Raw genomic sequence first — 230,686 nt, 5'->3', positions numbered from 1 at the left:
ACTACCATCGGCGCTATTGTGTTTCACTTCTGAGTTCGGCATGGAATCAGGTGGGTCCACAATGCTATGGTCGCCAAGCAAATTTTAAAATTCGGAAAACTGTATTTAAAAGTAACTCTTCAAACTCATTCAAGGTCTGTCTTTGAGTCCACAAAACCCCTTGGGTGTTGTATGGTTAAGCCTCACGGGCAATTAGTACAGGTTAGCTCAATGCCTCGCAGCACTTACACACCCTGCCTATCAACGTTCTAGTCTTGAACAACCCTTAAGGACGCTTATAGCGTCAGGGAAAACTCATCTCAGGGCTCGCTTCCCGCTTAGATGCTTTCAGCGGTTATCGATTCCGAACTTAGCTACCGGGCAATGCCATTGGCATGACAACCCGAACACCAGAGGTTCGTCCACTCCGGTCCTCTCGTACTAGGAGCAGCCCCTTCAATTTTCCAACGCCCACGGCAGATAGGGACCGAACTGTCTCACGACGTTCTAAACCCAGCTCGCGTACCACTTTAAATGGCGAACAGCCATACCCTTGGGACCGACTTCAGCCCCAGGATGTGATGAGCCGACATCGAGGTGCCAAACACCGCCGTCGATATGAACTCTTGGGCGGTATCAGCCTGTTATCCCCGGGTACCTTTTATCCGTTGAGCGATGGCCCTTCCATTCAGAACCACCGGATCACTATGACCTGCTTTCGCACCTGCTCGAATTGTCATTCTCGCAGTCAAGCGGGCTTATGCCATTGCACTAACCACACGATGTCCAACCGTGTTTAGCCCACCTTCGTGCTCCTCCGTTACTCTTTGGGAGGAGACCGCCCCAGTCAAACTACCCACCAGGCACTGTCCGTAATCCCGATTCAGGGACCAACGTTAGAACATCAAAACTACAAGGGTGGTATTTCAAGGACGACTCCACCACATCTAGCGACGCGGTTTCAAAGTCTCCCACCTATCCTACACATGTAGGTTCAATGTTCAGTGCCAAGCTGTAGTAAAGGTTCACGGGGTCTTTCCGTCTAGCCGCGGGTACACTGCATCTTCACAGCGATTTCAATTTCACTGAGTCTCGGGTGGAGACAGCGTGGCCATCATTACGCCATTCGTGCAGGTCGGAACTTACCCGACAAGGAATTTCGCTACCTTAGGACCGTTATAGTTACGGCCGCCGTTTACCGGGGCTTCGATCAAGAGCTTCGACCGAAGTCTAACCCCATCAATTAACCTTCCGGCACCGGGCAGGCGTCACACCGTATACGTCATCTTACGATTTTGCACAGTGCTGTGTTTTTAATAAACAGTTGCAGCCACCTGGTATCTGCGACTCTCGTCTGCTCCATCCGCAAGGGACTTCACTGATAAGAGCGTACCTTCTCCCGAAGTTACGGTACCATTTTGCCTAGTTCCTTCACCCGAGTTCTCTCAAGCGCCTTGGTATTCTCTACCCGACCACCTGTGTCGGTTTGGGGTACGATTCCTTACAATCTGAAGCTTAGAGGCTTTTCCTGGAAGCATGGCATCAATGACTTCACTACCGTAGTAGCTCGACATCGTATCTCAGCGTTAGTAGCGGTCCGGATTTACCTAAACCACCCGCCTACGTACTTGAACCTGGACAACCGTCGCCAGGCCCACCTAGCCTTCTCCGTCCCCCATCGCAATTGTAAGAAGTACGGGAATATTAACCCGTTTCCCATCGACTACGCCTTTCGGCCTCGCCTTAGGAGTCGACTTACCCTGCCCCGATTAACGTTGGACAGGAACCCTTGGTCTTCCGGCGAGGGAGTTTTTCACTCCCTTTATCGTTACTCATGTCAGCATTCGCACTTCTGATACCTCCAGCAGCCCTTACAGACCACCTTCAACGGCTTACAGAACGCTCCCCTACCCCACATACCCTAAGGTATGTAGCCGCAGCTTCGGTGTATAGCTTAGCCCCGTTACATCTTCCGCGCAGGCCGACTCGACCAGTGAGCTATTACGCTTTCTTTAAATGATGGCTGCTTCTAAGCCAACATCCTGGCTGTCTGAGCCTTCCCACATCGTTTCCCACTTAGCTATACTTTGGGACCTTAGCTGGCGGTCTGGGTTGTTTCCCTCTCCACGACGGACGTTAGCACCCGCCGTGTGTCTCCCGGATAGTACTTACTGGTATTCGGGTTTGCAAAGGGTTGGTAAGTCGGGATGACCCCTAGCCTTAACAGTGCTCTACCCCCAGTAGTATTCGTCCGAGGCGCTACCTAAATAGCTTTCGGGGAGAACCAGCTATCTCCAGGTTTGATTGGCCTTTCACCCCTAGCCACAAGTCATCCGCTAATTTTTCAACATTAGTCGGTTCGGTCCTCCAGTTGATGTTATTCAACCTTCAACCTGCCCATGGCTAGATCACCTGGTTTCGGGTCTAATCCTAGCAACTGTACGCCCAGTTAAGACTCGGTTTCCCTACGGCTCCCCTAAACGGTTAACCTTGCTACTAAAATTAAGTCGCTGACCCATTATACAAAGGTACGCAGTCACACCACGAAGGTGCTCCTACTGCTTGTACGTACACGGTTTCAGGTTCTATTTCACTCCCCTCACAGGGGTTCTTTTCGCCTTTCCCTCACGGTACTGGTTCACTATCGGTCAGTCAGTAGTATTTAGCCTTGGAGGATGGTCCCCCCATATTCAGACAGGATATCACGTGTCCCGCCCTACTCGTTTTCACTGATGATGAGATGTCGATTACGGGGCTATCACCGCTTTATTGCGGCACTTTCCAGAGCCTTCATCTGTCTCATTAAAAGCTTAAGGGCTAATCAATTTCGCTCGCCGCTACTTTCGGAATCTCGGTTGATTTCTCTTCCTCGGGGTACTTAGATGTTTCGGTTCCCCGGTTTGCCTCCTGTTGCTATGTATTCACAACAGGATACTTACTATGTAAGTGGGTTTCCCCATTCAGGAATCCCAGACTTAAAGGTTATTACTACCTAATCTGGGCTTATCGCAAGTTATTACGCCTTTCATCGCCTCTGACTGCCAAGGCATCCACCGTGTACGCTTAGTCACTTAACCATACAACCCGAAAGGGTCTTAGTGTATGGCAACTAACCAAGGTTTTTGGTTGTCATTAAGAAGGGTTAATTCTCAATGACTGTTTGCCGGACTCAATTTCGATTCAAACTAAGTTTGAATCACTCTTTATTTCCACTTTTAAAAAGTGAAGACAAAAAGCCAAGACACTTGAATGTGTTTGTTGTGTTTATACTGTTCTTATTAAATAAGAGCAGATAAACATTGAGAACTTTTAAATTTGATTGAATTACTCGTAAGTAAATCAATCAGTCAGCTTTCCAAATTGTTAAAGAGCATAAAGCAAAAAGCTTTAATCAATAACTTGCGTTATTAATTAAAGCTCTGGCTTTAACTAAATCTAAACCATCAATCTGTGTGGACACTTATCGTGAATATCTTCGTATAAGGAGGTGATCCAGCCCCAGGTTCCCCTAGGGCTACCTTGTTACGACTTCACCCCAGTCATGAACCACAAAGTGGTGAGCGTCCTCCCCGAAAGGTTAAACTACCCACTTCTTTTGCAGCCCCCATGGTGTGACGGGCGGTGTGTACAAGGCCCGGAACGTATTCACCGTAGCATTCTGATCTACGATTACTAGCGATTCCGACTTCATGGAGTCGAGTTGCAGACTCAATCCGGACTACGACGCACTTTTTGGGATTCGCTTACCATCGCTGGCTTGCTGCCCTCTGTATGCGCCATTGTAGCACGTGTGTAGCCCTACTCGTAAGGGCCATGATGACTTGACGTCGTCCCCACCTTCCTCCGGTTTATCACCGGCAGTCTCCCTGGAGTTCCCGACATTACTCGCTGGCAAACAAGGATAAGGGTTGCGCTCGTTGCGGGACTTAACCCAACATTTCACAACACGAGCTGACGACAGCCATGCAGCACCTGTCTCAGAGCTCCCGAAGGCACACCTGCGTCTCCGCTGGCTTCTCTGGATGTCAAGAGTAGGTAAGGTTCTTCGCGTTGCATCGAATTAAACCACATGCTCCACCGCTTGTGCGGGCCCCCGTCAATTCATTTGAGTTTTAATCTTGCGACCGTACTCCCCAGGCGGTCTACTTAACGCGTTAGCTCCGAAAGCCACGGCTCAAGGCCACAACCTCCAAGTAGACATCGTTTACGGCGTGGACTACCAGGGTATCTAATCCTGTTTGCTCCCCACGCTTTCGCATCTGAGTGTCAGTATCTGTCCAGGGGCCGCCTTCGCCACTGGTATTCCTTCAGATCTCTACGCATTTCACCGCTACACCTGAAATTCTACCCCCCTCTACAGTACTCTAGTTCACCAGTTTCAAATGCAGTTCCGAGGTTGAGCCCCGGGCTTTCACATCTGACTTAATGAACCACCTGCATGCGCTTTACGCCCAGTAATTCCGATTAACGCTCGCACCCTCCGTATTACCGCGGCTGCTGGCACGGAGTTAGCCGGTGCTTCTTCTGTTGCTAACGTCAAGAGATAGCGCTATTAACGCTACCCCCTTCCTCACAACTGAAAGTACTTTACAACCCGAAGGCCTTCTTCATACACGCGGCATGGCTGCATCAGGCTTTCGCCCATTGTGCAATATTCCCCACTGCTGCCTCCCGTAGGAGTCTGGACCGTGTCTCAGTTCCAGTGTGGCTGATCATCCTCTCAGACCAGCTAGGGATCGTCGCCTTGGTGAGCCATTACCTCACCAACTAGCTAATCCCACCTAGGCATATCTTGACGCGAGAGGCCCGAAGGTCCCCCTCTTTGGCCCGTAGGCATTATGCGGTATTAGCCATCGTTTCCAATGGTTATCCCCCACATCAAGGCAATTTCCTAGGCATTACTCACCCGTCCGCCGCTCGACGCCCATTAAAGCACCCGAAGGATTGTTAGTGTCGTTTCCGCTCGACTTGCATGTGTTAGGCCTGCCGCCAGCGTTCAATCTGAGCCATGATCAAACTCTTCAATTTAAGGTTTTGTGACTCAACGAATACTGACTTCAAAACTACTGTGTAATTTTAAAGCTATTACCATTCCAACAGAATGGTAATGAATTGACTGTGCCAAATAACCCCTCTCTATTAAGAATAGTAATTATTTGTATTGGTCACTCAGTTCATTGAAATCATTTTGATTCCGGAGAATCTGTTTTATCTAACGATAAAACGCTTTGATATTCATCAACGAGTGCCCACACAGATTGATAGGTTTAAATTGTTAAAGAACTTCTCTTCGTTGTGACTTACATCACTTCGGAAGAGGCGGCCATTCTAGCGATTTAATTCTCAGTGTCAAACACTTTTGAAAATTAATTTCTACTTTCTAAAAGTAGAAGCGAATAATCGCTTAAAGCTAGTTGCCTCACTAACATTCTTCGCTGAAGCCTTGTGGCGTCTGCCGTGTCAGTGAGGCGGCATTATAGAGATATTCATCACATTGGCAAGTATTTATTAAAGAAAAATGCAAAAATAACGACTACATGACGAATAAACACCCAAAGCCTTATTTATGCAACTTTAACTACAAAGTACCTACAAAATAACCACAGACTTATCCACATTTGCTTTAATTTTATCCCCTAGAAACAAAAAAGCTGCCTTATGGCAGCCTTTTAAATAGAAAGGAATCTAAATCCCAGAACCATATTGCTCTCCATCATCCTCATGAAGCCCACACTCTCGTTTTAATCCATTAAAGCGGGTTTCTTCTTCCGTCATACCCGGTTCCCATTTCTTAGTCGTATGTGTATCTCCAACAGAAAGGTAACCCTGCTCTCGAAGCGGGTGATAACTTAAGCCGTGTTCTTCTAGGTAGTAGTGAACATCTTTATTCGTCCAATCGATTACCGGCAAGAATTTAAACACACCATTTTGGATAGATAGGATTGGCAGATTCGCACGCGATTGAGATTGCTCCCTTCTTAAACCGGAAAACCATGTCCCAGCCTCCAGTTCATCTAGCGCACGCCTCATCGGTTCTACTTTATTAAGCTTGTTGTACTTCTCTATCCCTTCTATACCTTGGTTCCAAAGTTTGCCATATTGCGCTTCTTGCCAATTAGGGCTCTGCTGCGCTCGAAAGACTTGAAGGTTTAGAGTCAACTTCTGACTTAACTCATCTATAAAGCGATACGTTTCAGGGAATAGATAACCTGTATCCGTCAAGATAACGGGAATATCAGGTTTTGCTTGTGTGACCAAGTGAAGCATTAACGCGGCTTGAATGCCGAAACTTGAAGACACCACATGTGTTCCTTCCAAGTTTTCTAATGCCCACTTAACTCTTTCTAATGCTGTTAGCTGTTCTAACTCAGCATTAATTTGTCCAAGACGAAGTATTTGCTTCGTCTTAGTCAATGCGAGTAGTTCTGCTAACTTCAGCTTTGAAGCGACAGAATTATGCATGCAGATCCCTCTTTGAAATGATCACCTCTTCGATGATGCCGGTTCGGATAGTGAAATCGCCAAAGCCTTCATTGTCTTGTCGTTCTGTAGCCCAGCGTCCCACCAGCGAATCAATCTCTTCTAAGATCTGAGCTGATGTGATGTTCTCTTTATACATTTTAGGAATACGAGTACCTGCCTTGTTCCCACCTAAGTGCATATTGTAACGACCTGGTGCTTTACCCACTAAACCAAGCTCAGCCAACATCGCGCGACCACAACCGTTTGGACAACCAGTGATTCGAAGGATGATGTTATCTTCTTCTGGTAATCCATGCTTCTTGAGAATGTCTTCAACATCTGTCACGAACTCGGGAAGAAAACGTTCGGCTTCTGCCATTGCTAGAGGACATGTTGGGAATGCCACACACGCCATTGAATTTTTGCGTTGCTCACTTACCGTGTCATCCATCAGACCATATTGACGTGCCAGTTTCTCAATCTTGGCTTTTTGGCTCGTCGACACGCCCGCAACAATTAAGTTTTGGTTTGCAGTCATGCGGAAATCGCCTTTGTGGATCTTCGCAATTTCAGCCACACCCGTTTTCAAAGCCTTACCTGGGAAATCAAGTAAACGACCATTTTCAATAAACAGTGCTAAGTGGTGTTTTCCGTCGATACCTTCCGCCCAACCGATACGGTCACCACGGCCAGTAAACTCATAAGGACGACTTTCAGAGAACTCGACACCGGCACGCTTTTCAACTTCCGCTTTGAAGACATCAATGCCAACACGGTCTAATGTGTATTTGGTTTTTGCGTTCTTACGGTTTGAACGGTTACCCCAATCACGCTGTGTAGTCACAACAGCTGCTGCTACATCTAATGTCTTCTCTAATGGTACAAAACCAAAGTCGTCAGCTTTACGTGCATAAGTAGAAGTATCGCCGTGCGTCATTGCTAAGCCGCCACCCACTAACACGTTAAAGCCCACCAGCTTTCCGTCTTTTGCAATCGCTACAAAGTTAAGGTCATTGGCATGAACGTCTACGTCATTCTGTGGAGGAATTACAACCGTCGTCTTGAACTTACGCGGTAGGTAATTACTACCTAGAATCGGTTCTTCGTCTGTTGTTTCTAATTTCTCACCATCTAACCAGATTTCCGCATAAGCGCGAGTCTTAGGTAATAGATGTTCACTGATCTTTTTCGCCCACTCATACGCTTCTTGGTGAAGCTCAGATTCAACCGGGTTTGTTGTACACAGAACATTTCGGTTTACGTCACCTGCTGTCGCAATTGAATCAATGCCAATACTGTTTAGCGTTTGGTGCATCAATTTAATGTTCGGCTTCAACACACCATGGAACTGGAAGGTTTGACGTGTTGTTAGACGAATAGACCCATAAGAGGTGCTTTCATCTGCGAACTTATCAATCGCTAACCATTGTTTAGGAGTGATGATGCCACCAGGCATACGCGCACGAAGCATGACATTATGTAAAGGTTCTAACTTTTGTTTTGCACGCTCGTTGCGAATGTCACGGTCATCTTGTTGATACATACCGTGGAAGCGGATCAGCTGAAAGTTGTCAGCGGTAAAACCACCAGTGATACGGTCTTGAAGATCTTGTTCAATCGTACCGCGTAGATTCTTACTTTCACGCTTCAAACGCTCATTGTCAGCCAAAGGTCCAAGCACTTGACCTAGCACTTCTTGCTCTATTACTTGCTTGCTCATTAGTACACATCCCTTTGGTAACGTTTCGCTTTACGTAAATCATTAATATATTGTTCAGCTTGCTCACGGCTTTGGTTGCCATGTTTTTCCGCTATCGTCACTAACGCTTCATGAACATCTTTCGCCATTCGAGTCGCATCACCACAAACATAGAGGTATGCGCCCTCTTGCAGCCATTGCCAAACCAGCTCTGCTTGTTCGATTAAACGGTCTTGAACATAAACTTTTTCTTTTTGGTCACGGCTAAAGGCAACATCCAATTTGGTTAGCGCACCAGATTTGAGGTATTTCTGCCATTCAACTTGGTATAAGAAATCTTGAGTAAAGGTACGGTCACCGAAGAATAACCAGCTCTTACCTTGAGCATCATTGTTTTCACGCTCTTGAACAAAACTGCGGAAAGGAGCAATACCTGTACCAGGACCGACCATAATGATTGGCGTGTTGTCGTCTTGTGGTAACTTGAAGTTATTGTTGTTCTCTACAAACACCTTAACTTCGCCACCTTCTTCAAGGCGCTGAGCCAAGAAGCTTGATGCTCCACCTAAACGAGACTCTTCACCTTTTTGGTACTCAACTAAGCCAACCGTTAAGTGGACTTCTTCATCCACTTCTGCTTGGCTCGATGCAATAGAGTAGAGACGTGGAGTCAGCTTGCGTAATAGGCCTAATAACTCATCAGCCGATAATTTGGTTTTCTTCTCTGCTAATACGTCAACGATCTGAGTATTGCCTGCGTATTCACGAAGCTTGTCTTTATCTTCCACCAGCTTGATTAACTTCTTGCTGCCAGATAACTCAGCAAACTTAGTTACAAGTTGAGGGTTTGACGTGGTGATCTCGAACTTGCTCACTAGAGCGCTATGGATAGATAAGTTTTCACCATCTACATCGACACTCTCGATACCAGACAGCCCAACCTTCGCGAGAATCTGATTCGCCAATTCTGAACTGTTTTCATACCACACACCCAACGCATCACCCGGTTGGTAAGTGATACCAGACTCATCAAGATCAATCTCGATGTGACGAACATCTTTACCCGAATCACGACCAGTGATCTTCTGGCTTGTTAGCAATGTCGCTGTGTATGGGTTTTGTTTGGTGTATTGCGAATGACCAGCAGCCGCTTGACCTACTGGTAGCTGAACCACTTCCGCTTCAGCGCCCGTCGACAATGCTTCTTGAACTTGTGACAGCGCTTTCGCACGCCACTCTGTTGCCGATGCTTCATAATCAACATCGCAGTCAAGACGGTCAACAAACGATTTAGCACCAAGCTTAGAAAGGAAGTTATCGAAGTCTTTAGCGGTTTGGCAGAAGAACTCGTAGCTTGAGTCACCTAAACCAATCACACCATATTGTAGGTTTGCTAGCTTTGGCGCTTTCTTAGACTGAAGGAATTCGTGCAACTCAATAGCGTTATCAGGTGCTTCACCTTCACCATTGGTTGATGCTACAAAAATGACGTGTGTCTCTTTCGCTAGATTCTTACCTTTGTAGTCACTGGCATCGAAAAGCTCGACGGCAATCCCTAAGGCTTTAGCTTCTGCTTCAAGCGATTCAGCAACACCTTTCGCGTTACCCGTTTGAGAAGCAAAGATAATACTTAGCTTACCCGCTGGTTTAGCGGCTACAGCAGCGGCTGCTTGAGCGATTGGTGCAGTTGCGCCTACAGGCTGAGCTTGGCTCACACCCCAAAGATAGCCGCTGACCCATGCCAGTTGCTGAGAAGATAGTTCAGAAACAGTTTGCTGAAGATGACCTAATTGTTGGTCATTAAGTGGTGCTGCTAGCCCAGGTAACTCATTAGCCCCAGACTGTGCATTATTATTTTGTGAAGACTCTTTCTTATTTAAAGACATGGTCACGACATCCCTAATCATTGCGTGACGATAGATTAACCACTCCTTTTAATAACAAGAAAGAATAGAAAAGTATGTTTTATAACTTTTTGGAAGTAAAAACCGATTGAAACGCAATTTGACTTACTGGTTTTCGATCCGTACTTGCTGAAAGCCAACCGCCATTGCCGACTTAGAAGCTAAGTCTAGATCCGCATAATGGCACTCCTCACCATGAACATCAGTGAGCAGAACAAAGCCGCCTCCCATATGGCGAAACTCTACAACCCAAGACCCTTCTTGTATTGAGGGCTCTATGACCGCTTCCACTAGCAGGTTTTCTCGATACAAATTTCGTAATTCATTGAGTGTCATATTCCATCCCTTGCTTTGACCTCACAACATAGACTCTATAAGAATAGACGCTAATCAGCTCTCTGTATAAGGATGGTCGAAAGTGATGAATGTGCTAACTAATTCCAGAAAGATATATACCCAAGTAACCAATAGATATAAAAAACGCCACTTAATAAAGTTAATGCCGTTCGGATAAGCATTACTGCTTGAACCTAAATGGATATTTGGCTGGAACAAAGAGGACTGAACGTGGAAACGTTCGGTCCTTTCTTTTATCCGGAAGAATGAAGTGACTCAGACTTTCTCTCATCCTTTTAAGTTTGACTGGTAGGGTTCCGTCTGGACTTAAAGCTAACCAACGTAACTGAGCATCTATAAGGTTAATTGCAGCAGTAAAGCTTACCCTAGTTGCTCGAACCCCGGCTTCTGAAGCTATATTAACCATCTCTAATCGCACTAAGTTATAGGCGAGTAATACGCCCCAAAGCTCTTGCTTCACACCGGCAGAAAAACGACTTCGTAAAGTGACGTGGCTTTGCAGTTGAGTCTGTTTAATTTCACCATAACCCTCTTCAATCTCCCAGCGTTGCCAATAAATACGCAGCAAGCTTTCTAGCGAGTATTTATTAGGGTCTGTAAGTGAAGTAATAAAACCTTTTATCTCACCTTTTGGCTCTTGATATAAGACTAATCTGGCTTCCCAACGTGCGGGTAAATTTGGGTTCTGCCGTTGAGCTTGAGGAGAGATAGGCATTGAAATGAGCATGTCGTTCTCAGCATATTTCTCCAACACTTCATAGCGTAGCTTACGTTTTGCAGGCATTAACCAGTGAGCATTTTCCGCACTCTCTTGCCACGACAACAAAAGGTCTGCCGAGAAATAACAACGATCAAATAAGGTCAATGAATGTGCGGGGACATCATTGAATAGACGCTTAGCTAAGGTCGTTTCACCGACATGACAACCATCAAAAGCTGCCCCCATAATCATTCGAGTTTCTGTTGACATCAAAGCGACTAAACGAAGTTGAGGATAAGGTTTTAATTTTTTAGAGATGAACCCAAATTCTTCAGCGTTCTCTGTGGAATCTTGACACCTAAATGTTGTCCCATCGACAGCAAGAACATTAAGCCCTAAGTCTTTGTCTTGTTGAAGGATATCTTCGCGCCAAGCCTTTACCGTTGTGTGAAATAGAGCTGCTAACGGACTCTCATCTAGACGTCGGCGTGAATCAGTTAGGACACTGGGTGCAACACGAGACCAGCTATCTTCAGGTTTAGGCTGAAGTGCGATGTCTAATGAACTGCATACCTCTTTGATAGACATGTTGCGTTGCAGCCCCATCCAAATAACTAACCAGACAGCTTGCTGAGCGGGAAGTCGGCGTCGTCTTATGCTCGCTTTATTGGTTTCAAGAAGAGCTTGTTCTATCCACTCAATCTGAATGGCGTCGACGACAGATTCATAATTGTCGGCATCTTCAATGGTCTCGTGTGCCATTGCTAATTCTTGTTCAAGCATAAAAAATCCCCATCAACGTTGTTGATGGGGATTATCTGCTAACTGCAAGATCGTTCAAGTCTTCTCAAACGATCGGCATTAGACTTTAATAGTCGGCTTTTAAAATTTGTTCTAAATGCTTTTCAAAATAAGCTTTAATCGCTTAGAAGCGTACTTCCGCACCAGCAAACCAGCCATCTACCATAACAAAGCTTTTACCTAGATCAGATTTAAAGAACTCATCTGAGTCTAGGTCGATAACACGGTAGCCACCACGCAGAGCAATTTCAGATTCTGACACAGGGATTCGGTACTGAACACCTGCCATTAGGTCCGTGCTCTTAATGCCGCTGCTATCACCGAATTCCATCGTACCAATGATATCGAAGTTGGTATCAGGAACGTTGATCTCTGCGTTACCGTAGAAGCTCCACGTAAATTCATCAAAAGTTGATGTTTTCGCGCCTGTCACTGTTGGTTCGATGTAATTCGAGTTTGAATACTGAGTAAACGTTACACCCGCATCGAAGTTCATCAGCTTGTGTTCTAACAGCGTGTAATAAAACGTGTAGTCGTACTTATCAAAAGCCAAAGCATCCGTATCAATAGACGTATAACGGAAGCTAGCATTTGGCAGCATTGGGGCATTATGCTCAAATGCGAAATACACAGAAGGAGAGTTAGAATCTTCGTCTTGTCTCACTTCGTTTAGCTTGGTACTTCCCCACCACATATCGGCACCGACTTTAGCCGTGTAAGAAAACTCTTCTTCAGCAGCGACTGCCGAACTTAAAGATAGCATTCCTACTAAAGCAATTAATGGCATTTTATTCATTTGAGATAGCTCCAATTCCATATCGTTGTGCTAAGTGTATGCACATTCATAGATTATTGGGGAAAATTCTATCACACATCTTAAAGACTAGAACGATAAACCGCTGGTGAATAAAGATTTGACGGCATCATGACGTTAGTAACGTCTTTGGTTAGAACTGTGTACATAGTTTTTGAAAAACCACACACCGATTGCAATCACAATCAACCAAGGCAACAGCTTAAAGACGACACTCATCATACCCAAGACCAGCATGACTAACAGTGCTACACCAGTTGCGGCCAATACCGTCATAAACGTAATACCAGTGACAAGCAGAGTTGCTACGAAAATAAGAACAAAGATTAATTCAAACATAATGGTCTCCCTAATGAGTTCATGACCTATCTTTCCTACTTTCAACATTGCAGCTTCTGTACCAAGTTACAAAAACCAACAAAACCCTTATTTATCAAGCAAATAAAAAGCCACGTATTTTCACACGTGGCTTTCCAACAAATCAAAGTGGTAAATTTAGCCTCTAATGGCGAATTTAACCTTAACGTAGACTCTTCACCTTGAGAGAGGCTATACGTTCAGCTCTTTAGGAATCTTAGCTAATGCCGTCTGCATTACTTCGATACCTGCGCCTTTCTTATGTGCATTTTCGCTGATGTAGCGACGCCATTGTCTCGCACCCGGCATGCTTTGGAAAAGACCAAGCATATGACGAGAGATATGTCCTAAGCTCGCACCATTTGAAAGTTCACGCTCAATGTACGGGTACATCTCTTCAACAACTTGTGAGCGTTTCTTAATTGGCGTATCTAAGCCAAAGATCTGTTGGTCAACTTCCGCAAGAATAAATGGACTATGGTAAGCCTCACGACCGATCATCACACCATCAAGGTGTTGCAAGTGCTCTTTAGTTTGCTCAAGAGTAGTAATACCACCATTCACGGCAATCACTAGATCAGAGAAGTCTTTCTTGATTTGGTATGCACGATCGTAGTCTAGAGGTGGGATCTCTCGGTTCTCTTTCGGGCTTAGACCACTCAACCATGCTTTACGTGCATGGATAGTAAATTGCTCACAGCCGCCTTTTTCAGAAACTGTCGAAACAAACTTAGTTAGAAACTCATAAGAGTCTTGATCATCGATACCAATTCGCATTTTCACTGTGATTGGAATATCGGTCACTTCTTTCATTGCTGATACACAATCTGCCACCAGCTCAGGCTCAGCCATTAGGCAAGCACCAAAGCGACCGTTTTGAACTCGGTCTGAAGGGCAACCTACGTTAAGGTTTACTTCATCATAGCCACGCTCACCAGCAAGCTTGGCACAAGCAGCTAAGTCAACTGGGTTTGAACCACCAAGTTGAAGTGCAAGAGGGTGTTCTTGCTCGTTATATTCTAGGAAGTCGCCCTTACCATGTAAGATCGCGCCCGTTGTTACCATTTCCGTGTACAGAAGAGTCTGCTGAGAAAGCAAACGGTGAAAGTAACGACAGTGGCGGTCAGTCCAATCGAGCATTGGAGCGACGGACAACCTACATGAATGTGTCATGGTAAAGTACCCTAGTAGCGAGTCAAAAAAATATGCTGGAATACCCAGCAAAAGCAAGGTCGGCTATTGTAAATGCTATACCCTGTTTGTGCTATATGAACTTTGCCTCACACTTTTTTTATAAACCTATTCACCAGATCTCTAATTCAACCTCACTAATCAGTTATGCCTTGAGTCACACTGTCATTTTGAGTTACCTTGTCTTATTCAAAGTCGTGGGTCACAATACGCTCTGTACCTGACTTTAATAGAAATCATTGGCCCCCAAAACGTAGTAACCTAGAAATAGAGTTTGGATAGGGATGGCCGATTGAATGGTGAAAAATTTGGACCACACATTAATAGAGCAAGTTGAAGGGATATGCGCATCGCGAGGCGTTCGATTAACGCCTCAAAGAAAGCGAGTGTTTGAGCTCATTCTCTCTAATAAAAAAGCCTCCAGTGCTTATGAATTGTTAGAGCAGTTGAAAGTCAGTGAACCACAAGCCAAACCACCTACGGTTTATCGCGCTTTAGATTTCTTGTTAGAACAAGGTTTCATTCACCGAGTTGAGTCAACCAATAGCTTTATATGCTGCTGTTCTTGCAATGCCGACAAACATTTCTCTCAACTACTGATCTGCGATAAATGTGGCACTGTGATAGAACTGCAAGACGATGCGCTTGTCACTCTACTCGCGAGTAACGCTGAGAAGCATGGCTTTCAATTGACCAATCATGTCATTGAATCACATGGCATTTGCCAAAGCTGCTCCTCTGAGATGAAAGAATAAGATTATAGAAGAACATTATGCGCGCTGAATTTGTAAACCCGTTTTTAGCTTCTTTGATGAACGTATTAAAAACGATGGCTTCTCTAGAATTGAAGCCACAAAAACCAAGAGTGAAGAAAGATGAAATCGCTCGTGGTGATGTATCTGGCCTGATTGGTATGGTGGGTACACAGTCTCGTGGTTCGATGTCGATCACCTTCGATGAAGGTCTCGCTCTCGAAATCATGGAAAACATGCTAGGTGAACGACCAAACGGCCTGAACGAAGAAGTGACCGATATGGTGGGTGAAATCACTAACATGGTAACGGGCGGTGCAAAACGTATTCTTGCAGAAAGCGGCTTTGACTTCGACATGGCAACGCCAATCGTGGTTTCCGGTAAAGGCCACACGATTCGTCACAAGTGTGATGGGGCGATCATCATCATGCCTTTCTCATCTCAATGGGGTAATGCCTTCATCGAGATCTGCTTCGAATAGAAGTAGCGCCACTATGAATATTTAAGAGGCTGACAGATATGTCAGCCTTTTTTATTATCTGCGATTTAACCATTGCTTACTCTACAGATACAAAAATGCCAACCCGAAGGTTGGCGTTTCTTTTTAGGCTATCAACTCAATTAAGCTTTAAGTGCTTTAAATGCGTTGATCAGACCGTTAGTTGAGCTGTCGTGAGACGTTACTTGTGCGTCGTCAGCAAGCTCTGGAAGAATTTGGTTTGCTAGTTGCTTACCAAGTTCTACACCCCATTGGTCAAAGCTGAAGATGTTCCAGATAACGCCTTGAACAAAGATCTTGTGCTCGTACATCGCGATTAGGTTACCTAAAGAGCGAGGGTTGATTTGCTTAACAAGAATTGAGTTCGTTGGGCGGTTACCTTCAAATACTTTGAAAGGCACTAGTTCAGCTACTTCTTCAGCTGTTTTGCCAGCCGCTAGGAATTCAGCTTCTACTGTCTCTTTTGTCTTACCGAATGCTAGAGCTTCAGTTTGAGCAAAGAAGTTAGACATCAGCTTCTGGTGGTGATCAGATGCTGGGTTGTGGCTGATAGCAGGCGCGATGAAGTCTGATGGGATCAGCTTAGTGCCTTGGTGGATCAGTTGGTAGAAAGCGTGCTGGCCATTTGTACCCGGTTCACCCCAGATGATAGGACCTGTTTGGTACTCTACTGGGTTGCCTTCACGGTCTACAAATTTACCATTCGATTCCATGTTACCTTGCTGGAAGTACGCAGCGAAACGGTGCATGTATTGATCGTAAGGTAGAATCGCTTCTGACTCAGCGCCGTGGAAGTTGTTGTACCAAATACCGATAAGCGCAAGGATTACTGGAATGTTGCTTTCAAACTCAGTTGAAGCAAAGTGGTTATCCATCTCGTGAGCGCCTTCTAGTAGCTCAACGAAGTTATCGAAGCCTACAGAAAGAGAAATAGAAAGACCGATCGCAGACCATAGTGAATAACGACCACCAACCCAGTCCCAGAATTCGAACATGTTGTCAGTATCAATACCAAACTCAGCTACCGCAGTTGCGTTAGTTGATAGTGCTGCGAAGTGTTTAGCAACGTGTGCGTTGTCACCCGCTTCAGCCAAGAACCAATCACGTGCAGAGTGCGCGTTCGTCATTGTTTCTTGAGTAGTGAATGTTTTAGATGCAACTAGGAATAACGTTGTTTCTGGGTTTAGAGGCTTAAGTGTCTCAACAATGTGAGTACCATCTACGTTAGAAACGAAGTGCATGTTTAGGCGAGTTTTGTATGGTGTTAGCGCTTCAGTCACCATGTATGGACCAAGGTCCGAACCGCCGATACCGATGTTTACTACATCAGTGATCTCTTTACCTGTGTAACCTTTCCACTCACCAGAAACGATGCGGTGCGTGAACAGTTCCATTTTTGCTAGTACAGCGTTAACAGCAGGCATTACGTCTTTGCCATCAACCATTACTGGGTTGTCGCTACGGTTACGCAGAGCTGTGTGAAGTACTGAACGGCCTTCAGTCTTGTTGATTGCATCACCGCCAAACATCGCTTCAATTGCAGACTTAACTTCAGTCTCGTTTGCAAGAGCAAATAGGTGCTGCATAGTCTCAGCGTCGATTAGGTTCTTAGAGTAATCCACTAAGATGTCTGAACCGAAGCGAGTAGAAAAGCTCTCGAAACGCTTTGCATCTTGAGCAAATAGCTCTTTCATATCCATATCTTGAGCAGACTCAAAATGTGCAGTTAGAGCTTTCCACGCTTGTGTTTGCGTTGGGTTGATATTTTTCAACATGGTATCTATCCCGATGTTACTGTAGGTTTTATTCTAAACGTCACCTGGGTGATGAATAGAACCCCCGATTAGGCGAAAGTTTATATTTTTCTGTGATGACCAAATCGCATCACCACTGAAAGATTCTTTGTAATTTTTTTTCACGACGTATTATGCCGTATATGAAGAGCTGCACCTTGAGATAAATCAGGATTCGAATTCCTGACAGAAAGATCGGAGCAGACTCTAGCTCTAACATAATTAAATGTGAGCGAGACCTGATAAATTCAAGTTCAAAAGATAGCGTTAAACCACTTTTTTTCCAAATACATTATAAAGGATGGCGTATGTGGATTCAGAAGACTATACACCTAAATGCACGAAAGCGTGGATTCCATCTCATTACTGATGAAATTGAACAACAGATACACGATATCAATTCTCTATCTGTTGGTTTATTACATCTATTCATTCAGCATACCTCTGCCAGCCTAACGCTGAATGAGAACGCCGATCCGACGGTTCGCCGCGACATGGAATCACACTTCAATAAGTTCGTACCCGAGCGAGCCGCTTATTACAGACACACCTATGAAGGTGATGATGACATGCCTGCTCATATTAAAGCATCGACACTTGGCACCAGTGTGACAATTCCGATAACCAACGGTCGTTTAGCTTTGGGAACATGGCAGGGCATATACTTGGGTGAACACCGTGATTGTGGTGGCAGCCGCACAGTGATTGCGACTATTCAAGGTGAGTAGACTATTTGAAAGCAAGATTTTATTAATAAAAACAATGCTTTTTTAATACAAAAAGAGTGGTGTGTTTCCACGACCACTCTTATCAAGATAGTATTTGGCCTATTGTAGGCCGAAAGCTTTAGAAGGGCTGGTTTATCATAACCCTAAAGGTCCCTTCATCACCGCCTCGCGCTAATTCGGCACGAACAACAATGCCTTCCACTTGAAAACGAACCGCGCCGCCTAAGCTCCATTTCATGTCTGTGTGCAGTGTTTTGATATCGTACTCGTCCGCAACGCGCCCTATTTCAGCAAACGCCACCCATTGCCACCAAGGCAAATCGTAGTAGTTGATCAGCGGAATGTTGCCGAGTGGCTGCCAATCTGGGAGCACTCGATACTCTGCAGAATAGTGAACCGCAGATCGCCCATGATATCGACCTCCAGTATAGCCACGTAAACGATACAAACCACCGAGCCGAGCTTGTTCTGTTTCCGGTGGACGAGCGCAATCCTGCCCAGAGCAGTTATCCCAGGTTGGTGTATCAGCGGTATAGAAATCGAGTGCCACAACTTGTTGGTCGAACAAGTCCCCTAGAGGACCTAAAGCGAAGTACTGACTGTTTTGAAAAGTCCATTTCAGCCACAAATCGTCGTTAGACCAACTATCGGCACCGGTGGTGAACTCAAGGTTAGTATGAGAGCCTTTGGTTGGGTTACGAGTACTATCACGATTATCCCAATCGAACGCCAAACTAAAACCGGTCGCCTCCTCGGTATTATTTAAACCTTCCAGCTCACGAGCGGTATAAAACGGCGTAAAGACAATCGAACTGACACCCGATTCAACTGGCGAAGCAAAACTGACATCTTTGATTGGCTGAAACGCGCCGAGTAAGCCATGCTCTGCAACATTGCCCCAAGGCAGCAGATACTTAAATTCAAACTGATAATTCTGCTCTAAGCCATCGGCAATGGTTTTGTCATCGATAGATGAATCGTTATCGCCTTGAGAGCCAATATAATAAGGATTGTCGTTGAAGCGCGCTTGGTACATCTGAGTACTAAACAAGACATTCTCAGACAAGGCATAATTAAAGGCCGAGAGAAAACCGACGTAACTGTCTTTGTCTGAATAAAGCGCCATACCAAACAGAGCGGCTTGAGGTTGCCAAACGCCCTTTGCGACACCAGCAACCCCAAAGGTATTACCCATGGTTTCGGTGCTGAAATAGAAAGGAACAAAAGCGGAGTCTTTTTCTTCACTTAGAACAGAAGAAGAAAAGCTGACACCAGTTACTGCCATTGCAGACATTAACCAGTATCGAGAAGTTCGCTTGAACATATCTATTTTACGTATTCCATCGCCACGCGAGACGTCAGTTTAGTCACGAGTTCGTAAGCGATAGTGCCGATATGTTCCGCGACTTCTTCTGAAGGTAAGTCTTTACCCCAAAGCGTCGCTTCGTCACTCACTTTATCCGTAGCATCAGGACCAAGGTCAACCGTTAGCATGTCCATGGAGACACGCCCTGCGATTGGTACTTTTCTACCGTTAACGAATACTGGGGTGCCGTTAGGTGCAGTGCGAGGATAACCATCGCCGTAACCAATTGCGATAACACCAACCTTGGTATCACGCTCACTGGTCCAGTTACCACCATAACCCACACTTTCACCAGCCTTCACATCACGAACCGCAATTAAGTGTGAAGTCAGAGTCATCACCGGCAAAAAGCCCAGCTCTTGCGCTGATTTATCAACAAACGGAGAAACACCATAAGAGATGATTCCGGGGCGAACCCAATCAAGATGGCTATCAGGCCAAGCTAATAGACCCGCAGAAGCAGCAAGTGAACGCTCCCCTTCACAACCATCGGTAAGAGATAAGAAAAGCTCAGTCTGCTCAACGGTCGTGCTTCTATCCAACTCATCAGCGCAACCAAAGTGGCTCATGTAACGAAGAGGTTTAGCTACATTCGCACATTGATGCAAACGCTCAACAAAGTTTTGGTATTGCTCAGGACGAACACCTAAACGATGCATACCACTGTCGACTTTTAACCATACCACAACGGGTGTTTCCAAATCGGCATTCTCTAGCGCGCTTAATTGCTCTTCACAATGCACCACGGTTTGAATGTTATTGGTCACTAGAATTGGTAAGTCACCCGAAGAGTAAAAACCTTCCAGCAACAAAATAGGTTTAACTATGCCACCAGCACGAAGCTGTAATGCTTCTTCAATACGCGCCACACCAAAAGCATCAGAACTTTTTGAATGTTTGGCGATATGCAGTAAGCCGTGTCCGTAGCCATTGGCTTTCACAACAGACATTACCTTGCACTGAGGCGCTTTCGACTTTATCTGGTTCAGGTTATGTTCGAGCGCGTTTAAGTCAATGCTCGCCGTCGCCGCTTTCATGTAAGTCATTAGCGATTACTCATCATCAAATGCAGGGCCTGCATAGTTATCAAATCGGGAGTGTTGCCCTTGGAATGTCAGACGAACCGAGCCGATAGGACCGTTACGCTGCTTACCAAGGATAATTTCAGCGATGCCTTTCAGTGAACTGTCTGGGTTATAAACCTCATCACGATAGATGAACATGATCAAATCGGCATCTTGCTCAATCGAACCTGATTCACGCAAATCCGAGTTAACTGGGCGCTTATCAGCACGTTGCTCTAGGGAACGGTTAAGCTGAGAAAGTGCAACAACCGGAACGTTGAGCTCTTTTGCTAGCGCTTTCAACGAGCGAGAAATCTCGGCGATTTCAAGAGTACGGTTATCTGATAATGAAGGAACACGCATTAATTGAAGGTAATCTATCATGATCATAGAGATACCATCGTGTTCACGAGCAATACGTCGAGCACGAGAGCGTACTTCGGTTGGTGTTAGACCCGAACTGTCATCGATATACATATTCTTCTTATCCATCAGAATACCCATACTCGACGAGATACGAGCCCAATCTTCATCGTCCAATTGACCGGTACGAATCTTGGTTTGGTCTACGCGAGAAAGTGACGCAAGCATACGCATCATCAGCTGTTCAGCTGGCATCTCTAGCGAGAAGATTAATACTGGCTTGTCTTGCTTCATCGCCGCGTTTTCACACAGGTTCATCGCGAAGGTCGTTTTACCCATCGATGGACGCGCAGCGACAATGATTAAGTCAGAACCTTGTAGGCCAGCTGTTTTCTTATTGAGGTCGTTGAAACCCGTATCGACACCTGTCACACCATCTTGTGGCGTTTTGTATAGAATTTCGATACGTTCTAGCGTCTTCTCTAGAATGCTATCAACGTTTTGCGGACCTTCGTTTTCACTTGCTCGGCCTTCTGCAATCGCGAAGACTTTGCTTTCAGCAAGATCAACCAGTTCTTCCGATGTACGACCTTGTGGATCGTAACCAGAATCCGCAATCTCATTTGCTACACCAATTAGGCTACGAACGAGTGCACGCTGTGCCACGATATCCGCATAAGCATTGATGTTTGCTGCACTTGGTGTGTTCTTAGCTAAGTCAGCAAGGTAGGCAAAGCCACCCACTTCTTCAAGTTGCTCACGTAGCTCTAAGTGTTCAGAGAGTGTAATAAGATCCAGAGGAGAGCTCTCTTCAAGGATATCTTTTACCGCTTCAAAGATCAGACGGTGAGGACGACTATAAAAGTCTTTGGCCACAACCTTTTCGGCAACCGTATCCCAGCGTTCGTTATCCAATAACAAACCGCCAATCACAGATTGCTCAGCTTCTAATGAATGTGGCGGGACCTTGATGGCGTCCACCTGATCGTTGGCTGATTTCTGACTTTTGGTATCCACTATGACTACACTCAATAACTAATAATGATCGTTCATTATACCCAAGAACACTCATTTGTAATCCGATCCTATGAGTTTGTTTTATTCTTCAGGAAGAATTTACTTATTGCTGACGGAATTAACCAAGGGTAGCATTACGATCCTTCCATTCATTCACTGTATAACTGAGGTATGCGTGTCCAAATTATTGGCTCTGAGCACTAGTCTTCTAAGCACTGGTCTCCTGAGCACTCCGATGGCTTTAGCTGATGATGCTAAAACCGATGTTGATGCAATCCTCGACTCTATAGTAGTACCAGAACCTACTGCTGAGCCGATCGTCGTTGCACCGACACCTGAAGAAAAAGATATGGATATCGCACCAAGTGATACGAGTGACACTGAACTGCCAAGCCCACTAAAAACTGAAGTCGAATTTGGATATCAGTCGCATACTGGTAATTCTGATTCACGTTCGTTGAATGCACGCCTAAACGGCGAGTACACGGCTGGCCGTCACAGAACCAGTGGCGAATGGAAATACTACAACCTCTACAAAGATGGCGAAGAAGATAAAAGGCAATCGACTTACTCAGCTCAGAGTGACTACAAGTTAAGCCCTAAAACCTATCTTTACGGCAGCTTTAAAGGTGTCGATTCTCGATACAGTGCTTACTTTAAGGACTACACAGTATCTAGTGGTCTTGGTTACCAGTTTTCGAATACCGAAGAGTTTGTGTTGGAAGTCGAAGTGGGTCCGGGTTTTCGTTACCAAGAGCCGAATCTCGATGAGCTAGACGACGATGACATCATCTTCCCCGAGATTGTTGAAGAAGCAATTTTCCGTGGTAACGTGAATACGTCTTGGCAGATGTTAAAGAATTTGCAGCTCAAAGCGGATGTAACGCTAGTGTCTGGCCACAGTAACCTAAAATTTGATACCGAACTTGAGGCCATCAACGATATTACTGACAATATCGCGCTTAAGATCGCTCACTCTCGCCAGTACCACGATAAGGTGCCTGAAGGGTTAAGCAAAGAAGACTCTGTGCTGTCTATTAACCTGCTCTTCCAATTCTAACGTTAAGACTAACTCTAAGCTTAAGAGAAACTCCATTCTTAACGGCAGCGTCTAATCAATAATAAGAGCTTATGGGACACCGTAAGCTTTTTGCTTACTTCAACCTTCCCTTATGTTTCCTATATTACAGGCATAAAAAAACACCAGCCAAAGCTGGTGTTTAAAACTTTCATAAAGAAAGAATTCGTCTTGGTACTGAAATTACTCAGCTGCAACGATAGCGATTTTCGCAGTAGCAAAAACTTCAGAGTGAAGTTGGATGCTTACTTCGAATTCGCCGATGTTACGTAGAGCGCCTTCAGGTAGGCGTACTTCGCTCTTAGCTACTGCAACACCTGCCGCTGTAATAGCGTCAGCGATGTCACGAGTACCGATAGAACCGAATAGTTTACCTTCGTCACCAGCTTTAGAAGCGATTGAAACGCCTTCTAGAGTGTTAACGCTCTCTGCACGAGCTTCAGCAGCAGCTAGTTGCTCAGCAACTTTAGCTTCTAGTTCAGCACGACGAGTTTCGAACATAGCAACGTTGTCTTTAGTTGCCATAACTGCTTTACCCTGTGGGATAAGGAAGTTACGAGCGTAACCAGATTTAACGTTTACTTGGTCGCCAAGGCCACCTAGGTTACCGATCTTATCAAGTAGAATAACTTGCATTATCTTAGTCCTCTTAAACTATTATTAACTATTACCGATTACTGATGCTTGTCAGTGTACGGTAGTAGAGCTAGGTAACGAGAACGCTTGATAGCGCGAGCTAGTTGACGCTGGTACTTAGCGCTTGTACCAGTGATACGGCTAGGTACGATTTTACCAGCTTCAGTGATGTAGTTTTTAAGAGTTGCTACGTCTTTGTAGTCAATCTCTTGTACGCCTTCTGCAGTGAAACGGCAGAATTTACGACGACGGAAGAAACGAGCCATGGGCTATCTCCTGATCTTAAATTTAGTAAAGCGGTCTTTCACAATTATCGAAATAACTATCAACGACCTAAAACAAGTTGAGAATGTTTTAAGGCATTAAGCCAAAAAAGAATTACTCAGCAGCTGCTTCTGGTTTAGCTTCTGTACGCTCTTCACGACGAGGAGCACGCTCTGCACGCTCTTCTTTTTGCTTAAGCATAATAGATTGCTCAGTCACAGCGCCTTTAGTGCGCATGATCATGTTACGTAGAACTGCATCGTTGAAACGGAAAGCAGTTTCTAGCTCGTCAATCACTTCTTGACCAGCTTCAACGTTCATAAGAACGTAGTGAGCTTTGTGAAGCTTGTTGATTGGGTAAGCCATTTGACGACGACCCCAGTCTTCTAGACGGTGGATAGTACCGCCAGCTTCAGTGATAGAACCAGTGTAACGCTCGATCATGCCAGCAACTTGCTCGCTTTGATCAGGGTGAACCATGAATACGATTTCGTAATGACGCATTTGGTTGCTCCTTACGGATTATTAGCTTCCACGAGTGGCCCGGTCGTCCAGAGGAAGCAAGGAACTAAAGATAAATGACCGAGTTTTAAGGACGGCAAATATTATAGAAAGAACCCTGTATTGGCAAGCGGTATTTGGCGAATAATGAAACAGTTTTTCTTTCGCCATTTAGGGGCTGTTAATCTTTCGAGCTAGCTTTTACAGCTCTTTGTGGGAAATTTATACAAGACAGAGGCTTTGACGTGTAGCTAGCCTACATAAAAAGCCGATAACGCAGTAGAAATGAACCACAAAGGCTGCCCGAGGGTTCGGCTAAAATCGCTTTACGCTTTGTTGAAGAGTATTTGCTTAGAATGACTAGGCTACATACTCTTCGCGCGCCTAAAACGATTTTATCTCGAACAAAATTCAACCACGAAAGAGCAACAGCCCCTTGCCATCTGACAAACCAATCCGTTCTTTCATAACAGCCTAAAAAGAAACGCCCACCAGCAAGTGGTGAGCGCTAATAAATTCAGACACTTAAGTCGCTAGACTTGTGTTCCATCGAAGGTTATTGAGCTAAGCGCTGACGTACCGCTTCAAACAAACAAATACCAGATGCCACAGATACGTTCAGGCTTGATACGCTGCCAGCCATCGGGATCTTGATCAGGTCATCACAGGTTTCACGCGTCAGACGACGCATACCATCACCTTCTGCACCCATCACAACCGCAAGTGGGCCAGTTAGTTTCGCTTGGTAGATGTCATGCGTTGCTTCACCTGCCGTGCCCACAAACCATACGCCTTGTTCTTGCAGTGCACGCATTGTGCGAGCTAGGTTAGTTACACGTACTAGAGGAACCGTTTCAGCCGCACCACATGCAACCTTGCTAACCGTTGCCGTTAATGGCGAAGAGCGATCTTTCGGTACGATAACAGCTGCAACACCAGCAGCATCAGCGTTACGCAGACAAGCACCTAGGTTGTGAGGGTCTGTTACGCCATCTAGAACTAACAATAGCGGTTGTTCGTGCTGCGCTAGGATGTCATCTAGGTGAGTTTCATTAAGCTGCTTAGCAGGCTTCACCTTAGCGATAATACCTTGGTGATTTGCACCTTGTGCTTTTTCATCAAGCGGCTTACGACCCATCTGTTGGATCGACACGCCGAACTGTTGCAGTTGGTTCAGTAATGGAAGAAGACGCTCGTCTTGGCGACCTTTCAGTACATACGCTTCGATAAAACGTGCAGGATCTTTTTCTAGTACGGCTTTCACCGCGTGAATACCGTAAATAAATTCGTTACTCATTGTCTCAAATTACTCTTATTGCCCAAAGAAGAATGACGTCAAACCGACGTATTCATCTCTGTATTGTTTATTTCGAGAGTATGCATCTTCCGCCTGACACTCTCGCATTTAGATACGCTCATATTAACTGAGTGAGGCGCTATAGCTAAATTCGCACAGCGCCTTATGACCTTAAGATTTATCAGTCTTAAGACTTATCAGCTTTTGGCTTACGGGTTGCAGCACGCTTTTTCTTAGCACGCGCTTTAGCAGCACCGGTTTTGTTCGGTGACTTTTTCTTCTTAGCTGGGCCTTCACTGCTTCCATCAGGTCGCTTAGTTGGCTCGACTAAAGGCTTCGCTGAAACGCCCGGCTTATTGCTTTTCACCGCTGAACGCTTCTTACTTTTCGCCTTTTTCATCGCTTCAGCGGCACGCTTCTTGGCTGTTTTGCCTTTACCACGCGGCTGACGATCGGTGTCTTCTAAATCAAAATCGATTTGGCGAGTTTCTAAGTTAACTGCAGAAACCTTCACTTTAACCGAATCACCCAATCGGTAGATGTTGCCTGAGCTTTCACCTACCAGACGCTGGCCAACAGCATCAAATTGGTAGTAATCGTTCGCTAGCGCAGAGATATGTACCAAACCATCAATGTGCAGTTCAGTTAGACGTACAAAGAAACCAAAGCCAGTCACGTTGGCAATCACGCCATCCATCACTTCACCGACATGGTCTTGCATGTATTCACATTTCAGCCAGTCGTTCACTTCACGCGTCGCATCATCGGCACGACGCTCAGTCATAGAACACTGCTCACCGTAGAAATCCATATCATCGAAAGTGTAGTGGTAACCACCCGTTGGCGTCCAACGTTCGCTGTTACGACCACCTTCTTTCGCAATTAGGTACTTAATCGCACGGTGCAATAGCAAGTCAGGGTAACGACGAATCGGCGAGGTAAAGTGAGCATAGCGCTTAAGAGCTAAACCAAAGTGGCCTGCGTTATCCGCGTTGTAGACCGCTTGCTTCATTGAACGCAATAGCATGGTTTGGATTAACTCACGATCTTCACGCTCGTTAATCTGTTGCATCAGTTGTGCGTAGTCTACCGGAGATGGCGACAGACCACCTTCCAGTGTTAAACCTAATTCACTTAAGAAGCTCTTGAAGCCCATTAAGCGCTCTTCACCTGGAGTTTCGTGAACACGGTACAGAGCTGGCTCTTTCGCTTTTTCTACGTAAGACGCCGATGCGATGTTCGCAAGAATCATACACTCTTCGATGATCTTGTGTGCGTCGTTACGAACAACAGGTTCAATGCGGTCAATCTTACGATCCGCATTAAAGATAAATTTGGTTTCTACCGTTTCAAACTCAATCGCGCCGCGCTCATCACGAGTCTTCTTCAGCACTTTGTACATCTTGTGCAACTCTTCTAGATGCGGCACTTCTTGAACGTAACGCTCACGAAGTTCTTCGTTGCCATCTAGAATCGCGCCTACTTTGTTGTAAGTAAGACGAGCATGAGAGTTCATTACCGCTTCGTAATGCTTATAGCCCGATAGTTTACCTTTGTCTGAGATAGTCATCTCACACACCATACACAGACGGTCTACTTGCGGGTTCAATGAACACAGGCCATTAGAAAGTACTTCTGGCAGCATAGGCACAACTTGCGATGGGAAATATACCGAGTTACCACGGTTAATCGCTTCTTTGTCTAGCGCTGTATCAGGGCGAACGTAGTAACTTACGTCAGCAATCGCCACCCAAAGGCGCCAGCCTCCGCCTTTCTTCGCTTCACAGAACACTGCATCATCGAAATCGCGCGCATCTTCGCCATCAATAGTAACTAGTGGCAGCTTGCGCAGATCAACACGGCCTTCTTTTGCTTCTTCAGGAACATGTTCACCGAGGTTTTCGATTTGCTTATCAACCGCTTCAGGCCACTCTTGTGGGATCTGGTGAGTACGGATCGCGATCTGCGTTTCCATACCCGGAGCCATGTTCTCACCAAGAACTTCAGTCACTTTACCCATCATGTTACGAGAACGACCACCACGATCCGTAATTTCAATCACAACCACATTACCCATTCGAGCTCCGCCTTTATGCTCGGTTGGGATTAGGATGTCATGACTGATACGTGAATCATCAGCAACTACGTAAGAGTGACCGTACTCAAGGAAGAAACGACCCACTAACGGAGTGGTACGCTCTTCAAGCACGCGAACCAAACGACCTTCACGACGACCACGCTTGCTGTTGTCTGTAGGCTGAGCCAGTACATAATCACCATGCATGATGGTTTTCATCTGGTGGTGTGGCAGCAAGATATCGTTATCCTTACCCACACTGCCATCTGGGCGAACCCAGCCATGACCATCTTTATGACCAATCACATAGCCTTTAATCAGCTCTAACTTTTCAGGTAGTGCGTAGCATTGGCGACGAGTAAAGACCAGTTGTCCATCACGTTCCATAGCACGTAAACGACGACGTAGCCCTTCGTATTGCTCCTCGCCAGCAAGGCCAAGAGCTTCGAATAGATCGTTGCGGTTCATTGGGATATTCGCTTCTGTTAGAAACGATAGAATGAACTCTCGGCTTGGTACTGGGTTGTCGTAATTTTTCGACTCTCGGTCGGCAAAAGGGTCAACATTGGTTGTAGCCGTCGTGTTTTCTGACATCGGTGTGTTTTTTGACATAGGCGGGCCTGCTTAAGCAAGGAAGGTATATACCCCTAGTATATCTGATGCTAGAGGTAAGCTACAGATATGCTTTAGAAAACCCTCAAATAACCTCAGATTGATACATATCTTCATTTTGTGAAACATCACTTCATAGCTGCGGACTATCATCAGATTTTTAAGCAAACGATAAAACAAACGTTTGCGCCATGAATGAAATACACTATTATCCACGCACTTTACCAACTCCTGTTCTGAGTATTGATATGAAATTAAAACGCACCCTATTGGCTTCAGCTATGGCTAGCCTAGCGCTGTTCCCATTCGCAAGTTCTGCAATGGAAAAAGCTGACCTAATGATTACCGATGCGATGGTTCTCACCATGAATCAAGACAAAACGGTTTATGAGAGCGGTACAGTTGTCGTCAAAGACAACAAAATCATTGCCGTTGGTGATGCTTCATTAGAAAAGCAGTACCAAGCGAAGCAAGTGTTAGACGTTGATGGTGATATCGTGATGCCGGGTCTCATCAATACTCATACTCATGTATCAATGACAGTTTTCCGCTCACTGGCCGATGATGTGCCAGACCGCCTACACCGATACATCTTCCCATTAGAGAAGAAGCTGGTCTCGCGCGATATGGTGCGTATTGGTGCCAACCTAGGTAACGTTGAAATGGTAAAAGGCGGCGTGACCACTTATGCCGATATGTACTACTTCGAGGATGAAGTGGCAAAAACCGTCGATAAAATCGGTATGCGTGCCATCCTTGGTGAAACGGTAATTAAGTTCCCAGTTGCCGATGCTGCCAATGCGGAAGAAGGCATCAAATACGCGTTGAACTTCATTGAAGAATACAAAGATCACCCACGTATCACGCCAGCATTTGCGCCGCATGCCCCTTACACCAACACCACAGAGATCCTGCAGAAGATTTCTAAGTTGTCACTAGAGCTTGATGTACCAGTAATGATTCACCTTGCCGAGTCGCACCGTGAAGAAGAGAAAATAGCAGAACGCTCAGATGGTTTGTCTCCAGTTCAATACATGGACAGCATCGGTGCGCTAAACAAAAACTTAGTTGGTGCACACATGATCCTTGTTGATGACCATGACATCGAACTTGTGAAGAAATCAGATATGGGTGTGGCTCATAACATGAGTGCCAACATCAAATCGGCAAAAGGCGTATCGCCAGCACTTAAGATGTATGACGAGAACGTGCGTATCGGTTTAGGTACTGATGGTCCAATGTCAGGTAACACACTGAGCACGATTGATGAGTTCAACCAAGTGGCTAAGGTTCACAAGCTAGTAAACAAAGATCGTGCAGCGATGCCGCCGATCAAAGTGATCGACATGGCAACCATGGGCGCAGCAAAAGCACTACATATGGAAGATAAGATCGGTTCTCTTGAAACAGGTAAGCTAGCGGACATCATAGTGATCGATACCAAGGCTCCGAACATGGTGCCAGTGTACAACCCATATTCAGCGTTAGTGTATTCAGCGAACTCAGGTAATGTTCGTCACACGATCGTTGATGGTAAGATCATCATGCAAGATCGCGACATGCTAACGGTAGACGAAGATAAGATCCGCCAAGAAGCGCTCGATTTCACTAAAGTCGTTCGTGATACCGTGATTGAGTCGGGTGAAGTGGTTCAATAACACCAATAGTTAATGAGCGGCTTTCCGTTGAAATCAAAAAGGCCTCGCAGGTATTCACCAACGAGGCCTTTCTATTTCTAACTATCTTAATATTGATGATTAACGAGTGCAGGAGTTAATCATCAACCTTCAATAGTCTTCTCAATTACCAGAACACGTCTCGACGTTTCGCTCGAGCAATAATATTGTCTGGCATTCTTTGTTCTAAACCACTTCTAAGCACAGTAATACGCTTGTGCTGTCTTTGGTCTGCGGTTACCGAGTTATATAACCAACGGTAAGCATCCTCATAATCCAGCGGGCTGCCATAGTCGCGCAACAGCAGTTCAGCTAAGTGAATACTCGCACTTAAGTTGCCCATAGACGCCGCTTCACGTAGATACGGAATCGCGCGCTCTTTGTCTTGTTGCACCAAGGTGCCACGAGAATAATAACGTCCTAACTGCTCAAGCGCCGCTGGTAAACCTTGATGTGCTGCGTTTTCCATATAGTAAAGACCAAGCTCTACATCTTGTGGAACACACACGCCCCAAGCCAGCATATCACCGTATAAAAACTCATAAGAAGGCAAGCTAATACGCGTTGCACGAGCAACGATATCTTCGACTAACTGGCACTTATCAGCTTTCACTCGCTCTAGGTGTTGATTATTTTCGATTAATTTTATCAGTTCAGCTTCTGTATAGATTGGAACAGGCTCTCCCACATCAGCCAAATTAGCATGACTCAAGGGTGAGCTCAGCGCCATTATCAATGAAGCTGCTACAATTCGTAGCTTCATACCTGCACTCTATTATCTGTCGCTAAAGTTATCTATTGAGGACGAGAGACGATGTCTACACGTACCAAAACAGGGTGAACTTCACTTTCCATGATATCTGTATCGGCAATAACCTTGACGGCTTTAGACAAAACTTGCCGCTAATGGGCAATATTTTGCCAGATGGCGTTCAAAAGATCATCACCTAACGTTTAGACGCTAAATTGCAGGTATTAAAAAGCCGACTTATAAAGTCGGCTTTTAGAAACGATTTAATTATCAAAGCACTTTACGTGCTGTGGTAATCACTCAACAGGCATTATGCGCCGTATGGGTGAACCTTGATGATAGTTTCGTTACGATCTGGGCCAGTTGATACGATATCAATTGGAACGCCAGTTAGGTCTTCGATACGCTTGATGTAATCTAGAGCAGCTTGTGGAAGCGCGTCGATAGATTTAGCACCAAATGTGTTTTCAGACCAACCAGGCATTGTTTCGTAGATTGGCGTCGCTTCTTCGAATGACTCTGCTGCCATTGGAGAAACTTCTAGGATAGAACCGTCTTTCATCTTGTAACCAGTACAGATTTTCAGTTCTTCTAGGCCATCTAGAACGTCTAGTTTAGTTAGACACATACCAGATAGAGAGTTGATTTGGATTGCACGACGCATAGCAACAGCATCGAACCAACCAGTACGACGTAGACGACCAGTTGTTGCGCCAAACTCGTGACCAACATCGCCTAGGTGCTTACCAACTGGATCTTGCTTCTCAAGGCCATCGTATAGCTCAGTTGGGAATGGACCTGAACCAACACGAGTACAGTAAGCCTTAGTGATACCAAGGATGTAACCGATGTGACGAGGACCGAAACCAGAACCTGCAGCAACACCACCAGCAGTCGTGTTAGAAGACGTTACGTATGGGTAAGTACCGTGGTCGATATCTAGTAGCGTACCTTGAGCACCTTCGAACATGATCTTGTCGCCGCGCTTACGTGCTGCGTCTAGTTCGTCAGTTACGTCGATAACCATCGCAGTTAACATGTCTGCGTAGCTCATCGCTTGCTCAAGAACTTCTTCGTAGCTTACTGTTTCAGCTTTGTAGAAGTGCTCTAGTTGGAAGTTGTGGAATTCCATAACTTCTTTTAGCTTCTCAGCGAATGCTTCTTTATCGAAAAGGTCGCCAACGCGTAGGCCGCGACGAGCAACTTTATCTTCGTAAGCTGGACCGATACCACGACCCGTTGTACCGATAGCTTTAGCGCCACGAGCGATTTCACGCGCGTTGTCGATAGCAATGTGGTACGGAAGAATTAGAGGACAAGCTTCAGAGATGAAAAGACGTTCACGTACTGGAATACCGCGATCTTCAAGAGGCTTCATTTCTTTAAGAAGTGCGTCAGGCGATAATACTACACCGTTACCAATAACACATTTAACGTTATTACGTAGGATGCCTGATGGAATTAAGTGAAGAACGGTTTTTTCACCGTCAATTACAAGTGTGTGACCTGCATTGTGACCGCCTTGGTAGCGAACCACGTATTTTGCATCTTCAGTTAAAAGGTCAACGATTTTACCTTTACCTTCATCACCCCATTGGGTGCCTAGAACGACTACGTTATTTCCCATCTTTCCAATTTCTGTTGCTAATTAAAAATGGATTCTAGCACTGAATCACACTTCTTGCAGTCACTTTTTGTTCATAAACGTTAACGCTGTACAAAAATAAACCAGCGATATTCGAACGAAGATGTGTAAAGATACTGATATCATTGTGTTTTTACAGACAAAAGGCAGAAGCATGTCTCAATCAATTTGGCTCGCTATTGGGCTTGTTCTTATCGTCGAAGGGCTTGGTCCCTTAATTGCGCCCAATGGTTGGAGAAACATGGTCGCTCAACTCAGTGAGCAGCCAGACACTCAACTGCGCCGTATCGGTGGCTGCCTTGTTGTTGCGGGAGTGGTTATCGCGTTCATGACTTACCGTTAGGCTTTCTCAAAGCACAACCCTGTTGAGCGACTCCCCTGAGATTCCAAAACAGTGAATGATCAGCTGCCAGAAAACAAAAAGGCTCCCATGATGGGAGCCTTTTTAATTTTAGTGTATTTCGTTACTTGAACTAAGCATTCGCTTTTCAACTAACGAATCAGCTTATTTTGCTTGAACACCGCTTGCTTGATTCATGTATTGGAAGAAGTCTGTCTTCGGATCCAGTACTAGAATGTCGCTCTTATCGCTAAATGATGTCTCATAAGCTTGCAGTGAACGCATGAAGCCAAAGAACTCAGGGTCTTTGTTGTACGCGTCAGAGTAGATCTTCGCAGCTTCTGCGTCAGCATCACCACGAGTCACTCGAGCAGTACGGTCAGCTTCAGCAAGAACAGTCGCTACTTCTAGCTCAGCTTGAGCACGGATAACTTCTGCTTTCTCACGACCTTGAGAACGGTGTCTACGAGCAACCGATTCACGTTCTGCACGCATACGGCGGTAGATAGATTCACTGATTTCGTCAGGAAGGTTAATCTTCTTCATTCGGAAATCAACAACTTCAACACCTAAATCAGCCATCGCACTTTCTGACGTTCCAGATAGAACGTTTTCCATGATCTTATCGCGTTCGCCATCAACTTCTAGAGCTTCTGCAGCCGCTACCGTTGTAACAACTTCGCTATCAGCAGAATCTGGCAGGATGTCCTTATTACGAGGGCCTGATACGATCTGCTTAATTTCACGAGAACCAATCTCAGAACGAAGAACATCTGTCACTTTACGCTCAAGAAGTGCTTCTGCCGTCATGATATTACCGCCACCGGTACTCAGATAAAAACGTCCAAAATCAGCAATACGCCATTTTGCGTAGGTATCAATTAGAACGTCTTTTTTCTCTGATGTTACGAAACGGTCAGAGCGACCATCCATCGTTTGAATACGAGCATCAAGTACTTTTACGCGATCAAACATTGGCAGTTTAAAGTGCAGGCCTGGTTCATAGATTCGTGATACGCCGTTGTCATCGAGAACTCGACCAAAACGAATTACCATGCCACGCTCACCTTCTTGAATCACAAACAGTGACATCAACAGAAGGGCAATTGTCACAACTAATACAGGGATCATTAATTTACGCATTATTAGTATCTCCCTTGGCGTGAACTGTCTGAACGAGTTTGAGTGCTAGGCTTAGGATCCGCTTGAGTTTCTAACTCAATTTGATCGTAAGTTGATGATGCTTTTGCAGGGCGAGTGCCCGACTGAGAACCACCTTGTGCGCCTAGCTTATCAATTGGTAGGTATAGCAAGTTACCGCTTGATTCAGAATCAATCAGGACTTTCGATGTGCTTGAGTACACTTTTTCCATTGTATCAAGGTACATACGGTTACGTGTTACTTCAGGAGCTGCTTGGTATTCAGGTAGCAGTTTCTCGAATTGAGCAACTTGACCTAGAGCACCATTAACTGTGCGCTCTGAGTAACCCACCGCTTCTTTCTTCAAACGCTCAGCACGACCTGTTGCTTTTGGAAGAATGTCATTTCGGTATGCTTCAGCTTCACGTTCGAAACGCTCTTCATCCTCACGAGCCGCGATTGCATCATCAAATGCATCTTTAACTTGCTCAGGTGGACGTGCTGACTGGAAATTCACGTCAACAATAAGAATACCCATATCGTAGCTATCGATAATACGGTTTAGCGTTTCTTGAGTGCTTTGACGAATCTGTTGACGACCACTTGTCAGGATACTATCCATTAGTGAGTCACCAATTACTGCACGAAGCGCAGAATCTGTCGCTTGGCGTAAACTGTCGTCCGCATTCGTTACACGATACAAGTACTTGTATGGGTCAGAAACACGGTATTGAACACCCATTTCAACGGTCACAACGTTTTCGTCTTTAGTCAGCATGGTGCCTGACGCACGTAGAGAACGAATCGCTTGAACGTTTACTAGCTGCTCATCACTGATTTCATCGATGAAGCGTGGGTGCCAGTTAAGACCAGGTTCTTCGATACGGTCGAACTGACCCAGTCGAAGTACTACTGCTCTTTCTGCTTCGCCAACGGTGTAGAAACCCGCGAAGAACCAGACAGCAATCGCGATAACGGCAATGACACCAAAGCCAATTGCACCGCCACCACCGATAGATGGTCCGTTACCGTTGCCACCTTTTTTACCAAACTTGCCACCTAACTTTTGACTTAGTTTGCTAAAAACTTCGTCTAGATCTGGCGGTCCTTGATCTCGGCCGCCGCGATTATTTTTATTACCCCAAGGGTCATTATCGCGGCCGTTATTATCGCCGTTGTTGTTATTTCCAGGCTCATTCCACGCCATTAGAAAGCTCCATCATTTGATATGACGTTATACTGTAGCAGTCTCTTTGGTAACGATAAAGTCACCTAAGAGCGCCCCTTCTCTTTTTTCAAGTTTAGACCAATCTATTTGTTGCATTCGGATATCTATCAACAAGTTACCATTTTCATCATACTCTTCCTGTTGAATACATTTCATCTCGAAGAATAAGCTGCGAATACGGCCCTGATGTTGATGTGGAATACACAACCGGAATTGAACCATCTGGCTAGCTAAACGCTCAGTTAAAGCTTCGAACAGCAGTTCAATACCTTCTCCTTCCATTGCAGAAACCCAAACAGCGCGAGGTGCGCCCTCTTCGTCTCTTTCAATTCGAGGTTTTTGGTCTTCCATGCAGTCAATCTTGTTCATGACTACAAGGGTTGGCACTTCATGAGCATCGATTTCTTCTAATACTTCATGAACCGCCTGAATGTTCTCACGAAAGCGGTCGTCACTGGCATCAACAACATGTAACAAAATGTCAGCTTCCTGCGTCTCTTGTAACGTAGCCTTGAACGCAGCGACCAAGTCGTGTGGTAGATGACGGATAAAACCTACGGTATCTGCGAGAATTGCAGGCCCGACATCTGCCAAATCAATCTTACGTAGTGTTGGGTCTAGGGTTGCAAACAGTTGGTCTGCAGCATAAACACCTGCACTAGTGATTCGATTGAAAAGTGTTGATTTCCCTGCGTTGGTATAACCAACCAAAGAAATTGTTGGGATTTCAGCTCGATTACGAGCACGTCGTCCTTGTTCACGCTGTTTAGCCACTTTCGCTAAACGGCGTAATATTGCCTTTATACGGTCACGCAACAAACGTCGATCGGTTTCCAGTTGAGTTTCACCTGGACCACGAAGACCAATACCACCTTTCTGCCTTTCAAGGTGAGTCCAACCACGAATCAGTCGAGTAGAGATATGACGAAGCTGAGCGAGCTCAACTTGTAGCTTACCTTCGTGAGTTCGTGCACGTTGTGCAAAGATATCTAAGATCAAACCCGTGCGATCAATCACACGACATTTACACAATTGCTCGAGGTTTCGCTCTTGGGCAGGAGAGAGGGAGTGGTTAAAAATCACAATTTCAGCACCGGTTAGCTGAACAGCTTGTGCGATTTCTAGGGCTTTACCTTCTCCAACGTAGTATTTAGGGAGTGGGGATTGTCGGCTACCAGTAATCACTTGTAGCGTTTCTACCCCCGCTGAGGAGACCAGCATTTCACATTCGCTCAGGTCTTCCCATTCTCCCTCTTGCGTGAAGTTGATATGAACAAGTACGGCTCGCTCGCCGGATTCATAACGGTCAAACAAGCAACCAACTCCTTATTACAGCGCAAGCTGTATCAATTGAACGATTAATCTTCAGTCTTCTCTGGACGATCAGATGGCGTGCGTTGCTCGCCGCTGTGGTGACTTACTGCACGTGCAGGTACCACAGTAGAAATCGCATGCTTATAAACCATTTGGTTTACAGTGTTCTTCAATAAGATCACGAATTGATCGAAAGACTCGATCTGACCTTGCAGCTTAATGCCGTTAACAAGATAGATAGAGACTGGAATGCGCTCACGACGGAGTGCATTTAGGAATGGGTCTTGTAGCGATTGCCCCTTAGCCATTTTATTTTCCTTATTTGTATTTTGTTGTAATTATTTAGCTAGTGGTGCACAAAAAGGTGCGGCCTTTGCATCTGAGCTAAATGAATAAAAAAACTCCGTTGTTATTGAAAGGCTGTGATTTTTTAAAAGCCTCAATAACGGATCCTTTCCAGAGTATATTCACGCAAAAGCGATCACATTATACACAGCAATACTAATCAGATGCTATTGCATCTGAAAGAGTTTCTAACGCTTGTTCAATGTTTTCGCTATCTAACCAAGTTAAATCATCCCAGCTGCGCAACCAGGTGATCTGTCGCTTGGCCAACTGACGGGTTGCACAGACACCACGGAAAACCGCTTCGTCTAAATCACAATTCCCGTCTAAATAATCCCACATCTGCCTATAACCAACGCATCGGATCGATGGTAGCTCAGGGTGAAGATCTTCTCTGGCGTATAACGCCTTCATTTCGTCTTCAAAACCCGCTTCTATCATCTTCTCGAAACGCAGCTCAATGCGGCGATGGAGTTCAGTCCTTTCCTTGGGAGCTATAGCAAATTGTTTTACACGAAATGGCAGGCTATCGCCTTTCGTTTGAGTAAGCTCAGTTAATGTTTTACCCGAAATTCGATAAACTTCCAATGCCCTTGAAAGCCTTTGTGGATCATTTGGGTGTATTCTTTCGGCGGATACGGGATCTATCTCTCTTAATTGATCATGCAGAGCCTGCCAACCTTGCTCGATAGATTCCGCTTCAATCTGCTTACGAATCTCTTGATCCGCTGCGGGTAATGGCGATAAACCTTCCAACAATGCTTTGTAGTAAAGCATTGTTCCGCCAACAAGCAGCGGAATTTTGCCTTCCGCTACAATTGCATTCATTTCATTGATCGCATCACGACGAAAATCTGCCGCAGAGTACGCTTCGCTTGGATCAAGAATATCAATCAAGCGATGAGGCGCGAGCGCAAGCTCTTCCGCATCCGGTTTAGCGGTGCCGATATCCATGTCTTTGTAGATCAATGCCGAATCGACACTGATGATCTCTACTGGGTATTTCTGACGTAAGCGGATAGCTAAATCTGTTTTTCCTGATGCCGTTGGGCCCATTAAAAACAACGCTAAAGGTAATTTTTCAGTCATGATATTTAGTATTTGTTTCTCTGTTATAGCGCTTTATAGCAAAGGGCTTTATGTCGCGAGACATTCTGTTAAGAAGGAATGTCGTCGCCAAAAGTTGAATCACAAACAGCTTAAGCCGTAAATAAGCTTAATGTACTCGTAAACTAAGCCATAAATGCCGCAATAGTCGCTGAAAAGTCGATAGGATTAACAAACTCTGGATCATCTAATGGAAGTAGACCATGCCAAAGTTGTTCAAGTTCCCCAACTAATTGAACCGCTTCAGATAAAGTGTAGTCGCTTTTTACTTGTGCGGTTTGAATCCCGATCCAGTTAACCAAGGATGGCAACAGGTCGTTAGACTGCTTCACTGCACTTTGGGCATTTATTGAAGCCGCGTACGATAACAGATCTGGGATCAGAATTTGTAAGTTTTGCTGCCTCAAAGGAGACGGCACACCCATCACCATCACAGCTTCACTGTTTCGAGCTTTAAGCTCAATCCCCAGCAATGCCAATGTTGGACTCAGCGCCTTCGCCACCTCAACCAGCTCGCTACCAAGCTTGATAGATAACGGAACCAATAACGGTTGGCTTTTTAACGCGCCACCTCGAGTATCAAGCTGACCAACAACACGCAATAATTCAGCCTTGGCTAAGGAAACCAAAACACAGCCGTTCTTGTTGCCCATCACGAGATATTTACGCTCAACAATCGAGACCGCTTTCCCTAAGTCTGTCACTGGTGTTCTTGGCTTCGAGTTAATTGGTTTCTGTTGAACAGTCTCAGCTTCTGTTGGTGCGGCTTGTACCACCTGCTCTTGAGGAGGGCTGAGAGCCACAGTGTGCTCATCAAAGTCTGGCGTTTTTAAAAGCTCTTTATAGGCTTTAACCTCGCGCTTTGAGGGCGCTGACTCAGCATGATGTTGGTGTGGTTCTTTTTCTTTCTTCGGTGCAGGTCGAGACTCAATCCACTCTTGGCGAGGAGAGCCTGTAAAACTGCTTTCACTAGCAGACGAGCCTCGGCCAATTGATGAACTTGGACTGGTTGATGAGCTTGGGTTGGTTGATGAAGCATAGTGTCGCCCGCCATCATTAACGCTGTGTTGAGGCTTGTCATGAACCTGCTCAGATTCGGCTTTTCTCGGGTAGGCTGGCGTTTGCTCAATGGCGTGTCGCACCCTATCAGAGACCTGTAAATCATCCGAGTTAGTTGGTGTTCTATTTACTGGCTCAGAGAAGCCCGCACTATCACCTAAGCCAGACATCGAACCATCTTGTTGATAATTCGACGCTTCCGATTGGTGGAAAGCAGACTGATTGATAGGTGCAGCATCGATTTGCTTGCTCTGTGCTAAGCCATCACTCAATGCTTGATAAATAAAGTCATGCACAAGGCGCGCTTGATGGAAACGCACTTCATGTTTAGCAGGGTGAACATTCACATCGACTTGATGTGGGTCCAACTCAATAAACAACACATACGTTGCAAATTGGTCTGGACGCAGGCTGGTCTCGTAACTTTGACGAATCGCGTGATTGATCAATTTGTCACGCATCATACGGCCATTCACATAGCAGTATTGCAGATCACTTTGCTGCCTTGCCCCTTCAGGCGTGGTGATCCAGCCATGAAGTTTTAACCCTTGATGTTCAAGTTCAATCTTGAGCATGTGACGAACAAACGCATTACCACACACTGCAGCGATGCGCTTCTCGGCCTGAACATCGGTTTTTGCCGAACGATACTGACGAATCATTTTGCCGTTATGACGAAGGTTGATCGTCACATCAAAACGGCTCAGTGCGATACGTTTCAACAGCTCATCAATATGCGTGAATTCGGTTTTCTCGGTGCGTAAGAACTTACGACGAGCGGGAGTGTTGAAGAACAAGTCCAACACCTCAACAGAGGTACCAATGGGATGCGCCGCTGGCTGCAGTTTCACCTGCATATCTCGGCCTTCACTGTGTGCAGCCCACGCTTGATCTTGAGTCGCAGGGCGTGAAGTCATAGTTAAGCGCGCAACAGAGCTGATACTCGCCAGCGCTTCACCACGGAAGCCAAGGCTGACGATTGCCTCTAGGTCATCAAGCGTATGGATTTTGGAGGTAGCATGACGACTCAGTGCCAACGCAAGCTCATCTTTAACGATGCCCTTACCGTTGTCACGAACGCGGATCATCTTGGCGCCCCCCTTCTCGATATCAATATCGATACGTGTCGCACCAGAATCCAAACTGTTCTCAACCAGCTCTTTTACAACAGAGGCTGGCCTTTCTACCACTTCACCCGCTGCGATTTGGTTCGCTAAGCGAGCTGGCAGTATTTTGATCGTCATATTAATTGCTACCTTACTGCCATTGATGAAACGCTTTTACGTTTATGTTCGCACTTCTAAGTTAGTATTCTCACACTTGAAGTCACTGAGTTGTTGCCAAAATTATTTATGCGGAATAATCAAAACTTGACCTATCGCCAGTTCATCAGAGCGTAGCTTGTTCGCTTGGCGAATACTGTTAACGCTCACGCCATATTTCGACGCAATCTTGCCAAGGTAATCGCCTCTTGCGACTTTATGTTTGCGCAGAGGGACATCCTTCACTTCAACCGTAATACGTAACTTTTGACCCACTCTCACCGTCTCTGATTTCAAGCGGTTCTCACGCTTGATATCTGCCACCGATACTTTGTAGCGGCTGGCTATCTTGCCTAGGTACTCTCCAGACTTAACCGTGTGAGTGATGGTCTTAGTTTTAACCGCACTGCTCGATGATGAGCTTGAAGCGCTGTCCGGAATCTTAAGTACTTGGCCGATCGCTAGGCTGCTTGATTTCAGATTGTTCAGTTTCATCAAGGCTTGTGTTGATGTGCCATATTTGCTCGCAATCACCGATAAAGATTCGCCGCGAGACACTTTATGCTGGCTTACACTACCCGCTGATGATGTCGCATTCGACAAGATAATCCCTTCAGGTGGGTTAGCTTTCAAATACTTCACCACGGCTTTGGTTACGGCACGCGCTAATTTGTCTTGGTGCGAACGTTGGAAAAGCAGCTTCTCTTCCGTCGGATTCGAAATAAAGCCAGTTTCGACTAGTACTGACGGAATCTGTGGTGAACGTAATACTGCCAAGCTGGTATTAATCGGCTTGCTATTGTGTAGCTTAGCAACCTTACCCATCTCAGAAAGAATTGCCGTTGCCAGCTTATAACCTTCTTTTTGTGAGTGGCTGAACTGCAAATCCAACAAGGTTTGGTTCACGTTCTTATCATCAATATTGCCTGTGAACGCAGCTCCACTACCACCAAGCAGTTCAGACTGCTTCTCTTTGTTCTCAATCCAGCGAGAGATCTCTGTATTTGCACGTCGAGTATTCAATACAAACACAGAACCACCTCTTGGTTGAGGCGTCGTGAAAGCATCGGCGTGAATAGAGATCATCAAGTGAGCTTCATTCTCACGAGCAATCGCAACACGTCGGTTCAGGTTTACAAAGTAATCGGCATTACGTGTTAAGCGTGTCTTTATTCCCGGCACTGCATTGAGATGTGCCGCGAGCTTTTTAGAAATGCTTAGAGTCGCGTCTTTTTCATATTTACGCGTAGGACCAATCGAACCCGGGTCTTCACCACCGTGGCCTGGATCAATCACGATCAAAATGTCTTTCTGACGCTTAACCTGATTAATGTCTTTGCTTACGGTCGGCTTGCTCGGCGTTGTAGCTGGTTTGCTTTTACTTTTCGCACCGTGAGGGAGATCGATGACCAAGCGGTGACCATATTGACCTCCCGGTGTTGGGCTCAATTTAAAGAGCTCAGCATTAGAGGATTTCTTTAATTCAAAAACTAAGCGATACGTCCCTTTCTGTGGTGGAGAGCTCTTACGAACTTTCGATAACACAGGGCTATCTTTCACCACGACAGGTAGCTTGGTTGCTAACTCAGTATTTTTTAGATCGACAACTAAGCGACTTGGGCTACTCAGAGTGAAATAGCTAAAGTCGACTTCTGACTTAAGATCGATAACCACACGAGTTTCTTCAGGTGAGGGCCAAACCCTCAAACCTTTCAGTGAATTCGCAGAAACAAGTGATGAAAACAATAAAGAGAAAACAGCAGCCATCATGGCTACCGTTGAAAAAAGGCGTTTAGAAATCAACATAACTCCAACTGACTAAGTAAGCGCTGTCCGTATTCACTATTAGCGGTTAAAGAAACAATACGGTGATCGTCTTGGTAACGAATATCAATATCCATGTCCGCTTCTGGCAGCATGCCATAGCCTTTTTCAGGCCATTCAACCAAACAGATCGCGTCAGGGGTAAAGTAATCACGAATTCCCATAAACTCGAGTTCTTCAGGATCGGCTAGGCGATATAGATCGAAGTGATACACCTGCCAATCTGCAAGTTGATAAGGTTCAACTAGAGTATACGTTGGGCTCTTTACATTTCCTTGATGGCCAAGTGCTTTTACAAAGCCACGACTGAATGTCGTTTTACCTGCGCCAAGATCACCATGCAGATAAATAGTCGTCTGCTGTGAGCAAAGATTAGAAAGCTCCGTTCCTAGTTGAATCGTTGCTTGTTCATCTTTCAAAGTAAATTGTTTAGTGCTCATGAATACGTTCTCTAAAAATCGATCGTTGACTATATAAAAATCAAAAGAACAAGAATAGTAAACCGTGATGCTTTTGGGAGACAAGCACTCAAGTGTAAGTTCTATGAAAAATACTGATCAAAACACGTCAGTTCTGGTCAATACCACTAAGATCCGTTAAGATCCGCCCCCATTTTTGCCGAACCTAATTTTAATCGATAAGAATCAAGCCATGAACCTAGACCATCTTGCTGAAAAAATTAAAATTTGGGGAAAAGAGTTAGGCTTTCAAAAAGTTGGCATCTGCGATGTTGATTTAAGTGAACACGAAGCTCCTCTTCAAGCATGGCTAGATGCGGGTAATCACGGCGAAATGGATTGGATGGCTCGACATGGAATGATGCGAGCACGTCCTGATGAGCTTCACCCTGGCACCATTCGAGTGATCAGCGCGCGAATGAACTACCTACCACCAGAAGCTCAATTTGCCTCTAACCTAAGCGATACCACTCAAGGCTATATCAGCCGCTACTCTTTAGGCCGCGATTATCACAAATTGTTCCGTAACCAGTTGAAAAAGCTGGGACAAAGAATAGAGAAAGAGGTCGAAGGTTTAGACTCACGCCCTTTCGTGGATTCAGCGCCTATCTTGGAAAGACCACTTGCTCAAAAAGCAGGACTGGGTTGGACAGGTAAACACTCGCTTATTCTCGATAAAGAAGCTGGGTCTTGGTTCTTCTTAGGAGAACTACTGGTTAACATCCCTCTTCCGGTCGATCAGCCTAGTGTTGACCAGTGTGGTAAATGCACCGCCTGTATCACTTCTTGTCCTACAGGCGCCATTATTGCCGATGGCGTCGTGGATGCGCGCAAATGTATCTCGTACTTAACCATCGAATATGATGGCGTGATCCCTGAAGAATTTAGAGACGCAATAGGAAACCGTATCTACGGTTGCGATGATTGCCAATTAGTTTGCCCGTGGAACCGTGAAGCGGATATCACAGAGCAAACTGACTTTCACCGCAGAGAAGATTTCCATGAAGCTGATCTCGTCTCACTTTCAAGTTGGGACGAAGCAACTTTCCTGAAGAAAATGGAAGGTTCAGCAATAAGACGCATTGGCCATACTCAATGGTTGCGCAATATTTTCGTCGCGATGGGCAATGCACCGTTTCAACAACGTATTGTTGAAACGCTTGAGTCTCATCGAGGGGAAAGTGACTTATTGGATGTGCACATTGAGTGGGCTTTGAAAAAACAACTACAGCAGTTACCGAACTCAAATAACGTGCAAGAAGGCAACAGCAAAGTCGCCACGAAAAAGCACAGATTGATACGTATTGTTGAGAAAGGCCTTCCAAGAGATGCCTAGCCCTTTAAGTATCAAGGATTGTCTCGTTACACCACATCAGCAGTCCAATATTTAAGACAACCCGTTGCACATAATTTTAGAACAATGTTTGACCTTGTTCTCAATTTTAACAATGTGGAAAAAATTCAGATCTCTCGTAAACTTCCGACACCCGCACAAAGTTAAACACAGTGCTGATAAATGATTAAGATCAAAAAACAACAAGTTAACGATCTTTTATCAAATTGAAGACGCACAGCTAACCTTATAAAAAACAGCAAGTTACCGACACTGCAATTCAGCTAATATATTGAAAACAAGAAAGATCTTTTTGAGGCATATAAAGAATTAAGCCTGAAATAACTTTATCAACCAAGTTATCCACATCGAACTATTTGTGGATAAGTCTGTTTATAGATGTGAAAAACCTCAAGTATCTGCTTCAGAGACCTGATGTTTACTAGCATTCCAGTTGCTAAGAAAAATTTAAGACAAAAAAATATCCACCATGATGGAGGATTATTTGCTTTTTTGGGGGATTATGCTTCGCAGCATTAAAGAAAGAGCGTGACCTTTAAGGTCGCCTTTAAACTCTGTGATCTAAAGAAAAACACGGTGGTTTAAAGTATCTTATTAGCTTTTTTAGAAGAAAGCTGGAGCGATACATCGGGTTCGAACCGATGACCTCAACCTTGGCAAGGTTGCGCTCTACCAACTGAGCTAGTATCGCATAAGTTAATCGCTGTCGCGTTTAACTGTAATGTGGTTGCGGGAGCCGGATTTGAACCGACGACCTTCGGGTTATGAGCCCGACGAGCTACCAAGCTGCTCCATCCCGCGTCCGGATGCATTGTTTAAGTCAATGAGTCTTGTCTCTAGGAGACTAATTTGGAGCGATACATCGGGTTCGAACCGATGACCTCAACCTTGGCAAGGTTGCGCTCTACCAACTGAGCTAGTATCGCATAAGTTAACCGCTGTCGCGTTTAACTGTAATGTGGTTGCGGGAGCCGGATTTGAACCGACGACCTTCGGGTTATGAGCCCGACGAGCTACCAAGCTGCTCCATCCCGCGTCCGGATGCATTGTTTAAGTCAATGACACTTTAAATTGGAGCGATACATCGGGTTCGAACCGATGACCTCAACCTTGGCAAGGTTGCGCTCTACCAACTGAGCTAGTATCGCATAAGTTAACCGCTATCGCGTTTAACTGTAATGTGGTTGCGGGAGCCGGATTTGAACCGACGACCTTCGGGTTATGAGCCCGACGAGCTACCAAGCTGCTCCATCCCGCGTCCGGATGCATTGTTTAAGACAATGAGGCTTTAAATTGGAGCGATACATCGGGTTCGAACCGATGACCTCAACCTTGGCAAGGTTGCGCTCTACCAACTGAGCTAGTATCGCATAAGTTAACCGCTGTCGCGTTTAACTGTAATGTGGTTGCGGGAGCCGGATTTGAACCGACGACCTTCGGGTTATGAGCCCGACGAGCTACCAAGCTGCTCCATCCCGCGTCCGGATGCATTGTTTAAGTCAATGAGTCTTGCCTCTAGGAGACGAATTTGGAGCGATACATCGGGTTCGAACCGATGACCTCAACCTTGCAACCAACTGAGCTAGTATCGCATAAGTTAACCGCTGTCGCGTTTAACTGTAATGTGGTTGCGGGAGCCGGATTTGAACCGACGACCTTCGGGTTATGAGCCCGACGAGCTACCAAGCTGCTCCATCCCGCGTCCGGATGCATCATTTAAGTTGATGATTCTTTAATTTGGAGCGATACATCGGGTTCGAACCGATGACCTCAACCTTGGCAAGGTTGCGCTCTACCAACTGAGCTAGTATCGCATGAGTTAACCGCTGTCGCGTTTAACTGTAATGTGGTTGCGGGAGCCGGATTTGAACCGACGACCTTCGGGTTATGAGCCCGACGAGCTACCAAGCTGCTCCATCCCGCGTCCGGATGCATTGTTTAAGACAATGAGACTAAACCATTTTCATTCTGAGTACTTTCTCTAGGAGATGACTTCTAAGAATTGAATTTGGAGCGATACATCGGGTTCGAACCGATGACCTCAACCTTGGCAAGGTTGCGCTCTACCAACTGAGCTAGTATCGCATAAGTTAATCGCTATCACGTTTAACTGTAATGTGGTTGCGGGAGCCGGATTTGAACCGACGACCTTCGGGTTATGAGCCCGACGAGCTACCAAGCTGCTCCATCCCGCGTCCGGATGCATTGTTTAAGTCAATGAATCTTGTCTCTAAGAGACTCTTCTAGGAATTTACTTCCTAAACGAATAAAGCTGGAGCGATACATCGGGTTCGAACCGATGACCTCAACCTTGGCAAGGTTGCGCTCTACCAACTGAGCTAGTATCGCATTATAAAAGGTCTTTCACCTTTCGATTACCGCTTTCGCTATAACCTACAAATTGGAGCGATACATCGGGTTCGAACCGATGACCTCAACCTTGGCAAGGTTGCGCTCTACCAACTGAGCTAGTATCGCAATCTGAAAACGTCTTTCGCCGTTCAGGGCTGCGAATTATAAGAGCATTTTTTTGTGATGCAAGTCCTTAATGCAAAATTACGAAACTTTTTACTCAACTGCTGTAAAAGCACACAGATTTGCAAAAAAATTAGCTCTTATGTCCCTGAAAAGTTAGATAAACGTGATCATTTTATCCGACTAGATGTTAATAATCGTTTTTCGGTAGTACTGCAGCTCTGCGATCGACTCTCGAATATCATCAAGTGCAAGGTGACTTCCTGACTTTGAAAAACCGTCTAGCACTTCAGGCTTCCAACGACGAGTCAGCTCTTTCAGCGTGCTTACGTCGACATAACGGTAGTGGAAGTACTCTTCCAATTCTGGCATGTGTTTGTATAGGAAGCGGCGATCTTGACCGATGCTATTGCCACAGATTGGAGACTTACCTTTTGGTACCCACTTTTCAAGAAACTCAATCGTTTGTTGAATGGCATCTTGCTCTGAAACCGTGCTTTCTTGGATTCGTTTCACTAGGCCACTGCCGGTGTGAGTCGTTGTGCACCACTCGTCCATCTTGTCTAATTCACTCTGTGGTTGGTGAATAGCCAAAACAGGTCCTTCAGCAAGGATGTTAAGCTCACTATCGGTAACGATAGTCGCAATTTCAATGATTTTATGAGTTTCAGGATTCAGTCCTGTCATCTCTAGATCAACCCAAATTAGGTTCTGATCGCTAAAGGACATAAGGCGTCGCCTATTTGTTTAAGTGTAAAAGAGGTACTATACCCAAATAACTATACTCAAACTAGCTTTAGGGCCATCGAAATCACGTGGTACTAGCAACAGCCAGTTTGAGTTCCCAATCATCAAGTTAGATGTGTTAAGTGAAAAATTGTGGCTAAAAAAAAGAAGTTAACCAAAGGTCAGGTACGTCGAGTACGTAGCAACCAGAACAAGCGACTCAAGAAAGAAGATTCTATCCAATGGGATGAGAACATGCTGGGCGGAACCAAAAGCGGACTCGTGATTACACGCTTTGGCCAACATGCTGATATCGAAGATCTTGAAACAAACGAAGTTCATCGTTGTAACTTACGCCGTAGTATCGAGACTTTGGTTTCTGGTGACCGAGTGACTTGGCGCGCTGGCTTAGAATCCATGGCTGGTATTTCTGGCGTTGTAGAAGCCGTTGAACCAAGAACTTCAATGCTGACTCGCCCTGATTACTACGACGGCCTAAAACCGGTTGCGGCTAACGTTGACCAAATGGTTATCGTATCGGCTGTGCTACCAGAGCTATCACTTAATATTATCGACCGCTACTTGATCGCTTCTGAGACGGTCAACATCGCCCCTCTTGTTGTTCTGAACAAGGTAGATTTGCTGACTGAAGAGCAGATTGCGGAATACCGTGAAACGCTTAAAGAGTACGAGAAGATCGGCTACAAAGTGATGTTCGTGAGTAAAGAATCTGGCTACGGTATCAAAGAGCTGGAAGCTGAACTTAAAGATCGCATCAACATCTTTGTTGGTCAGTCTGGTGTGGGTAAATCAAGCCTAGTGAATGCGTTAATGCCAACGCTAGACATCGAAGAGGGTGAAGTCTCTGAGAACTCAGGTCTTGGCCAACATACAACCACGGCAGCTCGTTTGTACCACTTCCCTTCTGGCGGCGACCTTATTGATTCTCCAGGGGTTCGTGAGTTCGGCCTATGGCACCTTGAAGCGGACGAAATCACTGAAGCCTTCATCGAATTCAAGCCTTACCTTGGCGGCTGTAAGTTCCGCGACTGTAAGCACAATGATGACCCGGGTTGCATCCTGCGAGAAGCTGTTGAAAATGGAAAGATCAGTCGACTGCGTTTCGACAACTACCATCGCATCATTGAAAGCATGGCAAATAACAAAGATAACCGTCAGTATTCACGTAACAAGAAAGCGGATCTCTAATCGCTTTTTTGTGAACAAATGTGTGCATTTACTGACAATTGGCGCGAACTTAAGTAACATCTCGCGCCCTAAAGCGTCATCGACAGATTTAATTGAACAACAAATAGCATTGGAAAATTAATACAATGGATAAGATTAAAGTTGGATTGCAGTACTGGATTCCACAACATGGACTGACTCGTCTAGTCGGCAAACTTGCGTCTGCTAAAGCGGGCGGCTTAACGACAGCGATCATCAACTGGTTCATCAAGCAATACAAAGTGAACATGGATGAAGCGCTACATAGCGATCCAAAGCACTTTAAAACATTCAATGAATTCTTCGTACGTGAATTGAAAGAAGGCATGCGCCCTATCGCTGAAGGCGAGTCTGTTATCGTTCACCCTGCCGATGCTCGCGTAAGCCAATTTGGCCCAATAACTGACGGCCAGCTGATTCAAGCGAAAGGCCACGACTACTCTGCTCGTGAGCTGTTAGGTGGTGATGCTGCATTAGCGGATGAGTTTAAAGACGGTGAATTCGCTACGCTTTACTTGTCTCCAAGTGATTACCACCGCGTGCACATGCCATGCGACGGCACACTGCGCCAGATGATCTACGTTCCGGGTGATCTTTTCTCTGTTAACCCATTAACAGCTGAGAACGTTCCAAACCTATTCGCACGTAACGAGCGCGTAGTGTGTATCTTTGATACGGAATTTGGCCCAATGGCACAAGTGCTGGTTGGCGCAACTATCGTAGGCAGCATCGAGCAAGTATGGGCTGGCACCATCACGCCACCACGCGGTAACTCTGTGTACAAATGGGATTACCCAGCACAAGGTGATAAAGCAATCATCTTGAAGAAAGGCGAAGAGATGGGTCGCTTTAAGCTTGGTTCAACGGTTATCAACCTGTTTGCGAAAGATGCAATCAAGTTTGACAACACTATGCAAAATGGCGAGAAGACTGTTCTAGGTACACCTTTCGCGCACATTGCTGGCAAAGACGTTGAGACTGAAGCTGTGGATTCAGCAGAGAACACAGACCAAGCTTAACGATTGAGTTAACTCATTCAGTTTTAAAGGCGCGTTATTTTTCTATATTTAGAGAAGAACGCGCCTTTTTCTTACCTAGTTCGAGACACTTCCCTCCAAGGTTTCAACCTATCTTACTACCGACAAGCTTGCTCTCAACGCTCAGTACGTTGAATTACCCAGAAAAAAGATTGACCAAAAACAAAACAACTGTCGAAACCTTAAACAACGTTTCGATTTTATAACCCGTCTCCAAGTACCAAAAATCCAGATAACTTATTCTATTTGAAGATATTTTATTCATAGGGTCTTTGTACATGCCTAAACTCAATGTTGGCGTTCTGGTCAAGCTGTTGATTTGTTTTGCGATTCCCTTAGGCGTGTTATTCATGCCGATAGATTCAATACCTATCGATGACCTAACGTTAATTCAACACCGCCTACTGGCGATATTCCTGCTTGCAGCGCTGCTTTGGGTGCTTGAGCCCGTTCCAGTTTTCGCCACCTCGATACTGATCATTGCACTTGAACTGGTGATGATCTCCGACAAAGGCCTGCACCTATTTCGAAATCCACCAGCAGGTCACGATCTCGGTGAGTTAATCAAATATACCGACATCTTCGGTGCGTTTTCATCGCCAATCATCATTCTATTCATGGGTGGTTTCGCACTCGCGATCTCGGCATCTAAGTACGAACTCGATAACAACCTCGCTCGAGTACTGCTGAAACCATTTGGTACAGAGCCGCGCTTCATCATGCTCGGTTTAATGCTGATCACTGCTGTGTTCTCGATGTTCATGTCGAATACCGCAACCACAGTTATGATGCTGGCACTGCTCGGCCCTATCGTGGCATCTGCACCAAAAGGCGATATGGGTATCAAAGCACTCGTGTTGTGTATTCCAATCGCGGCTAATACTGGCGGTATAGCGACCCCAATCGGTACTCCACCCAACGCCATCGCACTGCAATACCTAACCGGTGAGAACACCATCGATTTCTTGAGCTGGATGATGATGGGGTTACCTTTTGTGATCATCCAACTCTCTATAGCTTGGTTCCTTCTTCAGAAGATCTTTCCTTCCAAGCAGAAAAACATGGTACTCAAGCTCAATGGGCAATTCAGAAAGAGCTGGCGTGCGATCGTGGTTTATATCACCTTCTCGGCGACCATCTTGTTGTGGATGACCACCAAGCTGCACGGCATGAACACCTATGTAGTCTCTATCATTCCACTGGCTGTGTTTACTCTGACTGGCATCATGGGCAAAGAAGAACTCAAGCTGATTAATTGGGATGTGTTGTGGCTGGTTGCAGGTGGTATTGCGATTGGTATCGGCCTGGATAAAACAGGCTTGGCTGCGGCGTTAGCACACGCGATTGACTATGAGTCGCTCTCACCAGCAGCCGTCGTGCTCACGCTATCTATCGTGTGTTGGTTAATGGCGAACTTCATGTCGAACACCGCGACTGCCAACTTACTGATGCCAATAGCCGCTGCGATTGGTGCATCGATGGAAAGCCTAGTTGCGATTGGTGGCTTACAAGGCTTGCTGGTTGTGGTTGCCTTCTCAGCATCACTCGGCATGATTCTTCCAGTATCGACACCACCAAACTCACTGGCTTACTCGACTGGGCTTATCGAAAGCAAAGACATGGCTAAGATGGGTATCATCTTGGGGATTGTCGGCTTGTTGATGGTTTACCTCGCGTTGTTCATCATCACCTAATAGACGTTCAACGATCACTTTTATTCCGACTAAGGCGCTAAATGTAAATTTAGCGCCTATTCGTGCTGAAATACGGACAATTACTAGAACAAGTAATTGATTTTTAAATCAATTAATAACTTTGATTTTACTTCACTGTTTTACAAAAAGCAGAGTAAATATATTTAGAATTTATGATTTCAAACACATTCATTCTGCCTAAGACAACGGCACTATACGCCTATCAGAGACACATTAATTCACCATCAAGTACGTCACTGTAGTTAGGTTTTTGTCTAATAAAAGAGGAATGGACCTTGAGACATACTATTAAATTTAAAATTCAGATCGCCATTGCGATCATTATCGCCGTCGTAAGTGGTACCCAAGCTTGGATATCGGTTACCCAGCTCACTCAAGAGACTGAAGTTGCGATCAACCAAGAAATGAAGAATGTCAGTGTTGGCACAACTAATTACATTGCCGATTGGCTCTCGACTCGCAGTGATATGATGCTGGCCAATGAGCCGACCATTTCAAGCAACAGTACCTCTGACCGCGAATTACTAATCACCAAACAAGCCGGGCAATTCCTATCGGTTTACGCCGGGTTCAGCGATGGCACGATCGCTTATGGTGATAAAACGGAAAGCTGGCCAGCAGACTACGACCCTCGCACGCGCCCATGGTACAAAGATGCGAATACCGCATCAGACCTTATCATTACTGAACCTTATCAAGACTTCGATGGCAGCATCGTCATCAGCTTTGCTAAAGCCTTCAGTGGCCAAAAACAGGGCGTGCTTGCTGCAGACTTAACCGTCACCAGCATTATAGATACCGTGCTCAACGTAAAACTGGATAACGATGGCTTCGCCTTCTTGGTCGATGGCAACAACAACATTGTTGCGTACAGTGATGAAGCGTTAAGTCAGAAACCACTGACCAGTTTGAACCCAGAGTTAACGACCAATAAAGTATCGCAACTGCTCCAAGATCAAATGATCACTACCCTAACTTGGCCTGGCCAAGGGGATAAACTGGTCTACATTGCCAATGTCCCGAATACCGATTGGTCACTGGGTATTGTTATCGATAAGAAAATGGCCTTCTCTGCGGTATCTGACGCGATTCAATTCATCTCTCTAACTTCTTTGATTTTGTACATCGTGATTTCGATTGCGAGCACGATGGTCATCAACCGCCTGCTTTCTCCATTGCAAACCTTATCAGAAGCGCTGACTCAACTCGCTCAAGGCAGAGGTGATCTCACTCAGCGCATTGATATCACACGCATGGATGAAATTGGTAAACTAGCCGAGCTTGTAAACCAATTCTTGAGCCAGATGCAAAGCATGCTGAAAGGCGTAATTGAGCACAGCCACGATCTCAACAATCATGCAGAGAAAGCCAACCAATTGGCCACTCAATCCTCCATTCGAGTTGAGAATCAGCAAAATGATATCAACCAAATTGCGACCGCGATTCATGAGATGTCCGCCACAGCAGCAGAGGTAGCGAGCCATGCCGAACTCACAGCTTCCGCTTCTCAAGCTTCGGCGACCGCTTGTAACGATGGCCAAGAGGTCATTCAACAGAACCGCGATGCCATTACTAGCCTTGCGAGCCAAGTTGAAGACGCTGCTAATGTAATCCGTGAATTGGAAAACAACGCGCAAAGCATCAACCAGATCCTGTCCACCATTCAAGGGATTGCCGAGCAAACTAACCTGTTGGCATTAAATGCCGCGATTGAAGCGGCGCGTGCGGGTGAGCAAGGACGTGGATTTGCAGTTGTCGCCGATGAAGTGCGAGTACTCAGCCAAAGAACGCATGGTTCAACGGAAGAGATCCGCGTGATGATTGATACCCTGCAGAAGAATACTGAACATGCCGTAGAAAGCATGACCACCAGCACTCAACTGGCAGAGAACAGCGTTGGTTTTGCAGAGCAAGCCCATGGCAGCCTGACTAAAATCACGCAAGCCATCACCGAAATTAACGACATGGCCTTGCAGATAGCGAGTGCAGCCGAAGAGCAACGCGCGGTTAGCGAAGACATCAGCCGCAATACACAAGGAATCAAAGATGCCTCTGATGATCTTGCACAACAAGCGGAAAGCCGCCGCAACAGCTCAAATGAGATGAGTAGTGCTGCTGAGTCGATGCGTCGAGATGTGGAGCGTTTTAAAGTGTAACGTGTAATTAATCACATCAAGCTAGGCCGAGCTGTAAACGTTCATGGTTCTTTTATTAAGAATCACTTTGTTCTCAGTTCGGTTTAATGCATATTGATGAGCTAATTTATCCCAGACACAAGGATGTTATTCAGATGGGATTCGAATGGTTAGCTCTTGCTGCCGCTTTTCTTTGGGCGATTGCGAGCTTAATGTCAGTAAAGCCTGCTCAACACTTAGGTTCTTTCGCCTATAGTCGTTGGCGCATGGGTTGTACCGCTATTATCTTATCGAGCATGGCTTGGTTTACTGGTGGCTGGTCAACTGTCGAAGCAGATTTAGTCACACCGATGATGCTGTCTGGCCTGATTGGTATCTTCATTGGTGATACTGCCCTATTTGCCTGTTTGAACCGCATGGGGCCACGCCAAGCGGGCTTACTGTTCTCCTGTCATGCAGTGTTCTCTGCAATTCTCGGTTACTTCCTGTTTAGCGAAAGCATGACTTCTGGCGAGCTGATTGGATCTGCATTGGTATTCAGTGGTGTGTTAACCGCGATCTTCTTTGGTCGTCGCGGCCAAGCCAACAACCAACTTGAAACCATCAAGGGTACCGTGTGGATTGGTGTTGCTTTGGGCATCACGGCGGCTATCTGCCAAGCATTGGGCGGTATTATTGCCAAGCCCGTGATGCAAACTAGCATCGACCCAGTAGCCGCTTCTGCTATTCGAATGATCACCGCCTTTGTCGCCCATTCCGCATTTCGTTTAACGGGTGCCAAGCTTTCACGCGCACTGAATCCGATGAATGGTCAGATATTCGCAATTACTGCAGTGAACGGTTTTCTCGCGATGGCAGTGGGAATGACGCTGATCTTGTATGCACTACAGGAAGGCAATGTCGGCATGGTTGCTCTACTATCTTCAACCACACCTATCATGTTGCTGCCAATTCTATGGCTGTACACCAAGCAGAGGCCAAATGCCTACGCTTGGATCGGCGCCATTGTTGCCGTAGTGGGAACCGGTATCTTGGTGAGCTAGTGAACCGGATTGAAAGCTGAGAGTTAACAGCTATTAGCTCTCAGTAAAAACAGAAAACTAAGAACGTGGGAACGGGAAAGCGGTTACGTCATCGATATGGTCGTAACCCAAAGCCAGCATGATTAGCCTGTCGATACCTAAAGCAACACCCGCACAGTCTGGTAAGCCCGCTTTTAATGCCTCAATCAAATGATGGTCAATCGGTTGAGATGATAAGCCCATCTCAATACGTTTAGCATTGTCATCTTCAAAGCGCTTAAGCTGCTCTTGTGGCTTATCTAATTCATGGAAGCCATTTGCCAGCTCGATGCCTTTGAAATACACCTCAAAGCGGTCGGCTACTCGCGAATCCTCAGGGTTAATCTTAGCTAATGCCGCCTGTGAAGCTGGGAAGTCATAAACAAATGCAGGCACGGTTTGACCAATCTTTTCCTCAACACCCACGCTGAACAGTAGTTGCAGTAAGGTATCGCGGTCTTCTTCAGGGTCGGCAATGTCACTCAACCCCAATTTCGCTGCCGCTTGTTTTAGGGTATCCATCGAATCCTCAAGTGGACAGACACCCAACACATCAATAAAGGCTTGTTGGTAAGTCATGCGTTCTGCCTCACCTGACTTTAAGATTTGCTGCAATAGCAGATCCATTTCATCCATCAAGTCATGATGATCAAAACCGACACGGTACCACTCCAGCATAGTGAACTCAGGATTGTGGTAACGGCCGTTTTCTTCATTACGAAACGACTTACAAATTTGGTAAATACAGCCACTTCCTGCTGCCAACAAGCGCTTCATATGAAATTCAGGACTTGTCATAAAGAACAGTGGTTGACCTTGCGCATAACCTGGACCGACGAATTCAGTTTTGAAGGTATGCAAATGCACATCCGTCACCGTGGCATGACTCATGGCTGGCGTATCGACCTCCATCACGTCTCGCTCTGCAAAAAACTGGCGGATTTGATTAAGGATATCAGCACGTTGCTTTAACTGCTTAATGGTTGCGGCAGGTTGCCATGTTGAGTGCATTACTAAGTTCCATATCACTGAATTCTAGGCGAAGAAAATTATCACTTTTCGTCGCTTTTGTAAGCTTCTATCTTTGTATTAATGAGGTCATCATACGGTTTTCATGAAGCCATAAAATCACGTTCTACAATACATTTATACATATTTGACCTCTCCCAGCATTGATAACAAAAATCATACTCAACAAGCCGTTAACACGAGCCTTGTGGGGGAATCGTTATCAACAATTGATTGCCGTGATTGCAGTCACATAACCTATAAATTCTATGCCTCTATATGCATTACCGAAGCAAAAACCTAAATACATCAATTTTTCAAACACCCTCCTCTCTTACACTGAACCTACCACTTAAGGCTTAGGGGTGATGATCGGTTGATGCCGTTTACTGCTCTCTAAATAGGCTTTTTATAATAACAAGCGGAATACTCCGCATCACACTGGAGAATAACTGTGAAGACAATTACCACAGATATCGCAGTCATCGGCGCAGGCGGCGCTGGTCTTCGTACAGCTATTGCTGCGGCTGAAGCTAATCCTGAACTGGAAGTAGCACTGATTTCTAAAGTTTACCCAATGCGTTCGCACACGGTAGCAGCAGAAGGCGGTTCAGCAGCGGTAATTAAAGACGAAGATAGCTTAGATAACCACTTCAACGATACTGTTGGCGGTGGCGACTGGCTATGTGAACAGGATGTTGTTGAATACTTTGTTGAAAACGCGACTCGCGAAATGATCCAAATGGAACAATGGGGCTGCCCATGGAGTCGTAAAGAAAACGGTGAAGTAAACGTACGCCGATTCGGCGGTATGAAGGTAGAGAGAACGTGGTTCGCAGCGGATAAAACCGGCTTCCACATGCTTCATACTCTGTTCCAGACTTCGATGAAGTACGACACAATCAAACGATTTGATGAATACTTTGTGGTGGATTTGATCGTTGAAGAGGGCGAAGTACAAGGCCTTATCGCGATTCATATGTCTGAAGGTGAGCTTGTTACCATTAAAGCGAAATCTGTTGTTCTAGCAACGGGTGGCGCAGGTCGTGTTTACCACTGTAATACTAACGGCGGCATCGTAACGGGCGACGGTATGGCAATGGCTTATCGCCACGGTGTACCACTGCGTGATATGGAGTTCGTTCAATACCACCCAACAGGCCTTCCAGGCACTGGCATCTTGATGACCGAAGGTTGTCGTGGTGAAGGCGGTATCATCGTCAACAAGAACGGCTACCGTTACCTGCAAGATTACGGCATGGGCCCTGAAACTCCAGTGGGCGAGCCGAAAAACAAATACATGGAACTGGGTCCTCGTGACAAAGTTTCTCAAGCATTCTGGCACGAGCAGCAAAAAGGCAACACCATCAAGCACCCGCTTGGTGATGTAGTACACCTTGACCTTCGCCACCTTGGTGAAGAGTACCTGCAAGAGCGTCTACCGTTTATCTGTGAGCTTGCAAAAGCTTACGTAAACGTCGACCCAGCAAAAGAGCCAATCCCAATTCGTCCAACTGTTCACTACACCATGGGTGGTATTGAAACTAACGGTACTTGTGAAACTCGCATTAAAGGCCTATTCGCGGTAGGTGAATGTGCCTCTGTTGGCCTACACGGTGCAAACCGCCTAGGTTCTAACTCTCTGGCTGAGTTCGTGGTATTTGGTCGCGTAGCGGGTGAACAAGCGGTGAAACGCGCTGCTGAATTCAAAGGCTGGAATGAAGAGTCTATCGCTAAGCAAGTGAAAGCAGTTGAAGATCGCATCGCTGGTCTACTAAACCAAGAAGGCGATGAGAACTGGGCTGATATCCGTACTGAAATGGGTCACACCATGGAAGCGGGTTGTGGTATCTATCGTCAAGAAGACTTGATGCAAGAAACCATCGACAAAATCACTGAACTGAAAGCACGCTACAAGAAAATCAGCATTAAAGACAAAGGCAAAGTGTTCAACACTGACCTACTTTACGCTATCGAAGTGGGCTACGGCCTAGAAGTGGCGGAAGCGATGGTTCACTCAGCAATTCTACGTAAAGAGTCTCGTGGTGCACACCAACGTCTAGACGACAACTGCACAGAGCGTGATGACGTGAACTTCCTGAAACACTCTCTATCGTTCTACAACGAAGATGCAGCACCAACTATCGACTACAGCGGCGTGAAGATTACTAAATCTCAACCTAAAGCTCGTCTATACGGTGAAGCAGCAGAGAAAGCCGCTGCCGCCGAAAAAGCTGCAGAAGCGAATGCTAAGAAAGATGAGAAGAGCGAAGAGGAGCAAGCATAATGTCAGCGAACCGTATCCAAAAAGTAGACATTCTGCGCTACGACCCAGAGAAAGATGCAGAACCTTACATGCAGACTTTCGAAGTCCCATTCGATGAAACCATGTCAGTACTTGATGCGATTGGTTACATCAAAGATCACCAAGACAAAGACCTTTCATACCGTTGGTCTTGTCGTATGGCGATCTGTGGCTCTTGCGGCATCATGGTTGATGGTGTGCCAAAGCTAGCGTGTAAGAGCTTCTTACGTGACTACCCGAACGGCCTAACGATTGAACCGCTTGCTAACTTCCCAATCGAGAAAGATTTGATTGTCGACATGACGCCGTTCATCGAGCGCCTTGAAGCGATTAAGCCTTACATCATTGGTAACGACCGTAAGCCTGAAGACGGCACTAACATTCAAACTCCTGAGCAAATGGCGAAGTACAAACAGTTCGCTGGCTGCATCAACTGTGGTCTTTGTTACGCAGCGTGTCCTCAATTCGGTTTGAACCCTGAGTTCATCGGCCCTGCAGCATTGACTCTTGCTCACCGTTACAACCTAGATAGCCGTGACAACGGTAAAGCTGAACGTATGAAGCTTATCAACGGTGAAAACGGCGCTTGGGGCTGTACGTTCGTTGGTTACTGTTCTGAAGTATGTCCGAAGAAAGTAGACCCAGCTGCTGCAGTGAACCAAGGTAAAGTTGAGTCTTCAATGGACTTCGTTATCTCGATGTTCAAGCCAGACGGGTCGCAAGTAAAAACAGCAGAGGAGGCATAATATGAGCAATCGTAAGCCTTATGTTCGTGAGATGAAGAGAACATGGTGGAGCAACCATCCGTTCTACCGCTTCTACATGCTACGTGAAGCAACTGTACTGCCTTTGATTCTGTTCACTGTGTTCCTAACTTTTGGTTTAGGTGCGCTAGTGAAAGGCCCTGAAGCGTGGGCGGGTTGGTTGAGCTTTATGGCGAACCCTATCATTGTCGGTATTAATATCGTGGCACTGCTAGGTAGCTTAATGCACGCTCAAACCTTCTTCAGCATGATGCCTCAAGTGATGCCAATCCGCCTTAAAGGCAAATTGGTTGATAAGAGAATCATCGTACTGACTCAGTGGGCAGCGGTGGCTTTTATTTCTTTAATCGTTCTTGTTGTGGTGTAAGGAGCTTTCGTTATGAACACAAACTACAAAGTTAAGCCTGTTAACCACAATCCTCAACGCTCTGATGAGCCAATCTGGTGGGGTCTATTTGGCGCTGGCGGTACTTGGTTCGCGATGATCACACCAATCACAGTTCTAGTGTTAGGTATCTTAGTGCCAATGGGCATCATCGATGCGGATGCAATGAGCTACGAGCGTGTGTCTGAGTTCGCGACCAGTATCATCGGTGCACTATTCATCATCGGTACGCTAGCCCTGCCAATGTGGCACGCAATGCACCGTCTTCACCACGGCATGCACGACCTTAAGTTCCACGTCGGCGTTGCGGGTAAAGTGGGTTGCTACTTCTTTGCAGGCCTAATTAGCGCATTGTCTGTTATCTTCATCTTTATGATTTAACAACTAAGAGCAGATTCGAGATTCGAGTAATCGAGATGCGAAAAGCTTAAGAGCGAAAAGACTAAAAGCAGAGCTAGGTTATCCAGCTCTGCTTTTTTTTTGCTTGTCGAATCTCACACACCTAGCTTACTCGCTCTTGATCTTCCCGATCTTCGTATCCCGCATCCCGTTTACTCGCATCTGCCCTTCTAGCTCTTCGCATCCCGCATCTCGTTTACGCGTATCTTCCTCTTCCGCTCTTCCCCGATCTCCAGATACAAAAAAGGCCGCCTAAGCGACCTTTTTCAGATACTTGAAGTAAATTACTTCACACGACCAACGTATTCGCCAGTACGAGTATCAACTTTAACAACTTCACCGATTGCGATGAATAGAGGTACGCGAACTACCGCGCCAGTTGCTAGAGTTGCAGGCTTACCGCCAGTACCTTGTGTGTCGCCTTTAAGGCCAGGATCGGTTTCTGTTACTGCGATCTCAACAAAGTTTGGTGGAGTTACTGTGATAGGGTTATCATTCCACAACGTTAGAGTACATACGTCGTTTTCAACTAACCATTTAGAAGTCTCGCCTACTGCTTTTGCATCAGCAGCGATTTGCTCGAATGTTTCGTTGTTCATGAAGTGGTAGAATTCGCCATCGCTGTATAGGTAGCCTAGTTCAACGTCTACAACGTCCGCTAGTTCTACTGTATCGCCTGACTTAAATGTTTTCTCTAACACTTTGCCTGACAGCAGTTTACGAAGTTTAACACGGTTAAACGCTTGGCCTTTACCTGGCTTAACGTATTCATTTTCGATAATTGAGCAAGGCTCGTTATCCATCATGAATTTTAAACCGCCTTTGAATTCATTGGTGCTTACTGACGCCATGATTTTCTCTTCCACATCTTTGAGTTAATTTCAATGCCGCATATCATAACCCGAAAAGTCGAATCTGTTGAGCAAAACTGGCTCAAACAACTATCGAATGCGATCTCTGACCCGACAAAACTGCTTGAGACATTGGAAATAGACCCAACACCGTGGCAAGCAGGCTTTGCTGCACGTGAGTTATTTGCACTTCGGGTTCCTCTTAGCTTTGTCGAACGAATGGAAAAAGGCAACCCACACGACCCTTTGCTGCGACAGGTTTTGCCTCTAAGTGAAGAGTTTGAGGTTCATCAGGGCTATTCTGCTGATCCATTGGAAGAACAAGACAACGCTATTCCTGGACTACTGCACAAATACAAAAATCGCGCATTGATGATAGTGAAAGGTGGCTGTGCGATTAACTGTCGCTACTGCTTCCGTCGTCATTTTCCGTATCAAGATAACAAGGGCTCAAAAACGGTTTGGCAAACCAGCCTCGACTATGTGACTCAGCACCCGGAGATCAACGAGGTTATCTTATCCGGTGGCGATCCTTTGATGGCCAAAGACAGCGAACTAGATTGGCTTATCCATGCCATCGAACAGATCCCGCATGTAAAAACCGTTCGAATTCATAGCCGATTACCGGTTGTGATCCCTGCTCGAGTGACTGATGAACTATGCCAATTGTTAGCTCAAACTCGCCTCAATGTGGTCATGGTCAGCCATATCAATCACGCCAATGAAATCAACGTGGAGCTCAAACAAGCTTTCCATAAGTTGAAACTCAGTGGTGCGACTCTGCTTAATCAGGGCGTGATGCTAAAAGGCGTCAATGACAGCGCTAACTCATTGAAAGAATTAAGCGAAAAGCTATTCGATGCCGGTGTTTTACCTTACTATATGCATGTTCTTGATAAGGTTCAGGGCGCCGCTCACTTCTATATTTCAGATGAAGAAGCGAAGCATCACTTTAAGGGTTTAATCTCTGAGGTTTCTGGTTACCTAGTGCCTAAGTTAACTCGCGAGATCGGCGGCCGCAGCAGTAAGACACCACTCGATCTGCACATTGAATAACTCTATCTCGAGCAATGGTCGCTTCTTATCGTCTTGAATACAAAGAAGCGACAGAGACAGAAGCCCCTACTTTCTCATTGACCACCACTGGCTGTTAAACCTCAAGCAGACAATCCAATCGTTAAGACAAAAAGGTTTTGTTCGATCGTCCGGTCTATTATTAGCATACTCGGCTCTATTCAAAATTTTTAGGAGGGGTGATATGCCACAATTTATAGAACAAACTCTCAACCTTGCCCCCTTTAGCTGGGCAGGCCTCGCGGTATGTATGCTGTGTGGGTCGTTAATCGGCATCGAAAGGCAAACCCGCGGTAAACCCGTTGGAATACGAACCTCAATTTTGATTATCAGCGGTACTTATTTCTTTCTCACCATGGCGATTAGCTTATCTCCTAACACGCTCGATCAAGCCCGTGTACTTGGTCAGATAATAACGGGGGTCGGGTTTCTTGGTGCAGGAGTCATGATGACATTGGATGGTAAGATTCATGGCGTCACGTCTGCCGCGATCATCTGGGTGCTGGCGGCTTTGGGGATGATGATAGCCTTAGGGTACCTATCTCAATCTGTTATCATCACTCTAATGGCGCTGGTTATCTTACTGGGAGTCGATAAGGTAGAAAACAGCTTCCAGAGCCTGCGTCGTGGCGTGCATCAGAAATGGAAGAGAAAAGGTCGTATGAAGTCGTAAATACAACAACGCCCAAACATAGGTTTAGGCGTTGAATAAAACTTAACTTACCAAGAAAAGGAGCAAACCATTTAGCTGCCGGTTTACCGATTTATAAAGCGACAAAGCTCTCAAGCTTACTTAGCAAAGTTCACAATCGGGAAGCACGGGAAGAAACCGTTGTCAGCACAGTTGATCAGACCAACTTGTACGCCTTCGATTTTTTTAGTTTTGTTGAAGATACCAACCTGAACCGTAGACACTTCAGAAAGGTTTGCGGCACCAACATCAACCAGAGTGTCGCCTTCCGAGTAGTTTACAAAACTCACGTTCGCGCCTTTCACATCGTTAGTGATGTTAACGGCACCCAAGTTCAAACCTGTGGTTTTTCCTGGGTTCCAGTTGAATATACCCAGTGAAGCACCGGTCATTTCTTGGTTTACTTTATGCGCACCAAAAAACCCCAAATTTACACCTGTCGTCGTTTGCGTCTCTGACATGCCAATAATGGCAAGGTCGACACCTTTAAGGTCGTTTACTTGTCCGTGAAGTAAAGCCAAGCGCACACCACCAACCGCGTCGGAATCTGGTGCGTTAAAGCCGTTGATCGTTGAAAACATAACAGGCGAAGAAGCAAATGCTGCTGGCGCCATGACCGCTGCAGAAACAGCAAGTACCGAAAGTAGTTTTTTCATTGGGAAGTCTCCACTGACTTATTGTTAACTTGATTAATCCATTTTCAATCAAGCATTTATTATCCTTTACTCAACAGCTATTCATGTTAAATCAATGTCATAACTGTACTATTGAATATAGGCCTAAAAAACAACAAAGGGCAATGAAAGTTCACACAGTCTACTTAAGTATCGCATACAGCAATTTTCTCAGTTACGCTTTCTAGATCCTAAGTTACCTTCTTTAGAGCCTAAGTTACGCTCTTTAGATTCTCAGTTAACTTCTCTAGACCTTAAAAAACTCCAGCTCTTTTTTCTGCTCTACCGCCAGTTGAGATAACTCTTTGGCCGCTTGTTGAGTTTGATGAATACCTGATACATTTTGGTTCACTAGGTCAAAGGCATTGTTTGTATTCAATGCTATACGCTCAGTTAAACTAAACTGCTCTTGAGAAGTGCTTGTCACTAGCGTATTAATTTCAGAAATAGATTGCACAGACTGTTCAATATGACTGAATGATTGTTGGACATTTTCTGACAATGTCACCGACTCTTGGATCTGCTCAACATTGCTGATCATGTTGTCATTGGCTTTTTCTGATTGAGCTTGAAGCTTGGTAATAATATCTTGAATGCTCTTCGTTGAATCTTGCGTCTTAGATGCAAGGTTACGAACTTCGTCAGCAACAACGGCAAAACCACGTCCGTATTCACCCGCTCGTGCCGCTTCAATGGCTGCATTCAAGGCCAGCAAATTCGTTTGATCAGAAATGGTACTGATCACGGCCGTCACTTCACCAATATCCATCGCATTTGTTTTAAGATCGACAATCATACTGGCGGTTTGTTTTACAGAGTCATTAATCTTATGGGTAAGCTCAATAGACTCCTCTAAGGTTTGGTTACCTTTAAAGACATTATCAATCGCTTTTTTAGCCTCTTGCTCGGCATGAACAGCGTTTGATGTTACTTCTTTTGATGTGCTTGATAACTCGCTAATCGCATTAGAGATTTCCTTAACTTGCGTCAATTCATGTTGAGCATTGTTCGCGGTATCAACCATCACCCCAGTCAACTGCTCAGCTGACGTGGCAACTTGTGTTGAAATCCCTCGGCTGCTTTTAATGACAGTACTCACCTTATCATTAAGGATAATTAACGAACGATAGATGCCAACGGCCTCTTCTGGTTTGATGAAACGTTGGGACAAATTACCTTCAGAGATTTTCTTGATCATTTCAGAAATCTCCCATGGTTCACCACCCAAAGAAGCTCTGAAACTGCGTTCAATAATAAAGCCGACGAATAACGACATCGTCAATGCAATCGCAGTCAGCAATAGCATCAACTGTTGAAAGTCACCCGCAACAATTCTAGCCTCAGAGGTTAACTTTTGGCTTTGTTCTTCTTGATAATCAATAAATTCGTTGATGGCAGCAAGCCATTGAATAAAAGCAGGTCGAGCTGAATCGAGGATAGAGTCGGTCATTACAGTACCCGACTTCTTATCCCTAATAATCTCATCAACCAAGGGTAAAGTGTATTGTTGTACCTTATCGATTTTCGCAAGAATACGTTGTTCATCGGCCGTAAACACCTCACCTTGCGAACGCATTTGGTTCATTTGAGCTTCAGATTCACGATAAAAAGCTTCGAGCTGCTTAACTTCTTGCTCTAGAAGAGAAATCTCTTGAGAGGTTCTGGCTATCGCAATATCACGAATAGTAATCGCGCGATCATGAACACTGCCACGGTAGTTAATGGCATAACGCTGCTTAAGTGAGTTTACACCGGTAATTTCCGTAAGGGTCTCATCGATGAAGTTAACTTTTTGAATACCTAATACTGTTAAAAGCATCATAAGAAAAAGCGTCGTGCCAAACCCAATAGCCAGCCTCGATTTAATGGTAAGTTTTGATAGATTGTCCAACATATGATCTCTTTTTATATTAATTCAACGTTAAGATACGAATACCGCACTTAAGCATCACCCGTACTGATAAATATCAGCAAGTATCTGGCTCCAGGCCATAATATAAAGAAATTGTAAGGACTAATACATAGTAAAAACTCACTGACTTAAAACTCTCTGGATTCCCACAATTTAACCCAACAGCATAAGCTAAAAATAACAGGCTTTTATGCTGATTCATGGACAGCACTGAGGAATCCCCTAATGATTTTGATAAAAATCATCAAGTTAAGGTAGATATGCACCTTGTCGTGTGATCAAATGGTTTCGCCAAAAATCAATAACCAGACAACAAGATGTGCGAACTCGATATTTTACACGACTCCCTTTACCAATTCTGTCCTGAATTACACTTAAAACGACTAAACAGTTTAACGTTGGCTTGCCACGCATTACTTGAGAGTAAAACGCTCACTCTTACCGAGCTTGGTCGTAACCTACCAACCAAAGCGAGAACAAAACATAACATCAAACGAATCGACCGATTGTTAGGTAATCGTCACTTACACAAAGAGCGACTTGCTGTATACCGTTGGCATGCTAGCTTTATCTGTTCGAGTAATTCGATGCCCATTGTTCTTGTAGAATGGTCTGATATTCGTGAGCAAAAGCGGCTAATGGTATTACGAGCTTCAGTGGCACTACAAGGTCGTTCAAAGACTTTAGGCTATAAGAGGTTGACTAAGAGCAACCCAATCTCATGTCAAATTGCACTGTATAAATCACGTCCTAAAGGCCGGAAAAATCAGCGTTCGACACGGACTAATTGTCACCATCCATCACCTAAAATCTACTCCGCTTCGACAAAAGAACCATGGGCTTTAGCGACTAACTTGCCCGTTGAAACTCGAACACCCAAGCAACTTGTTAGGATCTACTCAAAGCGTATGCAGATTGAAGAAACCTTCCGAGACTTGAAAAGCCCTGCATACGGTTTAGGACTCCGCCATAGCCGAACTAGCAGTCCAGAGCGCTTTGATATCATGCTACTAATAGCCCTAATGCTTCAACTGACATTTTGGCTTGTTGGCGTACATGCACAGAAACAAGGTTGGGATAAACACTTCCAAGCGAACACTGTCAGAAATCGAAATGTACTCTCAACAGTGTGTTTAGGTATGGAAGTTTACGGCATTCTGGCTACGTAATAACGAGGGGATACTTGCTCGTAGCTGCAACCATGCTGGCTCAAAATCTATTCAAACACGGTTGCGCTTTGGGGAAATGATGAGGGGATCCCTCAGCACTTTGTTTGGGTCATCCATTTTCTAAAAATTCCTTATTAAGGATCGACTAAATTAATTAAGTCACAGTGAAAGCCAACAATATAAAACAGGTGGCACACCAGAGTAGATACTGTTTTATCACGCCGCAAGAGGTTTTGGGAGCTCAAAACAAAGCAACAACAAAAGTGGGACGCAGGCAGAAGATATTAATAAAAAAGGCTACCAAGCGATTAAGCCTAGTAGCCTCTCAGAGTGCTTATAATGAGCGTTGTAACGTCTTATCTAGGCAATGCGATACCCCAAATGGGGCTATAAACGTCTCTACACACCCATAAAAAACCCTTAAAAAAACAATGGCAAGTCATGGCATGGGTTGTTACATCATGCCACCCATACCACCCATACCGCCCATACCGCCCATATCAGGCATTGCAGGAGCTGAATCTTGAGGCTTGTCAGTGATCATCGCTTCTGTTGTGATCATAAGACCAGCAACTGATGCTGCGAACTGAAGTGCAGAGCGAGTTACCTTAGTTGGATCTAGGATACCCATTGCAATCATGTCGCCGTATTCGCCAGTCGCCGCGTTGTAACCGTAGTTACCTTCGCCAGCACGAACGTTGTTAGCAACAACAGATTCTTCATCACCTGCGTTCTTCGTGATTTGACGGATAGGCGATTCCATTGCACGTAGTGCCACGCGGATACCGACGTTTTGCTCTTCGTTGTCGCCTTCAAGGCCAGCAACTTTAGATGCAGCGCGGATAAGTGCAACACCACCACCAGCAACCACACCTTCTTCAACGGCAGCGCGAGTTGCGTGAAGTGCATCTTCAACGCGGTCTTTCTTCTCTTTCATCTCAACTTCAGTTGCAGCGCCTACTTTGATTACTGCAACACCGCCAGCTAGCTTAGCTACGCGCTCTTGAAGTTTCTCTTTGTCGTAGTCAGACGTTGCATCTTCGATTTGTTGACGGATTTGAGAAACACGACCTTGGATCATTGCTTCTTCGCCCGCGCCATCGATGATGGTTGAGTTTTCTTTAGTGATAGTTACACGCTTAGCTTGACCTAGGTCTTCTAGCGTTACTTTCTCTAGGTCTAGGCCGATCTCTTCAGAGATAACCGTACCGCCCGTTAGGATAGCGATATCTTGTAGCATAGACTTACGACGGTCACCGAAACCAGGCGCTTTAACAGCCGCTACTTTCACGATGCCACGCATGTTGTTCACAACAAGCGTGGCTAGCGCTTCGCCTTCTACATCTTCAGCGATGATAAGAAGTGGACGAGATGCTTTTGCTACAGCTTCTAGAGTCGGAAGAAGCTCACGAATGTTCGAAATTTTCTTGTCGATAAGAAGAATGAATGGGCTTTCTAGATCAACAGAACCCGCTTCTTGGTTGTTGATGAAGTAAGGAGATAGGTAACCGCGGTCGAACTGCATACCTTCAACTACGTCTAGCTCGTCTTGTAGAGCCTGACCTTCTTCAACAGTGATAACGCCATCACGGCCTACTTTTTCCATCGCTTCAGCAATAATGTTGCCCACTGTTGCGTCAGAGTTTGCAGAGATAGTACCTACTTGCGCGATAGCTTTCGTATCTGCACATGGAACAGAAAGGTTCTTCAGTTCTTCAACAGCCGCGATAACCGCTTTGTCGATACCGCGCTTAAGATCCATTGGGTTCATACCCGCAGCAACCGCTTTTAGGCCTTCAGCGATAATCGACTGAGCCAATACTGTTGCTGTTGTTGTTCCGTCGCCCGCCGCGTCATTCGCTTGCGAAGCCACTTCTTTAACCATTTGTGCGCCCATGTTTTGGAACTTGTCTTCAAGTTCGATTTCACGTGCAACTGAAACACCATCTTTAGTGATAGTCGGTGCGCCAAATGATTTGTCTAGAACAACGTTACGGCCTTTAGGACCTAGTGTTACTTTTACTGCGTCAGCCAGAACGTTTACACCTTCTAGCATTTTAATACGTGCGTCATTACCAAATTTAACATCTTTAGCAGCCATCTTAATTTCCTTTCAAATTCTTTATTATGGTTAGCGCTTCATTTTTTCATACCGAATCGGCCTTCAGTGAAGCTCTCCGGTCACCAATCGGCTTGATCTATATTCCCTTCCAGGAATGACAGAATCACGATATATAGCCAAGCACCATGGTGTTAAAACGAAGCCGTCTGATTGGATCGGAGTACGAGTTACTCGACGATCGCCATGATGTCGTTTTCAGACATGATCAGAACTTCTTTGCCGTCGATTTTTTCAGTTTTCGTGCCGTAACCTTCAGCAAAGATAACGGTATCGCCAACTTTTACGTCCAACGGTTGCACTGAACCGTTTTCTAGAATGCGGCCTTTGCCAACAGCTAGAATGATACCGCGAGTCGATTTTTCTGCGGCAGAACCAGTTAGAACGATGCCACCAGCAGATTTAGATTCAACTTCTTGGCGCTCAACGATAACTCGGTCATGTAGAGGACGGATATTCATCGGTCTTATCTCCTGATAATTTCCATTTAAATTTTGATAGTTGCCACGATTAGCGTGGGTCAAACAATATGTTGGGGACAATATGATGAATCCCAAGGGGGGAACGAAAAAATTGTGAGCTAAAGTGCAGATTCTCACCCCTCATCTTTCCCTGCTTTTCGTTTACTCGTATCCCGCATCTGTTTATCCTACGGTTTTAGTTTCAATCGGCGTTTACATGCAAGATAAGCACGGGCTATTAACCGCCCCTATTGAGAGTACATTGCGTACCATGACCATACCGACCATATTCGGTATGGTGGCGGTCTTGATGTTTAACCTCGTCGATACTTTCTTCATCTCATTGCTTGGCACCCAAGCCTTAGCAGCAGTGAGCTTTACCTTTCCAGTCACCTTTGCCATCAACTGCATCACCATGGGGATTGGCATTGGCTTATCGACATGTATCGGTCGGTTGCTTGGCCAGGGCAGCGCACAAAATGCAGCACGCTTTACCTGTCATGGCTTATTGCTTGCCGTGCTTCTTGTCGGTTTTGCGTCTACGCTGGGCCTACTAACGCTAGAACCCATGTTTACTCTGTTAGGTGCTGAACCTGAGTTACTGCCACTGATATCCGAATACATGTCGGTCTGGTATTTAGCTATACCACTGCTTGTCATTCCTATGGCAGGCAACAGCGCAATACGTGCGAGTGGCGATACCAAAACACCCGCTAAGGTCATGATGTTGGCAGGCCTGCTTAACGGTATTCTCGACCCGCTGCTGATCTTCGGTTACGGGCCTTTTCCTGAGCTAGGGATTCAAGGCGCAGCCATTGCTAGCGGATTCAGTTGGTTTGGTGCATTGTGTGGCTCACTGTATGTATTAACCATACGAGAAAAGCTGCTTGCTCCACCCAAACTAAAAACCATCATCAGTGATTGGAAACAGATCTTAACCATCGGCACACCCGCCGCCCTTTCCAATGCCCTGAATCCACTTACTGGCGCTATCATCATGATGATGTTGGCCAAACAAGGGACTGAAGCGGTTGCGGCTTATGGTGCTGCCCAGCGTATTGAATCTATTCTTATCATTGTGCTGATGTCTCTTACTTCGGCTCTTACACCTTTCATGGCTCAGAACTTTGGTGCAAACAACCCTCAACGCAGCTTTAAGGCTCTGTTTCTAAGCATGCGCTTTGCCATCTTATTCCAAGGGTTGGTCTTCTTAATGATGGTGCCACTGAGCATTCCTTTGGCCGCCCTGTTCTCTCAAGAAGAATCCGTGCGAGGCATTTTGTGGCATTACCTGTTAGTCGTCCCCTTTAGTTATGGGTTCCAAGGTATTGTGATGATGCTGATCAGCGGCATGAACGCGATGCATCAGCCACTTAAAGCCTTCCAATGGAGCTTCATGCGTTTGTTTGTGTTTACCTTGCCCTTCGCATGGATAGGCAGCCAAATCGACGGAATCGAAGGGTTGTTTGTTGGTTTAGCACTAGGAAACATCATGGGCGGTATATCCGGGTATTGCTTTGCGCTTCGTGTAAGAGCTAAAGCATAGGAGATGCGAGTAATCGGGATGCGAAGAGATTTTAGAGCGGATGCGAGGTGCGGGAAATCGAGATTCGAAAAGATACAAGAGCGGCTTCGGGTATCGAGATTCGAAGAACTTGAGAACAGGAAGAGACTAGAAGAAGGAAGATGACATGGAAGACACCATTTACAAAATGCTTTATGACGCACCGATTGGCAAGATGATCATTGTGAGTAACGGTGTGTCGATTATTGAAATTGACCATATAAATCACGAAGAGCTAATGACTAGCAATCCAGATGACCTTTGCCAACTGGCGACGAAACAATTAGATGAGTACTTCGCAGGTCAACGAACAGAATTCGATTTACCATTAAGAGCGATAAAAGGCACTGACTTTCAAAAAGCAGCTTGGCAGGCGCTCACCTCTATCCCATATGGCGAAACCATCAGTTACAGTGAGCAAGCGAAAAGAATGGATAACCCAAAAGCCGTAAGAGCCGTCGGTGGTGCAAATGGCAAGAATCCATTTAGTCTTGTTGTTCCTTGTCATAGAGTCATCGGTGCGAATGGAACATTAACCGGCTACACCGGCGGCATGAACCGCAAAGAATGGTTACTGGATTTTGAGCGTTCGGTTGTAGATAGAACGCAATAAGCCTTAACTCGCTAGATCAACAATATAAAGCCTCGCCATCAGAAAGCGCCATTATCATCAGACAACATATTAGTAGTGGTAACGACACGAAATTATCGTTATCGCTTGATCATCGACTGCGTAGACAAGCCTATTGGTATCGTCAATGCGACGAGACCAAAACCCAGACAAATTCTCTTTTAACGGCTCTGGCTTACCAATGCCATCAAATGAAGAACGCTTCACATCATTAATAAGTTTGTTGACACGCTTTAACGTCTTCTTGTCTTGAGTCTGCCAATACAAGTAGTCGTCCCAAGCGTCATCTGTCCACGATAGTAAACGTTGACGACTACTCATCAATCAGCTCTCGGGCTGTTGTTTTTCCAGCACGATACTGTGCTATGGAGCGATTTAAATGTTCAACGTTTTGAGGTGAACGAAGTAAGTGAACGGTCTCCATTAAGCTGTTGTAGTAATCTAAAGACATAACCACAGCATCTTCAGAATCACGACGTGTAATGACTGTTGTATCAGCATCATTAACAACACCGTCCAAAACAGCTTTGAGACCATTTCTAGCTTCAGTAAAAGATACGATTCTCATAAGACCCCCACATGTACAGTTTATGGAACAAGTATAGTCCCTTTGCGCCCACTTGTACAACTAAACGAACATGTAGTACTAACTAGGGCAACGAAAAATACATAGTTGTCTTGTATTTTTCTCCTCGGTTACTTTAGTTTAATTCCATAGGTGTCAATATGGGCAAGTAGCTCATTCGATGTAATTCTATGCTTAACGAGCAAGTCAACCTTGAATGGAAGCGACGACTGTTCTAAACGATCTTGCAAGCCTGCGACGACACTTAACGAAATACCGTCCCCCTCATCACAATATCAATGTCGGAGTTATCTTTATAAGTTCCAAGGACTCTAGAACCGAATACCCAGGCATGAGTGACTAAGGCATAATTCAAAACAATATCCTCAATCAGCTGATACTGATGAGGCTTAAGGCCGACCGAGTCTGGTTTAACCAAATAACTCTCGTTCACATTTAACCTTTTGTTCGCATTGACCTTCTTGATCACATTTACTCTCTTGATCACATTTAAGCTTTAAATAGAGTGTGACTTGCCCTATCACTGGTGAAAATGACTCTAAGATCAGTGACTGAGCTTCAAGGACATTTTCCTCATCATAGGTGTGAGACAATAAATTTCGTTTTATGAGTGCTTCAAGCATGATCTCACACTGCTCCGGAGATAGGTGCTTAGCTTCTAAGGCGGTACGAAAAACGCTCCTCGGCGAAGCCACATCAAACCCTTCAAACTCAAGTAAGTCTTTAAGAGTCTTCCATGTCAGCTCAAAAGAAAACTTAAAAGTGTGTACTAACCCAGCGAGCTCTAACTCATTGTAGCTATCTTGTGAGCACGCTCTCTCAAGCCTTTGCTGCACTTTCATTAAGTTTTGCAATCGTTGCTTCCAACGGTCTGGGTTTGAGTTCATATAAACAGCCTAGAGATAGGGCAAAAGATAAGTATAGTATGATCCTTAAGCTACCTAATCATTTAAACAATGTCACTCTTTCGATATTCATCAAGGCCGTTTGTAGTCTTTTGTTTAAGGTCGTGCCTTTCTGTTCTTTCCTGCATGTTTTTCTTACCCAATACCGGCCCTTAAAGCTCTTCGTATCCCGTTTACTCGTATCTCGCATTTATAAAAAAGCCCGCACTTTGAAGTGTGGGCTTTCAGAATCGTTAAAGCTCAACGTGAACCGCTGAGCCAAACAGTTACTTAACTATTTACTACTTAACGATCACGTCACCTGACATTTCTGCTGGGATATCAATACCAGACAGAGAAAGCATCGTTGGTGCTAAGTCAGACAGCTTGCCGCCTTCTTTGAACTCAACTTCTTTGCTACCTACATAGATAAGTGGAACTGGTAGGTTAGTGTGCGCCGTGTGGATGCCGCCCGTTTCTGGGTTTACCATCATTTCCGCGTTACCGTGGTCAGCAGTGATAAGCAGTTGGCCATCGGCTTCTTTGATTGCTTCAACGACTTTACCCAGACATTCGTCTAGCGACTCTACCGCTTTAACCGCTGCATCGTAAACGCCAGTGTGGCCAACCATGTCACAGTTAGGGAAGTTACAAACGATAGCGTCGTATTTGCCGCCTTTGATTGCTGCAACAAGCTTCTCAGTGAGCTCTGGTGCGCTCATTTCTGGCTGCAGGTCGTACGTTGCTACTTTTGGAGAAGCAACAAGCTGACGCTCTTCGCCTTCAAACTCGTCTTCTTTGCCGCCATTGAAGAAGAACGTCACGTGCGCGTATTTCTCTGTTTCAGAGATACGTAGCTGCGTTTTGCCTTCTTTCGATAGCCATTCACCGTAGGTGTTCTCTAGAGAAGCCGGTGGGAATGCACATAAAAGTGGGATGTCTGCTGCGTATTGAGTCAGCATCACGAAATCGATCGCTGGGAATACGTTACGAGCAAAGCCGTCGAAATCAGGAACGAATGCACGTGTAATTTCACGAGCACGGTCAGCACGGTAGTTCATGAAGATAACCGCATCGCCATCAACGATAGCAGCAGACTCTTCGCCTTCCGCTTTGATTTCAGTCGCTTTTACAAACTCATCGTTTTCGTCACGAGCGTAAGCCGCTTCTAGGCCAGCTACTGCTGTGTCGAATGTGAACTCTGCTTTTGCTTGAGTCAGCAGGTCGTAAGATTCTTGAACGCGATCCCAGTTGTTATCACGGTCCATTGCGTAGTAGCGACCAATAAGAGAAGCCACACGACCTTTGCCTAGCTTAGCGAACAACGCTTGGAAGCGTGCTAGTGTGTTTTCTGCGCTACGTGGCGGTGTATCACGGCCGTCTAGGAATGCGTGTAGGTAGATTTTCTCTGCGCCACGCTCTGCTGCCATTTCAACAGCTGCATAGATGTGATCTTCATGAGAGTGAACGCCACCTGGAGACATAAGACCCATGATGTGAACCGCTTTCTCAGCTTTAACCGCTTTATCAATAGCGTTAACTAGAGTTTCAGTTTGGCCGAACTCGCCGTCTGCGATTGATTTAGTAATACGCGTTAAATCTTGGTATACCACGCGACCCGCACCGATGTTGGTGTGCCCCACTTCAGAGTTACCCATTTGGCCCTCTGGTAGGCCTACATCTAAGCCAGAAGCCGAGATTAGCGTATTAGGTTGGTTAGCAATAAGACCGTCTAATACAGGTGTATTAGCGTTCGCGATAGCGTTGTCTTGGTTGTCTTCACGGTAACCGTAACCGTCAAGGATCACTAGAGCCATTGGCTTCTTAGCTGACATAGGACTGACCTCGTTCAATTCAAAATAAATCGGTATAAAAACAAATTAGCGTAATTTTACTACAGTTTACAGTCAAAACTGTAGCGGAAGATCAAGAAAGGGCTCAGGTAGGCGGATCGGATATGAAAAAAAGTGTCATTTGATGAACAACTTTTCGCAGGCATTATTCAACGACCTCTCAAGCAAACCGCCATCCTCTTGATGAATAATGGCGCGCAGCGATGTCGTTGAGGTGTGGCTCTCCAAAGGACAACCCGCTTCGGACCCACTCAGATACAGGCGATACATACCATAGAGACTCCATGCGAACCTTTTATGGCATCACTCACTTTGGATACGGCTCTAGACCACTTCGCGTCATCGTGAAAAGTATTGGTGGTTTTTCTGCCTGTGTCGCGGCGTCAGTCTTCTCACTGAGATGCTCTTAGCCCAAGGCTCATAGCGCCTTAGGGCCGTTTTCACTCAGCCCGAAAACCCAAAGAAAATAAGAGACTTGCGAACATGAGCGTTTCACCCTGAGACACAATCGTGGCCATTGAAGGCCCTTTGAGACAGTGTGCATCGCAGTGACCATGGCGACCGACTTGTACCGACGCCATGAAAAAGACGCTCAATGAGCGCCCCAAGTACGCCCTACGCCCCTTGCATCGTTCCTTTTTCGTTTGATATTCGATATGAAGTGACACCCAATATGGGCTAAAACAGGGGGCATTTTGATATCTCGCCCAGTACAATGCACGTGCGCATACTGCCAAAACCCCGTCGAATACCTCATCAGTGCTCTTAATCGTGACAAGATGATGTGAAGATCACTATCATAAAGTGAACTGATCACCGTTTTTTCTGCTGGCGCTGTACCAGACAGAGGGGGGATGTTGTTGGTGTTAAGGGCAATAGCGATGATAACAAGATTATGGCTTGTACTCGCTTTACACTGGTAGCATGTTCAGTTTAGAAGGCGTTTTTGTTGACAGTGCAGTCATTTCGTTGAGTCATAGCGTTGCTTCGCCACCTCACACGACGTTATGTTTTTTGGGTGGGTTGATAGTATAATGTCTTTTAAATGGTTACTTTAGAGGTGAAGGTCGATGAATAAGAAAATTGAATCTTATGGTGTGGGTGCGGTTGAAAGACCTAGAGTTAAAGCTACAAAAAAACTCGATTTGTCAGGAACTTACGGACAACAAATTGTTAAATCAGAGTCCAAATTAGCATTGAGAACCCACAGAAAAACGTTTGAAAAACTGGCTCATATGTAATGGACATTATTTGTTTTCCATTCGAGCGAGTCATAGAAATCAATACATTCATACTCGATACTGAGCCTGGTATGAACGGGGCCGTCGATATTCCTAAATTGCAAGGTGCTTTAGGTAGGATTGATAATGCCATTGTCTATGATGGTTTAGACGATATTTTTGAGATTGCTGCAAAATATACGGCTAGCATTGCGGTAGCCCATGCGCTTCCGGATGCAAATAAACGAACTGGATTAATGGTGGCTCTTGAGTACTTATCTCTAAACGACTATGAGTTGACCAGCGATAACGAGTTGTTGGCTGATGCCGTTCGAGACCTAGTGCTCGCTGATATCTCGGAAACCGATTTCGCAGATATTTTGTATGCTCAATATGCGCAAGAAAACAACCTCGTTGATTGAACAGAATTAAGGTGTTGCGCAACCTGATCTGCATCATCAATACTGAATGACAAGTAAAATGATTTTCTGTACTTGGATAAGTATCAGAATCGGTTAGCAGTCAACAATATAATAAGAACCATCTACAACAATGATAAAAACTTAGAATCAGCATGCTGTACATCCATTTATTGAAGCTCGGTTGATGACCACTGGTACAATACCCAAACAAGTCTATCCCCTTTAATGACCTAGCACTCACCGTTCTGACATCGTTACAAAACCAGGAGTGAAAATCAAAATGTTTTTTCCGCCCGCAATGAGTAATGACCAACACAGCTATTCCTACTGTTGAGTGCTTAAACCTTCCACTTTTTCAATGGTCGTATTCATGTTTTTCCTCCTCTGTAAACCAAAACTTAAGCTCGTTGATGTCCCCTTCCCCCATCAACAGGGGCACTTTAGAATACTCTCAGTAATGTCGATAGCTTACGAACTACCTGCTTTAATTCGCTGACACGACTGCTGTTTCATTCCAATCCGCAAGTACATATCTTTTTGCTCAATGCCCTGATTTTTACCAACTTCAACCAAAAGCATAACTATTTCATCGACACTTTTCATCGCCGCCACAAAAAAAAGCCACTGTAAAATAAACAAAAAACCACTTTAAAGCAGTATAGAAGCCAACAATAAAGCGCCAGATAAGACACCGACAATTTCATAACTGTCTCATTTTAAAATCATCACCAAAATGACCTTTATATTCAATAGTTTAATAAAAACCTCCCCAATAGGTCTGATCCCGCCGCCTATTGGAGCTGATCCTTTCTGTCTCAAAAAAGGATCATTTGAAAGAAAACTGTCTCACCCAATATTTTGATCTCTCGCATATCCACCATAAGCCTTTGTATTTAAAAGAAATGAAAATAGGATCAAAAAATACCCCTAAGGAAGCCTACCATTAGGGCTTTTTATTAGAAAAACAAAAAATAACTTTAAAATCAAATACTTAAAACAAATATTCATAGCACCTTAGGGCCGTTTTCACTCAGCCCGAAAACCCAAAGAAAATAAGAGACTTGCGAACATGAGCGTTTCACCCTGAGACACAATCGTGGCCATTGAAGGCCCTTTGAGACAGTGTGCATCGCAGTGACCATGGCGACCGACTTAAAAGACGCTCAATGAGCGCCCCAAGTACGCCCTTACGCCGTCCCTGCCCCCAATCCATCTTCAAGTGGCCCACCGAAGCATATTCACCGCTTAAACGATGCCGCAGGCAAATATCGTCTCTTTTAGGACACAAGGTTATCGTTTAAACAGATTGGATGCTTAGAGATTGCTATGCCGAAGAGAGATGCATGGCTTGGCCTTTCATTTTGTTTGTACTTTTTTGATAACAAGCAACATAAAACACCTCACATTCATATCCAATATGGTCGTTATGAGCCAATCGTCGCCATTGAAACAGGTGAAAACTGAGAAGGTTATTGGCCAAACAAGCAACGAAAACGAGCAGAATCACACATTGAAAACAATCGAGAAAAACGGATGACCATGTGGAAAAAAGCCGTTGCTGGTATTAACCCAGGTAAATTATAGGTGACGTATGTTAAAAGTAATTGATGTTGATTTGGTCGCTGATTTTACGCTTGAGCTTACTTTTAGTGACGGCTATATCGGTGAAGTAAACTTAACTGAGTATTTTCAAAAAGAAGCATTTCGCCATGTACCTGATTTTAAAAAGTTTGCATGAAAGGCTGACGGCTCCCTTGATTAGAGTGGTGTTGAACTATCAGCGGCAACGTTAAAGGAAATCGCGGTTGGCCGTTATACTGAATCGGATTTAACGCCTTTTGACGTTAAAGAAATGGAAAGAGTAATCAAGCAGGCATCATGGGATTCAATGCAAGAAGGTCGAGCTGACATTTTGCAAGCGGCCATCCGCTCTTATGTCGAGCAATTTGGTCACAATGCTGGCATTGAGCGCGCAGGTATTAGAGGTAGAACGAGTGCTTATCGTTCATTAAAACCTGAAACAACACCCAGTTTTGGCACTTGGGTTCAATTAGGCCATGCCGTTATTGAATTAGCTAAAGATAGAGTGCCTACTTATTTGTAGGCCTTTTTACTTTGTCTGTCTAAATATTGATAAGTGTTGCGATCCAAAAAGGCAACAAAACTCAAGCTCTTCTACCTCGCCCCCCTCGTCCGAGCGGGTGGTGACTGTCTTTTCTATCCGTGTAATTGGTGCCACTTTTCGAGCTGAGACGGTCTTAGGCCATATCGTACCAAGACCCCTTCGTGAATTCGTCTTATCTCTTCTAATGCAAGGGCGCTAATGTTTTGCCTATCCGTTTCTTGCTCGTTGCTTATCAGTAATTCTATGATATCCAGGGGCTGTGACTCTGGTGTCAGTATGACTTGTTTAACTATCTCCTTTATCTTCGCTCGATATTGCAGGCGTTGCTGATCCGGTTTTACTAACTCTTGTTTCACCGCTAGGTATTCTTTTGTTGAACGCTCGTACGCCCATAAATACAGATCACGAAGAAGCTCGATTCTATTCATTTCATACACACCATACACCGCTTTGCTGTAGGCTTTTTCGGGGACATCTAGGAACGTAAGAGGACATACGTTAGCTTTAAGCAACGGGATATTCGCAGCCAAACGAGAGGTGCGCTGATTAATGTCAGCGAAGGGTTGTAAGTAAGGCAAATGCACCATGATAAAAAATGATTGCTCAAATGGATCGAGAATTTGATTCGCTTTATTAAGAATCGACTCCAGTTGGATAAAAAGTACCTCTTCGGATGACATTGGCTTATAAACGCTGCCCCCTATCTCTACCACATGACTACGCACTCGCCCTTCATCAGACGGGTTGGCTAATAAGTTTTCTGAAAGCGCACTGTGCAAATTCAATATAGTGAAACGATTGAACTCAATGGAATCGACATTATCAATCAACAATTCAATCGCTGATTTATGATTTAAAATCATCTGTGTATCGATGATGTCTTTTCCTTGTGCAAACTGACCATGCTCAATTAACTCTACCGTGTCTAGTCGACTATAAGTATTCCCTTCAAGGTGGCTGGATGCCCAAGATAAGTCGATTAATAAACGATTGTAAATATCTCTTCCATACGTGCCCGCAGGCTGTGTCGCATAGATGGTTTTTCCCATACGGTGTAACTGACGACGAATAGGTTCAGAAAGGTAGTAAGTTTTATTTGGGGAGTACTCATCTAAAAAATCACGTGAATAACCAACAGGATCACGCTCAAAAATAGGCTTACTTAGATAATTAAGAATGTCATAACTGTCAGGTGAAAGTGGGATCGATTTAGGAAAGTCATTGTGATCGTTATGGCTAGAATTGGATATAGCTTCTCTAACGAGGCTCGCAATGTATTGACGAGAACGACCGTCACCAATGGCTTCTATCTGTTTATCTTCAATCAGCTTGTTAAGCCAGCGCTGAAGCGTACGACGAATTAATTCAGGATGATCCATAATAATGTCTGAAATGGACACAGGGCGACACTGTTGCTCGATATAACGTTGGATTTCAAACCTATTCATGACAAACACCCTTTTAATTGTGACACTTTCGTTGACTTAAGTGTCACAATTATGGCGTGATTATCATTTAGTGACAACTATAGTGTCACAGTAAAGATGGACTTATCCAGATCGTATGCCCAAACAAAGATGGATCTGTTGTCTCAATACTGGACACCAAGTTAAGTGACTTCCCATACTTTTGGTTATTCATAAATGGCTAATTTAGGGGAAGCAGTAATACGGCCTTATCACTGCTCACTTATCACCAACTTGTCATTCTCACCTGCCCTTACTTTCGACCTATTCGACACTCATCTTCTTTAAAACCAACATCGAACCACAAATGCATTCGACGAAAGGACGGCGCCAAACACCATCAGGCAAACAACTCAGACTGTAGTGGATTAGCAGATTTGGTCACATAAGTAGAGCTCTAGAGATAAGAACAAGTAAGTCTAAATTGGCGGCTGCATTCTGTGATAGCTACCTGCCGAATAGGATGGGGCAGATCGGAGCTAAATGGCCCTTTTAGAGAAATATGCCTGAGTAAACGTCAAGTCTATCAAGCCTTAGGACAGAATGCGCTTTAGAAATTCTGCCTAAATTTTTCAGCAATCAAACCCAAGTTATGCATGATAGTTCTATTACGAGCTTGCTCATGAGCATCAGGTACTAAGATCGCAATGAACAGGAAACAGCTCGGTTCATTCCAGCCTTGGCAATACACTAAGTGCTTATCACTTGTTTGCTAAAACTGGATAGAACTTAAGAATGGAGCATCAGTAACAGCTAAGTGAATGTGCTTCACTTCTTCTGACTTCAGGATTAGTAATGTATTGGGATGATCATAAGCTTCATCACGACCAAAGAATTCTGGTTTTTGACCCGTCTCCTTATAGTACCTAAAATCTTTAGTCAAAGAATGAAGCTCACTTTCAGTAAGTGCATCAATTCAGATGTTATGCCTAAAAACTCGAATATTTAATGAATTACTCACTCTTGAAACTCACCCAAAGTATTCTCATCAAGTTCTGTTAATGCTTGAGCATTCAGGTGGGCAATGACTTCTAAGCGAGCACTCATTGGTCTAAATAATGAAGCAGAGTCAGCATTCTGGCCTTCTAGAGCTTTCATAAGTCCTTCAAAAAAAGTTGCGCTCATCATATAACCAGCAGGCTCATTGTTCGATAAAACGACGACAGGCTCCCCTGATAAGCAATCTTTGAAGTGCTTTCTAGCTTCGCTTGATGACACTGCTTTTTCTGCATAAATTGTACTTGTTTTCATAGCACCCTCACGTACTCAACCATGTACTTAAAATCGTACTCGCGTGTTGATTATTTGTACAAATCTTAGTTGCTTTTGAATCTATCTTGTCACGAAATAGGACATAATGTTTTAAAATGGCAGCGTACCTATGCAATCGCTGCCATTTTAGTGTGACACTTTAATACTCAGTAACGAGCTTTATTAATCTCCCACCGCTTCATCACCGATAACTTTGCGCCACTACCGACTTCCATCCGCAGATACTGCAGTTTCATTCCAATCCGCAAGTACATATCTTTTTGCTCAATGCCCTGATTTTTAACAACTTCAACCAAAAGCATAACTATTTCATCGACACTTTTCATCGCCGCCACAAACAACAAGCCACTGTAAAATAGCCCAAAAACCTCTTTAAAGCGGGACATGTGCCGACGTCCTAAAAAAGACGTGCCCCCCTCCAAATACCCCCGAGCTTCGCCTCTTCCCCGTTAGGTGACCTTTCTGCGTCCACCTCATTGACCGCCTCTAGACGTTAGTAGTTAGGACGTTAGATATCGCCTTATGAGTTTGAGTCAGAATTTGATAGCGGCAGATTTGACCTAAGCAATAATGGGGGGAATTTCAGAGGGAGAACGTGCCACGAGGAGGAGTTCAGTCTGTGACGTTATTGTTGAGTCGACGACATTTACGCACTCGTGGTTAGTTTTACTCATCCACGACACATCGAAGTACTATGATTAAAGATAGTTAAGCATGCATTGATAGACATTAAACTAAGCCGAATACGAACACTAAGTCCAACGATAATGTGACATTCTCTTGCTTTTGAATAATCGCATGATATGCAGATTTGTATACCATGACATCAGAAACTAAAAACGAGAGGATACACAATGAATATTGCTACAAAATTGCCAAGCGCTGAAGAAATGGCACTGGCTAAGCTTGGTAGCCAAGAGTTGTCAGCCGTTATAGAAATTAATGGTGAGGCTCAAAGGATTAATGTTGTCGATAAGTCTGGTAAGACTCACGAAATCACTATTCCAGTAAGCGCATTGAATATGATGATCGAGGTGCTGACTCAATTAGGTCAAGGCAACTCTGTTAGCATCACACCTATTCATGCGGAACTCACAACGCAAGAAGGTGCTGATATGCTAAGCATGTCTCGTCCTACTTTCATTAAGCTTCTGGATTCTGGTGATATTCCGTTTAGTCGTACTGGCAACCGTAGAAAGGTAGCTTATGCTGATCTTATGGAGTACAAGCACCGCCTAGAAGAGAACAAACTAACTGCTCTTGCTGAACTATCAGCATTAGACCAAGAAATGGATATGGGATATTAATGGCGTCATATACGGTAATTCTAGACGCATGTGTCATGTATCCAGCTCCACTTCGAAGCTAACTAATGCACTTGGCCAACACTGGCCTGTTTAGAGCGCGATGGACAGAACAAATACATGATGAATGGACTCGAAATCTACTGAAAAATAGGCCAGAGCTGAATACAGAGCAACTGCAAAGAACTCGACAGTTAATGAACGCGAATGTTCCAGACTGTTTGATTGAAGGGTATGAGCCTTTAATTGATGGCCTTACTTTACCCGATGTTAATGATAGACATGTTGTCGCTGCCGCTATTAAAGGTCAGGCTGAGTCTATTATTACGTTTAACCTAAAAGACTTTCCTTCTAGCGAACTCGAACCTTTAGGTCTATCGGCAATACATCCAGACGAGTTCCTGTACGACATGTTCGAATTGGACAATAGCGCATGCGTTAAGGCAGCTCAGCAACAAAGAGCTTCATTAAAAAGACCACCAATGAGCCAAGACGAGTTCTTAGCTTACTTACAAAAACAGAGACTCCCAAGCTTCGTCTCACACTTAAAGAGCTTCAAGCTTCAAGTTGATGCTTTAGATCTGATTTGTAGTAACAAGTGTCGTCGACTCGACAAAAATCAGCCAGCATAGATTTTGTTCGATTATAATTTAGCGACACTTGCCCCGTTTAACTTAATTGCATATAGTTGGTAGTGATTAACTTACCTATTGTTATTTAGCCTATTTATGTTTAACCACTTTTCTGACTCTTGGAAAGTGGTTTTTTTTACTTTTCCATACCGATAGGGGTAGGGCTCTTCATTAGTTGCTAATTTAGCAAAAGCACTGACAAATAAATGCCCGAAGACGAGTTAGTGAGGAGTACGGCTAACAAAGTTTTGCCACATCAGTTTCACCAAAAAGCTAATGTTCTCGGTCGAGTGAATTTTGGCCCAACATAAGTATTTATAAATTATGTTATCTGACATGAGCAAATCGGAAACATGATCAACCCCAACAATCAGAGAGCCACGGTTGATTAAAGCTTAGGCCACATCAATATATGCACATTGCTTCGCATCACAATTTCACTTAGTAACCACAATACTAAGACAACCGCGTCTTGACAGTATTCAACTTAGAGCATAGCTTTTGTTGTACGGTTCAATATGTAAGGGTAGAAAACTTGATCTTATCGTTAAACTTAAGAGTTTTAATTGTAGACGACTCAAGAGGTTGCACTATTCTTATCAGGCAGCAGCTAATTAAACTCGGGGTTTCGTATGAAAATATAATCATCACAACCAGCTACCAGCAAGCTATCAAAGCAATTGAAACCCATCATTTTCAAATACTTCTCATCGATTACCATCTAGAACAATCTCTAACGGGTTTTGAATTATTAGGCATCCTCTATCGTAACCGACTCATTGATCAAACAGTTGCAACGATACTGCTCTCTGGTGATAGGCGTCAAGAAACAGTATTAACGGCTTTATCTGGTAGGGCGCAACACTTTATTTCCAAACCCATTAACACTGTTGTTCTTGGAAATAAAATCCAAACAGCCTTATATGAAGCCAAACAAATCACCCAATTAACCCAGCTTTACCCAATCAGTCAACAGGCTACGCTCAATTTAGCATTAAACATTCCGAATGCAGACACAAAAGTGATGTTTGAAGCCACGTTAATAGATCATTTGCTCGCTGGCAAGGAGTGGGAGCTGCTCTCGTATTTACTCAAAAAATCTAAGACGAAGATGCACCCAACCAAATTGGTAGCGGAAGCATTGACTTTGTATGAATTCGGCAAACCAAAATCAGCGATAGATAAACTCCACAACTATCTTGTGAAGCAACCTCTCTCTTTGAATGTGATGGATTGTTTGAGCTCTATTTACGAAAAACATCAGATGTTGGTACCAGCCTTAAAATTGGCAATACGCACCTTTGAATTAACACCGAGTATCAATCATCGTGCACTCCGTGCCATCGACTTAGCAGAGAACGTCGGCAACACTGCAATGCTACTCAAGTTAGGGAAGACTTACGCTGACAGCATTTCATCTGCAGACACCGATGTAATAAATTCTATATCAACCTACTTCAAATCGTTAAAGGCGATATACGAACGCGAGGCAAACATGGTCAGTAAGAAAGTGCTGATAAAACATGCCGATCAATTTACAGCGCAAGTTCGTTTAAAATTCCCCAGTAAACTTCAAAATCAATTACTTTCGAACTTGGCGATCTTTCATTGCCACATCTTGATATTTGAAGAAAATGAAAAATCGGCTCATCAAAAATTAATGAGAGCGACGACCTTACTTTCTGACTCTTTTAACGATGAGCCCAGCGATTTATTCAACCAATTATTACCATTGTTTATTCATTTTGGTGAGTATTCTTTATATCGCACAGTAAAGGAAGGTCGCCAAACTCAAGACGCTCCTCTGTTAAAACAAGCTCAAAAACAAACGCTGTCACCTTCAGCGTTAACCCTTACTGAAAACTCGAAGTCGATAGAATATATTAAGGGATACGTTCACAACTTCCCATATTCGGTGTCGGCTAAGCTGGACTACTTATACGCAACCAATAGCAAAACAATTCAAAAAAAATGTAGTGATAATATGGTACAAGAAATAACGCAACTAGAACTGCCAGAAAGGTGGAAAAAATGGATTAATGACTCACTTGGCAATGGTTTCACCATCAAGCCACCTAGCCCATTTTAAACAATCAGATGATAGGGACCTTGAGACTGATTTGAATACTTTGAAGGCTTTATTTGCGGACCTTAGAGATAGGTCTACCCCGTATCGTGTATTCTTAGTCAATACGATACGTTTCAGGCATACCTGCCCCAGTAAGCTTGTTTAACGTTTTTATTATCCCGTAAGTATCCCTCATCTGTGCATTGTAATTTCTTAAGCTCAAAAGTCCTTCTAGCATAAGTGCTCACCAAACCCTATTGACATAAAAAATGTGACCTGCGCACTTGCTCCGTAAGCGCTCCATAAACCCCGCATTCTAATCGCCTAGCGCGAAGAATAAGATCAAGTCTCCAACCATGAGGAGATTTGAAATGGGAAAACGACACACTAATCAAGAATGGCAAACACTCATCGAGCAGTCTGAATCGAGTTCATTGTCAACGCTTGCATTTTGTAAGATTAATGAACTCAATCCCTCGACGTTTTATGCTAAGCGCCAGCAACTCAAAAAAGCAGATGTCTCTCAAGGCTTTTTACGGGCAGAGGTCGTCGAAAAGACAACGAAGTATCAAGCTCAAATAGCCACCGCTAACATGACACTCCTCATCAATGATGTGGAGTTGAGCATTCCTCAAGGCACGCCCGCTGCCTACCTGGCAGAACTCATTGGAGCCTTGTCATGAAACATATGCTCAGCGCACCAGAGATTTATCTGTATCGTGAGAGTGTCGATTTTAGAAAGTCCATCAATGGCCTCGCGGCGATTATCGAAAGTGACACCGATTTACCCTTGGGAAGCGGCGCACTGTTCCTGTTCACCAATAAACAGCGCGACAAAATCAAAGTGCTGTACTGGGATGAAACTGGCTTTGCGCTTTGGTATAAACGCCTTGAAAAAGCCAAGTATAAATGGCCTACAAAAGAGCAAAATGAAGTGTTTACCCTGACTCAATTCGAACTTGATAGACTGCTTTCTGGCTTCACGATTATCGGCCATAAACCCGTTCAAATAAACGATTTTACAATGACTTAATCGATAATAAAGCCTTATCTGCCAAGCGTTAACAGCATGATTTTAGTATAATCAATGCCATGAAAAAGACGCCAGATATCAACCCAGAAAGCCAAGATATTGCCGAGCTACAAGCGATGGTGAAAGCGCTGATGGCGTCAGAAAACCAATGGAAACAAGAGCGTCAATCTCTGCTTGAGCAACTCAAACTTGCTTTCGACCGCCAGTTCGCAAAACGCTCGGAGGCGTTAAAGCCTTACGATGAATCTCAAGGTGACCTCTTCAACGAAGTGGAATGTGAAGCCGCTAAGGGAGAGGTGGTTGAGGTAACAACGACCACAACGAAGAAGCGTGGTAAACGCAAGCCACTTCCAAAGACTTTGCCTCGTGAGGTTATCGAACTCGATTTAGACGACCATGAAAAACAGTGTGCATGCTGCCAATATAGTCTGCATAAAATCGGTGAAGACCGCAGTGAGAAACTTGAGTTCTCACCAGCCGTGCTCAAAGTGCTGGAATATGTTCGTCCTAAGTATGCTTGTCGTCAGTGCGAGCAAACTGAAGACAAAAGCTACATCGTTCAAAAGCCAGCGCCCCAGAGCATCATCCCTAAAAGCTTCGCGACAGAAAGCTTGCTAGCCAACATCATCCTTGGCAAATATCAATACGCAATGCCACTGTACCGCCAAGAGTCGCTGTTTACTCAGTCGGGTATTGAGCTATCGCGAACTACTATGGCAAGGTGGGTTATCCAAGTCAGTGAGAAGTTCAAACCGCTGTATGCGGCCTTGAAAGAGCATCTACTCCAACAAGTGGTGGTTCAGGCAGATGAAACGCCGCTCAATGTCCTCAAAGAAGATAAACAGTATTATATGTGGCTCTACTGCTCGGGCGCAGACTCGCCCGACGCTGCACTGCCGAATGTAAAGAATATCGCCTTGTACGACTATCAAAACAGTCGCGCGAGGGCATGCCCTGTTGCCTTCTTGGGGGATTACAGTGGTTATCTGCAAACCGATGGCTATGGTGCCTATGATGGTCTTCATCACGTAACCAATGTTGGTTGCTTGGCGCATGCACGGCGTAAGTTCATGGATGCTAAGAAGCTTCAAGGTAAAGGTAAGTCAGGCAAAGCAGATAAAGCGCTAGCCAAAATCCAGAAGCTCTATGGGATAGAATCGCGCTTAAAAGGTGCGACTGTCGAAACACGAAAAGCAGAACGTCAACAGTATGCCAAGCCGATATTGGATGAGCTGTGCGACTGGATGACGTCTCAACAAGTAATAAGCTCTAGTCCATTAGGAAAAGCGATTAAGTATACGCTCGGCCAATGGCCGAAACTTATCCGCTATATCGATGACGGTCATTTATCTATCAATAATAATCGTGCTGAACGCGCCATTAAACCGCTGGTCATTGGTAGAAAAAATTGGCTCTTCTCGAACACACCAAATGGTGCTGATGCGAGCGCGATGCTTTACAGCATCGTCGAGACGGCGAAAGCCAACGGCCTTATCCTTTACGACTACATGGTCAAGTGCATGAAAGAGCTAGCGAAAGTTGAGCCTGATATCGATGCGCTCCTACCTTGGAACTTCAAACATTAACAACATCGCCCCGTGGGTTCATGGAGCGTTTACCCTACGGAGCTCAGGAAGGTTAAATCTTTTACCTTATTTGCCTGCGCCCACTGAATGGCAAATACAGGCGCAATTGAGCCCGAAATAATCACCTCTTCGATAATCTCGGTCACGTGGTTTTTACTAATAAATGACCGCTGGTACATACTATTTCAATTACTAAATCAGCTGCGAAATGACGGAAGTTCAATCAGTCTGTGCGGTGAACAAATATCAGAAGTGTTTGTCGAGGTGATGGGAGTTGATATGGATTTTGAGCAAGTGGTATAAGCATTAAATTCATTGTGGGTTATGTACTTACTACTTGGTGTAAGAAGTAGAAGGTAATTCTGTGCTCAATTAAGTTCAAAGTAGCTATGTAGTTACGGATTTGGTGCTATAGAGAACAAATTTGTTAATAAAGCGTGAGCCAGCCCTATTAAAAGCTCGATTTTAAAGTTAACTTTATCAGCTTGAATGTGGTATTAATTTCCCTCCATCATCTAATAAAGCAAGGAATAAATAATGGAGCAATGGTTACCTAGTTTAATCACAGAAACGCCTAGTGAGGGTTTTGAACTGGCGATTAAGTTGAGCAGAATGGGAGTAAAGAAAACTCAACCAGACATGGAGGTTTTACATAAGTTAAGACCCGAATACTCAGAAAGTGCATCGCTGCTTATTGAATCATCAAAGACAATTGCAATGCATTTTCAGACAGTATCTCAGGCTAATAACTATTGGAGAGATAATTAAATTCACATAAGGCCTTGTGATTGTAGAGGCCATTTAACGTTACAGTCGTTGTGCGTAGGTAAAATGACATGGTCGATTTACCATAATCACTTGGTGTGCACCTCAACCAAGCCTATTAACTAGTGCGATTATACTCATCGCACTAGCTCTTCAAGCATGTGTGGAACAAACTTTTGTCGGATAAGCGACACCTATTACCGAGGTAAACACCCCGGCTTTGTTGCGTAATTCAATGGAACTAAATCCAGAGCCTACGAGCTGATCAGCTACGTCCACTATCTCTCGTAGTCTCATGTCTAAACCTCGTTACAAAACAACCAACTGGAAGCAATGCAACCAATCACTCATTAACCGTGGCTCTCTGACCTTTTGGATTGATGAAGAGGCGATAAGCGGGTGGGCGCAAAGCAAACAGAATAAGCGCAGGAGGCCTCGTCGGTTTAGTGATCTAGATATCACGACAGCGCTCATGGTGAAGCGAGTTTTTTCTATATTGCTGAGAGCGCTGTAAGGGTTTATCGACTCGATCTTTAGACTTGCCCATATTCCATTAAGCTGTCCACATTACACCTGCATCAGTCGTAGAGCCAAGCAAGTTGAGGTCTCATTTAAGACTAAAAAGAGAGGAGCAATACAGCACTTAGTTATTGATGCTACAGGCCTTAAGGTTTATGGCGAAGGTGAATGGAAAGTCAAAAAACACGGGACGGATGGCAAACGTAGAGTCTGGCGAAAGCTTCATATTGCCGTCGAGCTAAGTTTATCAACGGTTACAGTTGGAGAAGTACTCCCGAATTTACTGAAACAAACACGGCGAAGTATCTTTGAGTTGTCTCGTGATGGCGCTTACGACACGAGAGCGTGCCACGCTGCTATTAAGATTAAACGAGCCGTTGCGCTTATTCCTCCAAGAGAAGGGGCAGCCTTATGGGAGCGTGGTCACCCTCGAAATCTCGCCGTGGGTTGTCAGAAGTTAAACGGCTTGAATAAGTATTGGAAAGAGCGGTTTGGATATCACAAACGTCCACTCTCTGAAACAGCGATGTAACGAGTTAAACAGTTGCTAGGAGGGCAACTGAACTTAAGAAATTACAATGCATAGGTAGGTGAAAATTACGCGACGATAAAAGCGTTGAACAAGCTTACAGGGTTAGATATGCCTGAAACTTATCTTATTGACTAAGAAACACACGAAACGGGTTAGCTCTGTCTCTCAACTTAATTACGCAACAAAGCCTCGACGATATGTCCTACACCAAGATAAACAGGACATAGAGTATGAACAACAACTTCAGTTATTGAAGAACTGATAGCGTGGACGCCCCCTTCTAGGGGGCTATAAAGCAAAACCGTCTTCTAAGAAGGCGGATATTTTTTGTTAATTTACAGACTCATTTAAGCGGAGAAGAACCCATTCCCTAATGTCATACGAGATCAGGGTCGTGCACACTATTGGACAAAACTTTACAAAAAGTCATATCTACCCTCCTAATTATTGAACAATGTGTCAGGATCGTAGCTCTTAACGAGTTGTGCACCAACCGAAAGGAAGTCAGCAAGAGCAGTGTTTTGTCCCTCTTGTGCGGTAATTTCAATTATACTTGATCTTGTATGCGTGTGTTCTGTGGTTGTAGCGTTACTGCGAAAATCAAAAGAGCGGGGCATGCGCGAGTGATAATGTTGAGTGACTTTGAGATTTGGTATACCTCTTCAGTTGGGTGGATTTGTTCTACTTGAAGCAAAGTATACTTGTTGGTATTTTTAGATAAATGTGGCTATATTTATAATCTCAATATATAGAACAATAAGGATATCAAAATCCAACTGTACGATTTTTATTGAGGACTAGGTTTTTGTGACTCAAATAAGTGGCTGTGGCTTATCAAAAAGATAGCCTTGTGCTAGATCGATGTTCAGTTGCTCCGCCATATCGAGCTGTACGTGCTCCTCAATCCCTTCAGCTAAAACAGCGCCACCGTAGTCATGAACCGCTTTGACGACCGCTTTTATTTCATCAACTAGAGTAGGATCAAACGTAAGTCTGCTGATGATTTTGATGCAAAGTTTGACTACCTCTGGTTTGACTTCATCGATCAGCGCCAAATCAAAAAATCCGCAGCCAACATCGTCAAGCCAGAACTGATAGCCTTGCTTTCTCAATTGAGCCATTCGCTGTTTTATTGGTTGCCAGTCACGTATCGGTAAGTGTTCAGTGAGCTCAATCTTAATTCTTTCAGCCAGTGCGTAGCGGTTTAGTATCTGAAATACGGTTTTATCTAACAACAGGTTAGGAGCAAGATTAACGGTGTAACATCCTATAGATGTATGGGCGGCAATGTTTTCAAGATGAACTTCGAGGATGACAATTTCCAATTGCCTGCTGAGTTGTTGTGATTGAGCAGCGATAAACAACTGATCGGGTCGATGCCACAAGGAGTCTGAAGGACCACGAACTAAAACCTCATGTCCATAAGTGGTCTGGCGTTTAAGATCTCTAATAGACTGAACATATGAATATAGTGAACGCTCACTTAAGATATCACTCAGTGAAACAGCAGTCCCTGTTTCAAGTGGTGTTTGGCTTTGGTTCATGTCGCAATTTTCCTTGTTTGCTTACACGCTATCGGAGTTAAGCATTTCTTTTCTGGTCCGTTTTATCATTCAGTTGCAGATAAGATAAAGAGTTGAGGATCTGTTCCGCGAGTTCATGGTTGTTGCCCGAGAGGCTTATTGATAGCTTGGTGCCTTCAACTAGGGCTTCCATGTTTTGCTTAACCGTGTTGGAGTCGGACAGTTGAGCCTCAATGGCGTCCATGATGGTTTTAGAAGCTGTTTTACTATCAAGCGACATGTTCATCAAGTTCTTCATGTTATGCATGGTGTTTTTGGTTACTTCTGAGCTAAGAATAATGACGTCCTCAACCTCTTTTTGTTTGTTGAAAATGCTGTCTGATATCTTTGAAATCGACGCCATTTCAGTGTCGATGTTCTCAGCAGACTGATTCGCCGTGTTCGCAAGTTGACGGACTTCGTCTGCGACTACTGCAAAACCGCGGCCGTGCTCCCCAGCTCGAGCGGCTTCAATCGCGGCATTAAGCGCCAACAGGTTTGTTTGTGCAGCGATACCTTTAATAGAATCCACCAATTGGGTGACGTTCTTGTTAATCTCATTCAGTGATTCGAGCAGTTCGCTAAACTGGCAGATCTTTTCTTTGGAAACTAATACTTGCTCTTCCAAAGCCTCCAGCTTGTCGATGGTATTAGCCGCAGTTTCTGCCGTTTGACTGGAGTATTGATGGCTCTCACAAGACAGCTTGTTAATACTTTCTGACTGCTCGATAAAGTGATTCACTAACTCATAGCTCTGTTTAATCGACTCAGCACGACTTCGTGACGCTTTATGGACATTGGCTGCATTGACGTAAATTTTCTTCGCATAGTCGGTGGGATCATTCTGTTTGAATAGAGAGTACTTTTCAGAGACTTTCTTCAGTTCTGCAAGATGGCTAGTATGAACTTCGACAATATCCGATGACGGTTTTTTAAACGAAAATATCATTATTAGACGGCCTTCTTTCGGGATTGAAGAGTTGCAGAAACGCTGGCTTGGGTAGACACACAAAAGGGTACGCAGTAAGTCATCAAGATCTTAATGATCAGCGTTATGTCAATGTTGCTGGAGAGCAATTTGTCACCGTGATTAATGAACATAAGAATGGTGCCAACTATGAGAGAAACCTTGAGTGAGCGTTTCAGTATCGTAGGTTCGCCTGCGGTTTTAATAAACTGAGCTAAAGGCATCTGCAACCTCTGTTTAGATGAGTATTGTTTTGGTGAATCATATATATTATTGAACGTTTGTTCAAATTAATAGTGGTGTTCAACTGTAACTTACGTAAGGTTAATTGAGTATATTCAATCGCTAAAAGTTCTATGTGCCTTAGCAGTGTTCTTTCGCATTGAGGCTTTGTTGTGTAATTCGATGTAAGTAAATGTCAATGGCGTTGTTGACTAAATCAGTTGAACCTTTCCTCAATACTGCGATCTGATCCCATGTAGTCAAAACATGGTGATGTTTTGGGTAAATCTAAGAAGAAGATAACGAACTGGAGTGAATATAATGAAGCCTTGTGCAAAAGAGGCTCAGTAACGTTTTTGGATTGACGACTCTGCCGTTGAAGCATGGCAATGCAAAAGCCACCATGGCAAACGTGGTAGAGGCTTTCAATTTCCTGATACTGCTATTGAAACAGCTTTGATGATTAAAGTGTATTAATTCAGACTAGATCTGACACTTCAATTTGAAAAGAAGAGAGTTACCACTTTGATTAAAGGTGCTTAGTCATCAATCAAAGACAATAAGAGGTAACTCTCATGCTTCATACTAGCAATCCAATCATCAAACACAAAGCTGGGCTTCTCAATCTTGCAGAAGAGCTTGGTAATGTATCTCGAGCCTGTAAGGTTATGGGTGTCTCTCGAGACACGTTTTATCGCTATCAAGAGTTGGTTGAAACTGGCGGTATTGATGCTCTGATTAATCAGAGCAGAAGAACACCAAACTTAAAGAATCGAGTCGATAGTGAAACTGAACAAGCCGTCCTAAAATACGCCATCGACTTTCCTGCTCATGGGCAAGTTAGAACAAGCAATGAACTACGTAAACTGGGTGTCTTTATCTCTCCAAGTGTCGTGCGTTCAATCTGGCTCCGCAACGACCTAGAAAACTTCAAAAAACGCCTCATTGCCTTAGAAAAACAAGTTGCTGAGAACGGTATCATTCTAACGGAAGAGCAAGTCGCAGCTCTCGAGCGCAAAAAGCATGATGATGAAGTTTGTGGTGAGATAGAGACCGCACACCCAGGCTATCTAGGCTCTCAAGACACATTCTATGTTGGCAATCTTAAAGGGGTTGGGCGTATCTATCAGCAGACGTTCGTTGATACCTACAGCAAAATAGCTTTCGCAAAACTCTACACGACAAAAACACCAATCACCGCAACAGATATGTTGAATGACAAGGTTCTGCCGTTCTTCGAGAATCATGAGCTGCCAATGTTGAGAATCTTGACAGACCGAGGTACTGAATACTGTGGCCGTGTTGATCAACATGACTATCAACTCTATCTGGCCATCAATGATATCGACCACACAAAAACGAAAGCAATGTCACCGCAGACAAATGGTATCTGCGAACGCTTCCACAAGACCATATTGAATGAGTTACCAAGTAACATTCAGAAAAAAACTGTATGGCTCGATGGAAGAGTTGCAGAAAGATCTGGACGAATGGATGGACTACTACAGCAATCATCGTACCCATCAAGGAAAAATGTGCTGCGGCAGAACGCCAATAGAAACATTAGAGGATGGGAAATCAATCTGGGCTGAAAAGAATTTAGCCCAGATATAATCTGACAGTCACCGAGTCTAAAAGTGGGTAACTGTCAGATCAGGTCTGAATTAGTACAAAACCATAGAACGAGTTAATAACTGACGACTGGTTTCAAGAAAATGGAGTCCTTGCTGGTCAATTGTTTTGGGCTTACTGCATTTAAGATCAATTTGTAATGCGGCATTCGCTACAGCTAACGCATCATTCGCGTCAGTTTTGTGGACCTTCAAGATTGCCTTTAGCTTTCTTTGGGTTAATGATTCGTACATCGTGACTAAACCGTTCAGCGAAACGTCCCCAATAATGGCAGCTAGCACACCCTTCAACAGCCACAATAGAAGGTGTAGTCGTAGAAGACAGCAAACGTATAAAAGTGAAACTAAAAGGCCTGACTCCGATAGAATATCGAACTCAGGCCTTGAAAGCCGCTTAACAAAAATGTCCAACTTTATGGGGTCACTTCAATGTCACTGGCTTAGGCTATTTATCTACATAGCTGCTACCTAAACGAACAGTAATTAAATTATTGCTTTTTACCACCGACTTGAATGTATTCGATACCGATAATACGATTGATGATCCCCATAGCAGAGCTTGTATCAGAGTTTGTTGAGCGAATTGTCTCAACCGTTGCTCCTTCTGGCACTAACTCCATTGCACGATCTTGAGTGTTACCAGGTACTTGGAAACCGATAATATTGAAGCTTTCAGCATGCGCTGTGTAAACCTCATCGTTATGGCTAATACCTGAACAACCTGCTAGAGAGATAACGCCTAAAACACACAATAACTTTTTCATAAAATACCTTAAGAATAATTGGGAATTTAGATAGTAAGCCTATGGCTTCAACTGCTAACAAAGTACGAATTAATAAGTAACGGTTTACTTTGCTTCTAATTAGCAGTGCTGTAATGACAAGCCATAAACGACCGTGTCATGATTATCTAGACTCAATAAGTTCATTGGGAGACAGCATCTCCCGACCGATGTTGGACATTATTCCAGAGATGTTTTGTAGTTACTGTATGGGTTTGTCAGTTGAGTCATTACATATCTGAATGGTAATAGTAAATACCGCACCTTTTAAGGTTGGGCTCTGACCAACCTCCACGGTTGCGTTGTGTTGAGCACAGATCTTATCGACGATTGAAAGCCCCAAGCCATGGCCACTCTTAGCTTTATTACGCGCTTTATCGCCCACGTAAAGGGTTCAAACAGACGAGCCTGGTGTTCTTGTGCTACGCCATCACCATCGTCATGTACCGCAATCTGTAGCTGATCTTGATGCACGCTGGCTTCAATCGACATCTGTGAACGTGCGAACTTCATTGCGTTACGTACTAGGTTATCTAAGGCTCGGATAAGCAGAGTTTCATCCGCTAGTATTGAGCTAGGTTGTTCTGGCAGTGATAAGTCGATGTTGAGCTCTGTGTCTTTGTTCCAGCGTGTCATCGCGTGCTCGAGAACGTCTCTTATCTCTAATGACTGGGGTTGCTTTTCGAGGTCAATGCTATCAAATTTGGCGTAGCACAACAGTTCTTCGACCATCTTTTCCATCTCTTCTGTATCTTCGATAATACTTTCAACGGTGTGTTGTTGCGATTCATTAAGCGGCGTGTCTTTGAGTATTTCAGTTTGCCATTGAATACGAAATATTGGCGTGCGTAATTCATGAGCAACGGCTTTGGTGAGTGAGCGGTTACTTTCAATTAAGTGATGAATTCGGTCGGCCATTAGGTTAAAGGATTTGTTCAGTGAACCAATCGCAATACCACTTGAAGTCTCGGCTCGTGTCGAGAGATCGCCTTCAGAAAAACGCAAAGTGGCAACCTCAAGCTTTCTAACACGGCGGAAAATAATTAACAGATGACTTACGCCGTAAACGATACAACTAGCCAAAAAGAATACCCAAATGAGGTTATCTTCCAATTCTATTTTTTCTCGAACAAATGCTTGATTATCGGGTAGGTAATGATAGGTGTTATCACTGCCTGCTAAACGAAACCAAAGATTTCGTTCATCATCGTGAAAGATAAAGCTATTCGGGTGAGTACTAAAAAACGCCGAAACTGGCCCCGGTATTTCATCATTTGAACTGAACGTGACGAGTATATTTTGAGAGGTCTCCACAAATTGATCTATCGCTTGATGAGCCGCTTTAAGGCTTTGATTTTTTGCAATGTTTGCTATGAGTTGCTGGTGGGCTGTCGCTTCGTAATCTTGCAGCACATAGTCGTAGTCGGTATTGAGTTGATAGACAGAAACTTCGTAGGCGACAATACCAATAAAAAAGCAAACTAACAGCCCCAATAAAGACTCCAAATAAATACGTCGCATAATCGTTCTCGTTTATTACGCTCGTAGTGAGCGAAGTTAATACCTAGCGGTTAAAAAAAATAAGTAGTCTTTATCGTGAATGATCTGAATTATTTTTGCTCGAGCATGGTCGTCACCGAGCATTTGTCTTAGGCGCACAACCTTGTTATTAATCGTCCGGTCGATCCTGTCATACTCAATGCTAACCAGTATCTTCGTCAAATAGTCAAGTGATTACGGCGTATCTGAATTGCTTGCTAATAAAGTCGATCAAACTCGCGATCTGTGAGTGATAAACTGCACCTGAAAGTTCATATTTATTATATGTTTTTTCAGAGCGAGTTAATCAAATTGAAGGTTATTTGAACCACCGTCTGAAGCAGTTTTGGCAGCGTAATAGTGAACGAACTCAGGCCAGCAGAAATCTTGGTTTCATTGGCTTGATGGCAGAGTCATCAGTCCTTTCTTACCCGCAATACGATCAAAGTCGTCATCACCAGTGGTGAGTATCAATACTTTACCTTTATAGAGTGTATGCGTCTGTCGGAACATTGTCAGTCTAGCGGTTACAGGAAGCATTAAATCCAGCAATACGATGTCAAGTTGTTCGATGAGGATGGTCTGCGCAACATTACAGCCATAGGCAGGACACATAATGTTGAACGACAAAGTAATCTTGAAATATTTCTGAAGTTACAGATCGCCTTCCACGGTGACCATTTTAGAGTTTGCCATTCGACCGCAAACCTAATCGAGTGTTAACTTAAATGAAATGTCGTGAATTACCTTCATCTTTAGCTTAATAAATATTGCATATTGAGTTTAATTACTTCGCAAAAAAATACCTAAACTGATTGGTTAAATATGTTCTACGCTAATTTTATGTGGTGTGGATGAATAAGAAACAAAAAATAACGTCCTAAAAAAGTATACATATCCATACATACTCATGACAGATAATTTGGCAGATAAACAATAAAGTCTCCCTATCGAAAACGATTTCATTAGAGCAAAAGACATTAACCCCAACGGGTTCGGTGTTTTCTGGCGGCACAGATCTGTTCGCAGCCGGTAGTCCACGGATTTTACAACGTGCAGACGCCACCAAAGCAATTGAATTGAATAAGCAAATAGGTGTACACAGCTGGGCTGAGGACGATAAAACGGTCAAATAATTCCCATACACTGACGAGAGTCATCGTAGGCAAGCGACCTACTTTAAAACTATGTTGGGAGAAAAAGGGATTGGTTTCTATATCTTTATCTTGGATTCTGTCCCGGCAGTTGGCGAATACTGGATAACGAAAGCAGACTCGGAAAAATACAATTTCATTACTCATCTTGAGTAAGCGGTCTATAATATAAATTCATTACGACACATCAAGTTAAAAGGATATTTACATGCTTAAATCTACATTTCTATTAGGCCTAGTTGGTTTGGTTTCATTTCCTACATTTGCTGCGAATATCGAAGGAGGCTCATACATTGGTGCCGGCTTTGGTGTCCATCAAGATTCAGATACCGATGGTGGTGGCAATCTAGATGCTGAAAGCATGGGATATAGCGTTTATGGTGGTTATCAATTTAACCGCATTATCGGTGTTGAACTTGGCTACACCGATTATGGTGACTACGATTCGAAAGTTGGTGACAAAGTGTTCTCTCCAACAGCATTGTCTGTTTCGGCTAATGTCGGTTACACATTTGATAATTCAATACGACCTTTCTTTGTTGCTGGACTTAGCTATGTTGACCTGAATTCTGGTAAGGGTAGTAATTACAAAATTGATGACGATTCTGGTGCCGGTTTCCATTTCGGAATTGGCGTTGAATATACTCCAATTGACAGGCTTACGTTACGTCTGATTTCACAGGCAGATGCCGTAAATATCGAATTCACTGATAATAACGGTAAAAGACTTAAAAGCAGAGACACAGCGTTTAGTACCGTTATGATAGGTGCTTCGTACGACTTCTAGAGGCTTTATATTTGAATTATAGAGATTCCCTAAACTCTAGTCATTAAGGCTTGGCGATGTATTGCTGTTCAGTTCGTTCTCAGCAATACATCGAAAGTGACAGACTATATCTATAAAAACGGCAAACAACGAGCTGAAATTCTGAAGCCATCTTTATTTATAATTGCTGTAATTGAAGGTGATGGAACTCTTATGCACTCTAAGACAAGACGGTTTTGTCACAAATTTAGTTAGAGGTGTGACAGATCCCCCTACAGGGGCTTTGTTGCTTAATTCAGAGAGAAGGCATGCCTGCCCCATTGTGCTTAATTCTTAACCGACATACTGTGTTTCAGGCATACCAAGCCCTGTAAGCTTATTCAGGGCTTTAATCATAGCGTAAGTCTCGCCAACTTGAGCGTTGTAGTTCCTCAGGCTTAATTTCCCACCTAGCAGCTGTTTTACTCGGTACATTGCGGTTTCTGATAGAGAGCGCTTATGATAGCCATACCGCTTTTTCCACTTCTTGTTGGAGCCATAGAGCTTCTGGCAACCTACCGCTAAATTACGAGGGTGTCCTTGCTCCCAGAAGGCTGCTCCTTCTCGTGGCGGGATGAGAGGAATCGCTCGCTTAATTCGTATAGCATCATGGCAATTCCTTGTGTCATAAGCTCCATCACCTGATATCTCAATGATTTTACGACGTGTCTGCTTAAGTAAGTTGGGGAGCACTTCGGCATCGGTTACGTTAGATAAACTCAGCTCTGCTGCAACTATTTCGTGGGTGATTGTATCTACTGCGATGTGCAGCTTACGCCAGACTCTGCGCTTCCCATCAGTACCATGCTTCTTGACCTTCCATTCACCTTCGCCATAAACCTTGAGAGCAGTGGCATCAATAGCCAGATGTTGTATTGCGCCTCTGGTTTTAGTTTTAAATGAAACCTCAACTTCCTTAGCTCGGCGGCTTATACAGGTGTAGTGGGGGCAAACAAGCGGGATGTTAGCCAGCTTAAATACGGAGTCTAGAAAACCTTGCAGCGCTCTCAATGGCATAGAGAAAACGCGTTTCACCATCAGTGCGGTAGTAATGGCTAAGTCGCTAAATCGGCGAGGTCTACCACGTTTTCCTTGTTTGTTTTGCTTCCACTCGGCTATCGCTTCCTCATCAATCCAAAAGGTCAGAGAGCCACGGTTGATTAAGGCTTGATTATACTGCTTCCAGTTAGTTGTTTTGTAACGAGGTTTCGGCATAAGGCTACGATGATTGATGGGTGTAGCCGATCAGATCGTAGCTTCTTGATTTAGTTCCATCGATTTAAGCAACAAAGCCCCCTACAGGTACAATTACGCTGTGAGTGCATAGAATCGTTCAAAGGCCGTCTGACCTTCTACATCTATCTGCTCTTGTTTCAACATCGTCCACACTTCTCGTCCATGCAAACTTGGATGTAAACACCCTATGAACCCACGGGGCGATGCTGTTAATGTTTGAAGTTCCAAGGTAAGAGTGCGTTAATATCAGGCTCAGCTTTCGCCTGGTCCTTCATGCACTTGACCATGTAGCCGTAGAGGATTAGGCCGTTGGCTTCCTCTGTCTCGACGATACTGTAAATCATCGCACTCGCATCAGCACCATTTGTTGTGTTCGAGAACAACCAGTTCTTCCTGCCAATGACCAGAGGTTTAATTGCACGTTCAGCGCTGTTATTTTCTATCGATAAGTGACCGTCATCGACGTAGCGGATGAGCTTCGGCCATTGGCCGAGCGTGTATTTTATCGCTTTACCTAATGGGCTTGAGCCTATCACCTTCTGGGTTGTCATCCATTGGTAAAGTTCATCCAGTATCGGCTTGGAATACGCTTGACGCTCTGCTTTCCGTTTTTCGACAGGCGCACCTTTTAAGCGTGATTCTATTCCGTAGAGTTTTTGGATTTTAGCCAGCGCCTTATCAACCTTCCCCGACTTACCTTTCCCTTGAAGCTTCTTAGCATCCATGAACTTACGACGAGCATGCGCTAAGCACCCCACATTAGTGACCTGATGTAGACCATCATAAGCCGCGTAGCTATCGGTTTGTAGATAACCGTTGTAGTCGCCTAAAAAGGCAACAGGGCACGCCCTCGCGCGACTGTTTTGATAGTCGTACAAGACGATATTTTTCACATTCGGTAATGCCGCTTCGGGCGAGTCAGCGCCTGAGCAGTAGAGCCACATATAACGCATCTTCTCTTCCTTGAGCACATTGAGTGGCGTTTCATCCACCTGCACCACCACTTGTTGGAGTAGGTGCTCTTTCAAGGCCGCATACAGCGGAGCGAACTTCTCGCTGACTTGGGTGACCCACCTTGCCATCGTGGTACGTGATAACTCGATATCTGACTGGGTAAACAGCGATTCTTGGCGGTAAAGTGGCATTGCGTATTGGTATTTGCCAAGAATGATATTGGCCAGCAAGCTTTCTGTGGCGAAGCTTTTAGGTATGAGGCTCTGAGGGGATGGCTTCTGAACGATACGGCTACTGTCGCCTGCTTTTTCGCACTGGCGGCAAGCGTACTTAGGGCGAACATATTCCAGCACCTTAATCTTATCGAGCTGTTTGTTGGTAAACAGGAACAGCGCCCCCGTTACCAAGAGGCAAGTCCGTATCATTTCCGATAATCGCCGCCAGGCCGTTGATGGACTTTCTAAAATCGACACTTTCACGATAAAGATAAATGTCTGGAGCGCTAAGCATACCTTTCATGACAACGCTCCAATGAGTTCAGCAAGATAGGTCGCTGGCGTGCCTTGAGGAATGCTCAACTCCACATCATTGACGAGCAGTGTCATGTTAGCCGTAGCTATCTGCGCCTGATACTTCGTTGTCTTTTCGACGATTTCGGCTCTAACAAACCCGACAGATTCCGATTGGTTTGCTGTTTGGAGTTGACGCCGCTTGGCGAAGAACGTGGATAAACTCAGTCTATGTTGTTCGCAAAAAGCACGCTATGTAATATTGCTGCTTTCATATTGTTCAAACAGTGTTTGCCATTCTAGATTGGTGCGTCGTTTTGCCATTTCAACTCTCCTTTGGGTTGGAGAGTTGATCTTATTCTTCGTGCTGAAAGATTAGAATGCGGGCTTCATGGTGCGCTTACGATTTTTCCGTGGAAAATCGGGGTGCTTCTGATCACGGGAGTAGAATAATTAGAAATTAGTTCTATTCTTAAAATTAATCGGAAGTTATCTATCGGAGAATTATATGAAAATAGCGCTAACACTTTCAGCAACTCTCTTTTTAGTTGCGTGTAATGATAGTTTTAAACAAGTAACGCCTACAACACCTACAACACCTACAACACCTACAACGCCTACAACGCCTACAACGCCTACAACGCCTACAACGCCTACAACGCCTACAACGCCTACAACGCCTACAACACCTACAACACCTACAACGCCTACAACGCCTACAACGCCTACAACACCTACAACAACACCACGTACATTTTTAACAAATCTAGGTATGAGTAATAAAGATATAACATCTTTAATAACTTATAACATGGCTGAAGTTACAACTATGATGAGCGAAAGCCAATTGATATTTGGCAATGCTGTACCATTGAAAGATGCTTTTTTTAAGAAGGCCTCTACGGGTACAGCTCCACCTGGTTATGCTCTTATTGATTGGACAGCTGCTGAAAAAGAAAAATTTAAGGAGTCATTCGCACGAATGGTATTTTTAATCAACTCATCAAAGTTTAAAAACTTGTACAACACACATGCTAAGATTACGGTTGAGCCTCAAAGCTCTCCATTAATAACGATTCCACAGAATTACACCGAATTTAAAAACTATGTAATTAAAAAAACAACAGATTATGGCAAAAACTATTCATTTTACACATCAAGTTCAACAACTGGCATTGCTTGGGGGCAGATTGGATTAACAATGTTTAGTGAATCAGAAATAGGAAGCCCACTTCTTACCCATGAGATGATGCATACTGTAGATTTTGGTCATGAACATAACTACGATGGAGCAATAAACAATATACCTTATTTTGTGCAAACTATTATTGCGTATAACGAGGATGCTACAAATGCTTGCCAAGATGGAACTTATAGTTGTAATTTGAGCGGTATCAAATTTGGGGTGTCTTACACATCACCACCACATAATAGTGCATATAAACTTTCTCATGCACTTAGAGGTTTCTATTTTAACTACTAAAGCGTAAACGCCCCATGACCTCGCTGGTCATGGGCAAAAAATTTGCTGTTCTTGACCACTACAAATGGCGCTAACGCGAGCGCGATGCTTTACAGTCTCGTCGAGACAGCGAAAACCATGTAGCCTGACCCTCTACGGCTACATGGTCAAATGCATGAAAGAGCAGGCGAAAGCTGAGCGAAGTACCGATTCACTCCTACCTTGGAACTTCTAACACTAGAGTGTCGCCCCGTGGGATTATGGGGCGCATACGCTTAAGTCTGTATCCAGGGTTGATAATACAGATTCCGTTAATTTCATAATCTAATGAGGGCTCTTAAAAAGTAATTATTCACACGCGAGCTATTGACGTTGGAACCCTATGATTATTGAGGCAAGGGGCGACTTCTGCCCAAGCTAGAAGGGAAGAAGCTGAAAGACATTACTCGAGGTACCAACCGTTCGCAAGTCTTTGACCTAAAAGTCCGTCTAGGTAAACAAGAATTTAGAGTCGTGCGACGTTGTGCTGAAGAAAAACGATTCTGCATTTGGATAACTAACTTACCTTCAGACACCTATACTGCCGATGACATCATGGCGTTCTACCGCTGTCGATGGCTGGTTGAGCTGCTTTTTAAAGAGTTAAAGTCTCACACCAACTGGCAACGATTTATCACCGCACAAAAGGCCATCATTGATGGGCTCATCTGGGTCAGTTTACTTGCGCTGATCATTAGGCGTAGTATTGCGCTTCAGATAATGCCATCGGTCTCACTGTTTAAAGCGGCCAAAAATGTGGATGTCTGGCTGTTACCAATATTTGAATGTATCAGTGTAAGCAATGGTATGGACACATCCTCACCCACTAACAATGCTACATTTTAAATGTTTAGCTTATTATCTGGATGAGAGGCACAAATGGCAGAGATTACTCGAGTTGGCATTGATTTAGCAAAAAACGTATTTCATATCCACGCGGTTGATGAAAATGAAAAGACGGTTTGGCAAGGCAAGTACAGTAGAAGCAATTGGATTAAAGCTGTTGTTAAACGGTAAGCGTCTTTAAATCGACTCATTCAATCCTTTCAATAAACGTCGTACTTCCGCCTAGAGATTGGTGCAGAGTGAGTAACGTAGATTCAAGCTCAGTCACTTTTGAACGTAAGAGCGCTAGCTCATCTTCTTTATTTTTATTTGTCATATAAGGAAGATAGCAGAGACCCGCGAAAGTTCCTTATACGCTATTATTTTTTTAATTTAATTAAGACTTTGGTAATTCAATGTTTGATGGGGTTTCATTTTTTCGATGTCGAGTCCATCGAGCAACCAATGCCACTGCTCTTCCGTTAATGAGAGTGTTTGCCCTGACATTTTTCTTGGCCAAGCGAACTTGTCTTTTTCGAGTCGCTTTTGCCAGAGGCAAAAGCCATTACGCTGCCAGTAGAGAACTTTGATCTTATCCCGCGTACGATTACAAAAGACGAATAGCGCTTCGGAGAAGGGATTAAGGTTCATATTCTGTTCAACGATAAAGCTCAAGCCGTTAATACCCTTTCTAAAATCGACGGGCGCCTTGTGGAGATAGACGACAGAGGTATCAGGGAACATTTTCATACAACAGCAAGCTCCTTCAGTAAAAGAGCCAGCCACCGAGGAGTGACATCACGGGGTATACGAAGAGAGCAGGCCCCCGCTTCCAGGCGTAATTCCGGGGGTAACGTAGAGGTTGGCTGTTGCTCGGTTTTGGTGTTTGGCTTGGCTTTTTTTTCAACGGCAACGAATTCAGAAGGTGAATCTTCTCGTTTTTTAGGCAGGTTGACTAAGTGGTGTAGTTTGCGACGGTTGTTGTCAAACGTTTTTGGATGAAGATTATGCTCTAAGTAAATTACCACCTTCTAAAGAAGGTGGCTTTATGTGAGCCCCCTAAAAGGGGGCCTTTGTTTAGTCCAACGCCAATTGCTGCTGCTCCACGCGCTCTTTTTCTCTTGATGTCTTACATAGCGTCGAATGATTTCTTCATTAACCCCTACGCTATCGACAAAATAGCCCCTTTGCCAAAAGTGGTTACCCCAGAGTTTGTTTCTCCTTAAATATGGAAATTTACTAAAGAGTTTTAAAGCTATTTTGCCTTTCAATACGCCCATCAACTTGGATATCGATAACTTAGGCGGAACTTTTACTACCAAGTGCACGTGGTCAACTTGAACGTTTAATTCAACGACTTCACATCCAAGTTGATTACAGTAAACGTTTATACATCGATAAACTTCTTTACCTACATTGTTTTTCAAAATCCTAAATCGATACTTTGGTGTCCACACTATGTGATATTGACATCTCCAAAATACGTGGAAAGCTTGATTATATCTGCTCATGTTATTTGTCCTCTTTGACTTCGCTAAAAATCAAGGGAGCATTTAACATGGGTAGAACTACAGGCAAAGCCAAACTGAATGATAACCACCTACTGAAGTAGGTGGTTTAGGGCTGAAAACAAAACTGAGCGGAAGACAGCTCACTATTGTAATACTTCTGCACAAGGCGTAGCCATTCTTGTTGAGATCTATGCTGGGACATTTTCGAGTACCTTTAACGATCAAAGTTAAAGGTTACGACGTTTATTGAAAGGATTGAATGAGTCGGTTCGCAGACGCTTACGTTATATATCAAGGAATGCTCAAAAGTCCGCGCATAGGAAGTCTAAAGAAAACATTACGTTAGACGGAGTTTACGCTGAGCTTAATGCTTAGGTTCTGTCTATGAGACCACTTAGGGTTAATCGCTGATTTCTGTCATGAAATCAATTTATCCGGTATTATTGAGCGCATCATTCCTAAACACTCAGATCATAACGTCTCACATGCATGGCGGCGCCGTCTTAGCAATGATTCTGAATGGCCTTGGCTTTCACAGCAGGGCACTGCATATGTTCTCTGACTTCTTCGAGACGAAGCCTGTTGCCAAGTTGTTCTGAAGCACATCATTTAACTGACAATGTACTCGGCCGTACGTTAGATGGTGTGTGCAGGCTTTGCACAACTGTTCTGTGTGGATGTAAACATTCAAGCTCACAGTCAATTACGGGTATAAAAACAATTAGGCAAACAACTCAAGCGGATCCACTTTAAAAATACGGATTGTCAAAGTAAGACAACTCCATCCGCTGCTTTAAACGCTGCTGTATTTGCTTAACCGTTTTGATCTCTTGGCATTGAGCGAGAAGATCTTGTGACTCTTTTTGCAAATGGGCGCGATACTCTCTTAAACCTTTCTGTCGTGCTGCTTTATTGCACCCACCAAATCGTTGCCAAATCAAACTTTTGAGATCATTACTATGCTGAAGTTCTTGGTATTCTCTGTTTAATTGCCCAATTTTTTCGGTCAGCGCCATCGTTAAGGGTTCAAGTATACCTTCATCCATCATCATCTCATGATCAGGAAGGTGCTGCTGAGCCAGTATAAATAAGGCAGCTACATCTTTGTCTTTCTTCGCTTGCGATAACTGCTGCATTAGCGCGCTTTTCTCAGACTTCTCGTCTTCGCCTGTTTCTTTATCTAGGTATAATTGTTTGGCCAGCTGAAAATACAACTTGATTATCTCTTTATCGCTGTAAAGCGTATCGTTAGCTTGATGATATGACGGCTCGAAGTAATTTTCGCCATTAGTTTGAGAGAAAAAGTTTTCAGCTCCCCAACCTATGTCATCTTCTGCAGTGTGTTCTTCTTGCTTTTGTTCAGCCATCACGCTTTGTAAATAATCGTGAAATTTCTGAGGTTCCTCCATCATCGCCATTAACTCGTCACAGCTGATATCAATTTCGTAGCCCAACATCATAAACATCTCTTCGCGAAGTGCCTCAATTTGGTCCTCCGTCATCACGTCTACATCGGCTTTATTTGATGGCAATGCCAAAAGCGATTGGTTGAACGCCTCACGTAACGCGGTCGATTCCACAGGGTTGAAGGGATTTGATTCTAAAATGGTTAACTCATCTTGTATCCAATCGTACAGAGCCTCACGCTGTGGCCCTTTAATTGTTTTACGTGGAATAAAAGAAAGCAAATGATGGATCCATTTCTCTGTAGCTCGGCACACTGCACATTCTTGCTTTTCAGTCGACGCTTTAAAGTCATGATAAAAATCATCCAACTTGGCTTGATAACGTTCGATGCACCTTTGTTTTTTCTCGACCTCCCCCCATAACTGGTTGAGCTTATTTTTCTGTTTTGACGAGGGTGAAGTCGTCGTTAAAAAAGAGAGGGAGGAGGCTGTCATAACATTCAAGGCATTGAGAGTGATGATCATAGTTTATCGCGTCTTCATGGCTCGAAAAATTAAGACGCTTCATTTAATGACATTGGTTCCTAAAATTTCATGGTAGTCAGAAGTGTTGATAAAGATTTCTTTTACACAACTACGATATTTTTGCAGTTTTTAGAGATCAGCTCTTAGAGAGAACAAAAACTAACGAAGGATGTTAAACCCAAACTTGAGCTATGAGGTGACATACACGCTTAAATCTGATCATCAAAGTAAGCCTTGAGAAAACTGCGTATTTCAAGGTTGCGCTAACCATATTGCTCTTTCCAATACTTATTTGAGCCGAATAACCTTAGACAAACCACAGCGAGGTTTCGAGGGTGACCACGATGCCTCTAATCTTGGGAAATAAACGCAACGGCTCCCTTAATCTTAATAGCAGCATGGCACGCTTTCCCTCGTGTCGTAAGGGCCATCACCAGACACCTCAAGGATACTTCGGCGTATGTTTTGACTTTCCATTCACCTTAGCCATAAACCTTAGGACTAGTAGCGTCACTGGCTAGGTGCTGTATAGCCCCTCTCGTTTTAGTCTTAAATGAGACCTCAACTTGCTTGGCTCTACGACTAATGCAGGTGTAATGCGGACAACTTATTGGTACATGGGCTAACCTAATTATCGAGTCTATAAATCCTTGCAGCGCTCTAAGTGGTATATAAAAGACTCGTTTCACCATAAGTGCTGTCGTGATGGCTAAATCCCTGAACCGGCACGGCCTCCCGAGCTTATTTTGTTTGCTTTGCACCCACCCACTTATTGCCTCTTCATCATGTCAAAGAAGCACGGTTAATGAGTGATTGAATGTATTGCTTCCAGTTGGTTGTTTTGTAACGAGGTTTAGGCATGAGGCTACGAGAGGGAGTAGACGTAGCTGATACGATCGTAGGTTTTTGATTTAATGCCACTGAATAACGCAACGAAGCCGAACTATAGACTATAGGGGTTCCAAGCGTCTTATCATGTCGCTCAAAAAGATTGACGAAAGGTTAATAAGTATCGATATTATGCGTATAGTTTCTTATTTGCTATGCTTTGAGATATCAATATATTTAACTGCTTGGGGTGCCACCATGATTCGAATCTTATTAATTTTACTCACTAGCTTGTTTTCGTTAGATCTTTTGGCTGGTTCTGGAATTAAAGGCTGGTTCTTAATCCAATCGAATACAAAAGTTTCTTATTACCACAGAGTTTCTGGTGTATTTAAATTTTACGCAGTTTCCCGAGAAAACATATCCTTAACAATGATAGGCCTCCCTAAAGAGCTATGCTCATTAACTGCATTTTCGTTTCAAGGACAATTAATCAGAGCTAATGGTGTACATGTAGGCTCAAAATGCATTCATACTATCATTTCTCAGAAAGGACGAAACTTTATTATTGATGCCATGGAAAATAATGATTTTGTCATGTGGGATGGTAGTCGTTTGACAACTTTTGGGTTTTCTGATGCTTTTGATAAAGTAGGCTCAGAAGTTGTCATACTTTAAGTTATCAGTTCATCCTCACGCCTATTGACGGATCTTACTATGCCTGAAACAGCCGCGTTGATTGAAAAAGCCCCCTCCACTGCAAGCCATTTCGTTTTCATGAGTGCCGTTCATCCAACCTACCAAGCTAAGCGATGTCTGGATTAGAAAAGGTCAGTCGTCAATGTGACGTACTAGGAGAAAAGAGCCTCGTGTTGATGGCACCGCCACCGCCAGCATCGATTATCCCGAAAAGCATCGCGACTCCCTCTTTGTTTGCGCAAATCATCACGAACAAATAACACTACGCCCTGCCTCTCTATCGTCAAGAATCGTTGTTCAGACAATATGGGCTAGCGCTCAGCCGAAAAACGATGAGTCAATGGATACTGCGTTGCGCTGATAAGGTAGAGCCGTTAATCGCCTTACTGAAAGAAACCCTTCTTACTCAAGATGTTCTGTTCGCGGACGAGACCACATTGACCGTGCTCGGTGACGAAAGAAAGAAAAGTTACATCTGGTTGTACGGGTGTGGTCCAGACCGGGGCGGTAATGCGCAATCTCCCGGTATCGTCTTGTTCGACTACCAGGAAGGGAGTCGGGGTCACCACTGCCCTCAATCGTACCTGTCAAACTACACTGGATACCTTCATGTTGATGGGTATAAAGCGTATGAAAAGACAGAGGCGAAGTGGGTGGGTTGCTGGGCACATGCAAGACGCAAGTTCATAGAGGCAGAGCAGAGCCAACCAAAAGGCAAGCAAGGTAAAGGGGGTAAAATCCAGTGGGCAGTCAGTTGGTTCCAAAAGCTCTATCGTGTTGAACAAGCACTCAAAGATAAGACGAGGGAAGAGCGATATGCTACCCGCCAATCAAAGACTCAGTCTCTGCTCAATGAGTTCAAGGCGTGGTTAGATAAATCAGTCACTCAGGTGCCCCCCAAAAGTAAACTGGGAGAGGCGATTAGCTACAGTCTCAATCAATGGTCGAAGCTAGTACGAGTTATCAATGATGGCCGGTTAAGCATGGATAATAACCGAGCGGAACGTTCAGTGCGTCCGTTCACGGTGGGTCGGAACAACTGGTTGTTCTCGAAGACTCATAATGGTGCCCGCGCCAGTGCCGTGCTGTACAGTCTTATCGAAACCGCGAAGGCTAACGACTGTGAGCCGTATGAGTACCTCGAATACGTGCTACGAGAAATCCCGAAACTGAAGAGTGAGGACGACCATGGTCATCTTCTTCCTTGGAACATGCCAAAAACGGACGAGTCCCTCGTCCCCGAATAGCGTTCAGAATGACAGATACCGCCTTAGTTGGCGGTATCTGTGTTGATATTAAAAAGTCAATGAGTCGGTTCGCAGACGCTTACGTTCAACTAAGCTTTCGGCATGCACTATATAGTGGCGTTGTCCTTCTGATAAATCAAAGCAAATCGGCAGACCACCACTACCTACGGCTAAGTGAATTTTGGTTGAGTTGCCCCCGCGACTTTTTCCTATTTGCTCTTTCTCTGAGCTTTCAGTAGCTGCACCTGTACTATGCTGATGCGCTCGAATTATAGAGCCATCAAGAAAGACCCATTCAAAATCAGCCATGCTAGATAATCTTTTGAAAAGTTTATCTAAAATCCCTTTCTTTGACCAAAGATTAAATCGTCTGTAAACGGTACTCCACTCTCCGAACTCAGAGGGTAGATCTCGCCAAGGAATACCTGTTCTCATTCGATAGAGTATTCCTTCAAATGTCATTCTATGTTCAGTTTTATCGTAAATACGACCTGTACTTTTCATAACTTGGAGTAGCAGTTCCCAGCGAGTATCAGTTAGCATTGTTCTTGGCATGGTATTGGTTATGGTTTTACTTTTGGCGAAGCAAATTATAACTCTTTACCATGCTGTTCAAAAAACACTCACGAAAGTTCAACATGCCCTAGTCACTGATATCTGGTAATTGTTTGGCCATAACCACGCCAGCAAGACTAATAAAAGAGAACACTAACACCACAGATGAAAGGCTCAAAAAGTTCGATATAAAACCAAGAGAACTCATTAGAAGCAGCATTATCCCAACCACAGTATTACTCACGGCTACATAGCTCGTCCGTTTGTCACCTTCAGCGATATCAACCAAATAGGTTTTTCGTCCGACTCGTATTCCGTCGTGGGCAATACACAAACAAAAGTAGAGCAGAGGAATCACAAATAGGAAGCTTTGGTTAGCGGTGACCCACGTATCGTAAACAAATAAAACAACGCCAAGTAGCCCGCCCATCATTGCGCCGATGACCATCACACTACGGCTGGAGCGATCGGACATTCTTCCCCAGAAAGGACCTGACACAAAGGAGGCCAAGCCACTAGAAAACATAAAAAGAGCTAGCACCCAGAGTTGTCCACCCAGGGATTGCTGTGCCAGCACAACGTAGTACGGTGCACTCAGCGCAGAACATAAAAATAGTGTCCGAGTTATAACGAATCGACGAAAGGTCACGTCTGTCTTAAGCAACGCGAGCTGTTTAAATGCTTTGAGGACGCCATTTCGACCACCGCCTACCTCACCAGCATACTCATTAATGCGTGCATAAACTAATGCAGCAATAAGCCATATGACGCCCGCTAACCCTAAACTCAGACTGTAAAAACGCTCTGTCGGCTCTACGTCCCATAACCAGGCTAGTGCAAGAAGGCTAGCGAAAATCAGCGTCACAAGGCCAGCAGCGCTTGAAGACCAGCCGTTGACTTGACCTCGTTGGTTTTTGGGGATGGTTTTTCCCAACACATCTTTTGATGCGACGGAATTTAAACCGCGTGAGAGGCTGAAGATCACAAGACATGTAATTACACCATAACCCGCAGCAGCTCCTGTCAGAGTTGATGCGACCAGTCCGATCGCTAATATGGAAAGAGCCTGCAAGATGCTACCAATTACCCAGACCCATTTTCTTACTGGGAGGCGACGGATATAGTGCGCAATACTAAGTTGTGGGATGAGTGAACCTGACTCACGAATAGGAACGAGCCAACCAATTAAGTAAACCGGTGCCCCGAGACTTTGTAGTACCCACGGCAACGTGACTTTAGGGCTGGTTAACGCATCGCCGACTTTCGTTAAAAACTGAGCGAGAATGATTTTAAGAAAGTTGCCGGGAACTTGATGACAAGCTGATTCAGGAATAGCCTTACAGGCGCGGGCATCTTCGTCATTAACGATTTTTTCGTAAATGCTGTTTTGTTTGTCCTTGTTCATCAACCTGCCTATGCTCAACTTATTCATTTCGCGACTTAACAACCACCGACTAAAGTAGATGGTTTAGTATTACGGGCTGAAAGACCCGTTGTTAGTCGCTTTCAGTTCGGAAGTTACCTTCGACCTTTGGCTCAAAATGATGCTCTAGGTGTAAACGTCTTTAAATCGACTCATTCAATCCTTTCAATAAACGTCGTAACCTTTAACTTTGATCGTTAAAGGTACTCGAAAGTGTCTCCGCATAGATCTCAACATGAATGGTTACGCTTTGTGCAGCAGTATTACAATGGTGAACAGCCCGCTGCTCAGTTTTGTTTAGATCATAATCTTCACCCAAAAACATTTGATAAAACCGTCATAAACTACATCACTTAGTCATATCTCGAATACGTGCTACGAGAAATCCCGAAACTGAAGAGTGAGGACGACCATGGCCATCTTCTTCCTTGGAACATGCCAAAAACGGACTAGTCTCCCGCCCCCGAATAGCGTTCAGAGTGACAGATGCCGCCTTAGTTGGCGGTATCTGTGTTGATATTAAAAAGTCAATGAGTCGGTTCGCAGGCGCTTACCTCTCAACGAATATCTCTCAGAATGATCACTCAATACCAAAAGTGGGATAAATTGAGTAAGGTCACACTTTTTATGTCAATAGGGCTTGGTGAACACTTACCTAGAAGTCATACGAGGCACCTAACATAACGGTACTAAACGCTGTGTCTCGGCTTTTAAGCTTCTTACCACTATTGTCGGTAAATTCGATATTTACGGCATCTGCCTGTGAAATCAGACGTAACGTAAGTCTGTCCATTGGAGTATATTCGACGCCAATTCCGAAGTGGAAACCAGCACCAGAATCGTCATCAATTTTGTAATTAGTGCCTTTACCAGAATTTAGGTCAACATAGCTAAGTCCAGCAACAAAGAAAGGTCGTATTGAATTATCAAATGTGTAACCGACATTAGCAGAAACAGACAATGCTGTTGGAGAGAACACTTTGTCACCAACTTTCGAATCGTAGTCACCATAATCGGTGTAGCCAAGTTCAACACCGATAATACGGTTAAATTTATAACCACCATAAACGCTATATCCCATGCTTTCAGCGTCTAGATTACCACCACCATCGGTATCTGAATCTTGATGTATACCCAAGCCGGCGCCAATGTATGAGCCCCCTTCGATATTAGCAGCAAATGTAGGGAATGAAACCAAGCCAACTAAGCCTAATAGAAATGTGGGTTTAAGCATAAAAATATCCTTTTAACTTGTTGTGTAGTAGTGAACTTTTATTATAGACTGATCTGTACCAGTAAGACTGGACACCGCATTAAGCGACATATTGTTTTTCAAAGTTAACTGGGCTTACATACCCAAGAGCACTGTGCCTTCTTGTTCGATTATAATCAACTTCGATGTATTCAAAGAGTGCTTGACGCATCTCTTCTCGCGTCATTATCGGCTCGTATTGGACTGCTTCCACTTTCATTGAGTGGAAAAAGCTTTCAACACAGGCGTTATCCCAGCAATTTCCCTTCCTACTCATGCTTTGTTTTAGATTATGGGCGGCGATTAAATCTCGGTAGTCTTTTGAGCAATATTGGCTACCTCTATCACTATGGATAATCACTTCTTCTGGCATGCCTCTACGGAACAATGCCATTGATAGTGCATCACAGACCTGAGTTGCGGTCATTCTCGTGCTCATTGACCAACCAACGACTTGCCGTGAGTACAAGTCGATAACAACCGCTAAATACATCCAACCTTCACTTGTCGCTAGATAGGTAATATCTCCAGCCCACTTTTGGTTCGGTGCTGTCGCATTAAAATCTTGCTCAAGCAAGTTCGGGGCAACAGGAAGCCTATGCTTACTGTCTGTCGTACATTTGAACTTACGGGCGGCCTTCGCGACTAAGCTCTGGCGTTTCATGCTCGCGGCAATGGTTTTTACATCGTGCTTATTACCATTTGCCTCAAGTTCTTTTTGAATACGCCTTGCACCGTCGCGTTCTTTTTTATCATCAAAGGCTTCTCGAACTTTGCTATCAAGCTGCTTTCGGTGCTCGTTTCGTTGAGTGACTTTATGGCGATTATCAATCCAATAATAAAACCCACTTCGAGAAATCCCAAACACCTTAGCCATACGGACAATCCTATACTGCATCAGGTGTTCGAGCATAAACTCATAGCAATCTACTTTAGATTTTTCGCGAAGTAGGTGGCGGCCTGTTTTACGATATCTAGCTCTTCAGCTTGCTCAGCCAATAATCGTTTGAGCTTGGCATTTTCAGTGGCGAGTTCTCTTTCTCTATCACTGATTTTCGCGTCTTTTTTGACGGCTTTTAGTGAAGCAAATTATAAACCTTAACCATGCTGTTCAAAAAACACTCACGAAAAGTCAACCCTGCCAGATAGGGCCGTCATGAAGCCATAAGTTCTTCCCAAAATGAACACTCAATACCAAAAGAGGGAGCAATTGAGTAAGATCACACTTTTTATGTCAAAAAGGTTCAACTAGTTTAGGTAACAACGCCTTTTAGATAAACTGAAGGCGTAAAAATTAGAGATTCATAAGGGTTTCAAGAGACTCTTCAACTGAGAAAAAAGTATACGATCGCTCCTGAAAGCCATCATAAGTCTTTATTTTTACTTTAGATATTGAATTGTTAACATGGGACTCTAAAAGGTAGAGAGAAGTCTCTACTGATTGACCAACTAGAATTTCTTTATTTGTGAAAGTGATGACACACGATTGTAAAGTCATAGACGACTCGCTTTTAAGTTTGGGAAAGTGTGAATCTTAATGCATTGACGATCTTCTGATGACCAGCGACCTCTCTACCGTTATCTAAATCAATAGTGCGTAACCCTTGTATGGTGTTAGCATTTCAATTGCCAGCATCCTAACCTCCTAAAAGCTCTTGGCTATCACTAATCGATAGCCGAGAATCAATAAACACCAGTAAATCAAAATGAAATTTTTCTAACTCTTCCCAATACGGATTCTTTATAATAGGTAGGGTTACAATTCTCATTTATGGGTAAGGAAGTGAAAGGTTCCATTAAGGTTTCATCTATTAATTCCGTATTGTCATCACAGTTAATTGACATCAGTTGTACATATTTAGGGCCGGCATTAACTAACTCTCCCCCTTCAACTGACAACTTATATTTCTCGAAAAATCTTGGTGTTATAATTACTTTAAGCTTGTTTGTTATTGATAGATAACCTGTATTATTATCATTAGGTGGGTTTTTAATCATTTCAGTTATATTAAGGTACAACAAGTGTTCTCGTTTCTCATCGAATTCACCTAATATTTTCAATTGTATTTTAGCAAAACTTTTTGCAGGAAGAATTAACGAATCAGTATTTGATATTAAATAAAAAAAACTATCATTTATATATTCGGGTTCAATGAAAACTGCCTTGTCCACATCAGCCCCGTTGGATAGTTTTAATTCAAAATGGTTGTTGTTATTTTTAAAGTTAATAACAGGCGGAGAGATTACAATACTAAAAGAATAAGAAGAATAAAATAAAAAAATTAGTGCGAGCATCTTCATAAAAAACCTCAATTTAAACAATTTAAAATTTTCAATTCATCAACATAAGGATTTACAACATTTATTTTACATTCGTCATCGCCGCTCTTTATAATTAAACTTAAAGATTCATCCTTGGATGTAAAATTAACAACACCTCTATTTTTAACACTTGATAAATACTTTCCATTTTTGTCGAATATTTTAGAACCAGATTCAATCGCATTTCCTAATTTAGATTTAACGATGAAAACATAGTCGAAATGTTTATCCAATTTATCTACTTTTATAAATTTCACACCACCACCTCTAAGTTTTATGCTTTCATAGACGTCAGATTGAGAAAATACACTTGTATCTCTTATTGGAATTGAGGCTTCTTTAAATGAAGATACCGAGCCTACATAATAACCATCGTCACCCATAGGGTTGCCATTTACCTCCAATTTTTTTGGACCACTTAAAACATAACCAGTATGAATTCTATCAGAGTTTAGATAGACACTTTCACCATCATACAAAGCAAAACCTTTAACTTCTGAAAAGTAATTATTACTATCATTAAAGTTATTGTATCTAGCGTTAAATTCTGCCTTATCACCATAATGAGATATGCTTATTCTTCCAGATTCATAAACATCACTACGTTTAGAAGACGCACCGAATGAGTATCTATTTTTTCCATCTCTAACTTGGTAATCATTATCAAATATATTTTCATTTGACTCTCTTCGATAACGGCTAGTTAAAATACCGGAACCAAGTGGAATTCTTATAGAAGCAAATATCTGGTCATCGTCTCCTAGCCTAGCGCCTAAAGATAAATTAGCTTGACCTGAAAGTAAGTATGTGTTGAATATTGCTCCGTAATTTTTTTTATTTTCATTTATTGCATAATTATAATCAAACTTAATAGAACTATTGCTATAAACCGACTTGATCATATAAATGTAAGCATTATCACTATAATTTGCATCAATGTTTCTTTCATAAGCTTTAAAGGAAACATTACCACCAAAAGCCATCCCTAAATCTGAATTATTATAATTCATATTATATCTAGATATTCCATAATAACCATCATCTTTAAAGACATTGTCAATCTTATAGTTAATTATAAAATTATCATAATTTAATGTTGGAGAAAACCCAAGTAAACCTATGTTTCTAGAAAGCAAGTACTTTGCCCCCAAAGTTAACGTATTAGTTAATCTTTTACTGTTATCAAAATACATGAAAGCCTGTTTGCTATCTTCAAAATTTCCTAAAGTTAGATTGTATTGATAGGGTACAGTACCTGAGTAACCAGAATTACTAACAAAAAATGAATCTTCACTTCCATCATCTCCCTCAATCAAAACCTTAAAATTTTCATTACTCGAAGTAAGGGGTTTTGATACACTAAACTCACCACTCAAGACTCGAATCTCTTTTATTATTTCATCACCAAGTATTATTTTTACTGTAGAATCTACTTTTGCATTACCATAAATATAATCAACCTGTGAACCAGATGCATTGTTTCTTAACTCATTATTACTCATCAAAGTGATGCCATAGAAATTGTCAGACGTAGCATCATTATATAAATAGTCATAACCTAATTTAAAATAGGATTGTAAGCTGTCGATGTCTTTCCTCATGTATGCGAAATTAACATTATTATTTCTTCCATTTGTATCACCTTTCATTCTTAACATAACCTTTTTTAGATTTACATCTAAATCTAATCTTGAACTAAGTTCGGCCTTTTTACTCTCCTTTTTATTTATTGATAACTTGTAGTTGAGTTTAGCGACAGAATCGCCATAAGAAAAGCTATCGATATTAAAGTTATTGTCATAAAAAACTTGGTCAGGAATATAAATTTTGAGCCTATTTCTTTTTGGATCAAAATCATGAGCCCAACGATGTTTCTTAGATTGTGATGGAAATGTAACACACTCTCCGTCGCTAATATCATCTATATTATCTATAAAACTGAAGAAATCATTGTCGACACAAAAATATCTTATGCCATTTTCTATTCCAAATCTCACCTCCGAGTAAGATTTTTTATTTATAGTATCCACTAGGAAATACCCGCTTCCAGCTTCTTTCAAATAATCATTGTAGAATAAAACCGAAGACATACCCTTTTTGGGATTTATAAAGATATGCTGCCCACCTTGAGATAGAGCAGAGAAGCTACTGAATATGATTAAAAACCACGCTGTAAGCAGCGTGGTTTTTTTTAAAATATAACTACAGATATGTAACAACAAAGTTAAAAACCTTAGCTGCACTACCTATAACTACGTCTTCATTATTCTCTACATTTCTCTCATAGTTGATAGAGAATTGCTTAACGCCAGTCGATGCGCCCGATATGAATAAGTTTGGAATGCTAGACGGGTCTTGTTTTACCGATGCATCAACCAAGACTAAATTTACCCCTTCAGCAGTACCCGTTTGCGCATCTTCTGAATAAGTCATACGGATACTTTCAGTATTTTCACAATTGCTAAATGCCAGTTGGAAAGGACTACCGAAATCGTCTGATGCTATCCCATTATTTGACAACTTGAAAACAGTAGATTCACTAATATCCGGCAGAGAGACAGATGAAAGAGCTGATCCAGTGGTATCTTGAAGCTCAAAGTCACAACTAGAAGCTACAAGGTTACCTGAAGAGCTTAAAGTCGCATTGCCACTTGTAGCTAGAGCTTGGCCAGTTAAGAGGCAACTAGATACCCCGACCAAAAATAGTATTTTTTTCATGTTAATTCCTTACAAGTTAATTTTCCATAAATAGCAAGCAATTGATTTCATTATCAATTAAATTTGATATACGCCCTCAGTTGCAGTGCTTTTTAAAGTTAGTCAAAATTTTCCTACGTGCAAACTATTTTATAAAAAAAATTTATTATCTCTGTAATTTATTAATCAGATCACTCACTTTGTTTGCCATCATTCCGGCTTTCTTGCCACGGCTAGAGCATTTTAATTCCAGCGTTTAAAAAGGGCGGGATCGCAATTTAATTGTTGAAATTAAAGAGTTTAATTTTTCATTTGAACTTTTTCTGATAGTCGCGATTAGACGATCATGAGGTGAAAAAATAAGGAACTAGCATGTTTATAATTATGCAGCTAAAAAAGTAAAAAATACTTCTCACATCAACCAAGTTTACCCTGTTATGGAAGCGGCTTTTGTCGTCATAACGCCCATCCTTAGTTGTCAAAACAAGTGTATGGATATCACTCAAACCTGCAACTATCGTTATATGAATCTCAAATTTATGGATGGCGTAAAGCCGTCAAAAAAGACGCGAAAATTAGCGATAGAGAAAGAGAGCTCGCCACTGAAAATGCCAAGCTCAAACGATTATTAGCAGAGCAAGCTGAAGAGCTAGATATCGTAAAAAGGCCGCCACCTACTTCGCGAAAAATCTAAAGTAGATTGCTATGAGTTTATGCTCGAACACCTGATGCAATATAGGCTTGTCCGTATGGCTAAGGTGTTAGGGGTTTCTCGAAGTGGGTTTTATTATTGGATTGATAATCGTCATAAAGTCACTCAACGCAACGAGCACCGAAAGCAGCTTGATAGCAAAGTTCGAGAAGCCTTTGATGATAAAAAAGAACGCGACGGTGCAAGGCGCATTCAAAAAGAACTTGAGGCAAATGGTAATAAAGCACGATGTAAAAACCATTGCCGCGAGCATGAAACGCCAGAGCTTAGTCGCGAAGGCTGCCCGTAAGTTCAAATGTACGACAGACAGTAAGCATAGGCTTCCTGTTGCCCCGAACTTGCTTGAGCAAGACTTTAATGCGACAGCACCGAACCAAAAATGGGCTGAAGACATCACCTATCTAGCGACAAGCGAAGGCTGGATGTATTTAGCCGTTATTATCGACTTGTTCTCATGACAAGTCGTTGGTTGGTCAATGAGCACCAGAATGACCGCAACTCTGGTCTGTGATGCACTATCAATGGCATTGTTCCGTAGAGGCATGCCAGAAGAAGTGATTATCCATAGTGATAGAGGTAGCCAATATTGCTCAAAAGACTACCGAGATTTAATCGCCGCCCATAATCTAAAACAAAGCATGAGTAGGAAGGGAAATTGTTGGGATAACGCCTGTGTTGAAAGCTTTTTTCACTCAATGAAAGTAGAAGCTGTCCAATACGAGCCGATAATGACCCGAGAAGAGATGCGCCAAGCGGTTTTTGAATACATTGAAGTTGATTATAATCGAACAAGAAGGCACAGTGCTCTTAGGTATCTAAGCCCAGTTAACTTTGAAAAACAACATGTCGCTTAATGCGGTGTCCAGTCTAACTGGAGCAGATCACTCAAGCCTGCACCTTCAAGTTGGACGGGTATAGTTCTAATCTTTATTGTCGAGGTAGCGAACTTTGCTGTCCACCGTCAGCAGCGTCTTTCATCGGTTCGGTAATAGGTGCCTTAATGGTGTTTTTCCGATGGCGTTCAAGTCAAATCATGCATGACATCAATCCATGAGTCGCAGACTTTGAGGCGAACTTGTGATAGTTTAGTCCCAATAATAAAATCGATTAATCACCTTAAATTTATATGAATGACCAACTAAGCCCAATCGACAAAGATCATTTTAAGAAGCTTATCCGACAAGAACTTGAACCCATATGGTTTGATACAAAGTCAGCGAACCCTGATATGTCTTGGGTTACTCCTGCGGTATTAGAAATATTGTTCACTGAGTTGATAACTCATACGCGCGGCAATCAATCAAAGGCCGCAAGGATTTTAAGTATCAACAGAGGTAACTTCAGTAAAAAATTAAACCAAATCACCAATAGTGAATCTAGATTGGTTTAGGCCCTATAGGCATTTACCAAGCCTGTTGACGCCTTATCGATAGCGGCACCTCTCATTGTCACTTCAAATATAACCCTTTATTAAAATTTAACGCGGGTAATCCATCGACGTGTTTTGAGTTAATGACGTTAGCGACAAGGCTACTAGCGGATGCTTTGGCAACGGATCCGTGATGACATATTGAGTCTCATCTTTATCATCAAAGACAGCTTTCTCTTGCATATATTCCAGGACACGGATTTTAGCAGGCACGATGTCTAGCTCTTCTTTCACTTGGCTTTGTTGCTTAATTCAGAGAGAAGGCATGCCTGCCCCATTGTGCTTAATTCTTAACCGACATACTGTGTTTCAGGCATACCAAGCCCTGTAAGCTTATTCAGGGCTTTAATCATAGCGTAAGTCTCGCCAACTTGAGCGTTGTGTTCCTCAGGCTTAATTTCCCACCTAGCAGCTGTTTTACTCGGTACATTGCGGTTTCTGATAGAGAGCGCTTATGATAGCCATACCGCTTTTTCCACTTCTTGTTGGAGCCATAGAGCTTCTGGCAACCTACCGCTAAATTACGAGGGTGTCCTTGCTCCCAGAAGGCTGCTCCTTCTCGTGGCGGGATGAGAGGAATCGCTCGCTTAATTCGTATAGCATCATGGCAATTCCTTGTGTCATAAGCTCCATCACCTGATATCTCAATGATTTTACGACATGTCTGCTTAAGTAAGTTGGGGAGCACTTCGGCATCGGTTACGTTAGATAAACTCAGCTCTGCTGCAACTATTTCGTGGGTGATTGTATCTACTGCGATGTGCAGCTTACGCCAGACTCTGCGCTTCCCATCAGTACCATGCTTCTTGACCTTCCATTCACCTTCGCCATAAACCTTGAGACCAGTGGCATCAATAGCCAGATGTTGTATTGCGCCTCTGGTTTTAGTTTTAAATGAAACCTCAACTTCCTTAGCTCGGCGGCTTATACAGGTGTAGTGGGGGCAAACAAGCGGGATGTTAGCCAGCTTAAATACGGAGTCTAGAAAACCTTGCAGCGCTCTCAATGGCATAGAGAAAACGCGTTTCACCATCAGTGCGGTAGTAATGGCTAAGTCGCTAAATCGGCGAGGTCTACCACGTTTTCCTTGTTTGTTTTGCTTCCACTCGGCTATCGCTTCCTCATCAATCCAAAAGGTCAGAGAGCCACGGTTGATTAAGGCTTGATTATACTGCTTCCAGTTAGTTGTTTTGTAACGAGGTTTCGGCATAAGGCTACGATGATTGATGAGTGTAGCCGATCAGATCGTAGCTTCTTGATTTAGTTCCATCGATTTAAGCAACAAAGCCACACAATCAGGAAAACAACTCAGAAGGATCTATTTGAAAAAACGGATTGTTAAAGCGAGACGCCTCAATACGCAGCTTTAAACGCTGCTGTAATTGCTTAACCGTTTTGACCTCTTGGCATTGAGCGAGAAGATCTTGTGACTCTTTTTGCAAATGAGCGCGATACTCTCTTAATCCTTTCTGACGTGACGCTTTGTTCCCTCCACCAAACCGTTGCCAAAGGATACTTTTGATATCACCGCCATGCCGAAGCTCTTGATAATCCATATTTAATTGCTCAATTTTTTCAGTTAGCGTCATCTTTAAGCGTTCAAGCATCCCTTCATCCATCACCATCTCATGCTCAGGGAGGTGTTGCTGGGCCAGTATAAACAAAGCCACTACATCTTTGTCTTTCTTCGCTTGTGACAGTTGCTGCATGAGCGCACTTTTCTCTGACTTCTTCTTTTCGTCCGTTTCTTTATCTGGGTGCAATTGTTTGGCCAGTTGGCGATACAACTTGGTTATCTGCTTATCGCTGTAAAGCGCATCGCTCGCTTGATAATGTGACGGCTCGAAGTGATTTTCGTCATCGGCTTGAGAGAAAGAGTCTTCACCTCCCCACTCGATGCCATCCTCTTCAACATGTTCCTCTTCCATTTCTTCAGCCACCACGCTTTGCAGATAGTCGTGAAACTTCTGAGGGTCCTTGACCATGGCCATTAATTCGTCATCGCTGACATCAAGCTCGTAACCCAGCATCATGGATATCTCTTCGCGAAACGCCTCTATTTGACCTTCCGTTATCGAGATGTCTTCAGCTTGGTTCGATGGTAATGCCAAAAGCGCTTGATTGAATGCCTCACGTAACACTCTCGAGTCCACAGGATTAAAGGGGTTTGACTCTAAAATGCTCAACTCTTCTTGTATCCAATCGTAAAGAGCTTCGCGCTGCGGCCCTTTAATCGTTTTGCGCGGGACAAAAGTAAGCAGGTGATGAATCCATTTCTCAGCTGCTCGGCATACAGCGCGTTCTTGCTTTTCAGTCGATGCTTTGAAGTCATGATAAAAATCATCCAACTTGGCTTGATAACGTTCGATACGTCGTTGTTTTTTTCCTACCTCCTCCCATAACTGGTTAAGCTTATTCTTCTGCTTTGGGGAGGATGAGGTCGTTGTTAAAAAAGAAAGAGGAGCTGTTGTCATAATGCGAGAGTCATTGAGAGTGATGCCCACAGTCTATCGCGTATCCATGGTTCAAAAAAGTAAGATGCTTCATTTTGATAACAATCATGCTTCGATTCCCATTGACAATGACGATCTCGTTCCGCGTCAATAGGAATGAAGTGACGGGACGCACTAAATACACTTACATCTGCCACAACAATCACGAAAAAAATCGGTTTCGACAATACCTGACAAGTAGCAGCCCACCTATTGATACACCTCACATATAAATAGACCAAAAACAAACAATAATTTATATATCAAACACATAACAACAGGTATCTATACATGAAAAAGAAAAGTGAATTGGGCTTTGTTGCGTAATTAAATTTAGAGGTAGAACAACCCTGTTTCATGTGTTTCTTAGTCAATACAACAATTTTCATGCATACCGAACCCAGTAAGCTTGTTCAACGCTTTTATCATCGCGTAAGTGCCACCCACCTCAAGGTTACTTCGGCGTGTTTGGTTCAATAAGTAAGTGCTTCTCCATCTGTACCCGTTGATCAACTAAGCTCGGCGGCAATGATCTCATGAGTGCTTGTATCGACGGCAATATGCAGCTTTCGCCAGACTCTACGCTTGCCATCTGCCCCCTGCTTTTTGACTTTCCATTTACCTTCGCCATAAACCTTAAGATCAGTAGTATCAATGGCTCGGTGCTGTATCTATCCTCTCACTTTAGTCGTAAGCGAGCTCTCAATTTGCTGAGCTCTACGACTGATGTAGGTGTAATGCGGACAACTTAACAGTACATGGGCTAACCTAAATATCGAGTCTATAAATCCTTGCAGCGCTTTCAGTGGCATAGAAAAAACAAAAGTGTCGTGATAGCTAAATCACTGAACCGACGTGGCCTCCTGCGCTTATTTTGTTTGCTTTGCGCCCACCCGATTATTGCCTCCTCATCAATCGAAAAGGTCAGAGAACCACGGTTAATGAGTGATTGGTTGTATTGCTTCCAGTTGTTTTTTGTAACGAGGTTTAGGCATATGGCTACGAGAGAGTGGACATAGCTGATCAGATCGTAGGCTCTGGATTGAGTTTCATTGAATTACGCAACAAAGTCGTAGGTATTAATCAGGTTTATTCGAAATATAAAAACTTTGTATCATTAAAAACGTGACGTTAGTCACCTATGGTAAGGCGTCAATTATATATGGTGGCGTCATACCTTAAACCCTGTGTGAACATACCGATGAAAAGACATATATTATCAAGCGCAATCCTACTCTCTCTGACTTCTCCACTCTTTGCTGCTAATGGCGACATTCATGATGTCACTATACTTGGAACTTCAGATATCCACGGTCATTTTATGGCGTGGGATTACGCGTCAGATAAACTCAACACTCGTGGTAGCTTAAGTCAAATAGCGACTAAGGTGGGGGACATCCGCAAAGAGCAATCTAACATTATCCTCGTGGACGCTGGCGATACCATCCAAGGTAACTTCGTAGAAACATTCAAAGATGAGCCTGTTGACCCAATGATGCTTGGCTTTAATCACATGAAATATGATGTGTGGGTTTTAGGTAACCATGAGTTCGATTTTGGCCTCAAAACGCTCAACAGAGCCGTTACTCAATTTAAAGGTCAGCCTTTAGGCGGTAACATCAAGCACAAAAGTGGGAACCCATTCTTACCCGGCTACACCATTCTAGAACGCGGTGGAGTTAAGATCGGTGTGATAGGTATGGATACCCCAATGACAGAAGTCTTTGCACAAGGTACCAACCGTTTAGAGGGCGTCACTTTCACTAATCCAACCTTGGAAGTAAAGAAAATAATCAAAGAAATTGATGACAAGGTAGATGCTATCGTATTGGTTGCCCATATGGGTATTGAAAACGAGAATGATATTGCCAATACAGGTGTTACCGACATTGCCAATGCAAATCCAGAGCTTGATGCCATCGTTGCTGGCCACATGCACACTCGTATCGATAAGGCCGTTGTGAATGGTGTTATTATTACGGAACCTGACAAGTATGGCCGAGCTCTATCTCGTATCGACCTTCAATTTGAAGAGCGCGATGGCAAGTTTACCCTCGTCAATAAAGACAGCTTCACTTACAAGATTAAAGGCGTAGATTCTGATGAGGATATGGATGAACTGTATCAGCCATATCACAAACAACTCCGAGAAATAGCGAATCGACCTGTTGCTGAGCTAACTGGCGTTGATTTAGTCCCTGAAAATGAAATCCGCGGTATACCTCAGGTTCACATTCAAGATACCGGTATTAGTGCGTTGTACCAAGAAGCGAGCTTCTTCTATGCACCCAAAGCCAATGTCATCGCACTCCAAATTGATAATGACAATGCAGAGCTGGATGTTGGCCCAATCAAAGCGAAAGACATCGCTTACAACTACCAATATGCAGGTGGCGAAATCACTGTCTACGACATGACAGGTAAAGAGCTCAAAACCTACATGGAATGGTCTGCTGGTTACTTCAATTCCGTACAACCCGGTGATGTCACCTACAGCTTTGACCCAATTCGTAGAGCATCTAAATACTCGACCAATGATTTTTTTGCGGGCGTCACTTACACCATTGACCTAACTCAGCCTGCAGGTGAACGTATCACCAAACTTGAATTTGCTGACGGTACTCCTATTACCGATAAAACAGCCATTCGAATTGGGATGAATAGCTATCGAATGGGCCACCTCACTAAAAAAGGTGGCGTCCTAGAAGGCAAATCATTCCCTGTGTTATTTGATACAGAAGAAGCGTATGGAGAAGAAGCGGGTACAATCCGTAACATGACCATCAAATATCTAACAGAAGAAAAGAATGGCCAATATGAAGGTAAGCCTCAGCAACGTTGGACTCTTTCTGGCTTAGATAGTCGTTACAGCGCACAACGCGATATCGTAAAGTCATTGATTAATGATGAAACCATATCAATCCCAACAAGCGCTGATGGTCGTTACACGAATATTGCTTCTATCAATGTACAAGGCCTGATGTTCGAAACCGACGAAGCCAAACAAGCAGCCATAACCAAACGTGAAAACAAACTGGCGCAAGCTACAGAGCAAGAAAGTAAACAGATCAAACGTGAAATCACGCTCATTAAAGCTCTGAATTAACGTCTAATCGATACTATTCACACTCATAACTAGGATGTGTTGATCTTTGCTGTACATTTCGCGTTCAGCAATACATCGGTAGCCACATCAACATTAATGCCAGCGATAACATGCTGGCATAATTCCTTTTTAACTTGTCAAATCTAATTGAAATAGCTCGATAAAGCTTGGGCCTTATCGAGGGATGGCTGTCTATTTCAGGCATTGATGATGGTAGTGACTGGAACGTAAAGCCAGCTGTGGGCAACGACAGCATGATTCTGCTGGTTAATAAAACAGAAACCCCATACATCGCTCATGTAATGGTGAAAACGAAGATCTGGCTAACTCACTTTACCAAAAGTGGAGCAGCCGCCAGTAATACATCCGCCTCATCAACATCAGTAGAGGCTCCCTCTGCTAATCTATCGAGACAAAGCTAATTCCTCTCTAGATAAAGACTCCCCCTCATAGCAAGCTCGCTATTTCGTCTTATTCGGCCCTACTCCAATCCATATTCACGGTAGTCGAACTCAGCGCCAAGCGCCCTCGTTGTAGCCATCGATTCGGTGTAAACAATAGTTATTAGAATTGAAGTCGAACGCTCGGCATGTCACTTAGCTTTTAGGATACAGGCTAAGGACGTACACGATGACCTCCTGAGGCAGCCATCCAACAACAAACAAGCTTCCTACAAGACTATTATATTAAAATCTTTCAAATATCCCTCGATTAAACACCAAAAGAAACCTCGTCAAACTATTTTACGCCAAACATCAACAAAATGCGGGAAGTCACATTTTTGAGACACTGTTTCCAAACAATGATTGACCAAAGAGAGAACAATTTGATTATATAACCACCAAACACAATATAAGCGACACATAACCTCGGTCAAGCACAACATAAAGGGTACGCCTATTTCTCGTTCAAAATCACTCTTACTCAGGCTGTTCCACTACGATTATCACCCGTTGACACAATCGTTGATTGAACTCGACGCGTTTACGTTATGCTCTGATAGTGCTTTGTCGCTTTTATCTGATGAACAACTCGCTATTTTGCTGCGCAGCATCACGCTGCACGTCTCGCTCTCTTCGAACCCTGAACGTTATTGGTTGTTACAACCCAACCCTACCTTTGATGTTCTCAAACTTCACCCCAACGCTTCAAGACACCCCGTATCTCTGTGTATTCACGACGATCCGCTAGCCGCCATTGCAACTTTAATGTTTGTTCAGCCCGCACTCGATTACCAATACAGCAAAAAGCCTTTAACAGTCTTGGCAAATCGATTACAAGCGGCTAAGCAATGTCATCACAATGAACCTAGACTGGCGGCACTCATTCCCAAAAAAGGCACAGTAGCCAAGCTTGCAAACACCTCCAGTTCATCACTGCGCCGTGACAAATAACGGAAGGAAAACGCATGAATCTCGAGGCGATAAAACAGAAAAACCGACGACGTAACAGTGGCGGTGTTCCACCCAACGCTCAGCAATATGCCTTAAAATTAATTGCAGCGTTAAAGCGTTTACGTCAGCACTATAAACCGAAAAAAGAGCCCAAGAGTTCCAAAGTGTCCGATTACGACCGCGCGCTTATCTATTTCCTGTACCTGTGGCTCACCGGTCAATTGAAGGCGTGCCAAGACGCTCGTGATATTCCCGACCTCGACGTCGTCAGCGGCAGCCAACCTTGCCAAGCCCATCGCCTTAGAAAAATTCGAAAAAACACCCCCTCTTGGGTTGAGTATGCTCACCCTTACCCAACAAAAGCGGGCGTTGTTTGGCAATGGCAACCCATGCCAAACGGTTTAAACGACTGGTTTTATCACGCCCTTTCCCAGCGTTCGAATGGCTCCAAAACGTGGCGCATGGATCATCAAGAAAAGCAGCGGTTCTCCCGATTTCTTAATACTAAGTGGCGAACGCCCTCTTCCCTTGAGGGTTACCGTTTAATTCGTCGAGACGTTTTCTATGACTACTTTAAAAACATGATGCAAACGGATGCCCATTTGCCCACGCCAAGTAAGCATGTGGGACTGAAAGGGGAATCCTTGCATCACAAAAGCGCACTGGCGTATCAAGTTAGAAACAGTAAGAAAATTCGCAGCGATCTCTTTCATGCTCAAACCCGTTATCTCGCAAGACTTCGACAATCTCTTCCCCTAGCATTATCAGGCGAATTAAACGCGCCGAAAGCTTGCACCTTTGTCGAATATCCCCTACTTCATGCAAGTGTTTCGCTGCAAGCGTACTTAACTGTCCCCGGAGAAATTGACGCCTTCCATTATGACTACTTCGTATCAAAACGAGATTATGTACCGCTCCCATCGGTGGATATTGGTTCTCAGCGTTTGTTAATCATCGATGACGTGCGCCGTTTTTTTAAAGCGCTTGCCCAGCATGGAGACAGCCTTGAGCGCAAAGTCCATACGCTGACTAGCCTCAAAACACTGCACAACTTTAGGGCTTACGAGCTGGCGCTCTTATTGATTTCTTTAACCGGTACGCGCCCTACTCACGCCATCTCAATAGAAAAGCAATACTGCTTTGATCAGCGTCAGGCCTTAGTATTTGATAAAGGGCACTACCGTCCTATTTGGCTCAATGACTATTTCCGATCAGCACTGCAACGTTATCAAACATTGCACATTTCATTGCATCACCGAGTGCCTCATTTGAACGCGACCCCGTACCTTTGGTTTGAACTTAATGAGGATTTAACGTGTCAGCCTTTGAGTGCCAAGCGACTACGACAGTTTATGCACGATTGGTGGGGGCGTGTAAATCCGCATTCTCAAGCGGTTCCATATCAGCTACGCCATAACTTTGCTCAACATGCCTTAAATTCACCTTCAGCCAAATTGACCACCACTGATGTGGACAGGTTGATGGGTCATTCAAGCATTGGCGAGCGACTGGGCAGTGATGCATTATTTCCTGTTAAAGAGGCGAAGTTGATCCATTTTCTCAATGATATTCCAGGTTTCTTGCACTTACCTGCGATTAAAGGAGCACCTCTATGATTCATTCTTTGCTGAGTGCTAGCCACGTTATTGAGTACCACCAAGATTTAAGTCTCGATTGTGAGAGCCCTGATACTATTCATTGGATTTGTGAGCAATTGCATCGTCTATCAATTGAAGAGAGAATCTTCACCGATCGTCATCTCATTCAATTAAATCAAGCCATCAAGGAAATCCCGACCGGCAGGCAGCGCCAATTGATAAGCGCTCGCGATCAGGTTTTGTATTACCTCAGCACCGTCTGTGAGTGGCAGTTACCACCAGTGAAAGAAGCGCAGTTTGAAGATGCGCAAAATACATGGATGCTTACTATCCTTCAACGTAGTCAACCCGCGACCGTGTTGATGAACGGATACCAAACCCAACGTTCGACTTTTATGACAAAGCGTTGGGCAGACGTCGGGTGGTTAGTGATGGTATTGAATATGGAGGTGGCTCCCTTACCGATGCGTTACTGGGCAGATGTGCTAGCTAATCCCTCCTCCATTGAGTATTTTGAAGGGCAATTTACTTTGAAGGTGTTACACCCAAAACCGATCGCCGCCTATGACAGCAAAGAAACGCCCAGTTTCACTCGGTACGCGCTTCCACTGTTTGCTTATCGGCTCCTTGAGGACTTTTATGTACGAACGCCTTCTGAGCGCTATACCCCTCGTCAACTGACTCACCATCTCAATCAATGGGGCGCACAAACGCCGTATTACTTCGATGAGCTTCAGCCGGCTGAATGGTTTCGAACCTTTCAATGCGTTTGGCATGGACACCATCGACTCCCGGCGCCTTTTTTACGTGACTTTAGCGATCCGATGCGTCACGTCGCTACAGTATCAACCGTTCATACAAACACACCAAAAGGGGCGTTCATAAGCGCTGAGCTTTATCAACTGCCAATCACCGAGCTCAACGAAACACCTTCCACGTCCCATGGTTCACGTCGCTTTCAATGGCCACACAAGGCGCTCATCAAATACCATCAAGGGAAACACAAAACACGTCCGCCAACACCACCATGGCAAGAGCGCAACCTGTTGCCTTCGCTGTTTTATGGGTTTGTGAACGAGCTGTTTGAGCTCGGTGGTATTCAACGACATACCCTGCAGCCAGACAGTATTGATCGATACACCAATTTCTATCAGCACCTCTCCCCACTGAGTTTTGCTTGCGCCAGTGATCCGGAAACCCTTCATGCTTGGGCTCACGCGCAATTTACGGCACTACAAGAACAAAGCACTCCCTGGCACCTCTACAATTTTTTACGCTACCTTGCCCACCAAGAGCTTACCGATCATTTAGATTTATCCCAGTTTGAAAAACCCACCTTGCCTTCACTCGTTGATGCGTGTTGTCTGAGCGTCACACAGATTCATGACACAGTGGAAGCGCTGCTTTCGTCAGCGCATGGTGACGCATTACAACGCTTGTTCTCAGCTGTGGCTCTATTACTCGGGTATTATGGCACCTTGCGACGCGGAGAAGTGCTTCGCCTTCGCATGTGTGACATCACGATATGCCCAAAAGATCAGCAACGCTTTTATTTGACCATCACCACGACGGAAGAAGGCGCGCCAAAAGGGGGAAAAACTCGCACCACAGCGGCCTATCTACCAGAGCTCAGTGCCAAGCTTGTCCGCGCGTTACTCGCCATTAAAAAGAACGCGACAGCTCGCGAGCCATTGATAAGAGTCACTGGGGAAAGCTTATCTCAAAGAGAGCAGCGTTATCTCTATCCTGTGACCCAAGCACTTAAATCGTTATGGGGTCAGCACGTTCGTTTTCACCACCTTCGACACAGCGGTGCGGATCTGTTGTATTTACAAGGCTTACATCTGGCGTACCAACGCCCGCCCGAACACCTAGCATGCTTTCAGGAAGAAACGGAAAGTCAAACGATGTTGACAGAAGCAGCATGCCAAGCGCGCTTTGATTTTTGGCTCGAAGGGCAGCCTTTTTGCGACGTCAATGACGCGATATTACTGGATGTAATGGGAAAAGAGCTGGGGCATTTTTACTACGCGACCACACGCAAGCATTACTTACACGGCATGGAAAAAGTGGGCAACATCGTACAACCCAAGCAACACGCATACTCACGCGACGAGCTTCGGTACATACTGGGCATGTCGGCCCGGTCTAATGACATTTCTCGGGTACTCAACGAGATTCACCCCAATTACACGCTGCAAAGTGACGAGCAGAAGAAGCGTCATTCATTACAGTTTAGCGAAGGCGATCTCTTACCAAAGGTCATCGCGCGTCATCAAAGGCTTCATAACAACACTTCGTCTCCTATCGCCCCACTTCCTACGTGGTTACCGTCGACCGACAAAAAGCGATCCGATAAAGCATTCATCTCGATGTGGGTCAGCTCATTGCCACAGGATTTTATTGACGAAAGTCATGACGACTTTATCTTGTTTAATCGTCACACGTTAAGGCTCAATGACGGCTCAAAATTTGACTTTCGCACGCTCAGTCAGCAGTGGCTCGCATTGAAAAAGCTCAAGCATTTTGCTTTTGACAAGAAAGACCGAACGCAACTCAAGGCATTAGGCATACCCAAGGTTGTCAAACATTGGTGTGAAGATGGGCGTGAAGATCGGCCACAAGAACGTCGCCCTTATATCAGCTTAATCTTTTGCGTCAAATGCAATCAGAAAACCCAAAAAGCATTTGTTCAGTTATTCCATGAAGGGCCTTTCAAAGCGCACCCCGCCACGTTGAGCTTAGTGCAAAACCGCAAATCGCTGCGCAGTACACAACATCAAAGGGTAGAGAATCAATTTAAGCGAGCCAAAGATTCCTTGCAGACGTTCATTGTCCCAGAGGGCGATGGCGCGCTCATTATCGAGCTTCACACGAACATCTTCGCTCATCATTTAATGTCACCACTAACGCAACATATCGAGCGCCTGTTTACACCACACCCATCCCAACATCGACGAAGAGAGGCCCAGCATGGCTAAATTGCATTTTGAACCCAAACATCATGACGATATCAAACACTTGTTGTCGCCAATTAAGGCGTCTGACCAGCAAGCGTGTTTGACGTTTATTATCGACAAGACGCACTGCCTCATTATTGGTGGTGTCGATGATGCGTTACAAGTGCTCACGATTGATATCGAGCCAGAGTGGGCGTTAAAAACCGGCCAATGGATGCTTTATGCCAGCAGCTTTAAAGAGTATTGGAGCCAACAGACCGCCTTGATCGAGCAAAAAGTACCGGTGATGATTCACCTCAATTATCACGACAACCCAAAACTGCCGATGATGGACTCGCTTACTGAGCGCCAATCTCGTTTGTATATCCAATCTGAGCCTGCGCCTCCTGCACATCTTGAGTTTCTAGAATTCACTCGAAATGCCAGCCGTCAAACACTGGCGACGGATTCGGCTTGCGTCATGATGGAGGTTGCCGATACCTATCGCCCTTTTGACTCTTTTGAAATCACCGAAAATCAAGTGGTGATCGACCGCGACAATACCTTGCTCCCTTTTGATCTCCCTCAAGAGATGCAGCCTGATTGCCATTTACTGCTCAACAAAGACAGCGTAGACCAATTGAGCCACCTCTGTAGCACCACCGATTCCCCGACCATAGAGATCCACACTGATGACGATCGCGCCATGTTCAGTGATGGTAAGCGCACCTTCACAAGCTCACTGCTTTCTCTCCAAGGTTACGCACAAAAGAAAACCGATACCTATCAGCAAGAGCTGAAACTGATCGTAAACATTTTCACGTTTAAGAATGAAATTGAGAGTTACCGAAAAATCGCGCTGCTTAAAAAAGCCAATGAAGCGCTGCTGTATGTCGACGAAAGCAACGTCATGTTGGCCGGACTCATCCCGGAAACTGGAGAAAACTGTTTCATCTCAACCAAAGAAATTAAAATCAAACACCCTACCGTTTATCGCATCAATTTAAGTGAAATATCCAAAATCCAGATCAAAGGCATCACAGAGGCCAAAACGATAAAGCTTTGCATGCTGAAAAACAAAGAAGGGGATTATAAATTAGGGTTTTATAACGATCGCAACAACGACCATCCGTATAACAGCGTTTGTGATGTAGCACCCGCGCCAGAACAGATGAGTGCCGTACTCAAGGCCAAAGCAAAACTTGAACAGCAAATCAACGAAGACGGAGAGCAAGGTGACCTGTTTGGGTTTGATGACGTTTAGGCGACGCACCAAGGAAGCATCATTTTGGATGAAAAAACCACCAAAAACACTGGACATCGATCCAGTAAGCTACTAGAGTCAATATTGAACGTTTTATAGGCTATCGGAAAATGGACGTGGAGACACGTTTTAGGATTCGAAAGAAACTATGAAATAAGTAGGTGGATGATGACCTTGCGTCACCACGCCACATACAATATGCAGTTGGGATAGGAAGGCGGCAACCTTCCTACCCCGTACCGGCTGCGAGACCTTTAAGCACACCCAGCCGATGGCTCGATTCTAGCGAATTCCATTGGTGAGGGACAGATCTATTTAAGATCTGACATCGATGGAGGCCACTATGGCTCATATTCGCGTACGTCCTAACGGGCGCATTCAGTTCGATATTCATGTGTACGGCCAACGCTTTCGCGAAGGCACCAAACAAATGGCTAGCCCAAAAAACTTAAGGCTTGCTCAAGCAGCGCTCAAACAAATGAACGCCGAGATTGACCTTGGGACTTTTCAATACCGCGACTACTTTCCTGACAGTAAAAAAGTCGACCTATTTGAACGTTTACAGCGCGAGAAGTACCCCGACCGCCTGTATCCATTTTTTAATGACTTTGCGAACCAGTGGTATGAGCGTCAAAAAGGCAATTGGAAAAGCAGCTATCAAAGCGTGGTTAAAAACACGCTCGAACACTACCTCATTCCGCACTTTGGTAATACGCTCGTTTCAGAGGTGTCACTGTCCCAAGTGGAGTTTTTTCGTCAGACGCTGCAAGAAGGTCGAAAAGATGATGGCACGCGCAAGCTCACCAACAAACGCATTAATAATATTTTATGGCCATTGATTGCCATTATCAACCTTGCCGCTGAAGAGCATGACTTCAAGTACCCCTTTCGACGCTACAAATCCCTTAAAGAAGAAAAAGCAGATTCGAAACCGCTGACCATGGAGGAAGTGCGCACTTTTTTAGAATGCTGCGATGAGCAGTGGCATGATTACTTTTTACTGCGATTTTGGACGGGGATGCGAAGCTGTGAGGTACATGGACTGCACTGGGAACACATTAATTTTGACCATCGATTGATTCATATTAGACAAAATTATGTGAATGGGGAAATTTGCGATGTGAAGACGCCTAAATCACGTCGTGATTTACAGATGTGTGACACCTTATACGCCGCGCTCAAACGCCAGTGGGAAAAAAGAGATAACAACAGCCCGTTTGTGTTTCCCTCCAAAACCGGAGAGGGACTCAATACGCAATACATCAGCCAAAAGGTATGGCATCCAACCTTGAAAAAGGCCGGGCTCACACCTCGCCGCGCCTACGAGACGCGTCACACTGCGGCAGTACTTCACATTGCCGCGCATGAGAATCCGCTTTTTATCTCACATAAGTTAGGGCACAGCGATACCAAGCTCCTTTTTGAAGTATACGCCCCTTATGTCGCCAACGCTTCCAGACAAGACGGAAACGCGTTTAACGATATGATGTTAGGAGGCATAGCATGATGATACTGTCTTTTAACCGCGCCCAATACTTTCATCAAAACCTAACGGACAAGCATCAACTGTGTTCCTTTGCTTTAGGCATTGAGCTGCCTTCGGTTTATACTCTCATCGGTGATAAACGAGTCATGGCGTTGAGTTCATTGAACGAACAAAACTGTTTAGAAGCGATAGCAGAGCAATGTTATGAGCGTTTTATGGAAGAGCCGAGGCTGCGTTCGGTACTGAATGAGTATGCCGACAGCATACTGAACTCAGAGATTGTCATGCTACACGATGTTCGGTTACACGCCCAATACGCTGGGCTGCCTTTGGCCAAATACTACAGCGCACTGAAACAAACCGATGGGCATTGGGATAGAACGACGATCTGGGAAAAGCATCTTCAATGGTGCCAAGCGTTATCATTAGCTTTGTATGAACATTATCAAGACCCACGCAGTGATATTTGTTATGGCGAGAAAAGCATCATTGTCGATAAACCGCATGATAAGCAGTGTTACAGCTACACGGCCATCAACAAACCGGTGTCGTTTCAGCTCGACCGATATCAGTACCACCAACGACCTTGGCAGTGGGGAGAGTCACTAAATCTGTAGCTCTATGTATATCAAGGGCTAGACATCTCCCTAGCTCTTGATTCTTAATATGAGCCTCGCATCCGAGGACGATTAACGACGCCCCCCTCTTTACATAAATAAACAAAATAAATCATTAAACATTCATAAACAGATCAGACCATAGTCAACAGTATACATAGCTCATTCGTTAGCGTATTATTTACGCAAATAAATTACCTACAATAAAAACTGGCTAGGATTCATCATGTTATTAGAGCTATCATTTGTTGGCTTCTTCTCCTTTACCTCGCTCTTTTTGATGCGAAAGGTCGCGAAAGCAGTAGGTTTAATCGATAAACCCAATGAGAGAAAGTTACATAACGGCGCAATCCCACTTGTCGGAGGCATTTCGATCAGCTTATCGATCAGCCAGTACCTCGTTACCCACCCAAATCTCATCCCACATAGTCAGGTCTTTTTAACCTCTATCGCCGCGCTTATTGTTATCGGCGCCCTTGATGACAGATTCGATATCAGTTTCAAGATACGTCTTATTGTTCAAGCTATCCTCTCCATTTGCATGATGTACTTTGCCGATCTTCGACTGGAAAACATCGGTAACCTTTTCGGGCTTGGCGATTTGCATTTAGGCTTTCTTAGCCCAGTCATCACTATTCTAGCGGTGATAGGCGCAATCAATGCCTTTAATATGGTGGATGGTATTGATGGTTTGCTCGGTGGGCTTGCTATTGTGACTCTGGGTGCTATCGCAATATTACTGCAAGTCGACAGTCAGCATGGCTTAGCGTACCTGTGCGTGGTGTTTATTGTTGCGATTATTCCTTATATCTTAATGAATCTCGGCATTCTTGGGCGAGAACGGAAAGTCTTTATGGGCGATGCTGGTAGCATGATGATAGGCTTTACCGTCATTTGGCTACTGCTTGGGGCTAGCCAAGACTCCTCAGCATCACAAATGCGCCCCATTACCGCCTTATGGTTGATCGCTATTCCACTGATGGATATGGCCGCGATCATGTTCAGACGAGTACGACGTGGCGTATCGCCATTCAAACCCGACAGAGAACACTTACACCACATATTCCAACGCCTAGGTTGTACACCTCGTCAAACCCTCGCCATTATTTGTACTATTGCCAGCAGCTTTGCAGGGTTTGGTATCTACGGTGAATTCTTAAAGGTACCGGAATCAACCATGTTCATCCTATTTCTGGTTTGCTTTGCTGCTTATACCGTAGCGATGAGTTATGTTTGGCGCATTACCAGTTGGGTTAGACGCTGTCGTAACCTTCCCGAAAAAGTGTATTAATGGCCTAGGTTCTTAAGAAAAGAAGGTTCAAGAAAGAAGAGTCAATGAAGACTTTCAAGCTGAGAAGGTTATCAACCAAAAGATTAAACCTTAACTCACAAGATAAACGAAAAAGGGCCCAACCTCACAGTGAGGTTGGGCCCTTTCTAAATTTACCGTATTTTGCGCTACGCCATTTTATCGAACGACTTGCTTTTCTTGTTTCTAGCTTTCTAGCTTCTTCCACTTCCTTACGATTTTCGCCACCTTAAACGAGTGCGTCATTGCGTAAGTGTGGAACAAGAAACACACAACAATAGTGTAAAACATTATGTATTCTGGTACTTGAAAGTATTCACCTAATAAACCGAGCGTTGAATACACCAATTGAACGCAGCAAATCACGACGAGAGATTCACAAGGTGTAAAACCAATGCGTTGCATAATGTGGTGGAAATGCTCGCGATCTGGTTGGAACGGAGAATGCCCTTTTCGAATGCGACGGATCATAATAGCCATCATATCAATCAAAGGTACAGCGATTAACCATAGGGCCGCCACTGGTCGAATCACGTAATGACCGTGTTCAGGCTGCGTACCTCGAATTAAGATCCAGATAACAAGAAAACCGATCATCATGCTACCGGCATCGCCCATAAACACTTTCCGTAACTTGCCAAAACAGCCCAAATTAAACAGAACAAAAGGTAATAAAATAACTACCATCACAGCCATAAAAAAGGTGTAAAACTCAAGTCCATGGGTATAGAACACCACACCGAACGATGCAAAGACCACCATGCTTAAACCGCCCAACAGGCCATCAATACCATCTACCATGTTGAACGCATTAATAGCGCCAATTACAGCCAGTACAGTCACAACGCTATTGATGACGATAGGGAATTCCAACACACCTAGCCCAAACACATTACCGACATGAGAAAGCGTCAACCCTGTGTGATGCATAACAATGAGCGTTAAGACAGCTTGCACGCCCATACGAAGCTTAAAACTAATATCAAAACGGTCGTCAGCCACCCCAATCAACACTAGTATCGTTAAGCTCGTAGCGATTACCTCTATATTATTGATTTCTGAAGCATTCACGTAAAAGAAGTACAACAAGGTAATACAAAGAGAAATACCACCCACTAAAGGAACCACACCCTCATGATGTTTTCTGGCATTCGGTTTATCCACTAAGCCAATGGCATAGCCCACTTTACGCATGCAATACAACACCGCAAGGGCAAGAAAGAAGAACATAGAAAGTTCGACAAAGTATTCAAACAATGACATTGGTTTAAGCCCTGGGGATTGTTATTAAATAGTACTTTTATAGCGATTTTCACAAATAAACCAAGATCCCCACCTATTGGGGAGGATCAAGCGCGAAGTAAAACTGTCTCAATTCCGTCTCAGCACTGAGACGCTCATCAGACTAAGTTATGGTTTTTATTATGAAAAAGAGGATCACGAAAGATCCTCTCTAATAGAGGAGACTATTGGGACGCCTCAACAATGTAAGTAGCCTAATAGAAAACCTTAGAAAACTATAATCAACAGCCTTCTAAGGTTCTCATCGTAAACAAGGTCAAACTACATACTACTATTAAATTTCAGTACACCCCCATTCAGGGAAGTGCTTACGTACATACGCATTCAAGTCTTTTTCTGCTTGAGAATACACACGACCTTGCTCTTCATTTCCATCAATCACAGTTTCAACCATACCGGCACCAACTGTCACATTGGTGTGGCGGTCAATCACAATGAACGCACCGGTTTGCGGCAAAGCTTTATAAGTATCTACGGCAATCTTATCAGTCAATGAAATCTCTGATAGTGCGATTTCATTCAGTTCCAAAGAGTTACTGTTTTCTGCGTGTTGATTTAGCGTATTCACATCGATCTTATGTGGGATTGCCGTAACTTTGCCCGCACACGATTTGGTCGCAAACTTAAATGTATACTCTTTGTGCGTGCGCATTGGGTTTTCATCCATCCACACCACGTGCGCTTGCACTTTGTTAGTCACATTTGGCTCATGACCGTTGTGTACAATCATGTCGCCACGTGACACATCGATCTCATCTTCAAGCGTTATAGTAATCGCTTGACCAGGACGTGCGGTTTCAAGTTCACCGTCAAAGGTGTAGATAGACTTGATACGGGATTGTTTACCTGATGGTAGTGCCGTAACTTCATCACCAACTTGAACAAGACCAGAGGCTAGAGTGCCGCAGAAACCGCGGAAATTCAGGTTCGGGCGATTTACATACTGCACTGGAAAGCGCATGTGTTCCAAGTCTTTGTCTTGGTCGATTTTCACTGTCTCAAGCAACTTCATCAGCGTAGCACCCGGGTACCAGTCCATCGCTTCGCTTGGTGTGACCACATTGTCCCCCTTAAGAGCAGAGATAGGCACAAAACGAATGTCGTCGATGTTGAAGTTCTTCGCCATCTCACGGTAATCTGCTTTAATCTTCTGATACACCTCTTGGCTGTAGTTCATCAAGTCCATCTTATTGATAGCCACAATAATATGCTTAATGCCCAATAAACTGCAGATGTAGCTATGACGACGAGTTTGCGTTTGAATACCGTAACGTGCGTCTACCATAACAATCGCCAACTCACATGTTGACGCGCCTGTTACCATGTTACGAGTATACTGCTCGTGTCCAGGAGTATCTGCAATGATGAACTTGCGCTTGTCAGTTGAGAAGTAACGGTATGCCACATCGATAGTAATGCCTTGCTCACGCTCAGATTGCAGGCCATCAACTAGCAATGCTAGGTCAAACGCTTCGTCCGTGGTGTTGAACTTTTGAGAGTCTTTCTCAATCGCCGCCATTTGGTCTTCGTAAATCAGCTTTGAATCGTAAAGCAGACGTCCAATCAGAGTCGACTTACCATCATCTACGTTGCCACACGTTAAAAATCGCAGCAGATCTTTGTTTTCATGTACTTTCAGATACCCTTCAATATCCGATGCGATTAGCTCAGAGCTATGAGACATGCCATTCTCCTAATGTTCTTCTTGGGCATCACTGCCCTATAAATATGATTGAGAGTGAGAGGATCTTGTCCTCTCACGCTCTGGATGTTTATGCCCAGAGCAGTTCAATTCGTTATTGCGTATAGAAATTCGACAGGACGCCGATAAACTTCGCTTTATCTTCTGTCAATAGTGCGTTCACCCCTGCTGCGGCTTTACGACCGCCACCGGTAGGAAACGAGGCACAAATCTCATCGGCACCAACGCGATTATTCAGAGGCGCGCGTACACTCACCGTGTAATCTTGTTGATTAGCATTGAGCGTTAAGACTGCATGCGCAAGCTCAGGGTTTTGGTTTGCCAGTTCGTTACCAAACACGCCGCTAATGCGCCTTGCCCAAGCTTCACAAGGCAGCTCAAACACTTTGCATTGTGCATCACGGTGAGAGGCTTCAACAGCCAGAACTTTTGCATGGTCTTGGGCGTAACCTGCTTTTAATATATGGTACGCAGAATTGCTGCCATAACGAAGCGCCAATGGGTCTTCAAACTGAACCAGTTGCTGATAGAGCTCAGCAGGCGCTATGTGTAAATCATTCAGTGTTGCACCATAACCGTTATAGTTGATTAAGGTGCCGAGCTCTTTTAAGAACTCAGTGTCAATATCTGACAGGCCGATTTCAGCAGCCAGCTTTTCTGCGGCGGTAAACATATTGTCACCAAAAGCCGCCGCTATCGCCCATTTCGCAAAGCGTCCATTTAAGCGTTCATTGATAAGTAAGCTAGTACACGTTTCTGCATCGAGATTAATCAATGTGTCTAAGAATGCTGAATCTGGGATATCACCAGCGCGGTGATGGTCACAGTAAAATACCTCAATGCCTTTAGCTAATACCGCTTCTAGCTCAGTGGTGTTCTTCTCCATCGAAATATCAAGTGCAGTCACTGATGTCGCTATTGTCGTATCGACTTGCTTAAGCAGTTTGATATCACGCTTCACGCCGGTAATCAGAGTGGACACTTTAGGCTCAGCCAGTCTTAGTTGAATCAGCGCAATGATGCCATCCGCATCACCATTAAATACATCAAAGTGCATTAGTTATGCTCCTTTGCTGCTTTGTCTAATATTAGGTAGCCCAGTTTTTCCAATTCACTCACTACGAAGTCTGCACACGCTTCAACGCTTAGCTCTGCCGTGTGAATATGAATCTCTGGATTTAATGGGGCTTGATATTCAGAGTCAATACCCGTGAAGTGTTTAATCTCACCGGCACGTGCCTTTTTGTACAAACCTTTAGGGTCGCGCGCTTCGCACACCTCAAGTGGTGTATCAACAAACACTTCTAAAAACTCACCTTCATCCATTAATGCACGTACTTGCTCGCGGTCTGAAATGAATGGAGAAATAAAAGCGGTTAGCACGATATTACCGGCATCAACAAAAAGCTTTGCAACTTCACCAATTCGGCGAATGTTTTCAACTCGGTCGACGTCTGAAAAACCCAAGTCTTTATTCAGACCATGGCGTACGTTGTCACCATCAAGAAGATAGCTGTGTTTACCCATTTGCATCAGTTTGCTCTCCACCGCATTGGCCACGGTGGATTTACCTGAGCCACTGAGGCCTGTGAACCACAAGCATACAGACTGTTGCTTTTTAAGAGCTACACGGTCTGCGTGACTCACCGTCGAGTTGTGCCACACCACATCAGCTGATACTGAGTCGTGGTCTTTACGTTGATAAGGAGTCATCATAACGGCTTAGAAGTACCCTTCACGTTTCTTCTTCTCCATCGAGCCAGAAGAATCATGGTCAATGGCGCGACCTTGACGCTCAGAAGTGGTAGTGAGGAGCATCTCTTGAATAATCTCTGGAAGCGTGGCCGCTTCAGACTCTACGGCGCCCGTTAGCGGGTAGCAGCCAAGAGTACGGAAACGCACCATCTTCTCTTCAATCACTTCACCATCTTTCACTTCCATTCGCTCATCGTCTTTCATAATAAGCATACCGTCACGCTCAATCACAGGGCGCTTCGCGGCAAGGTACAAGCCTGGGATTTCGATGTTCTCTAGGTAGATATATTGCCAGATATCCAGTTCAGTCCAGTTTGACAAAGGGAAAACGCGGATGCTCTCACCTTTGTTGACTTTACCGTTGTACACGTTCCATAATTCAGGACGTTGGTTTTTCGGGTCCCAACGGTGGTGCTCATCACGGAAGGAGTACACTCGCTCTTTAGCCCGAGACTTCTCTTCGTCACGACGTGCGCCACCAAAGGCTGCATCAAAGCCGTGCTTATCTAGCGCTTGCTTTAAGCCTTGCGTTTTCATGATGTCGGTATGTAGTGAACTACCATGCACAAATGGGTTGATGTCCATCTCAACCCCTTCTGGGTTTTGATGTACAATCAGCTTCATGCCGACTTTTTCGGCCATGTAGTCACGGAACTCGATCATTTCTTTGAATTTCCACGTGGTGTCTACGTGCATAAGCGGAAAGGGTGGAATAGCGGGAGCAAACGCTTTTTGCGCTAGATGTAGCATCACAGAAGAGTCCTTACCCACCGAGTACAGCATCACAGGGTTATCAAACTCGGCCGCTACCTCACGCATAATATGAATAGATTCCGCTTCTAATTGCTTTAGGTGAGTCATACGTTCTTGAGAAATCTTCACTTTTAAAAAATCCTTAATTTACAATCCAATAAAGGCAGGGATTGCGGTTAATACAATCACGCCATAAAGCAGGCACATTGGGACTCCTACCTTAACAAAATCTTGCAGCTTATATTGCCCTGCGTTAAACACCATCAAGTTGGTTTGATACCCATATGGGCTGATAAAGCTTGCGCTTGCACCAAACGCTATTGCGAGAATATACGCTTGTGGGTTCACCGACAAACTAGATGCTAGCTCAATACCAATAGGGAACACCAGTGCGGCCGCTGCATTGTTAGTAACAAGTTCAGTCATAATCCAAGACAACAAATAAACTACCACTAACCCAATAAATGGCGTAAACAAGTAATCATACGAGTGAACGAGGGCTTCTACGCCATTCAAAGCACCAGTATTAGTGAGCGCTTGAGATAGCAGCAATGCAGAAGAAATAATCAGCCAAACACCCTTTGGTATGCGCTGAAGAACCTCGTTCGCACTTAGGCAGCCAGTCAGTAGTAATAAACCAAGTAGGATCAACATCACCTTAAATAGCGATACGATACCTGTTGCGGCCAATAAAATCGCACCAAGAAAACCGCCAATGGCGAGCTTCTCTTTCCACCCATCGAGGCAATGCTCAGTTTTCACTTCGTTCAATAGAAAAAAGTTCTTCGCTATGTTGTTGCGAGAGGCGTAATCTTCACCTACAGCTAACACCAAGTAATCGCCTGTTTGCAGTTTCACTTCTCCCAGTTTGCCTGATAACGCTTCGCCATCTCGTTTAATTGCCACCACTGCAGCGTCAAATAATGCGCGAAAACCTGCATGTTTCAGCGTTTTACCAATCAAATGACTCTCGGGGCGAATAACCACTTCAGATAAGTTGTCTAGTGGCAAGCCACTGTCACTGGCAAATAACGACAGTCCGTCAAACTGAGTAAGTATCGTGACCTTTTTCACATCCCCACTGAACAGCAAGCGGTCGTTTGGTTGAATCACCTCGGCAGGCGTCACTGGGGATATCAAACGTCCATCACGCAGTATTTCTACCAAGAACAAAGACTCTAGATGCCTAAGTCCATTTTGTTCGACGGTTTTACCGACCAAATCAGATTCAGCCGACACTTCAGTATCAATAATGTAGTCACGAATTTGCACATGGCTCTTTCCGCGTTCAGGCAAAAATGGACTGAGTATGTAAAGCAATACGCCACAGCCCAACACTAAACAAATGCCAACGGCGGTAAAATCAAAAAACTTTAGGCTGGGTAGACCAAAGTCAATCACCAAACTGTTCACAATAAGATTGGTAGAGGTGCCAACTAGGGTCAATGTTCCACCGAGTATGGCGGCATAAGACAACGGAAGCAGCAGTTTACTGGCCTTGTGATGAGGGTTGTTGCGAATCGGCGCAAGCATCGTTGATACAACGGCTGTGTTATTCAATATTGCCGATGAAAATGTCGTCAATCCATAGAGCCGCAACCACGTTAAGCGGTAGTTAGGTCCGATGACGTAGTTAGTAATCATCCGTAAGAGTTTCGTTTTCTCTAATGCCACTGAACAAATCATCAATAACATCAGGGTAAGCAATCCTTTGTTTGAAAAACTTGAGATGACTTGCTCAGTGCTCACTAATGAGGTCGTGAACAACGCAAGTAAAAGAATGCCAAACACTTTTTCTGAGTGCGCTTGAAAACGGATTAACCCAAAGATAGTCGCAATGAATAAAACAAGCACCTGCATCGCCGGACTAACAACCCACTCTAACAAAACCCATTCCCCAAACAATTAAAAAACCTAAACAATTACCCTCTCAACTTTCTCCTTTCTCCTTTCTCCTTTCCACTTGAGGCTTTCATCTCCCCATGAAGTGTCACACCTATTATCTGAATTCAGGCCCAACATCAAAAATACACACGTTCAACACAAAAATATTTAGATTTCCAACATGGTAATCGACAGTTCACATTCTGAACTTCCCCAACCAAACTAGATAACTCGTTAACCAACGTTTTGCTTTAGAAAAATAGAGACCATATCTCCAGCCATTATGTCTCGGCTAAACTTTGGAGCAGATTCAATACTACATTGACGTATATTCTGATAAAGCTCTTTATCCGAATATAACTTAAGCACTGCATCAGTGATTTGTTCGGCATTTTCACTTTCTACAACTAAGCCCGAGTTGGTGCCACGTATAATTGCAGTAGCCTCACCCTCTGGCACGCTCATAACTGTTGGTATTCCCATACCCATACATTCAAATATCTTTGATGGAATCACTGTCCTAAACAAATCGCTATTCACCAAAGGGACCAATGAAACGTCGCAAAGAGACCATACTTTAGGCATCATTTCTTTAGGCTGTCGCTCAATAAGCACCACATTAGAAAGGTTCTTTTCCCTTACTAGGTCAACTACCTTTTGACGAGCAGCGCCTCCACCGGCGAATACAACTCTAATATCATCATGACCCTTCAAGCACTCTGCAACATCAACGATATGTTCAAGACCATGTGCCATGCCATGAGTGCCGACATAGCCAACAACAAATTTTCCTTCCAAATCGTATTGCTCAGCAAGCGAGTTGTCTTTAGTCTTGGACGGTTCATATTTGGACAAATCCACGCCATTTAGAACGACATCAATTTTTTCACCATCAATGCCACGTTCAATGAGTTCTTTCTTAAATGCGTTAGTCACTGAAACAATTGAGTCGGCTCTGCGATACAGAAACAATTCGATTTTCTCGAGTATACGAATAGCGAAGCTCTCCTTCATCGCACCGACTGCAGTTATAGAAGCTGGCCAAATATCACGGAGCTCAAACACAAATGGCTTTCCTCTGACCGCAGATAAAGCCCATCCTGCACACGCACAGAAAAACTGTGGTGACGTCGCTACGATTACATCTGCCTTTTTCTGAAACAATCCCGCAAAGAAACTCGTCACCATAAACGACATGTAATCTAGGATGCGTTTTACAAACCCTTCGTTCGCAGTAATGTATGTTTTAACTCGAACTACTTTGATCCCATCTAAGTAATGAGTTTGATACCAAGAGTTCTTAAAGCCCTCGAAGAGCTGTCCTTCAGGAAAATTAGGCGCACAGGTAATCACTGTGACTTTATGACCAGCGTTAACCCAACGAATTGCATGCTCGTATGTTCTTGTCGCTGGAGCATTTCCTTCTGGAGGGAAGTTATCTGTCAAAAATAGAATGTGCATTAGGTTATCCGTTCAAGAACAAAGGTCACTTCATTCTGCTTAAAATCTACTAGGAGCTTTTTATTGGCGACCGATAGGCCAAATTCTGGATGCCATGTGGAATCAAGTATAACGGTATCACCGCCCTCTACTTTAACGCCGTACTTTCTGTTATCCGGTAGTTGGATGATGAGTTCGTCATCATTCAAAACTTGTATATCTGGATGCAAGTGATAATGTGCCTGTGCATCATTAAACTTACCTGTTAGTGAGTCTGAGACCACTAAGCTTTCAGGAGTTAACTGCCAATTACGGGTATGTATCACCTTTCCGGGTAAGCGCATGTAACCGTCATGCGAACATTCGACACTAACGGTCTGTTCGTTAACCTTAATTTCAACGTTACTCGGATAAGCACGCCTCGCAACTCGGAAACCACTCCACACTTCTGAAGAGTCTTCACCATCAACCACTACTGTGTTGTGAGTTTCGGTTTTACGCTGCCTGAGTCTTTCTTCTCCCAGTCCGTAAATAGAAGTACCACTGTTCACAAAAACTCTCTGATTACCAATACTGAACTCAAATGAAAGTGTGTCTGCATGGGCATGGCCAGGGATATAATCTGGACCTACCTTGGCTACATCAGTGATAAGCTTTATCTCGTTCACTTTTGCAACTACGTAACCACTATCCTTTAACAAAGTAACCTGCTCACCAATGGGGGGAGCTAGTTCGATGTTCAATATTTCGGCATATTCTTTTAGGCTTTTCAGTCTCGGTGCGATGCCAAATGCAGAGTCATTAAAGAATGAAATATCGCCATCAGGATGTTCCATCTGCTCTGCCCATTTGAACATTTTCAAAATGTACTCATACCAGGCACTCTGAATTTCACTCGGAATTAAATCAGGATAAACAAGACTCAGGTGATACAAATCGAGTATATCAGCCAATATGGTGTTGTGATACATTGGAGTCAATTCAAAATTACCGCCATCAGCTAAGATTTGTTCAGGAACCTCCTTTTCTAAAATCGCCAGACCTCGCTTTAACCATGCTTTAGCATCCTTCCCTTTGAAAAAACAACCGGCAAACACTAATCCTTTTGCGTTAGCAAATAGATGGTTCCCAAGTAAATGGTATTCTAACTGTTGGTCAAGTGCCTGAACTTGAAGAGAGAGACTCGATACCCACTCTGATTTAGGCTCATTTCCTGATAAAAACCACTTTATCCAATTAACGGAACGAAGTGAGATTGTGTAAGGCTCCCAACCATTACCCATCATAGGAGGATTCTGTGCAATCCAAGTATCAATAAGGCCTGTATGAATATCAGTCCGGTCTTGCCACCCAAGTTGATTTAAATCGTCAAAATAATGAAGATTATAAAGCCAAAGTTTAGCTTTATTCTTATCATTCCAGTCACTAACAACATCTACCACGTTCAGGAACTTAAACTGTCTACTACCTTGATAGCATGATGGTAAAACTGCAAAGGGCTGCCAACAAGTTGTAGTGCTATTAAGTTCTATAAACAGATCCCTAAGACTTACTTTAGATAGCTTTCTTGAAACTCTATTTTTCAACTGAATAGGTTTAAGATATTTAATTGTGTGATAAAGATTTAATATTCTATTCATATTTAAATGTATGTAGTGTGCACTCTAAATACTTGTGCCTTTTGGCCTATAAACTTAATTCATGAAATACATATATAAAGTAAACAGACAATAAAGTAATCGTTAACTATTTAAGAACTAAAAATACTTTATAATCATTTTTACTAATAAAACGCTCTCAGAACACGATCGTAACATTATATAAACAATCGCTAATTATTAAATAAGCGTATAAAATATTAAAAAATCTCTCTTAACCCTAGATATTTCAATATAACAGCCTATATATTCAAAATTTAATTAATAATAAGGTTTTTTTGATCAATGTAACAATTCAAAATACCACAAGTAGAAGTCATTCATAACACCGAAATATTTCAAAGTCTTGAATAAACGCTAACCTCGAACAAATCTAAGCCAAGTTTTTAAACCTGTTAGTCTATAAACGTTAAACGCCATTATTAAATTCCAACAAATCAGGGACGTTGACACGGCGATTGCCGCTCCAATTGCATTGTATATCGGTATAAAAATCACTAAAAGGGTTATTGTCAAAAATAAAGTTACCAATTGCGTTCTTAATGTATAATTCTCGTTGCCCGTCATATTCAAAACTAAACCTACTGAACCCAACGCGCAATTGAATAACTGACCAATGCAAAGTATAGAAAGTAGAGTACCCGCCGATCTATATTGCTCGCCAAACAATAAGACAATAAAAAACTCTCCAAAAAATAGAAATAAAATCACAAAAGGAACGGTGCAAGCACAGCTAATTCTCACGCTCTTTAAAAGTATTTCTTGCGTGCCAACTAGATCTCCCTTCTTGTACATCCCTGCAATTTTAGGCCCTGAGACTGAATTTACTGAATTAAGTCCTAACGATAGTAGTGTTGTACCGACTAACGCCACTCTAAAATAAGCTATACCTTCTTCAGTTCCCAAAAATCCAAGTAGAACTGTTGCCAACTCATTATTTAAAGTGCTAATTATCATTAATAGACTAAACGGGAGCAAAGATTTCCTCCATCGACTAGAGTCAAAAACCGGAGTTAATTCATTAATTTCCTTTTTTACAATTAATCGCAACAAAAAAAAACTAAACACCACTGCACTTGTATGAGTAAATATTTGAATATAGATAAGAATATGTGGTGATAAAGTAGTACCAGAATTAAAATAAAGAAACAATACAATAAATAGAGACAAAACTGGGGCTATTACTTGTGTCGGTAATTGTGCTAACTCAGGCCGTTGGAAAGCATTGATTATTGCAGATTGATTTGATAGGTAACCTTTCAGTGGAATTAGAATCAAAGCAGAAATAATGATACTTCCAACAAAATCAGTCCAAATTTCGGCATAAACGAGGAGATAAGTGCAAACAATACTTAGAACAGACATAGATATCACATGCCTATTTGACCAAACAATCATTCCTTTAACTTCTGTAAGTTTATTATCGATTCGGTAACGCGCTATTTCTCTAACAATCAAAGAAGGCAGGCCGGCGATACTAGGTAAAACTGCAACTGTGATAACTGAAACGGCTAAACCATAGCGTCCAAAATCTTCTGGGCCTAAGGCTCGGGCAAATATAATACCTGCCACAAGACTGATTCCCTTCGCAAATATTTGCACTCCTGCCGTACCGACAAAAGCCTTTACAAAACTATTTTCTCTATTAAATTTAGTCATCTGCTTTTAATATCTAGTAATAATTTAAAAACAAAATATCATTATCATTTTAAATTAATATAATTATAAACAAAAACTATAAAACACTAAAATATAATTAGCGTTTGAAAGATTTTTGATAAGACATACGTGGTTCTAAAAAATATAAGTTCTCTTATGTAAGAGTGTCATACCGACATACTTTATTCTCGCCTATACTTAAAATTCGAAGAAAACTATCAATTTAAGCTAAACACAGTTCGTTTTAATAAACTGATGTTTTCCTCTTTTAGTTAGTGGGATATCTTTTACGATTTTAGGCTTAACTATAAGCTCGCTACCCGTTTTATTTTGGAATTCAGATGCTATTTTGAACTCTTCACCCGGTTTAAAACCATGACCGGGTTGTATTAAAAGAACGCACTCACCATAGTTCTCCTGAAAAAATTGGTACTTAACGACATTTTCTAATATGTTTGAATGAATATTCAATGCCGTCATTGATATATTAACACCACTTTTTCCTTTTAGCTGCTCCTTGCCCCAACGTCCGGTAACATTTGTAATTGACTCAACAAAACCATCTGAGGACTTAACTACCTCGGCTGTATCGCCTGTGCAATAGCGTATTAAACGAGTTGCTTTATTAATAAATCCTGTACCAACAAGTTGTCCATCAATTTCTTCAGTAACACCGTACAATGGATGTGGGATTAGAGATCCATTCTCCGAAGGAGCAAAAATCACACGCTCAGTCATTCCGTAAAACGTTGATATCTTACAATTTGGAAACTGTTTTTTTATTGATAATTCTTGTTGTGGCATCAATCTTTCTGAAACTAAAAGTATATTTGTAATTATTGACGTATCTATATCAATTTCAGATAGAGCATTCCCAAACTCGCTTACAGAAGACGGATATCCGTGAATCCATTTTGGTTTATATTCAATAATTTCATTTATATGATATTTTAGATTCTGTTGATTAAGTCTAAACGGCGAAATCATTATTTCTTTATATAAATGATTGTATCCAATTAATTTATCGCTACTTATCCCATCAGACCCTCTTAAACAAATTCTCCTAGAGTTGATGTCAACTCCCTCAGAAGATAAATAATCATTAACAAATGCCCATTCTTTAGAAAATGCACTATTTGACATTAAGAGTCTTGTTTGCTTCCCTGTCGTGCCTCCAGTACTAACGAAAAAACTTTTGTTACGATATCTATCATCAATAAACCAGTCCAAGTCACTTTCCAGTTGCTCTTTACCAATTATCGGGAATTCAAGCAACTGTTCTTTTGATGTTATTCTTTTTATACGATTTTTCTTTGCAAAGTCTCGATAAAAACGAGTGTGAATAATACTTTCGCTTAAGTAATCTATAGTTAAATCATCCTGTAACTTTTGTTTCAAGTTACTGCTGAGCTTTGGATAGGATTCGAGTAGTGAAATTTGTTTTCTGTATTCAGCACCGCAAAATACGGAAAACGGAATATTAGTTACTGGACTTAAGTATTTGCTTGGTATCGCCTTGTATATTTTCCTTAATGTCGATAATTTCACGGCGTATCACTCCCATTAACTAATAGATTAATTTGATCTTTAAACTTTTTGCTCAACATAGTCGAGTTAAATTCTTTATTAAAAAAAGAAATACAATGCCTGCTTATTTTGGATAAATTTTCAGGCGGAAGTTCTGATAAATTATCTATAGCGTCTCTTAATGATGCTATGTCTTTTGTGTTAATTAGAAATCCTGTTTTGCCATCCAGAACAATTTCAGGGATACATTGCCAGTTACTTGCTATAACCGGGAGTCCAATTGAATACGCTTCAATAATTACACCAGGGTATCCCTCACCAAAATGATATGTTGGTAACAATAGTGCTTTATAACTAGCTAATACTTTGATAATTTCATTAGGTTCAACTACCCCCTTGTAATTGCAGTTACTTATACATGATATAGAGTCTATAAAATCATCATCAAGAATTGGGCCGTAAAAGTCAAAAGTAACATTAGGGTAGAACTTTGAAGCTTCTATTATATCGAAAACACCTTTTGTTTTTTTTATCGCACCTAAATATACATAATTCTCGTTAATATTTACTCTAGCGTTAATTTTACTAGAAGGTCTGGAATTACTGTATTGTTGAATTTTTGAATGTGGGAAAATATCCCTAAAATATTTTGTCAGTTTATGAGTTTCGAAATATACCAAATCACTTTTATTTAGTATAAATCCAATGATTAGCCTAATAGGCTTATTTGAACTCATATAAAATTGGTCGTAAACCCCACCAAACATACGAAAAGAATATTTTCTATTTAATATTTTTGAGATAAATAAAAGTAGTGGAGCTATTGTAATAGATCCGCTAGAGCTAACATGAACAGAAGTTACGTCCGACTTTATTGTATAAATTATTGCGAGCAACAAAAATCTTAGTTTAAAAATTAACCCTTGATTCATTATTGAACAGGTGTCACTAATAAATAACTCTATAGAATCATCTTTCTGGAGATCCCGAACTAATTGATCAAATAAAACAGTTGTTCCCCCGAGTGGGCCAGGCAATCCACCTACTACGTGCAATTTCATCTTTTTACCCTAAATTTAACGGCCATGTTTATCGTGAAGTTTCTAAACTTTACAAAGTTTGAATTAAATAAATTACTTTTATCGTAGTCTTTAAAAATAGGAAGAAGTTTTGATTTAATTCTGTTCTTAGAAAACCAGTTCAGATAATTATCTGTTCCTACTTTTCGTGTTAGGTTGACGAGCGTTGTATTTTCAATGTCTTCAGTCTTATAGTATTCGATATAGTCATCGATATTTTTATACCAATGTATTTTAACTTTATTATTTAAATACTCAACGCTAATCCCTTCATAAGCTCTCTCAGGGTAGACAACATTATAGCCTCTAGTCACAACTTGGGGCATGAAAAAATTTCCCAAGCTATAGAATATATATTTCCCGTTATACGACTCATAAGGTCCTACAACATGCGAATGATGACCTATTATACCCTCGACTCCCATATCTATTAACTCATGAAATAATTTTCGATCTGCTGGCTGAGGATACTCTTCAAACTCATAGTTATAGTGCAAAAAACAGAAGATTTTAGCATTGTTATTTATTTTTAATATTTCACAGACAGACTGCTTCAACTCTTGACTAGAGTAAGGATTTATTCCTGCCCTTTTTTTATCAGCATACTGACATCCAATAACATCCCAACCAGCGCCGATCACATAATACTCTTCATCTTGTTCCTCTACTCTAATATAACGACTTGCTTCTGAAATGTTTGAACCCGCACCAAAGTTTCTAATATTATTTAAACCTAAAAACTTAATAGTTTCCGATATAGAGTCATCAAAATCACTAATATGATTATTTGCAAGACCGGCTATATTAAATCCGAGACTACAGAACTTCTCAACTGACTCTTGATTCGAGCTTAGCGCTATACCGCGAGTACTCGCTTTCTGTTCTTCTACACAAACACTTTCAAAATTAAATATATTGTTATTACTAAGTATATGCCTAGGAATATTAGTTTTTTCCTTGTTAAATGTAGGTAGATTAACGTCTCCAAAAAAATTCATAGCGTTCCTTATCGCAATAGAGTATTTCTGTTATTCATAATGTTTGAGATATCTATAATTTTATTTATTACTTAAACATAATCAGACTTTAATATTCCTGATTTGATTACTTTAGCTGGAATGCCAACCACAAGTGAATTGCTTTCTATATCATTTACGACAACAGAATTTGCACCTATAACAACGTTATCTCCGATCGTTACAGGCCCGATAACAACAGCACCAGCACCTATATAAACATCGTTGCCAATAATTGGTACTCCTTCTTTTTTACTCGTACCGCCAATTGTTACATTTTGCGATAAATGACAACCTGACCCCAACACCGCATTTTTATGGATAACAATTCCTAGACCTCCATAACCAAACACTATGTCTTTTCCAATTTTTGATCCACTCGGGATATACGCGGAGAAAATGAGCCTTATCATATAAGTCAATAATTTAGGTATTATAGGAATGGAGAGATTCTCTAATTTATGACTCAGTTGGTACAAAAAATTAGGGGTCATAATCTCTCCTGGTTAATAAAAGCTGCCCAAATTTTTGATTCGACATCTTTTGTAAACAATTTTGATAATTCCTGAGCCTTAATTTGCGCTCCTTTTAGATCTTCAAACATAGTTTTTATTGTTAAGCATTTTTCACTAAATTCGGCTTTATCACCTATAATACAACCGGCATTATTTTCATATATCAAATTGGAATAATCGCCTATTCCGTCAGTGCATATAACAGGAAGGCCTAAACATAGATATTCTCCTATCTTTATCGGTGATGCTACCTCATTAACTAAAGTTTTTTCTCTCATAACGATTGATGCATCAGCGACAGATAGCCATTTATTAACCATATAATGTTCAGAGAAAATTACATAATAACTACTCTCTGGCAAATCAATTTGTTTAAGCTTATCTAATATCACTTCGGTATCTCGAGTTATAATCAAAAACTTATAATTCGAATTTCTTTTATAGAGTTCGTTAAATAACCTGAGGATCTCATCTATACGTTGCCAAGCACTAGTTCCTCCACAATAAGCTATAACGTTACTTTCATTCCATTTCAACTGACTTCTTATTTTACTTCTGAAATCATTATCAAAAGAAAAATTTTCAGCATCACACGTACATGGTATAGTAAAATCACTTTCCCTAGACCAATTCCTCTTAATCCAATTACTCATTTTATTCGACACTGTAAATAAATAATCGGAATTTTGTATCGCTCTTTTTTCTAGTAGACTAATTATATAGCTAAAAGGGAGTCCTAACTTTCCCTTCATACGAACTTCAGAAAACAACAATGATCTTGAGTCGTATAAAGTTCTAATTCCTTCTTCTGATGCGGCTTTGCTATAAATTAAGTAGTCAAATATATTTCTAAAGTAAACAATATCAATATGATTTTCTTTTATAAATTCTCTAAAGTTACTTCTTAACCGAATGGAGTTCATAAATAACTTTAATACTCCCCCCTTCGGCAAAGTTTCAATCACACTTGAATTTTCAAAATTATACTTTTCCTTCAGAAATTTCGTCTCATCGTTATTATTTGGGTAATCACATCCAAAATAATGTATCGTTACACCTAGTTTGTTAATTTCTTTTGCCTTGGAAAATAACTGTGAGTGTAATAAATTAGATTTAGTAGTTGAAAATTGAGTGTTTACAAATAAAATACTTTTCATTTTAGAAAATCCATCGTACGTTTCTTATTAAAACGAATAAGGTCATCATTATCGATATAATTATAAAAAATTTATTGTTGTTTATTGTATATTTTTCTCCCAACATACTTAATACAAAGACTATCGCACCAACAAATGCAACCTTGATTCGATCTTGAAACCCATTAAGTAGAAAGTTATATATTAGTAGACTAATAACATAAAAGATAACGAAAGTATTTGTTATTACTCTTTCTTTGAAACTATATAAATCATAACTCCTACAAAATAAAATTATTGTGAATGTTTTAAAAATAAAGAAAGCCAAGGAGACTAGAACTGTCAAAAACAACATTACTAAATTTCCTTGATAATAATGCTCTCCTGCATAGTAATTAAATAAGTCATGAATTAAAGAAACACCGTTAAACGATAACGGTATATAAATAAAACTACCGACATCGAAGCTAGCTTTACCATTAAATAGAATTAGGAGTACGGTAAAAAACAGAGTAAAAACGGACAGCATAAGCATTCTAAGGTTAGTCATCGATATCAAGAGACTAGCTATAAATGCTATTGTTAATAACTGAATAAACTCAACTCTAAAAAATGCCAAAAGACCTATGCTCAAGATCAAACCTATCAACTTTCTATCATAAATAGACTTGAATATGAAAAAGATAAGAATAGATACAAAGCCATCCCTGTAGTTTAATGTGCACATATAGAGGAGTACTGGTAAAAGTATATAGCGTACATGTTCTATATATACTTCCCGCTTACTTATAATGTATCTGAGAAACAATAAATAGATTGAACTCAAGGATATTGCTATAGAGAGCTTATGTGCTTCTTCCGAAGCATGAGCACCATATATAGAAACATAATCAAATACAATAAATCCGTAATACTTATAGTTCCAAGTTGTAGCTAATAATGCCTCAATGAAATCATGGCCATTTTCAATATCATCCTTTAAACTTAAGCTAGTATTATAAAAATATGATTCATCGGCTGGATGAAATGCTGGCCAGTTTTCGTTGATAACACCAAAGTTATTTAATATAACAACTGTGAAGAAACAGATAACATATATTATCCATTCGAATCTATTAGAGTTATTTTTAAATATAAAGCCTACGACCAATACAAATAAAGATATGGAGAGGTATGATATGTAAAACAAGATAAGTCACCTTAGTATCTGAGATAATCAAACATCAGATAATATCGAAATCCACATAAGTCTAAAAATATCACAATTTAACTATTGCAATTTCTATAGTGCTTACCCAACAGATACGCCCCTATTAAGTGCCTAATATTTACGACTCTTTCCTGCTTAGTTAACATAGATTTAATTGTAACTACTATAACTTTTGCTATATATACCGAAGACTGAAATATCGGAAAGTAGTAACGTTGTTGCAGTCCAATACCGTAACTTCTTTCTTTACGCCTAAATTTATTTAATTCACTAGACTCTTTCTCTAAACGTGATAGAGAATGTTGAAAACCATCAATTACCTTTATGTTTCCTATTAATCCTACACTAGAAATTCTTAAACAAAAACTTGTGTCAACGCAGTATAAAAAAAATCGCTCATCAAAAGCTTTAAGATAATCAATTTTTAATCTATTTATCACTTCGTTACCTATAACCAAACCACTACCAATAGTCATTATATTACTAGATTCATGTATTACTGTATCTTTATTGTATGGCATACCATCAATAGTAGGTGCTCTAACTTTTCCTCGAGAATAGATGATCGGCATCGCTATTTGGTTATCATCACATAATAGAGATGCCCCTAAATATTTTTCATTCAAACTAGAATCATCATCTAGGAGTATGTATTTTTTTGAAGGAAAGTCATCGATAAAATTATTATATATGACTGCTAACGATTCGTTATAGATTGTCTCTTTGATTTCAGTATCAAAACCTTTCACACGAAAAGCATCAATCGTTCTATTACTTAAGTAATCAGAACCATTGTTCCATATCACTAATTTTGTATTGTTGTATTTCATATTAGTACTAAGTAACGACGTTAACGTCTTACTAATAGTAATTTCTTTATTATATAACACAACTAATATAGCAGTTTCGTACATGATTCCTCTTAATTACTTTAGAAACTTAACCGTAGATTTTATTTCTTTTCATAGTTAAACAATTCAAAGTCTTTCATATATAACAAATTGACTTTATCAAGCATTTCTCTACTATAAATATTACTTTCTTCACTATTTATTTTGGTAGAAGAAACATTTTTCTTTGAGAATGAGATCGTTCTATCAAGCTTATCAGAAAGTTTGTTTTCAACTTCACTTAGTGTTTCAAGCCTGCCTACATAATCACAAAGATTTAATCCTTGATAATAGACAAATTCATGTTGGGGAATAAAGTGCTCGGCCCCACAATTAATTGCATATTGTAATCCACCGTTAACAATGAAATCTTCAAAATTTTCATATTTAGAGATATACAAATCAAACCAAACTTTATCGATAACATTCATCCCACCAAGAACCAAATAATTATAAGCAGAGTGTAGCCTATCATATGGGTTTCTAACTATAGTAAATATAAATAATTGGTTAAAAAGAAGGTCATTCTTAAATAGATAATCTGAAGAGGTTGCATGACATGATTTCTTGACATTATACAATGTGTCGACGACAGACATTCCGGCAGCTTTTGGAATATGTACAAAAACCACTTCTTTATGATAGTTTTCGTATAGTTTTATTTTTTTAAATTTTTCATCATTTTCACTTCTAACTCGTTTAATAATTTGCCTTTTTAATTGGTAATATTGCCTAAATTCATCCAACCCTAAAAGTTGAATTATACTTTTAATATTTCTTTTCACTTAAACATCCAAAACTAGTATTAACGGTTACAAAGTCAATTAGAAGTTAACAACAATCGACATTTACCTAGCCCGATACCTTGCGCATCTTTTGAACTAACATTGGGTTTGCCTGTTAAAGGCCAAGCTATATTAAGCTCATCATCATCCCAAGATATCGTCATTTCCGCATCAGGCTTATAATAGTCGGTGCATTTATAGATAAAATCAGCTTCCTCACTTGTCACATAAAAGCCATGCGCAAAGCCTTCAGGAACCCACAGTTGACGTTTGTTTTCAGCAGACAAATAAACACCAACCCATTTACCAAATGTAGGTGAGTCTTTTCGAACATCAACAGCCACATCAAAGACTTCACCAGAAACAACTCGAACTAATTTTCCTTGTGTGTTTTCTGTTTGGTAGTGCAACCCTCGTAAAATCCCTTGCTTAGACTTAGAGTGGTTATCTTTCACAAATTGAGTCGGTTTGCCCGTCACTAACTCTTCAAATTTCTTTTGATTCCAAGTTTCCATAAAGAAACCGCGCTCATCACCAAATACGCTTGGCTCTATAATTTTCACATCAGGGATACGGGTATCTATTACTTTCATTTTACTATCCTGTATACGCTTGAATATTGTTTAATGCCGCCTTCCAGTCACTCGCTTCAACAGAGAAACCTTGAATGATTTTCTCGTTACTCAATCGAGAGTTACTTGGGCGCTTTGCAGGGGTTGGGTATTGGTCGGTGGTGATGCTTGTTAAGCTCGGCTTCTTCGCTAGCACTCCTTGCTCAGCCGCTACATCAAAAATAGCATCAGCAAAGTCAAACCAACTGACATGTGGCAAACCCGAGTAATGGTAAACACCATAATCCATCGCATCCCCCTGAGTGATGCATTTGGCTATTTGAATCAATGCCCCCGCAATATCACCCGCATACGTCGGCCCACCAAACTGGTCACCGACAATACTCAATGCGTCTCTGTTTGCACCTAAACGCAGCATGGTTTTCACGAAATTGTTGCCGCTCTCACCAAACACCCATGCAGTACGAAGAATAATGTGTTTATCACACGCTTGCGCCACGGCAATTTCACCGGCGAGCTTGCTTTTACCATAAATGCCTTGCGGGTTTGTCGTATCCGTTTCCCCATACTCACCGGCTTTATTGCCTTCAAAGACATAATCGGTCGAGATATGCAGTATTGCAGCACCAACACTTTGTGCCGCTTGCGCTAAGTATTTAGGGCCATCGCGATTTATCGCATAAGAAAGGTCGACTTCCTCTTCAGCCTTATCAACTGCCGTATGAGCTGCGGCATTGATAATGATAGTAGGCTTAAACTCAGTAACCGCAACATTGACAGCTTCTTGACTAGTAATATCCAGATGCTCTCTATCCAAACCGCGTACTGTGATATTTCCGTTATTGACCAACTGCTGAGTTAAGCAAGAGCCCACTTGACCATAACAACCTGTAATTAATACGCGCATTAAACTACTTCCTTTTTCTAAGCGCCAGTCACTAAACGAGTCAAGTATTGGCCGTATTCGTTTTTCATCATAGGCTCAGCTAGAGTCAACACTTGTTCATCACTCAACCAACCATTACGCCACGCAATTTCTTCTAAACACGCGACTTTTAAGCCTTGTACGTTCTCGATTGTTTGAACGAAAGAAGAGGCTTCATGCAGACTTTCGTGTGTGCCAGTATCTAACCATGCAAAACCACGACCGAGTAACTCTACGTTTAGCGAGCCGTCATTTAAGTACATTTCATTGAGAGTAGTAATTTCTAACTCGCCACGGTGTGATGGTTTCACTTGCTTCGCCATTTCTACCACGCGATTATCGTAGAAATACAGCCCTGTTACTGCATAGTTGGACTTTGGTGCTTGAGGCTTCTCTTCAATAGAGACGGCTTTCATCTCTTCATCAAACTCAACCACACCAAAACGCTCTGGGTCTTTCACTTGATAACCAAATACTGTAGATAAACCTTTTGATGTTAACTCTCTAGCTCTTGTCAACTGGCGGCTAAAGGACTACCCATAGAAAATGTTATCACCCAGCACTAAACAGACGCTGTCATCACCAATGAACTCTTCACCGATAATAAACGCTTGTGCTAGACCATCTGGGCTTGGCTGAATCGCGTACTCAAGATTAATACCGAAATCAGAACCATCACCAAGTAAGCGCTGGAATCCTGCGTTGTCTTCTTATGTTGTGATAATCAAAATATCTTTAATGCCCGCCAGCATTAACGTTGAAATCGGGTAAAACACCATCGGCTTATCGTAGATAGGCAATAGTTGCTTTGAAACACCACGGGTTAATGGGTATAAACGCGTACCTGAACCACCCGCTAGTACAATACCTTTCATTCGTTACCTTCCTTTGGTTCAACAATTTCTACACCTAGACGCTCACGTTGGTAGCTGCCATCTTGCACATTTTGACACCACGCTGAGTTGTCTAGATACCATTGCACTGTCTTGCGAAGGCCCGTTTCAAAGGTTTCCTCAGGCGTCCAACCTAGCTCACGCTGTATTTTAGATGAATCAATCGCGTAACGGCGATCATGCCCAGGGCGATCTTGCACATAGGTGATCTGCTCAGCATACGCTGACTCTTTCGGCACTAACGAGTCTAGGATTTCACAAATCGTGTTCACAACTTCAAGGTTTTTCTTCTCGTTATGACCACCAATATTGTAGGTCTCGCCCACTTTACCTTCGGTCACGACTTTGTAGAGCGCTCGCGCATGGTCTTCAACAAACAGCCAGTCACGGATTTGATCGCCTTTTCCGTAGATAGGAAGGTCTTTACCCTCTAGAGCATTAAGAATCACTAACGGGATCAATTTTTCAGGGAAGTGATAAGGACCGTAGTTGTTTGAGCAGTTGGTTACTATGGTTGGCAGTCCGTAAGTACGCAACCATGCACGAACTAAGTGGTCGCTCGAGGCTTTTGACGCCGAGTATGGGCTTGATGGCTCATACGAGGTTGTCTCCAAAAACATTGGCAGCACTGTACCTTCTGGAACTTCATCGGGATGTGGGAGATCGCCATACACTTCATCGGTAGAAATATGATGGAAACGGAACTCGGCTTTCACACCTTCTTCAAGCGTATTCCAGTACTCGCGAGTCGCTTCTAGCAGCGTATAGGTGCCAACAATATTGGTTTCGATGAATGCGGCAGGGCCTGTGATTGAGCGGTCAACATGTGATTCAGCCGCGAGGTGCATTACCGCATCGGGTTTGTGCTCAGCGAACACTCGGTCAAGCTCTGAACGATTGCAAATATCGATTTGCTCGAACGCATAACGTTTGCTTGAATCCACGTCAACAAGAGACTGTAAATTACCTGCGTAAGTGAGCTTATCAACGTTGATCACGCTGTCTGAAGTATTCATGATGATATGACGAATAACAGCTGAGCCGATAAAACCAGCACCGCCAGTAACGAGGATTTTCATTACCAGATGCCCTTCGTATCGATAACAAATGAATCAGTTAATCTAATCTTCTTAAACTGTTTATGATCCACAAGCATCACATGAATATCAGTCTTTGTTAGAGACTCATCAATTGTCACTAGTTTAATATTATCATGCTTAATTTCTTCAATATTAGGTTCAATGGCTAACACTTGGCCTGAATGAAAATCTGCGATAGATTTTGTAATATCTAACGCAGGACTTTCACGCAAGTCATCAATATCAGGTTTAAATGCTAAACCATAACAAGCAATAGTCACATCTTTTGCGGTTTTAGATGGGTTCGCTTGTAAAAATTCAGCCAATGCAATTTTAACTTTATCAATGACCCATTCAGGCTTTTTATCATTCACATCACGCGCAGTTTTAATTAACTTTGCTAGCTCTGGTGTTTTTGAAACAATAAACCAAGGATCAACAGCGATGCAATGCCCACCAACCCCTGGTCCAGGTTGTAGAATGTTAATTCGAGGGTGGCGGTTTGCTAAAGCAATCAACTCCCACACATCAATATCGAGATCATCACAAATCATCGATAGTTCGTTTGCAAAAGCAATTTGAACATCACGACAGCTGTTTTCAGTCAGCTTTGCCATTTCTGCTGTACGTGCATTAGTTATTACACAATCACCCATCACAAATGTTTTATAAAGCTCTACACTTCGCTCGGAACAACGCTTACTCATGCCGCCAATCACCCGGTCATTTTGTACAAGCTCGGTGACAACATGGCCCGGTAAAACTCGTTCAGGGCAATGCGCAACATTAACATCTGCACTTTCACCATGCGTTTGAGGAAATGTTAAATCAGAACGAGCCTCACTCAACCATTTAGCCATTTGCTCGGTAGCACCGACTGGTGATGTCGATTCTAAAATTACTAAGTCACCTTTTTTAAGTACTGGTGCAATTGCTTTTGATGCTGCTTCGATATAGCGCAAATCAGGCTTTGGAATATCACCATCATTTTCTATTGGAAGAAATGGTGTTGGGACTGCAATTAAAAAGGCATCAGCAACCTCTGGAGTCGTCACCGCTTTTAAGTAACCTTGTTGTACAGCGGCGCTGACTAACATATCTAGATCGGGTTCTACAATATGGATTTCACCGCGATTGATAGTATCGACAGCGTTCTGGTTTACATCGACACCAATTACTTTTTTCTTACGTGATGCAAACATCGCTGCTGTCGGCAAACCGATGTAACCGAGACCAACAACTGAAATTGTTTCAAAAGACATAGTTTATATTCCAATTTTTAATTTTCTAATTCGTTCAAGATTCTTTGGCAAGCTTTACCGTCACCGTATGGATTGTGAGCAAAACTCATCGCTTGATAAGCGCTTTCATCGGTTAGTAGCTGATTTAAATTATCAACAATCATATCAACATCGGTGCCAACTAACTTAACTGTGCCTGCTTCAACCGCTTCTGGGCGCTCTGTTGTATCTCGCATCACCAACACAGGTTTACCTAGTGAAGGCGCTTCTTCTTGAATGCCTCCCGAGTCGGTTAAAATGATGTGTGCGCGGCTCATTAAGTAGATAAATGGCAGGTATTGTTGAGGCTCAATAAGATGAATGTTCTCAATGTCAGCGAGAATGCGGTTCACGGGTTCACGTACATTTGGATTAAGGTGCATTGGGTACAAGATTTGCGTGTCCGGGTGCGCTTTAGCCGTAATAGCAAGCGACTCACAAATACGCTCAAAACCACCACCAAAACTTTCACGGCGATGGCCCGTCACTAGGATCAGCTTTTTGTTTTCATCCAAAAACGGGAACTGAGCAGAAAGCGTGGCGTTCAAATTTTTATCAGAATCGATCTTGTCTTTGACCATTAACAAGGCATCAATCACCGTGTTGCCAGTCACGCTAATGTCTTCTGGATTGAAGTTTTCTTTTAGAAGGTTCTCTTGTGAGGTTGGCGTTGGTGCAAAATGATATTTGGTTAACGCGCCAGTTAGACGACGGTTACCTTCTTCTGGCCAAGGCGAGTAAATATTGCCCGTACGAAGACCTGCTTCAACATGACCGACTGCGATTTGCTCATAGTAAGCCGCTAGGCTTGCAGCAAACGTGGTTGCCGTGTCACCGTGTACTAAAACCACATCGGGTTTGAATTCTTCTAGCACGGGTTTAAGCTCTAACAAAATACGGGCAGTCACTTCGTTAAGTGTTTGGCCTGCTTTCATCAGATTCAAATCGTAGTCTGGCGTTATTTCAAATAACTCTAAGACTTGGTCAAGCATTTCACGGTGCTGAGCAGTCACACAGCACTTTGCTTCAAAGCGAGCATCGGCTGCTAGAGCATGAACAAGAGGTGCCATTTTGATAGCTTCTGGACGTGTGCCAAAAACCGTAAGGATTTTTTTCTTAGTCATTTTATGAAGTTTCCAACCGACAGGTGAAATTAAAAGAAGTGATTTTTATTACTTTCAACCTCAGTACTTAAAACAGCCCTGAGACACTTTTTATTCATTTTGAGACAGTCTATTTTAAACAATCCCTTATAAAACCTAGATATTGCTGACTTTTTAAAAACCGCCCCAATAGGCCGCAAAAACATTCTTTTTGCGGCTCGAAGCCCAGGGCAAGATTACGAAGCCCCTTGCCCTGCAAGGACTTGCGAAAGGTAAGCGTTATTGCGGTTCGCTTTTTTCTGCTTTCTTTTTATCCCAGCTTTGAAGCTGGTTTCTTCCGCCAGCAGGTTTAAAGCTATATGTCTTATAACTGCTAAATTCTCACCGGCTTGCTCTCGACGTATCCGACATTCATCTTCTTTAAAACCAACGTCTAATCGCCAGTGCATCTGATGGTGAGTAGACCGCAGGAACTGCCCCTGCAGCCTCTCGCAAAACGGTACGTGAACCTCTCAGTTCATACCGCTTCCATTAGGCAAACGATCCTCTCATTCCATGCCTCCAATGGGCAAACAACCACGGATTCTGCTTAGCTATCCTTTCCAAGAACAGCGTTGCTCGAGTCTTATGGCGACGAAGTTTTTTGTATTTGCGTCTCGCCCACCTAATCAGAGCTTTGTTGATGTGTCTAAACACTGGGTATAGCGACGACCGATAGTACTTACCATAGTACCCAATCCAGCCATTTATCATTGGATTTAACCAACCTGATATCTGTGCGATGTTGAGATCTGTTCGGCTTCGTACCTTCAGCGTTTTAATTCTCCGCCTCATCGCTTTCAAAGCAACCTTACTCACCGCTGGCGTGAAACTTACAAACATACTGTTTCGCTTGGTGTTCTTCACTAATCGACGCCTGAATGTATATCCAAGAAAGTCGAAGCTTGTGTGTTCATGATTGCCTTTTCGGCTTCCGTCCTTGCAGTAAACTATTTTGGTCTTTTCTGGATGCAACTCTAGACCACACTCAGCAAAGCGCTCTCTCAGTACCTCTAGCATGTGTTCGGCTTCTTCTTTGCTTTTGCAATGAACCAGCCCATCATCCGCATATCGACACCAAGGTATACCGCGGTAATGCTTGTGTAACCATTTATCGAAGACATAATGTAAAAAGAGATTGGCGAGAACAGGACTGATTACCCCTCCTTGAGGTGTTCCCATATCCCTTGCTTTCAACTCTCCATCTGGCATTTTCATCGGTGCTGTTAACCAACGTTTGATATATAACCTTACCCACTTTTCTGTGCAGTGTTTATCGACTGCTTTCATCAATAGGTCGTGCGGTATTTTATCAAACAATGCCTTAATATCGAACTCAAGGCACCAGTCATAGTCCCAACACCGTCTTCGAGTTACACCTATAGCATCTAGAGCCGATTTCTTTGGTCTGTATCCATACGAATCTGGCAAGAAGTGCGATTCTACTTGGGGTTCAAACGTCAGTTTGACCACCATCTGTGCGATGCGGTCACTGACGGTTGGTATACCAAGTATCCTCTCGCCTCCGGCTTTCTTTGGAATGGCTACAGCCAGTACTGGCGGAGGGAAGTAGGTTCCCGATGCCAATCGGTTCCAAATTTTATAGAGATTTCCTTTTAAGTTCCTGTCAAAATCGGCCAGTGTTTCATTATCAACCCCTGCCGCGCCTGCATTTGCTTTCACCAACTTGTATGCGTTGACTACTTGCCATTTTGAAATGTTGAATTGTTTTGTCTTAACCTCTGCCTCCTCCTGATTTATTGTCAGTTGGGCAGAACTTAACGACGGCCTAACGCTACCCCTTCGCTCCACAACCATTACAGCTGTTTCCTCACTACTACAGATAGCTCCGTCCCAGTGCTGTGCGTCGGTACTCTAATACTCGCCAATTCAGTGGCTTGTATGTCTTCCTTAGGCATCACAACGACTGGTTCCCGCAGTTCCCAAAAAGAGCCTGATATAGATTCACGCCCACTATACGCCGGACACCGTCTATGCAGCATTCGGAGTTTACTCATAGACTTGTCCCAAGAGATAGAAACGCCCTTGGTTTTGATGTCAGTCTCTGGATTACGACGCGTCCACATGGGTTCGGGTTAACTCGTCTCTCTATATCGTACCTGCCGAACTTTCGTTCGCACTTTGACTCCAACGCTCATGACCATAGCTCTTAACTACAGCCACTTGGAGTGGTTTGAAGCCAGCTTCCGACAGCAGACTTCGGTGGGCCTGCCACCATCTCTTCCTGAGCTTATGCCTTAAGTCATAGCATCTCCTTATGCTGCTAACTTCAGTGCCTGCGGCACACTTTCAATGCTCCAATGTGCTCGCGTGCTCTCTAGTAAAGCTTTAGCCGTTAGTTTTGCTGAGCTTATGTAGTGCTTGATTTGCATTGTTTCTGCTGGCTTATCACCTTCTTGGCGAATTGAAACAACCATACCTATGGTGGAGAGTTCAGCCCAATCAAACGCTATATCGCCTAAGAAATCTGTATTGTGAACAACCATACTCAAACGCGTTTCTGTACGACCATGCCCTTTCTCTTGAGTGACGTATTTATCACCTTCAAAACTATTAATCATACTAGAATTAAACACTTGGCTAATCGCTTGCTCCAATCGTTTTTGATTACCTTTTACCGCTAAGAGGTAATCTGCATCTTGAGCGACTATCTTTTCAGCTATATCCTTCTGGCATCCCATAGCATCAATCGTCACTAAACAACCTCGCAAGGAAAGCATTTCAAGCAGTTCAGGGATCGCTTTTATTTCATTGCTTTTATCCGCAGTCTTAACTTGTCCTAGTACAACTTGGTTTGCCGCACTAAAGGCACTAACCATATGGATTGCACCACAACGCTTGTCTTTGTTGTATGTGCCTCTGAGAGTTTTGCCGTCGATAGCAATCACTTCACCCTCTGTCGCCTCATGGCAGTCTTTCATCCACGCAGTAAAGCATCGTTGCAGTTGCTTGGCGGAAATAAGATTAATAACTCGGGCAATGGTATCGTGTACTGGTATGCCTTGTTTGAAATCACCATACTGTCTAAGCCATTCCAAGTTATCTTCACCAAAATCTTCAATATCCTCCCAACCTTCAGCACCAGCAATCACTGCTGCAATTGTTAAGAAGATAATGTCGGTTAGCGTGTGCTCTATTTTCCAAGCTTGGCGAGGGTCTCGAATAACTGAAATATGGTCCAAAAGGCTTAATCCACTCATTAGGCTAAATATCTGCTGTTAAAAAACAGTATATGATCACACCTAAATCTGATCATCAAATCGATCTTGAATGTATTGAATTTATTGTGACTTCAGTGTACAAATTAGTGGAAACATCACTTCACGCTACCCCTTATTCCATATGGGTTTTTCATGATCTTGCCCTGTAATCTGGGATGACATCAAAATGCATAAATGGGTGTTGGTTACTCACTGTTGGACCTCCAATTTTTCTAGGGAGGTATTAGAAAACACTGAAAGTGATCTACAAATTGATCATCGGTTAATTATCAATTATGTGATGGCACTAGCTAACCATATTGAAAAATAGAGTGCCTAACAAGCCACGAAGCCTTTAAACATGGGCACGTTGATGATTTTTCCCTAGGTACGCTACCGCCCTTAGGTTTGGCTCCTACAGGCAATAATCACAATTTGTTCGCTTTATGCGGTTTTCATACGGTTTTAACTTGCTGCGCATTCTAGCAAAGTAAGTGCATATTAGCCAGTTTGAAATTTACCCTATTGGGGTAGGCCTCTGACCATGCGTTGATAGAGCGAAAGCATTGTACGCCTTGCAGAAACTGGATCCCGATGAAGTAACGATTTTCTATATCAATAAAAATATTGCCATTGCGATACAGCGAAACGAAGCTTTGATTGTTGTTCACCATTCCTTATGTAGTAATGGTGATTCTGGGCTGTATGCTCGGCTACGACTGGAAACCGTAGGGGGAAATGACAAATGAAGCGTTTGGCTATCCGGTGTTAGCGGTGATTGGCTTGTGTTTAACGGGTGGGGTGGTGAAGAAGTAGATGCGGGTGACCAAGAGCAGATACGAGTAACGGGTAAGCGAGATGCGAAGAGATGAAGAGCAGATTCGAGTGGCGCTTTTCGTATCCCGCCACTCGAATCTTGTATCTGCCTTTCTGCTCTTCGTTTACCCGGTTACTCGCATCTCGTTACTGCTTTCTTTATTTCTTGTCGCTCGAATATACGTAGTTGTAGTAGCCATAGCCATACGAGCTTGATGCTTTCTTCTCGATGGCATTGAAGATAACGCCTTTCACTTCGATACCCGATTGTTCGAAACGGTTGCGAGCCACATCGATCTCTTTAATGGTGTTTTGACCGTAGCGCGCCACCATTAGTGTGGTGCCAGCGAAGGCGCCGACGATGCTTGGGTCGGTTACCGCAAGAACTGGTGGGGTATCGACAATCACCAAATCATACTCTTTTGATGCCCATTCCATAAGCTCGGCAAAGCGTGGGTGCATCAGCAGTTCAGATGGGTTGGGTGGCACTTGGCCACGAGTAATGATATCGAGGTTTTCTACTGGTGTCGTTTTTACTGATTGAGCGAACTCTTGCTTGCTGCTTAATACATCAGAAAGGCCGTTGTCCCATTTCACACCAAAGCTTTGTTGTAGGTAACCTTTACGCATATCCGTATCAATCAATAGCACCTTCTGGCCTGTTTTTGCGGCTACTGCGGCAAAGTTGGTCGAGATAAAAGATTTACCAATACCTGGCGCAGGGCCAGAGATCATCAAGATATTGTTTTTCGCTTCGAGCATTGCAAAGTGCAAGCTGGTGCGAAGGCCACGCAGTGCTTCAACAGAAAGATCCGCAGGGTTCGATTCGGCAAGCAGTGCTTGAGTCCCCTTGGTTTGCATCTTCTTCGATTTAAAGCGGTTGGTCAGCTCGATTTGTAAATCAGATTTTGGTACCGCCGCATATACTGGCAAGCCAATTTGTTCAATTTGGTCTGGGTTTTCAACACCACGGTGGAACGCTGCTTTTACTAACACAAACGCGACACTTAGCATGCCACCTAATAGCGTTGCTAATACAACAATGAGAGGCTTCTTAGGTTTTACTGCACGAGCATACGCTTGTGCATCATCCAGAATACGAACGTTACCGACCGTGCCGGCTTTAATAATGCTTAGCTCTTGAACCTTGTTTAGTAACTGGATGTAGATTTGTTGGTTTACTTCAACATCACGTGTCATACGCAGTACTTCACGTTGTGTTTTTGGTAGCTTTTGTACTTGTTTGTTTAGGCGTTCTTTCTCACCTAATAGTGTTTTACGCTTATCAAGCAGAGCTTTGTATGCTGGGTGATCTTTAGTGAAGCGTTGACTGATTTCACTCTCTTTAAACGTCAGTTCATTCAATTGCGCTTCAAGCTCTACCATTACCTTCAAGGTTGATTGTGCTTCTAAACCCAAGTCGATCGATTCGTTCTTTTGGCGGTAATTGTTTAGTACGTCTTCATAGCCAGTTAGCTCAGATTTAATACCTGGAAGGTGGCTTTCTAGGAACTCTAGGCTCTTCTCTGCTTCTGCTGAGTTACGCTTCACGTTCTGTAAAAAGTAGATCTGACTAATGTGATTAAGAATTTCAGAGATCTGCTGCTTGTTTTCACCTTCAAAGCTCAGCTTCAAAATGCCAGTCTGCTTGCCTTGCTCAGACAAAGACAACGATTTTTTCAGCCATTCGATCGCTTCTAGTCGGCTTTGTTTCGCAATAGAGAACTCGAAACCATTGTGTGATTCAAAACCAGCCACAAACAAGCTGTAGTCGTCTGCTGTTGCTAGCTCACCCACTTTGCCTTGCAAGATAATGCGCTCATCATCACGAACTAATTGGTAAGTACCCTGCTCAGCATCGAGGATCTGGATCGTGTGTGCATAACCGCTCGCATAACTTGGCAAAATAAAGCGGCTCACGGCGATATGGTTGATGTCGCCAGTTAAGCGAGCAAAACCTTTACCCACGATCGGTGCGTAGTTTGGAGAGGTTACGGTGGTTAAATTGAATTTATCAACCGTTTCGCCCAAGATCATACGAGATTTGATGATCTCAACTTCCGTCGTCGCAGAAGATTCTTGAGAGAACAATTCGCCCATGTCACCGACCATCGATGAAATGCCGCCAGAGCTTTTCTCTTCAATTTGAATCAGTGCATCCGCTTTGTATATCGGCGTTGAAAGCAGAGCAAAAGCAATACCAAACACAGCAAAAGCAAATGTGGTCAGCATGATTAGCCATTTAGCGTCCAGTAGAATGCCAAGCAGTTTTCCTAAATCGATCTCATCAGAGTTATCTGTATGCGATTGCTGAGATGGTTGTGTTGTCATCAGATTGCTACTTCCTAAACTAGTATTTTGAAGAGAAGTTAAATACGGCTTGTATGCTTCTCTTTTATTTGATTCTATTAATAGCTATGCATCATAGCTATTAATAGCTATGCATCATAGCTTAACCGGACGTATCTAAAGCTTAACTAGATAGTTTATCTAAATTTTAATTACAGCTTTCTTGCCCAAGCTTGGGCTGCTTCATCAATCAACTGATAAGCATGTTCAAATGCTTCGCGGCTTTGACGATACGGATCGGGAATATCTTTTTGACCAATCCACTGGCCAAATAGCATGGTTTTTCCACGCGCTTCCGGTGAAATTTGAGTCAGCGCTTCTAAATGGCCCTTCTCCATCACCAATATCAAATCATACTGAGCACAAAGCTGCGGTGTGACTTGTTGAGATTGATGATTTTCAACATCGACACTATTTTCAGCTGCAATCAAAATCGCTGTTTCATCTGCAGGCTTACCGATTAAACGACTTTTTTCAGCAGCGATGCCAGCAGAGGCCACTTCTTTGTTAGGAAGCAGCTTTTGAAGAACACGTTCCCCAGTCGGTGAGCGACAAATATTGCCTACGCACACCACCAAAATTTTATTAAACATATCTAATTTCTAACTGTAATGGGCTTATAAGCTGAGCTTAATTATTAATTAAACGAGTTTGTAAGCCGAGTTTACTTTTAGATGTAAAAAATCAGGTTACACGCAACATGCAACCTGATTATTAAATCTGAATTTATTACCAATTACGAACGCGCAACATGCCTTCGGTTAGGTCGTTGAAGCCAGAGATGGTTGGTACAAGCTGACCGATAACACGGTTCCAACGGCTGATTGGTGCAGCGGTGACATAAACAATGTCGTAAGGTTTTAAATCAAACTCGGTACCAATCACTAACGCTGACGCATCTTCCATATTCAGTTGGTAGATATCTGCCATGCGTTCTGATTTGTCATCTGAAGTTCGAATAACAAACACACCCGTTGCATCGGCAGTGAGCTGGTTAATGCCACCAACGTTACTGAGTGCTTCGGTTAGGCTCATGCCAACACGGTCGATCTTCAGCAGTTGTGGGTCATTCACTTCACCCATCACGAATACTTTTTGGTTGTCGTTACGAGGTACGTGAACAATATCACCGGCTTGCAGTAAACGGTTTTGCGTTAAGTCACCACGCTGCATCAAACCATAAAGAGAAAGGTTCTCTTCCACGCCGTTACGGGTTAATGAAACATTGCGCCAATCGGCATCTTCAGATAAACCACCAGAACGGTTCACGGCATCCAATAATGTTAATGGGATATTAGTGATTGGCTGCTGACCAGGTTTAGACACCTCACCAGTAATATAAGTTTTCTTAGAGCGGAAAGCCGCTACGTTCACATCAACTTGAGGGCTTTCGATGTACTTAGCTAAGCGATTTGCAATATCAGCGCGAACTTCGCGTACCGTTTTGCCTGCCACTTCAACAGTACCAATATACGGATAGAATATGGTGCCGTCTGCATGAACCCAGTTACCTGCTTCGGTGCTACTGCGGTAGGAGCCCGCAGGAATCGTCAGTTCAGGGTGATCCCAAATGGTGATGTTTAAGATGTCACCGACACCCACCTGGTATTCATACTTTGCAATATCAATATCTAGCGTCGGGTTAGCTTGTGAAACCGATAAAGATTCATTTCGGTAGGTCGATACTGATTGCGCTGTCAGTGGGTAAAGGTTAACCACATCAGAGATATCAGATTCTCGCTGTTCCTCTGAAGGCTGAATCACATTCTTGTTGCCAGTAGAAAGGTGAGTTCCTGGAGTAGTACACCCTGCAAGCAATGCAGGAAGGAGCGCTAAAAGGAGACGATTTTTATTAATCTTCATGTTAACCAAGTCATAGAAACGGAATGTGTCGTGATATCCCAAAGGACACCCAAAGAAGTTAGAACAGGCAATTTTATCAGCTACGCAGTATTTAAGAGAGTTAAGGAGAGCCATTACCGTGACCTCACTTCCATTTTAACATCAAAGATAGGAACGCTACCGCCCCTTGATATTCCGCGACATCACACTGCGTAGTTAATCTGCCCCTATCAATATGGAATTTGAATAGGCGTATTTTGTCTAAAACGTAGCAAAAAGTGCACTTGCATACGGTTAGTTTAATCCGTAAGCATTATCCACAAATTGTGGTTATTATCAACCTAGTTGAATGGTTTTAAATGTAGGTAAGAGCAGATGTGAGATTCAGGTAAACGAGATGCGAAGAGCTAAAGAGCAGATGAGAGTAGCGAGATATGAGTAAACGAAGAGCCAAGAGCACGTAAAGCCGTGACGGGTGGCTGGGAGGGGTTAGTAACACATAGATTAACATCCCCCTTTGATGAATATCACCGCTCAAAAACGAACGGCGTTCAAGGGGGAGAACCAAAAGCTAAGCTCTTCGCAGGCTTAATTACTCTCACCTACTTTAAAGCTCTTCAAAACTCGGTTACCGAATCTCGATACTACTCTTCCCCGCTCCTCGCATCCCGCTTACTCGTATCTCGATACTGCACTTTCAGCTCTACTTAACGCTACTTGGTCTTTGGAACCAAGGTGAACGCGCGTCGGTTTGATCGAACAAGTTGTATTGTTTGTTCAGCACTTGTCCGCCATCACGTGTGATCGGTAACCAGGTGAAGCCAGCGCGGCTTGAGCTTGGTTTTACGGTGACTAAATCAAACGGAATCGACACGTAGAAGCCTTTGGTATAGCTGCCTTCACCGTACTCTTCAGTTGTCATGTCGGTTAAGCTGACAAACGCACCGGCAATAACGCCACTCTTGAACTGCTTAGAGAAGTCGACACGAGTACCGATATCACCCGCAAGGAATTTACCGACACCGACTTTCAATAAGGTATCGCTCAAGAAGTCCCATTGTGGGGTGTAGTAACCGGTGATAAAGCCCGTCGTGCCTTTATCGATCACTTTGTACGTTCGGCTGCTGTCGTCAGGGTTGACTTGGATCTCTTGATCAAACGTACCAAACCAGCTTTCAGGGTCTCGTTGGCTAATCGCGGTCATGTCTGCGCCAATAGCCCAGTTTTGGTTAAATGGACGGTACAGAATTTCTCCTCCCACACCCGCGAACATACTCTCTAGGTAACCACCGTAGGCTTGGGTGTAGATACCGCTGCCGTAGTCTTCAAACCACGTCAGTTGTAAACGGTCTAAACGAACCGGATCATCAACGTAAGAGCGGAATAAGGTTCTTACTCTTGGCGTTTGGTCAGTGCCATCTGATGGGATTTCGTAATTAAACTTGTCGTAGTTATCAATTAAGTTAACGTAAAGAGAGCCCGACAGTTCGACATTGTTTAACGCCCAAAACGAAGCATTGGTGTATAAACCCAAACTGTATAAGTAGAAGTTCTCAGCTGAACCGAATGATTGAGCTAGGTTTGGTGAAATCGACACGTCGAATCGTTCACGCCCATCATGATAAATCACGGGTTTCTTACGCTCTAATTCGTGAGTATAAGTTGCATCACTGGTTTGAGCATTGAGATAACTGTTGTTAGCCGCCGCTTTGAACGCTTGAGCATCTACCGTTGTCTCGGTGAGCTCCATCGATTTATCATTTTCGATTATTTTGTAAGTATCAATGTAACTTGGCACCGCGTTGGCAATCACGGTCGCACCGCGCTCAAGGGCGATATCTCTGTCTCGGTATTTAACCTGAGTGCCCTTTACCACAATACTATTATCGTCGACCAAGATTTGCGCTTGTTCGTAGCCAGCGATCGTTTCTAGCTCTTCCGCGAGGGCTACCATGTCAATATCGTCAACCGTGTTGACATCGCTTGGGCGTAATTCTGCTGTTTCAGTATCTCGCCACACAGAATACATTTCATTGAAGTTAGTCGAGAGATCAAAGCCAAGGGTTAAGGTATCGCCTCGCTCATAGCTCACTTTCGCTGAGCCCCAATCGGTGAAACGGTACACAGCACCCACGTTCCATGGCGTGTGTTGTGTCATGTCGACACCGCCACGTACTACTGGGAAATCTTGAGAGTAATCGTTGCCATCGTACTCAAGCTTCAAGGTTAGCGGCTTATAAGGGGTTTGATATTCAAAACCACCATAAATCGCAGCATCGCCTTTAAACCAACGCTCAAAATCGACACTGCCGCCATTGCCTTTAAAATCAGACGGGCGTTCACAATACTTGTCACTGGCTTTACACAATGGGTTAGTGAAGTTGCCACTGGTGCCCATGTATCCCCAAGCCATGCCCAAGGTAAAATCAATAGGGCCAAAACGCTTGGTTGCCGCGACAAATTCACCATCAAACAAGCCTGTACCACCGAAGTCACGCACACCTACCGACACTTCTGGTAAGTAGTACCCTTCTTCGATTAAGCGCAGTTTAAAGTCGATGCCTTTATCTGTGTATTTGGTACAGCCACTGAATGAGTTTTGAGAACAATCTTGGTCTGCGCCTCCGCTATAAAGCAGATCTTGTACTTGTGTATAACGAATGGTGGTTTCAAGCCAAGGCATCACCTGCAGGCTCACGTTATAAAAATAGTACTCATTGTTAAACGAAGCACTAAAGTTGAACTCACCTTCTGGTGCCATTCGTCCTGTCGGCATTTGCATTAAGCCAACACCACCAAAGTTCATTTGCGATGTTCTGTATTCTGTGTCGTCGAATGATGATTTTTCTGCTCGAATCGAAGAGGAATCAATGGTTATTTCTGCTCTTGTCGGAACACTATTAGTAATTAACAGAGCGCAGGTAACCGATGTACACACTGCCGATAGAGGGAATGATTTCTGTTTCAGCATTACAAGCCAACCTTATGACGTAGCAAATCGACAATATCTTGGTTCAACGTTGAGTATTCCGATGGCAAAGAGTAAAACGCCATAAATACGATGGCACCTGGTGCTAGGTAAACCGGTTGTTCGTTCCAGTAAGCGTATTGAATGGTTTGCACCACACCGTCTGGCTGAACAACATACGCCACGCTTTTATCCGCTGATTCACCAATAAAACCGTTCGGTAATGCATCGAGATAATCATTCAAGGTTCCATGCTCAATCAGATTCATTGTTACCGACTCTTTCATTGCACCCATTAACTGAATGGACGTTGGTCGTTGTGGTAAGTACAGAGAAAATGCTTGAGCTTGACTGGTCGACGCTCTTTTTATGGCAGCAGGCGACGGCTTATTAGTATTTGAACTTGAAACAAGTAACGGGTTCTTATCTGATTGCGAGATAACCGCATTACGGTCTAATTCAATAAAAACTCGATTGAGATACTGGAAAGAAGCTAATTGTTGCTTTACCAGTTTTGCTTCTGGCTCTTCTACCGAGAAAGCGTCAAGTTGATTAAATACATTGCGCTTTTTGGCTTCGATATCTTTATTAGATTTGTTAGCTTCAGTATTGGTTTTATCAAACAGTTGAGCTGAAAGGGGGAAGTAACCAATACTGCCGCTAGCATTCGCGTCGTCTAATACCTGAAGTAGTCGAACATTAGCTTTATACTCAAGCGTCACACCTTGAAGAGGAAGCTCGATTGTTGTTTTTACTAAAGAAGAGCCATCAGGTGTAACAAAATTAGAAGCCGCAGAAGCGGAGCTCAAAGCAAACAAAGCGCTCATAATTAACAGAGCTCTCACTACGGGCAACCGACGCCCCCTCATTTTTGATGCGTGACTAATATAATTCATCATTTTAGTTCATTACCCTGTTCGTTAATTGCTTTGATAATGCTTAAGGACGGTTAACTCAAGCCTTGTCATATCAGGGCCTAAATACTGTATGGTTTTGACCACTTTGCCTTTGCTGTCGACCCAATACTCGTTGGTGATCTCTTGCTCTAACATAGGGAAGTTAATCTTTTCTTGGAACTTCTTAGTATCGATAGACGCTAACGGTGTTTCGACCGTTTCATTTCCCGCATACGTTCGGGTGATATTTGCTTTATAGCCGAATCGATAGTTGGGTTGCCAATCGTAAACCGCTTGCCACTTTTGGGCACCGGGGTTCGCTGACACATCAAACGCATAAGAAGAATCTGGTGACGAGCTGTTTGCAGAAGAGAATGCATCCAACGGTTGGAATACCAAACCAGAGAGGTTTTCGTAAGGAAGCAATAGCGTTTGTACGATACGTCCATTTTCAGTGACGATCATCGCTTTGTCAGAAGACATCCACTTTAACTGCTCTGCGCCCGTTTGCGGGTTTTCATCGACATACGCTAAGACCATGAAGATTTTACCTTGGTCATTCACTTCCGCATAAATGCTGGAATAAGGTAAGGTTTGAATGTATTCCTTGGATAGCTCAACATCAGAGCTTCCAAAAAAGGCTTCATCAAAAGTAGAGTTAACGTCTTGAAACTGCTGAGAACAACCAGCAAGAAAAAGACCAAGAGATATGATTAGAGGTTTAAGCATGGCGAGTTCTGCTTCCTAGCATTCTTGTTGCTGCTGTCCAATATAGAAAATTAATCAATTAGATATAAAAAAACCACTTTATGCTTTCACATAAAATGGTTTTAAACGCCTACTCAAAAATTATCGAGTAGTTGTTGTAGTTGTTGCACCGCTTTCGTTAGAAGCAACCGCTACAGCTGCTGCTGCCGCTACTGCTGCTGTCGCTACTGCAACTGTTGTTGCTGTGCCAGCTGCTGCTGCAGATGCACCAGTGCCTGCAGCCGTACCAGTACTAGAACCAGCTGCTGCAGTTTCTTCAGCTGCAAATGCAGCACCTGAGAAGCTAACTGCTAATGCAGCTGCTAGAGCCATTTTTTTCATAATGATTTCCATTGATATAAACGTTTATATGTAGAGGATGATTTTCACACCCTCAATCAGTTGCTCAGCTTAAACAACTGATTGATCATGATAGATAATAACCACAATCAAGTAAATGAGTAAATCATAAGCAATACCTTATAAAGCATTATTTAGGAAATAGCGTCACATAAAAATGACCTTAGAGGTTATGGTGTAGGTCAACAAAGCTATGTTGGTATAACGCACAGGCCTGTACCTATGATTATAAGAGAGCGTAAACCACTGTTAATTAAACTCTATCGCCAGAGCCTTTGCCTAACACTGTTTGAATGATGTATTGGAAGTAAAGTTTAACATTCAGTGTATCGAGCATACGCTTATCCCACTCAGCAAGTAGCTTAGGTGTCGACATATCGATATCATTGATTTGAGCCAACCCCGTAACACCGGGGCTTACCGCCAGCACGCCTCTCGACTCTCTTTCATCGATGAGCTCTTGCTGGTTGAATAAGCATGGTCGCGGGCCAACGAGACTCATTTCGCCTTTCAGGACGTTGTATAACTGTGGTAGTTCATCCAGCTTAGTCTTGCGTAAGAACCCACCCAATTTAGTCACTGAGTTCGCCCCCACCAAGTGAGTTGCCACTGATTGTGTTTCTACCGGCATAGTGCGGAATTTCACTAAGGTAAATGGCTTTTTGTTACGCCCTACTCGAGTTTGAAAAAAGACTGGAGAGCCTGTGTCAAAGTAACCAAGAATACAAATGACAACAAAAACAGGCCAAAGGAACAGCAGGCCAAACAATGCAAGAAAGAAATCAATTAGTCTGATCATTTAAGACCTCTCTTTAGTTGCCCCATAGTGTACTGTGGGTGGTAAGGTGGAATCCAATTAAGGCTTTTTTTCGTATCCGAAATATCAACTTCAAGGTTAAGAACCAATTGTTCCATTAACTTGTGCTTTTTAAATAGCTGTGCCAGAAACTGATATACAAAAACAGGTATTGGAATTTGGATACACCTTTTTTCCAGACCATCAGCAATATACGAAATAAACTGGCGTAAACTCAATGTATAATCATCTGACGCGAGAAATGTTTGCCCTGCTGCATTAGGGTGTTGGCTACAGCAAGAAATTAAATCAACAAGATTATCAACGGATATGAAATCTCTTCGGTTGTCGATGCAACCAAATGGTAAAAGCGGTACTATACTCACCAATTTCTTGAGCTGAGAAAAACTACCAGGGGCATTTGGGCCGTAAACTAGCGGCGCACGAATAACAACCACTTCCATACCAGTATCTTTCTCTATATCTCTAAGTCTTTTTTCAGCTTCCAACTTTGATTTAGTATAAGTATTACCTGCTTGAACAGGGGATTTTTTTGAAAATTTATTCCCCTTCTCTGTATACCCTCCGAGAACACCAATAGAACTCAAAAAAATGAAACGCTTAACCCCTGCATGAGCAGCAGACTTTGCTAAGTTAACAGTTCCTTCAACATTTACATCATAAACAGATTGAATAGAACAACGTTTTGAGTGGGCAACAGCAGCCAAGTGAACAACTGTACTTATTCCTCGGAACGCACCAGACCAAGATGTTCCTTGATCTAAAGAGGTGATATAAAAAGTATCACTCGTTGAGTTTTTTTCTGCAGACCTCTTAACACTCACTATTGGTAGTGGGCAATTCTGCAAAAAATGAGAGCCTATAAACCCAGAAGAACCTGTTAACAATATTTTATTCACTTCATTAGTCTCTTAATTCCCAACAAAATCATAACAAAGAAAAAGAAAACCTTTTCCGAAGGTTTCCTTCGACATTTAGAAGCTAGTAGTGCAAGTCTAAAGTATGAAAAAACAGTGTTATTTTTCAGTAGTTTTACTGGTAGTTCTGCATTAATACCAAGTATGTCACTCTGTAACATAACTTTGTCTAAAGCCGAGCCGTTTAAGACCTCTCTTAAGCGCGAGAACTTAGCACCAAAATTAACATTCGCGCCAACAGAATTACTATCGTGTTGGCGGTAAAGCAGATAGCTAGATTGATCAATTACCCAACTATAATCATTGCTTCGAGCATAGGCATAACAAAACCAGTCATGCAACCAGATATCTTTGACTTTATCCCCGGCACTTTCTAAAAAAGACTGAATGTCATGTGCTAATTCATAAGTAAGCACAAAAGTGCAGCCGGGACCTGAAGATTCAAATATGTAATCAAAGTACACCTGAGCGTAACTCTTACGAATATCAACCTGTCGATCATTTTCCCAAAACGCAGTTACATTACTTGAATAACCATCAGCATTAGAGCTTCTAATCTTCTTTATAGCGTTATGTAGTTTACCATCCAACCAATAGTCATCTTGATCGGAAAAACAAATGTAGTCATAAGATGAAAAATCTACTGTTTTAAGCATATATAAAAAGTTTTGTCCTGCGCTACCAAACTTAATATCTTGTGAGTGCAAAATGATATTTTGATAACGAGTAGCATATTCAGATAATATGCTCTGTGACGAATCTTGAGAGCTATCTAAGCAGACATAAACATCAACACTTACTTCTTTCTGGTGCAAGATACTCTCAAGCTGCTCTCTTAAATATGTCTCACCATTACACACAGCTAACAGCACACAAACTTTCATACCTAGAATTCCTTAAGAAGCTCACAATCGGCTAGATACCAACTAGCAACAAATCAAAAATCCCAATATACTATACCCATAACCTTATGCTCCATAAGAAAAACAACCAGGATGGAGTTTACCTCCTAACAACACCACAATGCTAAGACCTATCTATACTCTCCTCAATGCAAAACGCTCTAACAAAAGACTAATTAGTGTGCTGTATGATATTTGTGCAATAACAATATCACTCTACCTGAGTATTGCGCTAAGGCTTGGCACTATTACCTTCTCTTCAGGTTTAGACGAAGTCATTACTCTAATCTGTACAGTTCTTATTACTATATTGAGTTTTATGAAGCTAGGTATGTATCGAGCTGTACTACGGTATATGATGCTCCCTGCCGTTGGGAATATTTTTCTTGGTGTATTTGTATCCACACTAACACTTGTCCTCTGTGGTTTTTTCTTTCAAACGTTCATACCTAGAAGTGTACCGTTTATATACGCTGGTTTAGCAACTCTTGCTTTAGGTGGACCTCGCATATTAATTCGAACAATATACTATCAACTGTATAAGCGAAAAAAGCCTAATGTTTTCATCTATGGTGCTGGTGCAACCGGAAGAGATCTGGCCTACGCTTTAATTCAAGGAGATGAATACAACCCAGTCATTATGTTAGATGATGACATAAGAAAATCCGGTCAAATATTATTTGGGCTTAAAGTCCACCACCCAAGTGAATTTGAACACCTCCAATCACTTTATCAACCGGTAAAGCTACTTTTAGCCATTAATGGAATCAATAAAGGTGAGCGCTTGAGATTAGTGGAGAAATTATCACACTGGCCTATAGCGCTGCAATCTGTGCCATCCGTGGAAGAAATAGCCGCAGGTAAAGCGACAGCAACGGAAGTGAAAGATCTTGACGTTGCCGATCTACTCGGTAGAGCAGCTGTTGATCCAGACCAAGCGCTTCTAGCACAAAACATAGCCAACAAAAATGTAATGGTGACTGGTGCTGGTGGTTCTATCGGCTCTGAATTATGTCGCCAAATCCTCTCTCAGAAGCCAAAAACTCTCGTTTTGTTTGAACTCAATGAATACAATCTTTATAAGATCGATCAAGAACTCAATTCTACAAAGGTAAACTTAAAAAGCGATACTCAAATTGTTGCGATTCTTGGCTCCGTTCAAAGGCAGAACCGCTTGGAAAAAGTGATGGCTGCGCATAACGTTGAAACAGTTTATCATGCGGCTGCCTATAAGCACGTTCCTTTAGTAGAAGATAATATCGTTGAGGGTGTTCGCAACAATGTTTTTGGTACGCTTGCTTGTGCTGAAGCAGCGATCCAAACAGGTGTGAAAAACTTTACGCTCATCTCGACAGATAAAGCAGTAAGACCAACGAACGTAATGGGTGCGACCAAACGCATGGCTGAATTGGTTCTTCAAGCCTTGGCCGATAAGCAAAATACCACCACTTTCACCATGGTGCGCTTTGGCAATGTATTGGGTTCCTCTGGCTCCGTTGTCCCACTATTCAAGAAGCAAATCAATAAAGGTGGACCAGTAACCGTAACCCACCCTGACATCATTCGTTACTTTATGCTGATACCAGAAGCCGCTCAGCTTGTTATCCAAGCCGGTGCCATGGGGCACAACGGGCAGGTCTTTGTTCTGGATATGGGGGAACCTGTAAAGATTTTAGACCTAGCTAAAAGAATGATTCACCTCATGGGTATGCAGGAACATATTGAAGGGGAGCAACAGGAAGGTGATATTTCTATAAAGTTCACTGGGTTACGCCCAGGAGAAAAGCTCTATGAAGAGCTTTTGATCGGAGATAATGTCGAAGGTAGTGGGCATCAGAAAATAATGATGGCAAAAGAGCAGATGCTCAGTTGGAATGAAATGCACCCTTTATTGACACAGCTTGATATCTGCTGCCATAACTTCGATGAAGAATGTATTATGCAAATTCTGTTAGATGCACCAACTGGTTATTCAAAAAATTAAAAAGTTAACTACGATATAAAGTATACTTTTTAAAATAAATCGAGGTAAGTAATTCCTACTTTTGAAATATTTCACACAAAAAAATATTCGTTGAACCCGATATTAAAAGTAGTTCATAGTATCATATGGGAAGTATTTACTTGATATAAAGTTTTATCTGAGCCATTAATTCGACATTAAGCATAAATATATGCACCTTACGGATTTCAAAAATATTTTAGAGAAAAGCACTGCACATTAAAATAAAAATATGCAGCACTATTTATCTTTAATTACAACATAAGCTTCATAGCAATTAACTTGCATTTAGAGAGAGGCGAAAGGTTTCGCTTACCATTATTATAAACTTTCAACCGTTCAGATACTCTAGTCCATAACTTATATTGACACTTTAAGCTTCTAACATTATTGTATAAGCGAATAGGGTTCCTTAGTATATTTAACAACACATTAGATTCCTTCTGCGCTCCTACGAGATTTGCACTGTGTTGCCTATAACGAATTAAAGGCTTATCAATAAAGGTCCAATTCCCCAAATACCTCGAGAGGATAGCTATCCACCAATCATGCATAGCAAGTTGGCTAGCACTCTCCCCATCTAAGGAATTTCTGAGTAAATCTAACATTTTGTTGTTCAAGCAAAGCGTCGCTCCTTGTACGCAGTTTCTGAACAAAATATCATCACTCTCTAGCACCTTATCTGACAAACCTTGATATCTAAAGAAGCTATCATCGATAACCTCACCAGCTTCATCAATCAATGAGGCATCAGAGAATATAATTTGAGGTAAGTCAGAATCTAAGTTACGGATGACATTCATGTACTCTTGTACTTTACTCATTTCCCAAACATCATCCTGATCTGATAGAAAGACCCATTTAGAATCGATAGCACTTAATCCATAAACAAAATTTTCGCATGCAGAACCGCGCTTCGCACCAGGAAAAACCCGTACATTAGATAAAGATGACTCTTTTATTAAGCTCAAAGTATCGTCTATTTGTTCACTATCATCGAATATAGTGACCGGAATACCAGGCATGCTAGAGTTAATTGAGTGAAGCTGTTCAATTAGGTAAGCATTAGGCCTGTAGGTACACACTACTACTGAAAAATCACTTTCTGGACTCATCAAACTCACATTCACAACACTAATTAAACTTTCTACTAGCCAAAGACATTATTGGTTTTTCAATAAAGGTATAACTTAATTTTCCGACAGCCAGAGCTATTAGCATCCACATAGAGAGCATTAAGACCAATAGTAATTTTGATTCTGGGATCAAAGAGAGCTGACTAAACCAATAAAACAAGCATGCAAAAATAAATTGATGCCACACATAAAGAGAGTAAGAACAATCGCCAAGAGACTGAATAAACTTAGGTAACACATATTTATCCTTTACCTCAAGACCGATAAAACCATATATCAAAAATGCCGAAGATATAGCAAAAAATATTCTCCACTCGATAGACCAGTATGTTTCAGCAAAATTAGCATGACTATAGATTGCTATAGAGAAAAGAATAAGACCTAGAATCAAAGATAACTTCGGTTTATATATATGGCCAGTTTTGAAAAGAAAAGCGATAATCCCACCTAAAGTAAACTCTATCAAAAATCCACTCGAGAATAATATACTTTCATACCCAGACAACCAATGCAATTTAGTAAAGATGAACACTGCCATTTGGATAACTGCAATAACTGCAATTGACTTCCAAAAATTAACCGGTGCTAAAATAAGAACAAACCCTAAAAGTAAATAAAAGTACAGTTCATAATGTAGAGTCCACGCGGCCATTACTTTATAGTTTGTTTCTTTTAAAAGAAAAAACAAATTTATTTCCGATTCTTTAGGAAGCCACTCAGGTGATAAATATAAATTAGCACCAAAAATAGAAGCAGCTATAAAAACCACCCAATAAAGAGGATAAACTCGAAGTAAGCGTTTCATTATAAAATTGAACGCGTTCTTAAAGTCTTTTCTTTCAGATGCTTTGTTTGCACACAACGTTACAACAAAGCCAGAAATAACAAAGAATATGTCTACGCCAACAGGGCCTACCCAACCAAACAGATGATGTAATTTCCCGATACTGACTGATGGATGTGTTGACATTAAGTGTATTAGAAGCACTAAAAATGCAGCAATCCCTCTCAGTGCTTGAATATTGTAAATCAAATTAAGACCTAGTAAGTTCTTTCGAGAGTTTCCCCTCGCTGTAAACAACAGGTTACATCCTAAAAAATAACCGATTAAGAAATAAAAGTATAGCTTCTATTTCTTTCCCCAGACTGCCATCGAGTCGTATGGCCTTGAAGGAAATACATTATATTCAGGTTTAATATCTAAGTTATTATCCTTTATAAAAGACTCAACAGCAGTACGCAAACTAGTTGGTACGCCACTTGAGCAATTTACAACCCCAGGTATACCCGACTCTATACTTTCTCGAATTTGTGCAGATAAACATTTAATATCGATAAAATCATAAAGCATTTCACCACTATTTAATGGGAATGTTTTCTTACCTTCTTCGACAGCATTCAAGATCTTACTAAAAATAGAATTACTATACTTGTCATCACCAGTGATGTAATAAAATCTCAACCACTGCAAGTTATATCCCTGTCGTCCAGCGTCACAAAGCAACGATTGACGGAGAAAGTTTTTCGCAATACCGTAAGGGTTTAAAGGGTTACACGGAGTATTCTCATCAATTGGACCAACGTGGTACCCCACTTCATGCATAGTTCCGGCTACCGTAATATTTTTCACACCAACCTTAGCAACACCGTCAACAAAATTAAAATGCTTTACAACGTTTTGGATATGCGAAGGGTCCTGGTGATTAAAGCCAGCCTGCCAAGCAAGATGACACAAAGCATCACAGTCCGAGAATTCTTTTTCAATCATTGAATCTGACATAGAAAAAATATCAGCATAGACAACAGAAGAGCCCCCTAAATACTCATGGGGGTTTTCCCCCTCAAATATTATTGAAACGACTTCATGACCGTAATTCAAAAGTTCTTTAACAACATTTCTACCGATGTAACCATTAGCACCAGTCACTGCAATTTTCATTTGAATATCCCACTTAACTTTAAATATAACTTTACGCAAATATGATATGGTTTTCTGAGCTTCGGAATCCAATTAGGATGGTTTTCCATAACGTCATACTTACAAACACGGATTAATTTTCGGAACAATGGTAAGTTTTTGTCTACAGACATTCCTGCACCTGATTCTAGTAGGTGGACTTGTTTATGTACATCACCATCGGGAAAGTTAGAAAGCAGCCTTTGAGCTTTATATTCTAACTTCGCATAGTTAAATTCAGCCATTTGAGATGACATTGCATTGTAACTAATGTATCCAGAGTCATGAACTAGGTAAACCATCAACCTTTCAATAACATGAGAAAGAGAGCCATCGTTGTGCCCAGGTTCTGCATTAAACTCTCCCCAACTCCATTCTTCTTCAAACAACCTTTTCATCGAATCTGGCTTAAACCAAAACATGGTTCCATAAGCAGCAAAAGGGGAAAAGTCATCAAAAGGAACTGACAATTTGAGTCGCCTAGCAATCTCCATCGCCTTAGGACGATTCGTAAACCAGCTATGACCAAGTGTAGGATAACCAACATGTACCATTGAAGGCGAAACAAAGCCAACGTTGTCATTACTAGTCATAAAGTTAATCAGCTTTGAAGTATAGGCACGATTAACAACCAAGTTATCATACATTTGTTTTTTAAAATGAAGTGACTGATTCACATCATTTTGAGGTGATTTTTTTGAATGTAACCTACAAATCAAATCATAATTTTTTTCAAGAACGACATCGCGACACTCAATAACTAATGCACTGATATCCCTTCCCCTATTCTCGTGCATTACTCGAACTTCAACATTTGTAGCACGGTGGCTCACCCCAGAAAGATAATCTAGAATTTGGCGCTTACTTTCGCTTTTAGCCGTTGTTATATATAAATCATATTCTGTAGGGATATTCTCTATATAACTAAGCATCTCTCCCATCATTTCTGGGTAATAGACATGAGCTAAAACAGCAATATTGACACTTGGATCAACTGATTCTTCAGAATGCGTATCAAATATTTTAGTAAGGGTTAGATTTGTTGCTAGATCCTTTGGCTTTACTGTTCGAAGTAAGTTTTTATCGATAAGACCCAAATCATAGTTTGTTTCTTGCTTTACTATCCTCAAAGTCTCTCTGAGATCGATAGCATTTCGATCAAGCCAAAGAGGATCATGGAAAAATGGCCTCCGCTTTAATATTGGGCACCTATTTTTCAACGTTTCAGTGATCTCTATAAAAGTCGGGTAATCAGAAGTGTAATTTTCCGAATTACAGTAGACATCAAAACTGTAACCTTTCCTATAAAAGTAGTCTGTGAACTTAGACTCGTGCTGCAGTATTGAGTCTTGATATGAATGGATCATTGGCATGCTAGACCAATAATGAGCAAACTCAGCAGAGTGTAACAAACGCTTTTTTACAGCAATAAAATGCGATTGTATATGTCGTGGCAAAGTACCTTTACCAGTAAAAGGGTTAGGATTTATCTCTTTATGATCTGAAATCCCCCAAAAATCAGAATTTAGGCACTCTGACCAGCTAAATAACTCTTCAAAAGGATAGATAGGACCAAAAAAAGTATAGTTTAAAAATATAGCTTCATCATAAGCATATTTTTTATCCCCTAGAAAATCTAGTCCTTCTTTATAGCCCCAAACGTCAAATCCGATATTCTCTCTTACAATTAGAGTATCAGAAACTGACTCTAAACTTAATTTCGATTTACTCGTTAGTTGAGAGTTTGAAATAACAATTATGTTTTCAGAAAACTGTCTCAATTGAGACAACTTATATATTACATAATCATCGACAATACCACTTTCATCATAAAAAAGATAGAAAATTACTCGTTTCATATTTTAATCTTATTAATAAAAAAAGACATAGCCAATTTTAGCTTTCTAATTGGCAAAGTTAACCGCCAAGATGATGACATCTTAATTTGACTAATTTGCTTTTCAAGAATTTCTTTTTCATTTAATAAGCAAGCGACTTTCTCTTCAAAATCATCCATATTTTTTAGCTTATTTACTTGATACAATAAGTCACCATTAGAAAGTGTAGACATAATATCTTGATATTTATGCTCAAGCTTCAAGTAGCTTTTTTCAATAGATCGGATTGTCGAAGTATTATATGCCAAGTACCCATCGTTGTGTGCGCAATAATGAATCAATCGTTCAATAGCATGAGACAAGGAACCATCGACATGAAAAGGTTCTTCATTGAAATCAGACCACTTCCATTCATAAGTAAAAAGGCGCTTTAACGCTTTAGGTTTAAACCAGTACATGGTTCCATAAGCAGCATGTGGTGTGTTTTCATCAAACGGAACTTTGATACCTAATAATTCAGCATATTTTTCACAAACACTCTTATTTTCAAACCATGAATGTCCCATAGTAGGGTATCCTATGTGTACTAAGCTTGGTGACATAATACCCACTTGTTCATTTCTAATCATGAAATTCAATAGGTTCTTAACGTAACCTTTTGAATGAAGCAGATTATCGTACATGTGATATTTAAAGTATTGTGAATTATTATAGCCATTCTGTGGACTTTTCTTCGAGTGAAGTCTACATATCAAATCATATTGACCATCTAGAACTATGTCTTTACATGAAATAAGAAGAGATGATATATCACGACCTCGATTAAATTCAACGACCCTTACTTCTACATTTTTAACGTAACTTTCAAAAACAGATTCTATTTCTATCTTATCTTTTTCAGAAGCCGTAGTAATAAATAAGTCGAAATCACTCGGTATATTATCCAAATAATCTTTGATTTCATCACACATATCTGAGTAATAAATGTGTGCAATTACTGCAATACGTTTTTTACAGTCTAGATCATCTGTGCTCTCAGATGGAAATACCTTCAACAGTTCCGCGTTTGTCAGTAACGTGCGAGGACTAGTGGTTCTAGAAACATTAGACCAGATATGATCCATATTAAAATCAGAGGTTTCATCAATAATACTAATCGCTTTGTTTAAATCAACACAATTGACATCTAACCAGTTAGGGTCATGGAAAAATAACCTACGCTTTAATATAGGGCACCGATCCTTTATTGTTTGATCAACATTTATAAACGTAGGGTAATCTGAAGGGTAATTTTCTGAGTTACAATAAACATTAAAAGAATAACCTTTTGAATGAAAATGCTCAGTAAACCTTGACTCATGCATTAGTACTGAATCGACATACGAATTAATCATAGGCATTTCATCCCAGTACTTAAAGAACTCTTGGGATGAAAATAATTTTCTTCGTATTGCTATGAAGTGAGATTGAATGTGTCTAGGTAGAACGCCTTCTCCAGTAAAAGGATTAGGCACCATTTGCTTATGATCACTAACACCCCAAAAATCGATGTCCTGTGATTCAGACCACTCAAACATTTCTTCGAATGGGAAAATAGGCCCAAAAAACGTGTAGTTCAACAAGATTATTTCATCGTATTCAAGCAAGGCTTCTTGACCAAAAACCTCTAAAGCCTCCTTATAAGCCCATACATCAAACCCAATATTTTCTCTGCAGTATACGACATCAGAGACTGTTTCGAGTTTATTTCGACTAGAAATAGAAAGGGCTGAGTTGGATACGACAAAAATAGAGTCAGTACTTTTTCTTAGTTCTGCTAACTTGTGAATAATGTAATCATCTACAATTCCATCCTTATCATAAAAAAGATAAAAAGCCGCTCTTTTCATTACATTTGATTCTTTACTGCATCTCATTTTTTATTCACTCTATTCAAAAGCTCAACCAAAAACCTTAGAGGCTTAGTGATTCTCATTGATTTTGAATTTAGAATCCGACTAATTTCATCATTACACTCTTGTAATCTTTGATTGTTGGCCTCGATCTCGCTTCTTTGAGTTTCAATTTTACTTATCTGAATCTCAATCTCAATCTCAATCTCACTTCTCTGACTCTTAATTTCAGAGTGGTTCAACTCAATTTTACTTTTTAACTCATCGATATAACGATTATTATCATAAATCAATTGTTGCTTTTCTGAGTTCTCGTCAGATAGACTTCTATTTTCACAAATTTCAGAAAACAAAGCCTCCCTGTAGTTATCAGTTAACGATAGAAAAGACGAAATATTATCGAAGTTATACTTAATTTTTTCTAAACTTTTTATTTGTTGCAGAGAACAAGAAGTCGTTGTATTTCTTGATACTTCCAACAACACATTATATAACTCGATAATAATTTCATTAAACTCACCACTAAGGTTATTTCCTCCTTGAGCGTGGTTTAATCCTTTACTTAAGAAGCTTTGGCTATACTCCACAAGTTCAGTTTCATTAACATCAATATTTAACTTACGCGATAAAGAAAAAACGATCCCTTGAGGATCATTCAGCAAATCATTATAGCTAACCACCATCACATCAGACTTGCTTAAGAAAAGCGGTATAGTTGAAACTAGGTAAGACAACCATATTAAATAGACATTTGAAGGTATAATATCTATGCTTCTTACCATAATATTCTCTTGACGGACAAAAGAATTTAATACGTCTGAAGGGTGGCGAAGAGCAACTACATAACTAACAGATATATCGCAAGACTCGAATATCATTTCCCAGAAAGGCAACAACTTTGTAATTCTTGGTTCTTTTAATGCTAAGATCCTGCCATTTCTTACTTTATCTTTAATTAGAGATTCAGCTTCAACCTTAAACTTCGTGAAGTCATCAGAGTCAAAGCAACCTTTTGTTATTGGCTTTAGGTTACTCCATGATGTATTCAGAGCCCTCAAGATGTCTTCATTTAAGTTAAGTACCGCTTTATCTTCCCAGAAGCCTTTATCATTTATATTCTGCTTCGCTTCAATCAAATCTTGACCAAAACTTGCTCCAAAAACTTTTAACGCTCTGGTTATAGCACTTGTGCCACTCCGAGGAACGCCCAAGACGACAAGTAATCTCGACTTTGCCACTTTATTTACCCCCTCGAGTCAGCTGACAACGACAGTTGAAGTCCATAATTCCTGTAGACAACAGACCTACTTCAGGTATAACTCTAAACATAGATACGTCGATCAATCGGTGTATATATGTCTCTATACCATTGACATTACCTAATACTCCAGAGTTTAGGAAATATACTCCAGGATTAAGCAGACATTGAAATGTAAACTCAATATCGATTTTATCGCCTAGGCTTCCTTTTATTTCTGAGTCACCTGACGAAGATACAGAGCCTCCAAGTTCAACACCAGAAAGTGATTTAATTAACATGCCAAATCGAACATTATCGAAATCTGAATTAAATTCTACTTGATAACTAAACTTGTAAGACCGACCTCTTACCAAGTTATTTACTTCGATGCCATCTTCAGTTAAAACCCTAGGCGATGAAATAATAGCACCATGACTTTCATATTCAATCGTGCTTTCTGGAATCAGGTTAGGGTCCAAGAATTCAATAGCCTTCTCATCTTTTTCTTGTGCATGTTGGGCTTTTGGAGTGTGGGTATCTGTTGATTGAGAATTTGAGCAGCGTATCACTTCCTCTCTAATCTCTTTCTGCTTATCTTCTGGCGCATAAAGCAATTTTTGGTAACTATTCACAATCTCTTTTGGGCTACCGATTGCTATTTTTTCGCCACTATCCATTAGAATAGCACGATCACAAAGTTCAATGATTGTGGAACCTGAATGAGATACGAACAGTATTGTAGCCCCCTGTTTTTTTATTTCCTCTATTCTTGAGAAACACTTCCTTTGAAATAGTTCATCGCCTACAGCTAAAGCTTCATCAACTATTAGTATCTCTGGTTCAACATTGATTGAAACAGCAAATGCGAGCCTAACAACCATGCCACTGGAATAAGTTTTTACTGGCTGGTCAATAAAATCACCGATATCCGCAAACTGTTCAATGGCAGGAAACTTCTTTTTGGTTTCTTCTCGAGATAACCCGAGAATTGCTGCATTCATATAAACATTTTCGCGCCCAGTAAATTCTGGATTAAACCCAGAGCCTAATTCAAGCAATGCGGCGATTCGCCCACAGGTCGAAACTACACCGTTGTTTGCCGATAAAGTTCCGCATATAATTTGTAAAATGGTAGACTTCCCTGAACCATTTCTACCAACAATACCAACAGTCTCACCTTTATTTATAGAGAAGCTAACACCGCTCAGTGCCGCGAAATCTCGATAGTAGGTTGTAGATTGCATACCAAAACAGTTCTTGATCCTTGGAATAAATAACTGCTTCAACCTATCTATTGGCCTTTCATAAACCTGAAAGCTCTTAGATACATCTTTGACTTCAATAGCAATATTAGAGGACATCTGCAAAGGCCTTTCTTGTCTTTTGGAAAAAATAAAATCCAACAAAATTAATCAATATTGCAATAACTAAGTATATAGAAATGGATATGAGATCAGGATTTTCCCCAAAGAAAGCTACCTTGCGAAACTCTTCAATCGGTAAAGTCAAAGGGTTAAGACTAACAATGAACTGATATTGCGTTGGTAAGGAACTTATCGGGTAAAATATCGGAGATAAAAACATTAACCCTGTACATATCAACCCAACTACTTGGTTTATGTCACGGACAAATACACCAAGAGCAGAAAGAATGAAGGAGAATCCTGATACAAGTAATACTATAGGTATTAAAGTAACAGGAGCAAGCAATAAGGTTTTATGAGGGAATCCAAATAATATCATATACACAACCACCCAAACCAAAAGGCTAACAACCGCATGAAACAGGGTAGAAAGAACCGTTACTACTGGTAGAATCTCAAGAGGAAATACTATTTTTTTTACATAGTTAACATTTGATAATATGGTAATTGGTGACCTATTAATACACTCAGAAAACATATTGAATATTATTAAACCAGCAAAAAGTAACATTGCAAATTGACCAGGAACCTCATTCCCCCCCGAATGCCACTTAACTTTTAAAATTTCTCCAAAAACTAGTGTGTATACTGATAACATGAACAACGGTGTTAAAAATGACCATAGCCAACCAAATAACGAGCCTTTGTACCTAATAATAACATCTCGCTTTACTAGCGAAATAATCAGTGTTTTATTTCTGATAAGACTCTTTAATGACTCTTTTGGAGAGCCGCTAAAAGTAGCCATTACTCAAAAACCTCTGCTTCTGCTAAAACTTTACCATTGCGATCCTTTTCTGAAAGTAACGGTTTAGAGTCGCTAGCAATAGGCCATTCTATCCCTATCTCTGAGTCATTCCAGATCAGTGAATGTTCGGCTGAAGCATTATAGTAATCGGTGCACTTATATACAAACTCGGCCTCTTCACTCATAACATAGAATCCATGAGCAAAACCTTCTGGGACCCAAAGCTGCCTGTTATTCGACGCAGATAGAACAACCCCAACCCATTGCCCAAATGTCTCAGAAGACTTTCTCAAATCGACCGCAACATCATACACCTCTCCAGAAATTACTCTTACTAATTTACCTTGAGTGTTTTCTGTTTGGTAATGGAGGCCTCGCAAAATCCCTTTTGATGATTTTGAATGATTGTCTTGGACAAAAGTACGCTGAGCAACAAGTTCTTCAAATTTCTTTTGTTGCCAAGTTTCCATAAAAAAGCCACGCTCATCCCCAAAAACTTGAGGCTCAATAATCTTTACATCAGCTATATTTGTGTCAATAACTTTCATTTTGTACCTTTTAATAATTTTTCGACGAGAAGTTCAACCTCACCTTCCCAACTCCTACTCTTTGAACCAAATGCTCTTAATATTTTATTACAATTCAGTTTTGAGTTTTTTGGACGGTCGGCAGGTGAACAATAATCACTTGAGGGTATCGGTATTATTTTTGATGTTGTACATTTATCCATCACCTTTTCAATTTTCTTCGAGAATTCGTACCAGTTTGTTGCTGGTGAATCAGAATAATTGTATACCCCCCAAATATCATCATTTGAATTTTCCTCGAGAGTTAATAATATTTCTTCGATGAAAGAAGCTAAGTTATAACAACTCGTTGGTGAACCAAATTGGTCATTAACAACTGAAACACTATTGCCTTTTTCTAGTAGCTTAAATATTGTTTTTAAGAAGTTATTACCATAATCACTAAATAACCAAGAAGTTCTGATAATCAGATATTTACTACAAGCCTTTTGAATATAGCTTTCGCCGAGAAGTTTGCTTTTCCCATAAACTGTTTTTGGGTTGGCTTCTTCGCTTTCACAGTGTAAACCTTCAATATCACCGTCATATACATAATCAGTTGACAAGTGTATCAACACGCAATCAAATCGGTTGCAAATACCAGACAGTTTTTTTACACCTTCTCCATTAACATCAAAAGCTAAGTCCGGCTCACTTTCAGCCTTATCAACCGCCGTATAGGCGGCGGTATTAATAACAACATCAGGCTTTATTAGCGACAGGCAACGAACTAATGACTCTTCACTCGTGATATCTAGTTCGCTTCTATCAAAGCAAGTCAAATGGTGCTTATGACCCAATTGCTTGACAAGAACTTTAGCAACTTGTCCACCACCGCCAGTAATAAGCACTTTCATTCCAATTACTTCCTATTTTCAAGCAATAAACGGGATAAATACTGACCATATTCATTTTTCATCATTGGCTTAGCCAATGCTTTGACCTGCTCATCACTCAACCAACCATTACGCCAAGCGATCTCTTCCAAACAAGCTACCTTTAATCCTTGTACGTGCTCAATAGTTTGCACGAAAGAGGATGCCTCGTGTAGGCTCTCATGTGTACCTGTGTCTAACCACGCAAAACCACGACCTAGTAATTCTACGTTTAATGAACCATCATTGAGATACATTTCATTGAGCGTGGTAATTTCCAACTCTCCTCGTTCAGACGGCTTCACTTGTTTGGCCATTTCAACGACTCGGTTATCATAAAAATACAGTCCCGTAACTGCGTAATTAGATTTTGGTTTTTCCGGCTTCTCTTCGATAGATATCGCTTTCATGTTTTCATCAAATTCCACGACACCAAAGCGCTCTGGGTCCTTAACTTGATAGCCAAAAACGGTTGCACCAGCCTCTCTTGAAGCTGCATTTTGTAGGGTTTGTGAAAATGACTGACCGTAAAAGATATTATCACCCAGAACCAAACACACACTGTCATCACCAATAAACTCTTCGCCAATAATGAAAGCTTGAGCTAAGCCATCAGGACTAGGCTGAATTGCATACTCAAGATTAATACCAAAATCAGAGCCATCCCCAAGCAAACGCTGAAAGCCAGCGTTATCTTCAGGTGTTGTGATGATCAAAATATCTTTAATACCAGCAAGCATTAATGTCGAGATTGGATAGAACACCATTGGTTTGTCATAAATTGGCAAGAGTTGTTTCGACACACCACGTGTAAGTGGGTATAGACGAGTACCAGAACCACCAGCTAATACGATACCTTTCATTACTTCATATCTCCTGCTACTACACCCAGGCGCTCACGTTGGTAGCTACCATCTTGCACATTTTGACACCACTTAGCGTTATCGAGGTACCATTGAACTGTTTTACGAAGACCCGTTTCGAAAGTCTCCTCCGGTGTCCAACCCAATTCACATTGCATTTTAGATGAGTCAATAGCATAACGACGGTCGTGACCTGGGCGGTCTTGAACGTAGGTGATTTGCTCTGCGTATTTGCTCTCTTTCGGTACTAGCGTATCAAGGATGTCACAAATAGTATTAACCACTTCAAGATTCTGCTTTTCGTTATGACCACCAATATTATAGGTCTCACCGACTTTACCCTCGGTCACGACTTTGTAGAGCGCTCGAGCATGATCTTCTACAAACAACCAGTCACGAATCTGGTCACCTTTACCGTAAATAGGAAGGTCTTTTCCTTCTAGAGCATTTAAGATGACAAGTGGTATCAATTTTTCAGGAAAATGGTACGGGCCATAGTTATTTGAACAATTAGTGACAATAGTTGGCAGGCCATAAGTACGAAGCCACGCACGAACCAAATGGTCACTTGATGCTTTTGAAGCAGAGTAAGGGCTAGACGGTTCATAAGATGTCGTCTCCAAGAACATTGGTAGCTCAGCACCTTCTGGAACCTCGTCTGGGTGAGGAAGGTCACCATAGACTTCGTCTGTAGAGATATGGTGGAAGCGAAACTCTGCTTTCGCTTGATCTTCCAGTGTATTCCAGTACTCACGAGTCGCTTCTAGTAGCGTATATGTTCCAACTACGTTCGTTTCAATAAATGCAGCTGGACCGGTGATAGAGCGGTCAACATGCGACTCAGCGGCTAAGTGCATTACCGCATCCGGTTTATGCTCTGCAAAAACACGGTCAAGCTCTGAACGATTACAAATATCTACTTGTTCGAATGCATAACGTTCATTTGAATCAACATCGACAAGTGACTCTAAGTTCCCCGCATAAGTGAGCTTATCAACGTTTATAACGCTGTTCGATGTATTGTTGATAATGTAGCGAACAACTGCAGAACCGATAAAACCAGCACCGCCAGTGACTAATATCTTCACTAGAAACCCCTAACCTAACTTATTTTGATTCATGGACTATGCACAGTGTAGGCCTCTCTACCAAACAAGCTACCGCCCGTTGGTAACAAAGCGAAAACCACACTACGCATTAAAATTTAAAAATGTAAATGAGGCCATTATCTATCTAACGGAAAATATAATCAAAAAAAATCGTTAAACTTTGCTGCTGATGCTGTTCAAAGGTTCAAATCTCTATGTACACCAAACTCCAAATCTCGCTATACTCCTACCCTATAATTTTTCGCCCAATAACGAATAAGAGTTCAAGATATGCAAGAGTTAGTGCCATTTGTTCAAGAGAATATGATTTTAGCCATCGTATGGATCGGCTTAGTTGTTGCCATCATTGCGAACGTAATCAAAACATCAAACGCAGTCTACAAAGAGATCACTGCAGCGCAAACCACACACATGATTAACCGTGAAAATGGCGTTGTGGTTGATATTCGTACTAAGGATGAGTTCAAAAAGGGCCATATTACTGACGCACTTCACATTTTACCGTCAGACATCAAATCAAATAACTTAGGTAGCCTTGAAAGCCGCAAAGCTGACCCAATCATCGTAGTATGCAAGACAGGTCAAACCGCTCAAGAAAGCGCTAATTTGTTAGTTAAAGCAGGCTTCGAAAACGTAAGCGTGCTGAAAAGTGGCCTAGTGGCTTGGAGCGAAGCTAACCTACCTTTGGTAAAAGGCAAAAAGTAAGCTGACCTAATCAACAAACTTTCGGGCTTTGTTCGACAAATATAGTGAATAAAGCCTAATTTAAATTTTTAAGGACAAGAAAATGGCTGAAGCAGCACAACAAGACGCACAACAGAACTTCGCAATCCAACGTATTTTCCTAAAAGACGTATCTTTCGAAGCGCCAAACTCTCCAGACATGTTTCAAAAAGAGTGGAATCCAGATGTAAAACTGGACCTAGATACTCAAAGTCGTGAACTTGGCCAGGGTGTTTACGAAGTAATCCTACGCCTAACAGTTACGGTGAAGAACGCAGATGATACAGCATTCCTTTGTGAAGTTCAGCAAGGTGGTATCTTCTCTGCAAGCGAAATGGAAGCAGGTCAATTAGCACATTGCCTAGGTGCATTCTGCCCGAACATCCTATTCCCATACGCTCGTGAAACAATCTCTAGCCTAGTGGTTAAAGGTACGTTCCCACAACTGAACCTAGCACCTGTCAACTTCGATGCTTTGTTCATGAACTACCTACAGAACCAAGCTCAACAAGCTGAAGGCGAGCAGGCTTAAATCTGAAAGTAGAACTTAATCCTAACGTTTCAAACACTAGTTAACTCTTAAATGCACATCGTAACTTCTGCGATGTGCATTTTTTCTTTACACTGTAATAAGATAGAAAGCCTTCTGATTGTTAGGAAGCTTTTCCAGAATTCTTCGATTTCCCTCATTATTTTTAGGAGGAAGCATGACAGACACAACTCGCCCGACTAACACAGCAAACGCTTACGGTAAAGACAGCGCGTACGGCAAAGAGATCGCCATGACAGTCATTGGCGCTGGTTCTTACGGAACCTCTTTAGCCATATCTCTAGCGCGTAACGGTGCAAACGTTGTTCTTTGGGGACACGATCCTATCCACATGGCACGTCTTGACTCAGAGCGCGCAAATAATGAGTTTCTTCCTAATATCGACTTTCCAGAAAGCCTGATCATTGAATCAGACCTTGAGAAGGCAGTAACTGCCAGTCGTGACCTCCTAGTTGTAGTTCCTAGCCACGTGTTTGGCATCGTCTTAAATAGTCTAAAGCCTCATTTATCTGATAGCTCTCGTATCTGCTGGGCTACAAAAGGATTGGAACCAGAGACTGGCCGACTACTTAAAGATGTCGCACGCGATGTGCTTGGTGACAGTTACTCTCTAGCGGTTCTATCTGGCCCTACTTTCGCCAAAGAACTAGCGATGGGTATGCCGACCGCTATTTCAGTAGCTTCACCGGATGAGAGCTTCTTAGAAGAGCTGCAAGAAAAAATTCACTGTGGCAAAACGTTCCGCGTATACGCAAACTCAGATTTCATTGGTATGCAGCTTGGTGGTGCCGTTAAAAACGTTATCGCGATTGGTGCTGGCATGTCGGATGGTATTGGCTTTGGTGCTAATGCACGTACAGCGTTAATTACCCGTGGTTTAGCAGAGATGAGCCGACTGGGTGCAGCTCTTGGTGCACAACCAGAAACTTTCATGGGTATGGCTGGATTAGGCGATTTAGTACTGACATGTACCGATAATCAATCGCGCAACCGTCGCTTTGGTTTAGCGCTAGGTTCAGGTAAAGACGTCGACACGGCGCAAGAAGAAATCGGCCAAGTGGTCGAAGGTTATCGCAACACCAAAGAAGTTTGGTTACTATCAGAACGCATGGGCGTTGAGATGCCAATTGTTGAACAAATTTACCAAGTGCTGTATCAAGGGAAAGATGCTCACTTAGCGGCGCAAGATTTACTTGCTCGAGACAAAAAGTCAGAGCGCTAACATCGCGCATCAAGTCATGGAATGAAATAGATAAGATGGATGGAAAAATGAAACACTGTGAACAACAAAAAGTTTGGCAATGCATTGTGAAGGAAGCTCGACAGCAGTCAGAGCAAGAGCCTATGCTTGCGAGTTTTTACCATGCCACGATCATCAACCACGAAAGCTTGGGCGCCGCGCTCAGTTATATTCTGGCAAACAAGTTAAAGACTGCCTCAATGCCTGCAATGGCAGTGCGTGAAGTGGTAGAACAAGCATTTAAGCAAGACCAATCGATTATTGATGCTGCAGCTTGTGATATTTGTGCAACAGTGACTCGAGATCCGGCGGTAGAGATGTATTCAATGCCTCTACTTTATCTTAAAGGCTACCATGCTCTGCAAGGTTACCGAGTCGCTAACTGGCTATGGAAGCAAGGCCGTATCGCACTTGCCACTTATCTGCAAAACCAAATTTCAGTCGCTTGCCAAGTAGATATCCACCCGGCCGCACGTATCGGCAAAGCAATCATGCTAGACCACGCAACAGGCATTGTTATTGGTGAGACGGCAGTAGTCGAAAATGACGTATCGATTCTTCAGGACGTGACCCTTGGTGGTACCGGTAAAGAAGGCGGTGATCGCCACCCTAAAATCCGTGAAGGCGTAATGATTGGTGCAGGCGCGAAAATCCTTGGCAATATTGAAGTGGGTGAAGGCGCTAAGATTGGCTCTTGCTCTGTAGTTCTACAGGCTGTACCACCTCATACTACCGTGGCGGGCGTGCCAGCAAAGATTGTCGGTAAACCAAAGACTGACAAGCCATCTTTAGACATGGATCAGGGGTTCAATGGCCGCTCTCAAAACTTCATCCATGGTGATGGGATTTAAGCAGCAGTAGCGGGAGACGAGTATCAAGATGCGATAGGAATTGCGAGCATCGATGAGATTCGAATAGAAAACAAACAACCTACAAGTAGATGAATAACAACTAAATGACGATAATGATGAAACAAATTCGAGCTATTAGTTCGACTCTCCTGATATCAGCGAACCTATGTGTTACTCTTTTATCTACATCGTCATTTGCTGCATCTCAAGGTGAATTGAAAGGTGTATCTAGCGAGATATCTCGCCAACAAAAAAACCTATCCTCACAACAGAAAAAACTCGATAGCCTACAAGCTAGTCTTAAAAAGCAAGAGCTCTCCATAGCCTCGCTTGAAAAAGCTATCCTAGACAGTAAGAAGCAGCTGAATACCGCTAATGCTAATATTGCGAACTTAGACACTAAGATCAAAGCACTCACAGCACAGAAAAAAGTCCATACCGATAAGCTAGAGCAACTGATTCAGACTTACTACATGACAAGCCGTGCTAAAGCCTCATCGCACATCCTAAATACTGGCGTTGAAGAAGATCGCATCAGCCATTATTACCAACATCTTGCTAAAGCCCGCTCTGCAACAATCAAAACGATTGAACAAACTCAACTTGAGTTAGAAGAAAGCCATAAGCAACGCCAACTTGAACAAGAACAAATAGCAACACTATTAAAACAACAAACCACCAAGCGCGATACTTTAGCCAAAACCCAAACACAACGTAAGAAAACCGTTGGTAGCATCAAGAAAAACATTTCGGGTGACAAAAACTATTTGGCAGAACTTCAGCGCAATGAAACGCGCCTGAAAGCTGAAATAGCGAAAGCTGAGAAGGCTGCTCGTGAAAGACGTAATGCTGTACCTATGGACGGTTTAGCTAAGCGTAAAGGAAAACTGCCTTGGCCAATCAAAGATAAAGTTCTGCACAGCTATGGTTCACGCCAAACGGGTCAAGTTAACTGGAAAGGCATGGTGATCAACGCCAAATACGGTCAGCAAGTAAAATCAGTTTATTCCGGAACGGTTGTGTTCGCCGAGTATCTACGTGGTTATGGCTTAGTGGTACTGCTTGACCATGGTAAAGGCGATATGACGCTCTATGGCTTTAACCAAGCACTACTAAAAAAAGAAGGTGACAAAGTTAAAGCAGGTGAAGCTATTGCTCTAGCCGGTGACACAGGCGGTCAAACACGTCCATCGCTGTACTTTGAGATTCGCAGAAACAGCCAAGCTCAGAACCCGAAGAGTTGGTTGATCAGATAAGAGCAGATACGAGATGCGAGTAACCGAGATACGAAGAGCTTAGGAGCAGACGCAAGGTTCGAGTCACCGAGATACAAAAAGCATGAAAGCCGATACAAGGTTAGAGTCAAACGTGACATAAAAAACTCTAGCCTAGTCGCCGCTATACCCTGCTTTTCGTTTACTCGTATCTCGTTACTCGAATCTGTTCTTTCCCGCTCTTCGTTACCCGTATCTTTCTACTTAGAGTTCAAAGCCCTCACACCATCTTCCAATAATGTCAGCTGCTCAAAACCTTGATCTGTCGCAATCGGTTTAACGGTGGCGATCATCTGCAACATTCCTTTATGAACAACTTGCTCTGTTATTTGCGCTTTTGGAGACATCGCAGACTGGTACGCTAGCCAACCCGATGCGATCAAGTGAAGAGAAGTCACCATCGACTTCATCTCCGCATCCGTTGCTTTGAGCAAGTTCAACTCAACAAAGGCTCTCATGATATCAACAAGGTTGGTTTGCAATCTTTCTTGAACAGCCATGTAATCGAGATGAAGTTGCTCATCACGAGACAAGATTTCAGGAAGATTTGCGTAAAAGAATCGGTATTTCCACATCAATGTGAAAATAGAGTCTAAATAGTGCTTTAGCAACGTCAGGCTTTCTTTCTGCCCTTGGATAGGAGTAAACCTTTCGAGTAACTCAGTAGAATAGAGGGTAAAAATATCACGGACAATTTCTTGTTTGTTACGGAAGTGGTAGTAGAGGTTACCAGGGCTGATCTCGATGTGTTCAGCAATATGATTGGTCGTAATACTACGCTCGCCGTGCTCATTAAAAAGCTCTAGAGCAGCGTAAACAATCTTGTCACGTGTTTTCATTAGTTATTAGTATCCCTATCCGTTTAGAGGTTCAGTATATCGCCACTAAACGGATAGATCGAGCTGTTAACATCTGGTCTAATTAGCATTAGCTAAAATAAAACCCGATCAATCACTGCCAAACAGATCTCGTGTGTAAACCTTATCTGCAACGTCTGCGATCTCTTCTACCATTCTGTTAGATACAATCACATCGGATACGGCTTTGAACTCTTCTAGGTCAGAATAAACCTTCGAGTTAAAGAAATGCTCTTCTTCCAACACAGGTTCGAATACGACCACTTCAATACCTTTAGCTTTCAAGCGCTTCATAATCCCCTGAATCGACGACGCACGGAAGTTGTCAGAGCCAGCCTTCATGATCAAACGATAAATACCTACAATTTTAGGCGAGCGCTTAATAATTGAATCCGCAATGAAGTCCTTACGAGTGCGGTTAGCATCGACAATGGCACCCACAATGTTGTTAGGTACATCTTGATAGTTAGCTAATAGCTGTTTGGTATCTTTTGGTAAGCAGTAACCACCATAACCAAATGAAGGGTTATTATAGTGATTGCCAATTCGAGGGTCTAAGCCCACACCTTCAATGATCTGACGAGAATCCAAACCATGCGCTTCCGCGTAAGAATCAAGCTCATTGAAATAAGAAACACGCATCGCTAGGTAGGTATTTGAGAACAGTTTTACCGCTTCGGCTTCCGTCGAATTAGTAAACAAAACATCGATGTTCTCTTTTTCAGCGCCTTCAACCAGCAGATTAGCAAACACTTTAGCTCGATCAGAACACTCACCAACAATGATTCGTGATGGGTGTAGGTTATCGTACAAGGCCTTGCCTTCGCGTAAAAACTCTGGTGAAAACATAACGTTTTCACAGTTCAGTTCTTGCTTAACGCGCTCAGTATAACCAACAGGTACCGTTGATTTGATCACCATGACGGCATTTGGATTGATATCCATGACGTCTTTAATGACCGACTCTACAGAGCTGGTATCAAAATAATTGTTTTTTGGATCATAATCGGTTGGAGTAGCAATAATGACAAATTCAGCGTTTTTGTAAGCGGCTTTATCCGTTGTTGCCATGAAGTTCAGCGCCTTATTTGATAGAAAGTGCTCAATCTCATTGTCTACAATCGGTGACTGCTTATTGTTTAGCATTGCCACTTTTTCATCGATGATATCTACCGCCATGACTTCATGATGTTGTGCCAAAAGCAGAGCGTTTGATAGACCCACATACCCTGTACCGGCTACTGCAATCTTCATGATAATACCTATAGTTTTGAGTAATTAACTCAACATAATTTATAACTTAGCTTGCCGTATCATACTCTGGTTGGGGAATTATTCCACTAGCCCGCTTTATCCATTCCTTGCTATACTCGTGACAGTTTTGTATTCAAAAGAGTTAGAAAATTATGATTATCGTAACGGGTGGTGCTGGCATGATTGGCAGCAATATTGTTAAGGCGCTTAATGAAGCGGGCCACAACGATATTCTAGTCGTCGACAACTTAAAAGATGGTAAGAAATTTAAGAACCTTGTAGACCTAGACATCACGGATTACATGGATCGTGATGACTTCCTAACTCAAGTCATGGCCGGTGATGATTTTGGTCATATTGAAGCTGTTTTCCATGAAGGAGCATGCTCTGCTACCACTGAGTGGGATGGCAAATACATGATGCTCAACAACTATGAATACTCAAAAGAGCTACTTCATTACTGTGTTGAGCGTGAAATTCCTTTCTTGTATGCCTCTTCAGCTGCAACTTACGGTGAGACCGACACTTTCATCGAAGAGCGAGAGTACGAAGGTGCATTGAATGTCTACGGCTATTCAAAACAACAATTTGATAACTACGTTCGTCGCTTAACCGCGGATGCAGCAGCACACAACGAAACGCTTTCGCAAATCGTAGGGTTCCGTTATTTCAATGTTTATGGTCCACGCGAGCAACACAAAGGAAGCATGGCCTCTGTCGCTTTCCACCTAAACAACCAAATGAATGCCGGTGAAAACCCGAAATTGTTCGCAGGTAGCGAAACCTTTAAGCGTGATTTTGTGTATGTGGGTGATGTCGCGGCTGTAAACTTGTGGTTCTTAGAGAATGGGGTATCTGGCCTCTTTAATCTAGGTACTGGCAATGCTGAGTCGTTTGAAGAAGTCGCCAAGGCAGTTATCAAGCACCATGGTAAAGGCGAAATCGAAACGATTCCTTTCCCTGAGCATTTAAAAGGCGCTTACCAAGAATTCACTCAAGCAGACCTAACGAAGCTTCGCGGTACAGGTTGCGATATCGAGTTTAAAGCAGTAGCCGATGGCGTTGCTGAGTACATGAAGATCGTAAACGCTTAACGGTATATTTCAGATTAGGACCAATAATACACCCTACTTTTAGCGTGTATTATTGGGAATGCCTAACGAATATAATCATTCCCAGAGTGACCGATATTAAGTTAACTCTCTGATTTAAATAATGTAGTGAATGAATGACCACACAACGCAATGATTTTGATCCAAAAGCTTACAACCCTGAGTTTGAATGGGGTTTTCTAGCACCTAAATACTGGGGAACTTGGATTGCTGTTTTGTTATCGTCTTTAGTCTGCTTCTTACCTAACAGCATTCGTTTAGCATTAGCTAAGTTTATGGCTAAGCAAGCTGTAAAAATTAAGAATAAGGCTAACCGCCGGGCTCGAGTTAACCTTGAGATGTGTTTCCCTGAGCAATCTATCGAAGAGCGCGAAGAAACTCTCTATCAGTCATACGTTACTTCCATCTCATTTTTGATGGGATTTGCTTCACTGACACTCAAGAGTAAAACTTGGCTAGAGAATAACACTTCGATAAACGGCCTGAGCAACCTAACCGATATTACAGACAGTGGCGAGAATGTGATCTTGCTGGTGCCACACACATGGGCTATCGATATCCCAGCGGTATTATTAGCTTCACGCAATTTACCTGTATCTGCGATGGCGAAAGCACAAAAAAACAAACTCAGTGACTGGCTAATGCACCGACAGCGCGTGCAATACGGCGGTCGTGTTTATGATCGCAGTGGTGGTATCAAACCTTTCATCAAATCGGTACGTGATGGGTACCTGGGTTACTACCTCCCTGATGAAGATCTTGGCCGTGAGCACAGTGTCTTCGTTGACTTTTTCGCGACTCAAAAAGCAACTATCTCAGGCCTTGGTCGCCTATCTAAACTGAGTAAGGCTAAAATTGTTCCTCTGTTTGCTCAATACGATAGCAACACTGGCCAATACACTCTAGACTTCTACCCCGCGCTGCCCTTTCCAACAGGAAGCGAGGAACAAGACGCGCGCATGATGAACCAATGTATTGAAAATTACGTGAGCAAAAACCCAGAGCAATATATGTGGATCTTAAGGCTGCTTAAGACTCGTCCTGATAGTAATATAAATCCTTATAAGAAGTAGTTTCCATACCATGTCTCCAACTCACCTATCTCACACAAAAGCAGTGCCATTTTTTGCTGCTTGCTTTCCTGTTATATGTGTCGCTTATGGCTCTGGCTACAACTACTCAAGTATCTTACTACTACTCACTTGTATTACCAGTTTATTTATTACCAAACATAAGCTTCGATTAAGCTCCAATGAAAAACTTTTTATATACGCACTTCTTTACTATTTCTGTACTTTTCTTTTTCTGAAGTTTTTTCATGGTGAAAAGTGGAGCTTTATTGATAAGCCAAGTAGAGCTCTATTAACCATACCAATTTTTATTGCCTTATTACGAAACCCACCATCGTGGAAAAATATCACTATTGGGATAAATATTGCCTCAATTTGTTCAGCTATCGTCGCTTTATTCTACCTAAAGCAATATCCAGAGCTTAGAGCATTCGATGGACGTATTCCCAACGCTTGGTTTGAAGGATATATGCAAATACAAACGGGAGGTATGGTAACCACATTTGCTATCTCGAGTCTTGCCATTACTCTATGTGAGCTAAAGAAAAAAAATTTGATACTTTCGCTCGTATCACTAGTTGCTTTTATTTTGGCATCTTGGGCAAGCTTACAATCCGAAAGTAGGGGATCATGGTTACTGGTTCCACTCGCTATCTTATTAATTGTTCACTATAAGTTCAGTCTCTTACGTATTAAAGTAGTTATATCCTCTATTGTTTTGATAACTCTAGTATCTTTCGGTCTCAGTACAAACCATACGGTTACGTCTCGAATTAATGAAGCTATCAGCGATTACAGCCAGTACAATTCAAATGCCAATGCCTTTACATCAGTAGGTATTCGACTCAACTTATGGAAAAGTGCATCAATCATTTTTTTTGAAAACCCACTGGCGGGTGCTGGAATAGACGGAAGGCTTGAAAAGAGAAAATCAATAGGTGATTTGGGTATTATAGACAAGCAAGTATCTAGAATGACTTACCATGAGCACAATCAATTTCTTGAAGCCGCCTCTGTTAGTGGACTTATAGGATTAAGCGCTTTAGCTACTATATTTTTAATACCGCTTTTCCTCTTCTTTAAGATACTTCTGAATTCATCATATTCTGAGGGTTCCAAAAATTTCAGCCTACTCGGAATTATCTGTATCGTCCTCATGATTGGTTACTGTCTAACACAGGCTTTTTTCAATCACAACTCTGGAACTATTTTTTATCTCGTATGGACCACTATCCTACTTAGTTCTTCATTTGCTAGTTATAAAAAGGGAAATAATAATGAAAGCACGACATAAAGATATATATATCTGCTCCACTGTAAGGCATTTATTATTTAGTCTATATAAAGCTCAAGAGAATAAAAAGCAAGCTGTTATAGTGTTTTTCTATGATTTTCAAAATATAGATCCACTACAAATAGACACAACACAAACCCCTAAAAACATAAATTTGATATTAGTCAACAGGAAGTCATTAGTTAAACACATAAAGAAAAGTGGTTTAATTGGAAGGTTTATCTTGTTTTGCTCACTACGTGGCCTTTCGATATCAAAGTCTACACAATGTAATTTAGTTGATTTATTTAAAACGTATGATGATAACCTAGATTTTGATTTTACTATCAATACTCTATTTCTTTTTAACGATAACAATAAAATGTCTCGACTATTTAGATTGTTAAGTAAATCTTACTCTATGCTTGAAGATGGAATGGGTAATTATATTGAACATAAAATTGAGTCAAAACCTAAGCAAGTGCTGAGGTATATCCAAGGAAAACAGCCTAAATATTATGTTTTTGGTGAAAAAGACCAATGTAAAGAAGTCTATGCTATTCATCCTAACAACCTACCCAAAAGCATCATGCACAAAGGCAAGAGGTTAATGTTATCTAAAGATAAAGCTATCGTCGATTCCATTAAAACCTGTTTTAGATTCAAAGAAGAACCTAGTTTCTCTGATAACGGACTAATTATTGCCACACAACCAGTGTTCACCGAGATCAAAGATAAACTAATAAGCGATAACTTCTTTCTAGATATCTATAAAATTATTATTTTACTTAGCAGAGAGAAAGGGCTAACACCGGTTTTAAAGCTCCACCCTCTAGAGAAAAGAAGTGATTACCTAAGCATAGAAAATGAAGGTGCGATCTTTTTATCGAATAAACTTCCTTTAGAACTATATTTGTTATCAAGCACCGAGAAAACTAATATTATTACAATAAATTCATCTGTGGGTATTGGAATGGAAGAGTATTGTAATGTCTATAATCTAATACCGGATGATAAGGTATCAAATTATATGGAAGTGCTTTCAGACTATGAAAAAAATAGAGAAAGCCTTCAAGAGATAATCTCTATCCAGCTATCCAAAATAAAGCAGTTATCTACTCAATGATTTGAAAAGACACCGGGGTACCGGCAGTGATCTCAATTGTTGCTTTTTTCCCCATAACTTCATCGTAAAACTTAGGAGCTAAACCAAAACCAGGTCGAATACTCCGTACATTATCAGGACTAAGTACCTCACCAACTTGAATGTCTTTTACTACATATAAAGAACGGCGGAACTTAACATTCCCTTTTTCAGCTTCCGTTCTTTCGTAATTGACTTTACCTATTGCTTGCCACGCTGTTTTTGTATCTTTACATAATGCTGTAAGTTCATGGGGTTCAAGAGAAAAACTATCATCAGCACCACCACCGTTACGATCCATAGTGACATGTTTCTCTATCAAGCATGCACCTAACGTAACTGATGCTATTGCAGTAGCGTTATCAATCGTGTGGTCTGAAAGACCGGATAAAACATCAAACCGCTCTGCAATATCGGCAATGGTTTTTAAATTGTACTGCTCAGCCGGTGCTGGATAACCACTCACGCAATGCAGTACAACTAACTCTTTGCAGCCATTATCTCTTGCGGTTTTTATAGCTTCTGCAATTTCTTCTTTATTAGCCATTCCTGTTGAAATGATCATCGGTTTACCTGTTTGAGCAACACGCTTAATAAGAGGCAAATCAATGACTTCAAATGAGGCTATTTTATACGCAGGAGCATCTAATGATTCTAATAAATCGATGGCTGTAAAATCAAATGGAGAACTGAAAATAGTAATCCCAAGTTCTTTTGCCTTTTCAAATAACGGCTTATGCCACTCCCATGGCATATGAGCACCCTTATAAAGATTATAAAGCGTCTGCCCATCCCATAACCCCCCATGAATTTGAAACTCTTCACTATCGCAATCCATAGTGATCGTTTCATGAGTATAGGTTTGCAGCTTAATCGCATCAGCACCTGATTTCTTCGCTTCTTCCATTATCTGGAAAGCGCGATTAATGTCACCATTATGATTTGCTGATAATTCAGCAATAATATAAGGAGCGTAGTCAGGGCCTATGTTTCGACCGTCAATTGAAATGTATGGTTTCATCAGAATCTCATTAAATTGGGTTACGAATAAACGTCTCAGAATTTTTCTGTGTATAGTTCGCTTTTTTGAACAGCTTCTGAGAAGCTTTATTACATTCTAATACAGTGGCATGTAATGTCAGATCTGGGTGGATGACATCAGCCATTTTTAATGCCGCAGTTGCGACGCCTAAACCGTAAGCTTCAGGGGCAACAAAAATTGATACTAGATAATTCTTAGGTTCCGTTTTATCTAATCGTAATACACCTAACCTTTTTCCTGTTATTTTATCTTCAACAAGATAAAAAAAGTCAGTGGTTGTGGCTAGCTTTCGCTTCATCCAGCTTTGGTGATCTTCCCATGTAGGAATATCAGTATTCAATGCAAATTCACGAGTTTTAGGGTGGCATTGCCAATCATAAACGGTTTTGATGTCCTCATAAGTTGCAAATGCAAGCTGTAGATTTGAATGATCACTTGGTTCAATAAGCTGCTGAATTTCTAGGACTAACCTTCGAGTCCCTAAGCCATCACACAGTTTTAGATTCGACATAAACAGCTCATGCCATTGACCCATTGCCTGTTGATAGGTCACTAATAGCTGGGATTCAATATCTTCCAAAGAGACTTTCAAAATAGCTTTATGCTGAAGCAGTTGAGTACAGATCGTTTTTTGATTATCAGCCAATGGTATCAAAATGCTAGGTAGACCAAGACAAGCCCGCTCCCAACTTGTTGTTCCAGGCGCCCCAATCGCTATATCATACTTAAGCATTAAACTAGCCATATCAGCCTCAAAATCTTGATGTTGGACATTACTGTGTAAGTCACACCATGACTTAACCTGCTGGTAGTGTGGTGCTCTCGGGCTTAGCAACACCGTAAAATCAGCACAGACTTTACCAACAAGGCTTTTTAATGACTTTAAAGTTGCATTGGGGTTGTCTATTCCCCCCATAGATATGAGAACTTTAGGTCTAGTTTCAGGGAGTACCCGCATGTAAGCGAGCTCTCTCAATGAAGCAAACCTTGGGGCTAATATCGCATACTCACTTCCCACTAAAGCTCGGGCAGAACCTGAGTATTCAACAGGCTTACGCCCAAGAGTTTGATCGACAATTAAATCAGCATCATGCTCTCGAACCAAGTCATCAATAGCGACTAAAAAGCAGCTCATTGATTGCCTAACAAGCTGTTGCCACTGGTTGCTAATAGCATAATGATCCGTTACCACTAAATCAGCACTGCCTACCATTTGGATAAAGTCTAGCGCATCCTCAGAACTTGGTCTTTGCAGCCAAGCCTCATAATCGGCATCATGCTTAGGCTCACTAGGTTCCTTAGGCGGATTTAACTTTATTACCTGAAAGCCACGCTCTTCAATGTATGAGATCATGTCGCCTGGCTGTGGTAAACATGCAAAAGAGATTGAATGACCGAGGTTTTTCAATGCATCTGCAAGTACTAAACAGCGCATGATATGACCGCTACCAACCCAAACTGAAGCATCCGCTCTAAAGATAACTATCATAAAACCCTAATTATTTTAAAGCTGAGTATAATGCCTCAGCCAGATCCCAATCTTCATTAGTGTCAATATCTTGAACTCTACTTCTAGGTAACAGAACGACACTAGAATGATCCGCGAATATTGCTTTTTTCTCTAAAAACGCATCGGCCTTTCCCCAATAGAATTGACCAGCATCATGATAGGCTTCTTCTAGATCTTGAGAGCGGGCTTGTTCATTTTCAGGAGAAAACATTGACACAGCTCCTCCTGATGAAATTTTGATCGCTCTTTGAATCGGAAATGGAAAAGTCGCAGCACTAAAAACAAACTCAAATAAGCCTTTATTTAACTTATCGAAACCTTGTTTAAGATATTCCGGCGTTACAAAAGGAGCGGTCGCGTACAAACAACAAACCGCATCTACAGTCCAGCCATTATCCATGCACCAAGTAATAGCGTGATGCATCACATCCATCGTCGTCGCATAATCATCAGATATGTTAGCCGGGCGTAAAAAAGGTACCTCTGCACCATACTGCTCAGCCACCTCAGCGATCTCAGTATCATCCGTAGAAACAATGACCTTATCAAAGCACCCCGAAGCAACCGCCGCTTCAATAGAGTAAGCAATCATAGGTTTACCATGAAAAGGTTTAATGTTTTTACGAGGAATGCGTTTACTGCCACCACGTGCAGGGATAATTGCAATTTTCATTATTAATTCCTAACACTGATCCCTTGCTGAGCAAGATAGCTCTTCGCCTCATTGGGAGTTTGTTCTGTAAAATGGAATATCGCAGCGGCAGCTAAGGCATCGACACCAGAATGATCAAAGGCATGATGCATATCTTGATAGTCTTTTGCTCCTCCTCCCCCTATAACAGGGATACTGACACTGTCTACAGCCAGTTTAAGAAGTTCATTATCATAGCCCGCCATTGTGCCATCAATTTCAATACGAGTTACTAAAAGCTCACCAGCACCATAAGACTCAACCATTTTCGCTGCGTCTACAAACGTGTATGCCGTCTTTTTTTTACCCGAATGAGAAAATACCTTGTATTCACCATCCACTTTTTTTACATCTAGAGAGACAACTATGCACTGATTACCAAATGTTTCGGAAGCCTCTCTGATCAGCTCTGGAGTTTCCAAAGCTGCCGTATTGAGAACCACTTTATCAGCTCCAGCTAGCAATACCTTGCGAATCTGTTCAACTGTTTTAATTCCACCACCAACCGAAAAAGGCATAAAGCATTCATCTGCGACGTCATGGATAAGCTTATAATCAGGCTCACGACTTTCATTGGTGGCATTAATGTCAAGCAGCACAAGTTCATCTACATTACGCATATTATAGATTTTAACTGTTTGTATTACAGAACCCGTTCTTCTCCAGGCATTAAAGCCCTCTCCTTTTACCAACCCAAAATCTGCATACAGCATGGTTGGAATAATTCGCCGCTTCAACATACTTAAAGATCCAAAAAGTTCTGCAATAATTTAAGCCCTAGTTTCTGACTTTTTTCTGGGTGAAACTGCATTCCAAAAACATTACCCTTCTGTACTGCACAAGTAAACTTCCCACCATGCTCAGTACTCGCTAAAACATTTGATGCATCATCGGCTTGATAGTGGTAACTATGCACAAAATAGAAATCACTCCCAGAAGGTATACCATCAAACAAAGGCGATTGTGATAATACTTCAACCGAATTCCAGCCTACGTGAGGGACTCGAGCTAATGCATCTTGTGGCGTTAACTGGATTACTTCTCCCGGAATTAGCCCTAAACCTTTAGTTTCACCATGTTCATGACCTAATGTGGATAAAATTTGCATACCTAGGCAGATGCCTAAGACGGGTATTTCATCCTCCACGGCCGACTCGATAATAGCTTCTTCCAGCCCACGAGCTCTCAGTTCAGACATAGCTTTAGTATAAGAACCGACACCGGGTAAAATGATTTTATCCGCTTGTAATATGTCTTCCGCCGTTGATGCTATGGTAGATTTAAATCCACAAGCAGATATGGCTCGAGTTACCGAGCCAATATTCCCCATACCATAATCAACTATTGAAATAGTCATAGTTATAACCGTAAGTTAATTATCGTAATTCAGTTTAGTCAAATTGCCCTTAGCATCTCTCACTAAGTTACCTTTACGATCAGTTTTGAATAATTTTTTGTTCGTAAATCGGTCACAAATTTCATCGAATTCATCTTTAGACATGTCAATTTCTTCTAAGACACTATCAAGTGAACGACCTAAATAAACATCTGGATAGTTACCATCGTTATCTTTTAGGAAATCAACAATATCTCTACGATCTAATCGACCACGTCGGATATGGTTATTCGCTTGATCGGTAGCACGCCCAAAACCATACTTAATGTATTTGAAATAATCGTGTACTCGGTGATAATAATTATCTAAATTCTCATAATTAACAAAGCTACCCTCTGTTGGAGTTGGGTAACTTTCAAAACCATACGCTTGAGCAACCAATGTGTTGTTGTAGCCATCCCAAGGAAAGTAATAACCAAGGAAAATACCAGTTACACCGACCCGCTTCAATTCTTCATCAGAAGGGTAGAAGTAAGGAATAAGATCGCGTCGAGTAATATCGTCTTGCCCAATTAAGTCCGTAATACGCATGCCTAACATACCACCAAACTCTTCCAACCAACGACGATCTAACACATTGTTCTCAGCAGCTGCTGCTGGACCGCCATATTCATGCTGAGAGTTTTCACCCCAAATAATTAGAGGGATATTTTTTTCGACTGCAACTTGGATAGGAATCGTAAAAATTGTAACGTGTTCTGCCCATTGAATATCGCCAACTTCGCGCAATGCTAAACGAGATAGCTTACGACGAATCTTGGGGTTAGTAGTCACGTTAACATGATCAACACCTAACCTTTTTAGATTCTCAAGGTTACGGCGACCAATGTCTGACAATGAATCAGTCTCAGCAGTAACACATAGTGGGTTAAGACCAGCTTGTAAAACTCGGATTACTTGATAAGTACTGTCTTTGCCACCACTAACCGGAATAATACAATCGTAGTTAGAACCATCAATAGATTTATACTTATTTGTAATATTTTCAAATTCGTTTTTACGTTGTTCCCAATCAATCTCAGTGCGCTCTTCAAAGTTGATACAAGCGCTGCACTTACCTTGTTCGTTGAACCATAAATCAGGCTTCGTTTCTGGGTACATACAACTCGTACAATATTTGATTTTTTTCATTTTCTAACCTGTTTAGTATCTATTCAAAATGTTAGTAATTACATGAACAACCATATTCTGTTGCTTTTCCGTCATACCGTGGAACATTGGAAGCGAGATTGCTTCTTGATAGTAACGCTCTGACGCAGGAAAATCGCCATCAGAAAACCCCATAGCCTGGTAATATGGCTGAGTATGAACCGGTATGTAATGCAAATTAACGCCGATACCATTTTCACGCAGAGCCTCAAACACTTGCTTATGAGTTAATGATATCTCATCTAACTTCAATCGGATTACAAATAAATGTAGACCTGAATAAGTTTTTTCCAGTTGATAAGGAAGAACTAAAGGTAATTCAGATAACATTTGATTATAACGCTTAGACAACACATGGCGCGCCGCAACAAATTCATCAAGACGTTGCATTTGCGTGACACCCAATGCCGCTTGAAGTTCTGTCATGCGGTAGTTAAAACCTAAATCAACCTGTTGGTAATACCAGCCACCGTGAGAAGCTTCCGTCATCATTTCAGGATCTCGTGTAATACCATGACTGCGCAAGAGAGCCATTTTATCCGCTAGCTCTTTCTGGTTCGTTAATGCAGCACCACCTTCAGCCGTTGTGACAATTTTTACAGGGTGAAAACTGAACACTGTAATATCAGAATACTTACAATTACCGATTGGTTGTTCATGATATTGACCACCAATAGCATGAGAAGCATCTTCAATGACTTTAAAGCCGTATTCTTTGGCTAGCTTAGCAATGGATTCCATATCACAAGGCTGACCACATAAGTGAACAGGAACAACGACTTTAGGTAGAGTTCCAGTAGCTTTAGCAGTAATTAGCTTTTGCTCTAGCTTTTTAGGGCACATGTTATAAGTTGCTGAATCAATATCAACAAAGTCCACTTTAGCTCCGCAATAAAGACCACAGTTTGCAGACGCAACAAAAGTAACAGGCGTTGTCCACAACCAGTCACCTTCCCCCAAACCTAAAGCCAAACAAGCGATATGCAGAGCCGAGGTTGCACTATTCACTGCTAACGCATACTGAGCACCAGTATGTTCTGTTAACGCTTTTTCAAACGCAGGAACTTGTGGTCCCTGAGTTAGGAAATCAGATTTAAGAACATCAACTACACTATCAATGTCTTGTTGACTGATATCTTGCTTGCCGTATGGAATCACTGTTTTACTCACACTGTAAATTTAGGGTCAACATGTTCTTTGATTAAGTCGCGTAGACCTTCAATCGTTTCCCACTCAGTATTGGTGCCTGAGTTGTATTTAAAGCCAAACGGTACTTTTTCAGCTTTATGATGATTCATGTACTCATCTTCTGTGTATGTAAAAGAGACAGAAGGAAGGATCGCGTAATAACGACCTAAATCAATTGTATTGAGAGAATCAGTATCAGTAATCATTTCTTCATGAAGTTTTTCACCAGGGCGAATACCTACAACCTTAGTTGCCATGCCAGGCGCAATAGCTTCAGCGATGTCTAGAATTTTGTATGAAGGGATCTTAGGAATAAAGATCTCACCACCCAAATGGTTTTCAAGTGCATACATGACCATATTCACGCCATCTTGAAGAGAGATATTAAAACGCGTCATCTCTTCATGTGTAATTGGCAGTACACCTTCTTCTTTTTTCTGCATAAAGAATGGAATAACCGAACCACGAGAGCCCATCACATTGCCGTAACGTACGACACTAAAACGAATGTCTTTTGAACCTTTAATATTATTTGCAGCAGCAAAGAGCTTATCTGAAGCAAGCTTTGTCGCACCATACAAGTTAATTGGTGCACATGCCTTATCGGTCGATAGAGCAACGACATCTTTCACACCACACGCAAGAGCTGCACTAATCACATTCTCTGCGCCATCAATATTGGTGCGAATACATTCAGTTGGATTGTACTCAGCAGTATCTACTTGTTTGATCGCAGCTGCGTGGATAATAACATCAACATCTTCACACGCTTGAATCATACGGTTACGATCACGAACATCACCAATAAAGAAGCGTAATTGTGGAAAATCCTTGTGAGGATATTGCTGCTTGATTTCAAACTGCTTCAGTTCATCACGAGAAAAGATAATGATCTTCTTTACGTCTTGGTATCGTTCCAGAATTGTTTTGATAAATTGCTTACCAAACGACCCTGTGCCACCTGTAATTAATACTGTCTTGTTATTTAGCATACTCAACTACTCTAATATATCTCTTTTGATCCTATGTCCTCTGACTTAGAACCTTAAATTCATAATTAATATCTAGCTACTTTATCTGACTAGTAACTTCTCAAAAAATTCCAGGTGCTTCTTCACTGTTACTCGTGAACTAAAGCTTTCATCTAAGCGCTTCTTCGCCGCTTCACTCATTGTTGTACACTTGGCCTTATCTTGTGCGAGCTTGTCCATAGCCTCACCCAACGCTTTGGCGTCACCAGTCGGGACAATATAACCTGTCTCGCCATCTACAACGAGTTCAGGGGCACCGCCAGTGGTAGTAACAACAGAAGTTGTGCCATTTGCCATTGCTTCAACAATCGTACGCGGTAGCCCTTCTCCGCTGATCGATGGCTGAACTTGAAAGTCTGCCATACACATAATTGAAGGGATGTCAGTACGATGGCCAATGTAGTGAATTCGCTCACTCATAGGGCTCGCTTTCATCTCATCAAAATGAGGCTCATAGCCACTACCCGCTAAGATTAAGTGGAAGTTCGGTGCTGTAATGTATTTGGTCGCCTCAAGTAAAACAGAAATACCCTTACTTGGCCTTACATGCGCTGCAGTAATCGCGACTACATCATCTTCATTCAAACCAAACTCAGAACGCTCAGTTGGTGGCACTTTATACCAATCCAATTCATGCCCTTTGTAGATGGTAACTACGTTATCTTTGTTCTTCCAAACTCGTTTTACCACATCTTGTCGCACTGCTTCAGACACGCACACAATGCCATTCACACGAGGATGAAGCTGAGTTAAGTAAGCACTTGGGTCATGTCGATACAGCCCGCCAGTAGTGCCTCGATAAACGACTAATTTAACGTTGAAACCAATACACGCAAACGCCGCATTAGGTATCGTCTTTGAGTTAAAAGCATAGCAGATGTCGTAATCATGCGTTTTTAGCTCGTGGCGAATCTTTTTAATGGTATCAAAACAAATTTTACGCTTTGGATAACCATCAACGACTCGAATACCGCACTCTTCTAGCTTTGATACATGCTCAGACTCACCTTGAGTCATGATAGTGACTTGGTGACCTTGACGCGCAAGCTCTATAAAAATCGCGGCTTCAGGGCGTAAACTGTTCCATGCATGTAAGTAAGATGCACAAACTAAAATTTTCATCTATCGCTTCCTATTTGGCTTGGTCTGTTGAACGGTCTTCTGGGCGATTTTCAAGAATCCACAAACCGACATATTTATTGAAATTCACTTGAGCGTAAGTCATCGCCATAATGAAACCGACACTGCCATCCATAAAGCCACGGCGAATAATATAGACTAAGAAGAACGTCCATGCCGCCCGTAGTAGAGCGAGGAATAAGCCGTGTGATCTCTTGCCTTTACGGTGGTATTTTTGAGAACCAAGCCAAGCGTACTGCGCTGCTTTGTCTAAACCATGACCATAATCGCGATGGGTGTAATGAAGAAGAAACCCCTTCAATATTCCTGTAGAGCCTTGCTCCGGAACGACAGTCTCATGAACCTCATCCAACGTATATCGAGAGCCTTCTCTCTTGAAGAGTCTTAACACTGCACGAGCACTGCGGCCATGTTTTAGAGTCGTACCATACAGAGTCACTCCCCAAGGAAGTTTATACGCTGTGTGTTTGATTTGATCTTGTTTTAATAGTTCAACAAGAGCCTTGCTCATCTCTTCATCTAATGCTTCATCCGCATCGATTGATAACACCCAATCACATGTCGCTTTATCTAGCGCTCGTTGCTTTTGCTTACCAAAGCCAGGCCAATCTGTGATGGTCACGTTATCTGTGTATTTTTGGCATATCTCAACAGTTGCGTCCGTTGAGCCACTGTCTAACACGATTAGCTCATCGGCAATATCAACCACTGATTTAAGGCAAGTTTCAATTCGGTCTTCTTCATTCTTGGTAATAACAATGACAGACAGGGTATGTTTTCTCATTATTCAGCCCTAGAATTTCCAATAGTTTAATGATTTACGGATCTTAAAGTTACGAATCCAATTTTTGGGTTTCTTATCTTGCCAACCACTTTCTAGCACTTCAGTAATCGCACTCAGAACTCTCGCTGAGGATTGGCCATCTAAATATGGGGTTATCGATGGGCCATAATTAGCGATAGCGTTATCTCTTGCTTCATCAGGTCGCATTGCTTGTTGAATTGCTGACTCTAACTGCTCTGCTTGAGTAATATTGATGAAGCTCGCTTGAGGGTCTCGGTTGTTTACCGTAACAACATGCTTATTGAGTAACAAAAACTCTTGAAATATCGATGAGTTGTCACACACCATAACATCAGCACGATGTTGCATTTCAATCACTCGGTCATTGTCGAAGAACAGAAGGTTATCCCCTTCCAACGCCTGGTATTTTTCTCGTGTCTCTTGCTTCATTTTAGGATGCAGTGTGACTAACCATTGCCACTGGCTCATTTGGCTTAGGCGTTTAAGCTCTTCATAAACCAATTCAGCACAGGATAAGCTTGGCGAAAAAGTGGAAGCAAATAGAATTTGCGGTCTTTCAAAATGCTTGTCACTGACTTGGTAATTAAACAAGCTATCTAGCTTCAACCAACCGGTCTCTTTGACTTGAAAATAGCCACGCTGCTTAGCTAATGGTTCCAATGAGTTGGTCCTTTCATGGCCTTCTGTGCAATACAAATCAAATAGACCACGCTCAGGATATAAGTTCCCTCGTTTACTCTCATTCAAACCGTGAAATACTTGTACCTTCAACCCAGGGATAAAAGCAGGAACGCGATCCCCGGGTACTAAAACAGCAGAAGGGTTATAAGCGACAGCTTCTTTCAAAGACACGCGCAGCTCTTGCTCTAATAAAAGATGTTCAGAAGCATCCTCACCTACGAGCAACCACTTTACGTCATGGCCAAGTTGCTTCGCGTAGTTATAAAATGGACGAAGGATAGCAAATGAGTAGTTTTGCTCGACATAGAGCAAAAAACGATAGGATTGATCGGTTTGAATAAGCGATGAGATAGAGTTCACCATTTCCGTTTGAAAGTGTAACTAAGCATTTAATTATAACGCTCTTTACTTTCGAGATTGAAGAAAATACTCTTCTGATTACTGATTTTACCCTCTGGTGTCACTGTTCTTATGCTTATACGAATTATATACACTCTTATATTGTCATTGGCCTCTCCACTGCTCCTTTATGGGCTTTATAAGAGCAAACCCGGCAAACCAAGTTTCGGTAAGCGTTGGAAAGAGCATTTCGGCATTACGCCGCAAACTCAGGGTAAAAGCCCGATCTGGATTCATGCCGTATCCGTGGGTGAATCGATTGCTGCGATACCTATCATTAAGCAACTGAAGCAGCGAGATCGAAATCAAGCCATTATCGTGACCACGACAACCAGCACAGGTGCAGAGCAAATAGACAAGCTTGGTAGTTTGGTCGAGCATCGCTACATGCCGATTGATTTTTCTTGGTGTGTACGAGGCTTCCTTAAATCAGTAAAACCAAAACAAATGTTGATTATGGAAACAGAGCTGTGGCCAAACACGTTGCATTGTGTCGCAAACGCTGGGATTCCGATTTCAGTACTCAACGCTCGCCTTTCCGAACGCTCGTGCCAGCGTTATGCTAAATTCCAAGCCGTTTTTGACCTCTTAGCCAAAAACCTTTCTCAAGTACTTTGCCAATACCCTAATGATGCGGAACGTTTTGTAAGGCTGGGGTTAAATAAGTCATCTGTGCATGTGACGGGCTCAATCAAGTTTGATATTGAAGTCTCTTCTGAACAAGTTGAAAAAGGTAAAGCATTAAGGGAGCAGGTAGGTTTTGATCGCGATGTCTGGATTGCTGCAAGCACTCATCAAGGTGAAGACGATATTGTTTTAGATGCTCATAAGCAACTTCTTAAAGACAATCCAAATGCGTTGCTGGTGATCGTGCCTCGCCACCCAGAGCGATTCAACCAAGTGACAGAACTCGCTAGGCAGCATGGCTTCAACACCGTAACTCGAACGAGCCAACAACCATTAACATCTGATATTGAAATGTATATAGCTGATACGATGGGAGAAATGTTGGTACTACTCGGCGGCGCTGATGTCTGTTTTATGGGTGGAAGCCTTGTTGGAGATAAAGTAGGAGGGCATAACTTGCTAGAGCCAGCAGCCCTGAAGTTGCCTCTGCTAAATGGCCCTAGCTACTTTAATTTTAGCGAGATCACCGACAAACTGCTTGAAGCTCAAGCTGTCACTATTTGTCAAAACAGCAATGAAATTGCAGGCCAGCTAAAAGAGCTGTTCACACAACCTAACTTACGTAAAGATAAAGGCTTAGCGGCTTATCAAGTGGTTGAGCAGAATCGAGGGGCGTTGGATAACACCTTACAACACATTATTGGCTAACAACCATTCGATTTTATTAGCCTTGGTAGCCTTTTAACATCTAACCTTTATAACCTTTTAATATCGGCTCCCAATCCGACTCCTGCCATTGAATCTGGCGCTTGTTTACTTCTTTTAGGAATGAGCGCTTTAAGCGATTCAAGTTACCTTCTTTCCAGTCATCACCCGCTTGCTGACCACACTTGTCAAAGTCAATAATCCACACCTTTTTTGAATCATCAAGCAGGATATTATGAATGTTGAGATCAGTGTGATTAACCCCAGCATCGTGCATTTTACGTATCTCTTGGCCAATCCTTTGATAGATCTCCGCACCTATCGGATTAGCCATCAATACATCGACCAGATCTTTCGCATTGGGAATTCGTTCCGACATCAGATCTGCACGATAAAATAGTCCGCTTTTCGTCGCTCGAGCGGCAATCGGCTTGGGTACATTCACACCTACGCTAGCTAACACATGAAGAACATTAAGCTCCATCGCGCAACGCGTACTTTCCCAATCTGAAAATCGGTACTGGTCTTCAATGAAATTGCCAAATAGCCCACCACGGCGATAGTGACGCAACGCGGCTTGCATTCCATCAAGTTGAATAAACCAGGTGGTACCACGCCCCTGGGCACTCCCTGAAATAGCCTCACGTTGCTGCCAGTATTCTGCCTCAAAGATCTGAACCATATCATCCTCCGGTACTTGAGCCAGAAGTTCAGGGTCATACCAAATTGTTTGGTTCTTAGTGTTAATCGTTTCCATCTATGAGGCCTTTGGGTCGCTTTTCGTCATTGCTATTTTACAACTAATGCGAGTATCTGCATAATTCTGATGTTATTCACTTTTTCGGACTCTTTATGTCACTGTTCTCAACTGCACCTCAATCTCTTTGCATACTCCGCCTATCCGCGATTGGCGATGTTTGTCATGCTGTTTCTGTGGTTCAAGCCATCCAGAAGCAGTGGCCTGAAACGAAAATTACTTGGATAACCGGCAAAATAGAAGCCATGCTGATCGGCGACCTGCCGGGTATTGAGGTAATTGTTTTCGATAAGAGACAAGGCTTCAAAGGAATGCGTGAACTATGGCGCCAATTGTCAGGTCGAAAATTTGATGCGCTGCTACACATGCAAGCCGCACTCAGAGCCAGCGTACTTTCCTGGGGAATAAAGGCGAAGTGTAAGGTGGGGTTTGGCAAAAACCGTACTCGTGAAATGCAATCACTCTTTACTAATCGCCACTTGCCTATTTCAGACAGGTTTCATGTATTAGATAACTTTGCCGAATTTGCTCGCTACATTGGTGTGCCCTTCGATAAACCCCAATGGGACATTCCTTTAACGCCGGAAGACGAACAGCTAGCCATCGACACCATGGCTGGGAAACAAACCTTGGTTATATCTCCTGCCGCAAGCAAAGATTCACGTAACTGGCTAACTGAACGATATGCCGCTATTGCCGATTATGCAGTAGAAAAAGGGATGCAAGTAGTACTGTGTGGCTCTCCTGCTCCACGAGAAGTAAACCTTGGTAAAGACATCGAAGCTCTATGCCAATCTCCTGTCATCAACTTAATTGGCAAAACTAACCTAAAGCAACTCACCGCTGTACTCAAGCACGCGACCGTGGTAATCGCACCAGATACCGGCCCTGCACATCTGGCGACGACACAATCAACACCTGTCATCGGGTTATACGCACACAGCGATCCTCGAAGAACAGGGCCCTACAATGACCTTGATATCGTAGTCAGTGTTTATCAACAGCACGTAGAGGCACAACAAGGGAAACCGGTTAAAGACCTTCCATGGGGAACTCGAGCAAAAGGCGATGATTTAATGAAAGACATCACACTCGACATGGTGCAGCAAAAACTAGATAAAGCTTTAAACTCTATTAAAACACCAAGCAAGGACAGCTAATATGACCACACACGTTATCTACCCAGGCACTTTCGATCCGGTAACCAACGGTCACCTCGATATTATCGTCCGTGCTGCAAGCATGTTTGATCATATCACCGTTGGAGTAGCAGCGAGCCCGAGTAAAAAAACCATGTTTGAGTTAGATAAACGAGTAGAGTTGTTACGTGATGCCGTGTCTTACTTAACGAACGTGTCTGTTGAAGGATTTTCGGGATTGCTGGTCGACTTTGCTAAGCAGCAGCAAGCAAACGTGTTGGTGCGCGGTCTGAGAACAACAATGGATTTCGAGTACGAGTTTGGTCTCACCAGTATGTATCGCAAACTCCTACCAGGCCTTGAAAGCGTGTTTCTGACCCCTTCAGAAGAGTATGCATTCCTTTCTTCGACAATAGTTCGAGAAGTGGCTATACATGGTGGGGACATTAGTCAGTTTGTACCACAAAAAGTGGCAGACGAAATAAAACTCAAAACGACAAACTAATCCTCCCAGCTCCAAAAATAATTCTAGCACTCCTAGAGCGCTAGAATTTAGTTGAAAAATTTATAACATCAGCGAGTACTATGTTTAGTAAGAATAAAATTAGTATTATCACGCACCTAGTTAATCATATTTCAGAGATGTTTCTTAGCAGGCACAATCGAGCTAACACTGTAGAAGTAATAATAATGCTCTTTCAACATTTTGACGCCCATCACAACCAAAATGAACGTCCATTACAAAAAGTCATGCGAGTGGTAACATAATAAACTAAAAACAAATACATCAATATAGTTTATGAAATCATACTGTATCACTTTAAGCGGTAGTAATAGCAGACAAGAGTTAACATCGGAAATACTGAAAAATGTTCAAATTGATTTTGAGTTTTTTATTGGTGTAGATGCAAGAGTTGATGAGCACCCTTTACTAACCAGAATTCAAGAAAGAAATTTTTTGTACAACATGGGGAGGCCCCATATTATCGGTGAAGTTGGGTGCTATGCAAGTCATTACCTTATATGGCAAAAGTGTATAGAGCTCAATGAACCAGTTTTAGTCTTCGAAGATCATGTCAACATTGACGAAACCACATTTCGCAATACGCTAGCTATCGCAGAGCAGCATATTGAGCAATGTGGTTTTATTCGCTTACAAGACAGTAAAAACAAACTGCATTACTCTGTTGATAAGTACAAAAACCAAAACCTTGTAAAGTACTTGAAAGTTCCTCAAGGAACTGCCTGCTACGCTATATCTCCAAAAGCTGCACGATCTTTTATCGAACATAGTTCAACTTTCAATTATCCGGTCGATGTCTTCTTACGGAATACTTGGGTTCATAAACACCCCATGTTTGGTGTTGCACCTGCGGGATTACAGCGTAGTAAGCAGCCGTCAATCATTCGTCAAGGCAAAGGCAAAGGCAAAAAAAACTATTCAGTAGCCTTACTGAAAGCCGCTAATAAAATAAAGAGCATGACGCTCAACCTAGCAACTAACTTTTATCACCTGTCTATTTTAGGAAAAGAATACAGGCCCAAATTATAGATGCTCAGCATTTACTATCTTCAAAAAAAAAAGGTTCATCGCGGCTTTCCGGGGAAAGCCGCTTTTATCTTCAAGAAGAAGTAGTCTGTATCTCGATATCCATACCCCATTCGCTTGATTAACTTTATTTTGTTGTTTATCCCTTCCAATGTGCAGGTGTTGAGCGGATAAGTTGCCGATGCAATAATACCGTGAAGATAAGGCCTCAGTTTTCGTGCAAACTCTTTCAATGGCTTAATTCCACTCTCTTGCACTTGTGCCCACCATACCTCCCAGAGCCCCTTAGCATGTGCTTCTGATTTACAGTACCAAAGCTCTTTGAGTTGTGAGCCGAGTATATAAGTGGCCATCAAGTCCTTATTGATATTCAATATTTCAGTAAGATAGCTATCTTGTCGTGCATTTAAATTACCTCTGTTTTTCAGCAGTACCCAGCGTGAGCGCTTCACCCATTGCCTCGCTTTTTTATCCTGCTTGAGTTTGTTAGCTTGGTCGACTCTGACTCTATCCATCACCTCACGACCGAACTTAGCAACAACATGGAATAAGTCGTAAACGATTTTTGCATTCGGGCAGTGCGCTTGAACTTCAAGGTCAAAAGCCGTATTCATGTCCATTGCGACCGCTTCGATATTGTTACCATGCTTGCCTAACTGCTCGAAAAACGGTCGTATGTCCTTGCGGCTACGACCTAACCCTATCCAAATGACTTGGTGAGTCTTAGCATCAGCGATGACTGTGGCATATCGGTGCCCTTTAAAGATGGCGAACTCGTCCATGACGAGTTGCCTTAGCCCTTCCCATTTCACTGACGGTACCACTTGGCGAAGTCGACGTTTATCTATCTCTTTAATGGTGTGCCAATGAACGCTCGTTAACTGGGAGATATGCTTAATGGGAAGAAGAGGCAGTAGTTGTTCTATATAGCTTTTTAGACGCGTCGTTATACGAGCATAAGGCTCTAACCAAGATAGAAACTCTGTTTTTATGCCGCAGTCACGACACTTGATCCTTCGAGTTTGAACGGAAAGCTCAACAGGAACATTGAACAACATGGCCTCTTTCACATGACGCCATTGATACTCATGGATAGCCTCAGCTTCAAGACCGCAAAGGCATTTAGCCTCAGAATTAGGTTTAAGAGTTAGTGTAACAAGTGATGCTGTCTGGTGAGACTTTACTATTTTAAAGCCTTCCCAGAATGAAGATAGGAAAGTATGATTCGGCATGAAAACGGTAGTTTGTGTATGATTTTTGTTTGGCGACTAAACCATATCACTTACTACCGTTTTTTTGTTTTTAGTTCCCGCTAATCCGCGATGAACCAAAAAATAGCGCTCATTGAGCGCTATTTTTGTTCGAGAGACTAGCTCTTACAGAGAATAGTAAGCCTTATACCAATCCGCGAATGCTTTTGCGCCTTCTTGGATCTTCACTTGAGGCTTATAGCCAACTGCTTCAAACAGATCCTCAGTATCGGCGTAAGTTGCGTATACATCACCAGGTTGCATTGGCATGAAGTTCTTCTTCGCTTCAACACCAATTGCACTTTCAAGCGCTTCGATGTAATCCATCAATTTAACTGGGCTACCATGACCGATGTTGAACACTCGGTATGGTGCTGAGCTAGTCGCTGGTGACCCTTGCTCTACTGTCCAATCTGGTTGTTTTGCCGGAACTCGGTCTTGTACACGAATAATGCCTTCAACGATATCATCGATGTAAGTGAAGTCACGCATCATGTCGCCGTTGTTATAAATATCGATCTCTTTGCCCGCTACGATTAAATTCGCAAACTTGAACATCGCCATATCAGGGCGACTCCAAGGGCCGTAAACCGTAAAGAAGCGTAAGCCTGTCGTCGGTACATCGTATAGGTGAGAATAGGTATGTGCCATCAGCTCATTCGACTTCTTAGTCGCAGCGTACAATGAAATTGGGTGGTCAACGCTGTCTGCCGTGTGGAATGGCATTTTGTGGTTCAAACCATAGACAGAGCTCGAAGACGCATAAACTAGGTGTTCAACTTTATTATGACGACAACCTTCTAAAATAGCTAAGTGGCCAACAAGATTACTGTCGGCATACGCCATTGGATTATCGATTGAGTAACGAACGCCAGCCTGCGCCGCTAAGTGAATAACACGGTCAAACTTTTGCTGTGCGAAAAGCTCAGCGATGCCTTCTCTATCCGCAAGATCAAGCTCGATAAAGGTAAGGTTTTCATGTTCGATACGTTTAAGGCGATCATGTTTCAGAGAGACTTCATAGTAGTCATTTAGGTTATCGATACCAACAACCTCATGCCCTGCCGCACATAGTCGCTCTGATACTGCAGAGCCAATAAAACCAGCAACGCCAGTTACTAAATATTTCATTCTACTATTCTCAATTCATATAATTAGTACAATTGTAGCCACTCGCTAGCCTATCGACTAGCAATAAAAAGTGAACACGAGTTCAGGTTTTCTATACTTGGCACTCTTTGCAATAAAACGTATTGCGTTGTCCGATTTTTTGCTCTTCAAGTTTCTCACCACAACTCGGGCACTTTTCACCGGCTTTACCATACACTTGCAGCTCTTGCGCGAAGTATCCGGGCTTACCATCTGCTTGTGCGAAGTCTTTGAGGGTAGTGCCACCTTGTTTGATGGCGGTAGCGAGCACTTGCTTGATCTCTTGGGTTAACAAGATCCATTCTTCTTTTGTTACTTTGCTTGCGGGGCGTAAAGGGTGGATTCGTGAAGAAAATAGCGCTTCATTGGCGTAGATATTCCCGACACCCACTACTACTTTGTTGTCCATAATGAACTGTTTAATAGCCACTTTACGCTTTTCGGCCTTCTCGGCGATGTACTCAGCGTTAAAGTCGTCAGTCAGTGGCTCTGGGCCAGAACCAAGCAACACAGGATGAGTTTCATCAGGCGCCGACCATAACCACGCTCCAAAGCGACGAGGGTCGTTATAACGCAGCACCTTACCATTAGTCAGCTTGAGATCCACGTGATCGTGCTTTGCCGCGGGGAAATCGGCATCTAATACACGCAGTGAGCCAGACATACCAAGATGCACAATGGCAGTGCCCGTATCAGTTTCAATCAACAGGTACTTGGCGCGACGTGAGATCGCACGAATCACCTGCCCTTCTAACTTTTTAAGATCTTGTGGGATATCCCAACGCAGCTTAGGCGTACGGAAGGTAAGGGTCTTGATGGTCTCACCGACTAAATGAGGTGAGATCCCCATACGGCTTACTTCGACTTCGGGTAATTCAGGCATAGTTTAGTCGTCCGGTTTTGAGGAATGCTCTGAGTTAAGACTTGGAAACAAGTAACTCTCTTCAATAGACACCGCCAACCACTGATCATTCCAGTTTTTTAATAACCAAAAATCAGGCAGCTGATAATATGTAATACGCTGGGGCTCTTCCTGAGCGTGATACCAAACTTCAACAGTGTGTGGTGTATTGAGCTGAGGAGAAAGGTCGTTATAGGTTTGTGAGTCGACCTCGGTACCTACAAGCTGTTGCCAACGTTGTGACAGCTCTTGTGCACTCGTCGCTTGTTTTGGCACGGACTCTTTCATTTGATAAACCCACTGACCATCCTCTTGTACGATTGACCACTTCACAAAGTGCAACGCTTGAAGTTCTGATTCAGGATTTAATAGATAGGGGTAAGGACTACTTACCTTAAGTTCAGATTCTGGCTCAGGTTCGATGAGATAAGCTTTGATCAATGTTGGAAGGTTTAACACGCCAATAAAAGCAATCACGCTCAACATGAGTATGTTGTTCCACCTACGTCCACGATATCTCATCTGATTCTGCTCATCTAACCTATTGAGCAATCAGTATATCGTGAAAGTGGCAATACTTTCCATGCTGCACGATTTTCTATCGATTAGGCGTTATATCAAGTAAGAGCAGTTAAGTTACTCAAACTTTGGGTATAAAAAAACCCAGCGATTAAGCTGGGTTTTTCAATTCTTTCTTCTACTGAAGAAGAGCAAAAAAAGCATCAATTACTTGATTTTCGCTTCTTTGTACATAACGTGTTGGCGAACTACTGGATCAAACTTTTTGATCTCAAATTTGCCTGGCATGTTACGCTTGTTCTTATCAGTTGTGTAGAAGTGACCAGTACCTGCAGAAGATACTAGACGAATTTTCTCACGAATGCCTTTAGCCATTGCTTAATTCCTCTTAAACGTTTTCGCCACGTGCACGGATATCAACAAGAACAGCATCGATGCCTTTCTTATCAATGATACGCATGCCTTTAGCAGTTAGACGTAGTTTAACAAAACGTTTTTCGCTCTCTACCCAGAAACGATGAGTTTGTAGGTTCGGCAGAAAACGGCGCTTAGTAGCATTGCGTGCGTGTGAACGGTTGTTACCCGTTACTGGACGCTTACCAGTTACTTGGCATACTCGGGACATGAATGTCTTCTCCAATCGTTTCAGCTCGATATCAACCTTGGTGGCCGAACCTCTCTATCAATTAAAATAGAAGGTAAAAACCGTTATGGAAAATCCATACAAGGCTATCAAAGGTCGCGCATTATACTAACTTGACACGCATTGCTCAAGACCCGAACAGATCCTTTTTACGGGTTTCGTGATCTTTTTTTGTGCAGCGCAGCTTGCTTGAGTAATCAGAGCTGATTTTAGGTCTAAAAATGTGGGCGGAATAATAGCAGATTTAACGTAACTAACAACCTAAAATGTGATTCAAATCCATCCACGCTCTGCAAAAGAGACAACTTCACCATCTCCGACGACAAAATGGTCGAGAATTCGGATGTCCACCAGCGCTAATGCATCGGTTAAACGGCGTGTGATTCGTCTATCTGCTTGGCTTGGCTCTGCGACACCCGAAGGATGGTTATGCGCTAAAATTAATGCCGCTGCATTATGATGAAGAGCGCGTTTTACCACTTCCCGCGGGTAAACCGATGCGGCATCGATGGTTCCTTCAAACATCACCTCGTCTTTTATGACCCTATTCTGGTTATCTAGGAACAATATATAGAAGGCTTCTCGCTGGCGATCGCGCAATATGCTCGAGAGATAAAGCTTGGTATGACTGGGGCTGGTTAAGGCGTCACCTCGAGATAAAGTCTCCGCGAGATAGCGCTGCGTCATCTCTAACACAGCCTGCAGTTGAACGTATTTAGCCTGCCCCATCCCTTTATGAGCGCAGAACTCTGCCTCCGTTGCTGAAAAAAGATGCCTTAGCGAACCAAAATCTTTAATTAACTTGTCCGCCAACTCTAAAACGTTCATTCCTTGCGTACCCGTTCTAAGAAATATTGCTAAAAGTTCGGCATCACTTAACGAATCTGGTCCTCTATTCAATAACTTTTCTCTTGGCATCGATTCGGCGGGCATTTTATTTATCGGCATATAAAAGCTAATCATTGGTCATGAACACGATCCATCAGCTTAATGAGCTTGCACTCAGAGATCCTTTGATAGAGATAAAAGGCAGCGAGTCACTTACAAAATCGTGTAATTGATAAGTTTGATAACACCAACTTGATGAGCGTCAACTCTGTTCGAGTTCTGCTTCTAGGCACTCATCCTTTGTTCTGATATCGTAAGTCGCAGAAAAATTAAGGAACAGAATCATGCAAACACAGGTTAATCCACTGAGTAACGCTGACCAACAAGGCCTAGCAGGGAAAAAAATTCTTCTTGGTATTAGTGGTGGTATCGCTGCTTATAAATGTGCCGAGCTGACTCGCCGCCTAATTGAGCGTGGGGCGCAGGTACAAGTCGTCATGACCAATGCAGCCAAGGAGTTCATCACTCCCCTTACCATGCAGGCAGTCTCGGGAAGGCCTGTGTCTGATAGTTTGCTTGATCCTGCTGCAGAAGCTTCTATGGGGCACATCGAGCTAGCAAAGTGGGCTGACTTAGTATTACTAGCACCTGCAACCGCTGACTTGATTGCACGCATGACTGCTGGCATGGGCAACGACCTACTGACCACTCTGGTGTTAGCAACCGATGCGCCAGTTGCGGTATCTCCAGCAATGAACCAGCAAATGTACAGCCACCCAGCCACTCAAGAGAACATCGCGACACTAAAACGTCGTGGTTGTGAAATCTGGGGACCTGCTGCAGGCGAGCAAGCTTGTGGTGATGTTGGTATGGGACGCATGTTAGAGCCAATGCAGCTCGTGCATCGCTGTGAAGACTTCTTCCAACCTAAGCCACTTGCTGGCCGTTCTGTGCTTATTACTGCAGGCCCGACTCGTGAAGCGATCGACCCTGTACGCTACATTACTAATCACAGCTCAGGAAAAATGGGCTATGCACTAGCTGAAGCAGCCGCGAAACAAGGTGCAACAGTCACCCTAGTCAGCGGTCCAGTATCACTCGCGACACCAAACAAGGTAACTCGCGTTGATGTAGATAGCGCACAACAGATGTTTGATGCCGTTACTGCTAACGCCGCTCGACACGATATTTTCATCAGCTGCGCCGCGGTTGCCGATTATCGCCCTGAGACCATCGCAGACCAAAAGCTCAAAAAGGTCGATGGCAAAGATGACATGTCTATTCACATGGTTAAGAACCCAGACATTGTCGCTTCTGTCGCCTCAATGACTGAAGGTCGCCCATTTACTGTCGGCTTTGCTGCTGAAACTCAAGATGTAGAGAAATACGCTCGCGGAAAGCTCGAAAGAAAGAACCTTGATATGATTTGTGCCAATGACGTTTCTGTCGAAGGCCAAGGTTTCAATAGCAGTAGCAATGAATTGCACCTTTACTGGAAAGGCGGCGATAAATCTCTACCACTAGAGAGCAAAGACACGCTAGGTTTCCAGATCCTCGATCAGATCCAACAGCTTATTGATGCATAAACGCACAGATTTGCTCTGACAATCTGCTGACACCTCTCGATTCTGTTGACCTAGGGCTCACAAAACTAGGAAACAGAATTGAATGGTGTTTATAATCTTTCTTCACTCAATCCTCATCTTTAGGAAAGGAAGTAAATAGATGGCTGGTACTCGAAAATCAAACCGTCGTGAAGAAATCCTACAAGCTCTCGCACAAATGTTGGAATCGACCGAAGGTGCTTCTCGTATCACAACGGTAAAGTTGGCTAAGCAAGTCGGCGTATCTGAAGCTGCGTTATACCGCCACTTCCCAAGCAAAGCCCGCATGTTTGAAGGCTTGATCGAGTTTATAGAAGAAGCGTTGATGTCTCGAATCAACCGCATTCTCGATGAAGAGAAAGACACTCTTGAGCGTATCCGCTTAGTGATGCAACTGATCTTAGTCTTCTCTGAGCGCAACCCAGGCTTAACTCGTATTTTATCGGGTCATGCCCTAATGTTTGAGAATGAGCGTCTTCGTGAACGAATTAATCAGCTTTTCGAACGTATTGAGACTCAACTTCGCCAAATTCTTCGCGAAAGAAAGCTTCGTGAAGGAAAATCGTTCCCAGTTGATGAGAAAATCTTAGCGGCTCAGTTGCTAGGTCAAGTTGAAGGCAGCCTGAATCGATTTGTACGTTCTGACTTCAAATATCAACCGACAGAAAACTTTGATGCTTATTGGGCACTGCTAAGCGCTCAGATTAAGTAGCAATCAAATTAAGTAGCAATCAAATCTTAAGTGATGGTTATGACGACGAAAACTTCTTCAGCAAACGGCACGGCACAACACGTGATTACTAAGCCGCCTTTTACTCTAGCTCTACTTCACCCTAAATATTGGGGTGTTTGGTTCGGCTTTGGGCTATTGGCGCTTATCGTTAACGTTCTCCCTTACCGTATCTTGTTACTGCTAGGTCGCTCGTTAGGCTCTCTTGGTGCTCGCTATGGTAAAAAGCGCGTTGCAGTCGCAGCACGTAACCTAGAACTGGCCTTCCCAGACAAGCCAGCAGACGAAGTCGCTGCTATGGTGAGTGAGAACTTTAAGAACACCGGTATGGCACTGATCGAAACTGGCATTACTTGGTTTTGGCCTACATGGCGCTTCAAGCGCATCCTAGTGGACAAAGACACTCAAATGCTGCGTACACACAAAGCCAACGGCAAAGGCGTTCTTTTGTGCTGTGTGCATGCCTTGAACCTAGAGATCACGGCACGAGCAATGGCTGTTCTTGGTATTTCAGGTTTAGGTGTTTATCGCCCGCACAACAATCCGGCTTATGAATTTATTCAATACCGTGGTCGTACTCAAAACGGCAACCGTCTGATTCACCGAAAAGACGTGAAACGTATGATTCGAATTCTGCGTCAGGGAGAGATCCTTTTCTATCTGCCGGATCATGATTACGGTCGTAACAAGTCTGTGTTTGTACCTTTCTTCGCAGTAGAAGATGCGTGTACTACCACAGGCACCAGCATTCTGGCGTACACCAGCCGATGTGCACTTGTTCCGGGTTCAGGTTTTAGAAATGCCGATGGCAAGTATGAAATCATGGCTGACGAGTCGATCGAAGATAACTATCCGCAAAAAGATGAGAAAGCGGCGGCGGCTTACATGAACAGCTACCTAGAGAAGATTATCTTACGTGCTCCTGAGCAATGGATGTGGCTACACAAGCGCTTCAAGACAATGGAAGATCCAGAAGCTGAACGCGGCATTCGTTATAAATAGAGCGCCTATCGTTAGATAGGAAAACAGCTCACTTCAATAGAAAAGTAAAAGGCCCGAAAGAGTTATCTCTCGGGCCTTTTTAATTTTTCGATTCTAAACTTAGAACGTTAAACCGTTAGGTTCGACGCTTCAGGTGTTAGATTCCGTATTGAGCGCGGTACGCTTTTACTGCGTCTAGATGTGCTGCATCTGTGCCTTTCTCTTCAAGGAAAGTCACAAGGTCAGTCAGGCTAACGATTGAGATGATTGCACAACCGAAATCGCGTTCAACTTCTTGAATTGCAGACAGCTCGCCTTTGCCTTTCTCTTGACGGTCGATAGCAACAAGAACACCCGCTAGATCCGCGCCGTTCGCTTGGATGATTTCCATCGACTCACGAATCGCAGTACCTGCAGTGATCACGTCATCTACAAGCATGATGCGACCTTCCAGTGCGCTACCGACTAGGTTGCCACCTTCACCGTGGTCTTTCGCTTCTTTACGGTTAAAGCAGTAAGGCGTGTCCACATCGTGGTGATCTGCCAGTGCTACCGCTGTTGTCGTCGCGATTGGGATACCTTTGTATGCAGGGCCAAATAGTACATCAAACTCAATACCTGAATCAGCCAATGCTGCTGCGTAGAAGCGACCTAAACGTGCTAGGTCACGACCTGTATTAAACAATCCAGCATTGAAGAAGTAAGGGCTCTTACGGCCAGACTTTAAAGTAAACTCACCAAACTTAAGTACTTCTTTCTCTAGTGCAAATTCAATAAATTCACGTTGATATGCTTTCATGCTCATCCTCTAAATTAATTTACTTTCCAATTCCTAACTTCCGATCGCTTCGAAAGCTAACGATGATGTATTTTCTAAATAGATAGCTCTACAACAAGGCAGCAAAGTTTTTCAGCCCTATAAGCATAGGGGACCTATGTGATTAGGGTGAAAAATTGCAGCTAACACAGGTGTAGAGTTATATATGACGAAAATAAAAAAATAGCCCCCAAATGGGAGCTATTAAAAATAATTAGTCGGCCAACGCAGCTTTCTGCGCTTCGACGATATCGGCAATGCCCTTATTTGCCAGGGCTAAAAGCTGCATCAGCTCTTCGTGGCTGAACGGTTCGCCTTCTGCGGTGCCTTGAATCTCAATCATCTTACCGTCTTCCGTCATTACAACGTTCATGTCGGTATCTGCTGCTGAGTCTTCAACGTACTCAAGGTCACACAGTGCCTGTGCACCAACGATGCCCACTGAAACAGCCGCTACATGGCCTTTCATTGGGTTCTTTTTCAGTTTGCCGCTTGCTAGTAGGCTGTTGATAGCGTCAGCCATTGCTACGCTTGCGCCTGAGATAGAAGCAGTACGTGTACCGCCGTCTGCTTGGATAACATCACAATCGACAGTGATCATGATTTCACCCATTACTTTTAAATCAACAACAGCACGTAGGCTACGAGCGATCAGACGTTGGATTTCCATCGTACGACCACCTTGCTTACCGCTCGCCGCTTCACGACGGTTACGAGTGTGCGTTGCACGTGGCAGCATGCCGTATTCAGCTGTAACCCAACCCTTACCTTGACCTTTCAACCAACGCGGTACGTTTTCTTCTACCGTCGCATTACATAGAACTTTAGTGTTGCCGAACTCAACTAATACAGAACCCTCAGCATAAGCTGTGTAGTTACGAGTAATTTTAATTGGACGAATTTGATCTACAGCGCGGTCATTTGGACGCATTGGTATCTACCTTATTAACAGTCTGAAGTGATTTACTATCGAAAGAGTGCATCACCTAAGAAAGGGGTGAGACAGTTTTGATTGGGGCAAGATTATATAGCAGTTTATCTTTCAAATCTATTTGCCGTTCAAAGCTATTTATCTTCAAAGGCTATTTATAGTGAAAATCAATCGACTTCGGGTGCAACTCGTATCGTGATACTATGCGTGCGCGTTATTTTCAGAATGATAAAAGACAGGAAAATTCGATGATTTATAGTATGACCGCGTACGCACGCAAAGAAGTAAAAGGCGATTGGGGTACAGCAGTATGGGAAATCCGTAGTGTAAACCAACGCTACCTAGAAACTTACTTCCGTATGCCTGAACAGTTCCGTGGTTTAGAGCCAATCCTACGTGAGCGTTTCCGTAAGCGTCTAGCTCGCGGCAAGGTTGAATGTAACCTACGCTTCGAAGCAAACCCAGCCGCTAAAGGTGAGCTAAGCATCAACGAAGGTTTAGCACAGCAAGTAATTAACGCTGCTA

Annotated in this window: 187 protein-coding genes, 16 tRNA genes, 3 rRNA genes and 27 pseudogenes (2 of these 233 only partly in view); 74 read left to right on the top strand and 159 right to left on the bottom strand. The window is 42.8% G+C overall.

Features of this window, described 5'->3' with window-relative positions; all coding sequences use genetic code 11:
- The 11 genes from rrf to dusA all read right to left on the bottom strand — a co-directional run.
- Positions 1-78: ribosomal RNA gene (rrf, locus tag ITG10_RS09740) — 5S ribosomal RNA — on the bottom strand; it reaches 38 nt to the left of the window's first position.
- A gap of 93 nt (positions 79-171) precedes the next feature.
- Positions 172-3,056, bottom strand: a 23S ribosomal RNA gene (locus ITG10_RS09735).
- A gap of 403 nt (positions 3,057-3,459) precedes the next feature.
- Positions 3,460-5,007: ribosomal RNA gene (locus ITG10_RS09730) — 16S ribosomal RNA — on the bottom strand.
- The 16S, 23S and 5S rRNA genes sit together here, the layout of an rRNA operon.
- 657 nt (positions 5,008-5,664) lie before the next feature.
- Positions 5,665-6,441 (bottom strand): phosphoadenylyl-sulfate reductase, encoded by a 777-nt coding sequence (locus ITG10_RS09725; RefSeq protein WP_017632681.1) that lies wholly within the window; start codon positions 6,439-6,441, stop codon positions 5,665-5,667.
- On the bottom strand, positions 6,434-8,161 hold the full coding sequence (gene cysI, locus ITG10_RS09720) for an assimilatory sulfite reductase (NADPH) hemoprotein subunit (protein WP_017632682.1): 1,728 nt from the start codon (positions 8,159-8,161) through the stop codon (positions 6,434-6,436). The genes ITG10_RS09725 and cysI overlap by 8 nt, the downstream gene beginning before the upstream one ends.
- Positions 8,161-10,026 carry an assimilatory sulfite reductase (NADPH) flavoprotein subunit gene (locus ITG10_RS09715; protein ID WP_026084431.1) on the bottom strand — a complete coding sequence of 622 codons (1,866 nt, stop codon included), beginning with the start codon at positions 10,024-10,026 and terminating at the stop codon, positions 8,161-8,163. Before ITG10_RS09715 ends, cysI begins: the two co-directional genes overlap by 1 nt.
- 123 nt (positions 10,027-10,149) lie before the next feature.
- The gene (locus ITG10_RS09710; RefSeq protein ID WP_017632684.1) at positions 10,150-10,380 is read right to left on the bottom strand and encodes a hypothetical protein; all 231 of its coding nucleotides are present in this window, start codon (positions 10,378-10,380) and stop codon (positions 10,150-10,152) included.
- Positions 10,381-10,561: 181 nt separating this feature from the next.
- Complete coding sequence (locus ITG10_RS09705) at positions 10,562-11,884, bottom strand: IS4 family transposase (protein ID WP_017632685.1); 1,323 nt, start codon at positions 11,882-11,884, stop codon at positions 10,562-10,564.
- Positions 11,885-12,026: 142 nt separating this feature from the next.
- On the bottom strand, positions 12,027-12,698 hold the full coding sequence (locus tag ITG10_RS09700) for a TIGR04219 family outer membrane beta-barrel protein (protein ID WP_026084432.1): 672 nt from the start codon (positions 12,696-12,698) through the stop codon (positions 12,027-12,029).
- A 135-nt stretch (positions 12,699-12,833) separates the two neighbouring features.
- Positions 12,834-13,055 (bottom strand): envelope stress response protein PspG, encoded by a 222-nt coding sequence (gene pspG, locus ITG10_RS09695; RefSeq protein WP_017632687.1) that lies wholly within the window; start codon positions 13,053-13,055, stop codon positions 12,834-12,836.
- A gap of 210 nt (positions 13,056-13,265) precedes the next feature.
- Positions 13,266-14,246 carry a tRNA dihydrouridine(20/20a) synthase DusA gene (gene dusA / locus ITG10_RS09690; RefSeq protein ID WP_026084433.1) on the bottom strand — a complete coding sequence of 327 codons (981 nt, stop codon included), beginning with the start codon at positions 14,244-14,246 and terminating at the stop codon, positions 13,266-13,268.
- A gap of 314 nt (positions 14,247-14,560) precedes the next feature.
- On the opposite strand from dusA, the gene zur reads away from it, so the two are divergent.
- Together zur and ITG10_RS09680 are read left to right on the top strand one after the other, a co-directional pair.
- On the top strand, positions 14,561-15,019 hold the full coding sequence (gene zur, locus ITG10_RS09685; protein ID WP_026084434.1) for a zinc uptake transcriptional repressor Zur: 459 nt from the start codon (positions 14,561-14,563) through the stop codon (positions 15,017-15,019).
- A 17-nt stretch (positions 15,020-15,036) separates the two neighbouring features.
- On the top strand, positions 15,037-15,498 hold the full coding sequence (locus tag ITG10_RS09680) for a chemotaxis protein CheX (protein WP_017059940.1): 462 nt from the start codon (positions 15,037-15,039) through the stop codon (positions 15,496-15,498).
- A 140-nt stretch (positions 15,499-15,638) separates the two neighbouring features.
- Here the strand turns inward: ITG10_RS09680 and pgi are convergent, their stop codons facing one another.
- Complete coding sequence (gene pgi / locus ITG10_RS09675) at positions 15,639-17,291, bottom strand: glucose-6-phosphate isomerase (RefSeq protein WP_017632690.1); 1,653 nt, start codon at positions 17,289-17,291, stop codon at positions 15,639-15,641.
- Positions 17,292-17,617: 326 nt separating this feature from the next.
- Here pgi and ITG10_RS09670 point away from each other — a divergent pair, with 326 nt between their 5' ends.
- Positions 17,618-18,037, top strand: a complete 420-nt coding sequence (locus ITG10_RS09670) for a secondary thiamine-phosphate synthase enzyme YjbQ (protein ID WP_017632691.1) — start codon at positions 17,618-17,620, stop codon at positions 18,035-18,037.
- Positions 18,038-18,155: 118 nt separating this feature from the next.
- Here ITG10_RS09670 and ITG10_RS09665 read toward each other — a convergent pair whose 3' ends face one another.
- Genes ITG10_RS09665 through ITG10_RS09655 form a run of 3 tightly spaced genes read right to left on the bottom strand, consistent with a single transcriptional unit; the run spans position 18,156 to position 21,847 of the window.
- Positions 18,156-19,361, bottom strand: coding sequence for a BamA/TamA family outer membrane protein (locus ITG10_RS09665; RefSeq protein ID WP_017632692.1), 1,206 nt, complete (start codon positions 19,359-19,361; stop codon positions 18,156-18,158).
- A gap of 2 nt (positions 19,362-19,363) precedes the next feature.
- Positions 19,364-20,449, bottom strand: a complete 1,086-nt coding sequence (gene alr / locus ITG10_RS09660) for an alanine racemase (RefSeq protein ID WP_017632693.1) — start codon at positions 20,447-20,449, stop codon at positions 19,364-19,366.
- Positions 20,450-20,455: 6 nt separating this feature from the next.
- On the bottom strand, positions 20,456-21,847 hold the full coding sequence (locus ITG10_RS09655; protein ID WP_016767560.1) for a replicative DNA helicase: 1,392 nt from the start codon (positions 21,845-21,847) through the stop codon (positions 20,456-20,458).
- 175 nt (positions 21,848-22,022) lie between these two features.
- Here ITG10_RS09655 and ITG10_RS09650 point away from each other — a divergent pair, with 175 nt between their 5' ends.
- Complete coding sequence (locus tag ITG10_RS09650) at positions 22,023-22,907, top strand: DUF481 domain-containing protein (RefSeq protein WP_026084435.1); 885 nt, start codon at positions 22,023-22,025, stop codon at positions 22,905-22,907.
- 201 nt (positions 22,908-23,108) lie between these two features.
- On the opposite strand, the gene rplI is transcribed toward ITG10_RS09650, so the two are convergent.
- From rplI to rnr, 5 genes are all read right to left on the bottom strand, one after another.
- Positions 23,109-23,561, bottom strand: coding sequence for a 50S ribosomal protein L9 (gene rplI / locus ITG10_RS09645; RefSeq protein ID WP_017632695.1), 453 nt, complete (start codon positions 23,559-23,561; stop codon positions 23,109-23,111).
- Between the two features lie 38 nt (positions 23,562-23,599).
- Entirely contained in the window at positions 23,600-23,827 is a 228-nt protein-coding gene (gene rpsR / locus ITG10_RS09640; RefSeq protein ID WP_000090472.1) for a 30S ribosomal protein S18, read from the bottom strand.
- Positions 23,828-23,939: 112 nt separating this feature from the next.
- On the bottom strand, positions 23,940-24,329 hold the full coding sequence (rpsF, locus tag ITG10_RS09635; protein WP_004741278.1) for a 30S ribosomal protein S6: 390 nt from the start codon (positions 24,327-24,329) through the stop codon (positions 23,940-23,942).
- Positions 24,330-24,882: 553 nt separating this feature from the next.
- The gene (gene rlmB, locus ITG10_RS09630; RefSeq protein ID WP_017632696.1) at positions 24,883-25,623 is read right to left on the bottom strand and encodes a 23S rRNA (guanosine(2251)-2'-O)-methyltransferase RlmB; all 741 of its coding nucleotides are present in this window, start codon (positions 25,621-25,623) and stop codon (positions 24,883-24,885) included.
- A 187-nt stretch (positions 25,624-25,810) separates the two neighbouring features.
- The gene (rnr, locus tag ITG10_RS09625; protein ID WP_017632697.1) at positions 25,811-28,312 is read right to left on the bottom strand and encodes a ribonuclease R; all 2,502 of its coding nucleotides are present in this window, start codon (positions 28,310-28,312) and stop codon (positions 25,811-25,813) included.
- A gap of 248 nt (positions 28,313-28,560) precedes the next feature.
- Here rnr and ITG10_RS09620 point away from each other — a divergent pair, with 248 nt between their 5' ends.
- Positions 28,561-29,970, top strand: coding sequence for an amidohydrolase (locus tag ITG10_RS09620; RefSeq protein WP_017632698.1), 1,410 nt, complete (start codon positions 28,561-28,563; stop codon positions 29,968-29,970).
- Positions 29,971-30,115: 145 nt separating this feature from the next.
- Here the strand turns inward: ITG10_RS09620 and ITG10_RS09615 are convergent, their stop codons facing one another.
- Positions 30,116-30,751 (bottom strand): tetratricopeptide repeat protein, encoded by a 636-nt coding sequence (locus ITG10_RS09615; RefSeq protein WP_017632699.1) that lies wholly within the window; start codon positions 30,749-30,751, stop codon positions 30,116-30,118.
- Between the two features lie 298 nt (positions 30,752-31,049).
- Positions 31,050-32,366 (bottom strand): adenylosuccinate synthase, encoded by a 1,317-nt coding sequence (locus ITG10_RS09610; protein WP_010434108.1) that lies wholly within the window; start codon positions 32,364-32,366, stop codon positions 31,050-31,052.
- Between the two features lie 172 nt (positions 32,367-32,538).
- Here ITG10_RS09610 and ITG10_RS09605 point away from each other — a divergent pair, with 172 nt between their 5' ends.
- The gene (locus ITG10_RS09605) at positions 32,539-32,727 is read left to right on the top strand and encodes a DUF2065 domain-containing protein (RefSeq protein ID WP_026084436.1); all 189 of its coding nucleotides are present in this window, start codon (positions 32,539-32,541) and stop codon (positions 32,725-32,727) included.
- 162 nt (positions 32,728-32,889) lie between these two features.
- Here the strand turns inward: ITG10_RS09605 and hflC are convergent, their stop codons facing one another.
- The 8 genes from hflC to tsaE form a co-directional block, all read right to left on the bottom strand.
- Complete coding sequence (gene hflC, locus ITG10_RS09600; RefSeq protein WP_017632701.1) at positions 32,890-33,867, bottom strand: protease modulator HflC; 978 nt, start codon at positions 33,865-33,867, stop codon at positions 32,890-32,892.
- A gap of 2 nt (positions 33,868-33,869) precedes the next feature.
- Positions 33,870-35,072 carry an FtsH protease activity modulator HflK gene (gene hflK / locus ITG10_RS09595; RefSeq protein ID WP_017632702.1) on the bottom strand — a complete coding sequence of 401 codons (1,203 nt, stop codon included), beginning with the start codon at positions 35,070-35,072 and terminating at the stop codon, positions 33,870-33,872.
- Between the two features lie 27 nt (positions 35,073-35,099).
- The gene (gene hflX / locus ITG10_RS09590; RefSeq protein ID WP_017059928.1) at positions 35,100-36,407 is read right to left on the bottom strand and encodes a ribosome rescue GTPase HflX; all 1,308 of its coding nucleotides are present in this window, start codon (positions 36,405-36,407) and stop codon (positions 35,100-35,102) included.
- Between the two features lie 44 nt (positions 36,408-36,451).
- Positions 36,452-36,715, bottom strand: a complete 264-nt coding sequence (hfq, locus tag ITG10_RS09585; protein ID WP_017059927.1) for an RNA chaperone Hfq — start codon at positions 36,713-36,715, stop codon at positions 36,452-36,454.
- 193 nt (positions 36,716-36,908) lie between these two features.
- Positions 36,909-37,841 carry a tRNA (adenosine(37)-N6)-dimethylallyltransferase MiaA gene (gene miaA / locus ITG10_RS09580; RefSeq protein WP_017632703.1) on the bottom strand — a complete coding sequence of 311 codons (933 nt, stop codon included), beginning with the start codon at positions 37,839-37,841 and terminating at the stop codon, positions 36,909-36,911.
- 143 nt (positions 37,842-37,984) lie between these two features.
- Positions 37,985-40,162 carry a DNA mismatch repair endonuclease MutL gene (gene mutL / locus ITG10_RS09575; protein WP_017632704.1) on the bottom strand — a complete coding sequence of 726 codons (2,178 nt, stop codon included), beginning with the start codon at positions 40,160-40,162 and terminating at the stop codon, positions 37,985-37,987.
- A gap of 102 nt (positions 40,163-40,264) precedes the next feature.
- Complete coding sequence (locus ITG10_RS09570) at positions 40,265-41,986, bottom strand: N-acetylmuramoyl-L-alanine amidase (protein ID WP_017632705.1); 1,722 nt, start codon at positions 41,984-41,986, stop codon at positions 40,265-40,267.
- Positions 41,980-42,444, bottom strand: coding sequence for a tRNA (adenosine(37)-N6)-threonylcarbamoyltransferase complex ATPase subunit type 1 TsaE (gene tsaE, locus ITG10_RS09565; RefSeq protein WP_017632706.1), 465 nt, complete (start codon positions 42,442-42,444; stop codon positions 41,980-41,982). Before tsaE ends, ITG10_RS09570 begins: the two co-directional genes overlap by 7 nt.
- A gap of 211 nt (positions 42,445-42,655) precedes the next feature.
- Between tsaE and queG the strand changes: the two genes are divergently transcribed.
- Positions 42,656-43,798, top strand: a complete 1,143-nt coding sequence (gene queG / locus ITG10_RS09560; RefSeq protein ID WP_017632707.1) for a tRNA epoxyqueuosine(34) reductase QueG — start codon at positions 42,656-42,658, stop codon at positions 43,796-43,798.
- A gap of 633 nt (positions 43,799-44,431) precedes the next feature.
- Here the strand turns inward: queG and ITG10_RS09555 are convergent.
- The 17 genes from ITG10_RS09555 to orn all read right to left on the bottom strand — a co-directional run bounded on the left by ITG10_RS09555 (position 44,432) and on the right by orn (position 47,020).
- Positions 44,432-44,507, bottom strand: a tRNA-Gly gene (locus ITG10_RS09555).
- A gap of 33 nt (positions 44,508-44,540) precedes the next feature.
- Positions 44,541-44,617 (bottom strand) — tRNA-Met (locus ITG10_RS09550).
- Between the two features lie 49 nt (positions 44,618-44,666).
- A tRNA-Gly gene (locus ITG10_RS09545) sits at positions 44,667-44,742 on the bottom strand.
- Between the two features lie 33 nt (positions 44,743-44,775).
- Positions 44,776-44,852 (bottom strand) — tRNA-Met (locus ITG10_RS09540).
- Positions 44,853-44,888: 36 nt separating this feature from the next.
- Positions 44,889-44,964: transfer RNA gene (locus ITG10_RS09535), tRNA-Gly, on the bottom strand.
- A gap of 33 nt (positions 44,965-44,997) precedes the next feature.
- Positions 44,998-45,074: transfer RNA gene (locus ITG10_RS09530), tRNA-Met, on the bottom strand.
- Between the two features lie 36 nt (positions 45,075-45,110).
- A tRNA-Gly gene (locus tag ITG10_RS09525) sits at positions 45,111-45,186 on the bottom strand.
- A gap of 33 nt (positions 45,187-45,219) precedes the next feature.
- Positions 45,220-45,296: transfer RNA gene (locus ITG10_RS09520), tRNA-Met, on the bottom strand.
- 49 nt (positions 45,297-45,345) lie between these two features.
- A tRNA-OTHER gene (locus tag ITG10_RS09515) sits at positions 45,346-45,408 on the bottom strand.
- A 33-nt stretch (positions 45,409-45,441) separates the two neighbouring features.
- Positions 45,442-45,518: transfer RNA gene (locus ITG10_RS09510), tRNA-Met, on the bottom strand.
- A gap of 36 nt (positions 45,519-45,554) precedes the next feature.
- Positions 45,555-45,630 (bottom strand) — tRNA-Gly (locus ITG10_RS09505).
- Between the two features lie 33 nt (positions 45,631-45,663).
- A tRNA-Met gene (locus ITG10_RS09500) sits at positions 45,664-45,740 on the bottom strand.
- 85 nt (positions 45,741-45,825) lie between these two features.
- Positions 45,826-45,901, bottom strand: a tRNA-Gly gene (locus ITG10_RS09495).
- A 33-nt stretch (positions 45,902-45,934) separates the two neighbouring features.
- Positions 45,935-46,011: transfer RNA gene (locus ITG10_RS09490), tRNA-Met, on the bottom strand.
- Positions 46,012-46,089: 78 nt separating this feature from the next.
- Positions 46,090-46,165, bottom strand: a tRNA-Gly gene (locus ITG10_RS09485).
- A 53-nt stretch (positions 46,166-46,218) separates the two neighbouring features.
- Positions 46,219-46,294, bottom strand: a tRNA-Gly gene (locus ITG10_RS09480).
- 180 nt (positions 46,295-46,474) lie between these two features.
- A complete protein-coding gene (orn, locus tag ITG10_RS09475) occupies positions 46,475-47,020 on the bottom strand; it encodes an oligoribonuclease (protein WP_017631306.1) in 546 nt (181 codons plus the stop codon).
- A gap of 150 nt (positions 47,021-47,170) precedes the next feature.
- On the opposite strand from orn, the gene rsgA reads away from it, so the two are divergent.
- The 5 genes from rsgA to ITG10_RS09450 all read left to right on the top strand — a co-directional run bounded on the left by rsgA (position 47,171) and on the right by ITG10_RS09450 (position 54,174).
- The gene (gene rsgA, locus ITG10_RS09470; RefSeq protein ID WP_017631307.1) at positions 47,171-48,226 is read left to right on the top strand and encodes a small ribosomal subunit biogenesis GTPase RsgA; all 1,056 of its coding nucleotides are present in this window, start codon (positions 47,171-47,173) and stop codon (positions 48,224-48,226) included.
- Between the two features lie 125 nt (positions 48,227-48,351).
- Positions 48,352-49,263: an archaetidylserine decarboxylase gene (gene asd / locus ITG10_RS09465; protein WP_017631308.1), complete on the top strand. Its 912-nt coding sequence runs from the start codon at positions 48,352-48,354 to the stop codon at positions 49,261-49,263.
- Positions 49,264-49,559: 296 nt separating this feature from the next.
- Positions 49,560-50,975 (top strand): SLC13 family permease, encoded by a 1,416-nt coding sequence (locus ITG10_RS09460; protein WP_248386371.1) that lies wholly within the window; start codon positions 49,560-49,562, stop codon positions 50,973-50,975.
- Between the two features lie 296 nt (positions 50,976-51,271).
- Positions 51,272-53,152, top strand: coding sequence for a methyl-accepting chemotaxis protein (locus ITG10_RS09455; RefSeq protein ID WP_017631309.1), 1,881 nt, complete (start codon positions 51,272-51,274; stop codon positions 53,150-53,152).
- Positions 53,153-53,286: 134 nt separating this feature from the next.
- Positions 53,287-54,174 carry a DMT family transporter gene (locus ITG10_RS09450; RefSeq protein WP_017631310.1) on the top strand — a complete coding sequence of 296 codons (888 nt, stop codon included), beginning with the start codon at positions 53,287-53,289 and terminating at the stop codon, positions 54,172-54,174.
- 57 nt (positions 54,175-54,231) lie between these two features.
- Here ITG10_RS09450 and epmA read toward each other — a convergent pair whose 3' ends face one another.
- On the bottom strand, positions 54,232-55,203 hold the full coding sequence (gene epmA, locus ITG10_RS09445) for an elongation factor P--(R)-beta-lysine ligase (RefSeq protein WP_248386370.1): 972 nt from the start codon (positions 55,201-55,203) through the stop codon (positions 54,232-54,234).
- Positions 55,204-55,654: 451 nt separating this feature from the next.
- Here epmA and frdA point away from each other — a divergent pair, with 451 nt between their 5' ends.
- From frdA to frdD, 4 genes are read left to right on the top strand one after another with little or no spacing between them, the layout of a single operon-like run.
- Positions 55,655-57,487 carry a fumarate reductase (quinol) flavoprotein subunit gene (gene frdA / locus ITG10_RS09440; RefSeq protein ID WP_017631311.1) on the top strand — a complete coding sequence of 611 codons (1,833 nt, stop codon included), beginning with the start codon at positions 55,655-55,657 and terminating at the stop codon, positions 57,485-57,487.
- The gene (locus tag ITG10_RS09435) at positions 57,487-58,251 is read left to right on the top strand and encodes a succinate dehydrogenase/fumarate reductase iron-sulfur subunit (protein ID WP_017631312.1); all 765 of its coding nucleotides are present in this window, start codon (positions 57,487-57,489) and stop codon (positions 58,249-58,251) included. The genes frdA and ITG10_RS09435 overlap by 1 nt, the downstream gene beginning before the upstream one ends.
- Before the next feature lies 1 nt (position 58,252).
- A complete protein-coding gene (gene frdC / locus ITG10_RS09430) occupies positions 58,253-58,636 on the top strand; it encodes a fumarate reductase subunit FrdC (protein ID WP_008219063.1) in 384 nt (127 codons plus the stop codon).
- A 12-nt stretch (positions 58,637-58,648) separates the two neighbouring features.
- Positions 58,649-59,035 (top strand): fumarate reductase subunit FrdD, encoded by a 387-nt coding sequence (gene frdD / locus ITG10_RS09425; RefSeq protein WP_017631313.1) that lies wholly within the window; start codon positions 58,649-58,651, stop codon positions 59,033-59,035.
- 302 nt (positions 59,036-59,337) lie between these two features.
- On the opposite strand, the gene efp is transcribed toward frdD, so the two are convergent.
- Entirely contained in the window at positions 59,338-59,904 is a 567-nt protein-coding gene (gene efp / locus ITG10_RS09420; protein WP_017067165.1) for an elongation factor P, read from the bottom strand.
- A 33-nt stretch (positions 59,905-59,937) separates the two neighbouring features.
- On the opposite strand from efp, the gene epmB reads away from it, so the two are divergent.
- Positions 59,938-60,960 (top strand): EF-P beta-lysylation protein EpmB, encoded by a 1,023-nt coding sequence (gene epmB, locus ITG10_RS09415; RefSeq protein ID WP_017631314.1) that lies wholly within the window; start codon positions 59,938-59,940, stop codon positions 60,958-60,960.
- A 202-nt stretch (positions 60,961-61,162) separates the two neighbouring features.
- A complete protein-coding gene (locus tag ITG10_RS09410; RefSeq protein WP_016769275.1) occupies positions 61,163-61,651 on the top strand; it encodes an MgtC/SapB family protein in 489 nt (162 codons plus the stop codon).
- Positions 61,652-61,767: 116 nt separating this feature from the next.
- On the opposite strand, the gene ITG10_RS09405 is transcribed toward ITG10_RS09410, so the two are convergent.
- Both ITG10_RS09405 and ITG10_RS09400 read right to left on the bottom strand, forming a co-directional pair.
- On the bottom strand, positions 61,768-62,325 hold the full coding sequence (locus ITG10_RS09405) for a hypothetical protein (RefSeq protein ID WP_016769274.1): 558 nt from the start codon (positions 62,323-62,325) through the stop codon (positions 61,768-61,770).
- A gap of 265 nt (positions 62,326-62,590) precedes the next feature.
- A complete protein-coding gene (locus ITG10_RS09400; RefSeq protein ID WP_017631315.1) occupies positions 62,591-64,237 on the bottom strand; it encodes a methyl-accepting chemotaxis protein in 1,647 nt (548 codons plus the stop codon).
- Between the two features lie 335 nt (positions 64,238-64,572).
- Between ITG10_RS09400 and ITG10_RS09395 the strand changes: the two are divergent.
- Positions 64,573-65,504 (top strand): annotated as a pseudogene (locus ITG10_RS09395) (IS4 family transposase).
- Positions 65,505-65,878: 374 nt separating this feature from the next.
- Here the strand turns inward: ITG10_RS09395 and groL are convergent.
- Entirely contained in the window at positions 65,879-67,525 is a 1,647-nt protein-coding gene (gene groL, locus ITG10_RS09390) for a chaperonin GroEL (protein WP_017631316.1), read from the bottom strand.
- 188 nt (positions 67,526-67,713) lie between these two features.
- Positions 67,714-68,004, bottom strand: a complete 291-nt coding sequence (locus ITG10_RS09385) for a co-chaperone GroES (protein ID WP_010433998.1) — start codon at positions 68,002-68,004, stop codon at positions 67,714-67,716.
- Positions 68,005-68,221: 217 nt separating this feature from the next.
- Between ITG10_RS09385 and ITG10_RS09380 the strand changes: the two genes are divergently transcribed.
- Together ITG10_RS09380 and ITG10_RS09375 are read left to right on the top strand one after the other, a co-directional pair.
- Positions 68,222-69,550, top strand: a complete 1,329-nt coding sequence (locus ITG10_RS09380) for an MATE family efflux transporter (RefSeq protein ID WP_017631317.1) — start codon at positions 68,222-68,224, stop codon at positions 69,548-69,550.
- A 145-nt stretch (positions 69,551-69,695) separates the two neighbouring features.
- A complete protein-coding gene (locus tag ITG10_RS09375) occupies positions 69,696-70,181 on the top strand; it encodes a methylated-DNA--[protein]-cysteine S-methyltransferase (protein ID WP_016768959.1) in 486 nt (161 codons plus the stop codon).
- A 69-nt stretch (positions 70,182-70,250) separates the two neighbouring features.
- On the opposite strand, the gene ITG10_RS09370 is transcribed toward ITG10_RS09375, so the two are convergent.
- The 5 genes and pseudogenes from ITG10_RS09370 to gpmM all read right to left on the bottom strand — a co-directional run bounded on the left by ITG10_RS09370 (position 70,251) and on the right by gpmM (position 73,504).
- Positions 70,251-70,520, bottom strand: coding sequence for a Txe/YoeB family addiction module toxin (locus ITG10_RS09370; RefSeq protein ID WP_016768960.1), 270 nt, complete (start codon positions 70,518-70,520; stop codon positions 70,251-70,253).
- Complete coding sequence (locus ITG10_RS09365; RefSeq protein WP_005483180.1) at positions 70,513-70,767, bottom strand: type II toxin-antitoxin system prevent-host-death family antitoxin; 255 nt, start codon at positions 70,765-70,767, stop codon at positions 70,513-70,515. Before ITG10_RS09365 ends, ITG10_RS09370 begins: the two co-directional genes overlap by 8 nt.
- Before the next feature lie 128 nt (positions 70,768-70,895).
- Positions 70,896-71,218, bottom strand: a pseudogene (locus tag ITG10_RS26475) (nucleotidyltransferase domain-containing protein).
- Complete coding sequence (locus tag ITG10_RS09355; protein WP_016768962.1) at positions 71,196-71,672, bottom strand: HI0074 family nucleotidyltransferase substrate-binding subunit; 477 nt, start codon at positions 71,670-71,672, stop codon at positions 71,196-71,198. The pseudogene ITG10_RS26475 and the gene ITG10_RS09355 overlap by 23 nt, the downstream one beginning before the upstream one ends.
- A 299-nt stretch (positions 71,673-71,971) precedes the next feature.
- Entirely contained in the window at positions 71,972-73,504 is a 1,533-nt protein-coding gene (gene gpmM / locus ITG10_RS09350) for a 2,3-bisphosphoglycerate-independent phosphoglycerate mutase (protein ID WP_017631318.1), read from the bottom strand.
- A 1,088-nt stretch (positions 73,505-74,592) separates the two neighbouring features.
- On the opposite strand from gpmM, the gene ITG10_RS09345 reads away from it, so the two are divergent.
- Together ITG10_RS09345 and ITG10_RS09340 are read left to right on the top strand one after the other, a co-directional pair.
- Entirely contained in the window at positions 74,593-74,763 is a 171-nt protein-coding gene (locus ITG10_RS09345) for a hypothetical protein (RefSeq protein WP_016784412.1), read from the top strand.
- Complete coding sequence (locus tag ITG10_RS09340; RefSeq protein WP_017631320.1) at positions 74,763-75,164, top strand: type II toxin-antitoxin system death-on-curing family toxin; 402 nt, start codon at positions 74,763-74,765, stop codon at positions 75,162-75,164. The genes ITG10_RS09345 and ITG10_RS09340 overlap by 1 nt, the downstream gene beginning before the upstream one ends.
- Before the next feature lie 468 nt (positions 75,165-75,632).
- Here ITG10_RS09340 and ITG10_RS09335 read toward each other — a convergent pair whose 3' ends face one another.
- The gene (locus ITG10_RS09335; protein WP_017631321.1) at positions 75,633-75,803 is read right to left on the bottom strand and encodes a hypothetical protein; all 171 of its coding nucleotides are present in this window, start codon (positions 75,801-75,803) and stop codon (positions 75,633-75,635) included.
- A gap of 687 nt (positions 75,804-76,490) precedes the next feature.
- On the opposite strand from ITG10_RS09335, the pseudogene ITG10_RS09330 reads away from it, so the two are divergent.
- Together ITG10_RS09330 and ITG10_RS09325 are read left to right on the top strand one after the other, a co-directional pair.
- A pseudogene (locus tag ITG10_RS09330) lies at positions 76,491-76,762 on the top strand (DUF4160 domain-containing protein).
- Positions 76,756-77,268: pseudogene (locus ITG10_RS09325) on the top strand (transcriptional regulator). Before ITG10_RS09330 ends, ITG10_RS09325 begins: the two co-directional pseudogenes overlap by 7 nt.
- Before the next feature lie 113 nt (positions 77,269-77,381).
- Here the strand turns inward: ITG10_RS09325 and ITG10_RS09320 are convergent.
- From ITG10_RS09320 to ITG10_RS09310, 3 genes are all read right to left on the bottom strand, one after another.
- Positions 77,382-78,737, bottom strand: coding sequence for a Fic family protein (locus ITG10_RS09320; RefSeq protein WP_248386369.1), 1,356 nt, complete (start codon positions 78,735-78,737; stop codon positions 77,382-77,384).
- 975 nt (positions 78,738-79,712) lie between these two features.
- Complete coding sequence (locus ITG10_RS09315; protein WP_248386368.1) at positions 79,713-80,006, bottom strand: hypothetical protein; 294 nt, start codon at positions 80,004-80,006, stop codon at positions 79,713-79,715.
- Between the two features lie 167 nt (positions 80,007-80,173).
- Positions 80,174-80,413 carry a hypothetical protein gene (locus ITG10_RS09310; RefSeq protein ID WP_017632887.1) on the bottom strand — a complete coding sequence of 80 codons (240 nt, stop codon included), beginning with the start codon at positions 80,411-80,413 and terminating at the stop codon, positions 80,174-80,176.
- 468 nt (positions 80,414-80,881) lie between these two features.
- On the opposite strand from ITG10_RS09310, the gene ITG10_RS09305 reads away from it, so the two are divergent.
- The 3 genes from ITG10_RS09305 to ITG10_RS09295 all read left to right on the top strand — a co-directional run bounded on the left by ITG10_RS09305 (position 80,882) and on the right by ITG10_RS09295 (position 84,052).
- A complete protein-coding gene (locus tag ITG10_RS09305; RefSeq protein ID WP_017632888.1) occupies positions 80,882-81,334 on the top strand; it encodes an excisionase family DNA-binding protein in 453 nt (150 codons plus the stop codon).
- 65 nt (positions 81,335-81,399) lie between these two features.
- Entirely contained in the window at positions 81,400-81,963 is a 564-nt protein-coding gene (locus ITG10_RS09300; RefSeq protein WP_248386367.1) for a PIN domain-containing protein, read from the top strand.
- 535 nt (positions 81,964-82,498) lie between these two features.
- The gene (locus ITG10_RS09295; protein ID WP_248386366.1) at positions 82,499-84,052 is read left to right on the top strand and encodes a response regulator; all 1,554 of its coding nucleotides are present in this window, start codon (positions 82,499-82,501) and stop codon (positions 84,050-84,052) included.
- Positions 84,053-84,146: 94 nt separating this feature from the next.
- Here ITG10_RS09295 and ITG10_RS09290 read toward each other — a convergent pair.
- A pseudogene (locus ITG10_RS09290) lies at positions 84,147-84,269 on the bottom strand (IS5/IS1182 family transposase); the annotation flags it as partial.
- A gap of 133 nt (positions 84,270-84,402) precedes the next feature.
- Here ITG10_RS09290 and ITG10_RS09285 point away from each other — a divergent pair.
- The 5 genes and pseudogenes from ITG10_RS09285 to ITG10_RS09265 all read left to right on the top strand — a co-directional run bounded on the left by ITG10_RS09285 (position 84,403) and on the right by ITG10_RS09265 (position 88,601).
- Positions 84,403-84,714, top strand: coding sequence for a hypothetical protein (locus ITG10_RS09285; protein WP_016768965.1), 312 nt, complete (start codon positions 84,403-84,405; stop codon positions 84,712-84,714).
- A complete protein-coding gene (gene tnpB, locus ITG10_RS09280; protein WP_016791133.1) occupies positions 84,711-85,064 on the top strand; it encodes an IS66 family insertion sequence element accessory protein TnpB in 354 nt (117 codons plus the stop codon). Before ITG10_RS09285 ends, tnpB (ITG10_RS09280) begins: the two co-directional genes overlap by 4 nt.
- A 59-nt stretch (positions 85,065-85,123) precedes the next feature.
- Positions 85,124-86,650 carry an IS66 family transposase gene (locus ITG10_RS09275; RefSeq protein ID WP_248386365.1) on the top strand — a complete coding sequence of 509 codons (1,527 nt, stop codon included), beginning with the start codon at positions 85,124-85,126 and terminating at the stop codon, positions 86,648-86,650.
- 537 nt (positions 86,651-87,187) lie between these two features.
- Positions 87,188-87,418: a hexameric tyrosine-coordinated heme protein gene (locus ITG10_RS09270; RefSeq protein WP_016784144.1), complete on the top strand. Its 231-nt coding sequence runs from the start codon at positions 87,188-87,190 to the stop codon at positions 87,416-87,418.
- Positions 87,419-87,710: 292 nt separating this feature from the next.
- Positions 87,711-88,601: pseudogene (locus ITG10_RS09265) on the top strand (IS5 family transposase).
- A 677-nt stretch (positions 88,602-89,278) separates the two neighbouring features.
- On the opposite strand, the gene ITG10_RS09260 reads toward ITG10_RS09265, so the two are convergent.
- From ITG10_RS09260 to nrtS, 3 genes are read right to left on the bottom strand one after another with little or no spacing between them, the layout of a single operon-like run.
- Positions 89,279-90,010: an EAL domain-containing protein gene (locus ITG10_RS09260; RefSeq protein ID WP_016769075.1), complete on the bottom strand. Its 732-nt coding sequence runs from the start codon at positions 90,008-90,010 to the stop codon at positions 89,279-89,281.
- A gap of 37 nt (positions 90,011-90,047) precedes the next feature.
- Positions 90,048-90,977, bottom strand: coding sequence for a methyl-accepting chemotaxis protein (locus tag ITG10_RS09255; protein WP_248386364.1), 930 nt, complete (start codon positions 90,975-90,977; stop codon positions 90,048-90,050).
- A gap of 2 nt (positions 90,978-90,979) precedes the next feature.
- On the bottom strand, positions 90,980-91,219 hold the full coding sequence (gene nrtS, locus ITG10_RS09250; RefSeq protein WP_016769077.1) for a nitrate/nitrite transporter NrtS: 240 nt from the start codon (positions 91,217-91,219) through the stop codon (positions 90,980-90,982).
- A gap of 276 nt (positions 91,220-91,495) precedes the next feature.
- On the opposite strand from nrtS, the pseudogene ITG10_RS09245 reads away from it, so the two are divergent.
- Both ITG10_RS09245 and ITG10_RS09240 read left to right on the top strand, forming a co-directional pair.
- Positions 91,496-91,685 (top strand): annotated as a pseudogene (locus ITG10_RS09245) (transposase); the annotation flags it as partial.
- A gap of 107 nt (positions 91,686-91,792) precedes the next feature.
- Positions 91,793-92,831, top strand: a pseudogene (locus ITG10_RS09240) (IS481 family transposase).
- Positions 92,832-92,890: 59 nt separating this feature from the next.
- Here the strand turns inward: ITG10_RS09240 and ITG10_RS26470 are convergent.
- The 4 genes and pseudogenes from ITG10_RS26470 to ITG10_RS09225 form a co-directional block, all read right to left on the bottom strand.
- Positions 92,891-93,155 (bottom strand): annotated as a pseudogene (locus tag ITG10_RS26470) (IS110 family transposase); the annotation flags it as partial.
- A 181-nt stretch (positions 93,156-93,336) separates the two neighbouring features.
- A complete protein-coding gene (locus tag ITG10_RS09235; protein ID WP_016783988.1) occupies positions 93,337-93,612 on the bottom strand; it encodes a hypothetical protein in 276 nt (91 codons plus the stop codon).
- Positions 93,613-93,832: 220 nt separating this feature from the next.
- Positions 93,833-95,151, bottom strand: a pseudogene (locus ITG10_RS09230) (ATP-binding protein).
- Between the two features lie 411 nt (positions 95,152-95,562).
- Positions 95,563-95,799, bottom strand: a complete 237-nt coding sequence (locus ITG10_RS09225) for a hypothetical protein (RefSeq protein ID WP_236610067.1) — start codon at positions 95,797-95,799, stop codon at positions 95,563-95,565.
- A 350-nt stretch (positions 95,800-96,149) separates the two neighbouring features.
- On the opposite strand from ITG10_RS09225, the pseudogene ITG10_RS09220 reads away from it, so the two are divergent.
- Both ITG10_RS09220 and ITG10_RS09215 read left to right on the top strand, forming a co-directional pair.
- Positions 96,150-96,479: pseudogene (locus ITG10_RS09220) on the top strand (alpha/beta hydrolase); the annotation flags it as partial.
- Between the two features lie 52 nt (positions 96,480-96,531).
- A complete protein-coding gene (locus ITG10_RS09215; protein ID WP_016769054.1) occupies positions 96,532-97,110 on the top strand; it encodes a porin family protein in 579 nt (192 codons plus the stop codon).
- 312 nt (positions 97,111-97,422) lie between these two features.
- Here the strand turns inward: ITG10_RS09215 and ITG10_RS09210 are convergent, their stop codons facing one another.
- From ITG10_RS09210 to ITG10_RS09200, 3 genes and pseudogenes are all read right to left on the bottom strand, one after another.
- Positions 97,423-98,343 (bottom strand): IS5 family transposase, encoded by a 921-nt coding sequence (locus tag ITG10_RS09210; protein WP_017630059.1) that lies wholly within the window; start codon positions 98,341-98,343, stop codon positions 97,423-97,425.
- A 230-nt stretch (positions 98,344-98,573) separates the two neighbouring features.
- Positions 98,574-99,677: pseudogene (locus tag ITG10_RS09205) on the bottom strand (IS66 family transposase); the annotation flags it as partial.
- 156 nt (positions 99,678-99,833) lie between these two features.
- Positions 99,834-100,151 (bottom strand): annotated as a pseudogene (locus ITG10_RS09200) (IS66 family insertion sequence element accessory protein TnpB).
- Positions 100,152-100,335: 184 nt separating this feature from the next.
- On the opposite strand from ITG10_RS09200, the gene ITG10_RS09195 reads away from it, so the two are divergent.
- From ITG10_RS09195 to ITG10_RS09180, 4 genes and pseudogenes are all read left to right on the top strand, one after another.
- Complete coding sequence (locus tag ITG10_RS09195) at positions 100,336-101,310, top strand: hypothetical protein (RefSeq protein ID WP_248386363.1); 975 nt, start codon at positions 100,336-100,338, stop codon at positions 101,308-101,310.
- Between the two features lie 36 nt (positions 101,311-101,346).
- Positions 101,347-101,524: pseudogene (locus tag ITG10_RS09190) on the top strand (IS66 family transposase); the annotation flags it as partial.
- A gap of 158 nt (positions 101,525-101,682) precedes the next feature.
- Positions 101,683-102,123 (top strand): annotated as a pseudogene (locus ITG10_RS09185) (transposase); the annotation flags it as partial.
- An 84-nt stretch (positions 102,124-102,207) separates the two neighbouring features.
- Entirely contained in the window at positions 102,208-102,345 is a 138-nt protein-coding gene (locus tag ITG10_RS09180) for a hypothetical protein (RefSeq protein WP_017633325.1), read from the top strand.
- Between the two features lie 201 nt (positions 102,346-102,546).
- Here ITG10_RS09180 and tnpB (ITG10_RS09175) read toward each other — a convergent pair whose 3' ends face one another.
- Positions 102,547-102,903 (bottom strand): IS66 family insertion sequence element accessory protein TnpB, encoded by a 357-nt coding sequence (gene tnpB, locus ITG10_RS09175; protein WP_017633323.1) that lies wholly within the window; start codon positions 102,901-102,903, stop codon positions 102,547-102,549.
- Between the two features lie 327 nt (positions 102,904-103,230).
- Positions 103,231-103,664, bottom strand: a pseudogene (gene tnpA / locus ITG10_RS09170) (IS200/IS605 family transposase).
- Between the two features lie 403 nt (positions 103,665-104,067).
- On the opposite strand from tnpA, the pseudogene ITG10_RS09165 reads away from it, so the two are divergent.
- Positions 104,068-104,312, top strand: a pseudogene (locus tag ITG10_RS09165) (DUF4277 domain-containing protein); the annotation flags it as partial.
- A 101-nt stretch (positions 104,313-104,413) separates the two neighbouring features.
- Here ITG10_RS09165 and ITG10_RS09160 read toward each other — a convergent pair.
- Together ITG10_RS09160 and ITG10_RS09155 are read right to left on the bottom strand one after the other, a co-directional pair.
- Complete coding sequence (locus ITG10_RS09160; RefSeq protein ID WP_248386362.1) at positions 104,414-105,595, bottom strand: hypothetical protein; 1,182 nt, start codon at positions 105,593-105,595, stop codon at positions 104,414-104,416.
- A gap of 266 nt (positions 105,596-105,861) precedes the next feature.
- Positions 105,862-106,456 (bottom strand): annotated as a pseudogene (locus ITG10_RS09155) (transposase); the annotation flags it as partial.
- Between the two features lie 114 nt (positions 106,457-106,570).
- On the opposite strand from ITG10_RS09155, the gene ITG10_RS09150 reads away from it, so the two are divergent.
- The 3 genes from ITG10_RS09150 to ITG10_RS09140 all read left to right on the top strand — a co-directional run bounded on the left by ITG10_RS09150 (position 106,571) and on the right by ITG10_RS09140 (position 108,369).
- Positions 106,571-107,101, top strand: a complete 531-nt coding sequence (locus tag ITG10_RS09150) for a hypothetical protein (protein ID WP_017633025.1) — start codon at positions 106,571-106,573, stop codon at positions 107,099-107,101.
- 134 nt (positions 107,102-107,235) lie between these two features.
- Entirely contained in the window at positions 107,236-107,382 is a 147-nt protein-coding gene (locus ITG10_RS09145; protein WP_241430385.1) for a hypothetical protein, read from the top strand.
- A 9-nt stretch (positions 107,383-107,391) separates the two neighbouring features.
- On the top strand, positions 107,392-108,369 hold the full coding sequence (locus tag ITG10_RS09140) for an IS66 family transposase (RefSeq protein WP_282575750.1): 978 nt from the start codon (positions 107,392-107,394) through the stop codon (positions 108,367-108,369).
- A gap of 84 nt (positions 108,370-108,453) precedes the next feature.
- Here ITG10_RS09140 and ITG10_RS09135 read toward each other — a convergent pair.
- The 7 genes and pseudogenes from ITG10_RS09135 to ITG10_RS09105 all read right to left on the bottom strand — a co-directional run.
- Positions 108,454-108,924: pseudogene (locus ITG10_RS09135) on the bottom strand (IS5 family transposase); the annotation flags it as partial.
- A gap of 88 nt (positions 108,925-109,012) precedes the next feature.
- On the bottom strand, positions 109,013-110,329 hold the full coding sequence (locus ITG10_RS09130; protein ID WP_017633021.1) for an MFS transporter: 1,317 nt from the start codon (positions 110,327-110,329) through the stop codon (positions 109,013-109,015).
- Between the two features lie 673 nt (positions 110,330-111,002).
- Positions 111,003-111,581 (bottom strand): porin family protein, encoded by a 579-nt coding sequence (locus ITG10_RS09125; RefSeq protein WP_248386360.1) that lies wholly within the window; start codon positions 111,579-111,581, stop codon positions 111,003-111,005.
- Positions 111,582-111,660: 79 nt separating this feature from the next.
- A pseudogene (locus ITG10_RS09120) lies at positions 111,661-112,673 on the bottom strand (IS3 family transposase); the annotation flags it as partial.
- Between the two features lie 627 nt (positions 112,674-113,300).
- Positions 113,301-113,900 (bottom strand): hypothetical protein, encoded by a 600-nt coding sequence (locus tag ITG10_RS09115; protein WP_248386359.1) that lies wholly within the window; start codon positions 113,898-113,900, stop codon positions 113,301-113,303.
- A gap of 8 nt (positions 113,901-113,908) precedes the next feature.
- On the bottom strand, positions 113,909-116,143 hold the full coding sequence (locus tag ITG10_RS09110) for a hypothetical protein (protein ID WP_248386358.1): 2,235 nt from the start codon (positions 116,141-116,143) through the stop codon (positions 113,909-113,911).
- Positions 116,124-116,639 carry a type 1 fimbrial protein gene (locus ITG10_RS09105; protein WP_017631389.1) on the bottom strand — a complete coding sequence of 172 codons (516 nt, stop codon included), beginning with the start codon at positions 116,637-116,639 and terminating at the stop codon, positions 116,124-116,126. The genes ITG10_RS09110 and ITG10_RS09105 overlap by 20 nt, the downstream gene beginning before the upstream one ends.
- Before the next feature lie 454 nt (positions 116,640-117,093).
- Between ITG10_RS09105 and ITG10_RS09100 the strand changes: the two are divergent.
- Together ITG10_RS09100 and ITG10_RS09095 are read left to right on the top strand one after the other, a co-directional pair.
- Positions 117,094-118,184 (top strand): annotated as a pseudogene (locus ITG10_RS09100) (IS3 family transposase).
- Between the two features lie 272 nt (positions 118,185-118,456).
- Positions 118,457-118,720, top strand: a complete 264-nt coding sequence (locus ITG10_RS09095) for a helix-turn-helix domain-containing protein (RefSeq protein WP_017631388.1) — start codon at positions 118,457-118,459, stop codon at positions 118,718-118,720.
- Between the two features lie 87 nt (positions 118,721-118,807).
- On the opposite strand, the gene ITG10_RS26300 is transcribed toward ITG10_RS09095, so the two are convergent.
- From ITG10_RS26300 to ITG10_RS09080, 4 genes and pseudogenes are all read right to left on the bottom strand, one after another.
- A complete protein-coding gene (locus tag ITG10_RS26300) occupies positions 118,808-118,942 on the bottom strand; it encodes a hypothetical protein (protein ID WP_282575734.1) in 135 nt (44 codons plus the stop codon).
- Positions 118,943-119,049: 107 nt separating this feature from the next.
- A pseudogene (locus ITG10_RS09090) lies at positions 119,050-119,969 on the bottom strand (IS5 family transposase).
- A gap of 85 nt (positions 119,970-120,054) precedes the next feature.
- Positions 120,055-121,263: a J domain-containing protein gene (locus ITG10_RS09085; protein ID WP_348983553.1), complete on the bottom strand. Its 1,209-nt coding sequence runs from the start codon at positions 121,261-121,263 to the stop codon at positions 120,055-120,057.
- Between the two features lie 354 nt (positions 121,264-121,617).
- Positions 121,618-122,246: pseudogene (locus tag ITG10_RS09080) on the bottom strand (IS5 family transposase).
- 206 nt (positions 122,247-122,452) lie between these two features.
- On the opposite strand from ITG10_RS09080, the gene ITG10_RS09075 reads away from it, so the two are divergent.
- Positions 122,453-124,357 carry a bifunctional UDP-sugar hydrolase/5'-nucleotidase gene (locus ITG10_RS09075; RefSeq protein ID WP_029189166.1) on the top strand — a complete coding sequence of 635 codons (1,905 nt, stop codon included), beginning with the start codon at positions 122,453-122,455 and terminating at the stop codon, positions 124,355-124,357.
- Positions 124,358-124,421: 64 nt separating this feature from the next.
- On the opposite strand, the pseudogene ITG10_RS09070 reads toward ITG10_RS09075, so the two are convergent.
- Positions 124,422-124,532: pseudogene (locus tag ITG10_RS09070) on the bottom strand (IS5/IS1182 family transposase); the annotation flags it as partial.
- Here ITG10_RS09070 and ITG10_RS09065 point away from each other — a divergent pair.
- The 8 genes from ITG10_RS09065 to wecA (ITG10_RS09030) all read left to right on the top strand — a co-directional run bounded on the left by ITG10_RS09065 (position 124,525) and on the right by wecA (ITG10_RS09030) (position 134,946).
- Positions 124,525-124,779 (top strand): hypothetical protein, encoded by a 255-nt coding sequence (locus tag ITG10_RS09065; RefSeq protein WP_016785046.1) that lies wholly within the window; start codon positions 124,525-124,527, stop codon positions 124,777-124,779. The pseudogene ITG10_RS09070 and the gene ITG10_RS09065 sit on opposite strands and share 8 nt — an antisense overlap.
- A gap of 543 nt (positions 124,780-125,322) precedes the next feature.
- A complete protein-coding gene (locus tag ITG10_RS09060) occupies positions 125,323-125,751 on the top strand; it encodes a hypothetical protein (protein ID WP_248386356.1) in 429 nt (142 codons plus the stop codon).
- A 14-nt stretch (positions 125,752-125,765) separates the two neighbouring features.
- Positions 125,766-127,367: a site-specific integrase gene (locus ITG10_RS09055; protein WP_248386355.1), complete on the top strand. Its 1,602-nt coding sequence runs from the start codon at positions 125,766-125,768 to the stop codon at positions 127,365-127,367.
- Positions 127,364-130,330: a site-specific integrase gene (locus ITG10_RS09050; protein WP_248386354.1), complete on the top strand. Its 2,967-nt coding sequence runs from the start codon at positions 127,364-127,366 to the stop codon at positions 130,328-130,330. The genes ITG10_RS09055 and ITG10_RS09050 overlap by 4 nt, the downstream gene beginning before the upstream one ends.
- Positions 130,323-131,552 carry a hypothetical protein gene (locus ITG10_RS09045; protein ID WP_017631724.1) on the top strand — a complete coding sequence of 410 codons (1,230 nt, stop codon included), beginning with the start codon at positions 130,323-130,325 and terminating at the stop codon, positions 131,550-131,552. Before ITG10_RS09050 ends, ITG10_RS09045 begins: the two co-directional genes overlap by 8 nt.
- A 343-nt stretch (positions 131,553-131,895) precedes the next feature.
- A complete protein-coding gene (locus ITG10_RS09040) occupies positions 131,896-133,059 on the top strand; it encodes a DUF3596 domain-containing protein (RefSeq protein ID WP_248386353.1) in 1,164 nt (387 codons plus the stop codon).
- Positions 133,056-133,655: a hypothetical protein gene (locus ITG10_RS09035; protein WP_017631725.1), complete on the top strand. Its 600-nt coding sequence runs from the start codon at positions 133,056-133,058 to the stop codon at positions 133,653-133,655. The genes ITG10_RS09040 and ITG10_RS09035 overlap by 4 nt, the downstream gene beginning before the upstream one ends.
- Before the next feature lie 226 nt (positions 133,656-133,881).
- Positions 133,882-134,946, top strand: coding sequence for a UDP-N-acetylglucosamine--undecaprenyl-phosphate N-acetylglucosaminephosphotransferase (wecA, locus tag ITG10_RS09030; protein ID WP_017631726.1), 1,065 nt, complete (start codon positions 133,882-133,884; stop codon positions 134,944-134,946).
- Between the two features lie 204 nt (positions 134,947-135,150).
- Here the strand turns inward: wecA (ITG10_RS09030) and wecA (ITG10_RS09025) are convergent, their stop codons facing one another.
- The 35 genes and pseudogenes from wecA (ITG10_RS09025) to ITG10_RS08855 all read right to left on the bottom strand — a co-directional run bounded on the left by wecA (ITG10_RS09025) (position 135,151) and on the right by ITG10_RS08855 (position 176,983).
- Positions 135,151-136,227: a UDP-N-acetylglucosamine--undecaprenyl-phosphate N-acetylglucosaminephosphotransferase gene (wecA, locus tag ITG10_RS09025; protein ID WP_017631727.1), complete on the bottom strand. Its 1,077-nt coding sequence runs from the start codon at positions 136,225-136,227 to the stop codon at positions 135,151-135,153.
- A 313-nt stretch (positions 136,228-136,540) separates the two neighbouring features.
- Positions 136,541-137,950, bottom strand: a complete 1,410-nt coding sequence (gene cysN, locus ITG10_RS09020; RefSeq protein WP_248386352.1) for a sulfate adenylyltransferase subunit CysN — start codon at positions 137,948-137,950, stop codon at positions 136,541-136,543.
- A gap of 112 nt (positions 137,951-138,062) precedes the next feature.
- Positions 138,063-139,025 carry a DHH family phosphoesterase gene (locus tag ITG10_RS09015; protein ID WP_248386351.1) on the bottom strand — a complete coding sequence of 321 codons (963 nt, stop codon included), beginning with the start codon at positions 139,023-139,025 and terminating at the stop codon, positions 138,063-138,065.
- Positions 139,025-139,684: an adenylyl-sulfate kinase gene (cysC, locus tag ITG10_RS09010; RefSeq protein WP_248386350.1), complete on the bottom strand. Its 660-nt coding sequence runs from the start codon at positions 139,682-139,684 to the stop codon at positions 139,025-139,027. Before cysC ends, ITG10_RS09015 begins: the two co-directional genes overlap by 1 nt.
- 6 nt (positions 139,685-139,690) lie before the next feature.
- On the bottom strand, positions 139,691-140,599 hold the full coding sequence (gene cysD / locus ITG10_RS09005) for a sulfate adenylyltransferase subunit CysD (RefSeq protein WP_248386828.1): 909 nt from the start codon (positions 140,597-140,599) through the stop codon (positions 139,691-139,693).
- A gap of 24 nt (positions 140,600-140,623) precedes the next feature.
- Positions 140,624-142,363: an SLC13 family permease gene (locus ITG10_RS09000; RefSeq protein WP_248386349.1), complete on the bottom strand. Its 1,740-nt coding sequence runs from the start codon at positions 142,361-142,363 to the stop codon at positions 140,624-140,626.
- A gap of 231 nt (positions 142,364-142,594) precedes the next feature.
- Positions 142,595-143,821, bottom strand: a complete 1,227-nt coding sequence (locus tag ITG10_RS08995; RefSeq protein WP_248386348.1) for a glycosyltransferase family 4 protein — start codon at positions 143,819-143,821, stop codon at positions 142,595-142,597.
- A complete protein-coding gene (locus ITG10_RS08990) occupies positions 143,821-145,440 on the bottom strand; it encodes a heparinase II/III family protein (protein ID WP_248386347.1) in 1,620 nt (539 codons plus the stop codon). Before ITG10_RS08990 ends, ITG10_RS08995 begins: the two co-directional genes overlap by 1 nt.
- Positions 145,441-145,815: 375 nt before the next feature.
- Positions 145,816-147,117: a flippase gene (locus ITG10_RS08985; RefSeq protein WP_248386346.1), complete on the bottom strand. Its 1,302-nt coding sequence runs from the start codon at positions 147,115-147,117 to the stop codon at positions 145,816-145,818.
- A 228-nt stretch (positions 147,118-147,345) separates the two neighbouring features.
- A complete protein-coding gene (locus tag ITG10_RS08980; RefSeq protein ID WP_248386345.1) occupies positions 147,346-148,665 on the bottom strand; it encodes a hypothetical protein in 1,320 nt (439 codons plus the stop codon).
- The gene (locus tag ITG10_RS08975; protein WP_248386344.1) at positions 148,662-149,705 is read right to left on the bottom strand and encodes a glycosyltransferase; all 1,044 of its coding nucleotides are present in this window, start codon (positions 149,703-149,705) and stop codon (positions 148,662-148,664) included. The genes ITG10_RS08980 and ITG10_RS08975 overlap by 4 nt, the downstream gene beginning before the upstream one ends.
- Positions 149,702-150,721, bottom strand: coding sequence for a CapA family protein (locus ITG10_RS08970; protein ID WP_248386343.1), 1,020 nt, complete (start codon positions 150,719-150,721; stop codon positions 149,702-149,704). Before ITG10_RS08970 ends, ITG10_RS08975 begins: the two co-directional genes overlap by 4 nt.
- 71 nt (positions 150,722-150,792) lie before the next feature.
- Positions 150,793-151,233: a DapH/DapD/GlmU-related protein gene (locus ITG10_RS08965; RefSeq protein WP_248386342.1), complete on the bottom strand. Its 441-nt coding sequence runs from the start codon at positions 151,231-151,233 to the stop codon at positions 150,793-150,795.
- Positions 151,230-152,411, bottom strand: a complete 1,182-nt coding sequence (locus tag ITG10_RS08960; RefSeq protein ID WP_248386341.1) for a glycosyltransferase — start codon at positions 152,409-152,411, stop codon at positions 151,230-151,232. The genes ITG10_RS08965 and ITG10_RS08960 overlap by 4 nt, the downstream gene beginning before the upstream one ends.
- A 1,245-nt stretch (positions 152,412-153,656) precedes the next feature.
- A complete protein-coding gene (locus ITG10_RS08955) occupies positions 153,657-154,514 on the bottom strand; it encodes a hypothetical protein (protein WP_248386340.1) in 858 nt (285 codons plus the stop codon).
- Between the two features lie 38 nt (positions 154,515-154,552).
- Positions 154,553-155,275, bottom strand: coding sequence for a sulfotransferase family 2 domain-containing protein (locus ITG10_RS08950; RefSeq protein ID WP_248386339.1), 723 nt, complete (start codon positions 155,273-155,275; stop codon positions 154,553-154,555).
- Between the two features lie 35 nt (positions 155,276-155,310).
- The gene (gene rfbC / locus ITG10_RS08945) at positions 155,311-155,868 is read right to left on the bottom strand and encodes a dTDP-4-dehydrorhamnose 3,5-epimerase (RefSeq protein WP_248386338.1); all 558 of its coding nucleotides are present in this window, start codon (positions 155,866-155,868) and stop codon (positions 155,311-155,313) included.
- A 4-nt stretch (positions 155,869-155,872) separates the two neighbouring features.
- Positions 155,873-156,754: a dTDP-4-dehydrorhamnose reductase gene (rfbD, locus tag ITG10_RS08940; protein WP_248386337.1), complete on the bottom strand. Its 882-nt coding sequence runs from the start codon at positions 156,752-156,754 to the stop codon at positions 155,873-155,875.
- Positions 156,755-156,771: 17 nt separating this feature from the next.
- A pseudogene (rfbA, locus tag ITG10_RS08935) lies at positions 156,772-157,647 on the bottom strand (glucose-1-phosphate thymidylyltransferase RfbA).
- The gene (rfbB, locus tag ITG10_RS08930; RefSeq protein ID WP_248386336.1) at positions 157,644-158,744 is read right to left on the bottom strand and encodes a dTDP-glucose 4,6-dehydratase; all 1,101 of its coding nucleotides are present in this window, start codon (positions 158,742-158,744) and stop codon (positions 157,644-157,646) included. Before rfbB (ITG10_RS08930) ends, rfbA (ITG10_RS08935) begins: the two are co-directional and overlap by 4 nt.
- On the bottom strand, positions 158,744-160,006 hold the full coding sequence (gene wecC / locus ITG10_RS08925; RefSeq protein ID WP_248386335.1) for a UDP-N-acetyl-D-mannosamine dehydrogenase: 1,263 nt from the start codon (positions 160,004-160,006) through the stop codon (positions 158,744-158,746). Before wecC ends, rfbB (ITG10_RS08930) begins: the two co-directional genes overlap by 1 nt.
- A 17-nt stretch (positions 160,007-160,023) precedes the next feature.
- The gene (gene wecB, locus ITG10_RS08920; RefSeq protein ID WP_248386334.1) at positions 160,024-161,148 is read right to left on the bottom strand and encodes a UDP-N-acetylglucosamine 2-epimerase (non-hydrolyzing); all 1,125 of its coding nucleotides are present in this window, start codon (positions 161,146-161,148) and stop codon (positions 160,024-160,026) included.
- A gap of 215 nt (positions 161,149-161,363) precedes the next feature.
- Positions 161,364-161,579 (bottom strand): annotated as a pseudogene (locus ITG10_RS08915) (ISAs1 family transposase); the annotation flags it as partial.
- Between the two features lie 79 nt (positions 161,580-161,658).
- Entirely contained in the window at positions 161,659-162,984 is a 1,326-nt protein-coding gene (ltrA, locus tag ITG10_RS08910; RefSeq protein WP_248386333.1) for a group II intron reverse transcriptase/maturase, read from the bottom strand.
- A gap of 491 nt (positions 162,985-163,475) precedes the next feature.
- A pseudogene (locus ITG10_RS08905) lies at positions 163,476-164,387 on the bottom strand (ISAs1 family transposase); the annotation flags it as partial.
- A 975-nt stretch (positions 164,388-165,362) separates the two neighbouring features.
- The gene (locus ITG10_RS08900) at positions 165,363-167,534 is read right to left on the bottom strand and encodes a polysaccharide biosynthesis tyrosine autokinase (RefSeq protein ID WP_248386332.1); all 2,172 of its coding nucleotides are present in this window, start codon (positions 167,532-167,534) and stop codon (positions 165,363-165,365) included.
- Between the two features lie 170 nt (positions 167,535-167,704).
- Positions 167,705-168,145 (bottom strand): low molecular weight protein-tyrosine-phosphatase, encoded by a 441-nt coding sequence (locus ITG10_RS08895; RefSeq protein ID WP_017629885.1) that lies wholly within the window; start codon positions 168,143-168,145, stop codon positions 167,705-167,707.
- 136 nt (positions 168,146-168,281) lie between these two features.
- The gene (locus ITG10_RS08890) at positions 168,282-169,415 is read right to left on the bottom strand and encodes a polysaccharide export protein (RefSeq protein WP_026084137.1); all 1,134 of its coding nucleotides are present in this window, start codon (positions 169,413-169,415) and stop codon (positions 168,282-168,284) included.
- Positions 169,416-170,097: 682 nt separating this feature from the next.
- Complete coding sequence (locus tag ITG10_RS08885; RefSeq protein ID WP_026084138.1) at positions 170,098-172,365, bottom strand: YjbH domain-containing protein; 2,268 nt, start codon at positions 172,363-172,365, stop codon at positions 170,098-170,100.
- The gene (locus tag ITG10_RS08880) at positions 172,365-173,261 is read right to left on the bottom strand and encodes a capsule biosynthesis GfcC family protein (RefSeq protein ID WP_128644336.1); all 897 of its coding nucleotides are present in this window, start codon (positions 173,259-173,261) and stop codon (positions 172,365-172,367) included. Before ITG10_RS08880 ends, ITG10_RS08885 begins: the two co-directional genes overlap by 1 nt.
- Before the next feature lie 21 nt (positions 173,262-173,282).
- Positions 173,283-173,987: a YjbF family lipoprotein gene (locus tag ITG10_RS08875; protein WP_017629889.1), complete on the bottom strand. Its 705-nt coding sequence runs from the start codon at positions 173,985-173,987 to the stop codon at positions 173,283-173,285.
- Positions 173,988-174,107: 120 nt separating this feature from the next.
- Positions 174,108-174,347 carry a hypothetical protein gene (locus tag ITG10_RS08870; protein ID WP_017629890.1) on the bottom strand — a complete coding sequence of 80 codons (240 nt, stop codon included), beginning with the start codon at positions 174,345-174,347 and terminating at the stop codon, positions 174,108-174,110.
- A gap of 271 nt (positions 174,348-174,618) precedes the next feature.
- Positions 174,619-175,164 (bottom strand): sugar transferase, encoded by a 546-nt coding sequence (locus ITG10_RS08865; RefSeq protein ID WP_017629891.1) that lies wholly within the window; start codon positions 175,162-175,164, stop codon positions 174,619-174,621.
- A complete protein-coding gene (locus tag ITG10_RS08860; protein ID WP_248386331.1) occupies positions 175,161-176,081 on the bottom strand; it encodes an NAD-dependent epimerase/dehydratase family protein in 921 nt (306 codons plus the stop codon). Before ITG10_RS08860 ends, ITG10_RS08865 begins: the two co-directional genes overlap by 4 nt.
- A complete protein-coding gene (locus ITG10_RS08855; protein WP_017629892.1) occupies positions 176,078-176,983 on the bottom strand; it encodes a glycosyltransferase in 906 nt (301 codons plus the stop codon). Before ITG10_RS08855 ends, ITG10_RS08860 begins: the two co-directional genes overlap by 4 nt.
- A 139-nt stretch (positions 176,984-177,122) precedes the next feature.
- On the opposite strand from ITG10_RS08855, the gene ITG10_RS08850 reads away from it, so the two are divergent.
- Positions 177,123-178,985, top strand: a complete 1,863-nt coding sequence (locus ITG10_RS08850; protein ID WP_017629893.1) for a nucleoside-diphosphate sugar epimerase/dehydratase — start codon at positions 177,123-177,125, stop codon at positions 178,983-178,985.
- A 272-nt stretch (positions 178,986-179,257) separates the two neighbouring features.
- On the opposite strand, the gene ITG10_RS08845 is transcribed toward ITG10_RS08850, so the two are convergent.
- From ITG10_RS08845 to rfbB (ITG10_RS08790), 12 genes are all read right to left on the bottom strand, one after another.
- Positions 179,258-180,118, bottom strand: coding sequence for a glycosyltransferase (locus tag ITG10_RS08845; protein WP_248386330.1), 861 nt, complete (start codon positions 180,116-180,118; stop codon positions 179,258-179,260).
- Between the two features lie 19 nt (positions 180,119-180,137).
- A complete protein-coding gene (locus ITG10_RS08840; RefSeq protein ID WP_248386329.1) occupies positions 180,138-181,172 on the bottom strand; it encodes an acyltransferase in 1,035 nt (344 codons plus the stop codon).
- Between the two features lie 96 nt (positions 181,173-181,268).
- Complete coding sequence (locus tag ITG10_RS08835) at positions 181,269-182,078, bottom strand: NAD(P)-dependent oxidoreductase (protein WP_248386328.1); 810 nt, start codon at positions 182,076-182,078, stop codon at positions 181,269-181,271.
- Positions 182,075-183,955, bottom strand: coding sequence for a rhamnan synthesis F family protein (locus ITG10_RS08830; protein WP_248386327.1), 1,881 nt, complete (start codon positions 183,953-183,955; stop codon positions 182,075-182,077). The genes ITG10_RS08835 and ITG10_RS08830 overlap by 4 nt, the downstream gene beginning before the upstream one ends.
- Positions 183,952-185,823 carry a rhamnan synthesis F family protein gene (locus tag ITG10_RS08825; protein WP_248386326.1) on the bottom strand — a complete coding sequence of 624 codons (1,872 nt, stop codon included), beginning with the start codon at positions 185,821-185,823 and terminating at the stop codon, positions 183,952-183,954. The genes ITG10_RS08830 and ITG10_RS08825 overlap by 4 nt, the downstream gene beginning before the upstream one ends.
- A gap of 23 nt (positions 185,824-185,846) precedes the next feature.
- On the bottom strand, positions 185,847-187,064 hold the full coding sequence (locus tag ITG10_RS08820) for a sulfotransferase domain-containing protein (protein ID WP_248386325.1): 1,218 nt from the start codon (positions 187,062-187,064) through the stop codon (positions 185,847-185,849).
- 1 nt (position 187,065) lies between these two features.
- The gene (locus tag ITG10_RS08815) at positions 187,066-188,427 is read right to left on the bottom strand and encodes an ABC transporter ATP-binding protein (protein WP_248386324.1); all 1,362 of its coding nucleotides are present in this window, start codon (positions 188,425-188,427) and stop codon (positions 187,066-187,068) included.
- The gene (locus ITG10_RS08810; RefSeq protein ID WP_248386323.1) at positions 188,417-189,238 is read right to left on the bottom strand and encodes an ABC transporter permease; all 822 of its coding nucleotides are present in this window, start codon (positions 189,236-189,238) and stop codon (positions 188,417-188,419) included. Before ITG10_RS08810 ends, ITG10_RS08815 begins: the two co-directional genes overlap by 11 nt.
- Complete coding sequence (rfbC, locus tag ITG10_RS08805; RefSeq protein ID WP_123284215.1) at positions 189,238-189,786, bottom strand: dTDP-4-dehydrorhamnose 3,5-epimerase; 549 nt, start codon at positions 189,784-189,786, stop codon at positions 189,238-189,240. The genes ITG10_RS08810 and rfbC (ITG10_RS08805) overlap by 1 nt, the downstream gene beginning before the upstream one ends.
- Positions 189,783-190,661, bottom strand: a complete 879-nt coding sequence (gene rfbD / locus ITG10_RS08800; RefSeq protein WP_248386322.1) for a dTDP-4-dehydrorhamnose reductase — start codon at positions 190,659-190,661, stop codon at positions 189,783-189,785. The genes rfbC (ITG10_RS08805) and rfbD (ITG10_RS08800) overlap by 4 nt, the downstream gene beginning before the upstream one ends.
- Before the next feature lie 5 nt (positions 190,662-190,666).
- Positions 190,667-191,542, bottom strand: a complete 876-nt coding sequence (gene rfbA, locus ITG10_RS08795; protein WP_017632735.1) for a glucose-1-phosphate thymidylyltransferase RfbA — start codon at positions 191,540-191,542, stop codon at positions 190,667-190,669.
- On the bottom strand, positions 191,542-192,630 hold the full coding sequence (rfbB, locus tag ITG10_RS08790; protein ID WP_017632734.1) for a dTDP-glucose 4,6-dehydratase: 1,089 nt from the start codon (positions 192,628-192,630) through the stop codon (positions 191,542-191,544). Before rfbB (ITG10_RS08790) ends, rfbA (ITG10_RS08795) begins: the two co-directional genes overlap by 1 nt.
- Positions 192,631-192,921: 291 nt before the next feature.
- On the opposite strand from rfbB (ITG10_RS08790), the gene ITG10_RS08785 reads away from it, so the two are divergent.
- The 5 genes from ITG10_RS08785 (at position 192,922) to ITG10_RS08765 (ending at position 197,271) form a co-directional block, all read left to right on the top strand.
- Positions 192,922-193,356 (top strand): rhodanese-like domain-containing protein, encoded by a 435-nt coding sequence (locus ITG10_RS08785; RefSeq protein ID WP_017632733.1) that lies wholly within the window; start codon positions 192,922-192,924, stop codon positions 193,354-193,356.
- An 82-nt stretch (positions 193,357-193,438) separates the two neighbouring features.
- Positions 193,439-193,906 carry a protein-export chaperone SecB gene (secB, locus tag ITG10_RS08780; protein ID WP_004741403.1) on the top strand — a complete coding sequence of 156 codons (468 nt, stop codon included), beginning with the start codon at positions 193,439-193,441 and terminating at the stop codon, positions 193,904-193,906.
- Between the two features lie 175 nt (positions 193,907-194,081).
- On the top strand, positions 194,082-195,146 hold the full coding sequence (gpsA, locus tag ITG10_RS08775; protein ID WP_017632732.1) for an NAD(P)H-dependent glycerol-3-phosphate dehydrogenase: 1,065 nt from the start codon (positions 194,082-194,084) through the stop codon (positions 195,144-195,146).
- Positions 195,147-195,193: 47 nt separating this feature from the next.
- Entirely contained in the window at positions 195,194-196,015 is an 822-nt protein-coding gene (cysE, locus tag ITG10_RS08770) for a serine O-acetyltransferase (protein WP_048612489.1), read from the top strand.
- Between the two features lie 104 nt (positions 196,016-196,119).
- Positions 196,120-197,271 carry a peptidoglycan DD-metalloendopeptidase family protein gene (locus ITG10_RS08765; protein ID WP_248386321.1) on the top strand — a complete coding sequence of 384 codons (1,152 nt, stop codon included), beginning with the start codon at positions 196,120-196,122 and terminating at the stop codon, positions 197,269-197,271.
- A 218-nt stretch (positions 197,272-197,489) separates the two neighbouring features.
- On the opposite strand, the gene ITG10_RS08760 is transcribed toward ITG10_RS08765, so the two are convergent.
- Entirely contained in the window at positions 197,490-198,128 is a 639-nt protein-coding gene (locus tag ITG10_RS08760; RefSeq protein ID WP_017632730.1) for a TetR/AcrR family transcriptional regulator, read from the bottom strand.
- A gap of 108 nt (positions 198,129-198,236) precedes the next feature.
- Positions 198,237-199,400, bottom strand: a complete 1,164-nt coding sequence (locus ITG10_RS08755) for a nucleotide sugar dehydrogenase (RefSeq protein ID WP_017632729.1) — start codon at positions 199,398-199,400, stop codon at positions 198,237-198,239.
- A 152-nt stretch (positions 199,401-199,552) separates the two neighbouring features.
- On the opposite strand from ITG10_RS08755, the gene rfaD reads away from it, so the two are divergent.
- From rfaD to ITG10_RS08735, 4 genes are all read left to right on the top strand, one after another.
- Positions 199,553-200,494 carry an ADP-glyceromanno-heptose 6-epimerase gene (gene rfaD / locus ITG10_RS08750; RefSeq protein WP_010433822.1) on the top strand — a complete coding sequence of 314 codons (942 nt, stop codon included), beginning with the start codon at positions 199,553-199,555 and terminating at the stop codon, positions 200,492-200,494.
- Between the two features lie 134 nt (positions 200,495-200,628).
- Positions 200,629-201,585, top strand: coding sequence for a lauroyl-Kdo(2)-lipid IV(A) myristoyltransferase (lpxM, locus tag ITG10_RS08745; RefSeq protein ID WP_017632728.1), 957 nt, complete (start codon positions 200,629-200,631; stop codon positions 201,583-201,585).
- 10 nt (positions 201,586-201,595) lie between these two features.
- Positions 201,596-202,876, top strand: a complete 1,281-nt coding sequence (locus ITG10_RS08740; RefSeq protein ID WP_248386320.1) for an O-antigen ligase family protein — start codon at positions 201,596-201,598, stop codon at positions 202,874-202,876.
- On the top strand, positions 202,860-203,981 hold the full coding sequence (locus ITG10_RS08735; RefSeq protein ID WP_248386319.1) for a hypothetical protein: 1,122 nt from the start codon (positions 202,860-202,862) through the stop codon (positions 203,979-203,981). Before ITG10_RS08740 ends, ITG10_RS08735 begins: the two co-directional genes overlap by 17 nt.
- On the opposite strand, the gene pseI is transcribed toward ITG10_RS08735, so the two are convergent.
- The 11 genes from pseI to ITG10_RS08680 form a co-directional block, all read right to left on the bottom strand.
- A complete protein-coding gene (gene pseI / locus ITG10_RS08730; protein WP_017631405.1) occupies positions 203,971-205,020 on the bottom strand; it encodes a pseudaminic acid synthase in 1,050 nt (349 codons plus the stop codon). The two genes, ITG10_RS08735 and pseI, sit on opposite strands and share 11 nt — an antisense overlap.
- Positions 205,021-205,030: 10 nt before the next feature.
- Positions 205,031-206,530, bottom strand: coding sequence for a UDP-2,4-diacetamido-2,4,6-trideoxy-beta-L-altropyranose hydrolase (pseG, locus tag ITG10_RS08725; protein WP_248386811.1), 1,500 nt, complete (start codon positions 206,528-206,530; stop codon positions 205,031-205,033).
- Between the two features lie 10 nt (positions 206,531-206,540).
- Complete coding sequence (pseF, locus tag ITG10_RS08720; RefSeq protein WP_017630616.1) at positions 206,541-207,224, bottom strand: pseudaminic acid cytidylyltransferase; 684 nt, start codon at positions 207,222-207,224, stop codon at positions 206,541-206,543.
- Positions 207,225-207,226: 2 nt separating this feature from the next.
- Entirely contained in the window at positions 207,227-207,982 is a 756-nt protein-coding gene (locus tag ITG10_RS08715; protein WP_016768940.1) for an imidazole glycerol phosphate synthase cyclase subunit, read from the bottom strand.
- Between the two features lie 2 nt (positions 207,983-207,984).
- Complete coding sequence (gene hisH / locus ITG10_RS08710; protein ID WP_017630615.1) at positions 207,985-208,599, bottom strand: imidazole glycerol phosphate synthase subunit HisH; 615 nt, start codon at positions 208,597-208,599, stop codon at positions 207,985-207,987.
- A gap of 15 nt (positions 208,600-208,614) precedes the next feature.
- Complete coding sequence (locus ITG10_RS08705; protein ID WP_108117614.1) at positions 208,615-209,769, bottom strand: N-acetyl sugar amidotransferase; 1,155 nt, start codon at positions 209,767-209,769, stop codon at positions 208,615-208,617.
- A 12-nt stretch (positions 209,770-209,781) separates the two neighbouring features.
- Positions 209,782-210,957 carry a UDP-4-amino-4,6-dideoxy-N-acetyl-beta-L-altrosamine transaminase gene (gene pseC / locus ITG10_RS08700; protein ID WP_017630613.1) on the bottom strand — a complete coding sequence of 392 codons (1,176 nt, stop codon included), beginning with the start codon at positions 210,955-210,957 and terminating at the stop codon, positions 209,782-209,784.
- Positions 210,954-211,967 carry a UDP-N-acetylglucosamine 4,6-dehydratase (inverting) gene (gene pseB / locus ITG10_RS08695; protein ID WP_017630612.1) on the bottom strand — a complete coding sequence of 338 codons (1,014 nt, stop codon included), beginning with the start codon at positions 211,965-211,967 and terminating at the stop codon, positions 210,954-210,956. Before pseB ends, pseC begins: the two co-directional genes overlap by 4 nt.
- 81 nt (positions 211,968-212,048) lie before the next feature.
- On the bottom strand, positions 212,049-213,128 hold the full coding sequence (locus ITG10_RS08690) for a glycosyltransferase family 4 protein (RefSeq protein ID WP_017630611.1): 1,080 nt from the start codon (positions 213,126-213,128) through the stop codon (positions 212,049-212,051).
- 10 nt (positions 213,129-213,138) lie between these two features.
- Entirely contained in the window at positions 213,139-213,930 is a 792-nt protein-coding gene (locus tag ITG10_RS08685; protein WP_017630610.1) for a glycosyltransferase family 2 protein, read from the bottom strand.
- A gap of 9 nt (positions 213,931-213,939) precedes the next feature.
- Complete coding sequence (locus ITG10_RS08680; RefSeq protein WP_026084219.1) at positions 213,940-214,971, bottom strand: UDP-N-acetylglucosamine 2-epimerase; 1,032 nt, start codon at positions 214,969-214,971, stop codon at positions 213,940-213,942.
- A gap of 132 nt (positions 214,972-215,103) precedes the next feature.
- Between ITG10_RS08680 and waaA the strand changes: the two genes are divergently transcribed.
- Complete coding sequence (waaA, locus tag ITG10_RS08675) at positions 215,104-216,366, top strand: lipid IV(A) 3-deoxy-D-manno-octulosonic acid transferase (protein WP_026084218.1); 1,263 nt, start codon at positions 215,104-215,106, stop codon at positions 216,364-216,366.
- Positions 216,367-216,406: 40 nt separating this feature from the next.
- On the opposite strand, the gene ITG10_RS08670 is transcribed toward waaA, so the two are convergent.
- Complete coding sequence (locus ITG10_RS08670) at positions 216,407-217,120, bottom strand: 3-deoxy-D-manno-octulosonic acid kinase (RefSeq protein ID WP_017630607.1); 714 nt, start codon at positions 217,118-217,120, stop codon at positions 216,407-216,409.
- A gap of 95 nt (positions 217,121-217,215) precedes the next feature.
- Here ITG10_RS08670 and ITG10_RS08665 point away from each other — a divergent pair, with 95 nt between their 5' ends.
- The 3 genes from ITG10_RS08665 to ITG10_RS08655 all read left to right on the top strand — a co-directional run bounded on the left by ITG10_RS08665 (position 217,216) and on the right by ITG10_RS08655 (position 219,811).
- Positions 217,216-218,280, top strand: coding sequence for a glycosyltransferase family 9 protein (locus ITG10_RS08665; RefSeq protein ID WP_017630606.1), 1,065 nt, complete (start codon positions 217,216-217,218; stop codon positions 218,278-218,280).
- A gap of 1 nt (position 218,281) precedes the next feature.
- On the top strand, positions 218,282-218,764 hold the full coding sequence (gene coaD, locus ITG10_RS08660; protein ID WP_017630605.1) for a pantetheine-phosphate adenylyltransferase: 483 nt from the start codon (positions 218,282-218,284) through the stop codon (positions 218,762-218,764).
- A 294-nt stretch (positions 218,765-219,058) separates the two neighbouring features.
- A complete protein-coding gene (locus ITG10_RS08655) occupies positions 219,059-219,811 on the top strand; it encodes a glycosyltransferase family 25 protein (protein WP_017630604.1) in 753 nt (250 codons plus the stop codon).
- A gap of 35 nt (positions 219,812-219,846) precedes the next feature.
- Here the strand turns inward: ITG10_RS08655 and ITG10_RS08650 are convergent, their stop codons facing one another.
- The 7 genes from ITG10_RS08650 to radC form a co-directional block, all read right to left on the bottom strand.
- Entirely contained in the window at positions 219,847-221,040 is a 1,194-nt protein-coding gene (locus ITG10_RS08650) for an ISL3 family transposase (RefSeq protein ID WP_248386810.1), read from the bottom strand.
- Positions 221,041-221,184: 144 nt separating this feature from the next.
- Positions 221,185-222,189, bottom strand: a complete 1,005-nt coding sequence (locus ITG10_RS08645; protein WP_017629504.1) for an NAD-dependent epimerase — start codon at positions 222,187-222,189, stop codon at positions 221,185-221,187.
- 91 nt (positions 222,190-222,280) lie between these two features.
- Positions 222,281-223,090, bottom strand: a complete 810-nt coding sequence (mutM, locus tag ITG10_RS08640) for a bifunctional DNA-formamidopyrimidine glycosylase/DNA-(apurinic or apyrimidinic site) lyase (protein ID WP_017629503.1) — start codon at positions 223,088-223,090, stop codon at positions 222,281-222,283.
- Positions 223,091-223,093: 3 nt separating this feature from the next.
- Positions 223,094-223,630 carry a hypothetical protein gene (locus ITG10_RS08635; protein ID WP_128644320.1) on the bottom strand — a complete coding sequence of 179 codons (537 nt, stop codon included), beginning with the start codon at positions 223,628-223,630 and terminating at the stop codon, positions 223,094-223,096.
- Between the two features lie 204 nt (positions 223,631-223,834).
- Positions 223,835-224,002 carry a 50S ribosomal protein L33 gene (gene rpmG, locus ITG10_RS08630; RefSeq protein WP_002535344.1) on the bottom strand — a complete coding sequence of 56 codons (168 nt, stop codon included), beginning with the start codon at positions 224,000-224,002 and terminating at the stop codon, positions 223,835-223,837.
- Between the two features lie 13 nt (positions 224,003-224,015).
- Complete coding sequence (gene rpmB, locus ITG10_RS08625; protein WP_004728407.1) at positions 224,016-224,252, bottom strand: 50S ribosomal protein L28; 237 nt, start codon at positions 224,250-224,252, stop codon at positions 224,016-224,018.
- Positions 224,253-224,543: 291 nt separating this feature from the next.
- Positions 224,544-225,218 carry a DNA repair protein RadC gene (gene radC, locus ITG10_RS08620; protein WP_248386809.1) on the bottom strand — a complete coding sequence of 225 codons (675 nt, stop codon included), beginning with the start codon at positions 225,216-225,218 and terminating at the stop codon, positions 224,544-224,546.
- A 224-nt stretch (positions 225,219-225,442) separates the two neighbouring features.
- Between radC and coaBC the strand changes: the two genes are divergently transcribed.
- The 3 genes from coaBC (at position 225,443) to lpxL (ending at position 228,434) form a co-directional block, all read left to right on the top strand.
- On the top strand, positions 225,443-226,684 hold the full coding sequence (coaBC, locus tag ITG10_RS08615) for a bifunctional phosphopantothenoylcysteine decarboxylase/phosphopantothenate--cysteine ligase CoaBC (protein ID WP_017629501.1): 1,242 nt from the start codon (positions 225,443-225,445) through the stop codon (positions 226,682-226,684).
- Positions 226,685-226,823: 139 nt separating this feature from the next.
- Positions 226,824-227,414: a nucleoid occlusion factor SlmA gene (gene slmA, locus ITG10_RS08610; RefSeq protein WP_016768952.1), complete on the top strand. Its 591-nt coding sequence runs from the start codon at positions 226,824-226,826 to the stop codon at positions 227,412-227,414.
- A gap of 39 nt (positions 227,415-227,453) precedes the next feature.
- Entirely contained in the window at positions 227,454-228,434 is a 981-nt protein-coding gene (gene lpxL / locus ITG10_RS08605) for an LpxL/LpxP family Kdo(2)-lipid IV(A) lauroyl/palmitoleoyl acyltransferase (protein ID WP_017629500.1), read from the top strand.
- A gap of 136 nt (positions 228,435-228,570) precedes the next feature.
- Here lpxL and pyrE read toward each other — a convergent pair whose 3' ends face one another.
- The gene (gene pyrE / locus ITG10_RS08600; protein WP_026084102.1) at positions 228,571-229,212 is read right to left on the bottom strand and encodes an orotate phosphoribosyltransferase; all 642 of its coding nucleotides are present in this window, start codon (positions 229,210-229,212) and stop codon (positions 228,571-228,573) included.
- Positions 229,213-229,444: 232 nt separating this feature from the next.
- Positions 229,445-230,161, bottom strand: a complete 717-nt coding sequence (gene rph / locus ITG10_RS08595; RefSeq protein ID WP_009847983.1) for a ribonuclease PH — start codon at positions 230,159-230,161, stop codon at positions 229,445-229,447.
- A 248-nt stretch (positions 230,162-230,409) separates the two neighbouring features.
- Between rph and ITG10_RS08590 the strand changes: the two genes are divergently transcribed.
- Positions 230,410-230,686: the start of a YicC/YloC family endoribonuclease gene (locus tag ITG10_RS08590; RefSeq protein WP_017629498.1), read on the top strand. It continues 590 nt past the right edge of the window; the window shows 277 of its 867 coding nt (coding positions 1-277); it begins with the start codon at positions 230,410-230,412; the stop codon falls past the right edge of the window.

Origin of the sequence: Vibrio sp. ED004, from assembly GCF_023206395.1 — a bacterium.
Lineage (GTDB): Bacteria > Pseudomonadota > Gammaproteobacteria > Enterobacterales > Vibrionaceae > Vibrio.
The sequence above is the reverse complement of the archived record's forward strand: the minus strand, read 5'-3'. Positions and strand labels throughout refer to the sequence as shown.

Bases quoted from the DNA above. Each gene is read 5' to 3' on its own strand.
- ITG10_RS09680 (WP_017059940.1), top strand. From the start codon at position 15,037: ATGCGCGCTGAATTTGTAAACCCGTTTTTAGCTTCTTTGATGAACGTA.
- ITG10_RS08865 (WP_017629891.1), bottom strand. From the start codon at position 175,164: ATGATCAGACTAATTGATTTCTTTCTTGCATTGTTTGGCCTGCTGTTC.
- ITG10_RS09015 (WP_248386351.1), bottom strand. From the start codon at position 139,025: ATGCACTTTGATGTATTTAATGGTGATGCGGATGGCATCATTGCGCTG.
- ITG10_RS08895 (WP_017629885.1), bottom strand. From the start codon at position 168,145: ATGTTTAATAAAATTTTGGTGGTGTGCGTAGGCAATATTTGTCGCTCA.
- coaD (WP_017630605.1), top strand. From the start codon at position 218,282: ATGACCACACACGTTATCTACCCAGGCACTTTCGATCCGGTAACCAAC.
- ITG10_RS08785 (WP_017632733.1), top strand. From the start codon at position 192,922: ATGCAAGAGTTAGTGCCATTTGTTCAAGAGAATATGATTTTAGCCATC.
- ITG10_RS08975 (WP_248386344.1), bottom strand. From the start codon at position 149,705: ATGAAATTGCACGTAGTAGGTGGATTGCCTGGCCCACTCGGGGGAACA.
- hisH (WP_017630615.1), bottom strand. From the start codon at position 208,599: ATGACTATTTCAATAGTTGATTATGGTATGGGGAATATTGGCTCGGTA.
- waaA (WP_026084218.1), top strand. From the start codon at position 215,104: ATGCTTATACGAATTATATACACTCTTATATTGTCATTGGCCTCTCCA.
- groL (WP_017631316.1), bottom strand. From the start codon at position 67,525: ATGGCTGCTAAAGATGTTAAATTTGGTAATGACGCACGTATTAAAATG.
- ITG10_RS08670 (WP_017630607.1), bottom strand. From the start codon at position 217,120: ATGGAAACGATTAACACTAAGAACCAAACAATTTGGTATGACCCTGAA.
- ITG10_RS08810 (WP_248386323.1), bottom strand. From the start codon at position 189,238: ATGGCTACTTTTAGCGGCTCTCCAAAAGAGTCATTAAAGAGTCTTATC.
- ITG10_RS08965 (WP_248386342.1), bottom strand. From the start codon at position 151,233: ATGACCCCTAATTTTTTGTACCAACTGAGTCATAAATTAGAGAATCTC.
- hflC (WP_017632701.1), bottom strand. From the start codon at position 33,867: ATGCGTAAATTAATGATCCCTGTATTAGTTGTGACAATTGCCCTTCTG.
- lpxM (WP_017632728.1), top strand. From the start codon at position 200,629: ATGACCACACAACGCAATGATTTTGATCCAAAAGCTTACAACCCTGAG.
- ITG10_RS08665 (WP_017630606.1), top strand. From the start codon at position 217,216: ATGTCACTGTTCTCAACTGCACCTCAATCTCTTTGCATACTCCGCCTA.
- hfq (WP_017059927.1), bottom strand. From the start codon at position 36,715: ATGGCTAAGGGGCAATCGCTACAAGACCCATTCCTAAATGCACTCCGT.
- ITG10_RS09450 (WP_017631310.1), top strand. From the start codon at position 53,287: ATGGGATTCGAATGGTTAGCTCTTGCTGCCGCTTTTCTTTGGGCGATT.
- cysC (WP_248386350.1), bottom strand. From the start codon at position 139,684: ATGATGACTCCTTATCAACGTAAAGACCACGACTCAGTATCAGCTGAT.
- ITG10_RS08765 (WP_248386321.1), top strand. From the start codon at position 196,120: ATGACGATAATGATGAAACAAATTCGAGCTATTAGTTCGACTCTCCTG.
- ITG10_RS08870 (WP_017629890.1), bottom strand. From the start codon at position 174,347: ATGAAAAAAATGGCTCTAGCAGCTGCATTAGCAGTTAGCTTCTCAGGT.
- ITG10_RS09460 (WP_248386371.1), top strand. From the start codon at position 49,560: ATGCCTAAACTCAATGTTGGCGTTCTGGTCAAGCTGTTGATTTGTTTT.
- miaA (WP_017632703.1), bottom strand. From the start codon at position 37,841: ATGACTGAAAAATTACCTTTAGCGTTGTTTTTAATGGGCCCAACGGCA.
- ITG10_RS09095 (WP_017631388.1), top strand. From the start codon at position 118,457: ATGAATGACCAACTAAGCCCAATCGACAAAGATCATTTTAAGAAGCTT.
- ITG10_RS09130 (WP_017633021.1), bottom strand. From the start codon at position 110,329: ATGAACAAGGACAAACAAAACAGCATTTACGAAAAAATCGTTAATGAC.
- coaBC (WP_017629501.1), top strand. From the start codon at position 225,443: ATGCAAACACAGGTTAATCCACTGAGTAACGCTGACCAACAAGGCCTA.
- ITG10_RS08825 (WP_248386326.1), bottom strand. From the start codon at position 185,823: ATGAAAAGAGCGGCTTTTTATCTTTTTTATGATAAGGATGGAATTGTA.
- rpsF (WP_004741278.1), bottom strand. From the start codon at position 24,329: ATGCGTCATTACGAAATCGTATTCATGGTTCACCCTGATCAAAGCGAG.
- ITG10_RS09380 (WP_017631317.1), top strand. From the start codon at position 68,222: ATGCAAGATAAGCACGGGCTATTAACCGCCCCTATTGAGAGTACATTG.
- dusA (WP_026084433.1), bottom strand. From the start codon at position 14,246: ATGACACATTCATGTAGGTTGTCCGTCGCTCCAATGCTCGATTGGACT.
- ITG10_RS08705 (WP_108117614.1), bottom strand. From the start codon at position 209,769: ATGAAAAAAATCAAATATTGTACGAGTTGTATGTACCCAGAAACGAAG.
- nrtS (WP_016769077.1), bottom strand. From the start codon at position 91,219: ATGCCTTTAGCTCAGTTTATTAAAACCGCAGGCGAACCTACGATACTG.
- asd (WP_017631308.1), top strand. From the start codon at position 48,352: ATGGATAAGATTAAAGTTGGATTGCAGTACTGGATTCCACAACATGGA.
- pgi (WP_017632690.1), bottom strand. From the start codon at position 17,291: ATGTTGAAAAATATCAACCCAACGCAAACACAAGCGTGGAAAGCTCTA.
- ITG10_RS09300 (WP_248386367.1), top strand. From the start codon at position 81,400: ATGCACTTGGCCAACACTGGCCTGTTTAGAGCGCGATGGACAGAACAA.
- ITG10_RS09725 (WP_017632681.1), bottom strand. From the start codon at position 6,441: ATGCATAATTCTGTCGCTTCAAAGCTGAAGTTAGCAGAACTACTCGCA.
- ITG10_RS09305 (WP_017632888.1), top strand. From the start codon at position 80,882: ATGAATATTGCTACAAAATTGCCAAGCGCTGAAGAAATGGCACTGGCT.
- ITG10_RS08900 (WP_248386332.1), bottom strand. From the start codon at position 167,534: ATGACAACACAACCATCTCAGCAATCGCATACAGATAACTCTGATGAG.
- ITG10_RS09400 (WP_017631315.1), bottom strand. From the start codon at position 64,237: ATGTTGGACAATCTATCAAAACTTACCATTAAATCGAGGCTGGCTATT.
- tnpB (WP_016791133.1), top strand. From the start codon at position 84,711: ATGAAACATATGCTCAGCGCACCAGAGATTTATCTGTATCGTGAGAGT.
- epmB (WP_017631314.1), top strand. From the start codon at position 59,938: ATGCCGCATATCATAACCCGAAAAGTCGAATCTGTTGAGCAAAACTGG.
- ITG10_RS08735 (WP_248386319.1), top strand. From the start codon at position 202,860: ATGAAAGCACGACATAAAGATATATATATCTGCTCCACTGTAAGGCAT.
- ITG10_RS09050 (WP_248386354.1), top strand. From the start codon at position 127,364: ATGATTCATTCTTTGCTGAGTGCTAGCCACGTTATTGAGTACCACCAA.
- rfbD (WP_248386337.1), bottom strand. From the start codon at position 156,754: ATGCGCGTATTAATTACAGGTTGTTATGGTCAAGTGGGCTCTTGCTTA.
- ITG10_RS08890 (WP_026084137.1), bottom strand. From the start codon at position 169,415: ATGAAGATTAATAAAAATCGTCTCCTTTTAGCGCTCCTTCCTGCATTG.
- ITG10_RS09275 (WP_248386365.1), top strand. From the start codon at position 85,124: ATGAAAAAGACGCCAGATATCAACCCAGAAAGCCAAGATATTGCCGAG.
- ITG10_RS08635 (WP_128644320.1), bottom strand. From the start codon at position 223,630: ATGAGATATCGTGGACGTAGGTGGAACAACATACTCATGTTGAGCGTG.
- ITG10_RS09195 (WP_248386363.1), top strand. From the start codon at position 100,336: ATGAAAATAGCGCTAACACTTTCAGCAACTCTCTTTTTAGTTGCGTGT.
- ITG10_RS09035 (WP_017631725.1), top strand. From the start codon at position 133,056: ATGATGATACTGTCTTTTAACCGCGCCCAATACTTTCATCAAAACCTA.
- wecA (WP_017631726.1), top strand. From the start codon at position 133,882: ATGTTATTAGAGCTATCATTTGTTGGCTTCTTCTCCTTTACCTCGCTC.
- frdD (WP_017631313.1), top strand. From the start codon at position 58,649: ATGAACACAAACTACAAAGTTAAGCCTGTTAACCACAATCCTCAACGC.
- ITG10_RS09670 (WP_017632691.1), top strand. From the start codon at position 17,618: ATGTGGATTCAGAAGACTATACACCTAAATGCACGAAAGCGTGGATTC.
- ITG10_RS09045 (WP_017631724.1), top strand. From the start codon at position 130,323: ATGGCTAAATTGCATTTTGAACCCAAACATCATGACGATATCAAACAC.
- ITG10_RS09040 (WP_248386353.1), top strand. From the start codon at position 131,896: ATGGCTCATATTCGCGTACGTCCTAACGGGCGCATTCAGTTCGATATT.
- ITG10_RS09700 (WP_026084432.1), bottom strand. From the start codon at position 12,698: ATGAATAAAATGCCATTAATTGCTTTAGTAGGAATGCTATCTTTAAGT.
- ITG10_RS09115 (WP_248386359.1), bottom strand. From the start codon at position 113,900: ATGAAGATGCTCGCACTAATTTTTTTATTTTATTCTTCTTATTCTTTT.
- ITG10_RS08850 (WP_017629893.1), top strand. From the start codon at position 177,123: ATGCTAAGACCTATCTATACTCTCCTCAATGCAAAACGCTCTAACAAA.
- rfbC (WP_123284215.1), bottom strand. From the start codon at position 189,786: ATGAAAGTTATTGACACAAATATAGCTGATGTAAAGATTATTGAGCCT.
- ITG10_RS09705 (WP_017632685.1), bottom strand. From the start codon at position 11,884: ATGCTTGAACAAGAATTAGCAATGGCACACGAGACCATTGAAGATGCC.
- lpxL (WP_017629500.1), top strand. From the start codon at position 227,454: ATGACGACGAAAACTTCTTCAGCAAACGGCACGGCACAACACGTGATT.
- ITG10_RS09125 (WP_248386360.1), bottom strand. From the start codon at position 111,581: ATGCTTAAACCCACATTTCTATTAGGCTTAGTTGGCTTGGTTTCATTC.
- ITG10_RS09365 (WP_005483180.1), bottom strand. From the start codon at position 70,767: ATGAGAATCGTATCTTTTACTGAAGCTAGAAATGGTCTCAAAGCTGTT.
- alr (WP_017632693.1), bottom strand. From the start codon at position 20,449: ATGACTTACATGAAAGCGGCGACGGCGAGCATTGACTTAAACGCGCTC.
- rplI (WP_017632695.1), bottom strand. From the start codon at position 23,561: ATGCAAGTTATTCTACTTGATAAGATCGGTAACCTAGGTGGCCTTGGC.
- ITG10_RS09435 (WP_017631312.1), top strand. From the start codon at position 57,487: ATGTCAGCGAACCGTATCCAAAAAGTAGACATTCTGCGCTACGACCCA.
- ITG10_RS09270 (WP_016784144.1), top strand. From the start codon at position 87,188: ATGGAGCAATGGTTACCTAGTTTAATCACAGAAACGCCTAGTGAGGGT.
- ITG10_RS09355 (WP_016768962.1), bottom strand. From the start codon at position 71,672: ATGAACTCAAACCCAGACCGTTGGAAGCAACGATTGCAAAACTTAATG.
- ITG10_RS09615 (WP_017632699.1), bottom strand. From the start codon at position 30,751: ATGAAGCTACGAATTGTAGCAGCTTCATTGATAATGGCGCTGAGCTCA.
- cysI (WP_017632682.1), bottom strand. From the start codon at position 8,161: ATGAGCAAGCAAGTAATAGAGCAAGAAGTGCTAGGTCAAGTGCTTGGA.
- ITG10_RS08880 (WP_128644336.1), bottom strand. From the start codon at position 173,261: ATGATGAATTATATTAGTCACGCATCAAAAATGAGGGGGCGTCGGTTG.
- ITG10_RS08955 (WP_248386340.1), bottom strand. From the start codon at position 154,514: ATGTACGAAACTGCTATATTAGTTGTGTTATATAATAAAGAAATTACT.
- ITG10_RS09410 (WP_016769275.1), top strand. From the start codon at position 61,163: ATGCCACAATTTATAGAACAAACTCTCAACCTTGCCCCCTTTAGCTGG.
- frdC (WP_008219063.1), top strand. From the start codon at position 58,253: ATGAGCAATCGTAAGCCTTATGTTCGTGAGATGAAGAGAACATGGTGG.
- ITG10_RS08645 (WP_017629504.1), bottom strand. From the start codon at position 222,189: ATGAAATATTTAGTAACTGGCGTTGCTGGTTTTATTGGCTCTGCAGTA.
- ITG10_RS09385 (WP_010433998.1), bottom strand. From the start codon at position 68,004: ATGAATATCCGTCCTCTACATGACCGAGTTATCGTTGAGCGCCAAGAA.
- ITG10_RS08740 (WP_248386320.1), top strand. From the start codon at position 201,596: ATGTCTCCAACTCACCTATCTCACACAAAAGCAGTGCCATTTTTTGCT.
- pseI (WP_017631405.1), bottom strand. From the start codon at position 205,020: ATGAAACCATACATTTCAATTGACGGTCGAAACATAGGCCCTGACTAC.
- ITG10_RS09160 (WP_248386362.1), bottom strand. From the start codon at position 105,595: ATGATCATCACTCTCAATGCCTTGAATGTTATGACAGCCTCCTCCCTC.
- ITG10_RS09620 (WP_017632698.1), top strand. From the start codon at position 28,561: ATGAAATTAAAACGCACCCTATTGGCTTCAGCTATGGCTAGCCTAGCG.
- rpsR (WP_000090472.1), bottom strand. From the start codon at position 23,827: ATGGCTCGTTTCTTCCGTCGTCGTAAATTCTGCCGTTTCACTGCAGAA.
- ITG10_RS09715 (WP_026084431.1), bottom strand. From the start codon at position 10,026: ATGTCTTTAAATAAGAAAGAGTCTTCACAAAATAATAATGCACAGTCT.
- tsaE (WP_017632706.1), bottom strand. From the start codon at position 42,444: ATGAGCACTAAACAATTTACTTTGAAAGATGAACAAGCAACGATTCAA.
- tnpB (WP_017633323.1), bottom strand. From the start codon at position 102,903: ATGAAAATGTTCCCTGATACCTCTGTCGTCTATCTCCACAAGGCGCCC.
- ITG10_RS08690 (WP_017630611.1), bottom strand. From the start codon at position 213,128: ATGAAAATTTTAGTTTGTGCATCTTACTTACATGCATGGAACAGTTTA.
- ITG10_RS09345 (WP_016784412.1), top strand. From the start codon at position 74,593: ATGAATAAGAAAATTGAATCTTATGGTGTGGGTGCGGTTGAAAGACCT.
- ITG10_RS08685 (WP_017630610.1), bottom strand. From the start codon at position 213,930: ATGAGAAAACATACCCTGTCTGTCATTGTTATTACCAAGAATGAAGAA.
- rfbC (WP_248386338.1), bottom strand. From the start codon at position 155,868: ATGAAAGTAATAGATACCCGTATCCCTGATGTGAAAATTATAGAGCCA.
- ITG10_RS09235 (WP_016783988.1), bottom strand. From the start codon at position 93,612: ATGAAAAAGTTATTGTGTGTTTTAGGCGTTATCTCTCTAGCAGGTTGT.
- ITG10_RS08755 (WP_017632729.1), bottom strand. From the start codon at position 199,400: ATGAAGATTGCAGTAGCCGGTACAGGGTATGTGGGTCTATCAAACGCT.
- pseG (WP_248386811.1), bottom strand. From the start codon at position 206,530: ATGATAGTTATCTTTAGAGCGGATGCTTCAGTTTGGGTTGGTAGCGGT.
- rph (WP_009847983.1), bottom strand. From the start codon at position 230,161: ATGCGTCCAAATGACCGCGCTGTAGATCAAATTCGTCCAATTAAAATT.
- orn (WP_017631306.1), bottom strand. From the start codon at position 47,020: ATGTCCTTTAGCGATCAGAACCTAATTTGGGTTGATCTAGAGATGACA.
- ITG10_RS08855 (WP_017629892.1), bottom strand. From the start codon at position 176,983: ATGAAAGTTTGTGTGCTGTTAGCTGTGTGTAATGGTGAGACATATTTA.
- ITG10_RS09310 (WP_017632887.1), bottom strand. From the start codon at position 80,413: ATGTCCCGCTTTAAAGAGGTTTTTGGGCTATTTTACAGTGGCTTGTTG.
- ITG10_RS09340 (WP_017631320.1), top strand. From the start codon at position 74,763: ATGGACATTATTTGTTTTCCATTCGAGCGAGTCATAGAAATCAATACA.
- wecB (WP_248386334.1), bottom strand. From the start codon at position 161,148: ATGACTAAGAAAAAAATCCTTACGGTTTTTGGCACACGTCCAGAAGCT.
- ITG10_RS26300 (WP_282575734.1), bottom strand. From the start codon at position 118,942: ATGCAAGAGAAAGCTGTCTTTGATGATAAAGATGAGACTCAATATGTC.
- ITG10_RS09210 (WP_017630059.1), bottom strand. From the start codon at position 98,343: ATGCCGAAACCTCGTTACAAAACAACTAACTGGAAGCAGTATAATCAA.
- ITG10_RS09075 (WP_029189166.1), top strand. From the start codon at position 122,453: ATGAAAAGACATATATTATCAAGCGCAATCCTACTCTCTCTGACTTCT.
- ITG10_RS09605 (WP_026084436.1), top strand. From the start codon at position 32,539: ATGTCTCAATCAATTTGGCTCGCTATTGGGCTTGTTCTTATCGTCGAA.
- ITG10_RS08830 (WP_248386327.1), bottom strand. From the start codon at position 183,955: ATGAAACGAGTAATTTTCTATCTTTTTTATGATGAAAGTGGTATTGTC.
- wecC (WP_248386335.1), bottom strand. From the start codon at position 160,006: ATGTCTTTTGAAACAATTTCAGTTGTTGGTCTCGGTTACATCGGTTTG.
- ITG10_RS08875 (WP_017629889.1), bottom strand. From the start codon at position 173,987: ATGCTTAAACCTCTAATCATATCTCTTGGTCTTTTTCTTGCTGGTTGT.
- ITG10_RS09260 (WP_016769075.1), bottom strand. From the start codon at position 90,010: ATGAACCAAAGCCAAACACCACTTGAAACAGGGACTGCTGTTTCACTG.
- ITG10_RS09150 (WP_017633025.1), top strand. From the start codon at position 106,571: ATGTCGCTCAAAAAGATTGACGAAAGGTTAATAAGTATCGATATTATG.
- ITG10_RS08815 (WP_248386324.1), bottom strand. From the start codon at position 188,427: ATGTCCTCTAATATTGCTATTGAAGTCAAAGATGTATCTAAGAGCTTT.
- rnr (WP_017632697.1), bottom strand. From the start codon at position 28,312: ATGTCAAAAAACACACCGATGTCAGAAAACACGACGGCTACAACCAAT.
- pyrE (WP_026084102.1), bottom strand. From the start codon at position 229,212: ATGAAAGCATATCAACGTGAATTTATTGAATTTGCACTAGAGAAAGAA.
- wecA (WP_017631727.1), bottom strand. From the start codon at position 136,227: ATGTCATTGTTTGAATACTTTGTCGAACTTTCTATGTTCTTCTTTCTT.
- mutM (WP_017629503.1), bottom strand. From the start codon at position 223,090: ATGCCTGAATTACCCGAAGTCGAAGTAAGCCGTATGGGGATCTCACCT.
- ITG10_RS09610 (WP_010434108.1), bottom strand. From the start codon at position 32,366: ATGGGAAATAACGTAGTCGTTCTAGGCACCCAATGGGGTGATGAAGGT.
- hflK (WP_017632702.1), bottom strand. From the start codon at position 35,072: ATGGCGTGGAATGAGCCTGGAAATAACAACAACGGCGATAATAACGGC.
- mutL (WP_017632704.1), bottom strand. From the start codon at position 40,162: ATGACGATCAAAATACTGCCAGCTCGCTTAGCGAACCAAATCGCAGCG.
- rfaD (WP_010433822.1), top strand. From the start codon at position 199,553: ATGATTATCGTAACGGGTGGTGCTGGCATGATTGGCAGCAATATTGTT.
- ITG10_RS09215 (WP_016769054.1), top strand. From the start codon at position 96,532: ATGCTTAAATCTACATTTCTATTAGGCCTAGTTGGTTTGGTTTCATTT.
- rfbD (WP_248386322.1), bottom strand. From the start codon at position 190,661: ATGAAAGTGCTTATTACTGGCGGTGGTGGACAAGTTGCTAAAGTTCTT.
- cysE (WP_048612489.1), top strand. From the start codon at position 195,194: ATGAAACACTGTGAACAACAAAAAGTTTGGCAATGCATTGTGAAGGAA.
- ITG10_RS09375 (WP_016768959.1), top strand. From the start codon at position 69,696: ATGGAAGACACCATTTACAAAATGCTTTATGACGCACCGATTGGCAAG.
- radC (WP_248386809.1), bottom strand. From the start codon at position 225,218: ATGCCGATAAATAAAATGCCCGCCGAATCGATGCCAAGAGAAAAGTTA.
- queG (WP_017632707.1), top strand. From the start codon at position 42,656: ATGAACCTAGACCATCTTGCTGAAAAAATTAAAATTTGGGGAAAAGAG.
- ITG10_RS08985 (WP_248386346.1), bottom strand. From the start codon at position 147,117: ATGACTAAATTTAATAGAGAAAATAGTTTTGTAAAGGCTTTTGTCGGT.
- ITG10_RS08655 (WP_017630604.1), top strand. From the start codon at position 219,059: ATGAAATCATACTGTATCACTTTAAGCGGTAGTAATAGCAGACAAGAG.
- ITG10_RS08760 (WP_017632730.1), bottom strand. From the start codon at position 198,128: ATGAAAACACGTGACAAGATTGTTTACGCTGCTCTAGAGCTTTTTAAT.
- ITG10_RS09180 (WP_017633325.1), top strand. From the start codon at position 102,208: ATGGCAGAGATTACTCGAGTTGGCATTGATTTAGCAAAAAACGTATTT.
- rlmB (WP_017632696.1), bottom strand. From the start codon at position 25,623: ATGAGTAACGAATTTATTTACGGTATTCACGCGGTGAAAGCCGTACTA.
- ITG10_RS09255 (WP_248386364.1), bottom strand. From the start codon at position 90,977: ATGATATTTTCGTTTAAAAAACCGTCATCGGATATTGTCGAAGTTCAT.
- rfbA (WP_017632735.1), bottom strand. From the start codon at position 191,542: ATGAAAGGTATCGTATTAGCTGGTGGTTCTGGTACTCGTCTATACCCA.
- ITG10_RS09710 (WP_017632684.1), bottom strand. From the start codon at position 10,380: ATGACACTCAATGAATTACGAAATTTGTATCGAGAAAACCTGCTAGTG.
- pseB (WP_017630612.1), bottom strand. From the start codon at position 211,967: ATGCTAAATAACAAGACAGTATTAATTACAGGTGGCACAGGGTCGTTT.
- pseF (WP_017630616.1), bottom strand. From the start codon at position 207,224: ATGAAAATTGCAATTATCCCTGCACGTGGTGGCAGTAAACGCATTCCT.
- ITG10_RS08835 (WP_248386328.1), bottom strand. From the start codon at position 182,078: ATGAAAATTGCAGTGACTGGTGCTAATGGTTACATCGGTAGAAATGTT.
- ITG10_RS09055 (WP_248386355.1), top strand. From the start codon at position 125,766: ATGAATCTCGAGGCGATAAAACAGAAAAACCGACGACGTAACAGTGGC.
- ITG10_RS09145 (WP_241430385.1), top strand. From the start codon at position 107,236: ATGTCTGGATTAGAAAAGGTCAGTCGTCAATGTGACGTACTAGGAGAA.
- ITG10_RS09320 (WP_248386369.1), bottom strand. From the start codon at position 78,737: ATGAATAGGTTTGAAATCCAACGTTATATCGAGCAACAGTGTCGCCCT.
- epmA (WP_248386370.1), bottom strand. From the start codon at position 55,203: ATGCACTCAACATGGCAACCTGCCGCAACCATTAAGCAGTTAAAGCAA.
- pspG (WP_017632687.1), bottom strand. From the start codon at position 13,055: ATGTTTGAATTAATCTTTGTTCTTATTTTCGTAGCAACTCTGCTTGTC.
- ITG10_RS08845 (WP_248386330.1), bottom strand. From the start codon at position 180,118: ATGAGTCCAGAAAGTGATTTTTCAGTAGTAGTGTGTACCTACAGGCCT.
- ITG10_RS09315 (WP_248386368.1), bottom strand. From the start codon at position 80,006: ATGAAAACAAGTACAATTTATGCAGAAAAAGCAGTGTCATCAAGCGAA.
- ITG10_RS08970 (WP_248386343.1), bottom strand. From the start codon at position 150,721: ATGAATTTTTTTGGAGACGTTAATCTACCTACATTTAACAAGGAAAAA.
- gpsA (WP_017632732.1), top strand. From the start codon at position 194,082: ATGACAGACACAACTCGCCCGACTAACACAGCAAACGCTTACGGTAAA.
- rpmB (WP_004728407.1), bottom strand. From the start codon at position 224,252: ATGTCCCGAGTATGCCAAGTAACTGGTAAGCGTCCAGTAACGGGTAAC.
- ITG10_RS08995 (WP_248386348.1), bottom strand. From the start codon at position 143,821: ATGCACATTCTATTTTTGACAGATAACTTCCCTCCAGAAGGAAATGCT.
- ITG10_RS09105 (WP_017631389.1), bottom strand. From the start codon at position 116,639: ATGAAAAAAATACTATTTTTGGTCGGGGTATCTAGTTGCCTCTTAACT.
- rfbB (WP_248386336.1), bottom strand. From the start codon at position 158,744: ATGAAAATCCTCGTTACTGGCGGTGCTGGTTTTATCGGCTCAGCTGTT.
- ITG10_RS08650 (WP_248386810.1), bottom strand. From the start codon at position 221,040: ATGCCGAATCATACTTTCCTATCTTCATTCTGGGAAGGCTTTAAAATA.
- ITG10_RS09285 (WP_016768965.1), top strand. From the start codon at position 84,403: ATGGGAAAACGACACACTAATCAAGAATGGCAAACACTCATCGAGCAG.
- cysN (WP_248386352.1), bottom strand. From the start codon at position 137,950: ATGTCTCATAGCTCTGAGCTAATCGCATCGGATATTGAAGGGTATCTG.
- ITG10_RS08960 (WP_248386341.1), bottom strand. From the start codon at position 152,411: ATGAAAAGTATTTTATTTGTAAACACTCAATTTTCAACTACTAAATCT.
- ITG10_RS09370 (WP_016768960.1), bottom strand. From the start codon at position 70,520: ATGAGTAGTCGTCAACGTTTACTATCGTGGACAGATGACGCTTGGGAC.
- gpmM (WP_017631318.1), bottom strand. From the start codon at position 73,504: ATGTCAGCTAAGAAGCCAATGGCTCTAGTGATCCTTGACGGTTACGGT.
- ITG10_RS09665 (WP_017632692.1), bottom strand. From the start codon at position 19,361: ATGTTCAAGCGAACTTCTCGATACTGGTTAATGTCTGCAATGGCAGTA.
- ITG10_RS09570 (WP_017632705.1), bottom strand. From the start codon at position 41,986: ATGTTGATTTCTAAACGCCTTTTTTCAACGGTAGCCATGATGGCTGCT.
- ITG10_RS08990 (WP_248386347.1), bottom strand. From the start codon at position 145,440: ATGAATAGAATATTAAATCTTTATCACACAATTAAATATCTTAAACCT.
- ltrA (WP_248386333.1), bottom strand. From the start codon at position 162,984: ATGGTTGTGGAGCGAAGGGGTAGCGTTAGGCCGTCGTTAAGTTCTGCC.
- slmA (WP_016768952.1), top strand. From the start codon at position 226,824: ATGGCTGGTACTCGAAAATCAAACCGTCGTGAAGAAATCCTACAAGCT.
- zur (WP_026084434.1), top strand. From the start codon at position 14,561: ATGGTGAAAAATTTGGACCACACATTAATAGAGCAAGTTGAAGGGATA.
- ITG10_RS09405 (WP_016769274.1), bottom strand. From the start codon at position 62,325: ATGAAAAAACTACTTTCGGTACTTGCTGTTTCTGCAGCGGTCATGGCG.
- secB (WP_004741403.1), top strand. From the start codon at position 193,439: ATGGCTGAAGCAGCACAACAAGACGCACAACAGAACTTCGCAATCCAA.
- rpmG (WP_002535344.1), bottom strand. From the start codon at position 224,002: ATGGCTAAAGGCATTCGTGAGAAAATTCGTCTAGTATCTTCTGCAGGT.
- ITG10_RS08715 (WP_016768940.1), bottom strand. From the start codon at position 207,982: ATGTTGAAGCGGCGAATTATTCCAACCATGCTGTATGCAGATTTTGGG.
- ITG10_RS08885 (WP_026084138.1), bottom strand. From the start codon at position 172,365: ATGCTGAAACAGAAATCATTCCCTCTATCGGCAGTGTGTACATCGGTT.
- efp (WP_017067165.1), bottom strand. From the start codon at position 59,904: ATGGCGTCAGTAAGCACCAATGAATTCAAAGGCGGTTTAAAATTCATG.